The 230686-nt window shown below is 67.2% G+C and carries 204 protein-coding genes, 1 tRNA gene, 12 pseudogenes and 1 other annotated feature (2 of these 218 running past the window's edge); of the genes and pseudogenes, 113 read left to right on the forward strand and 104 right to left on the reverse strand.

What is annotated here, in order from left to right; all coding sequences use genetic code 11:
- Positions 1–1667, reverse strand: partial view of an RNA degradosome polyphosphate kinase gene (locus BN4346_RS33525; protein WP_067971371.1) — the 5' portion only. Its footprint begins 463 nt before the window's first position; the window shows 1667 of its 2130 coding nt (coding positions 1–1667); the start codon lies at positions 1665–1667; its stop codon lies beyond the left edge, outside the window.
- Entirely contained in the window at positions 1657–2346 is a 690-nt protein-coding gene (cofC, locus tag BN4346_RS33530) for a 2-phospho-L-lactate guanylyltransferase (protein WP_067971373.1), read from the reverse strand. Before cofC ends, BN4346_RS33525 begins: the two co-directional genes overlap by 11 nt.
- Positions 2347–2406: 60 nt before the next feature.
- Here cofC and BN4346_RS33535 point away from each other — a divergent pair, with 60 nt between their 5' ends.
- The 4 genes and pseudogenes from BN4346_RS33535 (at position 2407) to BN4346_RS33550 (ending at position 5928) form a co-directional block, all read left to right on the forward strand.
- The gene (locus BN4346_RS33535) at positions 2407–3435 is read left to right on the forward strand and encodes an NAD(P)H-dependent glycerol-3-phosphate dehydrogenase (RefSeq protein WP_067971376.1); all 1029 of its coding nucleotides are present in this window, start codon (positions 2407–2409) and stop codon (positions 3433–3435) included.
- Positions 3436–3472: 37 nt separating this feature from the next.
- Positions 3473–4585, forward strand: coding sequence for a D-alanine--D-alanine ligase family protein (locus tag BN4346_RS33540; RefSeq protein ID WP_067971377.1), 1113 nt, complete (start codon positions 3473–3475; stop codon positions 4583–4585).
- Positions 4586–4722: 137 nt separating this feature from the next.
- Positions 4723–5241 (forward strand): annotated as a pseudogene (locus tag BN4346_RS33545) (thiamine-phosphate kinase); the annotation flags it as partial.
- 6 nt (positions 5242–5247) lie between these two features.
- Positions 5248–5928, forward strand: a complete 681-nt coding sequence (locus tag BN4346_RS33550; protein ID WP_067971379.1) for a uracil-DNA glycosylase — start codon at positions 5248–5250, stop codon at positions 5926–5928.
- Positions 5929–6002: 74 nt separating this feature from the next.
- Here BN4346_RS33550 and rpmB read toward each other — a convergent pair whose 3' ends face one another.
- Positions 6003–6194, reverse strand: a complete 192-nt coding sequence (gene rpmB / locus BN4346_RS33555) for a 50S ribosomal protein L28 (RefSeq protein WP_024443272.1) — start codon at positions 6192–6194, stop codon at positions 6003–6005.
- A 193-nt stretch (positions 6195–6387) separates the two neighbouring features.
- Here rpmB and BN4346_RS33560 point away from each other — a divergent pair, with 193 nt between their 5' ends.
- From BN4346_RS33560 to BN4346_RS33570, 3 genes are read left to right on the forward strand one after another with little or no spacing between them, the layout of a single operon-like run.
- Entirely contained in the window at positions 6388–8046 is a 1659-nt protein-coding gene (locus BN4346_RS33560; RefSeq protein WP_067971382.1) for a DAK2 domain-containing protein, read from the forward strand.
- A gap of 2 nt (positions 8047–8048) precedes the next feature.
- Positions 8049–10277 carry an ATP-dependent DNA helicase RecG gene (gene recG / locus BN4346_RS33565; protein ID WP_067971384.1) on the forward strand — a complete coding sequence of 743 codons (2229 nt, stop codon included), beginning with the start codon at positions 8049–8051 and terminating at the stop codon, positions 10275–10277.
- On the forward strand, positions 10274–10990 hold the full coding sequence (locus BN4346_RS33570; RefSeq protein ID WP_067971386.1) for an HNH endonuclease family protein: 717 nt from the start codon (positions 10274–10276) through the stop codon (positions 10988–10990). Before recG ends, BN4346_RS33570 begins: the two co-directional genes overlap by 4 nt.
- 94 nt (positions 10991–11084) lie before the next feature.
- Here the strand turns inward: BN4346_RS33570 and BN4346_RS33575 are convergent, their stop codons facing one another.
- Positions 11085–11924, reverse strand: a complete 840-nt coding sequence (locus tag BN4346_RS33575; protein ID WP_067971388.1) for an aldo/keto reductase — start codon at positions 11922–11924, stop codon at positions 11085–11087.
- A gap of 1 nt (position 11925) precedes the next feature.
- On the reverse strand, positions 11926–12771 hold the full coding sequence (locus BN4346_RS33580) for an aldo/keto reductase (RefSeq protein ID WP_208863235.1): 846 nt from the start codon (positions 12769–12771) through the stop codon (positions 11926–11928).
- Here BN4346_RS33580 and BN4346_RS33585 point away from each other — a divergent pair.
- The 5 genes and pseudogenes from BN4346_RS33585 to BN4346_RS33605 form a co-directional block, all read left to right on the forward strand.
- Positions 12770–13873, forward strand: a complete 1104-nt coding sequence (locus BN4346_RS33585) for an alpha/beta hydrolase (protein ID WP_067971390.1) — start codon at positions 12770–12772, stop codon at positions 13871–13873. The genes BN4346_RS33580 and BN4346_RS33585 overlap by 2 nt on opposite strands.
- Positions 13874–13938: 65 nt before the next feature.
- Positions 13939–14694, forward strand: coding sequence for a DsbA family protein (locus BN4346_RS33590; protein ID WP_067971393.1), 756 nt, complete (start codon positions 13939–13941; stop codon positions 14692–14694).
- Positions 14695–14696: 2 nt separating this feature from the next.
- Positions 14697–15302: a vitamin K epoxide reductase family protein gene (locus tag BN4346_RS33595; protein WP_078058628.1), complete on the forward strand. Its 606-nt coding sequence runs from the start codon at positions 14697–14699 to the stop codon at positions 15300–15302.
- Between the two features lie 8 nt (positions 15303–15310).
- Positions 15311–18694: a pyruvate carboxylase gene (locus tag BN4346_RS33600; protein ID WP_067972346.1), complete on the forward strand. Its 3384-nt coding sequence runs from the start codon at positions 15311–15313 to the stop codon at positions 18692–18694.
- Positions 18691–18819 (forward strand): annotated as a pseudogene (locus BN4346_RS33605) (RsmD family RNA methyltransferase); the annotation flags it as partial. The gene BN4346_RS33600 and the pseudogene BN4346_RS33605, both read left to right, overlap by 4 nt.
- Here BN4346_RS33605 and BN4346_RS33610 read toward each other — a convergent pair.
- From BN4346_RS33610 to BN4346_RS33625, 5 genes and pseudogenes are all read right to left on the reverse strand, one after another.
- Positions 18811–19140, reverse strand: a pseudogene (locus BN4346_RS33610) (recombinase family protein); the annotation flags it as partial. The pseudogenes BN4346_RS33605 and BN4346_RS33610 sit on opposite strands and share 9 nt — an antisense overlap.
- Before the next feature lie 82 nt (positions 19141–19222).
- The gene (locus tag BN4346_RS33615) at positions 19223–19531 is read right to left on the reverse strand and encodes a plasmid mobilization protein (protein WP_067971399.1); all 309 of its coding nucleotides are present in this window, start codon (positions 19529–19531) and stop codon (positions 19223–19225) included.
- A 2-nt stretch (positions 19532–19533) separates the two neighbouring features.
- Entirely contained in the window at positions 19534–19689 is a 156-nt protein-coding gene (locus BN4346_RS47660; protein WP_154677583.1) for a hypothetical protein, read from the reverse strand.
- 333 nt (positions 19690–20022) lie between these two features.
- The gene (locus BN4346_RS33620; RefSeq protein ID WP_067971402.1) at positions 20023–20352 is read right to left on the reverse strand and encodes a type II toxin-antitoxin system PemK/MazF family toxin; all 330 of its coding nucleotides are present in this window, start codon (positions 20350–20352) and stop codon (positions 20023–20025) included.
- Positions 20349–20573, reverse strand: a complete 225-nt coding sequence (locus tag BN4346_RS33625) for an antitoxin MazE family protein (protein WP_067971405.1) — start codon at positions 20571–20573, stop codon at positions 20349–20351. The genes BN4346_RS33620 and BN4346_RS33625 overlap by 4 nt, the downstream gene beginning before the upstream one ends.
- Before the next feature lie 20 nt (positions 20574–20593).
- On the opposite strand from BN4346_RS33625, the gene BN4346_RS47665 reads away from it, so the two are divergent.
- A complete protein-coding gene (locus BN4346_RS47665; RefSeq protein WP_154677584.1) occupies positions 20594–20836 on the forward strand; it encodes a hypothetical protein in 243 nt (80 codons plus the stop codon).
- 128 nt (positions 20837–20964) lie between these two features.
- On the opposite strand, the gene BN4346_RS33630 is transcribed toward BN4346_RS47665, so the two are convergent.
- The 5 genes from BN4346_RS33630 to BN4346_RS33645 all read right to left on the reverse strand — a co-directional run bounded on the left by BN4346_RS33630 (position 20965) and on the right by BN4346_RS33645 (position 23471).
- Complete coding sequence (locus BN4346_RS33630) at positions 20965–21402, reverse strand: PIN domain-containing protein (RefSeq protein ID WP_067971407.1); 438 nt, start codon at positions 21400–21402, stop codon at positions 20965–20967.
- Positions 21399–21527 (reverse strand): hypothetical protein, encoded by a 129-nt coding sequence (locus BN4346_RS49495; RefSeq protein WP_268811478.1) that lies wholly within the window; start codon positions 21525–21527, stop codon positions 21399–21401. The genes BN4346_RS33630 and BN4346_RS49495 overlap by 4 nt, the downstream gene beginning before the upstream one ends.
- 427 nt (positions 21528–21954) lie before the next feature.
- Positions 21955–22272 carry a helix-turn-helix domain-containing protein gene (locus BN4346_RS33635; RefSeq protein ID WP_067971410.1) on the reverse strand — a complete coding sequence of 106 codons (318 nt, stop codon included), beginning with the start codon at positions 22270–22272 and terminating at the stop codon, positions 21955–21957.
- Complete coding sequence (locus BN4346_RS33640; RefSeq protein WP_235653610.1) at positions 22269–22616, reverse strand: type II toxin-antitoxin system RelE/ParE family toxin; 348 nt, start codon at positions 22614–22616, stop codon at positions 22269–22271. Before BN4346_RS33640 ends, BN4346_RS33635 begins: the two co-directional genes overlap by 4 nt.
- A 558-nt stretch (positions 22617–23174) precedes the next feature.
- Positions 23175–23471: an ArsR/SmtB family transcription factor gene (locus tag BN4346_RS33645; protein ID WP_067971415.1), complete on the reverse strand. Its 297-nt coding sequence runs from the start codon at positions 23469–23471 to the stop codon at positions 23175–23177.
- A gap of 383 nt (positions 23472–23854) precedes the next feature.
- On the opposite strand from BN4346_RS33645, the gene BN4346_RS33650 reads away from it, so the two are divergent.
- Together BN4346_RS33650 and BN4346_RS33655 are read left to right on the forward strand one after the other, a co-directional pair.
- Positions 23855–24784 (forward strand): sulfurtransferase, encoded by a 930-nt coding sequence (locus BN4346_RS33650; RefSeq protein ID WP_067971418.1) that lies wholly within the window; start codon positions 23855–23857, stop codon positions 24782–24784.
- Entirely contained in the window at positions 24784–25368 is a 585-nt protein-coding gene (locus BN4346_RS33655) for a carboxymuconolactone decarboxylase family protein (RefSeq protein WP_067971419.1), read from the forward strand. Before BN4346_RS33650 ends, BN4346_RS33655 begins: the two co-directional genes overlap by 1 nt.
- Before the next feature lie 150 nt (positions 25369–25518).
- On the opposite strand, the gene BN4346_RS33660 is transcribed toward BN4346_RS33655, so the two are convergent.
- Positions 25519–26796, reverse strand: a complete 1278-nt coding sequence (locus BN4346_RS33660; RefSeq protein WP_067971420.1) for an ATP-binding protein — start codon at positions 26794–26796, stop codon at positions 25519–25521.
- A gap of 211 nt (positions 26797–27007) precedes the next feature.
- Between BN4346_RS33660 and ctaD the strand changes: the two genes are divergently transcribed.
- Both ctaD and BN4346_RS33670 read left to right on the forward strand, forming a co-directional pair.
- Positions 27008–28744, forward strand: coding sequence for an aa3-type cytochrome oxidase subunit I (gene ctaD / locus BN4346_RS33665; RefSeq protein WP_067971421.1), 1737 nt, complete (start codon positions 27008–27010; stop codon positions 28742–28744).
- A gap of 138 nt (positions 28745–28882) precedes the next feature.
- A complete protein-coding gene (locus BN4346_RS33670) occupies positions 28883–29620 on the forward strand; it encodes a peroxiredoxin (RefSeq protein ID WP_407695073.1) in 738 nt (245 codons plus the stop codon).
- A gap of 367 nt (positions 29621–29987) precedes the next feature.
- Here BN4346_RS33670 and BN4346_RS33675 read toward each other — a convergent pair whose 3' ends face one another.
- The 4 genes from BN4346_RS33675 to BN4346_RS33690 all read right to left on the reverse strand — a co-directional run bounded on the left by BN4346_RS33675 (position 29988) and on the right by BN4346_RS33690 (position 34779).
- Complete coding sequence (locus BN4346_RS33675) at positions 29988–31079, reverse strand: IS110 family RNA-guided transposase (protein WP_235653611.1); 1092 nt, start codon at positions 31077–31079, stop codon at positions 29988–29990.
- Between the two features lie 329 nt (positions 31080–31408).
- A complete protein-coding gene (locus BN4346_RS33680) occupies positions 31409–32875 on the reverse strand; it encodes an IS110 family RNA-guided transposase (RefSeq protein ID WP_235653612.1) in 1467 nt (488 codons plus the stop codon).
- Positions 32876–33171: 296 nt separating this feature from the next.
- Positions 33172–33852 carry a ribulose-phosphate 3-epimerase gene (gene rpe, locus BN4346_RS33685; RefSeq protein WP_067971422.1) on the reverse strand — a complete coding sequence of 227 codons (681 nt, stop codon included), beginning with the start codon at positions 33850–33852 and terminating at the stop codon, positions 33172–33174.
- A gap of 309 nt (positions 33853–34161) precedes the next feature.
- On the reverse strand, positions 34162–34779 hold the full coding sequence (locus tag BN4346_RS33690) for a TetR/AcrR family transcriptional regulator (RefSeq protein ID WP_067972353.1): 618 nt from the start codon (positions 34777–34779) through the stop codon (positions 34162–34164).
- 263 nt (positions 34780–35042) lie between these two features.
- Here BN4346_RS33690 and BN4346_RS33695 point away from each other — a divergent pair, with 263 nt between their 5' ends.
- The 3 genes from BN4346_RS33695 to BN4346_RS33705 all read left to right on the forward strand — a co-directional run bounded on the left by BN4346_RS33695 (position 35043) and on the right by BN4346_RS33705 (position 39023).
- Positions 35043–35447: an MmpS family transport accessory protein gene (locus tag BN4346_RS33695; protein WP_067971425.1), complete on the forward strand. Its 405-nt coding sequence runs from the start codon at positions 35043–35045 to the stop codon at positions 35445–35447.
- The gene (locus BN4346_RS33700) at positions 35444–38308 is read left to right on the forward strand and encodes an MMPL/RND family transporter (RefSeq protein ID WP_067971428.1); all 2865 of its coding nucleotides are present in this window, start codon (positions 35444–35446) and stop codon (positions 38306–38308) included. The genes BN4346_RS33695 and BN4346_RS33700 overlap by 4 nt, the downstream gene beginning before the upstream one ends.
- A 106-nt stretch (positions 38309–38414) precedes the next feature.
- Positions 38415–39023 carry a ferritin-like domain-containing protein gene (locus BN4346_RS33705; RefSeq protein WP_067971431.1) on the forward strand — a complete coding sequence of 203 codons (609 nt, stop codon included), beginning with the start codon at positions 38415–38417 and terminating at the stop codon, positions 39021–39023.
- A gap of 8 nt (positions 39024–39031) precedes the next feature.
- On the opposite strand, the pseudogene BN4346_RS33710 reads toward BN4346_RS33705, so the two are convergent.
- The 3 genes and pseudogenes from BN4346_RS33710 to BN4346_RS33720 form a co-directional block, all read right to left on the reverse strand.
- Positions 39032–40309, reverse strand: a pseudogene (locus BN4346_RS33710) (dihydrolipoyl dehydrogenase); the annotation flags it as partial.
- A gap of 134 nt (positions 40310–40443) precedes the next feature.
- Positions 40444–41265, reverse strand: a complete 822-nt coding sequence (locus BN4346_RS33715) for a sulfite exporter TauE/SafE family protein (RefSeq protein WP_235653613.1) — start codon at positions 41263–41265, stop codon at positions 40444–40446.
- 12 nt (positions 41266–41277) lie between these two features.
- Positions 41278–41562: a YgaP family membrane protein gene (locus BN4346_RS33720; RefSeq protein ID WP_235653614.1), complete on the reverse strand. Its 285-nt coding sequence runs from the start codon at positions 41560–41562 to the stop codon at positions 41278–41280.
- Between the two features lie 99 nt (positions 41563–41661).
- Between BN4346_RS33720 and BN4346_RS33725 the strand changes: the two genes are divergently transcribed.
- Positions 41662–43158, forward strand: coding sequence for a YeeE/YedE thiosulfate transporter family protein (locus BN4346_RS33725; RefSeq protein ID WP_208863237.1), 1497 nt, complete (start codon positions 41662–41664; stop codon positions 43156–43158).
- A gap of 374 nt (positions 43159–43532) precedes the next feature.
- Here the strand turns inward: BN4346_RS33725 and BN4346_RS33730 are convergent, their stop codons facing one another.
- From BN4346_RS33730 to BN4346_RS33755, 5 genes are all read right to left on the reverse strand, one after another.
- The gene (locus tag BN4346_RS33730; RefSeq protein ID WP_067971436.1) at positions 43533–44456 is read right to left on the reverse strand and encodes a universal stress protein; all 924 of its coding nucleotides are present in this window, start codon (positions 44454–44456) and stop codon (positions 43533–43535) included.
- A 565-nt stretch (positions 44457–45021) separates the two neighbouring features.
- Positions 45022–45825 (reverse strand): transposase, encoded by an 804-nt coding sequence (locus BN4346_RS33740; RefSeq protein ID WP_167666217.1) that lies wholly within the window; start codon positions 45823–45825, stop codon positions 45022–45024.
- A gap of 398 nt (positions 45826–46223) precedes the next feature.
- Positions 46224–47105: an XRE family transcriptional regulator gene (locus tag BN4346_RS33745; protein ID WP_235653615.1), complete on the reverse strand. Its 882-nt coding sequence runs from the start codon at positions 47103–47105 to the stop codon at positions 46224–46226.
- A 120-nt stretch (positions 47106–47225) separates the two neighbouring features.
- Positions 47226–48487, reverse strand: a protein-coding gene (locus tag BN4346_RS33750; RefSeq protein ID WP_096867509.1) for an IS3 family transposase whose coding sequence is annotated in 2 segments (ribosomal slippage) — positions 47226–48184 and positions 48184–48487 — 1263 coding nt in all. Because the reading frame shifts where the segments join, the coding sequence is not laid out codon by codon here.
- Positions 48057–48188, reverse strand: a sequence feature (AL1L pseudoknot). Its footprint overlaps the gene before it by 132 nt.
- Positions 48488–48615: 128 nt before the next feature.
- Positions 48616–48957, reverse strand: a complete 342-nt coding sequence (locus BN4346_RS33755) for a putative quinol monooxygenase (protein ID WP_235653616.1) — start codon at positions 48955–48957, stop codon at positions 48616–48618.
- 289 nt (positions 48958–49246) lie between these two features.
- Here BN4346_RS33755 and BN4346_RS33760 point away from each other — a divergent pair, with 289 nt between their 5' ends.
- The 3 genes from BN4346_RS33760 to BN4346_RS33770 all read left to right on the forward strand — a co-directional run bounded on the left by BN4346_RS33760 (position 49247) and on the right by BN4346_RS33770 (position 52756).
- Positions 49247–49585 (forward strand): SCO3933 family regulatory protein, encoded by a 339-nt coding sequence (locus tag BN4346_RS33760; RefSeq protein ID WP_067971442.1) that lies wholly within the window; start codon positions 49247–49249, stop codon positions 49583–49585.
- 100 nt (positions 49586–49685) lie between these two features.
- Positions 49686–51134 carry an FtsK/SpoIIIE domain-containing protein gene (locus BN4346_RS33765; protein WP_067971444.1) on the forward strand — a complete coding sequence of 483 codons (1449 nt, stop codon included), beginning with the start codon at positions 49686–49688 and terminating at the stop codon, positions 51132–51134.
- Positions 51135–51157: 23 nt separating this feature from the next.
- Entirely contained in the window at positions 51158–52756 is a 1599-nt protein-coding gene (locus BN4346_RS33770) for a replication initiator (RefSeq protein ID WP_067972365.1), read from the forward strand.
- Between the two features lie 92 nt (positions 52757–52848).
- On the opposite strand, the gene BN4346_RS49500 is transcribed toward BN4346_RS33770, so the two are convergent.
- The gene (locus BN4346_RS49500; RefSeq protein ID WP_268811479.1) at positions 52849–52974 is read right to left on the reverse strand and encodes a hypothetical protein; all 126 of its coding nucleotides are present in this window, start codon (positions 52972–52974) and stop codon (positions 52849–52851) included.
- 73 nt (positions 52975–53047) lie between these two features.
- Between BN4346_RS49500 and BN4346_RS33780 the strand changes: the two genes are divergently transcribed.
- Complete coding sequence (locus BN4346_RS33780) at positions 53048–59413, forward strand: BTAD domain-containing putative transcriptional regulator (protein WP_407695074.1); 6366 nt, start codon at positions 53048–53050, stop codon at positions 59411–59413.
- A gap of 28 nt (positions 59414–59441) precedes the next feature.
- A complete protein-coding gene (locus BN4346_RS47670) occupies positions 59442–59606 on the forward strand; it encodes a hypothetical protein (protein WP_154677585.1) in 165 nt (54 codons plus the stop codon).
- Positions 59607–59637: 31 nt separating this feature from the next.
- On the opposite strand, the gene BN4346_RS33785 is transcribed toward BN4346_RS47670, so the two are convergent.
- Both BN4346_RS33785 and BN4346_RS33790 read right to left on the reverse strand, forming a co-directional pair.
- A complete protein-coding gene (locus BN4346_RS33785) occupies positions 59638–61005 on the reverse strand; it encodes a metallopeptidase TldD-related protein (RefSeq protein WP_067971448.1) in 1368 nt (455 codons plus the stop codon).
- The gene (locus BN4346_RS33790; RefSeq protein ID WP_067971451.1) at positions 61002–62516 is read right to left on the reverse strand and encodes a TldD/PmbA family protein; all 1515 of its coding nucleotides are present in this window, start codon (positions 62514–62516) and stop codon (positions 61002–61004) included. The genes BN4346_RS33785 and BN4346_RS33790 overlap by 4 nt, the downstream gene beginning before the upstream one ends.
- A 33-nt stretch (positions 62517–62549) precedes the next feature.
- Between BN4346_RS33790 and BN4346_RS33795 the strand changes: the two genes are divergently transcribed.
- The 3 genes and pseudogenes from BN4346_RS33795 to BN4346_RS33805 form a co-directional block, all read left to right on the forward strand.
- A complete protein-coding gene (locus BN4346_RS33795) occupies positions 62550–63428 on the forward strand; it encodes a carbohydrate ABC transporter permease (protein ID WP_067971453.1) in 879 nt (292 codons plus the stop codon).
- Complete coding sequence (locus BN4346_RS33800) at positions 63415–64227, forward strand: carbohydrate ABC transporter permease (protein WP_067971456.1); 813 nt, start codon at positions 63415–63417, stop codon at positions 64225–64227. The genes BN4346_RS33795 and BN4346_RS33800 overlap by 14 nt, the downstream gene beginning before the upstream one ends.
- Positions 64224–65375: pseudogene (locus tag BN4346_RS33805) on the forward strand (ABC transporter substrate-binding protein); the annotation flags it as partial. The gene BN4346_RS33800 and the pseudogene BN4346_RS33805, both read left to right, overlap by 4 nt.
- A gap of 930 nt (positions 65376–66305) precedes the next feature.
- On the opposite strand, the gene BN4346_RS33810 reads toward BN4346_RS33805, so the two are convergent.
- On the reverse strand, positions 66306–67043 hold the full coding sequence (locus tag BN4346_RS33810; RefSeq protein ID WP_078058630.1) for a CbiQ family ECF transporter T component: 738 nt from the start codon (positions 67041–67043) through the stop codon (positions 66306–66308).
- Positions 67044–67108: 65 nt separating this feature from the next.
- Positions 67109–69097: an ATP-binding cassette domain-containing protein gene (locus BN4346_RS33815; RefSeq protein ID WP_067971463.1), complete on the reverse strand. Its 1989-nt coding sequence runs from the start codon at positions 69095–69097 to the stop codon at positions 67109–67111.
- 133 nt (positions 69098–69230) lie between these two features.
- Here BN4346_RS33815 and BN4346_RS33820 point away from each other — a divergent pair, with 133 nt between their 5' ends.
- From BN4346_RS33820 to BN4346_RS33830, 3 genes are all read left to right on the forward strand, one after another.
- A complete protein-coding gene (locus BN4346_RS33820) occupies positions 69231–69680 on the forward strand; it encodes a MarR family winged helix-turn-helix transcriptional regulator (protein ID WP_067971466.1) in 450 nt (149 codons plus the stop codon).
- A gap of 236 nt (positions 69681–69916) precedes the next feature.
- Positions 69917–71725, forward strand: a complete 1809-nt coding sequence (locus BN4346_RS33825; RefSeq protein ID WP_067972367.1) for a putative bifunctional diguanylate cyclase/phosphodiesterase — start codon at positions 69917–69919, stop codon at positions 71723–71725.
- A gap of 418 nt (positions 71726–72143) precedes the next feature.
- Positions 72144–72509 (forward strand): PAS domain-containing protein, encoded by a 366-nt coding sequence (locus tag BN4346_RS33830; protein WP_096867511.1) that lies wholly within the window; start codon positions 72144–72146, stop codon positions 72507–72509.
- Positions 72510–72514: 5 nt separating this feature from the next.
- Here the strand turns inward: BN4346_RS33830 and BN4346_RS33835 are convergent, their stop codons facing one another.
- The 3 genes from BN4346_RS33835 to BN4346_RS33845 all read right to left on the reverse strand — a co-directional run bounded on the left by BN4346_RS33835 (position 72515) and on the right by BN4346_RS33845 (position 75204).
- A complete protein-coding gene (locus BN4346_RS33835) occupies positions 72515–73171 on the reverse strand; it encodes a TetR/AcrR family transcriptional regulator (RefSeq protein ID WP_067971471.1) in 657 nt (218 codons plus the stop codon).
- The gene (locus tag BN4346_RS33840) at positions 73171–73863 is read right to left on the reverse strand and encodes a TetR/AcrR family transcriptional regulator (RefSeq protein ID WP_067971474.1); all 693 of its coding nucleotides are present in this window, start codon (positions 73861–73863) and stop codon (positions 73171–73173) included. The genes BN4346_RS33835 and BN4346_RS33840 overlap by 1 nt, the downstream gene beginning before the upstream one ends.
- 198 nt (positions 73864–74061) lie before the next feature.
- Entirely contained in the window at positions 74062–75204 is a 1143-nt protein-coding gene (locus BN4346_RS33845) for an esterase-like activity of phytase family protein (protein ID WP_067971478.1), read from the reverse strand.
- A gap of 45 nt (positions 75205–75249) precedes the next feature.
- Here BN4346_RS33845 and BN4346_RS33850 point away from each other — a divergent pair, with 45 nt between their 5' ends.
- Together BN4346_RS33850 and BN4346_RS33855 are read left to right on the forward strand one after the other, a co-directional pair.
- On the forward strand, positions 75250–77214 hold the full coding sequence (locus tag BN4346_RS33850) for an acyl-CoA dehydrogenase family protein (RefSeq protein ID WP_067972371.1): 1965 nt from the start codon (positions 75250–75252) through the stop codon (positions 77212–77214).
- Positions 77215–77264: 50 nt separating this feature from the next.
- Positions 77265–77660, forward strand: coding sequence for a hypothetical protein (locus BN4346_RS33855; protein ID WP_067971482.1), 396 nt, complete (start codon positions 77265–77267; stop codon positions 77658–77660).
- Positions 77661–77678: 18 nt separating this feature from the next.
- On the opposite strand, the gene BN4346_RS33860 is transcribed toward BN4346_RS33855, so the two are convergent.
- A tRNA-Asn gene (locus BN4346_RS33860) sits at positions 77679–77754 on the reverse strand.
- Between the two features lie 134 nt (positions 77755–77888).
- On the opposite strand from BN4346_RS33860, the gene BN4346_RS33865 reads away from it, so the two are divergent.
- The gene (locus tag BN4346_RS33865; protein WP_067971485.1) at positions 77889–78143 is read left to right on the forward strand and encodes a hypothetical protein; all 255 of its coding nucleotides are present in this window, start codon (positions 77889–77891) and stop codon (positions 78141–78143) included.
- Between the two features lie 2 nt (positions 78144–78145).
- On the opposite strand, the gene dnaG is transcribed toward BN4346_RS33865, so the two are convergent.
- A complete protein-coding gene (gene dnaG, locus BN4346_RS33870; protein ID WP_067971488.1) occupies positions 78146–80074 on the reverse strand; it encodes a DNA primase in 1929 nt (642 codons plus the stop codon).
- A gap of 93 nt (positions 80075–80167) precedes the next feature.
- On the opposite strand from dnaG, the gene BN4346_RS33875 reads away from it, so the two are divergent.
- On the forward strand, positions 80168–80935 hold the full coding sequence (locus tag BN4346_RS33875; RefSeq protein WP_096867512.1) for a sensor domain-containing protein: 768 nt from the start codon (positions 80168–80170) through the stop codon (positions 80933–80935).
- 6 nt (positions 80936–80941) lie between these two features.
- Here the strand turns inward: BN4346_RS33875 and BN4346_RS33880 are convergent, their stop codons facing one another.
- The gene (locus BN4346_RS33880) at positions 80942–82204 is read right to left on the reverse strand and encodes a deoxyguanosinetriphosphate triphosphohydrolase (protein WP_067971490.1); all 1263 of its coding nucleotides are present in this window, start codon (positions 82202–82204) and stop codon (positions 80942–80944) included.
- 137 nt (positions 82205–82341) lie between these two features.
- On the opposite strand from BN4346_RS33880, the pseudogene BN4346_RS33885 reads away from it, so the two are divergent.
- A pseudogene (locus tag BN4346_RS33885) lies at positions 82342–84365 on the forward strand (TPM domain-containing protein).
- 14 nt (positions 84366–84379) lie between these two features.
- Complete coding sequence (locus BN4346_RS33890) at positions 84380–85129, forward strand: hypothetical protein (protein ID WP_067971493.1); 750 nt, start codon at positions 84380–84382, stop codon at positions 85127–85129.
- Between the two features lie 6 nt (positions 85130–85135).
- Here BN4346_RS33890 and BN4346_RS33895 read toward each other — a convergent pair whose 3' ends face one another.
- Positions 85136–86533 (reverse strand): glycine--tRNA ligase, encoded by a 1398-nt coding sequence (locus tag BN4346_RS33895; protein ID WP_067972376.1) that lies wholly within the window; start codon positions 86531–86533, stop codon positions 85136–85138.
- Between the two features lie 126 nt (positions 86534–86659).
- On the opposite strand from BN4346_RS33895, the gene BN4346_RS33900 reads away from it, so the two are divergent.
- Together BN4346_RS33900 and BN4346_RS33905 are read left to right on the forward strand one after the other, a co-directional pair.
- Complete coding sequence (locus BN4346_RS33900; protein WP_067971496.1) at positions 86660–87052, forward strand: ArsR/SmtB family transcription factor; 393 nt, start codon at positions 86660–86662, stop codon at positions 87050–87052.
- Positions 87049–87441: a Fur family transcriptional regulator gene (locus tag BN4346_RS33905; protein ID WP_067971497.1), complete on the forward strand. Its 393-nt coding sequence runs from the start codon at positions 87049–87051 to the stop codon at positions 87439–87441. Before BN4346_RS33900 ends, BN4346_RS33905 begins: the two co-directional genes overlap by 4 nt.
- 13 nt (positions 87442–87454) lie before the next feature.
- Here the strand turns inward: BN4346_RS33905 and BN4346_RS33910 are convergent, their stop codons facing one another.
- The 5 genes from BN4346_RS33910 to recO all read right to left on the reverse strand — a co-directional run bounded on the left by BN4346_RS33910 (position 87455) and on the right by recO (position 91524).
- The gene (locus tag BN4346_RS33910; RefSeq protein ID WP_067971498.1) at positions 87455–87844 is read right to left on the reverse strand and encodes a hypothetical protein; all 390 of its coding nucleotides are present in this window, start codon (positions 87842–87844) and stop codon (positions 87455–87457) included.
- Positions 87844–88731 carry a decaprenyl diphosphate synthase gene (locus tag BN4346_RS33915; RefSeq protein ID WP_067971499.1) on the reverse strand — a complete coding sequence of 296 codons (888 nt, stop codon included), beginning with the start codon at positions 88729–88731 and terminating at the stop codon, positions 87844–87846. Before BN4346_RS33915 ends, BN4346_RS33910 begins: the two co-directional genes overlap by 1 nt.
- Positions 88732–88813: 82 nt before the next feature.
- Positions 88814–90034, reverse strand: a complete 1221-nt coding sequence (locus tag BN4346_RS33920) for a class I SAM-dependent methyltransferase (protein WP_067971503.1) — start codon at positions 90032–90034, stop codon at positions 88814–88816.
- An 83-nt stretch (positions 90035–90117) separates the two neighbouring features.
- A complete protein-coding gene (locus BN4346_RS47265; RefSeq protein WP_078058592.1) occupies positions 90118–90504 on the reverse strand; it encodes a hypothetical protein in 387 nt (128 codons plus the stop codon).
- 111 nt (positions 90505–90615) lie between these two features.
- Complete coding sequence (gene recO / locus BN4346_RS33930) at positions 90616–91524, reverse strand: DNA repair protein RecO (RefSeq protein WP_208863238.1); 909 nt, start codon at positions 91522–91524, stop codon at positions 90616–90618.
- A 26-nt stretch (positions 91525–91550) separates the two neighbouring features.
- Between recO and BN4346_RS33935 the strand changes: the two genes are divergently transcribed.
- From BN4346_RS33935 to BN4346_RS33945, 3 genes are all read left to right on the forward strand, one after another.
- Positions 91551–92999, forward strand: coding sequence for an amidase (locus BN4346_RS33935; protein ID WP_078058594.1), 1449 nt, complete (start codon positions 91551–91553; stop codon positions 92997–92999).
- 122 nt (positions 93000–93121) lie between these two features.
- Entirely contained in the window at positions 93122–93460 is a 339-nt protein-coding gene (locus BN4346_RS33940; RefSeq protein WP_067972383.1) for a hemophore-related protein, read from the forward strand.
- Between the two features lie 13 nt (positions 93461–93473).
- Positions 93474–94340 (forward strand): sulfurtransferase, encoded by an 867-nt coding sequence (locus BN4346_RS33945; protein WP_096867514.1) that lies wholly within the window; start codon positions 93474–93476, stop codon positions 94338–94340.
- Here the strand turns inward: BN4346_RS33945 and BN4346_RS33950 are convergent.
- The 7 genes from BN4346_RS33950 to BN4346_RS33980 form a co-directional block, all read right to left on the reverse strand.
- Entirely contained in the window at positions 94337–95794 is a 1458-nt protein-coding gene (locus tag BN4346_RS33950; RefSeq protein WP_067971510.1) for a flavin-containing monooxygenase, read from the reverse strand. The genes BN4346_RS33945 and BN4346_RS33950 overlap by 4 nt on opposite strands.
- Positions 95791–96666 carry an SDR family oxidoreductase gene (locus BN4346_RS33955; RefSeq protein ID WP_067971513.1) on the reverse strand — a complete coding sequence of 292 codons (876 nt, stop codon included), beginning with the start codon at positions 96664–96666 and terminating at the stop codon, positions 95791–95793. The genes BN4346_RS33950 and BN4346_RS33955 overlap by 4 nt, the downstream gene beginning before the upstream one ends.
- A 3-nt stretch (positions 96667–96669) precedes the next feature.
- Positions 96670–97344, reverse strand: a complete 675-nt coding sequence (locus BN4346_RS33960) for a DUF5642 family protein (protein WP_067971516.1) — start codon at positions 97342–97344, stop codon at positions 96670–96672.
- 84 nt (positions 97345–97428) lie between these two features.
- Entirely contained in the window at positions 97429–98325 is an 897-nt protein-coding gene (era, locus tag BN4346_RS33965) for a GTPase Era (RefSeq protein ID WP_067971519.1), read from the reverse strand.
- A 98-nt stretch (positions 98326–98423) separates the two neighbouring features.
- Positions 98424–99722 (reverse strand): hemolysin family protein, encoded by a 1299-nt coding sequence (locus tag BN4346_RS33970; RefSeq protein ID WP_067971522.1) that lies wholly within the window; start codon positions 99720–99722, stop codon positions 98424–98426.
- Positions 99719–100255 carry an rRNA maturation RNase YbeY gene (gene ybeY, locus BN4346_RS33975; RefSeq protein WP_046283889.1) on the reverse strand — a complete coding sequence of 179 codons (537 nt, stop codon included), beginning with the start codon at positions 100253–100255 and terminating at the stop codon, positions 99719–99721. Before ybeY ends, BN4346_RS33970 begins: the two co-directional genes overlap by 4 nt.
- Complete coding sequence (locus BN4346_RS33980; protein ID WP_067972386.1) at positions 100252–101295, reverse strand: PhoH family protein; 1044 nt, start codon at positions 101293–101295, stop codon at positions 100252–100254. Before BN4346_RS33980 ends, ybeY begins: the two co-directional genes overlap by 4 nt.
- Before the next feature lie 124 nt (positions 101296–101419).
- Here BN4346_RS33980 and BN4346_RS48140 point away from each other — a divergent pair, with 124 nt between their 5' ends.
- The 3 genes from BN4346_RS48140 (at position 101420) to BN4346_RS33990 (ending at position 102769) form a co-directional block, all read left to right on the forward strand.
- Positions 101420–101659: a hypothetical protein gene (locus tag BN4346_RS48140; protein ID WP_067971525.1), complete on the forward strand. Its 240-nt coding sequence runs from the start codon at positions 101420–101422 to the stop codon at positions 101657–101659.
- On the forward strand, positions 101644–102036 hold the full coding sequence (locus BN4346_RS48145) for a type II toxin-antitoxin system VapC family toxin (protein WP_067971530.1): 393 nt from the start codon (positions 101644–101646) through the stop codon (positions 102034–102036). Before BN4346_RS48140 ends, BN4346_RS48145 begins: the two co-directional genes overlap by 16 nt.
- Before the next feature lie 85 nt (positions 102037–102121).
- Entirely contained in the window at positions 102122–102769 is a 648-nt protein-coding gene (locus BN4346_RS33990) for a class I SAM-dependent methyltransferase (protein WP_067971535.1), read from the forward strand.
- On the opposite strand, the gene BN4346_RS33995 is transcribed toward BN4346_RS33990, so the two are convergent.
- Genes BN4346_RS33995 through BN4346_RS34025 form a run of 7 tightly spaced genes read right to left on the reverse strand, consistent with a single transcriptional unit; the run spans position 102770 to position 109621 of the window.
- A complete protein-coding gene (locus BN4346_RS33995) occupies positions 102770–103450 on the reverse strand; it encodes a helix-turn-helix domain-containing protein (protein ID WP_067971540.1) in 681 nt (226 codons plus the stop codon).
- Entirely contained in the window at positions 103443–104192 is a 750-nt protein-coding gene (locus tag BN4346_RS34000; protein WP_067971544.1) for a 16S rRNA (uracil(1498)-N(3))-methyltransferase, read from the reverse strand. Before BN4346_RS34000 ends, BN4346_RS33995 begins: the two co-directional genes overlap by 8 nt.
- Before the next feature lie 7 nt (positions 104193–104199).
- Complete coding sequence (gene dnaJ, locus BN4346_RS34005; protein ID WP_067971547.1) at positions 104200–105351, reverse strand: molecular chaperone DnaJ; 1152 nt, start codon at positions 105349–105351, stop codon at positions 104200–104202.
- A 34-nt stretch (positions 105352–105385) separates the two neighbouring features.
- On the reverse strand, positions 105386–106429 hold the full coding sequence (gene hrcA, locus BN4346_RS34010; protein ID WP_067971550.1) for a heat-inducible transcriptional repressor HrcA: 1044 nt from the start codon (positions 106427–106429) through the stop codon (positions 105386–105388).
- 44 nt (positions 106430–106473) lie between these two features.
- On the reverse strand, positions 106474–107496 hold the full coding sequence (locus BN4346_RS48975; protein WP_327344901.1) for a LysR family transcriptional regulator: 1023 nt from the start codon (positions 107494–107496) through the stop codon (positions 106474–106476).
- Entirely contained in the window at positions 107424–108212 is a 789-nt protein-coding gene (eutC, locus tag BN4346_RS34020; RefSeq protein WP_067971553.1) for an ethanolamine ammonia-lyase subunit EutC, read from the reverse strand. Before eutC ends, BN4346_RS48975 begins: the two co-directional genes overlap by 73 nt.
- Positions 108209–109621: an ethanolamine ammonia-lyase subunit EutB gene (locus BN4346_RS34025; protein WP_067971554.1), complete on the reverse strand. Its 1413-nt coding sequence runs from the start codon at positions 109619–109621 to the stop codon at positions 108209–108211. Before BN4346_RS34025 ends, eutC begins: the two co-directional genes overlap by 4 nt.
- Positions 109622–109838: 217 nt before the next feature.
- Here BN4346_RS34025 and hisN point away from each other — a divergent pair, with 217 nt between their 5' ends.
- The 3 genes from hisN (at position 109839) to BN4346_RS34040 (ending at position 113930) form a co-directional block, all read left to right on the forward strand.
- The gene (gene hisN / locus BN4346_RS34030; RefSeq protein ID WP_268811496.1) at positions 109839–110630 is read left to right on the forward strand and encodes a histidinol-phosphatase; all 792 of its coding nucleotides are present in this window, start codon (positions 109839–109841) and stop codon (positions 110628–110630) included.
- Positions 110631–110994: 364 nt separating this feature from the next.
- Positions 110995–112389 carry a pyridoxal phosphate-dependent decarboxylase family protein gene (locus tag BN4346_RS34035; protein WP_067971555.1) on the forward strand — a complete coding sequence of 465 codons (1395 nt, stop codon included), beginning with the start codon at positions 110995–110997 and terminating at the stop codon, positions 112387–112389.
- Positions 112386–113930: a xylulokinase gene (locus BN4346_RS34040; protein ID WP_067971556.1), complete on the forward strand. Its 1545-nt coding sequence runs from the start codon at positions 112386–112388 to the stop codon at positions 113928–113930. Before BN4346_RS34035 ends, BN4346_RS34040 begins: the two co-directional genes overlap by 4 nt.
- A gap of 39 nt (positions 113931–113969) precedes the next feature.
- Here the strand turns inward: BN4346_RS34040 and BN4346_RS34045 are convergent, their stop codons facing one another.
- The 9 genes from BN4346_RS34045 to BN4346_RS34085 form a co-directional block, all read right to left on the reverse strand.
- Positions 113970–114488, reverse strand: a complete 519-nt coding sequence (locus BN4346_RS34045; protein ID WP_154677586.1) for a hypothetical protein — start codon at positions 114486–114488, stop codon at positions 113970–113972.
- A 35-nt stretch (positions 114489–114523) separates the two neighbouring features.
- Positions 114524–114754 (reverse strand): MbtH family protein, encoded by a 231-nt coding sequence (locus BN4346_RS34050; RefSeq protein WP_067971558.1) that lies wholly within the window; start codon positions 114752–114754, stop codon positions 114524–114526.
- Positions 114735–116027, reverse strand: a complete 1293-nt coding sequence (gene mbtG / locus BN4346_RS34055; RefSeq protein ID WP_067971559.1) for an NADPH-dependent L-lysine N(6)-monooxygenase MbtG — start codon at positions 116025–116027, stop codon at positions 114735–114737. Before mbtG ends, BN4346_RS34050 begins: the two co-directional genes overlap by 20 nt.
- Entirely contained in the window at positions 116024–120427 is a 4404-nt protein-coding gene (locus BN4346_RS34060) for a non-ribosomal peptide synthetase (RefSeq protein WP_067971562.1), read from the reverse strand. The genes mbtG and BN4346_RS34060 overlap by 4 nt, the downstream gene beginning before the upstream one ends.
- The gene (locus BN4346_RS34065; protein WP_078058596.1) at positions 120424–127095 is read right to left on the reverse strand and encodes a non-ribosomal peptide synthetase; all 6672 of its coding nucleotides are present in this window, start codon (positions 127093–127095) and stop codon (positions 120424–120426) included. Before BN4346_RS34065 ends, BN4346_RS34060 begins: the two co-directional genes overlap by 4 nt.
- Entirely contained in the window at positions 127088–130039 is a 2952-nt protein-coding gene (locus tag BN4346_RS34070) for an SDR family NAD(P)-dependent oxidoreductase (RefSeq protein WP_067971563.1), read from the reverse strand. Before BN4346_RS34070 ends, BN4346_RS34065 begins: the two co-directional genes overlap by 8 nt.
- The gene (locus BN4346_RS34075; protein ID WP_067971564.1) at positions 130033–131370 is read right to left on the reverse strand and encodes a beta-ketoacyl [acyl carrier protein] synthase domain-containing protein; all 1338 of its coding nucleotides are present in this window, start codon (positions 131368–131370) and stop codon (positions 130033–130035) included. The genes BN4346_RS34070 and BN4346_RS34075 overlap by 7 nt, the downstream gene beginning before the upstream one ends.
- A complete protein-coding gene (locus tag BN4346_RS34080; RefSeq protein ID WP_067971573.1) occupies positions 131363–132109 on the reverse strand; it encodes a thioesterase II family protein in 747 nt (248 codons plus the stop codon). The genes BN4346_RS34075 and BN4346_RS34080 overlap by 8 nt, the downstream gene beginning before the upstream one ends.
- A gap of 234 nt (positions 132110–132343) precedes the next feature.
- The gene (locus tag BN4346_RS34085) at positions 132344–133312 is read right to left on the reverse strand and encodes a hypothetical protein (protein WP_067971579.1); all 969 of its coding nucleotides are present in this window, start codon (positions 133310–133312) and stop codon (positions 132344–132346) included.
- 162 nt (positions 133313–133474) lie between these two features.
- Between BN4346_RS34085 and BN4346_RS34090 the strand changes: the two genes are divergently transcribed.
- Complete coding sequence (locus BN4346_RS34090; RefSeq protein ID WP_067971582.1) at positions 133475–133846, forward strand: nuclear transport factor 2 family protein; 372 nt, start codon at positions 133475–133477, stop codon at positions 133844–133846.
- Between the two features lie 26 nt (positions 133847–133872).
- Here BN4346_RS34090 and BN4346_RS34095 read toward each other — a convergent pair whose 3' ends face one another.
- The gene (locus BN4346_RS34095) at positions 133873–134562 is read right to left on the reverse strand and encodes a cutinase family protein (protein ID WP_078058597.1); all 690 of its coding nucleotides are present in this window, start codon (positions 134560–134562) and stop codon (positions 133873–133875) included.
- A 41-nt stretch (positions 134563–134603) separates the two neighbouring features.
- A pseudogene (locus BN4346_RS34100) lies at positions 134604–138004 on the reverse strand (non-ribosomal peptide synthetase).
- Positions 138005–138090: 86 nt separating this feature from the next.
- Here BN4346_RS34100 and BN4346_RS34105 point away from each other — a divergent pair.
- Entirely contained in the window at positions 138091–139644 is a 1554-nt protein-coding gene (locus tag BN4346_RS34105; RefSeq protein ID WP_067971585.1) for a (2,3-dihydroxybenzoyl)adenylate synthase, read from the forward strand.
- On the opposite strand, the gene BN4346_RS34110 is transcribed toward BN4346_RS34105, so the two are convergent.
- The 4 genes from BN4346_RS34110 to BN4346_RS34125 are packed head-to-tail and all read right to left on the reverse strand — an operon-like array spanning position 139631 to position 144618.
- On the reverse strand, positions 139631–140002 hold the full coding sequence (locus tag BN4346_RS34110; protein ID WP_078058598.1) for a type II toxin-antitoxin system VapC family toxin: 372 nt from the start codon (positions 140000–140002) through the stop codon (positions 139631–139633). The two genes, BN4346_RS34105 and BN4346_RS34110, sit on opposite strands and share 14 nt — an antisense overlap.
- 6 nt (positions 140003–140008) lie before the next feature.
- Positions 140009–140248, reverse strand: a complete 240-nt coding sequence (locus BN4346_RS34115; RefSeq protein ID WP_067971591.1) for a type II toxin-antitoxin system Phd/YefM family antitoxin — start codon at positions 140246–140248, stop codon at positions 140009–140011.
- A gap of 45 nt (positions 140249–140293) precedes the next feature.
- Complete coding sequence (locus BN4346_RS34120; RefSeq protein ID WP_067971601.1) at positions 140294–142033, reverse strand: ABC transporter ATP-binding protein; 1740 nt, start codon at positions 142031–142033, stop codon at positions 140294–140296.
- Positions 142030–144618 (reverse strand): ABC transporter ATP-binding protein/permease, encoded by a 2589-nt coding sequence (locus BN4346_RS34125; RefSeq protein WP_067972399.1) that lies wholly within the window; start codon positions 144616–144618, stop codon positions 142030–142032. The genes BN4346_RS34120 and BN4346_RS34125 overlap by 4 nt, the downstream gene beginning before the upstream one ends.
- A gap of 125 nt (positions 144619–144743) precedes the next feature.
- Here BN4346_RS34125 and BN4346_RS34130 point away from each other — a divergent pair, with 125 nt between their 5' ends.
- Positions 144744–145373, forward strand: coding sequence for a GNAT family N-acetyltransferase (locus BN4346_RS34130; protein ID WP_067971604.1), 630 nt, complete (start codon positions 144744–144746; stop codon positions 145371–145373).
- Here BN4346_RS34130 and mbtN read toward each other — a convergent pair.
- The 3 genes and pseudogenes from mbtN to BN4346_RS34145 all read right to left on the reverse strand — a co-directional run.
- Positions 145334–146491, reverse strand: a complete 1158-nt coding sequence (mbtN, locus tag BN4346_RS34135; RefSeq protein ID WP_407695134.1) for a mycobactin biosynthesis acyl-ACP dehydrogenase MbtN — start codon at positions 146489–146491, stop codon at positions 145334–145336. The two genes, BN4346_RS34130 and mbtN, sit on opposite strands and share 40 nt — an antisense overlap.
- Before the next feature lie 11 nt (positions 146492–146502).
- The gene (gene mbtM, locus BN4346_RS34140; RefSeq protein WP_067971610.1) at positions 146503–148089 is read right to left on the reverse strand and encodes a long-chain-fatty acid--ACP ligase MbtM; all 1587 of its coding nucleotides are present in this window, start codon (positions 148087–148089) and stop codon (positions 146503–146505) included.
- A pseudogene (locus BN4346_RS34145) lies at positions 148086–148349 on the reverse strand (acyl carrier protein); the annotation flags it as partial. The pseudogene BN4346_RS34145 and the gene mbtM, both read right to left, overlap by 4 nt.
- Before the next feature lie 170 nt (positions 148350–148519).
- Between BN4346_RS34145 and BN4346_RS34150 the strand changes: the two are divergent.
- From BN4346_RS34150 to BN4346_RS34170, 5 genes are all read left to right on the forward strand, one after another.
- Positions 148520–149449 carry a hypothetical protein gene (locus BN4346_RS34150; protein WP_067971612.1) on the forward strand — a complete coding sequence of 310 codons (930 nt, stop codon included), beginning with the start codon at positions 148520–148522 and terminating at the stop codon, positions 149447–149449.
- Between the two features lie 147 nt (positions 149450–149596).
- Positions 149597–150454, forward strand: coding sequence for an SDR family NAD(P)-dependent oxidoreductase (locus BN4346_RS34155; RefSeq protein ID WP_067971614.1), 858 nt, complete (start codon positions 149597–149599; stop codon positions 150452–150454).
- A gap of 11 nt (positions 150455–150465) precedes the next feature.
- The gene (locus BN4346_RS34160) at positions 150466–151386 is read left to right on the forward strand and encodes a reductase (RefSeq protein ID WP_067971617.1); all 921 of its coding nucleotides are present in this window, start codon (positions 150466–150468) and stop codon (positions 151384–151386) included.
- Position 151387: 1 nt separating this feature from the next.
- A complete protein-coding gene (locus BN4346_RS34165; protein ID WP_067971619.1) occupies positions 151388–152854 on the forward strand; it encodes a flavin-containing monooxygenase in 1467 nt (488 codons plus the stop codon).
- The gene (locus BN4346_RS34170; protein ID WP_067971623.1) at positions 152851–153747 is read left to right on the forward strand and encodes a MerR family transcriptional regulator; all 897 of its coding nucleotides are present in this window, start codon (positions 152851–152853) and stop codon (positions 153745–153747) included. The genes BN4346_RS34165 and BN4346_RS34170 overlap by 4 nt, the downstream gene beginning before the upstream one ends.
- Before the next feature lie 17 nt (positions 153748–153764).
- On the opposite strand, the gene BN4346_RS34175 is transcribed toward BN4346_RS34170, so the two are convergent.
- From BN4346_RS34175 to BN4346_RS34190, 4 genes are all read right to left on the reverse strand, one after another.
- Positions 153765–154034 (reverse strand): metal-sensitive transcriptional regulator, encoded by a 270-nt coding sequence (locus BN4346_RS34175; RefSeq protein ID WP_067971626.1) that lies wholly within the window; start codon positions 154032–154034, stop codon positions 153765–153767.
- A 70-nt stretch (positions 154035–154104) separates the two neighbouring features.
- Positions 154105–155451, reverse strand: a complete 1347-nt coding sequence (locus BN4346_RS34180) for a salicylate synthase (RefSeq protein ID WP_067971629.1) — start codon at positions 155449–155451, stop codon at positions 154105–154107.
- Positions 155452–155508: 57 nt separating this feature from the next.
- Complete coding sequence (locus BN4346_RS34185; RefSeq protein ID WP_067971632.1) at positions 155509–155997, reverse strand: hemerythrin domain-containing protein; 489 nt, start codon at positions 155995–155997, stop codon at positions 155509–155511.
- Positions 155994–157019, reverse strand: a complete 1026-nt coding sequence (locus tag BN4346_RS34190; RefSeq protein WP_067971635.1) for a Rieske 2Fe-2S domain-containing protein — start codon at positions 157017–157019, stop codon at positions 155994–155996. Before BN4346_RS34190 ends, BN4346_RS34185 begins: the two co-directional genes overlap by 4 nt.
- A 515-nt stretch (positions 157020–157534) precedes the next feature.
- Between BN4346_RS34190 and BN4346_RS34195 the strand changes: the two genes are divergently transcribed.
- On the forward strand, positions 157535–157804 hold the full coding sequence (locus BN4346_RS34195; RefSeq protein ID WP_067972404.1) for a hypothetical protein: 270 nt from the start codon (positions 157535–157537) through the stop codon (positions 157802–157804).
- Between the two features lie 6 nt (positions 157805–157810).
- On the opposite strand, the gene hemW is transcribed toward BN4346_RS34195, so the two are convergent.
- Genes hemW through BN4346_RS34210 form a run of 3 tightly spaced genes read right to left on the reverse strand, consistent with a single transcriptional unit; the run spans position 157811 to position 159975 of the window.
- Entirely contained in the window at positions 157811–158992 is a 1182-nt protein-coding gene (gene hemW, locus BN4346_RS34200; RefSeq protein ID WP_067971637.1) for a radical SAM family heme chaperone HemW, read from the reverse strand.
- A gap of 51 nt (positions 158993–159043) precedes the next feature.
- Positions 159044–159439: a transglycosylase family protein gene (locus BN4346_RS34205; RefSeq protein ID WP_067971640.1), complete on the reverse strand. Its 396-nt coding sequence runs from the start codon at positions 159437–159439 to the stop codon at positions 159044–159046.
- Complete coding sequence (locus BN4346_RS34210; RefSeq protein WP_235653620.1) at positions 159436–159975, reverse strand: hypothetical protein; 540 nt, start codon at positions 159973–159975, stop codon at positions 159436–159438. The genes BN4346_RS34205 and BN4346_RS34210 overlap by 4 nt, the downstream gene beginning before the upstream one ends.
- A gap of 118 nt (positions 159976–160093) precedes the next feature.
- On the opposite strand from BN4346_RS34210, the gene BN4346_RS49900 reads away from it, so the two are divergent.
- From BN4346_RS49900 to BN4346_RS34225, 4 genes are all read left to right on the forward strand, one after another.
- Positions 160094–160264, forward strand: a complete 171-nt coding sequence (locus BN4346_RS49900; RefSeq protein WP_407695075.1) for an Ms4527A family Cys-rich leader peptide — start codon at positions 160094–160096, stop codon at positions 160262–160264.
- 116 nt (positions 160265–160380) lie between these two features.
- Positions 160381–162060 carry a nitrite/sulfite reductase gene (locus BN4346_RS34215; protein WP_067971643.1) on the forward strand — a complete coding sequence of 560 codons (1680 nt, stop codon included), beginning with the start codon at positions 160381–160383 and terminating at the stop codon, positions 162058–162060.
- Positions 162057–162788 carry a phosphoadenylyl-sulfate reductase gene (locus tag BN4346_RS34220; RefSeq protein WP_067971646.1) on the forward strand — a complete coding sequence of 244 codons (732 nt, stop codon included), beginning with the start codon at positions 162057–162059 and terminating at the stop codon, positions 162786–162788. Before BN4346_RS34215 ends, BN4346_RS34220 begins: the two co-directional genes overlap by 4 nt.
- Complete coding sequence (locus BN4346_RS34225) at positions 162767–163501, forward strand: sirohydrochlorin chelatase (RefSeq protein WP_067971654.1); 735 nt, start codon at positions 162767–162769, stop codon at positions 163499–163501. The genes BN4346_RS34220 and BN4346_RS34225 overlap by 22 nt, the downstream gene beginning before the upstream one ends.
- Positions 163502–163555: 54 nt before the next feature.
- Here the strand turns inward: BN4346_RS34225 and BN4346_RS48440 are convergent.
- A pseudogene (locus BN4346_RS48440) lies at positions 163556–163729 on the reverse strand (LysR family transcriptional regulator); the annotation flags it as partial.
- Between the two features lie 47 nt (positions 163730–163776).
- Between BN4346_RS48440 and BN4346_RS34230 the strand changes: the two are divergent.
- Positions 163777–164674, forward strand: a protein-coding gene (locus BN4346_RS34230) for an IS5 family transposase (RefSeq protein ID WP_407695076.1) whose coding sequence is annotated in 2 segments (ribosomal slippage) — positions 163777–164162 and positions 164161–164674 — 900 coding nt in all. Because the reading frame shifts where the segments join, the coding sequence is not laid out codon by codon here.
- Here the strand turns inward: BN4346_RS34230 and BN4346_RS34235 are convergent.
- A pseudogene (locus BN4346_RS34235) lies at positions 164672–165451 on the reverse strand (LysR family transcriptional regulator); the annotation flags it as partial. The gene BN4346_RS34230 and the pseudogene BN4346_RS34235 overlap by 3 nt on opposite strands.
- 481 nt (positions 165452–165932) lie before the next feature.
- Between BN4346_RS34235 and BN4346_RS34240 the strand changes: the two are divergent.
- On the forward strand, positions 165933–167288 hold the full coding sequence (locus tag BN4346_RS34240) for an FAD-dependent oxidoreductase (RefSeq protein WP_067971666.1): 1356 nt from the start codon (positions 165933–165935) through the stop codon (positions 167286–167288).
- 67 nt (positions 167289–167355) lie between these two features.
- On the forward strand, positions 167356–167691 hold the full coding sequence (fdxA, locus tag BN4346_RS34245; protein WP_067971667.1) for a ferredoxin: 336 nt from the start codon (positions 167356–167358) through the stop codon (positions 167689–167691).
- Between the two features lie 152 nt (positions 167692–167843).
- Here fdxA and BN4346_RS34250 read toward each other — a convergent pair whose 3' ends face one another.
- The gene (locus tag BN4346_RS34250; protein WP_067971668.1) at positions 167844–169274 is read right to left on the reverse strand and encodes an MFS transporter; all 1431 of its coding nucleotides are present in this window, start codon (positions 169272–169274) and stop codon (positions 167844–167846) included.
- Positions 169275–169807: 533 nt separating this feature from the next.
- Positions 169808–171052 (reverse strand): IS701 family transposase, encoded by a 1245-nt coding sequence (locus BN4346_RS34255; RefSeq protein ID WP_067972415.1) that lies wholly within the window; start codon positions 171050–171052, stop codon positions 169808–169810.
- Between the two features lie 528 nt (positions 171053–171580).
- On the opposite strand from BN4346_RS34255, the gene BN4346_RS34260 reads away from it, so the two are divergent.
- Positions 171581–172807 (forward strand): PPE family protein, encoded by a 1227-nt coding sequence (locus tag BN4346_RS34260; RefSeq protein WP_067972418.1) that lies wholly within the window; start codon positions 171581–171583, stop codon positions 172805–172807.
- 80 nt (positions 172808–172887) lie between these two features.
- Entirely contained in the window at positions 172888–173898 is a 1011-nt protein-coding gene (locus BN4346_RS49730) for a PPE family protein, SVP subgroup (protein ID WP_067971671.1), read from the forward strand.
- On the opposite strand, the gene trxB is transcribed toward BN4346_RS49730, so the two are convergent.
- Positions 173867–174871, reverse strand: a complete 1005-nt coding sequence (gene trxB, locus BN4346_RS34270; RefSeq protein WP_067971674.1) for a thioredoxin-disulfide reductase — start codon at positions 174869–174871, stop codon at positions 173867–173869. The two genes, BN4346_RS49730 and trxB, sit on opposite strands and share 32 nt — an antisense overlap.
- Positions 174872–175512: 641 nt before the next feature.
- Here trxB and BN4346_RS34275 point away from each other — a divergent pair.
- The 5 genes from BN4346_RS34275 to BN4346_RS34295 all read left to right on the forward strand — a co-directional run bounded on the left by BN4346_RS34275 (position 175513) and on the right by BN4346_RS34295 (position 181203).
- A complete protein-coding gene (locus tag BN4346_RS34275; RefSeq protein WP_067971677.1) occupies positions 175513–177180 on the forward strand; it encodes a nitrite/sulfite reductase in 1668 nt (555 codons plus the stop codon).
- Positions 177177–177941, forward strand: a complete 765-nt coding sequence (locus BN4346_RS34280) for a phosphoadenylyl-sulfate reductase (protein ID WP_067971681.1) — start codon at positions 177177–177179, stop codon at positions 177939–177941. The genes BN4346_RS34275 and BN4346_RS34280 overlap by 4 nt, the downstream gene beginning before the upstream one ends.
- Positions 177920–178651: a sirohydrochlorin chelatase gene (locus BN4346_RS34285; RefSeq protein ID WP_067971684.1), complete on the forward strand. Its 732-nt coding sequence runs from the start codon at positions 177920–177922 to the stop codon at positions 178649–178651. The genes BN4346_RS34280 and BN4346_RS34285 overlap by 22 nt, the downstream gene beginning before the upstream one ends.
- Before the next feature lie 108 nt (positions 178652–178759).
- The gene (locus BN4346_RS34290; RefSeq protein WP_067971687.1) at positions 178760–179569 is read left to right on the forward strand and encodes an iron reductase; all 810 of its coding nucleotides are present in this window, start codon (positions 178760–178762) and stop codon (positions 179567–179569) included.
- Complete coding sequence (locus BN4346_RS34295) at positions 179566–181203, forward strand: diflavin oxidoreductase (RefSeq protein ID WP_067971690.1); 1638 nt, start codon at positions 179566–179568, stop codon at positions 181201–181203. Before BN4346_RS34290 ends, BN4346_RS34295 begins: the two co-directional genes overlap by 4 nt.
- 440 nt (positions 181204–181643) lie before the next feature.
- Here the strand turns inward: BN4346_RS34295 and BN4346_RS34300 are convergent, their stop codons facing one another.
- A complete protein-coding gene (locus BN4346_RS34300) occupies positions 181644–182726 on the reverse strand; it encodes an IS110 family RNA-guided transposase (protein ID WP_167666218.1) in 1083 nt (360 codons plus the stop codon).
- Between the two features lie 346 nt (positions 182727–183072).
- Between BN4346_RS34300 and BN4346_RS34305 the strand changes: the two genes are divergently transcribed.
- Positions 183073–183402, forward strand: coding sequence for a hypothetical protein (locus tag BN4346_RS34305; RefSeq protein ID WP_235653621.1), 330 nt, complete (start codon positions 183073–183075; stop codon positions 183400–183402).
- A gap of 1262 nt (positions 183403–184664) precedes the next feature.
- The gene (locus tag BN4346_RS49735; protein WP_327344904.1) at positions 184665–184958 is read left to right on the forward strand and encodes a PGRS repeat-containing protein; all 294 of its coding nucleotides are present in this window, start codon (positions 184665–184667) and stop codon (positions 184956–184958) included.
- Here the strand turns inward: BN4346_RS49735 and BN4346_RS34310 are convergent.
- Positions 184871–185386 (reverse strand): annotated as a pseudogene (locus BN4346_RS34310) (TetR/AcrR family transcriptional regulator); the annotation flags it as partial. The gene BN4346_RS49735 and the pseudogene BN4346_RS34310 overlap by 88 nt on opposite strands.
- 78 nt (positions 185387–185464) lie before the next feature.
- Here BN4346_RS34310 and BN4346_RS34315 point away from each other — a divergent pair.
- From BN4346_RS34315 to BN4346_RS34325, 3 genes are read left to right on the forward strand one after another with little or no spacing between them, the layout of a single operon-like run.
- On the forward strand, positions 185465–186208 hold the full coding sequence (locus BN4346_RS34315; RefSeq protein ID WP_067971697.1) for a DUF1989 domain-containing protein: 744 nt from the start codon (positions 185465–185467) through the stop codon (positions 186206–186208).
- Positions 186202–186807, forward strand: a complete 606-nt coding sequence (locus BN4346_RS34320; protein WP_067971702.1) for an urea amidolyase associated protein UAAP2 — start codon at positions 186202–186204, stop codon at positions 186805–186807. The genes BN4346_RS34315 and BN4346_RS34320 overlap by 7 nt, the downstream gene beginning before the upstream one ends.
- Complete coding sequence (locus tag BN4346_RS34325; protein ID WP_067971705.1) at positions 186804–188789, forward strand: 5-oxoprolinase/urea amidolyase family protein; 1986 nt, start codon at positions 186804–186806, stop codon at positions 188787–188789. Before BN4346_RS34320 ends, BN4346_RS34325 begins: the two co-directional genes overlap by 4 nt.
- Here the strand turns inward: BN4346_RS34325 and BN4346_RS34330 are convergent.
- Entirely contained in the window at positions 188786–189340 is a 555-nt protein-coding gene (locus tag BN4346_RS34330; RefSeq protein ID WP_067971708.1) for a DUF4334 domain-containing protein, read from the reverse strand. The two genes, BN4346_RS34325 and BN4346_RS34330, sit on opposite strands and share 4 nt — an antisense overlap.
- Positions 189341–189381: 41 nt before the next feature.
- Entirely contained in the window at positions 189382–190323 is a 942-nt protein-coding gene (purU, locus tag BN4346_RS34335) for a formyltetrahydrofolate deformylase (protein WP_235653622.1), read from the reverse strand.
- Between the two features lie 143 nt (positions 190324–190466).
- Here purU and sepIVA point away from each other — a divergent pair, with 143 nt between their 5' ends.
- The 4 genes from sepIVA to mutM are packed head-to-tail and all read left to right on the forward strand — an operon-like array spanning position 190467 to position 193426.
- Positions 190467–191204 (forward strand): cell division protein SepIVA, encoded by a 738-nt coding sequence (gene sepIVA, locus BN4346_RS34340; RefSeq protein ID WP_067971711.1) that lies wholly within the window; start codon positions 190467–190469, stop codon positions 191202–191204.
- Between the two features lie 39 nt (positions 191205–191243).
- Positions 191244–191852, forward strand: coding sequence for a YceD family protein (locus BN4346_RS34345; protein ID WP_078058602.1), 609 nt, complete (start codon positions 191244–191246; stop codon positions 191850–191852).
- Positions 191849–192577, forward strand: a complete 729-nt coding sequence (gene rnc, locus BN4346_RS34350) for a ribonuclease III (RefSeq protein WP_067971716.1) — start codon at positions 191849–191851, stop codon at positions 192575–192577. Before BN4346_RS34345 ends, rnc begins: the two co-directional genes overlap by 4 nt.
- Before the next feature lie 3 nt (positions 192578–192580).
- Entirely contained in the window at positions 192581–193426 is an 846-nt protein-coding gene (gene mutM, locus BN4346_RS34355) for a bifunctional DNA-formamidopyrimidine glycosylase/DNA-(apurinic or apyrimidinic site) lyase (RefSeq protein ID WP_067971723.1), read from the forward strand.
- A gap of 114 nt (positions 193427–193540) precedes the next feature.
- Here the strand turns inward: mutM and BN4346_RS34360 are convergent, their stop codons facing one another.
- From BN4346_RS34360 to BN4346_RS34375, 4 genes are all read right to left on the reverse strand, one after another.
- Positions 193541–194314, reverse strand: coding sequence for a PIG-L deacetylase family protein (locus BN4346_RS34360; protein ID WP_067971725.1), 774 nt, complete (start codon positions 194312–194314; stop codon positions 193541–193543).
- Positions 194315–194425: 111 nt separating this feature from the next.
- Positions 194426–194662 (reverse strand): type II toxin-antitoxin system BrnA family antitoxin, encoded by a 237-nt coding sequence (gene brnA, locus BN4346_RS34365; protein ID WP_067971728.1) that lies wholly within the window; start codon positions 194660–194662, stop codon positions 194426–194428.
- Entirely contained in the window at positions 194652–194915 is a 264-nt protein-coding gene (locus tag BN4346_RS34370) for a BrnT family toxin (RefSeq protein WP_067971730.1), read from the reverse strand. Before BN4346_RS34370 ends, brnA begins: the two co-directional genes overlap by 11 nt.
- 130 nt (positions 194916–195045) lie before the next feature.
- Positions 195046–196260, reverse strand: coding sequence for a helix-turn-helix transcriptional regulator (locus tag BN4346_RS34375; protein WP_235653623.1), 1215 nt, complete (start codon positions 196258–196260; stop codon positions 195046–195048).
- A 95-nt stretch (positions 196261–196355) separates the two neighbouring features.
- On the opposite strand from BN4346_RS34375, the gene BN4346_RS34380 reads away from it, so the two are divergent.
- The 5 genes from BN4346_RS34380 (at position 196356) to smc (ending at position 201426) form a co-directional block, all read left to right on the forward strand.
- The gene (locus BN4346_RS34380; RefSeq protein ID WP_067971737.1) at positions 196356–196598 is read left to right on the forward strand and encodes a hypothetical protein; all 243 of its coding nucleotides are present in this window, start codon (positions 196356–196358) and stop codon (positions 196596–196598) included.
- Positions 196599–196649: 51 nt separating this feature from the next.
- Complete coding sequence (locus BN4346_RS34385; protein WP_067971740.1) at positions 196650–197042, forward strand: nuclear transport factor 2 family protein; 393 nt, start codon at positions 196650–196652, stop codon at positions 197040–197042.
- Positions 197043–197119: 77 nt separating this feature from the next.
- A complete protein-coding gene (locus tag BN4346_RS34390; protein WP_067971743.1) occupies positions 197120–197548 on the forward strand; it encodes an OsmC family protein in 429 nt (142 codons plus the stop codon).
- Positions 197535–197816 (forward strand): acylphosphatase, encoded by a 282-nt coding sequence (locus BN4346_RS34395; RefSeq protein ID WP_067971745.1) that lies wholly within the window; start codon positions 197535–197537, stop codon positions 197814–197816. Before BN4346_RS34390 ends, BN4346_RS34395 begins: the two co-directional genes overlap by 14 nt.
- A 19-nt stretch (positions 197817–197835) precedes the next feature.
- Positions 197836–201426, forward strand: coding sequence for a chromosome segregation protein SMC (gene smc / locus BN4346_RS34400; RefSeq protein WP_067971749.1), 3591 nt, complete (start codon positions 197836–197838; stop codon positions 201424–201426).
- Here the strand turns inward: smc and BN4346_RS34405 are convergent.
- The gene (locus BN4346_RS34405; protein ID WP_067971753.1) at positions 201423–201995 is read right to left on the reverse strand and encodes a Uma2 family endonuclease; all 573 of its coding nucleotides are present in this window, start codon (positions 201993–201995) and stop codon (positions 201423–201425) included. The two genes, smc and BN4346_RS34405, sit on opposite strands and share 4 nt — an antisense overlap.
- Positions 201996–202116: 121 nt before the next feature.
- On the opposite strand from BN4346_RS34405, the gene ftsY reads away from it, so the two are divergent.
- Together ftsY and BN4346_RS34415 are read left to right on the forward strand one after the other, a co-directional pair.
- A complete protein-coding gene (gene ftsY / locus BN4346_RS34410; protein ID WP_067971755.1) occupies positions 202117–203346 on the forward strand; it encodes a signal recognition particle-docking protein FtsY in 1230 nt (409 codons plus the stop codon).
- Positions 203347–203393: 47 nt separating this feature from the next.
- Positions 203394–204371: a glycoside hydrolase family 6 protein gene (locus BN4346_RS34415; protein WP_407695077.1), complete on the forward strand. Its 978-nt coding sequence runs from the start codon at positions 203394–203396 to the stop codon at positions 204369–204371.
- Between the two features lie 119 nt (positions 204372–204490).
- Here the strand turns inward: BN4346_RS34415 and BN4346_RS34420 are convergent, their stop codons facing one another.
- Positions 204491–205267 carry an SDR family NAD(P)-dependent oxidoreductase gene (locus BN4346_RS34420; protein ID WP_067971759.1) on the reverse strand — a complete coding sequence of 259 codons (777 nt, stop codon included), beginning with the start codon at positions 205265–205267 and terminating at the stop codon, positions 204491–204493.
- A 345-nt stretch (positions 205268–205612) separates the two neighbouring features.
- Here BN4346_RS34420 and BN4346_RS34425 point away from each other — a divergent pair, with 345 nt between their 5' ends.
- The 5 genes and pseudogenes from BN4346_RS34425 to BN4346_RS34445 form a co-directional block, all read left to right on the forward strand.
- A complete protein-coding gene (locus tag BN4346_RS34425) occupies positions 205613–206803 on the forward strand; it encodes a PE-PPE domain-containing protein (RefSeq protein WP_235653624.1) in 1191 nt (396 codons plus the stop codon).
- Between the two features lie 163 nt (positions 206804–206966).
- Complete coding sequence (locus tag BN4346_RS47675; protein WP_067971763.1) at positions 206967–207905, forward strand: hypothetical protein; 939 nt, start codon at positions 206967–206969, stop codon at positions 207903–207905.
- A gap of 181 nt (positions 207906–208086) precedes the next feature.
- Positions 208087–209562 carry an ammonium transporter gene (locus BN4346_RS34435; protein ID WP_067971768.1) on the forward strand — a complete coding sequence of 492 codons (1476 nt, stop codon included), beginning with the start codon at positions 208087–208089 and terminating at the stop codon, positions 209560–209562.
- Positions 209468–209806 (forward strand): P-II family nitrogen regulator, encoded by a 339-nt coding sequence (locus BN4346_RS34440; RefSeq protein WP_067971770.1) that lies wholly within the window; start codon positions 209468–209470, stop codon positions 209804–209806. The genes BN4346_RS34435 and BN4346_RS34440 overlap by 95 nt, the downstream gene beginning before the upstream one ends.
- A 34-nt stretch (positions 209807–209840) precedes the next feature.
- A pseudogene (locus tag BN4346_RS34445) lies at positions 209841–210782 on the forward strand ([protein-PII] uridylyltransferase family protein); the annotation flags it as partial.
- Between the two features lie 705 nt (positions 210783–211487).
- Here the strand turns inward: BN4346_RS34445 and BN4346_RS34450 are convergent.
- On the reverse strand, positions 211488–212675 hold the full coding sequence (locus tag BN4346_RS34450) for a PPE family protein (protein ID WP_067971777.1): 1188 nt from the start codon (positions 212673–212675) through the stop codon (positions 211488–211490).
- Between the two features lie 35 nt (positions 212676–212710).
- Positions 212711–213532: a PE family protein gene (locus tag BN4346_RS34455; RefSeq protein ID WP_078058605.1), complete on the reverse strand. Its 822-nt coding sequence runs from the start codon at positions 213530–213532 to the stop codon at positions 212711–212713.
- Positions 213533–213860: 328 nt separating this feature from the next.
- Here BN4346_RS34455 and ffh point away from each other — a divergent pair, with 328 nt between their 5' ends.
- From ffh to BN4346_RS34475, 4 genes are all read left to right on the forward strand, one after another.
- Positions 213861–215411: a signal recognition particle protein gene (gene ffh, locus BN4346_RS34460; RefSeq protein ID WP_067971783.1), complete on the forward strand. Its 1551-nt coding sequence runs from the start codon at positions 213861–213863 to the stop codon at positions 215409–215411.
- Position 215412: 1 nt separating this feature from the next.
- Positions 215413–216480, forward strand: a complete 1068-nt coding sequence (locus tag BN4346_RS34465) for an amidohydrolase family protein (RefSeq protein ID WP_067971790.1) — start codon at positions 215413–215415, stop codon at positions 216478–216480.
- Between the two features lie 27 nt (positions 216481–216507).
- Positions 216508–216750 (forward strand): AbrB/MazE/SpoVT family DNA-binding domain-containing protein, encoded by a 243-nt coding sequence (locus tag BN4346_RS34470; RefSeq protein WP_067971792.1) that lies wholly within the window; start codon positions 216508–216510, stop codon positions 216748–216750.
- An 85-nt stretch (positions 216751–216835) separates the two neighbouring features.
- Complete coding sequence (locus tag BN4346_RS34475; RefSeq protein ID WP_407695135.1) at positions 216836–217126, forward strand: PIN domain-containing protein; 291 nt, start codon at positions 216836–216838, stop codon at positions 217124–217126.
- Between the two features lie 57 nt (positions 217127–217183).
- Here BN4346_RS34475 and BN4346_RS34480 read toward each other — a convergent pair whose 3' ends face one another.
- Positions 217184–218053 carry a D-alanyl-D-alanine carboxypeptidase family protein gene (locus BN4346_RS34480; protein ID WP_067971796.1) on the reverse strand — a complete coding sequence of 290 codons (870 nt, stop codon included), beginning with the start codon at positions 218051–218053 and terminating at the stop codon, positions 217184–217186.
- 37 nt (positions 218054–218090) lie between these two features.
- Here BN4346_RS34480 and BN4346_RS34485 point away from each other — a divergent pair, with 37 nt between their 5' ends.
- The 5 genes from BN4346_RS34485 to trmD all read left to right on the forward strand — a co-directional run bounded on the left by BN4346_RS34485 (position 218091) and on the right by trmD (position 220610).
- Positions 218091–218510, forward strand: a complete 420-nt coding sequence (locus BN4346_RS34485; RefSeq protein WP_067972429.1) for a nuclear transport factor 2 family protein — start codon at positions 218091–218093, stop codon at positions 218508–218510.
- A gap of 167 nt (positions 218511–218677) precedes the next feature.
- On the forward strand, positions 218678–219190 hold the full coding sequence (gene rpsP / locus BN4346_RS34490) for a 30S ribosomal protein S16 (protein WP_067971797.1): 513 nt from the start codon (positions 218678–218680) through the stop codon (positions 219188–219190).
- An 8-nt stretch (positions 219191–219198) separates the two neighbouring features.
- Positions 219199–219441, forward strand: a complete 243-nt coding sequence (locus BN4346_RS34495) for an RNA-binding protein (protein WP_019736217.1) — start codon at positions 219199–219201, stop codon at positions 219439–219441.
- 11 nt (positions 219442–219452) lie between these two features.
- On the forward strand, positions 219453–219974 hold the full coding sequence (rimM, locus tag BN4346_RS34500) for a ribosome maturation factor RimM (protein WP_067971801.1): 522 nt from the start codon (positions 219453–219455) through the stop codon (positions 219972–219974).
- A gap of 3 nt (positions 219975–219977) precedes the next feature.
- Positions 219978–220610 (forward strand): tRNA (guanosine(37)-N1)-methyltransferase TrmD, encoded by a 633-nt coding sequence (trmD, locus tag BN4346_RS34505; protein ID WP_067971804.1) that lies wholly within the window; start codon positions 219978–219980, stop codon positions 220608–220610.
- Between the two features lie 115 nt (positions 220611–220725).
- On the opposite strand, the gene BN4346_RS34510 is transcribed toward trmD, so the two are convergent.
- Entirely contained in the window at positions 220726–221622 is an 897-nt protein-coding gene (locus tag BN4346_RS34510; protein WP_067972432.1) for a serine hydrolase, read from the reverse strand.
- Between the two features lie 36 nt (positions 221623–221658).
- Positions 221659–221961: a hypothetical protein gene (locus BN4346_RS47680; protein ID WP_154677587.1), complete on the reverse strand. Its 303-nt coding sequence runs from the start codon at positions 221959–221961 to the stop codon at positions 221659–221661.
- Positions 221962–222018: 57 nt separating this feature from the next.
- Here BN4346_RS47680 and rplS point away from each other — a divergent pair, with 57 nt between their 5' ends.
- The 11 genes from rplS to BN4346_RS34565 form a co-directional block, all read left to right on the forward strand.
- Complete coding sequence (gene rplS / locus BN4346_RS34515; RefSeq protein WP_024443224.1) at positions 222019–222360, forward strand: 50S ribosomal protein L19; 342 nt, start codon at positions 222019–222021, stop codon at positions 222358–222360.
- Positions 222361–222427: 67 nt separating this feature from the next.
- Positions 222428–223255 (forward strand): signal peptidase I, encoded by an 828-nt coding sequence (lepB, locus tag BN4346_RS34520; RefSeq protein WP_067971806.1) that lies wholly within the window; start codon positions 222428–222430, stop codon positions 223253–223255.
- A 2-nt stretch (positions 223256–223257) separates the two neighbouring features.
- Positions 223258–223917 (forward strand): ribonuclease HII, encoded by a 660-nt coding sequence (locus BN4346_RS34525; protein ID WP_067971810.1) that lies wholly within the window; start codon positions 223258–223260, stop codon positions 223915–223917.
- Positions 223914–224219, forward strand: coding sequence for a DUF2469 domain-containing protein (locus tag BN4346_RS34530; protein ID WP_067971812.1), 306 nt, complete (start codon positions 223914–223916; stop codon positions 224217–224219). Before BN4346_RS34525 ends, BN4346_RS34530 begins: the two co-directional genes overlap by 4 nt.
- Before the next feature lie 42 nt (positions 224220–224261).
- Positions 224262–224927, forward strand: a complete 666-nt coding sequence (locus tag BN4346_RS34535) for a GNAT family N-acetyltransferase (RefSeq protein ID WP_067971815.1) — start codon at positions 224262–224264, stop codon at positions 224925–224927.
- A 168-nt stretch (positions 224928–225095) separates the two neighbouring features.
- On the forward strand, positions 225096–225332 hold the full coding sequence (locus BN4346_RS47685) for a hypothetical protein (RefSeq protein ID WP_154677588.1): 237 nt from the start codon (positions 225096–225098) through the stop codon (positions 225330–225332).
- A gap of 178 nt (positions 225333–225510) precedes the next feature.
- On the forward strand, positions 225511–226749 hold the full coding sequence (gene gjpA / locus BN4346_RS34540; protein ID WP_078058633.1) for an outer membrane porin GjpA: 1239 nt from the start codon (positions 225511–225513) through the stop codon (positions 226747–226749).
- 74 nt (positions 226750–226823) lie between these two features.
- Positions 226824–227723 carry a PGRS repeat-containing protein gene (locus BN4346_RS48445; RefSeq protein WP_208863303.1) on the forward strand — a complete coding sequence of 300 codons (900 nt, stop codon included), beginning with the start codon at positions 226824–226826 and terminating at the stop codon, positions 227721–227723.
- Entirely contained in the window at positions 227648–229543 is a 1896-nt protein-coding gene (locus BN4346_RS49505) for a hypothetical protein (protein WP_208863239.1), read from the forward strand. Before BN4346_RS48445 ends, BN4346_RS49505 begins: the two co-directional genes overlap by 76 nt.
- 112 nt (positions 229544–229655) lie before the next feature.
- Entirely contained in the window at positions 229656–230435 is a 780-nt protein-coding gene (locus tag BN4346_RS34560; RefSeq protein WP_235653738.1) for a sulfotransferase, read from the forward strand.
- Between the two features lie 10 nt (positions 230436–230445).
- Positions 230446–230686, forward strand: partial view of an AMP-binding protein gene (locus BN4346_RS34565; RefSeq protein WP_078058608.1) — the 5' end (the start) only. The gene runs 1418 nt beyond the window's last position; the window shows 241 of its 1659 coding nt (coding positions 1–241); the start codon lies at positions 230446–230448; its stop codon lies beyond the right edge, outside the window.

Here is a 230686-nt window from a genome sequence, read left to right on the forward strand (position 1 = left end):
CCGGCGCGGCGGTGTGCCGCGACCTCACGTTCGATGCGCTCGATGATCCCGGTCCGGACACCGTGCGGGGCCACCAACAGGTTGCGGTAGGAGACTTTCCGCGAATAGCCGGTCAGAGAATTGAACAGGTCGGTCAGGTCGGCGCCGATGTCGGGGTCGGCAGTGAGCAGTCCCACATCTTCGTAGAGCCGCGCGGTCTTGGAGTTGTAGTTGCCGGTGCCGATATGGCAGTACCGCCGGATCGTCGATCCCTCGCGACGCACGACCAGGCAGACCTTGCAATGGGTTTTCAGACCGATCAGTCCGTACACCACGTGCACGCCAGCCTGCTCCAGCTTGCGGGCCCACTTGATGTTGGCCTGCTCGTCGAATCGGGCCTTGATCTCGACGAGTGCCACCACCTGTTTGCCGGCCTCGGCGGCGTCGATCAGCGCGGTGACGATCGGTGAATCACCGGAGGTGCGGTAGAGCGTCTGCTTGATCGCCAGCACGCCCGGGTCGGCGGCCGCCTGTTCGATGAACCGTTGCACGCTGGTGGCGAATGAGTCGTAGGGGTGATGTACCAGCACATCGCCTTCACGCAGGGTGGCGAAAATGCTTTTGGGGGTTTCCCGTTCGGCGAACGCCGGATGGGTGGCCGGGACGAAGGTGCGGTCCTTGAGATCCGGCCGGTCTTGGCCGTAGATCTGCCACAGCGATGACAGGTCCAACAGGCCGGGCACCTCGACGACGTCGCCGGGATCGACGTCGAGTTCGCGCAGCAACAGCTCCAGCATGTGCTCGGTCATGTCGTCGGCGACCTCAAGGCGCACCGGTGACCCGAACCGGCGGCGCGCCAGCTCGCGCTCCAAGGCCTGCAACAGATCTTCGTCGCGGTCCTCTTCGACCTCGAAATCGGCGTTGCGGGTGATGCGGAACGCGTGATGCTCGACGATTTCCATGCCGGGGAACAACACCGGCAAGAACGCCGCGATCAACTCTTCCATCGGCAGGAATCGGACCGCAAAGTGACTCCCACCGACCTCGGGAAGCTTGACCGTCACCGCCAGATTCAAGCTGAGCCCGCTGACGAACGGGAACGGGTGGGCCGGGTCGACTGCCAGCGGCGTCAGCACCGGGAACACCTGCTCGTGGAAGTACACCGACAGCTGGTCACGCTCCGCCGGCAGGAGGTCGGCCCACGTCACCACGTGGATGCCTTCGGCGGCAAGCGCCGGGCGGACCGAGTCGAGGAACACCCTGGCATGGCTGGTGGCGATCTGCTGGGTCCGTTCGCCGATGCGGCGCAGTTGCTCACGCGGGGTCAGGCCGTCGGCCGAGCGCACCGACAGGCCCATCTCGTCGCGGCGTTTGAGGCCGGCGACTCGGACCATGTAGAACTCGTCCAGATTGGAGGCGAAGATCGCCAGAAACTTGGCCCGCTCCAGCAGCGGTAGTGAGGTGTCGGCGGCCAGCGCCAGCACCCGCGCGTTGAAGTCGAGCCAGCTCAGTTCGCGGTTGAGGTAGCGGTCCGCGGGCAGTTCGTCGTCGTCGCCGGCCGGAAGCGTCTCGGTGGCAGCGGGAGGGGCGGTCGGAGCGGCGTCGTGCGGACGCCAGTCAGTAGTGTCGGTACGCGTCTCGGTGAGTTCGCTGCCCTCGATTTCGTCCACCCCGAAATCATTGCTCATCGCGCGTGGTGCTGCCACCGGACTTGGCATGTGCGAGCGCGCGGGCCGTTGCCGTGCCGACTCCGAGCCGTCGCGCCACTGCCAGATCTTCCGGGGTGTCGATGTCACAGCGCAGGCCGGGCCAGGCACCGGTCAGTTCCAGCGCGCCCGATTGCCGGTGCCGCTTCGAGGAATCCCGGCCGAACCTCGGGTCCAGCGCGGTGCCGAAGGCGAAGAGCGCCGCGGTGCCCATCCCATGCCGGTCAGCGACGAAGCTGCGCTGGTGTGTCCGTGCGGCCGCAATCGCCTCGTCGAGTTCGTAGGATTGCAAAGCCGGCAGATCACCTTGCAAAACAACGATATTCGGTACGGATTCGGTCACCGAGGCTTCGGCCGCGGCAAGCGCGTTGTTCAGCGGGTCGTCGTGACCTTCCGGAGTCGGATCCTCCAGCACTTCGGCCCCCAGCTCGGCGGCGGCCGCCGCGGCGGCCTCATCGGGGGTGACCACGGTGATGTGTTCCAGTCCCCGGGCGGCCGACGCCGCGCTGATGGTGTCCACCAGCATGGCCAGCACCACGGCCTCCCGCAGCGGTGCGGGAAACGCCGGCGCCAGCCTGGTCTTGGCCACGCTGAGCCGCTTGACGGCAATGATTAGGCCGATGCCCGACACCTCGGCCTGTGTTGACTGCACAACAGACATCCTGCCAGCGCCGCTTGCGATCGCCGCTAAGGTGATGCGCCTATAGGGAGGTGGTGTGCGATGGGCGGCACCGAGGGCACGGTCGCAGTGATGGGCGCCGGCGCGTGGGGCACGGCGTTGGCCAAGGTGCTCGCGGACGCCGGCAGTGACGTCAGACTCTGGGCCCGCCGGCCCGATATCGCCGCGCAGATCAACGAGACCCGGCGCAACCCCGACTATCTGCCGGGCTTCGACGTACCCGACGCGGTGCGCGCCACCAGCGATCCGGCCGAGGCGCTGGACGGCTTGACCACCGTGGTGCTGGCCGTGCCGGCGCAGACCATGCGGGCCAACCTCCAGGCATGGACGCCGTACCTGACCGACAGTGCCACGCTGGTCAGCGTCGCCAAGGGCATCGAGCTGGGCACGCTGATGCGGATGAGCCAGGTGATCGCCTCGGTGACGGGGTTTGACACCGGTCAGGTCGCGGTAGTCTCCGGTCCCAACCTGGCGGCGGAGATCGCCGCGGAGCAACCCGCGGCCACCGTGGTCGCCTGCACCGACTCCGGTCGCGCGGTGGCGCTGCAGCGCATGCTCAACACCGGCTACTTCCGGCCCTACACCAACTCCGATGTCGTCGGCACCGAGATCGGCGGGGCCTGCAAGAACGTCATCGCCCTGGCCTGCGGGATGGCGGCCGGAGTGGGGCTGGGCGAGAACACCGCGGCCGCCATCATCACCCGGGGACTGGCCGAGATCATCCGTCTGGGAGTCGCGCTGGGCGCCAAGGGCGCTACCCTGGCCGGCCTGGCCGGTGTGGGCGACTTGGTGGCCACCTGCACATCGCCGCATTCGCGCAACCGTTCGTTCGGCGAACGGCTCGGTCGGGGTGAGGCGATGCCACCGGTGCCGGGCTCGGCGGGGCTGTTGAGCACCTCCGACGGCCATGTTGTTGAAGGCGTGACGTCGTGCCAGTCGGTGCTGGCGCTGGCCTCGAGCTACGACGTGGAGATGCCGCTGACCGATGCCGTGCACCGGGTCTGCCACACCGGGTCGTCGGTCACTGAGGCGGTGGCGCTGCTGCTGGGACGTCGCACCAAACCGGAGTAAGCCGCCCCCGCCCGGGCCGCCCGGTACCCTCTGGCGTGTGAATTCCCACGAGCGCACCCGGGTGGCCGTCGTCTTCGGTGGCCGCAGTAGCGAGCACGCCATCTCCTGCGTCTCGGCGGGCAGCATCCTGCGCAACCTGGACCCGCAACGCTTCGAGGTCGTCGCAGTAGGCATCACCCCGGAGGGGGCGTGGGTGCTCACCGACGGTAACCCCGACACACTGGCGATCACTGACCGCCAACTGCCGGCGGTGAGCACCGACTCGGGCGCCGAACTGGCGTTGGCGGCCGACCCGCAGCGAGCCGGTCAGCTCGTCGCGTTCTCCGCCACCGGGCCCGCGGAGGTGCTGGAGCTGGTCGATGTGGTGTTTCCGGTCTTGCACGGCCCCTATGGCGAGGACGGCACCATCCAGGGACTGCTGGAGTTGGCCGGGGTGCCCTATGTCGGTGCCGGCGTGCTGGCCAGCGCGGCGGGCATGGACAAAGAGTTCACCAAGAAGCTGCTGGCCGCCGACGGCCTGCCGATCGGCCCGTATGCGGTGCTGCGGGCCAACCAGGAGACGTTGTCGATCGACGATCGGGAGCGGCTGGGGCTGCCGCTGTTCGTCAAACCGGCGCGCGGCGGGTCCTCGATCGGGGTCAGTCGGGTGACGTCGTACGACGAGCTTCCTGCGGCGATCGCCGAGGCGCGCCGGCACGACCCGAAGGTCATTGTCGAGGCGGCGATCGTCGGCCGCGAAATCGAATGCGGGGTACTCGAATTCCCCGACGGCTCGGTGGCCGCCAGCACGGTGGGGGAGATCCGGGTGTCCGGTGTGGCCGACCGTGACGACTCGTTCTACGACTTCGCCACCAAGTATCTCGACGACGCAGCCGAACTCGACGTGCCCGCCAAGATCGACGACGATGTCGCTGAAGCCGTGCAGGAGTTGGCGATTCGGGCGTTCGCCGCGCTGGACTGTCAGGGGTTGGCCCGGGTGGACTTCTTCCTGACCGACACCGGCCCGGTGATCAACGAGATCAACACCATGCCCGGATTCACCACCATCTCGATGTACCCGCGGATGTGGGCGGCCAGCGGCGTGGACTACCCGACGCTGCTGGCGACGATGGTTGAGACCGCCCTGGCGCGCGGCGTGGGCCTGCGCTGAGCTATCGCGAACGCGAGCCTGCTCGGCATAGGGCGCCGAACGTGCACTCAGCGCGAAAAAGCAGATTTTTAGCCTGATTACACGCTCGGCGTGAACCGTCAGCGCGGCGGGCCCGGCCTGATCGGGACGGCATGGGGCTGCGGTCCGGGGCGCGGCCCGGGGCGACACGGGCGGTGGCGGGCGAGCTGGGTCGCTCGGCGGCCGGGCTGCGGCTGTGGAGCGACGGCGTGGGCGCAGCAGAATTTGCGGAACTGAGACGCCGCCACCTGGTCCCGGAGCCGCCGTACGGGCAGGGCGCGGCGGCCGCCGACGCCGGGGCCCAGGCGATGACCGATGTCTCCGACGGCCTGATCGCCGATCTGGGGCACCTGGCCGCCGCATCGCAGGTGACATTGGACGTGTCCACGGCGGCCCTGCAAGCCGATTATCGGGCCTTGGCTTCCGCAGCTGCTGCGGTCGGTGCCGACGCCTGGTCGTGGGTTCTGGGCGGGGGAGAAGACCATGCCCTGGTCGCCGCCTTCCCCGCCGAGGTGCCGGCCGGTTGGCGGGCCATCGGGCAGGTGCTGGACGGGCCGGCGCGCGTGCTGGTCGACGGGGCGGTGTGGGATGGCGAGGCGGGCTGGCAGTCGTTTGATTCCGGCGCCCCACTACGTTGAGACACCATGACTGCGCGTCCACTTCCTGAACTTGTCGAAAGCGGTTGGGCCACTGCGCTGGCACCGGTGACCGATCAGGTCGCCGCCCTGGGGCAATTTCTGCGCGAGGAGACAACGTCCGGCCACGGCTATCTGCCCGAAGGGCGGAACATCTTGCGGGCCTTCACGTTTCCGTTCGACAACGTCAGAGTGTTGATCGTCGGGCAGGATCCGTACCCGACGCCCGGCCACGCGGTGGGACTGAGCTTCTCCGTCGCTCCGGAGGTGCGGCCGCTGCCGCGCAGTCTGGAGAACATCTTTACCGAGTACACCGCGGATCTGGGCTATCCCAAGCCGTCCAACGGCGATCTGTCTGCGTGGGCGCAGCGGGGTGTGCTGCTGCTCAACAGGGTGCTCACCGTGCGGCCGGGCACGCCGGCCTCACATCGCGGCAAGGGCTGGGAGGCCGTCACCGAATGTGCGATCCGCGCGTTGATGGCCCGCAGTCAGCCAATGGTGGCGATCCTGTGGGGACGTGACGCGGGAACGCTGAAGCCGATGCTGTCCGACCACTGCATGGCGATCGAATCAGCGCACCCCTCGCCGCTGTCGGCGTCGCGTGGGTTCTTCGGATCGCGGCCGTTCAGCCGCGCCAACGAGCTGCTGGCGCAGATGGGGGCCGAGCCGATCGACTGGCGACTGGAGTAACGCGGTTCAGACGCTCGCGCACCCTTGCCTGAGCGGAGACGGGTGTCCCAGCGCTCGGCGAGAAAACAGCGGACTTAGCCGCGGACGACCTTGCCGGCCTTAATGCACGAGGTGCAGGCGTTCAGGCGCTGCTTGTTACCGCCGGGACGCGCGGCGTGCACGACCTGAATGTTCGGGTCCCACCGACGGCTGGTCCGACGGTGCGAGTGGGACACCGACTTACCGAAGCCGGGGCCCTTTCCGCAGATATCGCACACGGCAGCCATATGTGACACTCCTCAAAACGTCTGCTTGAGGGCCAACGACCTCAGCGGGTGGCCCGACAACCTGATCAGGATACCCGCCCGGCGGGGCAACCACCAAAACGCGCCATCCCGGCAGGACGGACGTCACCTGTGCTGTCGGCCGCAGTGGTTAGGCTTGCGGCCACCGGAGGTGGCGGCAGGAAGGTGGGCGCAGGTGGGCAACCCCGATCGTCGGCTGGATGCAGCCACCTTGCGGGACTGGGCGCACACCGCCGTCGGTGACCTGATCACCCACACCGACGAGATCAACCAGCTCAACGTCTTCCCGGTCGCCGATTCCGACACCGGAACAAACATGCTGTTCACCATGCGTTCGGCCCTGGCCGAGGCCAACACCGAGGCCGCCTCCGGCGAGGTGGGCCGGGTCGCGGCCGCACTGTCGTCCGGGGCGCTGCACGGGGCCCGCGGCAACTCCGGGGTGATCCTGTCGCAGATCCTGCGCGGCCTGGCCGATGTGACGGCCCCAAACAACCTTGACACCGCCGTCAGCGTCATCGACTCCGCCCTGCTCGGCGCCGGTCTGCGGCACGGGGTTGAGCTGGTGGTCACCTCGATGGGCGGCCGCGAGGTCCCGGGCACCATCGTGTCGGTGTTGCAGGCTGCCGCTGCGGCCGTCGAAGCGTGCGCGGCGCAGGGCGCCGAGCTAGGCCCGGCGCTGGTGGCCGGCACCGACGCAGCCGCGGCGGCACTGGAGGCGACCACCGCGCAGCTCGACGTGCTCGCCGAGGCCGGGGTGGTCGACGCGGGCGGCCGTGGCCTGCTGGTGCTGCTCGACGCCCTGCGCTCCACGATCACCGGGCAGGCGCCCGTGCGGGCGGCATACCAGCCCGCGCCGTGCCCACGGCCGCCGGAGGCCGGCACCGACGCTCCCGCGCCGCAGTTCGAGGTGATGTACCTGCTGGGCGAGTGCGGTCCCGAAGACACCGAAGCCCTGCGCGAGCGGCTGAACCAGCTCGGAGAATCTGTGGCCATCGCCACCTCCGGCGTGGTCGGCGGATATTCGGTGCACGTGCACACCGATGACGCCGGTGCCGCCGTCGAGGCGGGCCTGGTGTTCGGTCTGCCGCGGCGTATCCAGATCTCAGCTCTGGCCGGACCCGCTCGGGTGTCGCCTGGCAGCTGGGCCCGCGAGCGCGCGGTGTTGGCCGTCGTCGACGGGGAGGGCGCGCAGGACTTGTTCGACTCCGAGGGCGCCTGCGTGCTACGGCCCGACCAGCACAGTGCCGAGCCGGTCATGATGGTCACCGCCCAGCAGCTGCTGCGAGCGGTGGTGGACACCGGCGCGGCGCAGGTGATGTTGCTGCCCAACGGCTACGTCGCCGCCGAGGAGCTGGTGGCGGGCTGTACGGCGGCCATCGGCTGGGGTATCGACGTGGTGCCGGTGCCGACCGGCTCCATGGTGCAGGGGCTGTCCGCGTTGGCAGTCCACGATCCTGGCCGTCCGGTGGTCGATGACGGCTACACCATGGCCCGGGCCGCCGGCAGCACCCGGCTCGGATCGGTCCGGGTGGCCACCGAACAGGCGCTGACCTGGGCTGGTGCCTGCCGCCCCGGCGACGGTCTGGGCATCGCCGGAGACGAGGTGCTGATCGTGGCCCGCAACGTGGGCGCGGCGGCGATCGGTCTAATCGATCTGTTGCTGGCCGCCGGCGGTGAGTTGGTGACGGTGCTGTTCGGGGCGGGCATCGACGGGTTAGAAGAAGATGTCATGGACGTCTTGGCCCAGCACGTGCATGACCAGCACCCGGGAACCGAACTGGCGACCTACTTCACTGGCCATCGGGGGGACGCACTGCTGATCGGGGTCGAGTAACGATGGTGACGTTGGCCGACCGGTTGGACTGCGTGGTGGGTTCGGATGCCGCCGGCAAACTTGAGGAGTTCTTCGGTATCCGTACCGTCGACGACCTGCTGCGGCACTACCCGCGCAGCTACGTCGAAGGCACCGGGGTGCGCGGTGCGGCGGACAGCCGCCCCGCCGAAGGCGACCACATCACCATCGTCGACACCATTGGCTCGGCGGTGCTCAAAGACATGCAGCGACGCAACGGCAAATACCTCGCTGTCACCGTCGGTAGCGGCCGCAACAAGGTCAGTGCGACGTTCTTCAACCCCAAAGGCCTGCGCTGGCGGTTGACCCCCGGCACCCGGGTGATGCTGTCCGGTGAGGTCAAGCTGTTTCGGGGTGCGATCCAGCTCACCCATCCGGACTTTCTGGTACTCAAGGAAGCCGACGGTGCGGCGCAGGAACGTAACTTCGGCAGCAGTTCGCTGCGCAACATCGCCGATGCATCGCAAAAGGTCAGCGGGCAGGTCAACCAGTCGGACTTCGAGCGCAGCTGCTACCCGATCTACCCGGCGACCGCGAAATTGCAGAGCTGGGACATCTTCGCCTGTGTGCGGCAGGTGCTCGACGTGCTCGATCCGGTTCCGGACCCGCTGCCGACTGCGGTGCGCACCGAACGGGGTCTGCTCGGCGAAGACGAAGCGCTGCGCGCGATCCACCTGTCGGAGAACGCGGCCGAACGAGACCGCGCCCGTGCTCGGCTGGCCGTCGACGAAGCATTCGGTCTGCAGTGGGCGTTGGCGATGCGTCGCAACGGTGAATTGTCCGAATCCGGGTCACCGGCACCGCGCCGTGGCAACGGGATGGTCGCAGAACTGTTGCGGCGGTTGCCGTTCGAGCTGACCGCCGGGCAATGCGAGGTGCTCGGCGTGCTCGAAGGCGAACTGGCTACCAGCCGTCCGATGAATCGGCTACTGCAGGGCGAGGTCGGCTCGGGCAAGACGGTCGTGGCGCTGCTGGCGATGCTGCAGCTGGTTGATGCCGGCTATCAGTGCGCCCTGTTGGCGCCCACCGAAGTCCTTGCCGCTCAACATGCCCGATCGATACGCGACATGCTCGGGCCGCTGGCGCTCGGCGGTCAGCTGGGCGGGGCCGACAATGCCACCGCGGTGGCGCTGCTTACCGGCTCGATGTCCGCGGCCGCCAAGAAGCAGGCTCGCGCCGAGATCGCCAGCGGCCGGGCCGGCATCGTCGTGGGCACGCACGCCCTGCTGGTCGACGCGGTCGAATTCGACAACCTGGGCATGGTGGTCGTCGACGAACAACATCGATTCGGAGTCGAACAACGAGATCGGTTGCGCGCCAAAGCCCCCGACGGCATCACTCCGCACCTGCTGGTGATGACCGCCACCCCGATTCCGCGCACCGTCGCCCTGACCGTATACGGCGATCTGGAGACCTCGACGTTGCGCGAGCTGCCCCGCGGCCGCCAGCCGATCGCGAGCTCGGTGATCTTCATCAAGGAGCAGCCGACCTGGCTGGATCGGGCTTGGGCGCGGATTCGCGAGGAGGTGACGGCCGGACGGCAGGCCTACGTGGTGGCACCCCGCATCGACGAGACCGACGAGCCGAGCAAACCCGGTTCGGACGATGAGGGCGGCCGAACCTCGGCCACCGCAGTGGGGCTGTTCGATCAACTGCGGGCCGGGCCGCTGTCGGGGTTGCGGGTGGGCTTGATGCACGGGCGGCTAACCGGGGACGAGAAGGACGCGGTGATGACGGCGTTCCGCAGTGGCGGGGTCGACGTGCTGGTCTGCACCACCGTCATCGAGGTCGGTGTCGACGTACCCAATGCCACCGTCATGCTGATCGCCGACGCCGACTGGTTCGGTATCAGCCAGCTGCACCAGCTTCGCGGCCGGATCGGTCGTGGCGAGCATGCCAGCCTCTGCCTGCTGGTGACCTCCAGCGGTCCTGGATCCAAAGCGGGTCAGCGCCTGAAGGCAGTCGCAGGCACCTTGGACGGATTCGCCTTGGCCGATCTGGATCTGGCCGAGCGTGGTGAGGGAGATGTGTTGGGCCGCAACCAGTCCGGTTGGCGAGGCGGCTTGAAGCTGTTGTCGTTGGCCGATCACGGCGAGGTGATCGAGGCGGCCCGCGCATTCTGCATGCAGGCCTGGGAAACCAACCCCGATGATCGGGGATTGGCCTCGCTCGCCGCGCATTTCGCCGACATCGAATACCTGGACAAGGCATGAACCCGAGCCGCAGGACCCTGCTGTGGCTGGCCGTCGCGGCGGTGCTCGCCGTGCTGGTGGCCTACCAGGCGGTGTCAGCAGTGGGCAGGAGCAGCCGTGCCCTAGCAGCGCAGGCCGGCATGCCCACGGTGGCGGCCGGCACCGACGTGCTGGCCGGCATCACCGTCGTTCCGGTCCGCACCCACCGCTACGACTACCGCCGTTCAGTGTTCGGCGACGCCTGGGATGACGACAACGACGCGCCGGGCGGACACAACGGCTGCGACACCCGCGACGACATCCTCAACCGGGATCTGGTGGACATCACGCACGTGTCGACCAAGCGCTGCGCCGACGCGGTGGCCACCGGAACCCTGCACGACCCCTACACCAACGCCGTCGTCGCCTTTACCCGCGGCGCGAAGATCGGCGAAGCGGTGCAGATTGACCACATCGTCCCGCTGGCCTACGCGTGGGATATGGGCGCGTCCGCCTGGCCGTTCCGCCAACGTCTGCGGTTCGCCAATGACCCGGCCAACCTGCTGGCGGTCGCCGGGCAGGGCAATCAGGACAAGGGCGATGCGGGTCCTGGGCAGTGGATGCCACCGAATAGATCGTTCGCCTGCCAGTACGCCATCGCCTACATTGCGGTGCTGCGGGGCTACGCGCTGCGCCTCGATGCGCCATCAGCCGACGTGCTGCGTCAGGCAGCGGCCACCTGCCCGACCCGATAGCGGAGCATCCGTCGAGACTGAATTCCACGACGGGACACGCCGGTGCGCTGTCGCAGGATTCAGCTTCGTGGGCTCGGACTCGCGCGGAGCCCGCTCAGATACCGCTGTAGGTCAGCGGGTCTTCCCGCACCCGGGTGCCGTCATTGAGGCCGTTCAGGCTCGCCATGTGCTCATCGGCCAGCTCGAAGCCGAACACGTCGAGGTTGGCCGCGATGCGCTCGGGCTGGGCCGACCGGGGGATCACCACGTTGCCCAGTTGCAGGCTCCACCGGATCAGCACCTGCGCCGGGGTTTTGCCGTACTCGCCGGCGATAGCCGTCACGGTCGGGTGCTCCAGCAACCGGCCCACCGCCAGCGGGCTGTAGGCCTGCGTGACGACGCCGCGCTCGGCGTTGGCGGCACGTAGCTCAGCCTGGTTGAGCAGCGGGTGCAGCTCGATCTGGTTGACCGACGGCGTCTCGAACGCCAGGTCGATCACGTCGTCGAGGTGATTCTCGGTGAAGTTGCACACCCCGATGGAGCGGGCCAGTCCCAGCTCCCGAGTCTGGATGAGTCCGCCGAAGCTGTCGACGTACATGCCCAGTGACGGAGCCGGCCAGTGGATCAGGTACAGGTCCACGTAGTCCATTCCGAGCCGCTCCAGGCTGGCCTTGCAGGCTTCGATGGCGGCGGTCAGTCCCTGATCGGCGTTGGCCAGCTTGGTGGTGACGAACACCTCCTCGCGCGGGATGCCCGACGCGGCGATGGCCCGGCCCACCGCAGCCTCGTTGCCGTACACCTTGGCGGTGTCGATCAACCGACAGCCCAGCTCGAGGGCCGTCGAGACCGCACGCTCGGTTTCGGCTTCGGACAACTCGGCCACCCCGATGCCCAGCGTCGGCATGGTGCGGTCGTCGTTGAGGGTGACCGAGGGGATCGCAGAGCCCGACGTCATTTCACCTACCTGTGTAATCGAATGTTCGCGGATCGGGTCCCAATCGGGCGCCGTCGTCGAGCGAGGATATCTCGGCCATCTCGGCGGTGCCGAGTTCGAAGTCGAAGACCTCGAAGTTGCCGACGATACGCTCCGAATGGACCGATTTCGGAATCACGATATTACCCAGTTGGAGATGCCACCGGATCAGCACCTGGGCCGGTGTCTTGCCGCACCGCCGCGCCACCTCGGTGACCGCCGGATGAGCCAGCAGCGAACCCCGGCCCAGCGGTGCCCAGGCTTCGGTGGCAATTCCGAGGCGGGCGTGCACCTCACGCAGTTCGGGCTGGCTGAAACGCGGGTGCAACTCGACCTGGTTGACGACGGGAACGATCCCGGTGCCGTCGATCAGCATCTCGAGGTGCTCGGGTGCGAAGTTGCTCACCCCGATCGAGCGGATCCGGCCCTGATCTCGCAGGTGGGCCAGCGCCCGGAAGGTCTCGACGAACTTGCCGGCCGCCGGCAGCGGCCAGTGGATCAGGTACAGGTCCAGAAATTCCAGGCCGAGACGGTCCATGCTCGTGTCGAACGCCCTGAGCGTGGAGTCGTAGCCCTGGTCGGCGTTCCACACCTTGGTGACCACATACACCTCGTCGCGCGGTAGCCCGGATGCCGCGACGGCCCGGCCGACCTCACGCTCGTTGTCATACAGGGCGGCGGTGTCGACATGACGGTATCCGGCAGCCAGTGCGGTGTGCACCGCCTGCTCGGTCTCGGCGGGTGAAATCTTGTAAACCCCGAAACCGACGCTGGGGATGGAATTACCGTCGTTGAGCGTGACCGAACGCAAGTTATCTCCAGCAGCCATGACACGAAGTCTGCCAGGCGGCTTCACTTCCGGCGGGGGAGCGCGGTGGACCGACCAGCTGCGGAGCACCCTTCTGACAGTCGGCACCAAGGTGACGCCGGTGCTGCCGACCGGGATCCAGCGGCTGCTGGCCGGCGGGCGGTCGGTGACCATCGACGGCAAGACCCTGGACCCCACCCTGCGGTTGACGCTGGCGGCCCAGCATGCGATGGGCCTCAACGGCTTCGTCATCGGCGACGACGCGGCCGCCTCCCGGGCCCAGCTGCGCGAGACGACCGCCGGGCTTGGCGGCGCTGACATCCATGTCGATGTTCGCGACATCGTGCTGCCCGGCCCGGCCGGCGACATCGCCGCCCGGCACTACCGCCCGGTCGGTGGTGGCGCCAAGCCGCTGCTGGTCTTCTACCACGGTGGCGGATTCGTGATCGGCACCCTGGACAGTCACGACGCGGTCTGCCGGCTGACCTGCCGAGACGGCGACATCGCGGTGCTGTCGGTCGACTACCGGCTGGCGCCCGAGCATCCCGCCCCGGCCGCGCTCGACGACGCGTACGCCGCGTTCCGCTGGGCCTACGATCACGCCGCGGAGCTGGGTGGGATTCCCGGACAGGTGGCGGTGGGCGGCGACAGTGCCGGCGGCAACCTGGCCGCCGGAGTGGCGCTGCTGGCACGTGACGGCGGGGGACCGGCGCCCGTGCTGCAGTGGCTGATCTACCCGATGGCCGACTGCACCGCCCAGACCCGTTCGCGCACCCTCTACGGCGACGGCTTTGTGCTGACCAAACACGACATCGACTGGTTCACCGACCAGTATGTGGGCCGCTCACAGCTTGACCCGACCGACCCGCGGGTATCGCCGCTTTTGGCCGGCGACCTGTCTGGATTGCCGCCCGCGCTGGTGGCCGTCGCCGGTTTCGACCCGCTGCGCGACGAAGGTGAAGCGTTCGCGGCGGCGCTGCGCGAGGCCGGGGTGGTGGTGGACCTGCGGCAGCTGCCGTCGCTGACGCATGCCTTCATCAACCTGTTTCCGCTGGGGGGCGGCAGCGCGGCCGCGACCAGTGAGTTGATCTCGGCGCTGCGCGCGCACCTCAGCCGCGGCTGAGCTCCAGGGCTCCCGCCGGTATTCTGATCCGCAAACCGACCACCGAAGACGAGGACCAACCGACTGTGGCCAGCAAACCCAAACGCCCCGGCGCCTCCGGCCTGCGGGCCGGCGACCAGAAACGCAACCTCGCAATGCAGATCGGGCTCGTCGCCATCGTGGTGGTCTTCGCGGTGGGCCTCATCGGCTACATCGTGATGTCCAACGGTCACAAGAAGGGCGCCGGCGCCGGCGAGGCGATCCGGGTCACCTCGAGCAAGCTGATCACCAAGGACGGGACGGACGAGCCCAAGGCCGTGCTGACGTTCTACGAGGACTTCCTCTGCCCGGCCTGCGGCAATCTCGAGCGGGCGTTCGGCCCGACGGTGTCCCGGCTGATCGACAGCGGGGCAATCGCCGCCGACTACCACATGGTCGCCATCCTGGACCGGCCGCAGAACGATGACTACTCCTCACGCTCCGGAGCCGCCGCCTACTGCGTCGCCGACGAGAACAAGGACGCCTTCCGCCGGTTCCACACCGCGCTCTACACCGAGCAGCTGCAGCCGTCGGAGATCGGGACCGAGTTCCCCGACAACAAGCGTCTGATCGAGCTGGCCCGCCAGGCCGGCGCTGCCGGCGGTGTGCCGGCCTGCATCAACAGTGGGAAGTACCTGAAGATGGTGGGCGGTATGGCTGCGGCTGGGGGCATCCACGCCACCCCCACCCTGCGCATCAACGGCGAGGACTACCGCCCCTCGACTCCCGAAGCCCTGGTCTCCAAGATCCGCGAGATCGTCGGTGACGTGCCGGGCATGGACGCACCGAAACAGGAGTCGTGACGATCACGGCTTCGGCGGTCGAGCCGCCCCAAGAGGCGGTGCCGATCGCGGCGTCCCGGGCTTGGGCGGTGCTGATCGGCGGCGTCATCGGATTGGCAGCCTCGGTCACGTTGACCGTCGAGAAGATCAAGCTGCTGATGGACTCGGGGTACGTGCCGTCGTGCAACCTCAACCCCGTGTTGTCCTGCGGCTCGGTGATGGTCACCCCGCAGGCGTCGGTGCTGGGGTTCCCGAACCCGCTGATGGGGATCGTCGCCTTTACCGTGGTGGTCGTGACCGGCGTGCTGGCCGTCGCGAATGTGCCGTTGCCGCAGTGGTATTGGACTGGGTTGGCGCTCGGCACGTTGGCCGGCGCCGGGTTCGTGCACTGGCTGATCTTCCAGAGTCTGTACCGGATTGGGGCGCTGTGCCCGTACTGCATGGTGGTCTGGGCGGTCACGGTGTGCCTGCTGGTGATATTCGCAGCCCTAGCATCTGAGCAGGGTGGTATACGCAAAAATTTGCAGCATTTGCACCGATGGCGTTGGACCATCGCTGCGTTATGGTTTATCGCGTTATTTCTGTTGGTATTTATTCGGTTTCAGGATTACTGGATAACGCTGCTGTAGGGGTGGATGTGATCTCCAAAGTGCTGGTGGCCAACCGCGGAGAGATCGCTGTCCGCGCGTTCCGGGCCGCCTGCGAACTCGGGGTCGGCACGGTGGCCGTCTACCCGTATGAGGACCGCAACTCGCTGCACCGGCTCAAGGCGGACGAGTCTTACCAGATCGGCGAAGAGGGCCATCCGGTACGCGCGTACCTGTCCGTCGATGAGATCGTCGGCACCGCGGTGCGGTGCGGGGCCGACGCCGTTTACCCCGGCTACGGATTCCTTTCGGAGAATCCTCAACTGGCGCAGGCCTGTGCCGATGCCGGCATCACCTTCGTCGGTCCCAGCGCGGCCGTGCTGGCGCTGACCGGCAACAAGTCCCGCGCGGTGGCTGCCGCGCGGGAAGCGGGACTGCCGGTGCTGGCGTCGTCGGCGCCGTCGTCCTCGGTCGAGGAGCTCCTTGCCGCAGCCCAAGACATGACCTTCCCGCTGTTCGTCAAGGCGGTTGCCGGTGGCGGGGGGCGCGGGATGCGCCGGGTCGCCGATATCGACGCGCTGGCCGACGCGGTAGAGGCGGCCAGTCGGGAAGCGGATTCGGCGTTCGGCGACCCGCACGTCTACCTCGAGCAGGCGGTACTGCGCCCGCGTCACATCGAGGTGCAGATCCTGGCGGACAACCACGGCAACGTGATCCACCTCTACGAGCGGGACTGCAGCGTGCAGCGCCGGCATCAGAAAGTCGTCGAATTGGCGCCGGCGCCCAATCTCGATCCGGCGCTGCGCGCCAAGATCTGCGCGGACGCCGTGGCCTTCGCGCGCCATATCGGCTACACCTGCGCGGGCACCGTGGAGTTCCTGGTCGACGAGCGCGGCCACCACGTGTTCATCGAGATGAACCCGCGCATCCAGGTAGAGCACACCGTCACCGAGGAGATCACCGACGTCGACCTGGTGTCCTCCCAGCTGCGGATCGCGGCCGGGGAATCGCTGGCGGACCTGGGCCTCTCGCAGGAATCGATCACGCTGCACGGTGCCGCGTTGCAATGCCGGATCACCACCGAGGACCCGGCCAACGGATTCCGCCCCGACACCGGACGGATCAGCGCTTACCGCAGCCCGGGCGGGGCGGGGATACGCCTGGACGGCGGCACCAACCTGGGTGCGGAGATCAGCGCCCACTTCGACTCGATGCTGGTCAAGCTGACCTGTCGCGGCAAGGATTTCCCCACCGCGGTGAAGCGGGCGCGCCGGGCGATCGCCGAATTCCGCATTCGTGGGGTCGCTACCAACATTCCGTTCCTGCAGGCCGTACTCGACGACCCGGACTTCTCCGCCGGCCGCATCACCACCTCGTTCATCGACGAGCGCCCGCAGCTGCTGACCGCGCGTTCCTCGGCCGACCGCGGCACCAAGATCTTGAACTACCTGGCCGACGTCACCGTCAACAGTCCGCACGGCACCCGGCCGTCGGCGGTGTATCCGCGTGACAAGCTGCCCGAGCTGGATCTGTCGGTGCCGCCGCCGGCGGGTTCCAAGCAACGGCTGGTCGAGCTGGGTCCCGAAGGCTTCGCCCGCTGGCTGCGGGAGTCGCGGGCCGTCGGGGTCACCGACACCACGTTCCGGGACGCCCACCAGTCGCTGTTGGCCACCCGGGTGCGCACCAGCGGATTGGTCAAGGTGGCGCCGTACGTGGCCCGCACTATGTCGCAACTGCTGTCGGTCGAGTGCTGGGGTGGCGCGACTTACGATGTGGCGCTGCGGTTCTTGAAGGAAGACCCCTGGGAGCGGCTGGCCGCGCTGCGCGAGGCGCTGCCCAACATCTGTCTGCAGATGCTGCTGCGTGGGCGCAACACAGTCGGGTATACCCCCTATCCGGAGCTGGTGACTTCGGCGTTCGTCCAGGAGGCGACCGAGACCGGTATTGACATCTTCCGGATCTTCGATGCGCTCAACAATGTCGACTCGATGCTTCCGGCCATCGACGCGGTCCGCGAAACCGGCAGTGCGGTAGCCGAAGTCGCCATGTGCTACACCGGGGATCTGAGCAGTCCGGGTGAAACGCTCTACACGCTGGACTACTACCTCAAGCTCGCCGAGCAGATCGTAAACGCCGGCGCGCATGTCTTGGCGATCAAGGACATGGCGGGACTGCTGCGCCCTGCCGCGGCAACCACATTGGTGAGCGCGCTGCGCAGCCGCTTCGATCTGCCGATCCACGTCCACACCCACGACACCGCGGGCGGTCAACTGGCCAGCTACGTCGCGGCCTGGCAGGCCGGGGCGGACGCCGTCGACGGCGCGGCTGCGCCCCTGGCGGGCACCACCAGCCAACCGGCGCTGAGCTCGATCATCGCCGCGGCAGCCCAGACCGACTACGACACCGGGATCTCGCTGGACGCGGTGGGCGACTTGGAGCCGTACTGGGAAGCGCTGCGAAAGGTGTACGCGCCGTTCGAGTCCGGACTGGCGGCGCCGACCGGGCGGGTCTACCGCCATGAGATTCCCGGCGGCCAGCTGTCCAACTTGCACCAGCAGGCCAAGGCGCTGGGATTGGCGGACCGGTTCGAGGACGTCGAGAGCAACTATGCCGCCGCCGATGCCGTACTGGGCCGGCTGAGCAAGGTGACCCCGAGCTCGAAGGTGGTCGGCGATCTGGCACTGGCCCTGGTCGGCGCCGGTGTGAGCGCCGACGAGTTCGCCGCCGACCCGTCCCGAGTTGATATCCCGGACTCGGTGATCGGCTTCCTGCGCGGTGAACTGGGCGACCCGGCCGGTGGCTGGCCGGAGCCGTTGCGGACCAAAGCTCTGGAGGGTCGCGGCCCGGCACGGGAGATGCAGCAGCTTTCGGCCGACGACGAGGCGGTGTTGGCGACGTCTGGCCCGCAACGCCAGGCCCGGCTGAATCGCCTGCTGTTCCCCGGCCCCACAAAGGAATTCGAGTCGCATCGGGAACTCTACGGCGACATTTCGCGATTGTCGGCCAACCAGTTCTTCTATGGCCTGCGCCAAGGCGAGGAGCACCGGGTCAAGCTGGAGCGTGGGGTGGAGCTGCTGATCGGGCTCGAGGCCATCTCCGAGCCGGATGAACGCGGCATGCGGACCGTCATGTGCATCATCAACGGTCAACTGCGACCGGTCGAGGTGCGTGACCGCAGCATCGCCAGCGAAGTGCCGGTTGCCGAGAAGGCCGACCGCACCAAGGCGGGTCATGTCGCGGCACCGTTTGCCGGTGTGGTCACCATCGGGGTGGCCGAGGGGGAGAAGGTCACCGCCGGACAGACCGTGGCCACCATTGAGGCGATGAAGATGGAGGCGGCCATCACCGCGCCGGCCGACGGCACCGTCGCGCGGGTGGCCGTTGCCGAGACCGCACAGGTCGAAGGCGGAGATCTGCTGGTGGTGCTGAGCTGACCCGCATCGTCGGCGGTGCGGCCGGGGGACGACGCCTCGTCGTGCCGCCGCGTGGCACCCGGCCCACCACCGATCGGGTGCGTGAGGCGCTGTTCAATGTGCTCGATTCCCGGATGGGGGTCACGCAGCAACGCAAGGAACTTGCGGCGGTGCCCGTTCAAGGCGGACCCGACCTCGTTAACCACCTCATCGACCGGGATCTGTTCCGACGTGGCCCACGCAGCTACCCGCGCCACCTGCCGATCCAGATCGGCCTTCTGCTCCGCCGACCAGACCCGCGCATACACCGCCGTCCGCCGATGCTGGACTGGCTCGGCCATCGCATCCCTCACCAGGATCAGCCGACCCACTCGTTGCGCCGGGACAGGCAACCGGCCCGCGTGAAACCAGCGACACGCGGTCACCCGCGCAACACCGTTGCGCTCAGCCCACGCCGCAAGATCCATACACCTGTTCCTACAGCACACCACCGACAACTACCGACCACTCACCACACAACAGCTGACAACCCTGTGGGGTTTGGGTAGTTCAGGCGGGTCGTCTGAATACTTCGCGTTCGAGCCGAGCCAAACGCTCAGCGACGGTTCCTGATTCGCCGTGATCCTCGGCGTGCAGCCGATCGACGGCCCACACTCGGATAAGGGTCGATAGCGACATTCCCGCTTTGCGGGCGGCCTGGCTCAGGCGCTCATGCTCATCGGCAGCCAGGCGCACCGAGACCACAGTCTGGCGGCCGAGATTCGGCCGGCTCGTCGTGACATGCTCAGGCGCCGGGCCTCCCGAGTATGCCTCCGCGCGTGCGCCTTCGTCGGCGAGTAGATCGTCAATCCTGCTCATTCTTACTGCTCCTCACTGTAGAGGCCCCGGCCCTGTTGATTTGCGATCCAGGCGTTGCTACCCCACCAGTCGCCGTCCGGGGGCTCATCGGGATCAGCATCGGCGGACACCAAAATTACGGTCAGCACCGCACGCGCCGACGGCGAATAGCCGATCACCCGAACCGACTAGCCCGACCGACTGGCCGGGTCTGGCACTTGCCACACGGCATGACGGTCGTTGGCCGCTTCATCCGCCCAGTCCGCAGAGATCCCGCTTGCTCCAGTCAACCTGTAAACACCTACAATATACTACGAATCACTACGTGATCGGGTGTGCGCCTCGGCCCAGTTGGTTCATTTCCGACACAGACGCATGAGGTAAGTCGGGTGTGTGGGGCCGTGGTCGAGGCGCTGCGTTGCCGCAGCCGAGTGAGTGACGTTACCTGTGATGGGTGATCCTGCCGGCCTTCGCCCCGGCGCTGTTCCACACCACGGATCCCGGGCTCCCGCTTATTCGGCAAGCCCCAGGAAAACCAGCAGCGCGCGATCGAGTCGGATGAGGTCGCTATCGGCGAGACGGCCGATACGCTCGTGCACGTTCGCCCGCGGCATTGTGGTGATCTTGTCAACCATAATTTTGCTTGGCTGCTCAATGCCGGTTGCCGCTGTCGGTTCCACAGTGATCCGGCTCAGCGGTGCCTCGACGGGGTTGGTGGTCAGCGGACAGACCGTGACCGAGGCGGTCGCATCGAATCGATCATCCTGAACGATGACGACCGGTCGCGGCTTGCCCGTGTAGACACCTCGTGCGGCAGCGACGTGGATATCGCCTCGCCTCACTCAGCGGACTCACCCTCGGCGGTCCAGTCGCAAGAGATGGCGTCGACAAAAGCTTGATCGTCGGCCTCCTGCTCGCTGGCGGCGATGGCAGCCGACTGGCGGTGAGCTTCTGCGGCGAATTCCGGCGCCCGTACATCGGGCACCCAAATCTGAACGGGCCTAAGCCCCTGGGCGCGCAATCGCCGGCGATGCTCCTGCACCCGCTCTCGTGTGCTAGCCATCCATCAATGTTACATGTAACATGACCGGTAATCAATTCGTTCGGCGCGGCTCACACCCAATTCTCCCCGCCGGATACGAGCGACTGCAGGCCACGGTCGCCGAGCACGGGGTGGCGCAGCCCGAACGCGTGGTTGACAAAGCCGATCGTTCTCTCTCGGGAACTGCCGAAGCGCGCTCCGTCATGGGGGTAGATTGCCGACTTGCAACCAAGGTCAAGATTGTCTGCCGTTTTGACTATGAGCCATTGGCAAATGGCTGGTGATGGTGCTGGCGAAGGTAGAGGTGTTATTCCCGACATCTGAGGGGTAGGTGTGATTGTTCTGTCGGATTGTGGCAGCCGGATCGCGGTGGTAGACCCATCGGTGAATTCCGGTCTCGAAATACGCGGCGTTACTCGTCGCCTATAGCGGTGACGAACTCAAGCCCGGGTGCTCCGTCGAATATCCCGTCGTGGGAGACCAGCGGCACACCGAGGCGTATCGCGGCGGCTGCGATCCATCGGTCGCCGTCATGAAGCTTGTCGGCGAGCGCATGGCCGATCTGTGCGCAGTCCGCACGCAAGGCTGCGCACGTCGTGATCATCTCATCATCAGGCTGGACGACGGTCAGTTCCGCGATGCGGCGTTCGAGGCGGCGGCGCCGCAACTGGCCCCACCCGGCGCGTAGGACTCCGTATCGGAGTTCCATCGCGGTTTGGAACGCGAGCAGCACGGGCTTTGGGCCGATCAGCGTGCGGTAATGCTCAGCGAGCCGATTGGGACGGTCATCAAATAGCCAGCTGATGACCATCGTGTCCACGACCACGCCCGATGGCTGGGCGTTGGTCATGCGCCCGCGAGTGCAGCCTGGAAAGCCGCCCACTCCTCCTCGGGCACATCCCCGATGACGAGGCGGTCACGCGGAGGTAGTGGCCGGGCACGCCGGATCGCCTCGTCGGGCGCGTAGGTGCGCACGACTGGCTCTTCAGGTTGCTCGGCACTGGACACGATGCCGAGTTTACCGCCGCATGCTGACGCCCGGTGCCTGAGATCTGCGATCCGCTGGCGTGTTCACCCCCGGCGAGCGACCCCAAGATGGGTTGCTCACGATACGTGAGGTACCTCAGATGTCGGGAATAACACCTCTACCTTCGCCAGCGCCGTCACCAGCCATTTTGTCAATGGCTCATGGTCAAAACGGCAGACAATCGTGACCTTTGTTGCAATCCGGAAATCTACCCCCATGGACCGCGGCAGATCGGCCAGTCCACACGTTCGGGTTTCAGGACCTTACCTTCGGTTCATTCAGATATTTGGCAGTGACGTGCTCATGAACGCGCACCGCGCCTGGAGCTGAGGACAGGGCAGATGATCATCGACATCGCCTCGTGCCCGCACCCGCTCAGCCGCCCGATCCGACTGGGTGCGGTGTATCCGCGTCGGCCGTGATGACCAGCTGGGTGCGTAGTCCCATCCGAGCGGCGAGATTTACCAGCGTGTCCAGGGAAAACTTGCTGATCTTCCCGCGGATGAGATCGGACACCCGGGGCTGGGTGATCCCGAGGTTGCGCGCCGCGGTGGTCTGCGACCACCCGAACTCGGTGAGCCGATTCCCGACGGCGAGGATGAGGTCAGCGCGGGCACGCAGGTTGGCTGCCTCTTCAGGGGTGTCCGCGATAGCGTCCCACACGTTGGTGAAGCTCCGCACTTCGTCGCTCATGGTGTGTCTCCTTCCCTGTGTGCTGCGTCCCTACGGGCCGCTTCCAATCGCTTCTTGCAGAGGTCTTTCGCCGACTTCGGTATCTTCTGGGTCTTCTTCGTGAAGCAGTGCAGGACGTAGACGCATTCACCGATCACCGTCGTGTACATGGTGCGGAAGATGCCCTCGGCGGTTTTGACTCGGATCTCCCGGAGGCCCGGGCCGACAGTGCTCATCGGCTTCCAGTCCTTCGGGTCCAGCCCCTGCTGTACGCGGTACAGCTCAACGCCGGAGTCATGTCTCGCGTGATCGGGGAACTCCCTAAGCTCATCGAGCGCCCGCCCCACGAACCTGACCTCCTTCACAACCCGACTATACAAAAATTTGTATAACATGACTAGAGCGTCACAAAGCAGTACTGAACCGTCTTACCTCAGATGTCGGGAATAACACCCCTACCTTCGCCAGCTCCGTCGCCAGCCATTTTGTCGATGATTCACCGTCAAAACGGCAGACAATCGTGAGCTTGCTAACACGTCGGAAATGTATCCCCTTGGACGTGGCGGCGCGCGCGTCGCAGGGCGGGGGGACGCGCCGCAGGGGATCAACCGATCCGCCCGGGGTTCGATTGATCTCCCGAACGGGCATTCAACAATGCGGCCGGTGAGGTTGTGCAGCTCGACTTGGTGACGAAGCTCCAAAACTGGAAATGCGCCCTCAGCGCTGCCGCGCGGCCCGTTCGCGTCGACGGCTTCGCGTCGCACAACACCTTGCCGAAGCAAGTATCGGCGTAACACGGCTCCAGCTCCTACAACGGTGTTGACCGGCGTTCAGCTTAACGATGTCGGCGGATTTAGCACTGCGACACGCCTCCGCCAAGGAGTCCAGGCGCGGTCCGGTCGTGACTCCTTGATCGGCTCCCCTCAGGTAGTGGTGCCCGGCGAGGTTGGCCCCGCCACCCGGCGGATCTCGGCCAGCCGTTCTTCACAGATGCGGTAGAAGACCCAGCTTCCGCGACGCTCCCGCGTGACCAGGCCTGCCTCGTGAAGGACCTTCACGTGGTAACTCACGCTCGGTTGGGAGATACCGAGTGGGCCGGTCATGTCGTAGCCGCATTCCCCGTCCGGTCTGCCTCTGAGCAATCCGAGGAGTTGGACTCTGGTCGGGTCAGCCAGGGCCTTGAACAGCTTGGCAATCCGTTCGGCCTCGTCGCGGTTCATCGCTTGGTCCAGCGGCGGACAGGGGCTCGTGTCCTCGGTCCTCGCCGCTGCAGGTGCCGCAGCTACGGCAATCGGGGTATCCCGAGAAATTGGCATATCAAGATATTGACAATTATCGAATAGCGTTGCAAGCTTCCAGGAGCATCCCTTGCGTCTATACGACTAGAGACCAGCGTGTCCAAGCTCCGTGATCCCGGTGTTCAGTACTGGACCATCCGTACCAGCCGGTCTGGACTTCGCATGGACCGCGCCGGTGCGGCCGTTACCGTTCCCCGGTTGCAGATCGGCATCCTGCGAGTCCGACCGATGGTGGCTGAGAAGTCCGGCGCAGCGGGCCGGGGAGCACCCAAGGACAGTCTCCACGCACCGGCGGGAGCAAACTGATGGCCGATACCGTGACCTACCGAAATCCTGAAGCCCTGGCCACACCCGAGTGGCTCGCCGAACATCTCGACGATCCGTCGGTCCGGGTGGTGGATGCGCGCTTCGCCATCCGGCCTGCTGACGAGGGAACGCTGGTAGGCGCCGGGGAGCGGGACGCCTATCGCGAGGCCCACATTCCCGGCGCGGTGTTCGTCGACGTGATGAGCGACCTCTCGGATCCCGATGACCCGTCCGTGGTGGTGCCGCCGGAGCGGTTCGAGGAACTGATGGGTCGCCTCGGGATCGGCGACGAGACCACGGTGGTGGTCTACGACAGCCAAGGAGGAACCTGGGCTGCCCGGCTGTGGTGGGCTCTGCGCTACTACGGCCACGACGCCGTCATGCTGCTCGACGGCGGTTTCACCTGCTGGCAGGCGAAGGGATTCCCGCTCGACAGCGAGGTTCCCGACCCTCCGTCGGCGACGTTCACCGTGCGGGTGCGACCCGGGCTTCGGGTCGACGGCGATCAAGTTGCCCACGCCATCGGCCGCGACGACGTCTGCATCGTCGACGCGTTGCCCGAAACCTTCTTCACCGGTGCCGCTCGCCTGTACCCGAGCCACCGGGCCGGTCATATCCCGACCGCCCACAACGTGCCGGCGCCATCCCACATAGACCCGGCCACCCATCGCTTGCGCTCCGCCACCGAGCTGGCCCGGCTGTGGGAGCCGGTGGGGCTGGCGCCGTCTCGCCGCGTCATTACCTACTGCGGCGGTGGGGTGTTCGGGGCCTTCGCCCTCTTCGCGCTCCACGTCATGGGACACGAGAACGCCGCCCTCTACGACGCCTCATGGATGGAATGGGGCGCCGACCCCAGCCGGCCGGTGGAGACCGGACCGACAGCTGCGGCACAGGATCAACACCAACCGACGAACCCAAGAAGGCAGTGATGGCACGAATCAAACTCATCGACCCCGACCAAGCTCAGGGACGGACCCGTGAGGTCTTCGAGCGGGTAAAGGCGTATTACAAGATGGTGCCCGGCCTGCAGCGGGCATTGAATTACCTGCCCGAGACCACAGACGCGTTGTGGACCCTGAGCCTGAACACGGCGATGGAGGGAAGCATCCGCGAAGAACTCAAGCGCGTGTTCTTCGCGGTGACCGCCTATGAGGTCGAATGTGAATACTGCACCGCGGCCCACATGATCGCCCTGATGGGCAAGAAGTGGAGCCGCCAGGAGTGCGTGGAGCTTATCGAAGGCAAACCGTCTCCCCGTCTGACCGACAAGGAGAACGCCGCAGTGGACTTCGCACGGATGGTCGGCCGTCGTCCGGCCGGAGTCACGGACGAGATGACCGACAAACTACGAGCATTCGGATGGACCGATGCCCAGATCGTGGAGATCGTGGCCTCGGTTGCGTTGATGCGCTACACGACCACGGTGGCCAGTGCCCTCGACGTACCGCTCGAAGAGGCGATGGAAGGCGTGGGGGTGAGTTGCGGGGTGCCGCTGGATCGGCTCGAGGGTTGACGCAACGAGGCACCCGTTCACCGACGGCCTCGACATGCCGGATGAGTCGACGAACGAGCCGCATCCACCGCGACAGCGACCTCAGCGGTGTTTATGCACGGAATGTGGCTTCGTGACGAGACCGTGCCGGCGCGCGCCGTCTGGCGGGTGTCAGAGCCGGGTCCGCTGGTGGATGTCTTCAGTGAACTCGGCGAGCACAGCCTCTGTCAGCGAGGGCCGGGTCTCGGCTATTGCCGCGAGGTAGTCCTCGGTGCGGGACGGCTCGCCACGATTGAATTCGATCTCTCGCTCGAACCCACATTGCGCGCCCTTGCGCGCAGCGAACTCGATATCGGCCGGAGTGAACATCTCGCTGGCCGCGACGAGTTCGTCGATATCGACCGAATCGGCGGCCGGTCCGAGATATCTGGCCCAGATCGCGGCTCGCGCCGTCGCGTCCGGGGGTCCGATCGGGATGATGTAGTCGAATCGCCCGGGTCGCAGAAAAGCCGAATCCAAGGATCGCACCGAGTTCGTCGCGCAGATCAACAGCCGGTCGTCGCGCTGGCGAAACGCCGGGATCAATTTGAGCAGTTCGTTGGTGACGCCGTGCGCCGGATCGCAGCGTTCGCCCGAGCGTGATCCGGCGATTTCCTCGACTTCATCGATGAAAACCACCACGGCTTCCAGTTCCATCAGCGTCACGAAGGCTTCTCGCAGGGCGCTCGCCAGGGCAACGTCCGGTGCGGCCAGACGCGACGGCAGGAGTTCGACGAACGGCCAGCCGAGCCGACCTGCAACGGCTTTGGCGAAGCTGGTCTTGCCGGTTCCCGGGGGCCCGAACAAGATGACCGCCTTCGGCGGTGAGACACCGTATTTTTCGGCAATGTTCGGCTCGGTCAGCGGCAGCACGATCCGCCGCTCCACGATCTCCTTCTCCGATTCCATCCCGCCCATCGCGTTCCACAGGCCGCGGGGCATCGTCTGGGCGCCGAGTTCGGCCAGCAGGCCCGCGTCCGAGGAGCCGACGGTGTCGACCTTTTCGAAAAACGACAGGTCGGTCCGTTCCCGGTAGCCAGAGTTGCGCAGCGCCGCCGTGCCGGTCGCCTCCGCAGGCAGCAGCGCACCAACGCGCCGCACGCCCAGCGCGCGCAGGCGCAGCTCAAGCTCGCCCAATAGTGCGCTGCCGACACCCCGACGACGCCACCGGCTGTTGAGGCCGACCAGCGAAATCCACGCCCGTTCCCCCTGGAGCTCGGCGACCGCTATGCCCACTAACTCGTCGCCGACGACGGCGACCACCGCGGGCCGTCCTGACCTGGCCGCCGACACCACCTCGGAGATCGGAAAGGCCGGCGGCGGGTCGCCGGGGTGGCGGCTCTGGTCCCACACCAAGATCGCCTGATCGAGGTCGTCGTCGTGAAAGTCGCGCAATCGCCATGGCGGCATCGGGCTGCACCTCCTTGCCAGTGGGCGGCGCTGTTGGCGTTTTCCATCGCTTCCCAGCGCTGTGTCTGATATCTTCGCATACCCCAGGGGGCATAGTCATGGCGGCGGCGCCGCCCTTCAACTCCGGCCCCATCCAGGGTAGCGTCGTGGGAGTAGTTGTCCCGGCTGAGGAGTTGCCCGTTTAAGACCAGTCCGATCGGGAGGAGTGGCGATGACTGTTGAGGCTCCCTCTGTTGCTTCGCTGCACGCGCGGCGGCCGTTTCCGGCCCGGTTGGGCCCCAAGGGAACTCTGATCTACCGCCTGGTCGCGACCACCGATCACAAGACGATAGGGATCATGTACGTGGTGACCTGCTACGCGATGTTTTTCGTGGGCGGGTTGATGGCGCTACTGATGCGCTCCGAGCTTGCTTCGCCGGGACTGCAGTTCTTGTCCAATGAGCAGTACAACCAGCTGTTCACCATGCACGGCACCATCATGCTGCTGCTGTATGCCACTCCGATCGTGTTCGGGTTCGCCAATCTGGTGTTGCCGCTGCAAATCGGTGCACCCGATGTCGCGTTCCCCCGGCTGAACGCGTTCTCCTTCTGGCTGTTCCTGTTCGGCGGGCTGGTCGCGCTCGCCGGCTTCATCACTCCCGGCGGTGCCGCCGATTTCGGTTGGACCGCGTACACCCCGCTGTCCGACGCCATCCATAGCCCCGGAGCGGGCGGTGACCTGTGGATCATGGGCTTGATCGTCGCGGGCTTGGGCACGATCCTGGGTGCGGTCAACATGATCACGACCGTGGTGTGCATGCGCGCACCGGGGATGACGATGTTTCGGATGCCGATCTTCACCTGGAACATCCTGGTGACGTCCATCCTGGTGCTGATCGCGTTCCCGATCCTGACCGCGGCGCTGTTCGGGCTGGCCGCCGACCGGCACCTGGGTGCCCACGTCTATGACCCGGCCAACGGGGGTGTCCTGTTGTGGCAGCATCTGTTCTGGTTCTTCGGCCACCCCGAGGTCTACATCGTCGCGCTGCCGTTCTTTGGTATCGTCACCGAGATCCTCCCGGTGTTTTCCCGCAAACCGGTGTTCGGCTATACCACGCTGGTGTATGCGACGTTGGCGATCGGCGGGTTGTCGATGGCGGTGTGGGCGCACCACATGTTCGCCACCGGCGCGGTGCTGTTGCCGTTTTTCGCGGTCACCTCATATCTGATCGCAGTACCGACCGGGATCAAGTTCTTCAACTGGACCGGCACCATGTGGAAGGGCCAGCTGACTTTTGAAACCCCGATGCTGTTCTCGGTCGGATTTTTGGTGACGTTCCTGCTGGGCGGATTGTCCGGTGTGCTGTTGGCCAGCCCGCCGCTGGACTTCCACGTCACCGACAGCTATTTCGTGGTGGCGCACTTCCACTACACCCTGTTCGGCACCATCGTGTTCTCCACCTTCGCCGGTGTCTACTTCTGGTTCCCGAAGATGACCGGCCGGCTGCTGGATGAGCGGCTGGGCAAGCTGCACTTCTGGCTGACGCTGATCGGGTTCAACACCACATTTTTGGTGCAGCACTGGCTGGGCAACCAGGGCATGCCGCGCCGCTACGCCGACTACCTGCCCACCGACGGCTTCACCACGCTAAACGTCATCTCCACGATCGGCGCGTTCATCCTGGGTGTATCGATGCTGCCCTTCATCTGGAACGTGTTCAAAAGCTGGCGCTATGGCGAACCCGTCACCGTCGATGACCCATGGGGTTACGGCAACTCGCTGGAGTGGGCCACCAGCTGCCCGCCGCCGCGGCACAACTTCTACGAGTTGCCCCGGATTCGTTCCGAACGTCCGGCGTTCGAACTGCACTACCCCCACATGGTCGGACGCATGCGCGCCGAAGCTCACGTCAGCCGCCGTCACGACGTGGCCGATGAATCCGCGGTCCACGCGGGTCTGCGCCCATAGGGACCCAATATCGGTTGGGCTGCAACAGGAATCGCCTTCGCGGCTGCGAAGGTGACGCGCGGGACCAACCCCCGGGAATATACCCCTACGGGTATTTGTTGTAGGTGGTATCACCCCGGCGACGGAAGGATTACCACGATGACCGTCACCGAGAGTCTCGCCCCCGTTCCTGTCACCGGCATGCCCCGCATCGGCGACCCGGCCCCGGCCTTCACTGCCGTCACCACCCAGGGCGAGATCAACTTTCCTGCCGACTACGCCGGCAAATGGGTTATCTTCTTTTCCCACCCGGCGGACTTCACACCGGTGTGCACCAGTGAATTCATGACGTTTGCCACGATGCAAAATGAGTTCGCCTCCTACAACACCGAGCTGGTGGGTCTGTCCGTCGACGGGCTCTACAGCCACATCGCCTGGCTGCGAACGATCAAGGACAAGATCGCCTTCCGCGACATGCACGACGTCGAGGTCACCTTCCCGCTCATCGAGGACGTGTCAATGGCGATCGCCCAGAAGTACGGGATGGTCATGCCGGGCGAGGACACGACCAAGGCGGTGCGCGCGGTGTTCGTCATCGACCCCCAGGGTGTGATCCGGACCGTCATCTACTACCCGCAGAGCCTCGGCCGCAACTTCGACGAGCTGCTGCGCATTGTCAAGGCGCTACAGACGGCCGATCACTTCCACGTCGCAACGCCGGCCGACTGGCGCCCCGGCGACCCGGTGATCGTGCCCCCAGCAGGCTCATGCGGCACCGCGAAGCAACGAATGGAGGACCACGTCGAAGGCGTCGAATGCGAAGACTGGTTCTTCTGCACCAAACAGATCCCCGCCGACGAGATCGAATCCGCTATCCGGGTTAAAGACGGTGCGTAACGAAGCTCGGCCTTGACACCTCACTGCTATCCGATGGTCCCCTGGCCGCCTCCAACACCGCAAAATCGTGGCTACCCAACGCACGTTTGAATGCCTACGCCAATCACCGCGTAGTTCAGGCGCTGCTCCAAACCGGTGTTGTAGACCGCGCGGCACGCATCGGCGGTCATGCCCGAAGCGGTGGAGGCGGCTAGCTTAGCCATTGTGAGGTGAGCCCGTCGTAGTGGCGCCTCTCTGTGTCAAGGGGCCCGTTTCGGTGTCGTTGTAAGGTGGCTGCTGGCGGGTCCGGAAAGTGACTTGTCCGAAGTGCCGGTGTGCGGGGTTTCAGCTGGCCACGCAGGATTTGAGTGTCGTCCCCGAGTGTCCTTCAGGGCCTGCCGCCATGGAGGCTGCGTCGCGGATGAGTTGTCGATAGACACCTGTCCGACAAACGCCGTTTCAAGCAGCGCATCGCTTCTTTGTGGCCTTTGCCCTCGGATCGTTTCCTCAGGTAGTAGGTCCTGCCTGGGGTGTTCTGCCGAATTTGGGTCAGCGCCATGACGTGAAGACAGAAATTCAACTGGCGATCGCCGGCGCGGGAGAGGCGGTGGCGGATTACATCGCCTGACGACACCTCGATGGGAGCCGTGCCCGTGTAGCTGGCGAAGGCGGCAGCTGAACGGAATCGAGTGATGTTCCCGACCCGACCGAGGATCTTGCCGGCGGTCAACGCGCCGACGCCGTGTAACTGGGTCAGGGTGGTACCGGAGGCGCTGACAGCGGCCTCGATGTCGTTTCCAGCCTTTTTGATCCGGCGGTCGAGCTGGCGGACCTCGCTGATCAGGTCCATCGCCAGGGTGCGCAGCGTCTTGGCGGCAACATCGCGGTGCCGGACGCTGCGAAGTAGTTCAGCGGCTTGATCGGCGCTCAGCTCGCGCCCAGCACCGGCAGGGACCAATCTGGTCAGCACGACGTGCAGCCGGTTGACGGTCTGCGTACGAATCTTCACCAGGTCGTCACGGTGCTCGACGATCGAACGCAAAACTATTGTTGCGGTGTCAATCTCAACACTATTGAGTATCCGAGATGTCAGCGCAGCCACGCCGACTGATAGCGCGTCGGCGTCGTCATTCTTGCGGCCATGCCCCGTCGACAGCAGCCGCACCCGAGCAGCCAACTTCGCCGGGACATCCATGACTGTGATCTGGTCTGCTCGCAGCCGTTCGGTCAGCGGTGCCCCCAGACCAGTTGCTCCTTCGATCGCCCAGGCGGCATCGGGCCACCGCCGGGCAAAACGCCGCAATGCCCGGTAACCATCGCGGCTGACCGGAACCCGGATGGTGTCCAGCGGCTGCAATTGGCCATCGATTGCCGCCGCCGTCCATGACGCCTTGTGCGGATCAACCGCGATCACCACCCGATGATCGTCGGACTTCGTCATTACCGATACAGGCAACTTCTCTCTCCTTTCCAGATTCAATATTGAAAGCGGAGAGGGCACACCAACTTTCGGCTACACAGGCCTCTCTTCAGCCACTCCCAGCAGGTCGGTGGTGACCGGCCCACAAGCCACTACAAAGTCAACCCGCAGGCGACAGGTCCAGTCCGAGCCAAGACCGGCCACCACCTAAGGAATCATGGCTGCAGACCTGATCCCCTACAAGAATTGAACAAGTTGGTCCAGTCGTTATGCGGCTCTGTTGCCCGGTGTTCGGGCAAGGAAGAATCGGCAACGACATGGCATCGGACATTCGCCACCAAAGGGGTCCCCCTCACTGGCGCGCGGGGGCGATCTTGGGGCGACAGCCGCTACTTGTCAACACATTTAACGTGGCTGATCCGAAAATGACTGATACAGGCGGTGTTTGGTGAGGGCGTGTGAGGTCTCCCGACGTGACGCACGGTCGGGTGGACGGCGGTTGCGGTTAGGCCGCCGCAGGGGTGAGAGTCACGTGGTGACCCAGGATTTCGAGTTGGTGGATGAGGTTGCGGGTGCGTCGCTGGGTGTTGACCGCTCGCGGGTAGAAGTCGGCGCCCAGGTCGTGGAAACGGGCGGTGGGGTCGGCCAGCAGGTGCCAAACGATGACCAGGATCGAGCGGGCCACCGCGACGATCGCTTTGAGTTTGCCGCGGCGTTTGACCAGCCGCCGGTAGCGCTCGCCGAGGAAGGTGTCGGTCCTGGCCACCGACGCAGCGGCATCGGCGAGCACCCGCTTGAGATAGGGATTGCCCTTGCCGATCTTGGCCGATCTTGGCCGATCGGCGGCGGGTGCCGGACTGGATGGTGCGTGGGGACAGTTTGGCCCACGAGACGAGATGTCCGGCGGTTGGGAATTGGGTCATGTCCAGGCCGACCTCGGCGATGGCGGTCTGCGCCGCCGCGATCCCGATTCCGGTGATCTCGTCGAGGCGGGCGACTGCGCCGAGCGGGGCCGCGCCCTCGTCGACGCCACCGGGACCTGGCGGTGGCGCACAAGCTGCGGGAATGTCGGCGAGCAGTTGATCGACGCGGACGGTGAGTGTGTCGATCTTGGCAGTGAGTGCGTCGACTTCGTCGAGCAACATGGCGATGAGTTCGGCGTGGTGGGCATCGAACCGGCCGGTAAGCGCCTCCTTGAGGGCCGCGCGTTTCGGGCGCATCTTTCCCAGGGCGTATTCGGCCAGCACCTCGGGATCGTGCTGGCCGGCGATCAGCGCGTCGAGCATCGTCCGCCCGGGCTTGCCGAAGATGTCGCTGGCGACCGTGGACAGCTTGATCAGGCTGTCTTCGAGGAGCTTCTCGATGCGCTGCTTGAATCGGGTGCGATCTTCAACCAGGTCGACCCGCAGCCGGGTGTAGTCACGCAGCTGGCGAATCTCCATCGGCGGGATGAAGCTGGGCCGCAGCATGCCACGCTCGTTGAGTTTGGCCAGCCACACCGCGTCCAGCTTGTCGGTCTTCGGTCGGCCCGGCACCTGCTTGATGTCATGGGCGTTGACCAGCCACACAAGCAGGCCGCGGGCCTCCAACAGGTATACGAACGGGCGCCAGTAGTCCGACGTGGCCTCCACGACCACTCGCTCGATGTGCTGCCGAGCCAGCTCGTCGGCCAGGTCCATCACCGCCCTGGTGGTGGCGCCAACATCCCAGATCTTCGTAAGTCGCCGCCCGGCGACGCTGGGATGCGGAATCCTGGTGCACACCTTTCCCGAAGCCTTCGCGATATCGACCGCAGCGACGCGCTGCACCACCTCCACGTTGTCATCGGCGTCGATCACCTCAGGTTCTCGCGTCATCTCGGCACCTCCTCGTTTCCACATCTACCGTTGCGGGACGCCCGGGGGCCTCGGTCAGGGAACCGAAATTCTGATCCGCGTGCTCGAAGCAACAGTGCGCGACCCTTCTGGTCGGGCCCCGGCGCCAGACTGACTAACGGGCTCAACTACCAAGGAAGCGTCGGCGTCGCGGGCGACCCACAACCATTTTCACGTCGGCACGACGCGCCCACCAGGGCACAGGGGGACTGACTGACTAGATAAATCCGATCCTCAACGCATGGGACGCCGACGGCTGGTGGTCGCAGGCGCGATGCTCAATTGTGTTTCATCCCGGCGGCCGCCGCCTCGCGCAGCGCCGCAACGCGGTCGGCCATCGTGCCCGGCCCGTTGAACAACGCCGAGCCTGCGCAGAAGACTGTTGCGCCGGCGCGTGCGGCGGCCCCGATCGTCGCGGCGTTGATTCCGCCATCTACCTCCAGCTCGACTTCCAAACCGCGGCGGTCGATTTCGGCGCGGGCCGCGGCGATCTTTGGTTCCATCGCCGCTAGATACTTCTGGCCGCCGAAGCCCGGGGCGACCGTCATGATCAGTAGCGGGTCGGACAAGTGCAGCACGTTTGTCACCGCCTGCATCGGTGTGGCGGGATTCAGTGCGACACCGGCCCGCGCGCCCAGATCGCGAATCGCAGAAAGTGTGTGAGGTAGGTGCCGAGTCGACTCGGCGTGCACGATAACGATCTCGCAACCTGCTTCGACCCATCTCGGCAGCATCAGGTCTGGATCGTCGACCATCAGGTGCGCTTCAAAGCCGAGGCTCACATGCCTGCGACTGGCGGCGATAACGTCGGGCCCGAATGTCAAGTTGGGCACGAATCGGCCGTCCATCACGTCCCATTGGATCCGGTCGACGCCCGCCTTCTCCAGTTGCTTGACTTGCTGGCCGAGTTCTGAAAAGTCCGCTGGCAGAACAGAGGCGACGAGTATCGGTGTGCGCATTCATCCCACCTCCCGGTCACCAGCAGTGCTGGGACTGATTCACACCTTGGATCGGTGCGGGGTCTCGCGTCGGTCTGTCGATGGTGAGGACTTGGACCGCGCCCAGTGCACGCTGCGGCTACCGGGTCGGGTGATGGGCCGCCAGGTCGGTCAAAACCGCTGCGGGATTGACAAACTCCAGCCTTGCGATGGTGACCGCGGCGTTGGCGACGGCGTCCAGCAGTGGCCGGCACCGAGCGTCTGCGGGATGAGTCGGCCGGGACGCGGGCGGTGGGCGGGTTCCCGGTGAAAATAGGCCACCACCGGTGCTCAGCGGACGCCACCGTGCGCGGGAGTGGCTGGCTTCAACGCGAGGCGCAGCAGAGGAGTGTAGAGGCGGATTAATTCATCATGCGTCATAGAGCAGACCGGTTCGAGATGCAGGATGTAGCGCGTCACGACTAGGCCCGCGATCTGCCCGCAGAAGGCGGCGGCCCGTTTGTGGGCGTCTGCTCCGCCTATCCGGGTTGCGACCTTGTCGATCATTTCCCGTTCCACCATCTCCTTCACCAGACTTGCCAGCGCAGCGTCGTGGGCGGCACCGGCTATCAACGCGCGCAGCGGCGCGCCGCTATCAGGCTCTTCCCACAGTGCAAGTAGTCCTTGCAAGGTGCGCTGGGCAAATGTGGCGGGATCGCCCTCGGCGGCAACTCGGTCGATGACGTCGGCGGGGTTGGCCGACAAGGCGAGGGCTTCGCTGATCAGGCCCCTCTTCGCGCCGAAGTGGTAGCTGATCAGGGCGAGGTCAACACCCGCCTCGGCGGCGACGGATCGTAGGGTGACGGCCTGATATCCGCCCTCCAGGAACCGTCGGCGGGCCACGTTGAGGATCTGGTTGCGAGTATCGGGTTTGCCGGCTCTGCGTCCCCGAGGGCCCGAAGAATTCATCACAGTTGATATTCTATGCCGACCCGGTCATCGTGTAGGTGTTCGCACCACACGAAAGGTTCTCGTCTTCGTGCCCAGCAGCACTTCACCCGACCAGACTCGGGGCCATAGGCTGCATGAGGGAGCCGTCCTGGAGATCACCCTTCTTGCAGTGGGCACCGTTGGTCGCGGCGATGGCCTCGCGAGAGCAATGGTGCGACTCGTCATCGAAAGGCTAACGGGTGAAGGGATTTTCAGCTAGCGCCCTGGTCAGACGAGGGTGGATGCTGCTGGTCGCCGTGGTCGTCGTCGCGGTTGCGGGGTTCAGCATCTACCGGTTGCACGGTGTCTTCGGCTCGCACAACCGGGCTTCGGCCGGCAGCGGCATCTCGAATGAGATCGTCGCCTTCAATCCTAAGGAAGTGGTCCTTGAGGTCTTTGGCGCGCCCGGGACCGTGGCGACCATCAACTACCTGGATGTCAATGCTCAGCCGCAGAAGGCCCTCAACATAACGCTGCCGTGGTCGTACTCGATAAGGACGACTCAGCCCGCGGTCTTCGCCAACGTGGTGGCGCAGGGTGACAGCGATTCCATCGGCTGTCGCATCACCGTCAACGGTGTGGTCAAAGACGAAAGGACGGTCACCAAGGTGAACGCCTATACCTTCTGCCTGGACAAGTCGTCATGAGCGACCATCGCGTGCGGCGGCCCTTCTTGGCGCATACCATCCGTCGGCTTTCGGTCCCGATTCTGCTGCTCTGGGTGGGCATCGCTGTCGTGACGAGTGTTGCGGTCCCGCGATTGGAGGAGGTCGGAAAGGAACAGAATGTGCCGCTGACTCCCGCAGATGCGCCATCGATGCAGGCGATGAAACATATTGGCCGAGTGTTCCACGAGTATCACTACGACAGTGCGGCCATGATCGTCCTGGAAGGCGATAAGCCCCTCGGTGATGACGCCCACCGGTTCTACGACACGCTCGTGCACAGGCTCTCACAGGACACCAAGCATGTGGAGCACGTCCAAGACTTCTGGGGAGATCCGCTGACAGCGGCGGGCGTGCAAAGCGCAGACGGCAAAGCGGCCTATGTTCAACTGTATCTTGTCGGCAATCAAGGCGACGCTCGTGCGAACGAGTCCGTCATAGCTGTTCGCGATGTTGTTGAACACACGCAGCGACCGAAGGACGTCAAGGTATATGTAACCGGCGCGGCCCCGCTCATGGCGGATCAGTTGAACGTGGGCGGCAAAGGAACCATAAAGGTCACCCTGATAACTCTGCTGGTGATCGCGACGATGTTGCTATTTGTGTACCGTTCTGTGGTCACCATGATCCTGGTGCTTCTCACGGTGCTTATCGAGTTGGCCTCGGCCCGCGGAATTGTCGCGTTTCTTGGAAACTCCGGGATCATCGGACTTTCGGTGTACGCGACCAATCTGCTCACGTTATTGGTCATCGCCGCTGGAACGGATTATGCGATATTTGTGCTCGGCCGTTATCACGAGGCGCGGCTGGCCGGGCAGGATCGGGAAACGGCCTTCTACACCATGTATTACGGGACCGCCCACGTCGTTTTGGGCTCGGGCCTGACCGTCGGCGGCGCGCTGTTAAGCCTGGTTTTTACCCGGCTGCCTTATTTTCACAGCCTCGGAGTTCCCTCCGCGCTAGGCATCTTTGTTGGGCTGTTGGGCGCGCTCACCCTGGCCCCCGCCGTGCTTACCGTAGGCAGTCGTTTCGGTCTCCTTGAGCCCAAACGCACGATGAGAACTCGGCTATGGCGGCGGATCGGCACGGCCATCGTGCGCTGGCCCGGACCTATTCTCACCGCGACGTGTGCGTTAGCCCTCATCGGGCTGCTCGCCCTACCGTCGTACAAGACAAGTTATGACGTTCGGCCCTATATTCCCGCCACCGCCCCGGCCAATATCGGCTACGCGGCCGCCGAGCGGCATTTTTCTCCGGCTCGGCTGAATCCCGAAATGCTGATGATCGAGGCGGATCATGACATGCGTAATACGGCCGACATGATCATCCTGGACAGGGTGGCCAGAGCCGTCTTGCACCTCCCCGGTATCGCGGGGGTGCAGACCATAACCAGGCCGTTGGGAACGCCCATCGACCATAGCTCGATACCGTTTCAGGTCAGCATGCAAAGCGTCGGCCAGGTCTTGAACCTGACATATCAGCAAGACCGCGCGGGCGACCTGCTCAGGCAGGCCGACGAGCTGGGGAAAACGATCGACATCTTGAAACAGCAGTATGCGCTGCAGCAGGAGCTCGCCGCGGTGACCCACGAGCAGACCGAAACTACTCATGAAACGGCGGCCACATTGAGCGCTTTGCGAGATAAGCTCGCGAATTTCGACGATTTCCTTCGGCCCATCCGCAGTTATTTCTACTGGGAACGGCATTGCTACGATATCCCCAGTTGCGCTGCGTTCCGGTCCGTCTTTGACGCGCTCGACGGTCTGGACCGGCTCAGCGGCCAGCTGCAAAGCCTCGCCGAAACTCTGGCCAAGCTGGATGCGATCCAGCCGAAACTGGTGGCGCTGATACCCGACCAGATCGACAGCCAGCAGACCAATCGGGAATTGGCGCTCACCAACTACGCCACCATGTCCGGGATCTACGACCTGACGGCGGCTCTGACCGAGAACGCGACCGCCATGGGACAAGCCTTTGACGCCGCCAAGAACGACGATTTCTTCTACCTGCCTCCGACGGCTTTCGAGAACCCCGATTTCCAGCGCGGCCTGAAAATGTTCCTGTCCCCGGACGGCAAGGCTGCTCGCATGATCATCACCCATGAAGGCGACCCCGCGACCCCAGAAGGCATCTCACACATCGACCCGATCATCAAGGCGGCACACGAAGCCCTGAAGGCCACTCCCTTGACGGGTGCAAGAATTTATCTCGGCGGCACCGCCGCAAGCTACAAGGATATCCAAGACGGCGCCAAGTACGATCTGATGATCGTAGCAATAGCCGCGCTCAGCCTGATCTTGCTCGTCATGATGTTCGTCACGCGGAGTCTGGTCGGAGCGCTCGTCATCGTGGGCACAGTAGTGCTTTCGTTGGGCGCTTCATTCGGGCTGTCCGTGCTGGTCTGGCAGCATATTGTCGGTATCGAATTGTATTGGATCGTGCTTGCGCTGGCCGTTATCGTGCTTTTGGCGGTGGGATCCGACTATAACCTGGTGCTGATTTCCCGGGTCAAAGAGGAAATCGGCGCCGGATTGAACACGGGCATTATCCGTGCTATGGCTGGATCAGGCTCGGTGGTGACCGCTGCCGGCCTGGTGTTCGCCGCCACCATGTCGTCCTTTGTTTTCGGCGATCTGCGGATTCTGGGCCAGATCGGGACCACCATCGGCCTCGGGCTGCTGTTCGACACGCTGATCGTGCGCGCATTCATGACACCGTCCATCGCAGCGCTTCTCGGGCGCTGGTTCTGGTGGCCACAGCGCGTGCACAAGCGGCCCGTGCCCTCGCCATGGCCGAAACCCAGCCAGTTGACGCCCGTGGCTTCGGAAGAAGGCCAGCCATGAGACCGGCGATTTCCGGAATAGCCGTGGTCGCCGCGGGATTCGTACTCGTCAGACCCAGCCGATTCCGACGGCTATCGGGTGGCCCGAACACGGACGGGGTGATCGGATGAATGGCGACGACAGCTCGAATGCGCCGGCCGGTGATCCCTTGTCTGACGGCGAGCGGGCCGATCTGGTGCTGATGCGCGAGGAGGAACGACTGGCGCGCGACTTGTACCAGAGGTTCCACCAGGCTTGGGGTGTACCGATCTTCGACAACATCGCCACCAGCGAGCAGCGCCATTACGAGGCGATCGGGCGGCTGCTCCAGCGCTACAGCGTCCCCGATCCGTCGGTAGGACAGCCCGCCGGTGTCTACGCCGAGACCGAACTGCAGGACGCCTACGACACGTGGCTCGCCCGTGGACTGACGTCGGTGGCAGCAGCATGCGCGGTCGGGATCGAACTCGAAACCGGTGACATCGCCGACCTGTCGGCGGCCGCGGACGGCAGTGACCAGCCGGCAATCCTGAGAGTGTACGAAAACCTGCGAGCCGCTTCCGAGAATCACCTGAGGGCCTTCGAAGCCGCGTTGTCAGGTCGGCCGCTGGGCGGCGGCCGAGGGTGGCGCCGGCGCGGTGGCGAAGGCTGCGGGGACGGTTGCGGCGGTGGGCACCACGGTCCCGGGGGTGCTCACGGCCGCCATGGTGCGCGGGGACGACCCGAGAAGTGCTGAAGCTAAAGCTAAAAGAGGCTGCGGGCGGCTCGGGAGATGCCCTCGGCGCTCATCGGGTGCTGGTCGGCGAAGGCGGCGAGGTCCCCGGCGTCCAGGCCACGAGACACAGCGAGCCCGATCTGGCCGATGAGGTTGCCCGCATCGATGCCGACGACCCAACCACCCAGCAGTCGCAGCGAATCCGGGTGGAAGAACAGCCGGATCTCGCCGCCGGTTTCGCCGAAGATCTGTGCCCGGCTGTCCTCGGCGAACGAATAGGCGCCCTCCTGGATGGAGATGCCCTGCGCCGCCGCGGATGTGCGGGTCAGACCCACATAGGCGGCGGCCGGAAGGGTGAACACCGTCGTAGGAGTCGACAGGAAGTCCACGACATCGGCACGGTGATCACCGGCCATGATGTTGTTCGCGGCGGCCAGGGATTGACGGACCGCGGCGTGGAACAGCGGGGTTTTCCCGTTGACGTCACCGCAGGCGTAGATGTGGCGGAGAGTGGTTTGCAGGGTGGGATTGACCTGCACGCCATGGGCGCCTACCGCCACGCCGATCTCCCGCAACCCCGCCGGAATCACCGGGTGGCGCCCCAGCGCCTGAAACGCCACCTGCGCCGTCCTGTGCTGCTCTGCGGTTCCGTCGAAGAACACCACCCGCACGCCCGTTGGTGTGCGTTCGACCCGCCGCACCTCGGCCTGCAGAATGACGTCGATATTCGGGTCCAGCAGCCCAGCCAGCAGCCCGACCATGTCGGGATCCATCCCGGGCAACAGCTGAGCCTCCCGTTCGAACACGGTCACCTGAACCCCGAAGGCCGAGAAAAACGACGCAGTCTCCAAACCCACGTAACCGCCGCCGATGACCAGCATGGAGGCCGGCAGCGTCGAAAGGGACGGGTGATGAGCATATAGGTCGCGGCTGTTGAGGCAGAGCCCGATCCCAGGTATGGGGGGTACGGAAATATCTGACCCGCTGGCGATGACGATGTTGCGTGCACTGAACCGGCGCGCACCCTCGCCGGGGTCCACGGCCACGGTGTGCGGATCGACGATGCTCGCGGTTCCAGTCACCAGGGTGACATTCGGCGCGGCCCGCAGTTCCGCGTCGTGCTGGGCATAGCGGCGGGTTTGCACCTGGTCCTTGTGGGCGACAACCTCGGCGTAGTCGACCAGAACCTCCCCGTGCAATCCGTTTTTCCCGAAGCGCCGGTGCTGCAGGAGGTGATGGGCGACTTCGCGCACGGCTTTGGACGGCACGCAGCCCTCGGCCAGGCAATTTCCGCTCATCACTCCTTTGGGATCGACCCCCGCCGCCCCGCCGCGGCCAGCCGGAAAGCCGCCGGGTAGCCGCCCCCACCCGCGCCGATTGTGAGCACCTCGATGTCATCCATGTGAATCTCCCTTCGTCAGCATCCGTCGTCGTTCGTTCATCACGTCAGCGCCGATTCGCCGGCCGTGTAGAGGGCGACCGCCACCATCAGCCAGACGAACAACGACGTGAGCCGTGCAGCCGGCACCTTGGCGGCGACCGCGTCCCCGAGGAGCACCCCGACCATCCCTGCCGCGGTGAAAGGTAACGCGACCGCCCAATCGACGTCGCCGCTCGCCAGGCGAAAGAACAACCCTTCGGCCGAGCTGATGGCGATAACGAGCAGCGAGGTGCCGACGGCGACCGGCATCTCGTAGCCCAGGGTGAGCACCAGTGCGGGCACGACGACGAAACCGCCGCCCACACCGAAGAACCCGGTGAGAAACCCCACCGCGGTTCCGGCGATCACCACCCGCACAGCGGTGGGGATGGCGATTCGCGTGTGCTCGGGTGTTTGCGACGGCCGCGCCCGACCCGGGCCGAGGGTGCTCGCCGGGGCCGTGTGTTGTTTGGCGTGGCACGGCGTCTCGCCGGAGCGGCGATGCATGCGCCACGCAGCGACCAGGATCAAGCCGGAGAAGGCCAGCAGCAGCACATCATCGGGTACCGCTTGACTGCTCAACGAGCCCAGAAACGATCCGCCGATGCCGACGAGCCCGAGACGCACCCGCCCCGCCGGCAGGTGGCCGAAAATCCCGGCCAGGGCGGATGCCCCGACCACGATGAGCGAGGTCGTCGTCGCCGTGTGCGGCGTCTCGCCCGCCCCGTAGACCAGGGCCGGCACCGCCAGAATCGATCCGCCACCCCCGAGGGCGCCCAGCGACAACCCGACCAACAAACCCAACGGCAGCGCCGCGGCTAGGCGGGCGGCGCCCAGCATCATCGCCGGCGTGTTCTAGGCGTGGATGCCCGACGCGCGCTCGCCCGCCGTCGGAACCCCCAGCCGATGCAGTACCAGACTCGCCGGGCACCACCCCACGGCCGCGTCGAGCAGCAGGTTGATCCCGACAAGGCCGGTCACGATCCGCCACCGGGGGGAGCGCGTGTGCCCCAAACCCAGGGTGACAAGGATCAGGCTTCCCGCCATGAGCGCCATGATCCGCTCGATCGTCCATCCCTGCGGTCTGGGCATCCCGAGCATTCCCTGTTCGACGGGATCGACATCTCGGTGCTGAGTCATCGCAAGATTTTAGCCCGCGCCGGCCCCGCATTTTTCATCGCCGCCGGGCCGGGCGTTTGCGCGCCGCCGGCTGGGCCACAATGGATCACCATGGTGGAAGTGACCGCTCCGCTGTGGGTGGGGTTGTTGATCGGCGCCGCGTTCGGCGTTCCCGCCGCGCTGTGGGGAATCGGCAATCCCGAAACCGTCATTCGAGCGGCCAGGCTGGTGGATCGCCTGCTCGTCGGCTGCTTTGCGTTCGTCACCGCGATCGGCGCGGTGATGCTCTACGGGCTCTACGCCCTGGGGTTTGCGATGCATTTTTCGCCCAAGCCGCTCTATGTCTACGGGGTGACGTTGGGGGGGCTGTTGTTCGGTGTGGGCGTGGCCATCAGCGGCTACTTCCCCGGCAGCGAATGGATCGCCCTCGGCGAAGGCCGCCGCGACGTCCTCTATGCGATTCCTGGCGGTCTGCTGGGGGCGGCGGCCTGGACGGTCCTCTACGAGACGCCGACCGGGCACTGGCTAGTCAGCGCAGCGAACTTCGGGGATCTGGTGGTCACCGGGCACATCGCCCACATCCCGCGGCTGGCGACGTTCGTCGTCGCGGTCGGCTATGCGGCGGCGGCCCTGACCCTGCTGTACTTCCTGCCCCGGTATCAGGGCGGCAGACACAGTTGTTTTCGGCACCTGGCGAGCTGTCCCCTCGATGAACACGACCTGGTACTCATGCGCGACACGGCGGCATACCTCGCCGAAGGGGCGGTCGATCCGACGCGCTCACGCACCCCCACCTGGTATCAGCGCCTGACCTCGCGCGAGGTACCCGCCGCCAACTTCTACGCGCGCACCATCAGTGCCGTCGGGTTGGCCGTCGCGAGTGTCACGGTCCTGGCGATCTTCCTGCACCAGATCTTCGGGCAGTCCACCACGTACTCCTGGTTGGTCGGGCACCTGCTGTTGCCGCAGTTTACCTACAGCACAGAGGTTTTCGCGAGTATCGGCTGGGAGCCGCTCACCGACGTCGGAGTGTTTTTCGGTGGGTTCGTCTGCGCGCTGTTCATCAGCAGGCGCTTCACCGCCTTTCACCCGGTCGTTCCGCCGACGTGGCGCAACCGGTTCGGCCCCAGCACGGTCAGACGCGCGATCGGATGCTTCGGCGGGTCTTTTCTGGTGCTCTTCGGCGCCCGGATGGCCGGCGGGTGCACCAGCGGCCACATGCTCAGCGGCGGCATCCAACTGGCGTTGAGCGGATGGCTGTTCACCGCCGCGACGGTGGCCGCGATGCTGGTGACGGCCCGGTTGATGTACCGTGACGTGAGTTCGCTGACGAACCCCGACGCCCCGGGCACCCAACCGCCGCGCAGCCAACATCGTCACCAAAGTGAGCCGACGACCGTGCGCACGGCAGTGCTCCTGGGCGTCGCGCTGGCTGGCTTCGCCACCATGACCGTCATCGGTGCGACCCTGACCGGCGGGCGAAACCTGGGGCAGCTCACACTCACCGACGTGCTGATACCCGCGCTGATCCCGCTGCTACTGCTGATCGCGGTAACCATCGCCTCCCGCCACGGGCCAGCCGTAGCGTGGCACCACACGAATAAGGGACAACGTTGACCCCAAACATCCGGATTCTCGAATCTCGTTGAACCCAAATGTATCCCGATCGATCTTCGACGCTGATCGCCTCGCGCGTGGCGTGCACTCGATCTGTGAGGTCACGAAATCAGCGCGCTACTTGATTAGCCTTAGCGAAATCGATGAGGTCGGTGTGATGAGGTCGGTGTGAAGTACGGACGAAGCCGCTTGTTCCACTTGAACGGTCCAGCGCTAAGCCGGCACGCACATCTAGACACGAATTGTGGGAACAATATGTTGTGTAGATGCCAGGTTGCCGCCTCGGCGTGCGCGATGCCGATCTGACAACCTCCTTGAATCTACTTGCGCAGCATCGGGTCGAGACTTCGTGTTCTGGTAATACCAGTATCACCTCAATCGCACCGGGGGATGCGGGCGACGATGACCGGAATGCGCGCCGAGTTCACCACTGCCCGGCTGACCGAGCCCAGCAACATGCCGGGAAACCCACCGCGGCCATGACTACCCACGACCACCAATTGGGCTGTCTGGGCCTGTTCGAGCAGTCGCGGGGCTGGTCGGTCGCTCACCACAATCTTGTGCACAGCCACATCGGGATACCGGTCCTGATATCCGCACAGCCGCTCGGCGAGGACTTCTTCCTCCTGATCTTGGATATTTCGCCATTCGATAGGCGCCCAGTTCATGCTCGCAAAGTCGACTGGACCCATATCACTCCAGGCATGCAGCGCGATCAATCCCACGCCGCGCCGGTCCGCCTCATCGAAGGCGATCTCCGTGGCCAACTGCGAGGTCGGCGAGCCATCGACGCCCACCACCACAGGCGCCTGCGGCGAGCGCGCCATGAGCGGGTCCTCATCGTGGACGACCGCGACCGGGCAATGCGCGCGATGCACCACCCCGGAGCTGACCGATCCCAGCAGGGCGCTAGCTACCGCGCTCTGGCCACGGCACCCCACCACCACCATCTCGGCCTGCTTGGACAGCTCCACCATGGTGGGGACGATCGGGGCTTGCAGTATCACCTCGGTCGTGACCCGCGGTGCGCGGCTGGGCACACCAGCCGCGAGAGCGAGCTGGTAAGCCTGCTCGATGACTTGGCGCGCCTGGTCTTCGCGCCACTGCGCATAGTCGCCAGGCGCCGGGATATCTGACCACTCATCGCTAGCCACGACCACGGGTCCCACGATGTGCACTACCTTCAGCGTGACATTGCGCATCTCAGCGTCGCGCGCGGCCCATTCAACCGCCACCATCGACGATGTTGAACCATCGACACCGACCACGATTCCAGGGTGTGTGTGCTGGGGTGACATCTAAGTTTCTCTCTTCTCAAATGCATTACCAATGCACGTCAGGTACAGACGAGCGGACCCGGGTACCACTGACGTTGGCAGCCGATCAGATCCGATCTACCTCGACCGGGCCGTTCAATCTGCATGTTCGTGCGAGTGACGTGTCCAAAGTGCGTCCAGTTCGGCCAGGTGTCGATCAGCCAAACTGTGGTGCTCTTGCAGCAGTCGCTCGGTGAGCTTACGGTGCTCGTCCCTGTGCCGCGCCGCTAACGACTCGTACTCGCTACTGGATAAGTCGCTCCGTTCAGAGAATGCGCGATGCTCAGCCAGATGCCGATCCGCGAGGGCTCGAAGGTCAGCGAGGTGGCCGTCCGCCAACTCCCGATGCTCTCGCAAGTGCGCCTGCGCCATTTTCTCATGCTCAGCCAGATGCGCCCGCGAAACCTCGGCGCCTCCCTTCGATGCGGACATACGACGCACTCCCTTCCGCGTGAATACGAACGATTCGCAGTATAGCCAGCGGACGGGTCTTTGCGGGGCCAAACCCAGTGGCGTGGTGCAAGTGTCCGCTTGATAGCAAATGCTCCTACGTTGTGGCAATGGTTTGAGTGGGGATTTGTTGGCGGGTGGGCAGCACGGCGTGGTAGATCTCGCGGTCGATGTATCTCTTTATGCAGCAAATGATTTCGGGTTTGGTCCCGCCTTCGCTGATGCGGCGGGCGAGGTAGTCGCGGGTGGATTGGTGGCAGCGGAGTCGAACAACGCAGATGATGTGCAGGGCGCGGTTGGCGTCTCTGTTTCCGCCGCGATTAAGTCGGTGCCGCACGGTTTTGCCGCTGGATGCATCGATGGGCGAGACACCGCAGAGTTTGGCGAACGCGGCGTCGGAACCGATGCCTTCCGGGTTGTCGCCGAGGGCGACGAGCAGGGTAGCGGCGGTGTCGGGGCCCACGCCGTACACCTGACGCAACGGTGGGCACGCCTGGGCGGTGAGAGCCTCGATCTGGATGTCCAATGCCTTGGTCTCGGCGTCGAGTTGCCGACAACGCTGGGCCAGCGATTTCACCGCGACGGTGACCGCTTCTGCTGGGGTACAGGCGATTCCGGATGTGGCCAGGTCGGCACATGCAGCGATGAGATGGAGTTTATGCAAACCGGCGAGCTGTTCACGCAAGTTGGCCGGCGCGGTGACGATGAGGTCTTTGAGGGGCGTTGAACGCCTTGGCGCGGGCCCGGACGGCGCTGATGGGGGCCAACCGCAGCACGCGCAACATCTCAGTATGTCCGTCTGCGGTCTTGGGGTCGCCGACGTCCTCGCCGCCAGCACGATCGCTGCCGCGCCGGCGGCATCGGCGCTGTCGGTCTTGATAGCAGTGAAGAAAGTTCTCACCGCCGTGGTCAGACATCATTGTTTCAGGGGTTGGTCGTGATCTGATCGGCGGCAGCGAGGGTGACTCGTGCTGCGCTCGCTGGGGCCATGCGCGCGGTAGTTGCTTGCCCGTTGTCCGGCCGGCGGAAGTTCTCACACGGCTCACCGGTGGGCTGGTCTCGGTGGCCGGTGGCCGGTGGCCGGTGGCCGGTGGCGGGTGGCGGACGCAGGGCGTAGTGCAGCGACCGGCGCGGACGGGAGCGGCAGCGGACGGAAGCAGAGGGAGCGCAGCGGAGCCCGGAGGTAGCCACCCGCAGGGCGGATCTGCTCGGGTGGGTGGTGAGCTGTGGGAACGGTGTTGCGGTGGCCGAGTTGGCGGGCACGCAGCGGCCGTGTCGGGGGATCGCGGGAGTGGGCGTTTACCCGTAGAGGCGTTGGCGGAGTTCACGCAGGCCGGGCAGGCGCGGGCGTCGGTGCAGGGCTTCGATGTCGTCGATGAGTTCGGCGACGCGCGGTGATTCGGCGAGTTCTTCGAGCGCGATGTGTTCGGCTTTGATCAGGGCCAGCAGTGCGCCGCGCCCGGAGCGGGTGAGCAGGTGGGCGCGGGCGATGTCGACCAGGTAGCGGGCCTGGCGTTCGGGTGAGAGCTGCTCGGTGTGGTGGACGTGGGCGGCGCGGTCGAGGGCTTGTTGTCCGTTGCCGAGCTCGACCGCGACACCGACGGCGTGCATGGCCACGTTGGTGGGTCCGAATTCGGTGTCGTGGTGGTTGCGGTCGGCGCCCAGCACGGCGGCGAGGCGGCGTGCCACCGTCAGGCATTGTTCGGCGTCTGCGGTGTTGGCGTCGCGGGCGTGCAGAATCGCCAGCAGCAGCGCGCTGGAACCCACGAGTGAGATCAGGCCCTGATCGCCGCCGGCGATGATGGTTTCGTGTCCTTGGGTGGCTTGGGTTAAGACGTGGCGGGCCAGTGCTTGTTCGCTGGAGTCCAGCAGGGTGCGGGCCATGCGCAGTTGACCGGCCAGGATCAGGGCGGGATCGTGGGTTCGTTCCGCGGCGGCGATGGCCCGGTCGGCGGCGACCCATCCCGCACCGCGGTCACCGACTTTGACCAGCATCGCCGCAGCGGCTTGATAGGTCTGGGCAAGAAGCGAAAAGAGCTCGGGGCGTTGAGTTTTCGCGGCAGCGCGGCTAGCGTTTTCCAGCTCGCCGATCAGGGCGGCGATGGCTGGTCCCATGTCGCGATAGGCGCTGGCGTGGATGCGCTCCCAGACATGCAGGGTGCGTTGTCGCAGTGATTCCACATCGCAGGGTGGCCCATCAGCGACCGGTTTGATGATGCTCTCTGGGGCGGGGTGACCTGCGATGGCCAGACGAAGCCGCTCCACGTAAGTGAATCGCCCTGGTTCTCCCGGAGGCTCGATCTATTGGATTTCGACCAGGTTCTGGTCGTTCCGTGATGCATCGTAGAACGCCGCTTCGAACTCGGTCGGCGGAACGTCGCTGAGGTAGCCGTGCAGGCGGCTGGTGTTGTGCCAGTGCACCCAGCTCAGGGTGGCCAACTCGACGTCCTCGACGGTCTTCCACGGCCCGGTACGTGCTGGCCCGTAGATCAGTTCGGCCTTGTAGTAGCCGTTCACGGTTTCGGCCAGGGCGTTGTCGAAGCTGTCCCCGACGGTGCCGATCGAGGGAGTCGCGCCGATCTCGGCGAGCCGTTCACCGTAGCGGATAGAAGTGAACTGCGACCCGGCGTCGGAATGACATACCAAGTACGGCAACAGGATTCCGCGTGACCAGCGGGCCATCTCGATCGCATCCAGCACCATCGTGGTGCGCATATGGGAGGCGACCCGCCACCCGACGATCATCCGGCTGAACGCGTCGATGAGGAAACAGACATAGGCCACCCCGGCCCAGGTCGGCACGAACGTCAGGTCGGTCACCCAGAGCTGGTTGGGAGCGGTAGCGGTGAACTGCCGTTTGACCAGATCGGGATGCCGCGTCGCCGCCGGATCTGCTTTGGTGGTCCGCACGCGCTTGCCGCGCCGCGCCCCACAGATCCCGGCTGCCCGCATCAGGCGGGCGACCTGATCGCGGCCCACGTCGTGGCCGGCCCTGCGTGCGGTTTTCCAGAGCTTGCGTGCCCCGTAGACGCGGTAGTTGTCCTCCCAGAGCGCTCGCAGTACCGGACCCAGCACCGCGTCGCGGCAGGCCCGCGCCGACGGCTTGCGGGTTTTGGTGTCGTAGTAGGTGCTCGGGGCCACCGACACGCCTGCTTCACGCAGGACGGTGCAGATGGGCTCGACCCCGAACTCCTCGCGATTCGCGTCGATGAACGCGACTATTTGCGGTGTTGGCGGTCGAGCTCCGCCCCGAAGAAACTCGCTGCTCGTTTCAGAATCTCGTTGGCACGCTTCAGTTCTCGATTCTCCTGTTCGAGTTCCTTGATCCGCGCAATCTCAGCGGTGGACACCCCCGGTACATGCCCGTCGTCGATATCGGCCTGGCGCACCCAGGACCGGACCGACTCGACCCCGTAACCGAGCTGACGCGCCACCCGCGCCACCGTGCCCTGCTCGGTGCCCAGCTCAGTCCGCAACGTCCGGACCATCCGCACCGCGGCGGCCTTCTCCTCCGGGCCGTAACGGCGTGTCGTGGGCCTACCTGGCGACTGTTCCTTCGGCATACCTGCATCCTCGTTTCCAAGGTCAGGAGCCTCCGGGATTTCCAGGGCGATTCATCTGGCCGGCCAGGCGCTCTCGTGACCAGTTCTTTTCTTCGCGGTAGGTACGAACCAGGTGGCCGGCTGTGGGGTCAGCGCGGGGCACCGTCGCCTCGAAGGGGCCTTCCGTTGATCGCACCGGCAACGGGGGTAAGTGTCCACACCTCGGGTGGGTGGGCCAGGTGTTGGGTTCGCTCGGCCAGGAACCGGCGGGGGTGTGGCGCGGCTTCGTGGGCTTCGAAGGCGTCGTGGCTTCGGTAGCACTCGTAGAACACCCGCACGCTGGGCTCCTCGGCCTGGGTGTGGCTGGCATAGACGATCGTGTCGGGTTCCTCGGTAGTGATCGCGGCCAATGTGTGCGCGACGAGTGCGTCGAAGGCGTCCTCGTGTCCCGCGCGAATAGTGAACCTGACCAGCAGTGCGAACAATGTCACTCCCAACGTGCGACACGGCTGTGGCGCGTTGTTGCCGTTCTCGTGTGCGCGGTTGCAGCACACCCTACCGGGCTGCCTCGTTGGCGGCGTTGACGAGCCGCGCAGGAACTGCCGGGGCGGGGCAACCCGTGAATCCACGCGCGACGGTGCAAGGCAGCGCACAGTTTTGCACAGCCGCGCTGTGTGTTTTGGTCCTCCGTTCTCGACCTGGGCTGGTGTCGGGCTGCACTGGGTGGCGGGTCCAACAACACCGTTGGGCCGCTCACCAGAGAAGACAGGACACATCATCATGAAATTGCGAATCGAGACCACCGGCGTGACGTTTCTGTGCACCCGAATCCCCGAGCAGCGCACCAATTTTGACACCGGCGCACCACGCATCGACAAAGCCACCGGGCAGGCGTTGTGGCAAGTGCAGTTGATCGCCCTGGACGCCACCGGCGGCGAAGTGCTGGCAGTCACCGTGGTCGGTGAGCCGAAAGTGATTGTCGGGCAACCCGTTGCGGTGTCGGGCCTGGTGGCGTTGCCGTGGTCGCAGGACGGCCGCTCGGGCATCGCGTATCGCGCCGAGGCCATCACTGCCGCCGACCCGGCAGCGGCCGCGAAGACGGGCCAGCAGGTCCGGTAACCGGAGGGCTGGCCCGGCAGCACCCGCATGAGCGCGGTGTGGCTGTCGGGCCGGCCGCCTGGGCAAGACCACAACCCGTCGCAACCGAAAGCGTGCCATCATGTCGAACACCTCAAACCGTAACAACCGCAACACTAATCCGTCGCCTGATGATGACTGGGTCGGCGAGCTGATCTGGGGATTGGTCAAAGCCGCCGGGCAGCTCCTGTGGTGGGCAATCCTGTTCCCCACGCTCAGCATTCCGGTGGTCCTGACGATCTGGGTCGCCGTCGCCCACGGCACCCGCGCGGGCCTGCTGACTGTCGTCCTGGCCGTCGCGGCCTATATCGGCTGGGCGGTCGTGGAGCCGTCCTCGTTCACCGCGTGGGTGACCGCGCCGGTGCGGCAGCGCTGGCTGGCATGGTGGCGATATCACCGCAACTGGGCCTCGGTGTGCGCGCTGCACGGTTTGACCGCCCGGCTGGGCGAGCGCACCCTGATACCCGCGGTGCGGTCGGTGCGGATCGGGGATCACGCCGACGTGCTGATCCTGCGGGTGGTGGCAGGCCAATCGATCACCGACTGGCACAAGCGCGGCGACGCGCTGGCGGCGGCATGGCGGGCCGATCGGCTTACGATCCGCGCCACCATCCCCGGCGAGCTGCGGATCATCATCAGTCGCGGTGACGTGCTGGCCCAACCCATCGCCCTGCCCATGCCGACGCGAGCAACCCTGGTCGACTTGACCGCGGTGCGGGTCGGGATCACCGAGATGCGGACCTGGTGGCAGCTACCCGTGGTGGGACAGCACATCCTGATCGCGGGTGCCACCGGGTCGGGCAAAGGGTCGGTGTTGTGGTCGCTGATCGCCGGACTGGCACCACACGTGAAGACCGGACGGGTGCGGTTATGCGTGATCGACCCCAAAGGCGGCATGGAACTGGGCGCCGGCGCCCCGATGTTCTCGGTGTTCTGCCACCACACCGGCCAACCCACGATCGAATTGCTGCGCGGGCTGGTGGGGTTGATGCAGGCGCGGGCCAACCGGCTGCGCGGACACACCCGCCTGCACACCCCCACCCCGGCCGAGCCGTTGATCGTGGTGGTCATCGACGAGATCGCCGCGCTGACCGCCTATCTCACCGACCGCAAACTGCGCACCGAGACCGAGCAACTGCTGGGCCTGCTGCTCTCCCAGGGCCGCGCGGTCGGGATATCAGTGGTCGCTGCGGTGCAAGACCCGGCCAAAGACACCCTGCCGGTGCGGCAGTTGTTCACCGTGCGGATCGGACTACGGATGACCGAAGCCACCCAAACCGCGATGGTCTTGGGCCAAGGAGCACGCGATGCCGGCGCCGAATGCGACCTGATCGCTGATGCCACTCCCGGTGTCGGCTACATGATGATCGACGGCACCGCCGACCCGATACGGGTGCGGGCATTTAACGTCACCGACCGCGACATCACCGTCCTGGCCCGAACCTTTCCCGCACCCCGCCCTCGCACACCAGGCAGCGGCAAAAACGGAGACCATGGCCCCGATCACCATGACAATCAGGGGCAGCGGTGAGCACCGTCGTTGCGGACAGTCCGATGATCGTGTTGCCGGGGCTACCGACCACCGCCGATGTAGGGCCGGTGATCGCTCAGATGCTGCGCCGCGCCTCCTCACCGAGTTTCGGGTCGTGGTGGCACCGCGCCGAATCCGTCGGGTTTTGCGCCCACCCCATCCAACTATCCGGTGCTGACACAGCCGGGCGTCGGCACACCGTGTGGACGCGCTGCAACAACCGCCGCGCGGCGGTGTGCCCGTCATGCTCAGACCTGTATGCCCGTGACACATGGCAACTCGTGCACGCCGGAGCCGCCGGCGGCCACCACGACATCCCGCTCGAGGTCGCGGCCCGGCCGCAAGTGTTCGCCACTTTGACCGCGCCGAGCTACGGGGCGGTGCACAACGCCACCGGAACACCGTGTCACGCCATACCCAACAGGTCGGCGGGCCGCTGCCGGCACGGAAAACCACTGTGCTGCACCATAATCCACGCCGATGACCCTATGGTGGGCCAACCATTATGCGCGGACTGCTATGACTATCTGGGGCATGTCGTGTTCACCTGGCATCTGCCTGAACTGTGGCGGCGCTTCACCATCGCGCTACGGCGCGCCGTGGCGACACACCTGAAAACAGCTGGTGTCAAGGCGGGTTCGGTGCGGGTCAGTTTTGTCAAAGTCGTTGAGCTACAAGCCCGCGCCATCCCGCATATCCATGCCCTGGTCCGCCTCGACCCGCCACCGGCCCAAACCACGACATCAGGTGACCACGATCATGACGGCCCCGCCGCCCCTCGGGGTGGTGGGGAGCACCGTCCGGTAGCCGATCGGCATCCCGGCTGGTCGTCACCGATCACCGCCGCCGAGCTGGCCGCCTTAATCCAACACGCTGCCGGTCGTGTCCGCATCGACATAGCCAACGCCGGCAGCGACCACGACCAACAGGCAGTGCAGACGGTGCGGTTCGGCACCCAGGTCGACACCCAACCATTAACACCCGAAACCACAATAGCCGCAAACGATCTCACAACCAACGACACCGCGCGCATGGCGGTATCGCCGTTGTCGCCGCGCCGGGTCGCAGCATACCTGGCTAAATACGTCACCAAATCCCTGCACGATTTCGGGATCACCGCCCGGCGGCTGTCCGCAGAAGCGATCGGTGACGTCGACGTCACTGAACATGTGCGCGCCATCCTGGTCACCATCGCCGGACTCGCCGAACACACCGCCTCCGCAGGCCCGTCGTTGGCGGGGATCGGGCGCTGGCTGCACACTCTCGGGTATCGCGGCCATATCACCACCAAATCCCGGCACTACTCGACCACCATGAGCGCCCTGCGCGCCGCTCGCGCCACCTGGACCCGCCACCAGATGACTAAACATTCACAGCCACAAGCCGATTCGCGATGCTCCTATTTCGCTGACGAGGTGGCGGCAAGCACAGGCGGGCGGCAGCAACCGATCGACACCGATGAGATGCTGTGGGAATTCGACCGCGCCGGACACACCAGCGCCGGGGACCGCGTCCTGGTCATCTCCGCAGCCCTGCGCCACATCGGCGCCCGCATCTCCGGTATCACCGAATCCCGGACTGTCGTCACCCGCATCCCGCCGCCACCACGGGGGGCCGGGTGATGGCCACTTCACCCCCGCCAGCGGCCGGCAACCACGATGCCGGCGCGGTCCCGCTGCACGAGCGCCCGGAGTTCATCGCCTGGCTCACCGCCTCATGTGAACCCCTGCTCGGTGCCCAGCTCCGTCCGCACCGCCCGGACCATCCGCCCCGCGTCGGCCTTCTCCTCCGGGCCGTAACGGCGTGTCGTGGGCCTACCTGGCGACTGTTCCTTCGGCATACCTGCATCCTCGTTTCCAAGGTCAGGAGCCTCCGGGATTTCCAGGGCGATTCACTCCGCGCTGCGTCGGGCGTTGGGCGACGGCTTCGTTCTCACGGCGGGCATGGGCTGGACGCTCAGCACCACCGAGGTCGATGCCCCGCGCTACAAGCTGGCCACCAAGGCCGGCCGCGACGCCGCGGCCGCCGGCGATACCACCCAAGCGGTTGTCCGCTTCGAGGAGGCACTGGCGCTGTGGCGGGGAACTCCCGAACTGCCCGACTCCCGCCGGGGCATCTCCGAGCGGACCCGCTGGATCGAGGGCCATGCCGCGCTGGTCGAGGACCGGGCCGACGCGCTACTGGCCACGGGGCGGGCCGCGGAGATCATCGGCGAGCTGGAGGCGGCGGTGGCTGACGCACCGCTGCGCGAGCGGCGATGGGCCCAGCTGATGCTCGCCCTCTACCGCGCCGGCCGACAGGGTGAAGCCCTGGGCGCCTATCAGCGAGTGCGGTCGCTGCTGGCCGACGAACTCGGCGTCGATCCCGGGCCGGAGCTTCGGCGCCTGGAGGCTGCCGTCGTCGCTCAGGACAGCGCACTGGATTTCCCAGTGGCACAACATCTCTCCTCGGTGATGCGGGCCGTCACCTTTCTGCTCACCGACATCGAGGGCTCGACGGCCGCGTGGGAGGCGGACGCGAACGCGATGGCGCTCGCGTTGGCCCGCCACGACGAGCTCGTCGAACAGGTCGTCACGTCCCGCGGCGGCCGGCTCATCAAGACCCGCGGCGAGGGCGACGCCACCTTCTCGGTGTTCGAACGGCCATCGGGGGCAGCCGCCGCGGCCATGGAGTTGCAGGACGCAATCCTGCGCGAACCGTGGGCATTGGCCGAGCCCATGCGCATCCGCATCGCACTGCACACCGGCGAGGCGGAGCTGCGCGACGGCGACTACTTCGGTCGCGCGGTCAACCGCGCCGCCCGCCTGCGGTCGCTGGCCGTCGGAGGCCAGATCCTGTGCTCGGGCGCCACCGCCGAACTGGTCATCGACGCATTGCCCGACGACGTTCTGCTCGCCGACCTCGGGATGCGTCAGCTGCGCAACCTGCCGCGCCCCGAGCATGTCTTCGAACTGCGCCTAGAGACCGCCGAACGCGTGCAGGAGACCAGCGAAGCTCCCCTGGAGCGGCCCAGCCTGCCCGCGGTACTGACCGGACCCGGCGGTTCAGCGAGGCTCGACGGAGGAGAGACGAAGCTGGGACCGCCGCATGAACCCGGGCGATTCGTCGGGCGCGGCAGCGAGCTGGAGCGGCTCGCGTCGGCGTGGCAGACCGCGCTGGCCGGCGGCATGCACGCCACGCTGATCGCCGGTGAACCCGGTGTGGGAAAAACCCGCTTGGCCGGCGAATGGTCGCGGCAGGCCTACGAACAGGGTGCGATCGTGTTGTACGGCCGCTCCGACGAAGACCTTGGCGCGCCCTATCAGCCGTTCGCCGAAGCAATGCGTTCGCTGGTGCCCTGCGTCGGCAGCCGGCGACTGCGGGGCCTGCGCGGCGTGGAAGCACTGCTGCCGCTGGTGCCCGGGTTGACCGATGAACTGCCGGACCTGTCCGCCCCGACCCGCTCCGACCCGGACACCGAACGCTATGCACTGTTCGACGCGGTGGTCGCACTGTTGGAACTCGCGTCGGCGAGCGCGCCGGTGGTCCTGGTGCTCGACGACCTGCACTGGGCGGCCAAACCCACGCTGTTGTTGCTGCGGCATCTGCTGCGGTTCGGTGACCACACCCGCGTGCAGATCCTCGGGACGTATCGCAGCACCGACCTGGACCGCTCCCATCCGCTGGCGGCGATGCTCGCCGACCTGCACCGGGACGGCACCGCCCACCGCCTGGCGCTGAGCGGCCTCGACGAAGGTGACGTGGCCGCTTATGTCACCGAGGCCGGCTACGACGACGAAGAGCTTGCCCGCGCGTTGGCGTCTCTTACCGGCGGCAACCCGTTCTTCCTGATCGAGGCGCTGCGCCACGTGGAGGAAAGCGGCGGCGTGTGGGATCCGAGTACCTTGCCGCAGGGTGTTCGGGAAGCCGTGAGCCGCCGGCTTTCCCGGCTTCCCGCGGAAACGAACAAGGCCCTGGCTGCGGCCGCGGTCGTCGGCAGCCAGTTTGCTCTGGACCTCGTGGAGCGGGTGGTAGACCAGGATCTCGTCGACGCGTTCGACGAGGCGTGCAAGGCCGGCATCGTCATCGAAGAGCCCGGCGGTCGGTATCGGTTCAACCACGCCATCGTGCGACAGTCGCTGCTTGCCGAACTGGCATCGGTACGCCGCATGCGGCTACACCAGCGCATCGCCGCCACGTTGGAGAACGAGCCCGGCGCCGACGACGAGCTGCTGGCCGAGCTGGCCTACCACTACTTCGAATGCGCGTGGGCGGGCAACGCCGCCAAGGCCGTCGAGTACTGCCGGCGAGCGGCGGACCAGTCGATGTCTCGCCTTGCCTACGAAGGCGCCGCCGATCTGTACGACCACGCCCTGCACGCGTTGGAGGAGATCGACGAGGAGCTGCCCGACCGTGACGATCAGGCCGCTGAGCTGCTGGTCGCCCGCTGCGAGGCGCTGCTGGCCGCGGGTGACGTGGCATCGGCGGCGGGTTCGGTCTCGCAATTGCGTTTGGCGACGGTCGATTCGGTGCGGTTAGCGGCGTGGGCAACGTGTTTCGACGGCCAGCTGTCGATGCTGAGCCATCCCGAGCGGCTGGACGAAGTCGAGGGCGCGTTGAGTGCGGCTGCCGACACGCTGGCCGGATTGAACGATGCCGCCGGGGAAGCCAAGGCCCATACCGTACGGGCCGGATGCCTGGCCCGGCTGGGGCGCATCGGCGACTGCGAAATCGCCTTGGACAACGCGTTGTCCGCGGCGCGGCGCGCGTGCGAACACCGTCGGGTGAACGCCGTGCTGGCGGGTGCGCCGCTTGCGGCGCTGTGGGGCCCCAACCCGGTGCCGCGCGCCGGCGGGCGGTGCCTGGACGTGGTGCGGTTGCTGCGCATCACCACGGATTCCCCAGCGGTCGAGGCGACGTCGACACGCTGCCAGGCCGTCTTGGAGGCCTTCCGCGGCCGCGCCGCCGCAGCCCGCCGGATGATCGACTCGGCACGGCGCACCGTGACCGAACTCGGCCTGCGCCACGGGCGGCTCGAGGTGGAGCAGTACGCCGGCATCGTCGAGCTGGTCGCCGACGATCCGGCCGCCGCCGAGCCGTACCTGCGACGCGCCTATCAGGGCTTTCGTCGCATGGGGTTGGACGCCGACACCGCCGAAACCGCGGCGCTGCTGGGCCGGGCATGTCTGGCGCTCGACCGGGACGCCGAGGCTGCGGAGTTGTGTTCGGAGAGTGAGCGACTCGCGGGCCACGCGCTGAAGGCCTCGATTGCGTGGCGCACGCTTCGGGCGCTGCTGTTGGCGCGTCGCGGTGATCATGACCAGGCCCGGCGGATGGCCGAAGCGGCCATCGGCCTGGCGGAGCGCACCGACGCGTTGGTCGATCACGGTGATGCCTGTCTGGCGCTGGCGACGGTGCTGGACGCTGCCGGCGATGTGGTGGGAGCCCGAGCGGCTGCCGAGCGGGCGGTGGGACTGTACGAGCGGAAAGGTGCTGCGGCGCTTGCCGAGAAGGCACAGCTTGTTCTCGGCGAACGCGTCATCTCCCCCACCGCGTCGCCAGTGGAAACGTCGACCGTCGAACTCGACAATGCGGCCGCCCGAGCGGGTGAACGCGTAATGGCCGCCATTGAACGCAAGGCGTGGGACGAGTTCGAGCGAATGTTTCTGCCCGACGGCTTCATCGAGAGCCGCCGCAAGATCGTTGGCTTTCTGCCCAACGAGACGACGGCAGGCGAGGTGATGCACCACACCAGGCAGGATCTCGAGTCGGGAGCCATTCGGATCGAGCGATTCGTTACCGCCGTGCGAGGCACGCGCCTTGCCCTGGCTCGAACGTGCATCAGCACTCCCGGCGGGGGTCCGGGGGCACCCGCCGATGAGCTACTCCAGCTGTACGGCATCGACCAACAGGGTCGGATAGCGCTGCAGGTGTGGTTCGACGTCGAAGACCTGGACGCGGCGATCGCCGAACTCGATGCGCTGCATGCCCGGTTCGAGGAAGAACGCGTGCCGGCTCGGCTGGAAAACGCGGCCAGTCAGCTCTATGAACGATTCAAGGTTTGCTTCGCAACCCGCGACTGGAGCGCCATAACCGAGATGCTGGCCGACGATGTTTCCACCGAGGACCGTCGCCGAGTAGTCAATGCCGGCCTCCGAAAGGGACCCGATGTCGTGATCGCTGAGATCTCGGGACTCGTCGATGTTGTCAACGCCATCACATCAGAAGTCGTTGCAACCCGCGGCGCGCGCCTGGTTCTCAGTCGTTGTCAAACTGAGGGTTACGAGGACTTCCGTAGCTGTTTTCTCGACGTGCTCGAGGTTAATGCCGCCGGTCGGGCCGTGGCCCGTGTCGTCTTCGACCCCGACGACTTCGACGCCGCCATCGCCGAACTCGATGCGCGGTATCTCGCCGGTGAAGCGGCCGGCTACGCCAGCACGTGGTCGGTCATCTTGCAGGCCTTCGCCGCCTTCAACGCACACGAGCTTCCGTCGACGACTCCGGACTGGGTGAACCTTGACCACCGCCGCGGCAGAGCATTCACCCCGGGCGACCTGATCCCGTATATCGCGGCCGTGCATCGGGCGAGCAACCTCGGCGCCGTCGTCACGCAGTCGTTGCATGGGACGTCGCCAGACGGCTTCGATGCCGAGTGGCTTGAGGTCAACCTTTTGACGGTCGAAGACGGCCTGATCAATCGCAGCGAGCTTTTCGATAAGGCCGAACTCGACTCTGCACTGGCGAAATTCGACCAGCTAAGCGCGCCGACGGCAAGGCCACGGACCGCCGCCGCGCGCGCCTACGAACGCGTCCTGGCGTGTTTCGCTGCCCGCGACTGGGCTGCGATAACCGAGATGCTGGCCGAAGACGTCTCCTCCGAAGATCGTCGCCAGGTGATCAATGCCGGCCGCCGCCATGGCCGCGATGCCGTCATCGCGGAGATTGCCGCAATCGCCGAGGTGGGAGTTACCGACCTCACGTCAGAGGTCATTGCGACTCGCGGAGAACGCCTCATTTTGAGTCGCGGCCGCGCCGCGGAAGGCGGCCACCGACCCGATGCGTTCCGCACGGATCTCCTCGACATCATCGAAGTCGACGCCGACGAACGGGTCGTGGCCCGCGTCATATTCGACCTTGACGACTTCGACGCCGCCATCGCCGAACTCGATGCGCGGTATCTCGCCGGTGAAGCGGCCGGCTACACGCAGACGTGGTCGGCGATCGTAGGGGTTTTCGCCGCGCTCAATCGGGGTGACCTTCCGACAACAATTCCCGATTTCACCGACGTCGACCATCGGACGTTTGCGACGGTCGGACCGGGGGACCTGATGGCATATTTACGCGTCGCGCTGGAAGACTCCGTGCAGAACGTCGTCTACGTCGAGGCCGTTCATCAGTTGACCGACAGCGGCGCGGTTATTACCCACGTGGCCAAAGGAACATCGCGAAACGGCGTCGACGTGGAGTGGCGCCTGATTGACACCCTGACGGTCGACGGCGGCCTGATTAGCCGCTGCGAGATGTTCGATGAAGCGGACCTCGACGCCGCGCTCGCGAGATTCGACGAGCTGAACCGACCTCCGCGACCAATGGAGAACGCGGCGAGCCGGGTGTATCGCCGGGTAAACGACGACTTCTCGGTCGGCGGCGAGAAGCTTGCCTCGACCGTCATCGCGACCCGCGGCCAACGCCTCGCGTTGTGTCGCTCGTCCATCTGCGGGCAAGACCAACAACCCGGGGCGCTCGGCATCGAGTTCCTCAGCGTCGTCGAGATCGACGCCGACGAGGAGTTGGTGGCCCATGTCGCCTTCGACCTCGACGACATGGACGCTGCCTTGGATGAGCTGGAGACCCGCTACAGCACTGGGGAAGCGGCCGCCCACGCGCACACGTGGTCGCTCGTCACCGCCGCTTACGCCGCCCTCAACCGACGCGAGATCGCCCCGACGACGCCGGATTGGGTGAACATCGACCACCGTCGCGGTGCAGCTTTCGAGCCCGGCGACATGATTCCGTATCTCGAAGCTGCCTGGGACGACTCGCCCGACACCAGAATGTACATCGCAACGGTGCATCGTCTCAGCAACCTCGGATCGGTCATTACCCATGTGGCACATGGGCTCTCGCAAGACGGTTTCGACGCGGAGTGGCGCGATGTCACGCTGATGACCGTGGACGGCGATTTGGTCGATCGTTCCGAGCTGTTCGACGAGGCAGACCTCGATACCGCGCTGGCACGCTTTGACGAATTGCACGCAGACGTCGACGACGAGATCAGCTCAAGGGGAAACGCGCCTTGAGTGCTCGCGCGCATATACGCTTGAGGCTATGCACGCCCAAGCGGCACATCTTCGCCGTCGGGCCGCCCTGAACCGGGTAGCGGCACGCTTGACTGACCAACCCGCCGTCACCGAACAAGACCGGACGGCCGTGCTCGATGCCATCGATGAAGCTCATGCCGAACGCGGCGCACAGCTGAGCCGTCCGACGTGATCATCGACGATCCGGCCCGACAACGGCTGAATCACTGCGCCTGACTCACCGACGACATGTGGAAGTCGGGGATCCGCAGTGACGGCATCGACGCCCGAGTCGCCCAGTCACCCCACTCGCGCGGCAGCGTCGGCTCGGCGATACCGGCCTGGGTCGCGCGGCGCAGCAGGTCCAGCGGGCTCTCGTTGAACCTGAAGTTGTTCACGGCCGCAGTCACTTTGCCGTCTTCGACCAGGTAGACGCCGTCGCGGGTCAGGCCGGTCAGCAGCAGCGTGGTCGGGTCCACCTCGCGGATGTACCACAGCGTGGTCAGCAGCAGCCCGCGCTCGGTCGAGGCGATCATCTCGTCCATGCTGGCCGAACCGCCCGTCATCAACAGGTTGTCGGCGGCCAGCGCCACCGGGACCCCGAACTCGGTGGACGCGGCCCGCGGGTAGGCCAGCGCGTTGATCACCCCGCCGCGGATCCAGTCCACGCAGCCGATGTCCAGGCCGTTGTCGAACACCGACGCGGTCTCCGAGGAGGTGCCGGTCGCCACGAACGGCGCGCACTCCAGTCCGAACGCGTGCGGGTCGGAATACAGGGTCAGCGGCAGTTCACTCAGGCGCTCCCCCACCCGGGTGCCGCCGCCGGGCGCCGACAACGCGGTGCGGCCTTCCTGGGCTCCGCGGCCACTCATCGTCCAGCCCAGGTAGATCATCATGTCGGCCACCGTGGACGGCGGCATCAGCGTCTCGTAGCGTCCGGCCGGCAGCTCGACGCTGCGCGCCGCCCACCCCAACCGGGTGGACAGCTGCTCCAACAGCGAATCCGTCGGTACGTCAACGAAATCCGGGGTGCTGATCCCCGCCCAGGCGCTGGCGCCGTCGCGCTTGGCATTGATCTCCACCGTCCCGGTCGGCTGGGTGAAACGCCGCCGCAGCCCGGTCGACGAGGCCAGGAACGTCGTCTCCACCTCGTGGCGGGCGAAGCCGTACAGTTGGTCGGCACCCCGAAAAGCGCGGCTGAGCGACGTGGCCAGACCACCGAATACCTCGGCGCCGGTTCCCGGCACCTCGGCGTCCCAGTCTTCCGGTATCCCGTTGCCGCCCAGCAGCTCTGCCGCATCGCGGGCCGCCGGAGCCCCCGCAGCGGCCTCCGCGGACGCGGCCACCAACTCGGTGATCTGCGCCGGATCCACCTCCGCCGAGCACAGCGAGCCGACCCGGGGCCCCTCGTCGTCGGCGACGATCGTGACGACCGTGGTGGTTCGGCTGCTCGACACCCCGTTGGTGGTCATCGAGTTACCCGCCCAGCGCAGCGATGCCTCCGACCGATCGGTCACCAGCACGATGGTCTCGGTATTGTCGCCTCGGGCCGCCGTCAGGGCGGTGTCGATAACCTGTTGCGCGGGAATCATTCCCGGCCCCCCTCAGCCTGCGTGTTGAGTACGTTGATGCCCCGGAACAGCGCCGACGGACAGCCGTGGCTGACCGCGGCCACCTGACCGGGCTGGGCCTTACCGCAGTTGAATGCCCCGCCCAGCCGCCACGTTTCAGGCCCGCCGACAGCCTCCATCGCATTCCAGAAATCAGTGGTGGTCGCCTGGTAGGCCACATCCCGCAGCTGCCCGTCCAGGCGGCCGCCGCGAATCCGGAAAAACCGCTGACCGGTGAACTGAAAGTTGTAGCGCTGCATGTCGATCGACCACGATCGATCCCCGACGATGTAGATGCCGTCGTCCACCCGCGAGATCAGGTCGGCGGTGGAGAGGCCGTCTGTTCCCGGCTGCAATGACACATTGGCCATCCGCTGGATCGGGACATGGTGCGGCGAGTCGGCGTACGAGCAGCCGTTGGAACGAGACTGCCCCAACCGGGGCGCGAACACCCGGTCCAACTGATACCCCACGAATCGCCCGTCGCGCACCAGGTCCCAGCTCTGGGCTGCCACCCCCTCGTCGTCGTAGCCGACGCTGGCAAGGCCGTACCGCACGGTGCGGTCGGCCGTCACATTCATCACTGGCGAGCCGTAGCGCAGCGTCCCGAGCTTGTCGGGGGTGGCGAACGATGTCCCGGCGTAAGCCGCCTCGTAGCCGATGGCCCGATCGTATTCGGTGGCGTGCCCGATGGATTCGTGGATGGTCAGCCACAGGTTGGTCGGATCGATCACCAGATCGGTGGGCCCCGCCTTAACACCAGGCGACTTGACCTTCTCCGCGAGCAATACTGGCAGCTCGGCTAGTTCTTCAGTCCAGTCCCACACGTCGTCGCCGGCCACCGCCTCCCATCCGCGCGCGGTCGGCGGCGCCAGCGTGCGCATCGAGTCGAAGCCGTCCGGCCCGACGGTCACCGCGTCGCAGACCGGCATCAACCGCACCCGCTGCTGGGTGATCGACGAGCCGAACGTGTCGGCGTAGAAGGTCTGTTCCTTGACCGCGGTCAGCGCGGCCGTCACGTGGTTCACGCCGTCGGCCGCGAGCAACCGTCCCGAGTGGTCCTCCAGCACGTCGATCTTGTCCGCGGTCGGCACGTCGAACGGGTCGATCACATAGTCCGACACCCAGCTGGCGTCGCGGTACACCGGCTCGGCCGCCAGCTCGACACGTTCGGCATTGAGCGCGGCCAGCGTCTTGGCGACCTGCACGGCACGGCGCGCGGTATCGGCTGCGACGCTCGGCGATAGTTCGGCATGCGAGGCGAAGCCCCAGGTGCCGTTGACCACCACCCGCACCGCGAAGCCGAGTTCACGGTTGATCACCGCGGTTTCCAACTCGCCGTCACGCAGCCGGATGACCTCGGTGGCGATCCGGTGAATCCGCAGGTCGGCGTGTTCGGCGCCGGCAGCGCTGGCCGCGCTTAGCGCGGCGTCGGCCAGCACATGGCGAGGCAGGTCCAGAAATTCGGCATCGATCCCCCGGTTCGGTGTCACCCGTCCACGTTATCGAGCGGCTTTAATACCTGCATGGCAGACTCGCCGCGGGTTCGCCGCTCGACCGCACTCGGTTACGCACTGCTGGCCCCCAGCCTGTTCGGCGTGGTGGCGTTCCTGCTGCTGCCGATGCTCGTCGTGGTGTGGCTGAGCCTGCACCGCTGGGATCTGCTGGCGCCGATCAGCTACGTCGGTGCGGAGAACTGGCGGTCGGTCCTGACCGATCCGGTGTTCGGCAATTCCCTTGCGGTGACGCTGCTTTTCGTCGCGATCGTCGTCCCGCTGCAAACCCTGTTGGGCTTAGGTGTGGCGGTCCTGTTGGCCCGCGGGTTGCCCGGCAGCGGCTTCTTCCGCACCGTGTACGTGCTGCCGTGGATCTGCGCACCGTTGGCGATCGCGGTGCTCTGGCGCTGGATCCTCAGCCCCACCGGCGGCGCCGTGAGCACCATGCTCGGGCATCGCATCGAGTGGCTGACCGATCCCGGGCTGGCCCTGCCGGTGACCTCGGCGGTGGTGGTCTGGACCAACGTCGGCTACGTCGCGCTGTTCTTCCTGGCGGGCATCCTGGCCATCCCGACCCAGGTACTGGCGGCGGCACGCATCGACGGCGCCAACGGGTGGCAGCGGTTCTGGCGGGTCACCTTGCCGATGCTGCGGCCCACCATGTTCTTCGTGCTGGTCACCGGCGTAGTCAGCGCGGCGCAGGTGTTCGACACCGTCTACGCGCTGACCGGGGGCGGACCGGGCGGGCGCACCGACCTGATCGCCCACCGCATCTACGACGAGGCCTTCGGGGCGGCGGCCGTCGGCCGGGCCGCGGTGATGGCACTGGTGCTGTTCACCGTGCTGGTTGGTGTCACGGTCGTTCAACAGCTTTCGTTCGGGCGGCGGGTCAGCTATGACCTCACGTAACGGCGTCGTGTACGCGCTGCTGACGCTCGGTGCGCTGATCACGCTGGCGCCCTTCGGGCTCGGGTTGTTGACGTCGTTCACCCCGGCCCGCCAATTCGCCACCGGCACTCCGCTGGCGTGCCCGCATCCGCCGACGCTGGACAACTACGGCGATCTCGGCGGTGCCGGATTCGGCCGAGCGGCGGCCGTCACCACGCTGATGACGGCGGTGATCGTGCTCGGGCAGCTGAGCTTCTCAGTGCTGGCCGCCTACGCGTTTGCGCGGCTGGAGTTTCCGGGCCGCGACACGTTGTTCTGGGTGTATGTCGCAACCCTGATGGTGCCGGCCACCGTGACAGTGGTGCCGCTGTATCTGATGATGGCCCAACTGGGTCTGCGAAACACGTTCTGGGCGTTGGTGTTGCCGTTTGTATTCGGGTCCCCGTATGCGATCTTCCTGCTACGTCAACATTTCCGCACCGTCCCCAATGACCTGATCAATGCCGCGCGCCTCGACGGAGCCAACACCCTGGACGTGATCGTGCACGTGATGCTGCCGGCGAGTCGGCCGATCCTGGTCACTCTCGGGCTGATCACCGTGGTCTCGCAGTGGAACAACTTCATGTGGCCGCTGGTGATCACCAGCGGCGACAAGTGGCGAGTGCTCACCGTGGCCACCGCCGCCCTGCAGTCCCGCTACAACGCGCAGTGGACGCTGGTGATGGCGGCAACCACGGTGGCGATGATTCCGCTGATCGTGCTGTTCATGGTGTTCCAGCGCCGGATCGTGCAGTCGATCGTCGTCACGGGGATCAAGTGACCCGCCCGCGGTTCTCCACCCTGTTCACGATCGCGGTGCTCCTGGTGGCCGCACTGTTCGGCTGGGCGGCGGTACTGCTCGACGACGCCTCCACCCGATCAGCCGGCGGCACGACGGTGGTGACGGTACGACTGTGGGACGAACAGGTCGCCACCGCCTACCGGCAGTCGTTCGCCGCGTTCCACCAGGCGCACCCCGACATCGAGGTGCGCGTCAACGTCGTGGCCTACGGCACCTATTTCGACACGCTGCGCACCGACGTGGCCGGCGGCGGCGCCGATGACATCTTCTGGCTCTCCGACGCCTACCTGGCCGGCTACGCCGATAGCGGCAGATTGATGAAAATCGATGCAGCGGGCGCGGATTGGGAACCCTCGGTGGTCACCCAGTACACCCGTGACGGGTCGCTGTGGGGGGTGCCGCAGCTGACCGACGGCGGGATCGCGGTGTACTACAACGCGGATCTGCTGGCCGCCGCTGGAGTCGATCCCACTGCGTTGGCACGGCTGCGCTGGGATCCACACGGCGTCGGCGACACCCTGCGCCCGCTGCTGAAGAAGCTCACCCTCGACAGCGCCGGGCGTGCTTCAGGCACACCGGGCTTCGACGAGCGTCGCGTCAAGCAGTGGGGCTATAACGCCGCCAACGACCCGCAGGGCATCTACCTGAACTACATCGGCTCAGCCGGTGGAGTGTTCCAGCGCGGCGACGAATTCGCCTTCGACAACCCACAGGCGGCCGCCGCCTTCACCTACCTGGTGCAGCTGATCAACGGCGACCACGTGGCACCGCCGGCCTCGGAGACCAACACCAACAGCGACTTCTCCCGCAACCAGTTCCTGGCTGGGAAGATGGCACTGTTTCAATCCGGCACCTACAACCTGGCGGCGGTTGCCGAGCAGGCGAAGTTCTCCTGGGGGGTGGCCATGCTGCCTTATGGGCCGGCGGGGCGGGTCAGTGTCACCAACGGCATCGCCGCTATGGGCAACGCCGCCTCGAAGCACCCGGATGCGGTGCGGGAGGTGCTGGCCTGGCTCGGCAGCTATGACGGCAACGCGTACCTGGGGCGCCACGGGGCGGCGATCCCGGCGGTGCTCAGCGCGCAACAGGTCTACTTCGACTATTGGGCACAGCGCGGGATCAACGTCGATGACGCCGATCACGGTGTCCTCCTTGATCACCCTGTTGTTCAGCCAGCCGAGCTTGGGCAGCATGCGTTCCCGGTAGTGGTCTTTGACGTAAGAACTGCGAACGATGCGGTGTACCTCGCCGTCGTACTCGGCGGAGACTTTGAACTCCTCCCAGCCCATGTCCAGCACCGCGAAGAGGCGCCCATTGATGTACACCGGAATCTGCGTCTTCGGAATGGGAAACCCGGCGTCTATCAAGAGGAGCCGGAGCCAGGATTCCCTCAGTGAGTCCGCTCCCCCGTCCACCAGCGGCATAAGCTCTCGAAGCTGCTTCAAGCCCCTCGCTCCCGGGTAACGCTGCGCCAAGCCCAAAACATCGTTCGCGCAGAACGGCCTCGCCCGCGCCAAAGCATCAAGGCGCCCCAACGCCTCTCCCCTGGGCAGGTGTCGGGCTAGGTCGAACGCGGTGCGTGCAGGCGTGGTGACGGTAAGCCCCCTGATGATGGTGATCTCGTCGTCCGCGAACCTCTCATTGCGGACGATGATCCCGTTCGGTGACGGGTTCTTTCGCGACAGCAGCTCAACCGGGATATCTGCATCCACCCAGTCCGCGCCGTGCAACGCGGACGCTGCGACGCCGGCAATCACAGCGCCCCGTCCAGACCAGAGCCACGCTCCGACGATCCTGTCGTGCAAGGTGGCCTGCTGGAACTTCGGGAAGTACACATCAGGGTGGAGCCGGCGGAACCAGCGCGTCAGCCCGTGACGAGTCACGGCGCCGATCGCGAGGGCCTCGCTGCCGATGAAGACACGCTGCACACCGGCAGGATGCGGGCCAACCAGCTCATCCGCACTTCACCCCCCGCGAGATCGGGTTCACGCAGGGAAAGTGCGAGTGGCTACCTGCGTGAGTGGGATCTCGCGGCAGTCAGGCCCAGCACGCGGAAATCAAGTAGTAGCCAGCACCGTCAGTTCGAGAGCCACTGCCGCACCGCACATCACGACCACCACCACCAGGGCCACCAGGTCGGACAACCCCGGCCGCGCCGGTGATGCGGAGATCTGGCCGATGCCACCACGAGCGGTGATCGCGTCCCCCATCTCATCAGCCCGGCGAAGAGTCACGGTGATAGCCGCCGTGAGCAGATCGACGGCTTCGCGAGCCCATAAGCGCCGGCGTTGCCGCCGGGTGCGGGGCTTGGGCCGCGGCCGCAGGCGCCGCGCGGCGTAGAGCACCCGGAATTCGTCGATCAACATCGGAAAGGCGCGCAGCGCCAGCGCCAGCGCCACCGCCCACTGGTCGACGGGAATGCGAAGCAGCCGCAGCGGTCGACCCAGCGTGGCCACCGCGGGAGCGATCTCGGCGACATTGGTGGTCCACGACACCATCGCACCGAGCCCGAGCAGCACGATCGACAGCGCGGTGATCCGTAGGAAGTACAACAGCCCACCGAAACCGGCCGGGTCGCCGCCGGACATGGCCGCGGTCCCGCCACCGATCACCAGCAACACCCACAGCCAACGGGGTACCGAGGGCAGCGCGCCGCGGGGGATGCGAGCAATCCTGGCCGCGCCGAACACCAGCAGTGCCACCGCACCGATCGTGAACCAGCCGGGATAGAAGGTCAGCAACACCGAAATGCCGAAGACCACGATCAGCTTCGTCCCGGCCCACAGGCGGTGCATGGCGGAGTCGCCGGGAACCGGCCGCAGCAACACCACCGGTCGGGGGGCGCTGCGCGCCTGCCCCGTCACGTCGCACCCGCCGGCGCCGGCACCAGTACACCGTTGTGCAAGTGCAGTGTCCGCGGGCACAACTCGCCGAGGCCGGCGAAATCGTGCGAGATGACCACCACGGTCAGACCACTCTCGCGCCGCAATTCCTCCAACAGTCGCAGCAAGCCGTCCCGGCTGTCGGCGTCGAGACCGGCCAGCGGCTCGTCGAGGATCAACGCCCGCGGAGACCGGGCCAACAGGCCCGCCAGCACCAGGCGGCGCATCTGCCCGCCGGACAGCTGGTCGATGCGCCGGCCGGCCAGCGCCGCGTCTAGGCCGACGGCAGCCAGTGCGGCACTGACCCTGGCGTGGTCGCGCGACGAAAAGCCCGCGGCAGAAGCCACTTCCCGGCCAACGTAGCTGCGCATCAGCTGCAGCCGAGCCGCCTGGAACGACAGGGCCACGGCCCCCACCTGCTGGTCGGCGGGCCGGCCGCCGAGCAGGCAACTGCCGGTGGTCGGAGTCGTCAGGCCGGCCATGATCCAGGCCAGGGTGGACTTGCCCGAGCCATTGCCGCCATGGATCAACAACCCGTCGCCTTCGTCGACGCTGAAGCTGATGTCGCGCAGCGCGGTCTTGGCCCAGGGTGTACCGGCGGCGTATTCGTGCCCGACGCCGGACAGTTCCAGCACCGGCGGACCGCAGGGTCCTCGATCGGCCGGCGCGGCGGGCACCTCGGCGGTCTCCACCATGGCGGTGTTGTCGCGGGACCCGGACAGGTCGATGGTCCGGTCGGCGCTGCCGGCCTCGTCGTTGTAGTGGGTGATGTGCACCAAAGAGGTGCTGTGCCGTTCGGACAGTCCCGACAGCACCCCGAGCAGCGCCTCTCGTCCTTGCGGGTCGACCATGCTGGTGACCTCGTCGGCGATCAGCAGTGCGGGCTCGCGGGCCAGCGCCGCCGCCACCGCCAGCCGCTGCAGCTCCCCGCCGGACAGGCCGCCGGTGTCCCGCTCGGCGAAACCCGCGAGGCCGACCTCGCCGAGGAGTCGCTCGACGTCGGTGGTGGTGCCCGGCGGCAGACCCCACACCACGTCGTCGGCGACCCGGGTGCCCAGCACCTGACTCTCTGGATGCTGCATGACTACCGCGGTGCCCCCGGGCGCCCCGAGCCCCACCGCACCGGGACGTTCGACGGCGCCCGCAGTAGGGGCCCGCCCAGCCAGCATCAACATCAGGGTGGTCTTGCCCGACCCGTTGGCGCCGGTGACCGCGACGTGCTCGCCGGCGCCCACTTCCAAGCTCACCGGCCCTAAGGCGTCATGGTCGGACTGCGGATATCGGAACCGCACCTGATCCAGCCGGACCGGGACCGGCGCCACCGGGCCGGTCTCGACCGGAAGATCGAGTTTGTGCACGTCGGGCACCCCGCGGAGCCGGTGGAGCACCCGGGACAACGCCCACCACCCGACCAGCGAGACGATCATGACGCCGATAGTCATCTGGGCCAGGATGAGCCACTGCCAGTACTGCAGCAGCACACCGAGAAATCCGTTCAGGTCCTGGGCGGCCCGCTGGAATTCCGGCAGCGGCACCCGGGCCAGGGCAGCCGCGGTCCCGTGCACATTGGCGGTGATCGCGTCGAAGATCAGGTGGCGCAGCCGGGACAACACGGTAAGGGCCAGCACCATAGCGGTGCCGAAGATGCCGCCGGCCACCGCGGAGGCCAGGATCACAGTGGGCAGGCCACGGCGATGGCGCTTGATGACGCCGGTCAAGCCGCCGATGTAGGCGCTGTTGACCACAGTCATGAAGCCGCCCATGCCGGCGATCAAAAACGCGATAGTCGCGGCGGCGACGGTGGCGGCGATCAACACGCGAAGCCGGTAGCGGTAGGCCAACAGCCCCATCGGTACCGTGCCGAGCATCGCCAAACCAGTGGCGAAGGGCACCACGACCGCGATGATCGCCGTCGCCGCGCACAGCGCCGCCATCACAGCGGCCTGCGCAATCTCGAAGGGCTGCATCGACCGCGCCCGGAGTCGGTTTACGCCCTGGCCGGTCTTCGTCACCCGTCGATTCTGCCAGTCGCTCGCAGCGCCCCACCCGACCCGGACCGAGCTGTTCCACTTTCGTGCACCCTTGTGAAATACTCGCCAGATGGTCGCCCCCGCCGAGGTCAGTCTCGGAGCCGATTTGCTCAGCGTTGTCTCCCGGCTGAATCGGCTCGCTACCCAGCGAGTCGCGCTCCCTATCCCGGGAGCACAGGCTCGACTGTTGTCCACTATCGAGGACCTGGACGTGGCCCGGATCTCCGACTTGGCGGCGGTGGACCACTGCTCCCAGCCGACGATGACGACTCAGGTGCGCCGACTCGAGGACGCCGGCCTGACCACCCGCACCCCCGACCCGCTCGACGCCCGCGCCGTGCTGATCCGGATCACCGACAAGGGCATCGCGACCATGGCACGGGTCCGCCAGGACCGGGCCGCGGCCCTCGACCCCGAACTGGACCGGCTGTCCGACGAAGACCGCCGGACGCTCTCCGACGCGGTTGAGGTGCTGCACCGATTCCTGGCCGAGGCTGGCCCGACCCGTCCGGTGCGCTAAGGCGGTAGGGCGGTAGGGCGGTAGACACCCCGCTCGCCCATCCATCCAGCAGCCGCAATTCGGCTGAGATGATTCCGGCCCGACCGTCTTTTCGAATATGCTCAACAGCGGCATCGGCCGAAGCGATCCCAGGCCTCCTGCGGCCCCCGCGGCTCGCCCACTGGGTTGCCAGTCTTCGGGGGAAGGACATCGTGGCGGATAGATTGGCGCTGGTCACCTCGATCGCCGCCCAACTGATGGCGACCACACCGTCGACGGCAGCCGCGGTCAGTGAGCGGGTGCTGCAGACGTTGGTGGAGCAGCTGAACGTCGATGCCGGATTCCTGCGCCACAACGACCACGAGATCAGGGCCTCCAAGCTGGTGGCCGAATGGCCGCCGCGCCCGGACGCCCCGGAGCCCGACCCGTTGGCGGTCGTTTCCTTCACCACCGCCGATCCGGTCTTCACCACCTGTGCGCACGGCAAGCGGGTGGCGGTCATCCGGCCGGAACCGGACGAGTCCGGGTACGTGCGCCAGATGGCGATGGACCATGCCATCGAATCGCTGTCGGTGGCCACCGCGCCGCTGATCTCCGGTCCGGTGACCATCGGCATGCTCGGCCTGGTCAAGTTCCGCCGACCCAAGTGGCGGCCCGAAGAACTCAACACGATCGAGGCGATCGCATCGCTGTTCGCGCAGTTGCAGGCCCGTGTCGCGGCCGAGGAGCGACTGCGCTACCTGGCCGACCATGACGACCTGACCGGCCTGCACAATCGCCGTGCGCTGGTCGCCCACCTGTCCGAGCGACTCGTCGCCGGCAACCCCGGACCGGTCGGCGTCTTCTACATCGACCTCGACCGGCTCAAACCGATCAACGACTACCTCGGTCACGCCGCCGGCGACTGGTTCATCCAGGACTTCGCCCGGCGACTGCGCGCGTACGCCGGGAACCGGACCATGGCGGCCCGGATCGGCGGGGACGAATTCGTCGTCATCCCGGACTGGCCGATGTCGATGGCCAGCGCCGAGACGTTCGCCGACCGGCTGCAGGGCGCATTGCGCGAGCGGGTGGAGATCCAGGGCCACACCGTCAACAGCACGGTCAGCGTGGGCGTGACGGTGGGGCTGCCCGGGGAGGACACCAGCGCAGGGCTACTGCACCGCGCCGACGAGGCCGTCCTGGCCGCCAAACGCGGCGGCGGCAACCAGACGGTCAGCTCCACCGACGACATGTCGTTGAAGAGCTTGTTCCGCAAGGACATCGAACTGCACATGCAGGGCAAGATCGACGATGAGTCGTTGCTGTTGTACTACCAGCCCGAGGTCGATCTGTGGAGCGGCGCCATCGTCGCGGTGGAGGCGCTGGTCCGCTGGCGCCATCCCACCCGCGGGTTGCTGTTGCCGAGTTCGTTCATCAGCATCGCCGAATCCGCCAACCTGGCCGATGATCTGGGCCGGTGGGTGATGCGCACCGCGTGCGCGGAATTCAGCCAATGGCAGACCAACGGCGTCCGGACCAACGCGACCCTGCGCGTCAACGTCTCGCCCGTCCAGTTGGCCGCCCGCGGTTTCGTCCAGAACGTGGTGGAAACCATCAACGAATTCGGTCTACGCCCCGGCTCGCTGTGCCTGGAGATCACCGAGCGCGCGGTGGTGCAGAACATCGAGAACACCCGTCGTACCCTCGCCGAACTGCGCGAAGCCGGGGTGCAGATCGCCATCGACGACTTCGGCACCGGTTACGCCGTCCTGTCACACCTGAAGGATCTGCCGGTCGACACCCTGAAGATCGACACCGTGTTCGTGCGCGAATTGGGCGTCAATCCGGGCGATCTCGCGATCGTGCGAGCGATCATCGCCCTGGCCGAGGCGTTCGGCCTGCAGGTGGTCGCCGAGGGTGTGGAGACCTCAGCGGCCGCGCTCACCTTGATGCGGCACGGCTGTCACCGAGCGCAGGGATTCCTGTTCTCCCGCCCGGTGCCGGGCCCCGCCGCCGAAGCGATGCTGGCGTCACGCTGGATGGCGATGCCCTTCCTGGCCGACAGCCAGGCTTTGGTGATCTGACAAGAAAGTCGCCCGGTTGAAAACGGCACGCAACCGCACCCCCGTCTGCCTGCCGGCGAGCGCTGCGGTCGGTGCGGTGCACCAACGCGGCTCGGCGTGCGGCGGCACATGGCGATGCGGACCCCTCAAGGTGCCCCGGGCGAAGCTTGGGGAGGAACTCACCGGCGCCGGCCCCGGCGCACGCCTCAGCGCGCCCGATCCGTACAAACCAGTCCCTCGCATAACCGGAGATAGTACATACCTTTTGGATGGTGTTCAATCCATACGAGACTGTGCGTCACCTCACGTCGATGGTCTAGGTGTGGCCCGCGTCGCGGTCACCAACCGGCAGCGGCGAACACCGCACACGCCGTCGGCGGTGCCCGTCATAATCAGATCCATGGAGCGACGGCGGAACGCGCAAACCCCTCTGGCACCGATGGACACACTGCGGCAGCTGCCGGCCCTGGTCGCGCTTGAGCGGATTCCCGTTCCGGTGCTCGCGATCGCCGACGACGGCACCATTTTGTTCGCCAACAGCGGGTTCGCCGCCATGCTGGGCTACACCCAGGAAGAGGTGCTGACCCTAGAGTTTCGGCAGATCTTCGGTCAGGTACCACCGGCCGAGGAATCGGCTCTGTCGGTGATGCATTCCCTGGCCAATCTGGTTGTTTCCCTGGAACATCGGGACGGCTCGACGGTGCGCGCCCTGATGAGCAAGTCAGCGCTCGAACGCGCCGACGACCGGGTTGCGCTCGCCACGTTCCAAGACCTCACCGAACAACTCTGGCTGGAGGAGCGCTAGCGCGTTCAGCGTTCGGCGGCTGTCCCGCCGTTCTGATAGCGCTGCGCGTCGCGCGCCAGGAACTGCCGGAAATACGGCAGTGAGTCGGCCACCACGATCGCGGGCAACAGCGTCTCCCACATCCGGCACACCCGGCCGATGCTGTCACCGGTGTAGTACGTCAGCAGCCACGTCCCGAGCATCGCCGAGGTGATCGACTCGGCAACTTGGCGGGCGTCGAGGTCTTCGCGCAAGTCGCCCTCGGCGATCGCGCGCGCAGTCTGGGCGGCAATGACGTCCGCCCACTCGCCGCCGACCTCGGCCCCCAATTCGTTGGATTCGGCCAATGCGAAGACCAAATGACCCGCGGCCCGCGCCTCCTTGTCGACGGACAACAGCTCCGTGACGGCGAACATGCCGTGGATCATCCCCTCCAAGGCAGGCGAGGACGGTTGGCACATGCTCCGAAACCTGGTCAAGACCGTGGCGAAACCACCCTCGATGATGGCCGTCACCAACGAATCCATCGAGTCGAAGTGGTGGTACAGCGCCCCCTTGGTCACCCCGGCCCGCTCGATGATCGCGGTTCGCCCGGCAGCGACGTAGCCGGCCTCACCGAAAACGTCGATGGCCGCATCGAGCAGCTTGCGCCGAGTTGCCTCGGAGCGGACCTGACGCGCCATCAGCCTGCCTCCCCGTCGGGCACCGCGGACTTCTCCTCCGCCGAGGTGGTCTTGATTGCCAACGTCGTGCGCCGCCGAACGAACTGAACGAAATAGTCGATGCGATCGGCGGGCACCACGCTGGGCAGCACCACCGACCAGATCCGCTCCAGGTCACGCAGGAATCGTTCGGGCTCATCAAGATTGCCCGCCTGCCGCAACCCCAGGTACAGCGCCACCATCATCCGGGCCACATCCTGCGGATCGCGATCGAGAATGTCGCCCTCGGTGATGGCCCGCCCCGTCACCACGCTCAACTCCTGAATCGCGTTGTTGAGGACCGTGGCCTGCAGCCCCTCACCACCGCCGACTACCGGAAGCAGATGCAGCATCGCTCGGGCACTGTCGCTGGTGAGATCTTCGATGGCCATGAGGTAGCCCACGTCAAGCAGTGTTTCCAAACCGGAAAGTTTGCGGTCCACCAATGCCCGGATCGCTGTGCCCGTCTTGGCAAGTTGTTCGTCGATGACGGCCAAGGCAAGCGCATGCTTCGAGCGGAAATGGAAATACATCGCGCCCTTGGTCAATTCGGCTTCAGCCAGAATGTCGTCCAGGCCGACGTCGTGAAAGGGCCGCTGGGCGAACTGATGCGCAGCGGCACGGATGATCTGCTGACGCGTCGCATCGGCGCGCCGGTCGGTCGACTCAGCCAACGCGCAATCTCAGCCTCGTCGCTGACCAGCAGTCGTACCACACCCGGGCTACGGTATCAGTCGAATGAGAAAGTTGACTCATTTCTATACTTGAAATCGTCATTCACCTCTGGTGACATTCCGAAAACGCCAATTCCGTGGTGCCAGATTGTATTCGGTCTGCTTGAGACTGTCGCGCCGGCGATCACCGTCTTCCGGCTAGTCGGCGGGCATCGCGAAGGCGAGGAACTGGGTCACCTCGCGCGGCGAGAAGTTGTCGTCGCTGACCAGTACCACCGTCCGCCGACCATCCGCCAGACGCGGGCCCAGCGTTAGCCCCTCGATGTTGTCCAGCGGGTCCAGCCCAGGCGTGGTGGACAGGTCGGCCGCCAGAGTCTTGGTCATCGGAGTCACGGCTGCACCCGCCAGCGCGGGCATACCGAGCACATCGGTGGCACCGGCGATCTCGGCGCGAAACAGCCGTACCGTCGGGCGGTCGCTGAACGCGCGCTCGATCACCAGGAACGCGGTGTCCGACAGGGCCACCAGGTCGGTGAGGCCGTTGGTTTCGGCCGGTGCAGCCGCAGGTTCCAGCGGGTAGGCGTATTGGGCGACCGGCGCGCCGGAGTCGAGGCGGTAGGCGGTGATGCGCGTCAGTGCGCCGTGCAGCCGATCCGGCAGCGGGCCGTCGTCGTATCCCGGACCCTCCATTGCGGCGAACAGCATTCGCCCGTCGGCGGTCACCGTCAGGCCTTCGAGGGTGGTGTTGCGCCGCGGCCCGGTGGGCTGGGCAGACATCGCCAGCTGCGGCGGCATGGTGAACTGGCCGAGGTAGCTGCCGTCCAGCCCGGCGGTACGCACCCACGGGTCGGCCAACACCGCACCGCGTGGGCCATCGGTGCGCCGCTCCCCCTCGGAGGACCAATACAACCGCTGCCGACGGGCATCGAACGCGATGCCTTCGGGGTCGGGCGGTATGACCGGCGGCGTTGCGTCGAAAGCCTGCGGCTCAAACGGGCGTCCGCCGGCGTCCAGCAGCGGGTTCATCGCACTGATCGCCACACCGTCGACGCCGCGCTCTGACACCGAAAGCCGCACCGTGTAGAAGCGGGCCGGCCCGTGGGCCGACCGGTCGTCACTGATCACGTAGTAGCAGTCGCGGCCGGGGTCGTAGCTGATCCCGGACAGGCCACCCACGGCGGTACCGGCGAACGTGGTGTTCGGCGCGAGCACAGCCTGACCGAGATACTGCAGTCCGGCTGTCGCCGTGGGGATGTCACACGGTGCGCACCCCGCGAGCGCAGCACCGCCGGCGAGCAGCACACCGCACAGTGCCGGCAACCGGCTCAGAGTCTCACGCACATCGATAATCTAAACCCGGTTTACCGGTGGCCCCGCGTGGATACGGTGGATGAGGTGACCACTTCCGATGCCCTGCGCGACACCTTGGACGGCCGCTGGCGGACGGTGAAAAACCAGGTCCGGGTCACTCTGTGCGATGAGAAGTTTCGTCCGCACTACACACCGAACACGGCGATCGCCCGCGCCAAGGTCGCCGAGCAGCTCAGGATCATGGCCGGCTCCGGCGTGGCAGCGGACAGTTTCCGCAAGGAACACGGCGGCACCGGCGACGTCGGCGCGGCGATCACCATGATCGAGATGTTGGCCATGTCGGATCTGTCGCTGATGGTCAAGGCCGGGGTGCAGTGGGGGCTGTTCGGAGGCGCGGTGGAGAACCTCGGCACCGAACGCCACCACCGCGCCTACGTCGAGAAGATCATCGACCTCGACGTACTCGGGTGCTTTGCGATGACCGAGACCGGCCACGGCAGCGACGTGCAGTCACTGGAGACCACCGCCACCTACGACCCGGCAGCCCAGGAATTCGTGATCGACTCCGCCACCGGATCGGCACGCAAGGACTACATCGGCGGTGCCGCCGAAACCGCCACCGTTGCAGCAGTTTTCGCCCAACTCATCACCGGTAATGAAAACCACGGTGTGCACTGCTTCCTGGTGCCGATCCGCGACGCGCAGGGTAAGGATCTGCCGGGTGTGACCACCTCGGACTGCCACTACAAGGGCGGCCTTCCCGGGGTGGACAACGGACGCATTGTCTTCGACCACGTCCGGGTACCCCGGGAGAACCTGCTGAATCGCTACGCCGACGTGGAGCCGGACGGCAGTTACCGATCGTCGATCGAGAGCGACGGCCGGAGGTTTTTCACCATGATCGGCACCCTGATCCGGGGCCGGGTCTCGGTGGGCGGCAGCGCGGGTGCCGCCGCCCGGGTCGCGCTGGACATCGCTACCCGATATGCGTTGCAGCGCAGGCAGTTCAGCGCCCCGAGCGACGACGGGGACGATGGGGACGACCACGAGGTGCTGATCATGGACTACCTGGTTCACCAGCGCCGGCTCTTCCCGCTGATCGCCCGCTCCTATGCGCTGCAGTTCGCCCAGAACGAGCTGGTGGGCCGATGCCATGATCTGCAGACCGCTGACGAGCCCGACGCCGAGGAGCAGCGCGAGCTGGAGGCACGAGCAGCCGGACTCAAAGCGGCCAACACCTGGCACGCCTCCCGGGCCATCCAAGAGGCACGCGAGGCCTGCGGCGGCGCGGGGTACATGGCCGAGAACCGGTTGATCGCCCTGCGCGCCGACATCGACGTGTTCACCACGTTCGAGGGCGACAACCACGTGCTGACACAGCTGGTGGCCAAGCAGCTGCTGACCACGTACGCCGATGACATCGCCGACATGAGCCCGGCCGGGTGGGTGCGGTTCGCGGCCGAGACTGTCGGGGATCGGGTGCTCAAACGCACTGCGGCCGAGACGATCATCCAGACCATCGTGGACGCCAGGCAGGACAGCGAGGAGGAGGGCAGCCTGTTCAACCGGGGCACGCAGGTGCACATGTTCGAAGACCGCGAAGAGTATCTGCTCACCTCGGTGGCGAGGCGGCTGAGGGCCAAAGCCCAAGAGCTGGGCGACTTCGACGCCTTCAACGCGGTACAGGACCACATGTTGCATGCGGCCACCGCTCACATCGATCGGGTCGTGTTGGAGGCGTTCGTGGCCGGAATCGACTCCTGCCCGGACCCCGATGCCCGCGAACTGCTGGAGCTGGTGTGCGACCTGTACGCGCTCAGCGTCATCGAGGACGACAAGGCCTGGTACATCGAGCACCGGTATCTGTCCACCGATCGAGCCAAAGCGGTCACCCGTGGCATCAACGACCGGTGCCGGAAACTGCGGCCGCACGCACAGACTCTGATCGACGGGTTCGGCATCCCCGAAGAATTGCGGTACGCCGAAATGCTGCATCCGGAACACCTGTCGGTACCGCCCGCCGGTGCGTCCGCCGGTTAACCGCCTTTATAGGCTGTCTGGACCCCAGACCGAACAAAGGAGTACCTCTCATGGCGTGGTTCCTCGCCCTGAATGCCACCCCCACCAAGGGCGTGCAAGCGCCCACCTATGAGCTGCACGAAACCGCTGATCTCGAGCGGATCACCGAGGAGATGGCCACCTTCGCGGCCACCGACCGGGCCGTGGCGGTTCCCGCCGTCTTCAACAACGGCCGCCAGCAGGTCACCGTGTACGTGCGTCCGGCCGCCTGGGGCGCGTGGGCGATCTACGAGCTCAGCGAAGAAGAGCGTCGCGAGATGATGGCCAACAATCCGCTGGTCAACGCGCTCGCCCAGGCCCGTGCCGCCAAGCAACAGGGGCCGCAGTCACAGCAGGCGCCGGCGATGTTCGCACCGCAGCAGCCGCCTTCGCAGGCGGGTCCGTCGGTGATTCCCCGGCTGGACTAACGCCGCCGGCCTCAAACGTGGCTCCCCCGGGTGGACTCGAACCACCAACCCTCCGGTTAACAGCCGAATGCTCTGCCAATTGAGCTACAGGGGATTGCTGTCCTCGCGGACTTGCAAGACTCTAGCGCATACCGAAACCACCGCGGTGCAACGGGGGTCGCACCCGGCCCCCGTTGCACCGCGTGAGGCAGGATGGAAGCACTGCATCGACTGTTCTAAGGGGCCGCATTGATCGGGTATGTCGTGGTGATGGGGGTCGGCTACGTGATGGGCACTAAAGCCGGCCGCCGCCGCTACGAGCAGATTGTCGGCACTTATCACGCGGTGACGAGCAGTCCGGTCGCCAAGGCGCTGATCGACAAGGGGCGGCGCAGCATCGCCGATCGGATCCATCCCGATCCGACGATGGTCACCCTGACCGAACTCGAGGACGGCATCACGGTGGTGCGGCCAGAGGAGCCGGACGACGACCCGCAGCGGTGAGCTCAGGCGGTCAGATCGTCGCCGCTGGCCTGCTCCAGCAGGCTGCGCCGATAGGCCTCCATGGCCACCAGATCGCCGAAGAGCGCGTGGTATTCGTCACTGTGCTCCACCGGTGACATGCGCTGCAGTTTGGACTTGACCTCGGCGATCTGTCGGCCCACCCACACCTCTTGCAGCCGGGCCAGCACCCCGCCGATATAACGCGGCAGCTTGTCCTCATCGACGCGGATGGCCTCCACGCTCAACTCATGGATCAGCGCGGTGGTCAGCGACGAGGGCGTCTGCTCACGCACCGTTTCGATCCACTGCGCGCCGCCGGGCCCAGCCACCCCGGCGGTTCCTCCCGCGGCATCGATGGCCGCGCGCACCGCGGCATAACCGGGGTGGGTGAAGCTCTCCACCGTCAGGGTGTCGAACACCGGCCCGGCCAACGCCGGGTACTGCAGTGCCGCCTTGAGTGCCTCACGCTGCGGCCACAACGTCGGATCGGCCGGGTTGGGTCGGGCGACCGCCGGCTGTTCGGCGGGGCTGGCGGCCGCGCGGGACGCCTGACGGTCCCGAACCGGCCCGCTGGCTCTGGCATCGCCCTTGGCCTCGTTCTTGGCCTGCGCACGTACCCGGCCGATCACCTGCGCGACGTCGTCCCAGCCCACCCAGCCGGCCAGCTGGCGGGCGTACTCGTCGCGCAGTGTCGGGTCCTTGATCGCCGCGACCATCGGCACGCAACGGCGCAGCGCAGCGACCCGGCCCTCGGCCGTCTCCAAGTCCATCTCGGTGAGCGCGGTGCGCACCGCGAACTCGAACAGCGGGGTGCGGCGTGCCACCAAGTCGCGCAGCGCCTCGTCACCGTGTGCCAGGCGCAGATCGCACGGATCCATGCCATCGGCGGCGACCGCGACGAACGACTGCCCAGCCAGCTGCTGTTCACCCTCGAGCGCTTTGACCGCGGCGGCACGTCCCGCCGCGTCGCCGTCGAAGACGTAAATCAGTTCACCCCGAAAGAACTTGTCGTCCATCATGAGTCGGCGCAGCATCGCCAAGTGCTCATCGCCGAAGGCGGTGCCGCACGAGGCAACCGCGGTGGTGACACCTGCCAGATGCATCGCCATCACATCGGTGTAGCCCTCGACGACGATCGCCTGGTGCCCCCGGGCGATGTCTCGTTTGGCCAGATCAAGGCCGAACAGCACATTGGACTTCTTGTAGAGCGTGGTTTCGGGGGTGTTGACGTACTTGGCCTCCATCGGGTCGTCGTCGAACAGCCGACGGGCACCGAACCCGATCACCTCCCCCGCCGCGGAACGGATCGGCCACAGCAGCCGGCGGTGGAATCGGTCCATCGGACCGCGGCGCCCCTCCCGGGACAGGCCCGCGGCCTCCAGTTCCTTGAACTCGAAGCCCTTGCGCAGCAGATGTTTGGTCAGGCCGTCCCAACCCGACGGGGCGAAACCGCAACCGAACCGTTCAGCGGCGGCGGCGTCGAAATTTCGCTCGGTGAGATATTTGCGCGCCGGTGCTGCCTCGGGAGTACTGAGCGCCGCAGCGTAGAACTCGGCGGCCGCCGCATTGGCGGCGATCAGCCGGCTCCGGCCGCCGCGCTCGCGCTGGATGTTGGTCGCCGACGCGCCGGTGTAGGTGATGGTGTGGCCGACCCGGTCGGCCAGCAGCTCCACCGCCTCGACGAAGCTGGCGTGCTCGATCTTCTGTATGAAGGCGTAGACGTCGCCGCCTTCGCCACAGCCGAAGCAGTGGAAGAGGCCGTGGTTGGGCCGCACGTGGAAGGACGGCGACTTCTCGTTGTGAAACGGGCACAGGCCCTTCAGAGAGTCCGCGCCGGCACGCCTGAGCTGTACGTAGTCGCCGACCACGTCCTCGATCCGGACACGTTCGCGGATAGCGGCGATGTCGCGATCGGAGATACGGCCTGGCACCGGGTCAGTCTAGAGCGCCGTATCTGCCTAGCACCCTGATGTCGCCACCGCCCATGCTTTAATGACGGGTCAACTGCTGCGTCAGGGGCGTAAATGAACTCGAAACGGGTCTGGTTGGTGACCCTTGCCGCCGTCGCCGTGCTCGCTGCGGCCGCGGTGACGACCTGGCTGGTGCTGCCCGACCGGTCGCGGAGTGCGGCCGGCGTCACCGGCGAGACCGTCAAGCAGGTGCTGCTCAACGGCACCGAGCTGACCGCAATGCTGGATCAGCCCTTCACCACTGTCACCGGTCCGCCGTCCTACGGCGGCCTGGAGGCGATGGACGATTCGGCGACCCCCGGCGACTGCGTCGGAGTCCTCGACGTCGCGCAGCGAAGCGTGTACGCGTCGGCGCCGGTGCAGAGCTACGCGCGTGAGACGTGGATCGACTCCGAGCCCGCCCGGGACGGATTCAAGCCGCTCGACACCCGGGTGATGTTCGTCAAGGAGGCCGTGGTCGCCCTGCCCACCGCCGCGGACGCCCGGCAGCTGTTCGAGAAGTTCGCCGAGCAGTGGAAACACTGCAACGGGCAACCGGTCAACGCGACCGACCCGGATACCGCTGGATCGCCGCACCTTCCCGGCACCGAAATGCACATCACCGACGTGCGGGTCACCGAGGACGTCCTGGCCGCATCGATCGTGCTGGACAAGAGTCCCAAGGCGCCCGACACCCGCGCTATCGGGGTGCGGGACAACTGCATCGTCGGAGTCCTGATCGCCTTCACCGGAACCGAGAACGCCAGTGGTTCCGGCGACCCGCAGACCAGCAGCACCGATGTCGTGCGGGCGATGATGGACAAGGTCGCCAAGCTCGGCTGAGTTCACTCACCTCGCAACGAGGCGTTCCAGCCGCCCCTCGGTGCACGACGCTATCTGGTCGACGATCACCCGCAGCCGCGCATTGTCGTCGGCCGCGGCGTTAAACGCTGGAACGAAGATCGGGTCCAGGCTCTCCGGTGCCGTGGCGAGTAGCCGGTGCGCGACCTCGTGCACCTGCTCGCGCTGGGCGGCCTGAATCCTGCGGTGCTGATCCGACGAAATGATGAACTGCACCGCAAGGGTTTTCAGCACGGCCACTTCGGCCCGCACCAGTTCAGGCACTTCCAGATCCGCTTGGTAGCGGGTCAGCGGCCCGGGGCCGGCGGCATCGTGGGTGGCGGTGATCGCCGCGGAGGCGAAGCGCCCGACCAGTTCACTGGTCAACCGCTTGAGTGCCACCGACGCCGACAGGGTCACGGGGAATTTGCCGTAGGCACCCACCGCAGCCAGCACCGGCAGTTCGGTGAGCCGGCGAGCCGCCCCAGCCAGATCGTGCACCCCCTGGGGGTCACCCAGACGCGTCAGCTCGGCCACGGTCGACGCATCGGCGAGCACCCGCAAGTCGATCCGGCCGGAGATGACGCCGTCTTCAACGTCATGCACCGAGTAGGCGACGTCGTCGGCCCAGTCCATGATCTGCGATTCCAGACAGACGCGTCCCTCCGGTGCGCCGCGGCGCATCCAGTCGGCGGCCTCTCGGTCGTCGTCGTAGAAGCCGAACTTGGTCCGTACCGAGCCGTCTGTCGCGCGGCGCCGCCACGGATATTTGGTGACCGCGTCCAGCGTCGCCCGGCATAGGTTCAGGCCCGCACTTGCACCGTCGGGACCCATAACCTTGGGCTCCAAGCTGGTCAGGATGCGGAAGTTCTGCGCGTTTCCCTCGAATCCGCCACAGCTCGCGGCGATTTCGTTGAGCGCCTGCTCACCGTTGTGTCCGTAAGGCGGGTGGCCGATGTCGTGAGCCAGCCCGGCCAAATCCACCAGGTCAGGGTCGCAGCCCAAGCCGATGGCCATCCCCCGCCCGATCTGCGCGACCTCCAGCGAGTGCGTCAGGCGGGTGCGCGGGGTGTCCCCGTCGCGGGGGCCGACGACCTGGGTTTTGTCGGCCAGCCGGCGCAGCGCGGCACTGTGCAGCACCCTGGCCCGGTCGCGAGCGAAGTCGGTGCGGTGCTGGCCGCCGGTTCCGGGCAGCCCGGCGGTTTTCGACGACTCCGCCACGATGCGTTCGCGGTCGTGCGCGTCGTAGCTGTCGCAAGAGTTTGTGGCCACCGCCGCCAGTCTATTTTGACCCGACCCGGGACCCTGACACGGCGGGCCGAAGTTCGGCGCCCGACCGCCGCGAAACCAGGCGGACCGGTCGCAGAATCGGCGTCGATCACTCGCCGATCGCATATAGATTTACCGGCATGCGCATCACCCGCCTGGCCAGCGCCGCCCTGGCGTTTCTCATCGCCGTGCTGCTGGTAGCTCCAAGCGCCGCGGCGCAGCCTCCGATGCATCTGCCCACCCTGATCACCGACAGCGCCGGGGCGCTCTCGCAATCGGAGCGCGCCGGGGTGCAGGACGCGATCGACAAGCTCTACGCCGACCGGCACATCCGGCTGTGGGTGGTCTACGTCGACGTGTTCTCCGGGCAGACCGCCGAGGACTGGGGACGCAGCACGGCGCGGCTCAGCGATCTGGGCAGCAACGACGCCTTGCTCGCGGTGGCCACCGCCGACCACAGCTACGCCTTCCTGGTGTCCAACGGGATCTCCGAGATCAGCTCGGGCAAGGTCGACGCGTTGCGGCGCAACCAGATCGAACCGGCCCTGCACCGAGGCGACTGGTCCGGTGCGGCCTCGGCGGCTGCCACTGGACTCGACGCCGCCGCCGCTCCGACCGAGGTGAGCTGGGCACCGATCCTGATCGCCCTGGCGGCGGTGGCGGCCGCCGGCCTGGTGCTGCTGCTGGTGGTCCGTCAGCTGCGGCGCCGGCGCCGCGCCGCTGCACTGGCGGCGGCCCGACGCGTCGATCCGACCGACCCCAACGCGCTGTCCGACGTCCCGGTGTTCGCGCTGGACGCCCTGTCGCGGGAGAAAGTCGTCGAGGTCGACAACGCGGTGCGCACCAGCACCAACGAACTGGCGCTGGCCCTCGACGAGTTCGGCCAGGAACGCGTTCGGCCGTTCGCCCAGGCCGTCGCCTCGGCCAAGGCGGCCATGGAGCACGCCTTCACCGTGCGCCAGCAACTCGACGACGACATCCCCGAGACCCCCGCCCAACAGCGCGACTTGCTGACCGGGGTGATCGTCACCGCCTCGCAGGCCGCCCGGGGGTGAGCGCCCCCGCCTCGAAGGCCGACCGCGAACTGGAGACCCAGCGCGCCGCGTTCGAGCAGTTGCGCGACCTGGTGCTCAACGCCGGCGACCGCCTCGACACACTGACCCAGCAACTGGTCGAGCTGACCGGACGCATCCCGGCCTCCGAGCAGCACCTGGTCGAACTGCACACCGAATTCGACGCCACCGCGCTCAGTACGGTGTCCGGCAACGTCAAGACCGCACAGGATCGCGCCGCCTTCGCCGAACGCAACATCACCCGGGCGCGCAGCCTGGCCAACCGGCCGGTGACCGGCGGCCAGAGCGAGCTGGTGGATGCGGTGCGGGCCGCCGAATCGGGGCTGGGCCAGGGCCGGGCGCTGCTCGACGCGGTCGACAACGCCGCCAGCGACATCCGTCACGCGGTCGCCACGCTGCCCGAGACCATCGCCGACGCGGAAGCCGGTGTCGCACAGGCCACCGAACAGCTGCAGCGCGGGGTGGGCACGCACTCCGCCGAGCTGTTGGCTGCTCGCGATGCCGTGGTCAAGGCCGTGGCGACCGCCCGCACTTCGGGAGATCCCCTGGGGGCCTTCACCGCGCTGATCAAGGCCGACGGCAATCTGGACCAGCTGCTGGACACCGTGGCCGAGGAACGCGCGGCCGCGGAGCGGTTGGCCCGCACGCTCGAGCAGGCCCTGTTCACCGCGTCGTCGCGCATCCGCGCCGTGTCCGACTACATCGACACCCGTCGCGGCAGCGTCGGCCCGGAGGCGCGCACCCGGCTGGCCGAGGCCCGGCGCCGCCTCGATGCCGCCCAGGACAAGCGCGCCACCGATGTCGCGGGTGCCATCACGGCGGCCAACGGCGCGGCCACGCTAGCCGCCGCGGCGCAGTCACTGGCCAAAGCCGACGTGCAGGCTGCCCAGCGGGATTACTACGGGCGCTACGGCGGTGGGCCGGGAGGCGGCAACGACACCGGCGCCATGCTGGGCGGCATCATCATCGGCAACATCCTCTCCGGTGGAGGCGGCGGCTTCGGCGGTGGCGGAGGGAGCGGTTGGAGTCCGACCTCGTTCGGCGGCTCGTCTTCGGGCGGGGGCTTCTTCGGCGGCGGCGGCCGCTTCTAGCCCTCGGGTAATCCATGTTCGGACTTGTCGATGTCGTCGTGGTGGCGGCCCTGGTGGCGTGCGGGTACGCGCTGTGGGTCCGCCGCCACACCTGGGGTTCGCGCTGGGACACCAATCCTTCGCGCGTCCTGCTCCTCATCGGTTGCGCGGGACTGCTCATGTCCCCGTTGGGGCCCACGCATGTCGACCCGCTCCTACATCGCGTGTCCGGGTTGTGGAACGTCGCGGGCCTGCTCGCCGTGCTCTGCATGTTCGCTGCGGTGGCGGTCATGTTCGAGCACCTGGCGACGCGGTTGACCGACGAGGACCAAGCCCGGTTGCTGGGGCGCCGCCACCTCACGACGCCGTTGAAACTCGGTCTGCCGCTGACGGTCGTGGTGTTCTGCGTGGCCGATCAAGGACATCCCGAGTACCTGGATGTCTTCGCCCCCCGCGGCCCGTGGTTCGCGGCGTATTGGGCGCTGGGCGCCGCGTTGGCGCTGTATCTGTTCGGGTTCACCGGCCGGATACTGCTGCCCTTGCGCAGCGATCCGCGCTCGAAGACTTCCGTGCAGTACTACCTGGTGTGGGTCGTCTTCAAAGTCGCAGCGATCATCGCGCAGTTGACTTGCGTACTCCTCGGCAGTGCGGTCACGCTGCCCACCTGGATCTGCGCAGGCGTGAGCGCCGCCGCGTTCAGCTACGCATCCGTGCTGTCCTGGCGCGCCCGAACCGACTGGTTCAAGCCCGTCCGGCCGCCAGCGCCCGAAATCGCCGGGGACTGAACGCGATCAGCAGCCCTTGAGGCGCACGGCCAGATAGTCGGAGACCGCGTCGATGGCCACCCGCTCCTGAGACATCGTGTCGCGCTCACGCACCGTGACGGCATGGTCTTCGAGCGAGTCGAAGTCGACAGTGATGCAGAACGGGGTGCCGATCTCGTCCTGGCGCCGGTAGCGCCGGCCGACCGCGCCGGCGTCGTCGAACTCCACGTTCCAGGACTGACGCAACTCGGCGGCCAGATCCCGCGCCTTCGGCGACAGGTCGGCATTACGCGAAAGCGGCAGTACGGCGGCCTTGATCGGCGCGAGCCGCGGGTCGAGCCGCAGCACGGTGCGCTTGTCCACCCCGCCCTTGGCGTTGGGGGCCTCGTCCTCGTGGTAGGAGTCGACCAGGAAGGCCATCAGTGAGCGGGTCAGGCCGGCTGCCGGTTCGATCACGTACGGGACGTAGCGGGTGTCGGTGCCCTGGTCGTAGAACGACAGGTCCACACCGGAATGCTCCGAGTGCGTGGTCAGGTCGAAGTTGGTGCGGTTGGCGATACCCTCCAGCTCACCCCACGGGTTGCCGGCGAAACCGAACTTGTACTCGATGTCGGTGGTGCCGTCGGAGTAGTGCGACAGCTTCTCGCGCGGGTGTTCGTAGAGGCGCAGGTTCTCCGGATTGATACCCAGGTCGATGTACCACTGCAGGCGGGTGTCGATCCAGTACTTGTGCCACTCGGCTGCGGTGGACGGCTCGACGAAGAACTCCATCTCCATCTGCTCGAACTCACGGGTCCGGAAGATGAAGTTGCCGGGGGTGATCTCGTTGCGGAAGCTCTTGCCGATCTGGCCGATTCCGAACGGCGGCTTGCGACGTGCCGTGGTCACCACGTTGGCGAAGTTGACGAAGATGCCCTGCGCCGTTTCGGGCCGCAGGTAGTGCAGGCCCTCTTCGGACTCGATCGGGCCCAGGTAGGTCTTGAGCATCATGTTGAAGTCACGGGGCTCGGTCCACTGACCCTTGGTACCGCAGTCCGGGCAGGCGATCTCGCTCATCGGCACGGAGTCTGGATCCACGGCGGTGCCGCCGGTGCTCTTCTTCAGTGCCACCGCTTCCTGCATGTGGTCCTGGCGGTGCCGCTTGTGACAGTTAAGGCACTCCACCAGCGGGTCGTTGAACACCGCGACGTGCCCGGAGGCCACCCACACCTGACGCGGCAGGATGATCGCACTGTCCAAGCCAACGACGTCGTCGCGGGACGTCACCACCGAGCGCCACCACTGTCGCTTGATGTTCTCCTTGAGCTCCACCCCGAGTGGCCCGTAGTCCCACGCCGATTTTGTGCCGCCGTAGATTTCGCCCGACTGGAAGACCAGGCCACGTCGCTTGGCCAGATTGGCAACGGTGTCGATGATGGACGCCACGAGGGGGTGCACTCCTGTCTTGACGGGACCGCGCCGGCGATGCCGACACGCAAAACATCAGTCATCGTATCGACACCGCCGGAGTTCTTTGACATGCATCACCACGCATGGAACAGTGGGTGCCAGATGAAAACGATTTCCAACGCGTGCGGAGGTGGTGCTGTGCCCTCCTCAGCGTCTGGTCTGGTGGCCGACGGTCACCAGCACACCGGTCCGGCCTTCCCCGCGCCACCGCCGCGGGAGATCCTCGACGCCGCCGGGGAATTGCTGCGCGCGCTGGCCGCCCCGGTGCGCATCGCGATCGTCTTGCAGCTGCAGGAGTCACACCGCTGCGTGCACGAACTCGTCGACGCGCTGGGAGTGCCGCAGCCGCTGGTCAGTCAGCACCTGAAGATCCTCAAGGCGGCCGGGGTGGTGGCCGGGGAACGTTCCGGCCGCGAGGTGCTCTACCGGCTGGCCGATCATCACTTGGCGCACATCGCCATCGACGCGGTGGCCCATGCCGGTGAGGACCGTTGACCGCCCCCGGCGTGCGCTCCACCCGGCAGCGGGCGGCGATCGCGGCATTGCTGGAGACCGTCGACGATTTCCGGTCGGCCCAGGAGCTGCATGACGCGCTGCGTGAGCGCGGCGAGAACATCGGACTGACCACCGTCTATCGCACATTGCAGGCGATGGCCACGGCCGGGCAGGTCGACACCCTGCGTTCCGACACCGGCGAATCGGTATACCGGCGCTGCTCGGATCATCATCACCACCACCTGGTGTGTCGAGACTGCGGGGCCACCGTCGAAGTGGGCGACCGCGAAGTCGAGGAGTGGGCGGCCCGCATCGCTGCCGAGCACGACTACTCCGACGTCGGCCACACCATCGAGATCTTCGGCACCTGCGCCGACTGCCGGAAGTGATCCCCACACGCCTTTAGGCGCTGAGTACATCCCGGATGTCGACGCCTTTGGCCAGCACCAACAGGACCAGCGTGCGCAGCGCGTCGTCGGTCAGGCCCGAACCGGGAAAGTTGTAGCGCAGCATCACATCTGCGGACTCGGCATCCTTCTCGACCAGGCTGACGGTCCCGAGCTGGCTCAGGGCCGCCTGCTCGGCGGCGCGCTTGCGCAGCTGCTTGGTCAGCGGCAGATCCCACCCCAAGATCTGGGTGAGCGACACCAGCTCGAGATCCTCGGCGATCGGCACCACCCGCAACGACGCCAGCGTGCCGTCGTGGCGGACCGTCAGCGCACCGTCGGGCTCGGCATCAACGGCCAGCACCTCGGCGAGCACCGTGGCAAGGCGGTCGGCCAGCGCCGTCATCACGCCGTTCCGAACCGGCGCTGCCGCGAGGCGTACTGCTCGCAGGCCTCCCACAGGTCGCGGCGGTCGTAGTCCGGCCACAGCTTCTCTTGGAAGATGAACTCGGCATAGGCCGCCTGCCACAGCATGAAGTTCGACGACCGCTGCTCCCCCGAGGTGCGGATGAGCAGGTCGACGTCGGGCATGTCGGGCCGGTGCAGATGCCGCGCGATGGTGGCCTCGTTGATCCGACTCGGGTTCAGCTTGCCCGCCACCGCCTCCTGCGCGATGGCCTGGGCGGCTTCGGCGATCTCGGTGCGCCCACCGTAGTTGACGCAGTAATTGATGGTGATGACGTCGTTGCCGACGGTCATGTCTTCGGCGATCTCGAATTCTTTGATCACGCTGCGCCACATCTTCGGCCGCGAACCCACCCAGCGCATCCGCACGCCCATCGCGTTGAGGTTCTCGCGGCGCCGACGCACCACCTCGCGATTGAACCCCATCAGGAAGCGGACCTCCTCAGCGGAGCGCTTCCAGTTCTCGGTGGAGAACGCATACACCGTCAGCCACTTGATGCCGAGTTCGATAGCACCGCAGGTGATGTCGATCAACACCGCCTCGCCCATCTTGTGCCCCTCGGTGCGGCCCAACCCGCGCTGGGTCGCCCAGCGGCCGTTGCCGTCCATGACGACAGCAACGTGGTTAGGCAGCGCCTCGGCGGGGATCTGCGGGGCTACTGCTTTGGAGGTGTGCTGCGGCGGGCGGCACGGCCCACCGCCCGGCGGCGACGGCAGCTGCGGGAAAATCACCGGCCAAGTGGACTTGTCCGGGAACACCGGATAGTCGTCGGGTGCGGCGGGCAGCTGCGGGAAGACGACCTTCCGGTTGGCCCGATTCAACACCATGCGCCCTATCTTTCCCGATCGGTTCGGCGCCGCCCGCGGCGACCATGCGGTCGCCGCGGCGGCTTACCGGACATACCGACGATCAGGAACCGGCACTCAGATCGATCGCGACGAAGTCCAGGCGCCACAGCGACTGGAACAGCTTGCGCCCGAACTTCTCCAGGTCCGCGGCGCTGGCGCGAGCCGGGCCACCGGCCTGCGCCAGGTCCGCGGCGATCTGACGAATGCTGCGACGACCATCGATGCTCTGAACAAACGGCAGCTGAGCCGGGTTCAGCGGCATCCGCCAGCCGGAACGGAAGATCTCGTTGCCGTTCAAGCCGCACTTGAAGCGGAACAACGGCACGTAGTCGAGGCTCTCGGGTGTCGAGAAGTCGATCGTGTAGCTGCTCTTGGGCCGCTCGGGCCGGGTGGCAATGAAGAAGTGCCGCGCGTTGAGGGTGTGGATGCGCTCCATCACCGACCAGATCTTCTCCTCCGGCAGGGCGTTCACCTTGTCGTAGAAGCCGGAGTTCGGCACAGCCACATCGTGGGCGTAGTACGGCGCCTTGAGCAGCCAGCCCTGGAAGTCCAATCCGGCCGAGGTGGCCAGATCGATGCAGCCGTCGACGTCGTAGCTCTTCGCCCGACCGTGCAGGAACGTGTCCACCAGGCCCGAGTCCGAGGCCAGGTCGCCGGCGATCTTGAGGTACGGCTGAACCGGGTGGTCCTGCGACAGCAGGCGGATGGCCTGGCGGACGGTCTGAATGGACTCGTCGCTCTGCTCCAACCCCAGGTCCTGGAAGACCGTCTCCAGGATTTCGATGCCGATCCGGCCGTAGCGCGCGTAGAGCATGATGCCGGCGACACCGTCGGGCCGCAGGCGCTCTGCGATCGCCTTCATGCCCACCTTCGGGTCTGCCATGTGGTGCAGCACGCCCGTCGAGATCGCCAGGTCGAAGTCCTGCCCCAGCGTGGACAGCTCCTCGATCGGCAGCTGGCGCAGCTCCAGGTTCCACAGCCCGTGCTTGTCCTTGAGGTACTGCTGGTGCCCCAGCGACGACGCGCTGATGTCGACGGCCACCACCTTGGCCTGGGGGTTGTTGTAGGCGAAGACCGCCGCCTGGTTGGTACCGCAGCCCGCGATCAGGATGTCGAGGTCGGGACGGTACTCACGATCCGGCCACAGCACCCGGTGCGCGTGGCTCGGGTCGAACCACTCCCAGTTTCCGGCCGACCATGCCTGCAGGTCGTTGATGGGCGGCGGGTAAGTCCACCGCTCATACTGCCGGGAGACGACGTCTGCACGTGGATTCTCGGTCACTTCTTTGTGGCTCCTTGTCGAGTTGCCCCCCGCCGGATCGGATCAGACTTTAGCGGGAGCAGTTTTGGCCGGTGCGGCGCGGCTCACAATCGGCCGCCGTTACCGCCTCGCCCGCCCAGACCGCCCTGGCCGCCGGCACCACCCTTGCCGCCTTGGCCGCCCTTACCGCCCTTGCCGCCCTGGCCACCTTTACCGCCCTGGCCGCCGGCGCCTGGCGCACCGTCAGCACCATTGGCGCCGTCCGCACCATTGGCGCCGTCGGCGCCATCGGCACCGTCCGCCCCGGGGCCGTGCCCCGGCAACGGCGCCGTAATCCCGGCAGCTGGGCCGGGGTCGACGCTCCGCGCGCAGGAAGCCACGGCCGGCATCATTCCCACGACGAGCAGCGCTCCGGCCGCCGCACCGATACCGGCTCCAAAGCCCGGTGTCGTCCTGTGCGCCCAGCGCCCCCACCCGGTGTCGTGAAACATTCGGCCTGCCTTCCTGATTGAACCTAGGGATCGTAAAGTCGCATCAGCCTACCGCCGACGCCCGAATAGTCCACCGAAACGGACGCAATCCCCAGGTCGGTGCCAGGTGGATCAGCCGTCGCTGCCGGTCGGCCGGGGTTGAACCTGCGTCTCAGCGTCGACGTCGTGCCCGGCCGGCCGCTGCTGAACCCGCTCCACCAACGGCAACGTTCGCAGCCGACGTTCCAGGTGCCACTGCAGATGCGCGGCCACCAATCCGCTGGCATGGCTACGATGCGCCGCCGTGGAAAGCTCGGCGACCTCCCAGTCGCCGTCATGCAATGCCGACATCAGATCCAGCACACCCATCGGCGGGGTGGTCGAACCAGCCGGGCGGCAGTGGCCGCAGACGCTGCCACCGGCCGCGCCGTGAAATGCCCGATGCGGACCGGGGGTCGCGCAACGGGCGCACTCGGTCAGTGCCGGCGCCCACCCGGCCACCGACATGGCACGCAGCAGATAGGCGTCCAGTACCAGTTCACGGGAGCGTCGACCGTCGGCCACCGCGCGCAGCGCACCGACGGTGAGCCGGTGCAACGCCGTCGCCGGGGCTCGCTCAGCACCGGCCAGGCGTTCCGCGGTCTCCAATATCACGCAGGCGCAGGTGTAGCGGCCGTAGTCGCTGACGATGTCGGTGGCGAACGCGTCCACCGACACCACCTGGGTGACGATGTCGAGGTTGCGGCCGGGGTGCAGCTGCACGTCGATGTGGGCGAACGGCTCCAGCCGGGCACCGAACTTGCTGCGGGTACGACGCACCCCCTTGGCCACCGCGCGGACCAGCCCATGGTCGCGGGTAAGCAAAGTGACGATCCGGTCGGCTTCGCCGAGCTTGTGCTGGCGCAGCACCACCGCCCGGTCCGGACGGTTCAGCCGCTTGGCGGCGATGGCGGCGGCGACACTCTCGGGCGCGATGCCTAGCTTCGATCCGAAGCCGCCGCCGATATAGCGCGAGATGATCCGGACCTTGGACTGGGACACGCCCAATGACTTGGCAAGCTGCTGCGATGACCCACCCGCCCGCGGCGTCCGGCACCCGCTTCCCCACCCTCACCGAGCAGCTTTACCAGCTGGCCGCCGGCGAGATGACCTCTGTCGACCTGGTGCGTCGGGCGCTGCACGCCATCGACGCCAGCCAATCCACGCTGAACGCCTTCCGGGTGGTGTTCACCGAGTCGGCCCTGGTCAGCGCCGCTGAAGCCGACCGGCGTCGGGCCGCGGGCCACCGCGCGCCGCTGCTGGGCATCCCGATCGCAATCAAAGACGACACCGACATCGCGGGGGTGGCCACCTCGTTCGGCACCTCCGGGTACGTCGAGCCCGCCGGCCACGACGCCGAGGTGGTGCGTCGACTGCGGGCCGCCGGCGCGGTGATCGTGGGCAAGACCAACACCTGCGAGTTGGGCCAGTGGCCGTTCACCAGCGGCCCCGGGTTCGGCCACACCCGCAACCCCTGGTCCCGCCGGCACACTCCCGGCGGGTCGTCGGGGGGCAGCGCCGCCGCAGTGGCCGCGGGTTTGGTCGCCGCAGCCATCGGATCCGATGGAGCCGGCAGCGTGCGCATCCCCGCCGCGTGGACACATCTGGTCGGCATCAAGCCGCAGCGCGGCCGCATCTCCACCTGGCCGCTGCCGGAGGCGTTCAACGGGCTGACCGTCAACGGGATCTTGGCCCGCACCGTCGAGGACGCGGCGCTGGTGCTGGACGCGGTTTCCGGAAATGCCGACGGCGACCTGCACAAACCACCGCCTATGCGGGTCTCCGACTATGTGCGGACCGCGCCGGGGCAGCTGCGTATCGCGTTGTCGACCCAGTTCCCCTACACCGGGTTCCCGGCTCGGCTGGATCCGGAGATCAGGGCCGCGCTGGAACGCACCGCCGAGCAGCTGCGGCTGCTCGGGCACACCGTGGTCCCGGGGAACCCCGACTACGGGCTGCGCCTGTCCTGGAATTTCCTGTCCCGGTCCACCGCCGGAGTGTGGGGCGCCGCCAACGGCCTCAGGGGCGGAGTCAGCCTCGACCCACGGACCTTGGCCAATATGCGCACCGGCCGGCTGCTGTCGCAGGCCGTGCTGCGCAAGGCCCGTGCCCACGAGGCCCAGGATCAGCGCCGGGTGGGCTCGATCTTTCGCATCGTCGACGTGGTGCTGGCGCCCACCACCGCCCAGCCGCCACCACTGGTGAACACCTTCGACGACCTGGGCAGCTGGGAGACCGACCGCGCCATGATCGCCGCCTGCCCGGTGACCTGGCCGTGGAACCTGCTGGGTTGGCCGTCGATCAACGTGCCGGCCGGGTTCACCTCCGAGGGGCTGCCGATCGGAGTGCAGTTGATGGGTCCGGCCAACAGCGACGGCTTGTTGGTCTCGCTGGCCGCCGAGCTGGAGGGCATCAACGGCTGGGCGGCTCGGCAGCCCACACCGTGGTGGCGTACCGAGCCCAGCCACAGCTCGTAAGCACCCCAGAACGCCGCTAGCTGCGGCTTCAGCGGGTTGCGCGGAGGTCGGCTAAGCTTGGCCAGTCTTGACTTAGGTCTTCATATCCCCGTAAAGGTGCACTGGTGAAAGGCGTCCGCAAAATGGCCTCTCTGTCCTTGACCAGGCTCGCTGTCGCAGCTGGCAGTCTGGCTCTTTCGCTCTCCGCCGGAGCCGGGTTCGCGTCCGCGAGCCCCGACCTCGGCCCGATCATCAACACCACCTGCAGCTACTCGCAGGTGCACGCGGCGCTGGTCGCGGAGAACCCGTCCGCAGCCGCCGAGTTCGACGCCAGCCCGAACGGGCCGGGCATGCTGCAGATGTTCCTGAACGCGCCGCCGGCCAAGCGGCAGCAGATGGCCGGCATGGTCCAGGCCATGCCGGAGGCTCAGCAGTACGTCGGCACCATCACTTCGGTCGCCAACTCCTGCAACAACTACTGAGCGGATCCCCGCGGTGGGTCCGCGCAGCAAGGTCCTGATCACCGCCGCGGAGCTCACCGAGCTCCTGCGGGCCGGTGATCCGGTAACCGTCCTCGACGTCCGCTGGAGCCTGGAAGCGCCGGACGGGTATCAGGCATACCTTCACGGCCACGTTCCGGGTGCGGTGTACGTCTCGCTCGAAGACGAGTTGTCCGACCACACCGTGCCCGGCCGGGGCCGCCATCCCCTGCCGACCGGCCGCAATCTGGAAGCCGCAGCCCGCCGATGGGGGGTACGGCGTCATCGGCCGGTGGTGGTCTACGACGACTGGTACCGGGCCGCGTCCGGGCGGTTGTGGTGGTTGCTGACCACCTCCGGGGTGGCCGATGTGCGCATTCTCGACGGTGGCCTGCCGGCGTGGACGTCGGCAGGCGGTGAGCTGCAGACCGGCGAGGTGACACCTGAGCCGGGCAACGTCACCCTGCTTCCCGAAGACCTCTACGACGGCATCCGGCCCACCCTGACCGCTGACGAGGCCGGCGACGGTGCCCGCACCGGCACCCTGGCGCTGCTCGACGCCCGCTCCCCCGAGCGATTCCGCGCCGAGGCGGAGCCGATCGATGCGGCCGCAGGTCACATCCCGGGCGCGAAGAACCTGCCGTTCACCGCCCTGCTGGCCGCCGACGGGACCTTCCTGCCCGACGACGCGATCGCCGGTCTGCTGGCCGCCCGCGGTATCGGTGCCGACAACACGGTGGGCGCCTATTGCGGTTCGGGGATCAGTGCCACGGTGATCGTCGCGGCACTGGCCGCTGGCGGCCGCTCCGCGGCCATGTTCCCGGGGTCATGGTCGCAGTGGAGTGCAGATCCGTCCCGGCCGGTGGCACGCGGCGAGCACTAAGACAGGTGGAAGGCCGCCGGATCGGGGCTGCCCAGCATCGCCTTCATCGTGGTGCGGTCGAACGGCCACAGGTCGACGGCGCCGCCCTCGGTGAGGTACCAGGAATTGCAGCCGGTGTTCCACACTGTCGGGCCCATCGCGATCGCGACGTCGTCGTTGAACCGGGTGGTGGCCTGGTCGGTGACCTCGGCGGTGGTCAGCTCGCCGGCCCGGAACTTCGCCAGCCACTGCGCGATGTAGTTCGCGGTCAGCTCCGAGGTGTACTGCAGGGAGATCGAGCCGGTGGGCGAATTAGGCCCCAACACCGTGAATAGGTTCGGGAAGCCGGGAATCGCGGTCATCTGGTAGGCGCGCGGGCCCTTCGCCCAGGCGTCGTCGATGCTGATCCCGTTCCGACCCTGCAACCGCATGGGGCGCATGTAGTTGTGGGCGTGGAAGCCGGTCGCCAGCACGATCACGTCGGCGTCGCGGTGGGTGCCATCCACAGTGCGAATACCGTTCGCGGTGACTTCGGCAATACCGTCGGTGACCAGGTCGGCGTTATCGGCGCCGATGGCCCGGTAATAGCTTCCCGACACCACCTGACGCTTGCACAACGGCTCGTAGTCCGGCTGGAGCTTGGCCCGTAACGTTTTGTCGCGCACCTGGATTCGCAAGCAGGCCCGGGCGTAGGCCTGCACCGCCCGGCGGCGCCATGTCGGACGGGTGGTGACATCGGTCAGCAACGCCGAGCCGCCGAACGCCATCAACCGGTAGAGCCGGCGATGCAACTTCGGCAAGCGTGCCAGTACCGCGCCGACACCCGGCAGTTGCCGCAGTGACATGGGTGCCCACAGGATCCACTGCGCCGAACGCACATAGTGCTCGATCGATGCGGCGTCGGGCTGCAACGCGGACACCACCTGCACACCGGTCGATCCGGTGCCGATCACCGCGATCCGCTTTCCGTTGGTGTCGAGATCGTCGTCCCAACGGGCGGTGTGCACCACCGGGCCGGCGAAGTCGGCCAGCCCGGGGATCTCGGGGATGACCGGGTGGTGCAGCACTCCGGTCGCGCAGATCAGGAAGTCGGCGACCAACTCGTCACCGGCAGCGGTGGTGACAATCCAGTGCCGGTGCTCATCCCAGTGGGCGTCGGTGACCTCGGTATCGAGCCGGATCAGCTCCGCCAGCCCGAGCTCGTCGACGACGTCGCGGTGATACCGCTGAATCGCCGCGCCGGTGGCCCAGGTGTGCCGCCAGTCCGCCTTCGGCGCGAAACCGAACTGGTAGATCTGCGAGGGCACGTCACACCGCAGACCCGGGTAGTGATTCCAGTACCAGACCCCGCCCACGTCGGAGCCCTTCTCCAGCACGGTGATATCGGCGAAACCCTGCTCACGCAGAACGTGGGCGGTGGTGATACCCGCGACGCCCGCCCCGATGATGATGACGCGGGGCTCACGTTCGGTCACGAGGCCGGACTCTCCGGGTGGGCGTGATGAGCACGGGCCTGCCGGTCCACCCGCTCGATGTAGGCGCTGCGTGCTGCGGTGTCGAGGGACGTCAACGCCCGCCGATCATCGACCAGGCGCCGGGCCAGACTCTGCAGCCACTCGGGCACAAACGCGGTCATCGACCACGCGGGAGCCACCCAGCGGGGCACCGACCGGCGAGCGGCACGTGATCGCAGCACCGCCAGGATCGCCGCGGCCACATCTTCCGGATCGACCGTCGGCATGCCGCCGCCGAGCGGGGCGCCGGAGGTCAGCTCGGTCCGCACCGCCGACGGCAGCACCGCCGAGACCGCGACACCGGTGCCGGCGTACTCGCGCCGCGCAGACAGCGATGCCCCCAGGGCCGCGAATTTGCTCGCGTTGTAGGTGACCATGCCCGGCACCGGAATCATGCCGGCCATCGAGGCGACGTTGACGACATGGCCGCGGCCACGTCGGGCCATGCCGGGCAGCACCGCCTGCATACCGTTAAGCACACCGCGGATATTGACGTCCAGGATCAGGTCCCTGACCTGCTGCGTCTCAGCTTCGAAGGCTCCGAGCGGCATCACCCCGGCGTTGTTGATCAGGATGTCCAGTGGGCCCCCCGCATCGGAGTCCGTCTCGATGCGCGCCAGCATGTCTTGCCAGGACGCCGCGCTGGTCACGTCGAGCCGGCCACCGCAGACGCCGAGTTCGGCGGCGGTCGCCAGGCAGGTGTCCTCGTCGACGTCACCGATCCACACGCGGGCGCCGTGGGCGGCGAGCAGCTTGGCGGTGGCCGCCCCGATCCCGCGGGCGCCACCGGTGATCAGCACTCGGGCGTCGCCGACCGATTGCTTCGTCGTCATGGGCTAGTCGCGCAGCGCCGACACCGCATCGACCAGCAACTGGCGTGCCCGGTCGGCGTCGACCATCGTCGGCGGCTGGCCGCGGACCGGCTGCGGGTTCGCGGTGACCTGCACCAGCGCGCTGCCCAGGTAGGCGGTGAAGGTGTAGGACTCGCGGGACTGCTGCTGGCCGTCCTTGCCGGTGATCTCGATCTCCGAGTGCGAACCTGTCGTCGTCGCGTGGTCGATCTGCGGCGCGTCTACCTCGTCGAGGTAGCCGGTGAGCTTTCCGGCGTTGAACGAGACGTGCTTGCACTTCTCGGCGCCCGCGGCGTCATAAGGCAGGTCCTGCTCGGCCTGCATGGCTATCGCGACCAGCTGGTTGCCGTTGCCCAGGATCGAGACCATCGACATCTTGCCCCGGATGCCCTTCGGCGGCCGGCCGCTGCTGGCGGCGTAATCGGCGCAGTCGGCGGGATCGAACGTCACGCCGGGCGGCATCTTCTGCGGCCCGAGGATCTTCGGGTCGATGTCGTTGGGACCCTTGGTCTGGGTCTTGAAGTCCGAGCCGAACGTCGACTGGACGTTGAACAGCTTGGTGGTGTCGACCGGCTTTTGGCTTCCCCCGCAGCCGGCAAGTGCTTGCGCACACACGATGAGGCCAACCGAGGAGACAAGCAACGACTTGCGTACGGGCATCCAAGGAATCTACCAATGCCGATTCCCCGGCCGCGGGCGGTGGCCGTCGGCGTTCGGGCGCGATACGCGCCAATCCGCCCCGCTCTAGAAGCCCAGTCGACCGAGCTGCTTGGGGTCACGCTGCCAATTCTTGGCCACCTTGACCCGCAGGTCGAGAAACACCTTGGTACCCAACAGCTTCTCGATCTGCGTGCGCGCTGCCGTACCCACCTCGCGCAGCCGGGCGCCACCGCGGCCGATCACGATCCCCTTCTGGCTGTCGCGCTCGACATACAGCAGCGCATATACCTCGATCAGGTCTTCCCGATCGTCGCGCGGGCGCACCTCCTCGATCACTACCGCCAGCGAATGCGGCAGTTCGTCGCGCACCCCCTCCAGGGCGGCTTCCCGGATGAACTCGGCCATCAGGGTCTCTTCGGGCTCGTCGGTCAGTTCCCCGTCCGGGTAGAAGGCGGGCCCGACGGGCAGCGCGGCGGCCAGCACGTCGATCAGCACGTCGACCTGTTCGCCGCTGATCGCCGACACCGGCACGATCTCGGCTTCGGGCGCCAGCTCGCCGACCGCGACCAATTGTGCGGCGATCTTGTCGCGGGTGGTCTTGTCGATCTTGGTGACGACGACAACCAGCTTGGTTCTGGGTGCGACGACGCGGATCTGCTCGATGATCCAGCGGTCCCCCGGCCCGATGGCCTCGTCGGCGGGGATGCACAGGCCGATGACGTCGACCTCGGAATAGGTGTCTTTGACCAATTCGTTGAGCCGTTTGCCCAGCAGCGTCCGGGGCCGGTGCAGGCCGGGAGTGTCGACCAGGATGATCTGGAAGTCGTCGCGGTGCACGATCCCGCGGATGGTGTGCCGGGTGGTCTGCGGGCGGTTCGAGGTGATCGCCACCTTCGTACCCACCAGGGCGTTGGTGAGAGTCGACTTGCCGGTGTTGGGCCGGCCGACGAAACATACGAAGCCGGAATGGAATTCAGACATGACTCCCTCTCACCGAACGTGTACTCAGCGCGAGATCTCGGTCGGATTTTCGCCCTGAGTGCACGTTCGGCGCGCTCTTGGCGGCGTCGGGCCGGGTCTCAGTGCTCAACTGCGGTCTCCTCCTCATCGGGTGCAACCAGGCTGACCAGAACCGTGCTGATCCGCACCCGCCCGCGGCTGTCGCGGCTGCCCTCGGCCCGCAGACGCAGGCCGTGTGACACTACCTCGGCGCCGGGCAGCGGAACGCGGCCCAGCTCCAGCGCGAGCAGCCCACCGACCGTGTCGACGTCGAGACCGGAGTCGAACTCCACCCCGTAGAGCTCCCCGACGTCTTCGATCGGCAGCCGCGCGGAGACCCGAAACCTGTTGCCGTCCAGTTCTTCCACCGGGGCGACTTCGCCCTGATCGTACTCGTCGGCGATCTCGCCGACGATCTCCTCCAGCACGTCCTCGATGGTGACCAGTCCGGCGATGGCGCCGTATTCATCGACCAGCAGGGCCATGTGATAGCGGCTGCGCTGCATGTCTTCCAGCAGCGCGTTGAGCGCCTTGGAGTCGGGCATGAAGACCGCCGGACGCATCACCTGCGCCACCGTGGTGTCCCGGCCCCCGTTGGTCGAGTAATAGGTTTGTTGGACAAGGTCTTTCAGGTAGACGACACCGAGGATGTCGTCGACGTTCTCGCCGATCACCGGAATCCGGGAATGCCCGCTGCGCACCGCCAAAGACGTGGCCTGACCCGCCGATTTGTCACGCTCGATCCACACCATCTCGGTGCGCGGCACCATCACCTCGCGGGCCGGGGTGTCGGCGAGTTCGAAGACCGACTGAATCATCCGGCGTTCGTCGGCCGCCACCACGCCGCGTTGCTGTGCCATGTCGACCACTTCGCGCAGCTCGATTTCGGAGGCGAACGGCCCGTTGCGAAAACCCCGCCCCGGGGTCAGCGCGTTACCCAATACCACCAGCACGCGGCTGATCGGGGCGAGCAACACCGACAGGACCTGCAGCGGAAGCGCCGCGGCCAGCGCGATCGAATAGGCGTTCTGCCGGCCCAGGGTCCGGGGCCCCACCCCGATCACCACGAAGCTGACCACCACCATGGTCGCCGCGGCGGCGAACAGGCCCCAGTCCAGGCCGAGCACGGCGCTGAGCAGATAGACCAGCAGCGCGGTCGCGGTGACCTCGCAGGTGATGCGCAACAACACCACCAGGTTGATGTAGCGCGGACGCTCGGCCATCAGCTTGACCAGCCAGACCGCACCGGGCCGCTTCGCCCGCACCAGCTCCTCGACCCGCGCCGGCGATACCGTGCTGACCGCGGCGTCGATTGCCGCGAACAACCCGCCCAGACCGATCAGCGCAATCACGCCGAGTAGCAGCGGTGTACCGGTCACGGTTCGTCGAAGTACCTGGTCTTGTCCAGCAGCCGGCGGTCTTTCTCGCTCTGGGTCTCGGCCCGGTAGGTCTCCACCTGGTCGGCGACCCACTCCTCGAGTAGACGGCGCTGCAACGCGAACATCTCTTTTTCTTCGTCCGGCTCGGCGTGGTCGTAGCCGAGCAGATGCAGCACGCCGTGCACGGTCAGCAGCGCCAGTTCCTGGCCCAGCGAATGGCCGGCCGCTGCGGCCTGCTCGGCGGCGAACTCCGGGCACAAGGCGATGTCGCCGAGCATCGACGGACCAGGCTCGGGAGCATCCGGGCGGCCGCCGGGCTCCAACTCGTCCATCGGGAAACTCATCACGTCGGTGGGCCCGGGCAGGTCCATCCAGCGCATGTGCAAGTCGGCCATCGCGGCGGTGTCCAGCAGCACCATCGACAACTCGGCACCGGGATTGACGTCCATCTTGGCCAGCACGAACTTGGCCACGCTGATCAGCTCGACCTCGGAGACGTCGAGGCCGGATTCGTTGGAGACCTCAATGCTCATCGGCGTGACCTGCCTTGCGAGGCGCGCCGCGACGCCCGGTTCATGGCCAGCCCCGGCTGGACCTGTTCGGACTCGTGGCGCGAGTAGGCGTCGACGATCTCCGACACCAGTCGGTGCCGGACGACGTCGACGCTGGTGAGCTCGGCAACGTAGATGTCGTCGATGTCATCGAGGATGTCCACGGCGGCCCGCAGCCCGGATCTGGCCCCGCCGGGCAGGTCGATCTGGGTGACGTCGCCGGTGACCACCATCTTGGAGCCGAAGCCCAGCCGGGTGAGGAACATCTTCATCTGTTCGGCGGTGGTGTTCTGCGCCTCGTCGAGAATGATGAACGCGTCATTGAGCGACCGGCCACGCATGTACGCCAGCGGCGCCACCTCAATGACTCCGGAGCTCATCAGCTTTCCGATCAGCTCGGGATCCATCATGTCGTGCAGCGCGTCGTAGAGCGGGCGCAGATACGGGTCGATCTTCTCGCTCAAGGTGCCGGGCAAAAACCCCAGGCTCTCACCGGCTTCCACCGCCGGACGGGTCAGGATGATGCGGGTGACCTGCTTGGCCTTCAGCGCGCTGACCGCCTTAGCCATCGCCAGATACGTCTTGCCGGTGCCGGCCGGGCCGATGCCGAACACGATGGTGTGGGCGTCGATGGCGTCGACGTAACGCTTCTGGTTGAGCGTCTTGGGCCGGATGGTCTTGCCGCGCCGCGACAAGATGTCCAGGCTGAGGACTTCGGCGGGCGACTCGTTGCCGGTGCCCACCAGCATCCCCACGCTGTGTCGCACCGCTTCGGGTGTCAGGGACTGCCCGCCGGCCACGATCTCCACCAGCTCGGAGAGCACGCGTTCGGCCAGGGCGACATCGGCCGGGGCTCCGGAGATGGTGACGGCATTGCCGCGCACATGCAGGTCGGCAGGCATCAGGCGTTCGATGGCGCGCAGGTTCTCATCTGCAGAACCCAGCAGGCCCACGACCAGGTCGGGTGGAACATCGATGCTGCTGCGAACCTGGGAGGCAGCGTTGGCGTCGCGGGGCGTCACGTGGGTTCTGATGCCTGCTTTCTGCGGATTGGCCAGCGTTTGGGTCAAAGTCTAGCGCCGGACTGCGACGCTCCCCAACGACGAGATGGACCAGGATCGACAAACTGCATGTTAGCATGCATGCATGCGCACGACAGTCGAGATCACCGACGACCAGCACCGCGCCCTGAGTGCCATCGCGCAACGCCGCGGAGTACGCGGCTTCTCCGTGCTGGTTCAGGAAGCACTGGAGGGATACCTGGCGAACCTGGACACCGGCGAGGTCGACCTGCTGCTCCAGCTGGAGGGCATGCTGAGCGACTCCGACGCCCAGGAGATGCGCTCACGCGTCGGCGACGTGAGAAGCACGTGGCGGGCCTCGTAGTCGTCGACACCGATCTGGTCATCGATTTTCTGCGCGGCAAGGGCGCCGGTGCGGTGTTAGTACGCGAGTTGATCATCGAGCATCGTTTCCGCATCACCGCGATCACCGCGTTCGAATTGCGGGTCGGCGCCGACTTCCTGGCCCGCCGCGACGCGATCCTCCGGCTAGGGCGGTCACGGACCTTCCCGCTCGACCCCGATTCCGCACTGCACGCTGGCGAGATCGCCGCAACGCTGCGGTCCGCCGGCGAGGATATCGGGATGGCGGACTGCCTGCAGGCAGGTATTTGCCTGAGGTACGCCCTGCCGCTCGCGACCCGAAACCGCAAACACTTCAGCCGAGTTGCGGGCTTGCGGCTTTTCGACGTCGACGCCTGACTCGACAGGGGCACGACGTGGCCGCCGACTCAGGTGAGCGGTTCGTTCAAGACGGGGTGATGTCGCGCACGCGAAACTGCCGGGTATGAGCGAGGAAACCTTCACCCCTGCCCTGGGCCGCTTGGCGCCGGCCCGCTTCTTCGACTACGTGGTGGCGTTGACGCGCGAGCGGCTGTGGCGGGGCCTGGCCGTCATGCATCTGGCGCCGCGTCCCGACGACGCGATCCTGGACGTGGGTTGCGGCACCGGTTCGTTGGCGCTGCTGGCCGCTCGGGTGGAGCCGCAGGCGAAGGTCGTGGGTCTGGACCCCGATCCGGAGGTCTTGGCGGTGGCGCGCGAAAAGGATGCCGACGGCCGGGTGCGTTGGCTGACGGGGATGGGCGACGACCTGGTGGCATCGGTGGGCGCGGAGTCGATGGACGGCGTGATGTCCAGTCTGGTGCTGCACCAATGTCCGATGGACGTCAAGCGCGCCATCCTGGCGTCGATGTTCGCGGTGCTGCGCCCGGGCGGGCGGCTGGTGATCGCCGACTTCGGGTGGCAGCGGACCCCGCTGATGCGCCTGGCGTTTCGGTTCGTCCAGTTCGCCGACGGCAAGACCGACACTCAGCCCAACGCCGATGGTGTTCTGCCGGAGCTGATTTCGGCCGCCGGCTTCACTGATGTTCGCGAAGCCGACGTGGTGGCCACCATCAACGGCACGATCTCGATCTATACCGCCCGCAAACGGTGATCACGTAAGGGCCTGCAGCACCACCGACGGCGTCAGGCCCATCATCTCCCGCATCTGTCGGGTGAAGTGGGCCTGGTCGGCAAAACCTGCGGCAATCGCGGCCTGCGCCAACGGCATACCCGACTGCAGGGCTTCGACGGCCCGACGCAGCCGTGACCACACCCGCCAGCGGGTGAGCGGCATCCCCAGTTCCCGGCGAGCCAGCGCGCGCAGGCGCTGCGGCGAGAGGCCGATCTCGGCAGCCAAGCTCGGCATCGCGATGTTGCTGCCGGCCAGCAGGGCCAGCGCCGTCACCAGGCGCGGATCCAGCTCCTCCGACTGTCCCCGGCAGGCGGCCGCGACATCGGGCTCGCGCAGTTCGCCCAGCTCGGGGGCGGTGGCGATCCCGGCGCCGTAGCGCCCGCGCAGCCGGTCGGCGAACAGACAGTGCGGCTCGATGAAGTAGGTGATCAAGTCGCGGATGGCCAGGATGCGGTGCGGCGCCATCGGCGAGACGACCAGCGCGGCGGCCTGATACTGCGTCCCGGCCGGGTCCACCATCGCCACGTCGCCTCGCCCGGCGACCACGATCTGGAAGGCGCCGTGGCGGTGAATCGGACCACCGCCGCCCACCGGGCCGCGATACACCGCGTAGCCGTCGCTGATGCTCAGCGACGGCACCGCACTCGCCGGGCTAGTCACTCCCCCAGCGTGGGGTCAGCACCCCGAGCGCGCCGAGCGCGACTGCCGCCGCGGTCGAGGTGCGCAGCACGGTCGGCCCCAGCCGGGTGGCGACCGCGCCGGCGCCAGTCAACGCCGCCAGCTCCGCCTCGGTGATCCCGCCTTCGGGCCCCACCACCAGGGCCAGTGCCGGCACGGTGGGCCGGACCGCGTCGGCCAGTGCGACGCCGGCCGCGTCGTGCAGTACCAGCACGGTTGTAGCCGCAGCCACCTGTTCGCGGACCCACACCACCAGCTCTGCGCCGGTCAGCGCCCCGTCCACCGGCGGAATGTGGGCCCGGCGAGACTGCCCGGCGGCCGCCCGGGCGACCGCCTGCCAGCGCCGCACTCCCTTGTCGGCGCGTGGGCCGTCCCAACGGGCCACGCACCGCTCGGCCTGCCAGGCCACGAAAGCGTCGGCCCCGGCCTCGGTGGCCAGCTCGATCGCCAGCTCGGAGCGTTCGGATTTGGGCAGCGCCTGCACCACGGTGACGGGCGGGGCGGCCGACGCGACCTGTCGTCGCTCCAGTACGCGCGCGGTCAGGCCATCGCGTGAGGCCTCCTCGACCTGGCATTGCGCCACCACCCCGGCACCATCACCGAGGGTCAGTTGCTCACCGGGCCGGATCCGGCGCACCGTCGCGGCATGGAACCCAGCGTCGCCGCCGAGTACGGCCAGCGCACCCACCCCGGGCAGCGCGTCGACGTAGAACAGGCCTGCCACCGCGGGCTCAGCGCCCGGTGAAGGTTTCGCGCAGTCGGCTGAACAGCCCGCCAGTGTTCGTCGTGTGTGCCGAGCGAACCTCGGCGGTCTCGCGGTCGCGGTGCTGTTTGAACTGGCGCAGCAGCTCGGTGTCATGGCTGTCGAGGCGCTCGGGAACCACCACCTCGATATGGGCGTGCAGGTCACCGCGCGCCCCGGTGCGCACCTGCGGCATGCCCTGGCCGCGCAGCACGATGGTCGCCCCCGGCTGGGTGCCGGCCGGGATGGTGATGTCGGTGGCACCGTCGAGGATCGCATCCACGGTCACGGTGGTGCCCAGCGCCGCGTCAACCATCGGCACGCAGATGTGGCAGTGCAGGTCGTCGCCGTCGCGGGCGAAGATGTCGTGGGGCTGTTCGTGTACCTCGACGTAGAGGTCACCGGCCGGTCCCCCACCCGGACCGACCTCACCCTGGGCGGCCAGCCGGACGCGCATGCCGTCGCCGACTCCGGCCGGGATCTTGACGCTGATCTCACGGCGCGAGCGCACCCGGCCGTCGCCGCCGCACTGGTGGCACGGGTCCGGGATCACCTCGCCGACGCCGCGGCAGGTCGGGCACGGCCGCGACGTCATGACCTGGCCCAGCAGCGAGCGCTGCATGCTCTGCACTTCGCCGCGCCCGTGGCAGGTGTCACACGTCATGGGGCGTGAGTCCCCGTTGGTGCCCCGGCCCTGGCAACGGTCGCACAGCACCGCGGTGTCGACCGTGACGCGCTTGGTCACCCCGGTTGCGCACTCGGTGAGGTCCAGGCGCATGCGCAGCAGCGAGTCCGAGCCCGGCCGGACCCGGCCGATCGGGCCGCGGGAGGCCGCACCGCCGCCGAAGAATGCTTCGAACACGTCGCCGAGGCCGCCGAAACCGCCACCGAAACCGCCGCCGAAGCCGTTGCCGGCACCGCCGCTTTCCAGCGGGTCGCCGCCGAGGTCGACGATGCGGCGCTTCTCCGGGTCGGACAGCACCTCGTAGGCGGCGCTGATCTCCTTGAACTTGGCCTGCGCCGCTTCGTCGGGGTTGACGTCGGGGTGGTAGGTGCGCGCCAGCTTGCGGTAGGCGCGCTTGAGCTCGGTGTCGGTGGCGTCCTTATCGACGCCCAACAAGCCGTAATAGTCGCGTGCCACGCCTGACCCTTCCCAACTTCTGCCAGCCGGAGATTTAGCGGGCCCCGAGCACTTCACCGATGTACATAGCAACCGCTGCAACACTGGCGATAGTTCCCGGATAGTCCATCCGGGTGGGACCCAGCACCCCCATACCCCCGTACACGGTGCCCTGTGACCCGTAAGCGGTGGACACCATCGAGGCGCCGGCCATCTCCTGCGCCTCGGTCTCGTGACCGATGCGCACCGTGACTTTACCGGCTTCCTGCTGCACGGCGAGCAGCCGCAGCACCACAACCTGCTCTTCGAGAACTTCCAGCACCGACCGCAGCGAACTGCCGAAGTCGGCGGCATTGCGGGTCAGGTTGGCGGTACCACCCAGCAGCAGGCGCTCCTCGCGGTGCTCGACCAACGATTCCAGCAGCACGGTCGCCGAGCGCCCCACCGCGTTGGCCAGGCCGGGAGAAAGCCCGCTGCGCCCATCTAGGTGCCCGGCGAGTTCGGCGACGGCGGTGGAGGCCGCCGAGATCCGCTTGCCCTCCAGCGCGGCGCCGAGGATCTCCCGCAGCTGGCTGAGCTGGTGGTCGTCGATGGGCTCGCCCAACTCGACGATGCGCTGATCGACCCGGCCGGAGTCGGTGATGACCACCAACAGCAGCCGCGCCGGGGTCAGTGCAATCACCTCGAGGTGGCGCACCGTCGACACCGACAGGGTCGGGTACTGTACGACGGCCACCTGGCGGGTCAGCTGGGCCAGGGTGCGCACCGCGCGGCGCAGCACGTCGTCCAGGTCGACACCGGAGTCCAGGAACGACAGGATCGCCCGGCGCTCCGCGGACGAGAGCGGCTTGACGTCGTCGATCCGGTCGACGAACTCCCGGTAGCCCTTCTCGGTGGGCACCCGCCCGGAGCTGGTGTGCGGCTGGGCGATGTACCCCTCGGCCTCCAGTACCGCCATGTCGTTGCGAACGGTGGCCGGGGAAACCCCCAGGTTGTGCCGTTCGACCAGGGCTTTGGAGCCGATCGGCTCCTTGGTGGCGACGAAGTCCGCGACGATGGCACGCAGTACCTCGAAGCGGCGATCATCAGCCACGCCCATGGGTGCTCACCTCCTGCTCCGAACAGCTACGGCCGTCCTCGATTTTACGGTGAAGCCGCCAACAGCCGGTGCTCGATGCTGTGCACGATGCCAGGCTCGCGGTCTCGCACCAAACAGGCGACGTCGACGAAGCGTGCGACGAGTGGCGACGGCTCGTCGTCGATCCAGCCCACCGCGATCGCCGAGCCGGGCCAGTCGTCGATCGGCAGGAACCGGACACCCGTCGCCGGCATGAAGTGCGCGGCCGCCGCGCTGGTGACCGCGATGGCCGCCCCGGCGGCGACCACCTGTGCTTCCTCGGTGATCGAATCGGCACGCACCACGTCGATGATCGTCGCATCGGTCCGCGCCGCGGCCAGGCTCCAGAAGGCGTGATGGGCTTCGTCGACGCTGGACGACTGGGTGATCGGGTCGTCGAGAAGGTCCCGCACCGACACCGACGTCCGTCCGGCGTGGCGGTGCGAGGCCGACACCATGGCGACGACGGGATCCACCGCCAGGATCTCGGTTGTGATGTTCGGTGTGCTCTGCGGCAGCCGCAGGAACGCCACGTCGGTGGCCCGCGACGCCAACCCGGCCGACGGATCGCTGACCTGGAATTCCCGCATCTCGATGGTGACGTCGGGGTGGCGTTCGCGGAACTCGGCAATGATCGGTGCGGTCAGTTCGAGCGCGGCGCCCGGCACGTAACCCAGCCGCAGCGTGCCGACGACCCCGCGGGCCGCTTGCTCCGCGGCGGCGGCGGCGCTGTCCAGCGCGGCCAAGACGGCGCGTGCTCCCGCCAGGAAGACTTCGCCGGCGGGCGTCAGCGTCACGTTGCGGGTGGTCCGTTCGAACAGCTTGACGCCGAGTTCGTCTTCGAGGTCTTTGATCTGGCGGCTCAGTGCCTGCTGCGCCAGGTAGACACGCGCTGCCGCCCGACTGAAGTGCAGTTCTTCAGCAGCCACCACGAAGTGGCGCAGCTTTCGCGTGTTGATGTCGATGGTGCCCGATCTTAAGGCACCACGTGGTGGTCGAGCGGTCCATCGAGTGCACCCACGGAGACCGCCTTCAAGTCGACTCCCGATCGACCGAGTCTGCGCGCACCGGTGATCAAAGCGTCGATGACGCGGGCTGCCTCGAGGTAGCCGAGACCGTCCGGGGGGTGCACGTTGGACACGCAGTTGCGTTCGGCGTCGGTGCGTCCCGGCCGCGGCAGGTGCGTCAGGTACAGCCCGAGGCTGGCGGCCACCGACAATCCCGGTCGCTCACCGATCAGCACCACCACGGTCTGGACGCCCATCGCCGCGCCGATGTGGTCACCGAGCGCCACCCGGGCTCCGGTGGCGATCACCGGAGCGGCGATCGTGCGGTGAGCGCCCACCACCTCGGTCAGCGCGCGCAGCAACGGAACACCGTGTTCGGTCAGCGCCGCCGGGGACAGTCCATCGCACAGTACGAAGCCCACCTGCGCTGGACTGCAAGGGATTTCGCTTAAATCATCGGGCAGGCGACCAAGGTCGGGGCGGCGCAGATATTCCTCGCGGCTGCTCGCTCGGCTGGTGACCGCCACGGGTTCACCGAGTCCCACCGCGGTCACCTGCTGCGCCAGGTGCTCGATGTCGAATGGTTGGCGCACCGCGTCGCGGGCCAGGGCATGCGCCGCCCGGAACTCCAGGACGCTGCGGGTCGGCTGGGCGTCGCCGGAGCGGCCGAGACCGATCCGCGCCTGGGTGTGGCGGCGCAGGTCCTGCCAGATGTCGCGAGAGCCCGAACCGGACGGCGGCGGCTGCGCCAGGCTCATGCCGGCGCCGCCAGTGAACGCAACGGTGAGCGCTCCACCGCGCTGGGAAGCACCCGGCCGGACTCGTCGGCGATACCGATCCCCTGCAGCCAGGCCTCGAACTCGGGGGCTGGACGCAGGCTCAGCACTCGGCGGGCGTAGAGCGCGTCGTGGAAGGACATGCTCTGGTAGCCGAGCATCACATCGTCGGCTCCGGGCACGGTGATGACGAAGTTGCAGCCGGCGACGCCGAGCAGCGTGAGCAAGGTGTCCACGTCGTCCTGGTCGGCTTCGGCGTGATTGGTGTAGCAGACATCGACACCCATCGGCAGGCCGAGCAGCTTGCCGCAGAAGTGGTCCTCAAGCCCGGCCCGGGCGATCTGCTTGCCGTCGTAGAGGTATTCGGGTCCGATGAACCCGACCACGGTGTTGACCAGCAGCGGCGAGAACTCGCGGGCCACCGCGTAGGCCCGGGCCTCCAGGGTCTGCTGATCGACCGGCCGGCCTCCGCCGCCCAGGTGGGCGTGCGCGCTCAGTGCCGAGCCCTGGCCGGTTTCGAAGTACATGACGTTGTCCCCGACCGTCCCGCGCTGCAGCGACAGCCCGGCCTCGTGGGCGGTACGCAGCAGGTCGAGGCTCACGCCGAAGCTGCGGTTGGCCCCCTCGGTGCCGGCGATCGACTGGAACACCAGGTCGACCGGGACGCCTTGCTCGATCAGCTCGATGGTGGTGGTCACGTGCGAGAGCACGCAGGACTGGGTCGGGATCTGGTAGCGCAGCCGGATGTCGTCGAGCAGGTACAGCAGATCGGCGGTGGCCCGCGGTGAGTCGGTGGCCGGGTTGATGCCGATCACCGCGTCGCCGCAGCCGTGCAGCAGCCCGTCGAGAGTGGCCGCGGCGACACCGCGAGGGTCGTCGGTCGGATGGTTGGGCTGCAGCCGGGTGGCCAGGCGGCCCGGCAGGCCCAGCGTGGTGCGAAAAGCGCTGGTGACCGAGACCGATCGTGCCACCGCGATCAGGTCCTGGTTGCGCATGAGCTTGCTGACCGCGGCCACCATCTCGGGGGTCAGCCCGGGCCCGACGCGACGCAGGGTCTCGGCCGCCGTCGGCGTCGCCGCCACCTCCAGCAGCCAGTCCCGCAGACCGCCGACGGTCAGATGCGAAATCGCCCGGTAGCCGTCGCGGTCGTGGCGATCGATGATCAGCCGGGTGACCTCGTCGGTCTCGTAGGGCACCACGAGGTCACGCAGAAACGTGTCGAGCTCGACCTCGGCCAGTGCCCACTGCGCCGCGGCCCGTTCGGCGTCGCTGGCGGCGGCACAGCCGGCCAGTTCGTCACCGGATCGCCGCGGGGTGGCCTTGGCCAGCAGGTCGATCAGCCCGTCGAACTGGTAGGTGGTGCCGGCCAGCGTCTGCGTGTAGGTGGTCACCGCAGGCCCCTTCCGCTCAGCCGGGTCGGATGATCGAGTCGACGGCGGCACGCGTGTGTGACGAGGAAATGCCATCGCGCGCCGATTTGAGTCGCGGGCGAAGAAATGCATCCCGCGGCCACCAGTTTTGCATATCGGCGACGTGATTCCATAATTCGCGCATTTCGCCGGTGGCGCGAAAACCTCAACTCGGTGGTAATGTCGCCCGCTTGTGGGAATTGCAGCAGCAATCAATGATGATCTGACCCTGGCACTCAAGCTGGCGGACCTGGCCGACGCCATGACGATGGACCGGTTCGGCGCACTGGACCTGCGGGTCGATACGAAGCCGGACCTCACTCCGGTCACCGACGCCGACCGCGCGGTCGAGGTCGCACTGCGCGAGGCCCTGGCCCGCGATCGGCCCGATGATGATGTGTTGGGTGAGGAGTTCGGCGGCAGTGCGACCTTCAGCGGCCGCCAGTGGGTCATCGATCCGATCGACGGAACCAAGAACTTCGTGCGCGGTGTGCCGGTGTGGGCCACCTTGATCGCCCTGCTCGACGACGGCGTTCCGCGCGTCGGCGCGATCAGCGCCCCCGCGTTGAGCAGGCGGTGGTGGGCCGGCGATGGCCTGGGCGCATTCGCGACGTTCGGCGGGGCGGCGCCACGACGGCTTTCGGTCTCCGCGGTGGCCGACTTGGGTTCGGCGAGCCTGTCGTTCGCCGGACTGACCCAGTGGGCGCACCTGGGACTGCGACAGCGCTTCCTGGATCTGACCGACAGCGTATGGCGAACGCGCAGCTACGGCGACTTCTGGGCCCACTGCCTGCTTGCCGAGGGCGCACTGGACATCGTTGTCGAGCCCTCGTTGTCGCTGTGGGACATGGCGGCACTGGACATCCTGGTCCGCGAGGCGGGTGGGACGTTCACCGACCTCAGCGGCACCGCCGGCCCGCACGGCGGCAGCGCGGTGGCTACCAACGCCCTGCTGCACGCCGCGGTGTTGGACAGCCTGGGCGTGGCCTAGCACCTTCCCGGCGGCCAGCAGATTAACAACAAAAATCCGTCAATCGTGTCGTTTTTTGGTGTTGGAATTCTCCCCAGCAATTTGACATTATTGGCCAGCGGCCATTGAACAAATGGCGCGGAAATTCTTAGCGCCCCACCCGCAGCCGATATTCGGACGTGCAGGAGATCATGAATTCGGGTATTTCACTGCGGGGCCACGGTGGATCAGCCGGCGTGATGGCGGCGGAGTGGGCGCGACGCGATGTGACGCCGTGTCGGTCGACCATGGTTAGCTCAGCTATTGCGCGTGCGAACAACAACACGATGATTCCTTGGGGTTTCTGACCCGGAGGGATCCTCAAGATGGAGGATCTGCTCTCACCATGTCCGACTTTCCTTACACGGACCGCTACACCGTCAACCGCACGCTGCCCGAGCAGGGCCGGCCGCGCGACGAAGTGCTCGCGGAGCTGCGTGACATGGCGCAGGCCGAGGACCCCACCTGGGAAACCGGCAAGGTGTCCGGGACCATGTACTGCGGTGACCACGAGCACTACCGCTTCCTTGATGAGGCATTCGGACTGTTCGCCCATGTGAACGTGCTCCAGCGCGACATCTGCCCGTCGGCGACCAAGTTCGAGGGCGAAGTCATCGCGATGGCACTGGACCTGATGCACGCCGAGGCCATCACCGACACCGAGCCGGTCGGCATGGTCACCACCGGTGGCACCGGCAGCATCATTCACGCACTGCTGGCCTACCGTGAGCACGCCGCCAAGCATCGAGGCATCACCAGGCCCAATTTCATCAAGCCCGAAACCGGTCACCCGGCCTTCGACAAGGGCTGTCACCTGTTCGGCATCGAGCTTCGCAAGGCGCCCGTCGACCCGCAGACCGCTCAGGTCGATGTCGAGTGGGTGGCGAACAACATCGACGAGAACACCATCGCGATCATGGGCTCGGCCTGCAATTACGGCTACGGCACCGTCGACCCGATCCCGGAGTTGGGACAGTTGGCCGTAGCGCGCGGGGTGGGCTTGCACGTCGACGGCTGCCTCGGCGGTTTCGTCCTGCCGTTCGCGAACGAGTTGGGTTATGACGTACCAGTTTTCGACTTCCGGGTGCCCGGTGTCACCAGCATCTCGGCAGACAACCACAAGTACGGCTACGCGCTCAAAGGTGCTTCGACGCTGCTGTTCCGCGACAAGGCGTACCGCAATGCGCAGTACTTCTTCCTGCCGGATTGGACCGGCGGCAAGTACATGTCCCCGGGCATCGAAGGCTCCCGGTCGGGCGGGCTGATCGCCGCCGCGTGGGCGTCGATGGTGCAGCTGGGCCGCGAGGGCTACCTGCGCTACGCCAAGGCGATCCTGGAGACGGCGTCGGCGATGCAGGATGTGGTGCGCAGCCATCCCGAACTGACGATCATCGGTTCGCCCACATTCTGTTTCAGCTTCCGCTCCGACGAGTTCGACATCTACCACGTCGCCGACGCCATGAAGCCCAGGGGCTGGCGGTTCAACGGCCAGCAATACCCCAACGCCATCCACATGGCGGTCACCCGGCCGCAGACCCAACCCGGTGTCGTCGAGGCATTCACCGCCGATCTCGATGACGCGATCGAGTACGCCAAGAAGAAGACCGCCGCCGGTGAGGCACCGATCAGCGCCGCGGTCTATGGCGGCGTTCCCGGCGGAATGACCGATGAGGCGGCTCAGTTCATCGAAGGGTTCATGGAGCACATCCTGGACACCCAGCAGTCCTTGCCGCCCCTATGAGCAGTGCGGAGCGCGTCGATCGCGTCGTTCTGGCCGTCGACCTGGGCACTGGCGGCCCCAAAGTCGGCTTCGTGTCCTTGGAGGGCACCGTGCTGTGGTCGGACCTCATCGCGGTCTCGACCGAGTACGGTCCGGACGGAGCCGCCATCCAGGACGCCGGCCTGTGGTGGGAGATCATCCGCGACGCCACCAAACGCGGGCTGGCCGAGAGCGGCATCCGCGGCGAGCAGGTGGCCGGGGTGTCGATCACCGGGCAGTGGGCCAGCACCGTCCCGGTCGACGCCGCGGGACGTCCGGTGGGCCCGTGCGTGATGTGGATGGACACCCGCGGTGCGCCCCACAGCCGCAAGGCATTCGGCGGCCGTATCGCCGGATACCGGCCGCGGGTCCTGCTCAGCTGGCTTCGTCGCAATGGCGGCATCCCCTCGCCCAGCGGGGACGATCCGGTCGGGCACATGCTGCACCTGCAGCACGGCGACCCAGCTGTCTTCGCGGCAACCCGCTGGCTCCTGGAGCCGGTCGACTACCTCGGCATGTGTTTCACCGGACGGGCGGCGGCATCGCGGGCCTCGATGATGGGCAGCTGGCTCACCAACAACCGCAACCTGGACGTGCTCGACTACGACGACGTGCTGGTGCGCCTGGCCGGTGTCGATCGGGCGAAACTGCCGCCGCTGGTGCCGACCGGTTCGATCATCGGTCCGGTGGCACCGGCGGTCGCCGCCGAACTCGGCATATCGCCTGCGGCCCAGGTGGTCACCGGCACCCCGGATCTGCACAGCGCAGCGGTGGGTTCGGGTGCGGTGCGCCAAGGTGAGCTGCACCTGACCATCTCCACCACGTCGTGGATCAGCTGCCCGGTGGCGTTCAAGAAGACCGATGCGTTCCACCAGTTGGCCACCGTTGCGGGCCTCGACCCGACGTCCTACCTCGTGGTCAACAATCAGGACACCGCTGGCCGAGCGCTGCAATGGCTGCGCGACACCGTATTCGACGATCTGGACTACGACGCGCTGACCGCAGTGGCGGCGGACGCACCGGCCGGCTCGAACGGGGTGATCTTCACGCCCTGGCTCAAAGGCGAGCACTCCCCCGTCGATGACCGCCGTGCCCGCGGCGGTTTCCACAACCTGTCGCTGGCCACCACCCGCGCCGATCTGGTTCGTGCGGTGCTCGAAGGGGTCGCCTACAACAGCCGCTGGCTGCTCGAGTGCGTGAATCGGTTCACCCCCAACGCCGGACCGATCCGGATCGTCGGCGGCGGGGCACGCTCGGACCTGTGGTGCCAGATCATCGCCGACGTCACCGGCCGTACCTGCGAGCGGGTGGCCGATCCGTTGAACGCCCAGTTGCGGGGCGCGGCGCTGTTCGCCGGGATCGGGATGGGCGAGTTGGATCGCGACGCATTACGCGACCTGATCCCGCTCGACGGCGTATTCGAGCCGGTGGCCGCCAATCACGCGGTCTACGACCGGCTCTTCGCCGAGTTCCCCGGGCTCTACACGGCGCAGAAGGGCATGTTCGGCCGCCTCAACCGCTGACCCACGTGTGCCGCGAGCCCGGGAAACCCGACGCTACCGCTAGTGGGCGGCGAGGATCTGCATCAGTTGCATCGCCGAGTCCTGCGACAGCACCCAGCTGCCCTGGTCCACGAGTTGAAGCGGCACGGTCTGCGGCGCCGGCGACTTAGGACCGGTAATCGTCACGTTGGCAAGTGCCTTGCCGTCGCCGGTAGACACGACGTTGAGCACGTCGAAGTTGTAGGGCAGCTCTCCGTCGCGGTAGGCCCTGCGCAGCTCGCTGTCGAGTCCATGACCCTCGTGCTGCGTGATGCCGTTCTCGACCAGATCACCCTTCTCCTTGTAGCCGATGCCGGCGTCGCTGAGCCTGTCGAGCATGCCCGCCACTTCACCGGTGGTGGGCAGCGGAGCTCCCTGGGCCGGAGGCGCCGGCGCAGGAGCCGGTGCCGGGTCCAGCGGCAGCGGCGCACCGGCCACGGAGTCCTGCGGCGCGGCCGGCTCTGCAGAGGCAATGCCTCCCCCGGACAGCCCGATCACAGTCAGCGCCGCAGCGCCCAGGAGTAGAAGTTTTCCAGTCACGGTTCCCCCTTCGAACGACGGATATCGGAGCCAGGTTACCCCTGTTCGGCCGCCATGGCATCACGAAGACTCTTGGGCCGCAGGTCGTTCCAATGCTGCTCGACGTACTCCACACAGGCGGCGCGGTCGGCACCTTGTTCACCTCCGTAGACCACACGCCACCCGGCCGGAACATTGGCGAATGTGGGCCACAGGCTGTACTGCTCTTCGTCGTTGACCAGCACGTAGAAACTGCCGCTTTCGTCGTCAAAGGGATTGGTGCTCATCGGATCTCCTCGGTATCGGTGGCGCAGCGGAAAGGTGGGCGCCCAGGACCCGGTCGGACAGCAGTCCCAGACAACTCAGGTTGGGAAAACCGGGTCCCTGGGTGAGACCTGCCAAGTTGGGTAGAAAAAGCTTCGGGGCCACCTCTGTGACAGCCAGGTCGTGCCCGATCGCCTCGGCCAGCCGGTCACCGGAGAGCGGCCCGCCCAGGCCCAGCTCCAGCAGGTCCAAGGTGTCCTGGCCGAACAGCGATACGAACCACAGCGGGTCGGCACCGGAGCCGTCGATGACCAGATCGAAACCGTGCACGGTCTCGAAGTTCTCACCGCCGCGGTTGGTGCTCAGTGTCAGTCGGATTCGGCCGTCGCGGGCCACCGCGTGCGCCACCCGGCCCCGCAGGTGGCGGATCCGGTCGTCGGCCAGCAGCGCGTCCTGCACCCGCGCCGAGAACACCCCACGGTCGGTGCGGGCCAGCGCATCTCGCCGCTCGGCCAAAGTCAGCGCGGTCCAGTCGATGGGATCGGAGAACAGCGCGTTCTCGAAGAAGCCCTCCCCACGGGTGAACAGCGTCACCTGTGGGGAAATCACGGTGATCGTCGAAACCCGGTGCCGGAACAGCTCATTGAGCATCGATGCGGCGGTCTCGCCGCCGCCGATAACGGCGACGCGCTCGGCGCTGATCCGGTCGGCCGCAGCCCGGTGCCAGAACTGCGCGATCGAGAGCACTAACGGGTTGCCGGGCAGGATCGACTTCTCGGCCTGGCCCGGACCGGTGATCATCACTGCGTCTGCGGCGACCGTAGTCTCCCGGGAGGCCTCCCTCGTGTGCAGCACCCAACCGGCGCCGTTCACCCCCAGCCGCTCTACCTCACCGGGGATCACCTTGAGCTGCACCGCGTCGGCCACCCAGCGCAGGTACTGGCTCCACCGCAGGTGGGTGGGGGCCGGCCGGCCCCGGTCGACCCACTCGGCGAACTGTCCGGTGGCGATCAGATAGGACTGCCAGCCGTAGCGCGTCATTCGCTCGTCGAGTTCGGCGTTGCGGCCGGCAACCAGGGCCGAGCGGTACGGGAAGCCGACGTCCTTCTCCGGGCTGGTGCCCAGCCGGTGCGCGCCGTCGGTCCAGCCGCCGGAGGCGCGCCAGTTGGCGGCGACCTCGGTGCGTTCGACGGCGACCACGTCCGGTGCGGCGACGCCCATCTCGCGCAGCACCGCGGCCTTCGCGGCCACCGCGACCGCCTTGGCCCCGGCGCCCACCACCGCAAGTGTGCTCATCGCAGTTCCTCCACCAGGTCGCCCAGGCTGTCGGCGAACAGCTCTTGCAGCTGCCCGATCTCGGCGTCGCCGAGGATATCGGGCAGCGTGCGCCACTGGGTCATCAACGCCTGTCCCGCCCCGAGGTCGGCCACCGCGGCAAAGATGCTCAGCTCGTGGCGTACCGCCTGGCCGGGTTCGGGCACCGACGGCAACCCGGCGATCAGGTCTGGCGCCACGGCCGGCCCACCCCCGGCCCGGTCGACCCGGCCCAGGTAGTTCAGCAGCAACTGCGGACCCGGCTGGGCTGCCAGCCGGTCGGCGGTGTCGGCACGCAGGTAGGCCAGCAGCCCGTAGTCGATTCCGCCGCCCGGAATGTCGGCCAGTGCGCGCGCCACGCCGGCCGGGTCGGCCTGGGCCACCCGCAGCGGATAGATCGCGGACAGCAGACCGGCGATGTCGGCGGTGTCGACACCGGTCACAACCTCCTCGGCACGCCCGTGGGTCTCCAAGGCCAGCAGCGGTGTCGCGCCGGCCTGCCCGCGGCCGGCCCGCCAGGCGGTGACCATCCGCGCGGTCGCCGCAACCAGCAGGTCATGCATCGGAACCGGCAAGGCCAACAGCGCAGCGGTCAACATCGCGTCGGCGACGGTCACCGACACCGTGAGATCACCGGCGCGATCGCGCTGCGGGTCGACCCGCCGAGCACCCAGATCCGGATCCTCGCCGGCCAGCTGGGCGGCCCAGAAGTCCACGGTGTCCAGGCTGTGCGCACGCTCGTGCAGCGCGGTCGCCCAACGCCGGTAACCGCTGCGCTCCGGCAGCGGATCCGCCCCGGCCATTGCGGCATGCAGTTCACCGAGGATCACCTGCCACGACACCGGGTCCAGTGCCAGCACATGCCCGCACAGCATCAACACTCCCGCGCCGTCGGGCGCGCGCAGCCACACCGCCCGCAGCATGACTCCGTTCGCCGGATCCAGGCTCTCCAACAGTCGGGTGCCGTGCTCGGTGACCGCCGAAAGGTCGGCCGCCTCGACCGTGACCTCGGTCAGGACGTCGACGGGCTCGGTCGGATGCAGCGTCAGGTCGGCCGGGTCGAGTCGGGCATGCAACAGCGGGTGCGCGGCGACGATCGCGGCCAGGGCAGCGCGCAGCTGCTCCGGTTCGGTGTCGTCGGGCAGCCGGATCGCTTCGACCTGCCCCAGTCGGCGGGGGCTGCCGTATTGGTAGAGCCAGCGGCCGGCCGGCAGCAGCGGAATCGGCCCGTCGGCCGCCTGCGACCCGTCGCGCTGCACCGCCTCGCCGGCTTCGGCGACTTCCCTGTCCAAAGCGGCAGCCACGTCCCGAATCGTGTTGCAGCTCAAGATGGTCCGCGGACGCAACGGCAAGCCGCGCCGGCGGGCCGCCCGCACCATCGACAGCGCAACGATGCTGTCCAAACCCAGCTCACGCAGATCGGTCTCGACCCCCGGCGCGACGGTTTCCGCCCCCGCGGCGCCCTCCGGGCCGGCGAACACCTCGGCGAGCAGCTCCACCAGAACCCGTTCGGTGTCGGTGGCCGCCGCTATGCCGCAGCCGAGCGGATCGGACTGCGCCAGCAGTGCCGCCAACGTCTCGGTGTCCAGCTTTCCGTTGGAGGTCAACGGCATCGATTCCACCGCGGTGATCCGGGCAGGTATCAGGTAGGACGGCAGCCGGGTGCCGATCTCGGCGCGCACCCGGGTGGTGTCCACCTGCGCGCCGGTGACGAAACCGGCCAGTTGGGTTCCGGCCGGCCCTTGCACGGGCAGCACCGCGGCGGCGGTCACCCCGGTCGCGGCGGCCAGTGCCGCCTCGACCTCAGCGATCTCGACCCGGTAGCCGCGCACCTTGACCTGGTCGTCGGCCCGGCCGAGGTAGACCAGGCGGCCATCGGTCCGGCGCCGGACCAGATCCCCGGTGCGATACATCCGGCCGCCGGTGCGAAACGGGTCGGCGATGTAGCGGGCCGCAGTCGCCGCGGCGCGGCCCAGATAGCCGCGGGTGACCTGCGCGCCAGCCAAGTACAGCTCGCCGGCCACCCCGTCGGGCACTTCGCGCAGCGCCGAGTCCAGTACGTGGGCGCTCATGCCCCGCACCGCTTCTCCGATCACCGGAACATCGGTGTCGGCGACGTTGGCGACGACGGCTTCCACGGTGGTTTCGGTGGGTCCGTAGCAGTTGTGGACCGCCGTCGAGGTCGCCGCCCGCAGTCTCGCCCAGGTGTGCGGGGCAATGGCCTCGCCGCCGAGCGCCAGCACCGTGAGGCGGTGATCGGAGCCGGCATCAAGCAGGCCGGCGTCGAACAGTTGGGTGAACATCGACGGTGAGGTGTCGATCATGTCCAGTCGGTGGCGGCGGATGCCGTCGATGATCGCCTCGGCGTCGCGCATCTCGTCGGCGGAGAACAGGTGCACGGTCTGCCCGCCCAGCAGGCCGACCAGCGGCTGCCAGCTCGCGTCGAAACTCAGTGACCAGGCGTGCGCGACGCGCAGTGCCCGGCCCAGGCGCGCCACGGCGGGCTCGTACATGCGTTGCTGGTGGTCGGCAAAGTACGACGCCAGCGCGCGGTGGGTGCCGACGACGCCCTTGGGTTCTCCGGTGGATCCGGAGGTGAAGATCACGTAGGCGGCCGAGTCGGGGTGGATCGCGGTCGGAGTCGCGGTCTGCCCGGCATCTTCGGAACGCAGCTCGGCGAGCAGTTCGACCGTCAGTGTCAGCTTCGGACCGGCTTGGCGCAGAATCGATTCGATGCGCACGTCGGGCAGGCTGATGTCGACGGGAACGTAGGCCGCCCCGGCCTGCAGCACCGCCAGGATCGCGAGGACCGAATCCAGTGAGCGAGGCAGCGCTATCGCGACCCGGTCTTCGGGACCGATCCCCCGCCCGGCCAATGCCCTTGCCAGTTCGGCAGATTCGGCCGCCAGTTCGGCGTAGGTCAGGCTGCGGTCCTCGCCGGACAGCGCCGGACTGTCCGGGTGCGCCGCGGCGGCCGCGGCGAACAGCGCGGGCACCGAAGTCGCCGGGTCTATGCGGGGCGACACCGGGTCGACTCCGCGTACCCGCTCGGCGGGCAGCAGCACATCCAGATCGGCTATCTGGGGCCGCGCCGGGTCGGCCAGCTGGCGCAGCACCTGCAGCAGCCGCTGCCCCAGATCTGGAATCGACAGCTCCCCCAGTGCAGCTGGGATCGCCTCAAGCAGCACGGTGAGCCGGCCGTCGCGGGGCGGGTAGCTGACCAGGGTCAGGGGATAGTGCGTGAGGCTTTCCACCGTGACCGGGATGAAGCGCACCCCGTCATCGGTGGTGACCCCGGCTGACGCCGAGCCGATGGGCGCATTCTCGAATACCAGCAGGGTGTCGAACACCGCGTTGGTGCTGGCCCGCTGCACCGTCGACAGACTCAGGTACCCCAGGTCGCGCATGGCAGCGGTATCGCGTTGCAGCGCTTGGCAGGTGGCGACCACCTCGGCGCGCGGCGGTGTCGACGCGGCCACCGGGACGGTGTTGATGAACAGGCCGACCATGGTCTCGACGCCGGTGAGCTGTTGCGGGCGGCCCGACACCACCGCGCCGAACGCCACGTCGGTCCGGTCGGTGAGCCGGCCGAGCAGCACCGCCCAGGCGAACTGCAGCACCGTGTTCAGCGTCAGCCCGTGCCGGCGGGCCCACTCGGTCACACGGGCGGTGGCGTCGCTGTCCAGCGCGACCTCGTGGGTCTGCGGGACGGCGCTGCCCACCGCGGCTCGCGCACCGCCGGCCAGCATGGTCGGGGCGCGCAGCGGGGCCAGGTAGTCGCGCCACCGTTGTGTCGCGGCGGCAGTGTCTTGGTTTGTCAGCCAGCCGATGTAGTCGCGGTAGGGGCGCGGCGCAGGCAGCGGGTCGACGCCGCCGGCGCGATAGATCGCCACCATTTCGTCGAAGAACACCGCCATCGACCACCCGTCAAGCAACAGGTGGTGCACGGTCAGGATCAGCCGGTACTGCTCGGGGGCGGACCGGGCCAGCACGAAGCGCAGCAACGGTCCGCGGGCCAAGTCGAAGTTCGTGGTGCGTTCGATGCGCGCGATCTCATCGAATTCGCTTGGCGCAGCGTTGATCTCCCGCCACGGAAGAACCGCTGTCGCCGGGATGATCTGCACCGGGTGCGGCAGGTCGACGTCCCAGAACGAGGCCCGCAGGTTCGCATGCCGGGCCAGCATCGCCTCGGCACTGCGGCGCAACAGCCCGGGGTCGACGGCGCCGACGATGTCGATGACGAACTGCACGGTATAGACGTCGACACCGTCGGCCCCGTCATCGGTGGCGAGTGTGGCCAGCGAGAACAATCCCTGCTGCAGCGGCGAGAGCGCTAGCACATCCTCGATCGCCGGGGCCACCCGTTGGGAGGTCTCGGTCACGGCGAATCACCCCATGCCGCGGTCAGATCGGCCAGGGCGTCGCTGCTCAGACCCGAGACGCTCATCGGTTCAAACGCCGTGTCGGCGGCCTCCGGGGTGCCACCGGCAGCAGCGTGAAGGTCGACAGCGGCGGCCAGTTCGGCGAAGGTCGGGTGCTCGAAGATCATCCGCGGGTCGACGTCCAGCCCCGCGGCGCGCGCCCGCGCCGCCAGCTGCACCGACAGGATGCTGTCGCCGCCGAGTTCGAAGAAGCCGTCGCTGCGCCCGATCGCCGCGACACCCAATAGTTCGGCGCAGATTCCGACCAGGGTCTGTTCGGTGGCGGTGACCGGTGGGTCCGATTCCCCGCGGGTGGCCACTGCCGGCTGCGGTAGCGCGGGCCGGTTCAGCTTCCCGGAGTCCGTCAACGGCATGGCGTCGAGCACCGTCAGCGATGACGGGACCATGTAGCCGGGCAGCGTCGCGGCGACGGCCGCACGCACCGAAGCGATGAACTCCGCCGCGTCGGCGACCGGGGCGGCTGGGACCAGGTAGCCGGCCAGCGTGGTGACACCGCGCTGCTCCCAGGTGCGGGCAGCGGCGGTCGCCACTCCCGGTGCGCCGCGCAATGCGGCCTCGACCTCGGCCAGCTCCACCCGGAATCCACGCACCTTGACCTGGTGGTCGGTGCGGCCAACAAACTCCAATACCCCGTCGACGGTCCACCGGGCCCGGTCGCCACTGCGGTAGAGCCGGTCGCCCGAAACGTTGGCGAAGGGGTTGGCGACGAAGCGGGTCGAGGTCAGTCCCGGCCGCTTCCAGTAGCCGCGGACGATCTGCGGGCCCGCGTAGTAGACCTCGCCGACCACCCCGGGCGGCACCGGCTGCAGTGCGTCGTCGAGCAGGTAGGCCTGCGACCCGGGTGTGGGTCGGCCCAGTTTCGGTGTGGGCGGCTCGAGTTCACCGCGCACCACTGCACCCGAGGTTTCGGTGGCACCGAAGTTGTTGAGCAGTTGAGCGTTCGGATCCAGTGCCCCGCCGAGCCGGGCCAGCAGGTCCGCCGAGACGGGTTCACCGCTGCACACCAGGCGGCGCAGGCCGCGCAGCGAGTTGTCGGAATCGGCCAGCACCGAGATCAGGCTGGCCACCGCGGTCACTTGAGCCACCCGCTCGTCCACGATCAGCCGTGCCAATGCTTCGGGGTTACGGAACTCGTTGTCGTCGGCCAGAATCAGCGTCGCCCCGGCGGCCAGCCCGGCCAGCATCTCCATGCCGCCTTCCAGGAAGGTCATCGACGACTGGGCCAGCCGGATGTCGTCACCGCCGACCGGGTAGTGGGCGATCTGCCAGTTCAGCCGTGCGCTCATCGACCGGTGGGTGCCCAGCACGCCCTTGGGCGTACCGGTGGAGCCGGAGGTGAATACCAGATACATCGGGTCGTCGGGGTGCGGCACCGGAAGATCCACCCCAGCAGCATCTTTCGCCAATTCCGCCTGCACTTCGGCGTCATCCAGGCACAGCAGCGTGACACCGTCCGGCGCCGGAATCGCGTCCCGGGTGGCGCTGCTGACCAGGATCACTGTCGGTGCGACGTCGTCGATCATGAACTCGAGGCGCTGACGCGGGTAGCTCGGGTCCAGCGGGAAGTAGCCGGCGCCGGCCTTCATGATGCCGACCAGCGCCACCGGCAGATCCAGGTCGCGGCGCGCCGACAGGCCCACCAGGGTTCCGGGTTCGACGCCGGCGGCGATCAACAGCTCGGCGAGCCGGTCGGAGCGGCGATGCAGCTGCGGGTAGGTGAGCTCGGCTCCGCCGCATCGCACGGCGACACCGTCAAAGCTGCGGCTGGGCGCCAGCACCTCGGCGATGGTTTGCGGATCGCCCGCAGGAATCTCGGCACCGCGGCTCCACTGGTGCAAGATGCGCTCGCGCTGCTCGTCGTCGACCAGGCTGATGTCGCGCAGCGCCCGTCCCGGATCGGCTGCCATGGTCGCCAGCACCCGGCCCAGCCAGTCCGCCAGTCGTTGTACGGTGGCGCGCTCGTAGAGGTCGGTGCGGTAGATCAGATGTCCGTCATAACCGGAACCGCCGTCCCCGTCGGACTCCTTGGTGGTGAACAGATTCACCGACAGGTCGGCGTGCGCGATGTCGAACGTGGGCATCACGGTGCGGAAGACCAGGTCGCCCTCGGGACCGCTGCTGATGACGTGGGTGACGTCGGCGGCCTCGCGGACGTGGACCACCACCTGGAACAGCGGGTTACGCGAGAGCGTGCGGACCGGGTTGAGCGCCTCCACCAGCCGGTCGAACGGCAGGTCGGCATGCGCGTAGGCGCCCAGTGCGGCCTCCCGCGCCCGGGTGACCACGTCGCGCAGTGTCGGGTTGCCGGACAACCGGTTTCGCAGCACCACGATGTTGACGAAGAACCCGACCAGGTTGTCCAGGGCGTTGTCGGTGCGTCCGGCGATCGGCACCCCGAGCGGGATGTCGTCGCCGCTGCCGGCCAGATGCAGCAGCACCGCGACCGCGGACTGCATCACCATGAACTCGGTAGCGCCGGTCTCGCGAGCCAACGCCGCCAGCCCTGCTCGCACCTGCGGGGGGACGGTGAAGGCGACCGAGTCGCCGGAGCCGTTCGCGGTGGCGGGGCGGGGATAGTCCGGCCGCGGTCCGGTGTCGTCGGCCAGGCCGGCCAGTTGCTCGATCCAGTAGCGGCGTTGCGCCTCGATCAGACCGGACTCGTCGCGCAGCAGTTCGCCCTGCCAGTGCGCGAAGTCCGCGTACTGCAATGCCGGCGGCTCCCAGGCCGGGGCGGAGCCGGCGGCGCGCGCCCGGTAGGCGATCAGCAGGTCGGTGAAGAGCACCTCGACCGACCAGTGGTCGGCGGCGATGTGGTGCACCACCAGGGACAGCACCCGTTCGTCGCCGGGCAGGTGCAGCAGCGCCGCCCGGATCGGCCAATCCCGTTCCAGGTCGAATGCGACGGCGCGCTGCTCGTCGAGTCGGGCCCGGGTCCACGCCGCGACGGCACCCGGATCGGTTTCGGGGCACTGCAGTTCGGTCACCGGCACCGCCGCGGACGCATTGATCACCTGGTGAGGCAGCCCGTCGATCTCACGGAACGTGGTGCGCAGACTGTCGTGGCGGGCCACCATGTCACCGATCGCGGCGGTCAGGGCAGCTGTGTCGCAGGGGCCGGTGAGCCGGGCCGACAGCGGAATGTTGTCACCGGTGGCACCGGGGTCCAGTCGGTAGGCGAACCAGGTCCGCAGCTGTGACGCCGAGACCGGGAGATTGCCGGTGCGCGGTACGGCGACCAACGGCGGTCGCCCGGCCCCGTTTTCGCCGGGTTGCGCGGCCGGGGCCCGGTCGATCGCGGCGGCCAGTCGGGCCACCGTGCTGGCCTCGAAGATCTCCCGGATGCCGATCTCCACCTCGCAGCGGGCGCGGATCGCCGCGACCAGTTTGGTGGCCAGCAGCGAGTGACCGCCCAGGTCGAAGAACGAGTCGTCGGCGCCCACCTGGTCGCGGGACAGCAGTTGGGCGAACAGTTGCGCCACCAGGTGTTCGGTGTCGGTCTGCGGCTCCCGGTAGGGCGTGCTCTCGATCCGCTGCGGGTCGGGCAGCGCGGCGCGGTCGATCTTGCCGTGCGCGGTGATCGGGATGTCGTCGACCACCACGTAGGCCGCCGGCGCCATGTATTCCGGCAATGCCGCGGCCACGCGGGCCCGGATCCGCGGAATCTCGACGGTCTCTTCCACGGCACCCGGCCCGGCGGGGGTCAGGTAGGCGACCAGGCTGCGGCCCAACCCGGGCAGGTCGGACACCACCACCACGCACTGGCCGACGCTGGGATCCACCGAGATGGCCGAGGCCACCTCGCCGAGTTCGATCCGGAAGCCGCGGACCTTGACCTGGTCGTCGGCGCGGCCGATGAATTCCAGGTCGCCGGCGGCATTGCGGCGGGCCAGATCACCGGTGCGGTACAGCCGCTGGCCGGGTGTCCACGGGTCGGCGACGAAACGTTCGGCGGTCAGGCCGGGGCGGTCGAAGTAGCCGCGGGCCACATGTGTTCCGCCGATGTAGATCTCGCCGATCACCCCGACCGGCACCGGCGCCAGGGCGTCGTCGAGCAACCACATGGTGGTGTTGATGTTCGGGCTGCCGATCGGCACGATGCGGTTGCCCTGGGGGCCTTCCACCTTGTGGCGGGAAGAGTTCACCACGGTCTCGGTGGGGCCGTAGAAGTTGTGCAGCAGGGCATCGAAGGTGGCGTGGAACTTGTCGGCGAGTTCGCCCGGCAACGGTTCGCCACCGATCGGAATGCGCCGCAGGGTGCGCCACTGATTCACGCCGGGCAGCGACAGGAACAGGCCCAGCAGCGACGGCACGAAGTGCATGGCGGTGACGCCCTCGCGCTGCAGCAGGTCGGTCAGGTAGCCGATGTCGCGAAGTCCGTCCGGGCGCGGAATCACCAGCCGGGCACCGCTTCCCAGGGTGCCGAACAGTTCGCCGATCGATACGTCGAAGCTCGGCGAGGCGACCTGCAGCAGCACGTCGGTGTCGTCGACGCCGTACTCGCCGCCGAACCAGACCAGGTACTCGGTGATCGGGGCATGAGATACCTCGACGCCCTTGGGCAACCCGGTCGAACCGGAAGTGTAGATGAGGTAGGCCAGATTCTCCGAACGCAGCGGGCGCACCCGGTCGGCGTCGGTCGGGTCGGTGTCGGGACGGCCGGCCAGCTCGTCGGCGGTCAGCGGCTCACGCAGCACGATCGACGGCCGAGCGTCACCGAGGATGAATTCGATACGGTCCGGCGGGTATTCGGGGTCGACGGGAACGTAGGCGGCGCCGGCCTTGGCGATACCCAGGGCGGTGACCACCAAATCCGTCGAGCGGCCGAACAGCACCGCGACCTTGTCCTCGGTGCCGATGCCCGCGGCGATCAGGTGGTGTGCGATCCGGTTGGCGCGCACGTTGATCTCGGCGTAGCTGTACCGGCCGTGGTCGTCGACGACGGCGATGGCGTTCGGGGTGGCCGCGGCCCGGTCGGCCACCAGCGCGCCCAGGGTGGCCGGCGCCTCGGGGGGCGGGACGAAGTCGGGTCCGCGGGAAATCGCGTCCAGCCAGGCCCGGTCGTCATCGCCGAGCATGTCCAGCTCACCGACGACGGTCTGGGGCTGCGCCACGGCGGCCGACAGCAGCTGCACCAGGTGGCGCAGCAACTGCTCGACCAATGCCTCGTCGAGCACGTCGTGCAGGTACTCGGCCTCGATCAGCGCGCCGCCATCGTGGGAGCCGCCGGCCTCCACCATGATTCCCAGCGGCAGCTGGGCGACCTTGCCGCGGTAATCGGCTCGGGTGCAGGTGATCCCGTCCGGCTGGAAGCCGCCCCCCTGTGCCGAGCGGAAGCCGAAGCTGAGCCGGGTGAGTCGTTCCACTCCCCCGTGGCGGCGATCCGGGTTGAGTTCACGCACCACCCGGTCGAGGTTGATGCCCTGGTGGCCGAACGCCCCCAATGCGGCGTCGCGGGTGTGCGCCAGCAGCTCGCCGAACCGGACAGCGGCGTCAACCTTCGCGCGCAGCACCACCGTGTTGCCGAAGTAGCCGATGGCCCCGTCGGTACCGGCAGTGCGGTTGAGCACCGGTGAGGCGATGAGGAAGTCATCGGTGGCGGTGTAACGGTAGATCAGGGCGGACAACGCCGCGGCCATCACCATGTAGGGCGTGGCGCCGTTGCGACGTGCCAGATCGGCGATGCCGGACATCAACTCGGCGGACAGGGTGCGGGTGCACAAGCCGGCGCGCAGCGTGCTGGGTATCGCCGAGCCGTGCGGGCCGGGCAGCTCCAACGGGTCCGGCGGGTCGGCCAGCAGGGTGCGCCAGTAGTGCAGCTCGGCTTCGTGGCCGGAGCCCGCCGGAGCGGCGGGGTGCGGTACGGGCGCGCGGGTGGCGAACTGCTCCGGGTCGGCATAGGCGGCCGTGAGGTCGGCGAAGAAGACCGCCCAGGAGTCGTCGTCCCAGGCGATGTGGTGAGCCACCAGCAGCAGAATGTGTTCCTCTGGTGCAACCCGGACCAGGGTGAGCCGCAGCGGGGCATCGGCATCCAGCCGGAACGGGGTACCGAATTCTCGCCGAGCCAGGACTTCCAGGCGCAGCGCGCGGGCCTGTTCGGCGAGGTCAGACAGGTCGTGTGCGGCGAAGCCCGGCGTGACCTCGGCGATCACCGGGTGGGGTTCGCCGGCGTCGTCGACGGTGTAGACGGTGCGCAGCACCGGGTGGCGCGCGGCCACTGCTGCCAGCGCGGCCTGCAGCCGGGCGCCGTCCAGCGGGCCGGTGAGCCGGTAGGAGACCGAGATGTTGGCCAGGGCGCCGTCCGGGTCGAGCGCCTGCACGAACCACATCCGACGCTGCCCGTCGCTCATGGTCAGCGGCCCAGAACCATTGGCCGGCCCGGACTGTGGCACCGCAGCTGTCGAAGCGGCGGCCAGCCCGCGTTCGGCGAGTCGGCGGCGCAGCAGTTCCAGCCGCAGCTCGTTCGCGTCGGTCGCCTGGTCGACGGCGTCACGCGGCGATTCCAGCTTCGCCTCTCCTTCGTCGAGCCTCGCTAAACCGCCGGTGTCACGCGGCGATTCCAGCTTCGCCTCTCCTTCGTCGAGCCTCGCTAAACCGCCGGTGTCAGTCATGGGTGAACACAGTCCTTTCCGTGGCCGCGGCGGGCGCCGCGTCATCGGTCAGCGTCGCCGTCAGCTGGGCTCCGGTCATTCCGGCCAGCAGCGGACCGAGCGCCACACGCAGGCCGGTGGCCCGCCCCAAGCGCTTGCGCAGGTCCAGTGCGAGAAGTGAATCCAGGCCGAGGTCGACCAGGGCCCGGTGCATGTCGATGTCGTCGGGGCCTTCCAGGCCGAGCACCGTCACCAGTTCGTCGGCCACCACCTCACCGATCGGGCGATCGGCATCGGCGTCCGCCGGTGCTGCGGTCAGCGATTGGTCGAACGGCGAGGGCACGCCCTGACTGTCGAAGAACACCGCCAGTCGGTCGAAATCGGCGGCCAGGATCGCCGGGTCGTCCGGCGCGGCAAGAAGTCCGGCGGTGATCGCGGCGTCCGGGGCCATCGGCGTGAGGCCGGTTCGGGCGATCCGGTCCTTCTCCTCGCCGCTGACCACGGCCACGCTGCGCCACAGTCCCCAGCGGATGGAGGTGGCGCCGTGGCCCTGCGCCCGCAGCTGTCCCACCAGCGTGTCGGCCATCCGGTTGGCCGCCGCGTAGAGTCCGTGTCCCGACCCGCCCCACAGCGCCAGTACCGAGGAGCACACCAGTACGTGTGCGTCGGCGTCCAGCGGCCAGTGCCGTGCCAGGTTGTCCAGTCCGATCACCTTGGCGCCGAACGCATCCCGAACCGCCTCCGCGGTCACCTTGGACGCGGCCACGGCTTCTGCCGATGCCGTATGCACCAGCAGCCCGGCCGGTACGGGGCGATATTGCGCGATGACCGCCGCGACTGCGGCGTCATCGGTGATGTCGCAGCGGATCGCGGTGATACGCGCCCCGGTACGCGCGCGCAACGCATCCAACTGCGGCGTACTCGCATCGCTGGCCCCGCTGCGGCTGAGTAGGACGATGTCGCGGGCGCCGTGTTCGGCGCAGAACGCCGCGTAGGCCAATCCGATGGCGCCGGTTCCGCCGCTGATCACCACGGTCTCCGGGACCGTGGGCACCGTTGCGGCGGCCCTAGACTCGACGGACTCGACGAATCGACGGGTCGCCAGGCTCCCCGCACGCACCGCGACCTCGGTCTCGGTCAGCCACAGCGCGGCGCCAACGGCCCGCAGGTCGGCGGCAGTGGGCTGCACCGGCAGGTCCAGGTGCGCGAATGTGTGATCGGGATAGTCGAATCCGATGCTGCGGTGCAGCGCGGCCAGCGCGGCGGCGCCTGGGCGCGGTGGCGGATCACCGTCGAGTTGTTCGGCGCTGCGGGTCAGCAGCCATACCCGGCGGCAGTTCGCTGCGGGTTGGACACCGGCCTGGCTGGCCGCGTGCTCGGCGAACTCGGTTGTTGCTGTGGTGATATCGACCGCGTGGCTGAGCGGAGCGATCAGCAGCAGGAACTCGGCGTCGGCCGGGTTCACCACTTCTACGTCCAGCGCAGCCACCAGTTGCGCGGTGAGCTCGCCCGACTGCCCGGCGTAGTCGACGACGGCCACCCGCGCGGGCCGTTGCTCCGGCTCGGTGACCGGCCGCCAGCTTTCGGTCATGACGACCGGCATCCGATGGCGCGGCCCGGGCGATTCCGTGCCGGCCCACAGCCGGTTGGTGTGCATCGGTGCGTGCGGGAAATGCCGCAGCAGCGCAGGAGCATCCGGCGCAAAGTCGCGCCAGCGGTAACCGGGGTCGGCGATCGCCGCGGCGGCGATGTTGGCTGCCAGCGCCTCACCGGGTGGCCGGTCACGGTCGGTGCTGCCCAGCACCTGGGCGGCACCGACGGAGTCGCCGAACGCCACCAACAGGGTCGGGTGCGCCGACATCTCGATGAACGTGGTGACGCCGCGCGCCACCGCGGCAGCGGCGGCCAAATCGAATCGGACCTGCCGACGCAGATTGTCGAACCAATACTGTCCGAACGTCGTGGCGGGCGGGATCGGTCCGCCGTACACCGATCCGATGAATTCCACTGGGGCGCTGTGGAATTGCGCCTCGGGAAGCTGGCCGGTCAGCTGGTCTCGCAGCGGCTCCAGTGCGCTGGTGTGCGCCGGGTAGCGCACCGGCAGTTCGCGGGCGAAGACGCCGCGCTGGCCGGCGGACTCCAGAATCTGCTGTATCGCGGCCCATTCGCCAGAGACGACCACCGATTCGGGGCCGTTGACCACTGACAGCTCCAGCCAGCCGGGGGTCGCGGCGATGATGTCGGCGGCAGCGTCGGCGGTCAGGGCGATCATCGCCATGCCGAACCGGACCGGTGCGTTGGTGGCCAGCTGGTCGGTCAGTTGCGCCCGTGCTGCCACCACCGCGACGGCGGCGTCCAAGTCCACCACGCCGGCGGTGTAGGCGGCGGCCAGCTCCCCCAGACTGTGGCCGACGGTGATGTCGGGCGGCACGCCGAAATGCCGCCAGGTGGCGGCCAGCGCGGCGGCGTGGGTGAACTGGGCGGCCTGCACCACCACCGGGTCGGTGTCGGCGTCGTCGGTGCCACGCAGGTAGCGCAGCGGCGAGGCGTGACCGGCGCGCAGGAAGGCGTCATGGCAGCGGTCCGCCTCGGCGCGGTACGCCGCGATGCCGAGTAGTTCGGCTCCCATGCCGGGCCATTGGTTCCCCTGGCCGGGGAACACGAAAGCGGTGCGAGCGGCCTCGGGTTGATGCGACTGAGCCACCAGTGGGTGTTCGACGCCGCGGTAGACGGCGTCCAGGCCGGCGATGAGCTCGGCGGCGTCGCGGGCCCGGATCACCGCGCGGTAGCGGCGCACCGGACGGGTGGCCCGCAGGGTGTGGGCGACCGCCTCGACCCCGGCAGGATGGTTATGCAGGTAACGCGCCAGCGCACCGGCCTCGGCAGCCACCAGGTCGCGGGCGTGTGCCGAGATCAGCACGGGGATCCGGCCGTCGGGCAGGGTGGTCGGGTGGCTGTTCAGCACGGCAGCGTCGTTTCCGCACGCTCGGCGTGCTCTGCCACCCCGACGATCAGGTGGGCATTGGTGCCGCTCATCCCGAACGCCGACACCGAGCCGATCCGGCGGCCGTCGCTGGCCGGCCAGGCGGTGATGGTTTCGGCCAGCGTGATGCCGTGGGCGTCCCAGTCGATGCCGTCGTGCCAGCCGTCGCGGACATGCAGGGTGGGCGGGATCGCCTGGTGCTCGGCGGCCAGGAGCACTTTGGTCAACCCGAGTGCCCCGGCCGCGGCCTGGGTATGGCCGATGTTGGATTTGACCGAGCCCAGCCGCGGGCCGGCGCCGGCTGTCGTGTCGGTGCCGTAGACGCTGATCAGCGAGCGCAGCTCCACGGGATCGCCGACCCGGGTCCCGGTTCCGTGGCCCTCGATCATTCCGACCTGGCTGGGCTGCACGCCGGCGTCGGCCAGGGCGTGCCGGAAGAGCCGCTGCTGGGCCTGTTCGCTGGGGGTGAGCAGGCCGGTGGTGTGACCGTCCTGGTTGAGCCGGCTGGCCATGATCTCGCCGTAGATGTGGCGGCGCTCGCGCAGGGCGGCCGATTTTCGTTGCAGCACAAAGATTCCGGCGCCCTCGGCCCACACCGTTCCGGTGGCGGCCGCACTGTAGGGCCGGCAGTGGCCGTCGTCGGAGAGCGCGTGCTGCTTGGAGAACTCGACGAAGAAGCCGGGCGAGCCCATCACGCACACCCCGCCGGCGAGCGCCATATCAGTGTCACCGGCCTGAATCGCCCGCACCGCCAGGTGCATTGCGGACAGCGCCGACGAGCAGGAGGTATCGACGGTGATCGCCGGGCCGGCCAGCCCCAGGGTGTAGGCGACCCGGCCCGAGATCACCGACAGTGCCGTGCCGGGCAGCAGGTGACCGCTGTGCGCGCCGAACTGCGCCATGTCCGGGCCGTAGCCGGTGACCGACGCGCCGAGGTACACGCCGACGTCGTGGCCGGCGAGTTCGTCGGGATTGATGCCGGCATCTTCCAGGGCGCGCCAGGCCACCCGCAGTGCCACCCGCTGCTGCGGGTCCATCGCGACGGCCTCGCGCGGTGCGATACCGAAGAAGCCGGGATCGAATTCGGCGGCGCCGGAAAGGAATCCGCCCGCGTTGCAGATCGGCTTGAAGCCGTCGCGGTGCGATCCCTCGATGAGTTCGCGCACCGCCCAGTCCCGGTCCTCGGGGATGGTGCTCAGCGCTTCGCGGCCGTCGGCCAGCAGTGCCCAATACTGCTCGGCGGTGTCGATCCCACCGGGCGCCTCGACGCCGAGACCGGTGATGACGACCGGGTCTTCGCGCCGATCATTCATCGGCGATGATCCGCTTCGCCAAGGTCTCGATGTGCTCGTAGTGATAGAAGTGTCCGCCGTCGTACAGCGACATCGACCAGGCGCCGGTGGTGTGGTCGGCCCAGCGTTCCAGCAGGTCGGCGCCGACCCGGTCGTCGGAGCGGCCGCCCAGCACGGTGATGTCGGCACCGATGGTGGCATCGGGTGCGCACTGGTAACGGTTGAACGCCAGGTAATCCGAGCGCACCGGGGTCAGCAGCAGGGTGAGGAATTCCTCGTCGGCCAGGATTCGCGGGTCGGTGCCGCCCAGCTGGGCGAGTTCGGCGCGCAGGTCGGCATCGCCGGTGGGCACCTTGCGCAGACCGGCCACCGTGCCCGGCGCAGGCGCGGCCGAGGCCCACAGCCGCTGGATTTCGATGCCGCGCTCTTCGGCGATCCTGGCGAACTCGAACGCGACGAGCGAGCCCATGCTGTGTCCGAACAGGCGCAGCGGCCCGAGCTGGCGCCAAGGCGCGGCGTCGAACAGGCTGCGGGCCAACTCCGGCAGGGTTTCGGCGGCCGGTTCGCGGAAACGGTCGGCACGCTGCGGATACTGCATGACGTAGGTGTCGGCGCCGGCGGCCAGGGCCAGTGCCAGCGGGCGGTAGTTGACCGCGGTTCCGCCGGCGTGCGGGAAGACCAGCGTGGGGGCGCCGGGCCCGGGAAAGCGGCCGATCCAGGAGGGGAACTGTTCGACGGCCGAGGTGTCGTCGACGGCCATCCGATCCCCTCGCAAGTATTAGTAAAGGCTGCCCTAATTTCCCTGCGTTAGGTTACCCCGACAGGGGGCTGGCCGGAAATCCGGGCGGCGGCGGAACTACCGCACATCGCCACCGCCCGGACCGGCCGACGACCCATGCGCACCGCATGCGGCGGGTGCGACTCAGCTGGATCGGAGCAGGCCGTGCAAAGCGTCACCGCCGGCCGAGGCCGCGGCGCTACCGGTGTCCGTTGCTCACGCTGCCAGCGCCGTGGCAAGCATCTGCGGCCAGGTCACCAGCAGGTCCTGCAGCAGACTGCCGTCGTTGAGCAGACCAGTGAACGGGGCGTCATTGCCGTCGTACGGGTTGACCTGAGCGTAACCGTTGAGTAGGTCGCCCACGGTGTCGGCGGGCAACTTAAGGAAGTCGATCATCGCCTGGTCAAGATTCCCGGACAACAGCGCGGTGGTGATGGCGTCCACGTCGCTGGTGAACCCGAACGACGCACCGATCTGCGGCGCCATCAGCGCATCGCCGAGATGTTTCAGGTTCGTGTAGGTGAAGAACTCGTCGTAGACGTTGGTGAGCGTCTGCAGCTGTTCGGAGGTCACCGACGGGGTGGTGACGCCGTGGCTGGTCACGGTGAGAATCGGGTTCAGCAGGGGCTTGAGTGTGTGGTCCAGCGTCTCCAGGGACCACTCGTCGAAGTAGCTGTAGGCCTGGAACGTGTTGCCCTGCTGCAGTGCGGCCGAGATCTCCTGCAGGGTGCTGCCGGTCTCGCTGATCCCGGTGCTCGGATTCGTCACAGTTCCCCCGAATAACCCGAAGACGTAGCCGTCGTCACCGCCGTGCCAGCCGCCGTCGATCGAGTTCTGCAGACCGGCCGCGGCGCCACTGAGCGCGTTGCTGATGGCATCGCTGTAACCGGAGAAGGTACCGGTGAGCTCGTGGGTCAGCGCCGAATTCGCCGTCTGGGCATCGCTGAACAGCTGTTGCAGGTTGGCGGAAGCGGCGGCGAAAACGGCTTGGTAGTCGGCCGCGACGTCACCGAATCCACTGGTGAGCCGCACCGCCAGGTGCTCGACAGCGGCATCTGGGGAACCCGCAGGGGTGACCACGGCGAGGCCGGTACCCGCCAGCGCGATGCCCGCGAGCAGAAGCGGGAGGACACGATTGGAGCCGGAGGCCCGATCGACGCTGGTGACGCCGAGAACTGACTGCATGAGATCTCCTTCACAAGAACATGAGAACGGCCTCGACGAACGCCGGTGTTGGTCAGGCTTGCCTAATATAAAGTAGGCATGGCTTGCCTTAGCTGGACGTTTGCGTACGGCCCGCTGGTGATCCGCTTGACGCGCAGAACGCCACCGTCGAACACTGCCCTGATGGATATCCGCGGCACGATCGACACCTACCTGCGGGCGTGGATGCAGCAGGACCCCGAACTCATCGTCTCGATTTTCACCGACGACGCCACCTACCACGAGCGCGTGCTCGCAGAGCCGATCCGCGGTCGGGCTGGGATCCGGGACTACTGGCAGTCCAAAGTCGTTGCGGGACAGGCCAACATCGATGCCCGGTTGCTCAACCTCTATCCCGCCACCGACGGCACGACAGTGATCGCCGAATGGGAAGCCGTCTTCGACGACCGTGTCCAGGGACTACGCAAGCGGATGCGTGAGGTCGCCATCCTGGAATTCGCCGGTGAGCGGATCGCCAGCCTGCGGGAGTACTGGACTTCGGAGGTCGTCGGCTAAGGCGGGTTAGCTTCCTGCGCCGTGCGTCAGAGATGGCTCGCCACGAAGGCCGCGGCCTGACCGGGCATCGGCGACTGCGCATACGACAGGTGCGGCGCGGAGAACATCTCGTCGTGCGAAGGCAGCGCCAAGGCGCCCGGAGAGCAGATCGGATCGCCGTCGGCACACAGATCGATGGCCTTGGCCCCGTACCAGGGGCTGATCTCGCTGATCGGTCCCCCCAGATACCTGTCGGTGGGATTCCCGAAAACAGCGACCGCAGCCACGTGTTCAGCCTCGTCCGCGGTCAAGGTTGCGGCGTTGAAGCCCGCCACCGATGCCCGCGCGATGGTGATGAGGTCGATAACCATCGCGCCTTGGGAATAGCCGCCGAGCACCAATTTGGTATTGGGGCAGTTCGCAACCATGGATTGCACGTGAGCGTTCGCGTCGCCGGCGCCGGCAGAGGCCGACGGCGGCCAGTCTTCGGTGGCGGGGTAATTGACCGCATATACCCCGACGGAGCGCCCCCCGACCTGCGAGCGCAGCGCATCGACGAAATTCTGTCCGACTCCGCCAACACCGGGCGCCTCAGCGGTGCCACGCGCGAAGGTCACCTCGACGTCGGGACAGCCCGCAGCAGAAGCCGAGGGCACCACGACCGGGGCGCTGGGCAGCGCCGCCCAGGCCATCACCGTCGAAACACCGAGCAATCCGACCGATCGGCGCGCGTTCATAGCACCGATGCTGTCACACCGCGAGCGCGGTCGACCACCCCCTATCGCAGCGCCTCGGCAACCTCCGCGGCATCGAGCTGCGCCACTTCCAGGTAGATCTCGGCAACCGCGTCCAACCGGCCCGGATCGGCCTCAGCAGCAGCCAGCCGAGCAGCCAGCCCTGCGACGGTTCGGGTGGCGAAGATGTCGGCGACCACCGCGCCCGGAGCGTCCAGCCAGGTGCGGATGCGTGCCACGGCGGCGGTGGCCAGCACCGAATCACCGCCCAGGGCAAAGAAGTCGTCGTCAGCACCGACTCGGGCGGCGCCGAGCACCTCGGCGATGATCGCGGCCAGGGCGCGCTGCAGCGGACCGGCCGGCTCGCGGTAGCCCTCGCCCGCCGCCATGGCCGCAGCCAGTTCGGCCGTCACCGCCCGCCGGTCGATCTTGCCGGAGACCGTGTAGGGAATCGCCGAAACCACGTGCAGCTGACGGGGAATCATGTGCTCGGGCAGAGCCTCGGCCAGCCCGGCCCGCAATCTGGCAACGCTCACCGCGGGGTCACCGGTGCGCACGGCAGCCGCCAACACCTCACGCCCACCGGGCTCGGTCAGCGCCACCACCACCGCCTCGGCAACCCCGGGCAGCCGGCGCAGTGCGGATTCGACCTCGCCGAGCTCGATGCGATAGCCGCTGATCTTGACCCGGTGATCGGCGCGGCCGACGAATTCCAGGGTGCCGTCGGGCTGGTAGCGGGCCAGATCGCCAGTGCGATACCAGGTTCGGCCGTCGTGCTCGACGAACTTCTGGGCGGTCAGGTCGGGCCGACCGCGATAACCCGAGGCGATGCCGCGCCCGGCGACCCACAGTTCGCCGGCCACCCAGTCCGGGCGATCGGCTCCGTCGGCGCCGACCACCCGGCAGGCGATGTTGGGCAGCGGGGTGCCGTAGGGCACCGCGGCCCAATGCGCCGGCGGGTCACCCTCGACCTCGCACAGCGTGGCATGGATGGCGGTTTCGGTGGCCCCACCGAGCCCGGCGAATCGCACCCCGGGAGCCGCCGCGGCGAACCGCCGCGCAAGGTCGGGGCGCACCCAGTCGCCGCCGGTCAACACCGCACGCACCGACGACAGTTCGCCGCCGGTGGCGGCCAGCATCTCCAACGCCCCCGGCATCAGGTTGAGCACGCTGACCCGGTGCCGCGCCACCAGCTGCGCCCACACTTCGGGGCTGCGCCGGTCGGCCTCATCGACCATCACGATCGCCGCACCGGCGCGCAGCATGGCGAAGACGTCGAGCACCGACATGTCGGCGTCCAGGGTCAGCAGCGCCAAGCTGCGGTCGCTCGGTCCGAATCCGAAACGGGTGCTGAGGGTTTCGACGGTGTTCATGGCGGCGTCGTGGGTGACCTCGACGCCCTTGGGCTCGCCGGTGGAGCCGGAGGTGAACACCACATAGGCCAGCTCGCACGGATCGGTGCGAACCGGGTCCACTACGCCGGGGCGCGACAAGGCATCCCGCACGCTCATCACCGGAATGTCCAACGCGGGCACCGCGTCCCCGGTCACCAGGGCCAGCACGGCACCGCCCAGATCCAGGATGCGTGCCACGCGCTCGCGGGGCTGATCGGCGGCAATCGGCAGATAGACCGCGCCGGCGGCCAGGATGCCCAGCAGCGCCGGAATCTGCTCGGCGCCTTTGGGTCCCAGCAGCGCCACGGTGTCACCGGGCCGCACGCCGCGCTCCTGCAACGCGGCGGTCACCGCCGACGCCTGATCGCGTAGCTGGCCGTAGCTCAGCTCGCCCGACCCGTGCAGCAGCGCGACCGCCTCGGGATCGCGGTCGGCCTGGCGAAAGAACCCGTCCTGCAAGGTTTCGCCGCTGGGTTCGGCGGTACCCGCGTTCACCGACGCGCGCATCGCGGCCTGGTCGGCGGGCAACGCGGCCGGTGCGGATTCCGCCCAGCCCTCACCCCCGGCCAGCCGGGTCAGGTCGGCGATGTGGTGGGCGAACATGGCGTCGATCACGCCCGGCGCGAACATGTCCTCGCGCACATCCCAGTTCACCAGGATGCCACCGTCGAACTCGGTGACTTGGGCGTCCAGCAGCACCTGCGGGCCTTGGGAGATGATCCAGACCGGGGTGCCGAACGCGCCGGTGACCTCATCGGCGAACAGTTCTCCGAGTCCGAGCGCGCTGGTGAACACCACCGGCGCCAGCACTTGCGTGCCGCGATGGCGGCTCAGGTCACGCAACACCGCCAAGCCGGGGTAGTCGGCGTGCGCGGCGGCGGTGCGCATGGCGTCCTGCACCGCGTGCGCGCGCCGCGCACCGGTGCTGGCCTGGCTCAGATCCACATCCAGCAGCAGCGACGAGGTGAAATCACCGACCAGCCGGTCGACGTCGTCGTGCAACGGTTCCCGGCCGAACAGCGGCACGTTGAGTAGGAAGCGCGGTGCGTCCGACCAGCTGGCCAGGGTGTGTGAGAACGAGGCGGCCAAGGTCATGGCCGGGGTGACGCCGTGGGCGCGGGCCTGGCCGAAAAGGGCGTCGCGGGTGTCCGGGTCCAGCCAGTGCCAGCGCCGGGTGCTGCGGCGCGGGTCGGCCGGGGCGCCGGCGGGCGGCGGCAGCTTGGGCGGGTTATAAGAGGCAGCCATTGGCGGTGACTCTCGTCGGGTGCGCGGTCGCCGGTGGCGTGGCGGTACTGCCGGTAGGTGTAGCCCAGCGCCGGCAACGTCTCCCCCCGGTAGGCGGCGGCCAGATCCGCCATCAGGGTGCGGTAGCTCATGGCGTCGGCGGCCTGCATGTCCAGGTCGACGTGCAGGCGGGCGGTCCCGTCCGGCAGCAACGACACCGTGAGCTCGAAGACCGCGTCGTCGAGTTGCTGGTGCGATTTCGCCACCCGGGTGGCATCCAGGCGCCGGGCCACCTCGTCGCCATCCAGTCCGCGCAGATCCTGCACGGCGACGGGCAGTTCGGCATCGGCCCGAATGTGCTGGGTGCCGTCGGGTGAGAACTGCACCCGCAGCATCGGGTGCCGGGCGGCCAGCGCGGCTGCGGCGGCGGTCAGCCGGTCCGGATCGAGTCCGGGGCCGTCAAATTCCACATAGAGGTGCCCGGCCACCCCGCCGAGCGCGACGTCGTCGTCGCGTCCCACCCACATGGCGTGCTGCATCGGCGCCAGCGGAAACGGTGCGCCTGCATCGCTCGGGTCGTTTGTCGGCGCGGTGACGGGTGCCGGTTCGCCCCGGTCGCCCAGCAGGTCCTGCCATGCCGCGATGCGCGGGTCGGCGGCCAGCGCAGCGAAGTCGACGTCAATGCCCTGTTTGCGCCAGCGACCGGCCAGGCTCATCATCCGGATCGAGTCCAGACCCTGTCCGACCAGGTCGGCCTCGGGATCGACGACGCTGGCGTCGGCGCCGAGCAGGTCAGCGACCTGCGCGCGAATCTCGTCCGGCCCCACGGCGCCACTCCACCCTTCGTTAGGCTGCCCTAATTTCTCGAAGCTACTCTATCTAGGTTCGGTCGTCGGTAAGCCAGGGAGTACACATGCACGGGTTCGTACCGTTTCCCGACGAGCGGGCCGCCGCCTACCGTGCGGCCGGCTACTGGAGCGGACGACCATTGACTTCACTGCTCGACGACGCCGCCTCGCACTGGCCGGATCGGCCCGCGGTGATCGATTCGACCACCACGCTGTCCTACGCCGAACTGGATGCGGCGGTCGACCGTGCCGCCTCGGGCCTGCACGGGCTCGGTATCGCCGCCGGCGAGCGGGTGTTGCTGCAGTTGCCCAACAGTTGCACGTTCGCGGTCACGCTGTTCGGGCTGCTGCGAGTGGGCGCCATCCCAGTGCTGTGCCTGCCCGGGCACCGCGCTGCTGAGATCGGGCATCTGGCCGCGGTCAGCGACGCGGTGGGGATCGTGATTCCTGACGCCACTGCGGGATTCGACTATCCGGCGATGGCCGCCGAACTGGGGCTGCGGCGGCTCGTCATCGACGATGCGTCCGAGCTCTCCCCAGCGCCGCGATTCACCCCCGATCCGGCCGCGCCGGCACTGCTGCTGGTCTCCGGCGGGACCACCGGATTACCCAAGCTCATCCCCCGCACCCATAACGACTACGTCTACAACGCCACCGCCAGCGCGAGAGTGTGCGAGCTGACCGCGGGCGACGTCTATCTGGTGGCGTTGCCGGCCGCCCACAACTTCCCACTGGCCTGCCCGGGGTTGCTGGGCGCCATGTCGGTGGGCGCGGCCACCGTCTTCGGCACCGACCCCAGCCCCGAGGCGGCGTTCGCCACCATCGCCCGGCACCGGGTGACGGTCACCGCGCTGGTGCCGGCATTGGCCAACCTGTGGGCACAGGCCTGCGACTGGGAGCCGCAGAAGCCGACGACGCTGCGGTTGCTGCAGGTCGGCGGCGCCAAACTGGCCGCGGGCGACGCCCGCCGGATTCGGGAGGTACTGACGGCGGGCCTGCAGCAGGTGTTCGGCATGGCCGAGGGCCTGCTCTGCTACACCCGGCCCGGCGACGCCGCGGAGTTGCTTGACAGCACGCAGGGCCGGCCGTTGTGCGCCGACGACGAGTTGCGCGTGGTCGACGAGGACGGCGCCGAGGCGCCCGAGGGCGAGCTATTGGTGCGCGGGCCGTACACGATCAACGGCTACTACAGCGCAGCCGAAGCCAACGAGCGATCGTTCAGCCCGGACGGCTTCTACCGCAGCGGGGACCGGGTCCGCCGGCTGGCGAACGGCTACCTGGAGGTGACCGGGCGGATCAAGGACGTGATCGTCCGCGGCGGCGAGAATATCGCCGCCGACGAGCTCGAGACGCACCTGCTGCTCCATCCGGCGGTTCGATCGGCGGCCGCGGTCGGCCTGTCAGATCAGTACCTGGGCGAAAAGGTTTGCGCTGCAATTGTGTTCAACGGTTCACCACTGACGCTGGCCGAGCTGAACCGCCATCTCGACGAATGCGAGCTGGCCACCCACGTCCGGATCGATCAGCTGGCGGCGCTGCCGACGCTGCCGTTCACGGCGGTCGGCAAGATCGACAAGAAGGCGTTGGTTCGCCAGCTCGGCGCGGTCAAACACATCTGACGGGATAGGCGCTGAGTCTGGTGTCGGCCGTAACAAGATCAAGATGTTCGGCAATCGCCTGCGCTACCAACATCCGGTCGAACGGATCGCGGTGGTGCCACGGCAACTGGCGCAGCTCCTCGGCGTGCGACGAAGCAAGCGGTAACTCGCGGAATCCCGAGTCACGCACGGCGTCGTTGAAGCTCTCTGGGGCCTGCAGCTTGCCAAGCGACGCCTTGATCGACACCTCGGCAACCGTCACCGCGGACACGAACAGCTCATTGTCGGGGTCACCGATCATCGCGCGGTGGGCAGCGGAGAGGCGGTCGTCGTCAGCGAGCCACCACAACACGACATGCGTATCGAGAAGACCTCTCACCAGCGGTCATTTCCCATACCAGGCCCGCTCATCGACGGCCCCGAAATCATCGAAATCGGGCGCCATGGTGACCTGCCCCCGCCAGAGGCCCGGCCGGCGCACCTGGCGTTCCGGCCGATAGGGAACCAACCGCGCCACCGGCCGGCCGTGGCGGCTGATCACGATTTCGTCGCCACTTTCGGCGCGTGCGAGCAGGCGGGAGAAGTGAGTCTTCGCGTCATAGACGTTCACCCGCTCGGTGCTCATAACCCACAGAATAACTATTCTGGTCAAGTCTGACCAGAATAGCGTCTAGCCCGCGTGGATCTGCCATCCGGCGGCATCGTTTTGCTGTCGCCAGAACTCGTCGAAACGTCCACCGGCCGCGCGCAATTCGTCGATGGTCCCGTCCTCGATGACCCGGCCGTCGTCGATGAACAGCACTCGGTCGGCCTGGGCGATGCTGGCCAGCCGGTGCGCGACGATCACCCGGGTGCGCGGGCGCAGCTCGGAGCTCAGCGCGGCGACGATCGCCGCCTCGTTTTCGGTGTCCAATGCGCTGGTCGCCTCGTCGACCAGCAGCACCGGTGCGGGTTTGAGCAGCGCCCGGGCGATGCTGACCCGTTGGCGCTCACCGCCGGACAGCGCCGCGCCGGCTTCGCCCACCCTGGTGTCGGTGCCGTCCGGCAGTCGGGCGACCAGCTCGTCGACCCGGGCCAGGTCGGTGGCCCGCGCGAAAGACTCCTGATCGGCGTCGGGGTCGCCGACCAGCACGTTGTCACGAATCGTGCCGTCGAGCAGGTAGGGATGCTGGAACACCACGCTGGTGGCGGCCCGCCGTGACGGAGCGTCCAGCCCGGTGGCATCCACCCCGTCCAGCAACACCCGGCCGCCGGTGGGCTCATGCAGTCCGGCGATCAGCGACAAGATGGTGCTCTTGCCCGAGCCGGACGGTCCGACGATGGCCGTGGTGGTGCCGGCCTGCAGGGTGAAGCTGACCCGGTCGAGCACCGGTGGGCCCGCGGAGTCGTAGCCGAACGTGACGTCGTCGAATTCGATGCGCGTGGCGCCGGCGTCCTCGGGTGCGCGGCCGGGGCCGACCGTCACCGCCGGCGCGGTGAGCACAGCGCGGATCCGCTCGAGGGAGGCCCGCGTCGACTCCAGGGCAGGTGCCAGTTCGCTGATGACGGTGAACGGTTCCAGGTAGCGCGCCGCCACCACGATCAAGGCGATGGCCTCGGGAACGCTGAGCGTACCGGTCACGGTCAGCGCGGTGGTGCTGCCGGCCAGCAGGATCAGCGCGCCCTGGCTGGCCAGACTGAACAGCAGTTGCCCCGGAATCTGCATGAGCAGCAGCCGCATCGCCGCACCGTGCTGCGCGCTCAGCGCCTGCCCGACGGTGCTGCGCTCGGGTTCGACGCGCCGCGCCGCGCGCAGCGCCTGCTGGGTGCGGGCGAACTCGATGATCCGTTCGGTCAGAGCGGTGTTGGCGTCACCGGCCGCGACGTCCGCCCGGGCGCTGAGCCGGTTGGAGGCCCACAGCGCCCCCAGCAGCAGCGGTACCCCGCCCAGGGCGGCCAGGCCCAGCTGCCAGGACACCCCGAGCAGGGCCAGTGCGATCGCCGGCGGCAGCAGGATCGCGCTGATCAGCGGGGTCAGCAGATTGACCACCAGGCTCACCAGTTCGGGGCCGGTGGCCGCGATGGCCTGGCGCGCGTCCGCGGTGTTGGCGGGCGTGAACCAGCCCAACCGGACGCCGGGCAGCCGGTCGGCCACGTCATGTTGGGTGTGATCGAGGACGGCGAAGCCCAGGTCGAATCCGATTCGGGCGCAAGCGAAGTCGATCAGCCAACCCGCGACGGTCGCCACCGTCAGCCACCCCAACCAGGCCACCCCCCGACTCGGGGCGTCGGAGAACAGCGCGCTCACCAGCGGGACCAGCAGTACGGTCCCCGCGGCCCGCACCGCCACCGACAGCAGCGTCAGCGCCGCGTAGCCGAACATCCGTCCGCGGCGGTCGTGCGGAATCAGTTGGATCAGGGTGCGGATCATCGGCGTGCCTCGGCACCGACGGTGACCGCGGCGCGGCCGGTCTCCCACAACTGCAAATAGCGTCCCTGCGCGGCCAGCAGCTGATCGTGGCTGCCCTGTTCGACGATGCTGCCGTGATCGAGCACCACGATCTGATCGGCGCCGGTGATCGTGTGCAGTCGATGGGCGATCACCAACACGGTGCGATCCTGGGTCAGCCTGTTCAGCGCTTGCTGCACCAGGTATTCCGATTCGGGATCGGCGAACGCGGTGGCCTCGTCCAGGATGAGCACGGGTGTGTCGGCGAGGATAGCGCGGGCGATGGTCAGCCGCTGCCGCTCCCCGCCGGAGAGCGCCGCGGCCGCACCGAGCACGGTGTCGTAGCCGTCGGGCAGCCGCAAGATCCGGTCATGGATCTGGGCTTCGCGGGCGGCGGCCTGCACTTGCTCGTCGGTGGCGTCTGGAACCGCCAGCGCGATGTTGTCGCGCACACTGCCGTGCACCAGTTGGGTTTCCTGCAGGACGAATCCCACCCGGCGATACAGCTCGTCGGCGGTCAGCGACCGGATGTCTTGTCCATCAACCGATATCGATCCGGACTCCACGTCGTGGAACCGGGCCAGCAGCGCGGCCAGCGTCGACTTGCCCGAGCCCGACGGGCCGACCAGTGCGGTCACCGTGCCCGGCCGCAGCGTCAACGACACGTCGCGGATCACCGGGACACCGGGACGATAGCCGAACGTGACCGCCGCGAAGCGCACCGTCCCGGCCGTGTTCCCCGGCTCCAATGCGGTGGAATCATGCTGCTCGACCGCGAGTTCGGGTTCATCCAGAGCGATCTGTAGCCGCCGGGCCGCCAGCATGCCGCCGCGGATGCCGCCGACTCCCAGGCCGATACCGAGCAGGCGGGCGCCGAAGGTGGTGCCCAGCAACAGGAACGGCAGCAGGTTCACCGGGTCCATTCGGCCGGAGATGATCAGCGGAGTGCCGGTCAGCATGATCAGCCACAGGAAGGTCGACGGGCGGGTGACCAGATCCATCAGCGTCTTCTTGCCGATGAAGGGCCGCTGCCAGTCCACCAGAAAATTGATGTACTCGTCGAGGCGGCGACGGAAAGTGGAGGCGGCAGCCCCACCGAACACCCGGATCACCGGCTGACCCTCCAGGTAGGTGCCGGCTTCGCCGTTCATCCGCTCGGCCCAGCGTTGCGCCTGACTGATCTTGGGGCCCGACTGGGTCAACATCACCGACATCAGCACCATGTAGACCAGCACCGGCACGAACAGCACCAGCGCCACCCGCCAGTCCACCACGAACAGGTAGACCAGCACCGCGACCGGTGCCACCACCGCAGCCACGGCGTCGGGAATGGCGTGGGTCACCAAATAGTGCAGAGACAGGGTGTCGTCGGCGACCAGTTGCTTGATCGAGCCGGATCCGCGCGCGGTGAACCAGCCCAGCGGCAGCCGCGACAGCTTGCTCAGCAGCCGAGTACGCAGCGCGCTGGCGAAGCGGGCGTCGACGACGTGCAGCCACAGCGTCAGCCCCGCGCCCAGCAAGGTGCCCAGGCCCAGCAAGGAGAGCGCGGCGATTCCGACCGTCCACAGCCGTGACTCGTCGGCACCGGAGACCAACAGCCGGGCCAGCTCCACCAGCAGCACGAACGGGGCCAACTGCAGCAGCGTGATCAGGGCCTGCAGGACACCGGAGATGATCAGCGGCACCCGCAGCGGACCGAGCAGCCGACCCGCGGCCTGGGCCCGCCACGCCCCCTTCGCGGTGACGCTGCGCTCACCAGGCACTTCACTCGCACTTTTGTCTGGTAGCGGCAGAGTCAACGCAGATTCAGTAGCGTCGCGCTGGGTGCCCATGGCACGTCCGGCGGTCCAGTAGGCCTGCGCGTGGACCTCGGATTTGGGAAAGCCGAACTCCTCGCGCAGCCGCACCCGCAGCGCCTTGAGCGTCGCGGCTTCCGGGGTGGCCCAGGCGTACCAGTCCGACCAGTCCCGGGACTCGATCGCCGCGGCCAGGGAGCTCGCGTCGCTGCGGGGCACCCAGTGCACCCGCAGGCGGGGATGTTCGCGCAGCGGGATCAGTAGATCGTCGTCGTCGTGCTGTTCGAGGTAGAGCTCGATCGGTACCTCGGGCGCGACGGTGCCGATGATTCCGTTGATTCCCGGAATCGACGCCGAGTCCCCCATCAGCAGGTAGCCGGCGGGCTGCGCGTCGGCGTCGGGTACCTCGAAGCGCGACGAGCCCATCAGCGACATTGCCGCGATGGTGGCCCCGGGTTCCACGGTGCGGGCCCAGCGGGTAGCCGGCCCGGCCGGTTCGTGCAGCACCATGTCGACGGCGAAGCGTCCGCTCTCGGCGTCGCCCTCGGCGATGGTGTAGGCACGCTGGAATTCGGTGTCCGATCCATCCGGGTCCGGGAACCAGAACCGCAGCCAGGCACTGGGTTCGACGGCCGCGTCGGTGAACAGGGTGGGCGAATGCATCCAGACCCGGATGCAATGTGGAGTGATCCAGCTGGTCTCGAGCACCGTTACGGTGTGGTCGCGGGCACCGAAGCCCCGCAGAATCGCACCCTGCAAGCCGCGCGCCATCACGGTCCTTTCGCCAACGGTGGCCCACCCCGCGGAGTCGGGCTCGGCGCTCGCCGCCAAGTCGAACCTAGGTTACCCTACCCTCACTTACTCGAATAGCTGCTCGGGTAGGCTCACTGCTCGTTATGACAGACGCCGCAACCATCCTGCACCGCGAGCTGACAGACCTGTCCGACCAGGTCCGCCGCGTCCCGCCGCCCCCGATCCCGGTGCTGGCCGAACCGTATGAGATCCGGGTGGCCGACCCGGACGCCGACGCGGAGCTGATCTCCGAGTGGATGAACCGGCCGCACCTCGCGCAGACGTGGGAGTCCGCCTGGCCACCGGAGCGCTGGCACGCCTACCTCACCGCCCAAGTCACCGGCAGCTATTCGCGGCCGTTGATCGTCAGTCGGCACGGACAAGACGGCGGCTATATCGAGATCTACCGGGCGGCAAAGGATTCCATCGCGAAGTACTACGCGGCCGACCCGCATGATCTGGGCATTCACGCCGCCGTCGCCGACACCACGGTGGTCAATCGTGGGTTCGCGGCAATCCTGCTGCCGCGCATCATGTCCTACGTCTTCGAGCTTGAGCCGCAGTGCCGGCGGATGATGTTCGAACCCGAGTATCGCAACACGGCGATGCGCCGGCTGGCCGAATATGTCGGCGGCGTCTTCCTCGGCGAACACGACATGGGTTATCGCAAGATGGCGCTGTACGCAGTGCTGCGCTACCCCGACGACGACCCGCTGTCGAACAACTCGGCGTAGCCGTCGTAGTCGGGACGCATCCCGGCTGCCACCAACTCCCACAGCACCTCATCGGTGCCGCCGCCTACCCGGGCCAGCTTCATGTCCCGCCACCAGCGCCCGAGCGGTGTCTCGTCGACCAGATATCCGGTCCCGCCGAAGATGTGCATGCACTCGGCGATCACCTCTTCGCCCAGCCGCGCCGCGGTGACCTTCATCGCCGCGGAGGTCCGCAGGTCGAGTTTGCCCCCGGCCGCAAATCCGTTGAGCCCGTGCCGAAGCAGGTCGACGCGGGCCTGCATGTCGGCCATCCGCAGCCGCAGCGCCTGATGCTCGAACAGGGTGGCACCGAACTGGGTGCGGTGCAGCATCCGCGCGTGGGTGATGCCGAGGACCTTCTGACACGACGAGGCGACCTGCCCGGCGATCGACATCCGCTCGTGCGCCAGCCCCCAGGAGATGGCGGCCAGCCCGGTGCCCGGCCGGGCGATCAGGGCGTCGGCGGGCACCCAGGTGTCGATGTCGACCGGGGCAGTGTCCAGCGGCCCGGCCCCGACCTTGCTGAACGGCTCGTGCACCTGCACCTGGTCGGTCGGCACCGCAATCATCAGGACGTTGCCGTGCCGGCTGTTCTCATCGTGGTCCATGCTGCGCGCCAGCACCAGGATGTGGTCGGAGATAGGCGACAGCGACACGAACTTCTTGCGGCCACGCACCTCGAAACCGTCACGCACGGAACGGGCTTCGGTCTGCACACGCTGCAGGTCCGATCCCCCGGACTCCTCCGACGCGCCGATGCACAGCACCGCTTCGCCGCGAATGGCCCGCTGGCAGATGTCCTTCAGGTAGTCGGAGCGGCCGAAGCGGTGCAGAATCGAGATCGACGAATCCTGCAGGCTCACACCGACTCCGATGCCGGCAGACCCGAGCCGCCCCAGCGCGTAGGCCAACTCCAGCAGTTTGGCCACATCGGTGGGCGCTGCGCCCGCCCACTTCTGCGTGAAGACTCCCGCCCGGCCGAGATGCTCGATCAGCTTGCGCGGAAAGCGCCCACTGTTCTCGGCTTCGGCCGTCCACTCCACGACCTGCTGGTCGAACACCTCGTTGAGCAGAGCGCGGTAGGCATCAAGATCCGAGATATCCGAGCCGGTCACTTCATAACCTCCATGTTGCGTTTGACCTCGAGCCGCCGCAGCTTCCCCGACGATGTCCGGGGCAGCGATCCCGGTGCCAGGAACACCACATCGGCGGGCACCACCCCGCATTGGGACGCCACCCGGGAGATCAGGTCGGCACGCGCGCCGGCCTCGTCGCGGCCACGGAACTCCGCGGCGATCACCAGCCCCGGGCGGATTCCGTCCGTGCCGACCGCCACCACTGCACCCTCACGGACCCCACGCACTTCGGCGGCCACCCGCTCGATCTCGGTGGGAAACACATTGCGGCCGGCGATCGAGATGATCTCTTTGGCCCGGCCACAGACCACCAGGCCGGCGTCGGTGAAGTAGCCGAGGTCGCCGGTGCCAAACCAGGCGTCCGGGTCTTGCGCCGGCTGGCCGAGGTAGCCCGACATCATCGAGGTTCCGCGGATCTCGATCTCACCGACTTCGCGTTGCGGTAGCTGCTCGTGGCGTTCGGCCACCGGACTGATGCGGACCTGCATCCCGGGAATCGGCTCGCCGAGCACCGCATGCCGGCGCACGGCCTTGGCGTCATCGCCTGCCGCGTCGGCAATTTCGTCGTATTGCAGACCGGTGCCCGGCCGTGGCGCGGTCACCGCACAGGTGGCCTCGGCCAAGCCGTAGGACGGCATCAGTGCACCGGGGTTCAGGCCGAACTTGCCGAGTTCGGTGACGAATCGCTCCAGTCCCGCGCAGTCGACCGGTTCGCCCCCGTTGATCGCGACCCGCAGCCGGCCCAGGTCCACGTCGGGGACTCGTCGGGCATATTTGCCGATCACGCCGTAGGCGAAATTGGGTGCGGCGGTCATGGTGGCCCGGCTGTCGTGCAGCCAGCTCAACCAGCGAAACGGCGAGGCGGCGAATGCCGCGGTGGGCGCCAACCACTGTTCCGAGCCGGTCAGTGCCGCGCTGAGCAGGAAGGTCAGCCCCATGTCGTGGTACAGCGGCAGCCAGCTGCAGCCGACATCGTCCGCCGGCTCCACCCCGACGTGCTGGCTCAAGCCAGCGACGTTTGCCAGCACCGCGGCCGGTGAGAGCTGGGCGGTGCGCGGGGTGCCGGTGGACCCGGCGGTGCCCTGCAATACCGCGGGCACGTCGGCGTCGGCGCTGACCCGGTTGACCGAACGACCGGCGCCGGCGGCGGCCGCAACATCGGCCACCGCCAGAAGCCGACCGCTCTCCTGGGCGCGCAGCAGGTCCAACACCGGTCCGTGGCTCAGCACCGTGCGGACACCAACGCCGTGGAAGCGATCCAGGGTTGCCTGTGCCCAGTGCTGGGGGTCGGCGCCGCGGACCGGTCCGGGCAGGATCGACACGCTGCGGCCGGCCAACCAGGCGCCCTGAATCGCGGCGACCAAATCTGCGTTCGGCTCACCGACCAGCCCTACGGCCCCGTCATCATCGCCGTCCAGGATCCGGGCAGCCACGCTTTCGGCCCGGGCGTGCACCTGCTGCCACGGGTGACGATTCCATGCTCCGGCGTCGGCGTCGAAGACCACCAGGTCGTGCTCCGACCCGGTCATCGCCCGGGTCAGGGCGCTGGCCAGCACACTCACGCGTCGGCGGGGGCTTTCGCCCGGATGGCGGCCTCAAGGTCCCCGACCGTGTCGCAGTTCAACAGGTCTTCCTCGGACAGCGCTACACCCAGCCGATCCTCAATGGCGACCATGCCGATGGCGAAGGCCACGGAATCGAGGCCGACGTCGTCCACCAGCCGCGACTCCGGAGTCACGCGGCCCAGATCGACCTGCAGGTCGTCTCGCAAGATCTCACGCAGCGCATTGTTGATGGCATCGGGGGATGAAGCGCTCATGTTGAGGGACGCTACACCAAACCCCTAACTAAGGTTAGCTTGCCCTATCTTGTGACTCCCGACACTTAGACTAAGGCTAGGCTTGCCTGCTGTTTGCTCTCATGGTTAACGTTAGCCATCGTTCCACATAGACAGGAACCTCACATCAGATGAGGACACGATAAGGAGAAACAATGCAGCTCGCAATCGCCGCAGGATCGACCGATCCCGGCACCGCGTCGACCGCCCGGGCCACGGGGCTCCTGGCAGCCGGAATCGCCCTGGCCAGCGCCGGCGTGATCGCCGTCAACCCGGTCGCCCCGATGATCGGCGCTGTCGCCCACCAGCCCGCCGTCGAACTCACCGCCACCACTGGCGAGAACCTCGACCACCTGATGGACCTGCTCACCGGCCCGAGCCCGGTCTTCTCGGCCCTGGGTGACCTGGGCAGCTACTACGGCCAGACCGTCAGCAACAGCTTCGACGGCGTGCTGAACGGCCTCGAAATCATGTGGTCCGGCGGTGGCGCGGTCAAGGGCCTGGAGAACATCCTCCCGCAGGTCATGGAGTTCCTTCAGCAGGGTGACTTCACCAATGCCTGGAACCTGATCAACTGGGACATGTTGTTCGACATGAACAACATCTTCCAGCCGCTCTTCGACCACACCGTGCGTGGCACCGGCGAATTCGTGCCCGGCGTGTTCGGCATCGGCGCCGACCTGACCAATGTCTGGGCGGCCGTACAGGAGATCTTCGGCGACTTCAGCTTCTGGAAGACCTCCGCCAAGTACCTGACGGAACCGCTCATCGGCTTCATGTTCGCGTTGTCAGAAAATCTGACCGGCGTGCCCGACGGTGTGGAACACGTGGCGCAGGACCCGTTCGACGCACTGCTCAACGGCTACATCACCTGGGACTCCGACACCGGCGAAGACACCGGCCAGTGGTGGGGCCTGCTTACCGAGAAGGGCACCGTCTCCTACTTCCTCGACTTCCTGCCGGAGAAGTTCGCCGACGCGCTCACCTCGACCATCCCGGTGCCGGACGTGGATGTCGACCCGGGTTCGTCGGCGGCCGACGCCAGCCTGCTGGACCTGGGCTGGCTCGGCGGGCTGTTCAACTAAGTAGTACCGCACCACCGGTCTCGCGCGAGCGCTGGCGACCCCAGCGCTCGCGCAGCACCAGAGCCGGGTTCGGGCCCCTAGCAGGCCCGAGCCCGGCTCAAAACAATGCCATTGACTAATGGCACCATTGACTGTTGACTCAGTCACATGATCCTTGGCCGATCGCCCAAACGCAGCCATGGGGCTTCCGCCGTCGTCACCGGCGCCGGGAGCGGTATCGGAGCCGCATTCGCCATCGAACTCGCCCGCCGCGGCAGCGCCGTGGTCTGCAGCGACATCAACGATGACGCCGCCCAGCGCACCGTCGAGACCATCGCGGGCGCGGGCGGTCGGGCCACCGCCGTGCACTGCGACGTCTCGCAGCTCGACGAGGTTACCGCGCTGGCCGACGCCGCGCAGTCCTGGTTCGGCCACCCGCCCACCCTGGTGATCAACAACGCCGGCGTCGGCGCCGGCGGGCAGCCGATCGGCACCCTGTCGCTGGACGACTGGAACTGGACGCTGGGCATCAACCTGTGGGGCCCGATCCACGGCTGCCACGTCTTCACCCCGATCCTGCGTGCGGCGGGCCTCGAGCAACCCCGCGGCATCATCAACGTCGCTTCCGCCGCATCGTTCGGCGCCGCTCCGGACATGGCGGCCTACAACGTCAGCAAGGCCGGCGTGCTGTCGCTGTCGGAGACCTTGGCGGCCGAGCTGTCCGGTACCGGAATCGGTGTCACGGTGCTGTGCCCGACCTTTGTCAAGACCAACATCGTCGAATCCGGCCGGATCACCGCCCAATCCAGCGAGGCAGCGAACCGGTTGATGCGCTGGACCGGGCTCTCGGCCGGGCGCGTTGCCCGCGACTGCCTGGACACCCACGACCGCGGTGGCCTGTATTGCATGCCGCAGCTGGACGCCAAGATCGGCTGGAACATCAAACGTTTCGCGCCGGAGACGTTCACCCGGACCATCGGGCTGGCATTTCGTGCCAGTGCGGCATTGCCAGGACGGACCGACTGAAGGAGAAGCAGATGGCTCTCGACATGGACGTCATGCTCACCAAGATCAAGGATCGGCAGTGGGCGCTGGCCGATATCGACTGGGACGCACCGGGAGCCGAGCTGATCCGCCCCGAGATGGCCCCCAAGCTCAAGAAATTCATGGCCGACCTGTGCTGGATCGAGAACATCGGCGCCCGCGGCTTCGCGGCCATGGCACGCAAGGCGCCCACCTCGACGCTGGCCGAGATCTACCGGTACTTCCACGCCGAGGAGCAACGCCACGCCAACGCCGAGCTGGCGCTGATGAAGCGCTGGGGCATGCTCGACGACGGCGAAATACCCGAGCCCAACGTCAACATCCGGCTGGCGATGCAATGGCTGGACGACTACTCCGACGATTTGCCGCTGTCGGTGCTGGGCACGGTGATCCCGATGCTGGAGGTCGCACTCGACGGGGCGCTGCTGAAGTTCCTGCTCGACGAGGTCGACGACCCGGTCTGCCATCAGGTGTTCGAGAAGATCAACAACGACGAATCTCGGCATATCGCCGTCGATTTCGAGGTGTTGGAGATGATCGGGCACGCCGACGCCCGCAGGCTGGCGATCGAGTTCGTCGGCACCGTCGCCTCGCCGTCGCTGATCGTGGGCGCGCTCATCTCGATCCCGCTACTTAACCGGATCCGCAACGAGGTGATCGGCATGGGATTGGACCCCCAGCGGCTCTACTCGGCGCTGATGCGTTTCACACAGTTCGGCGAACGCGGCGAACACGCCCGGCGGGTGCCGGCCTATCAGGTGGTCAAGCGCTACTCGGGCTGGATGGCCAACCCGGACAGCCCGTATCACCTGCTGGCCAATCCGGCGGTGTGGCTGTCCGGCTTCTATCCCAAGCGGCTGCTCAAGCCGATCCCGAGCTGGTTCAAAGAGCTGACCCACGAGCCGGCGGCCTGAGGTGGCGCGCGCACCCGTCTACCAGACGCTGATCGTGGGCGCCGGGTTCAGCGGGATCGGTGCGGCGATCAAGCTGGCCGAAGCCGGCATCGGCGACGACGAGATCGTGATCCTGGAGCGCAGCGACCGGGTCGGTGGAACCTGGCGCGACACCCGCTATCCCGGTGCGGCCTGCGACATTCCGTCGCTGCTGTATTCCTTCTCGTTCGTCGCCAATCCCGGCTGGTCGCGGGCCTATCCGTCGGCCAGCGAGATCTATGCGCACATCGAGGACATGGTGGACTGGTTCGACCTGCGCCGCCACATCCGGTTCGGCACCGAGGTCACCGGGTTGGCGTTCGACGAAGACACCGGGGCGTGGACCGTGTCGGCGGGACGCAAGAAATTTCGGGCCCGCACCGTGGTGCTGGCGGCGGGCCCACTACCCGACTCCAGCTTCCCCGCCATCCGCGGCCTGGACACCTACACCGGCCACAAAATCCACAGCGCCCGTTGGGATCACGACTACGACTTCACCGACAAGAAGGTTGCGGTCGTCGGCACCGGCGCCAGCGCGGTGCAGATCATCCCGGAGTTGGTCAAGCAAGCCGGCTTCGTCAAGGTCTTCCAGCGCACCCCCGGCTGGGTGATCCCACGACTGGATGTGGCCATGCCGCCGGTGGTACAAGAGCTGTTCGCCAAAGTCCCCGCCGCCCAGCAGCTCGCCCGCCAAGCACTGTTCTGGGGGCACGAGGCCAGCGCCACCGCGCTGGTGTGGAACACCCCGCTGAGCAGCCTGGTGGCCCAGCTGGGCAAAGCCCACCTGCGGGCTACCGTCAAAGATCCCTGGCTGCGCCGTCAGCTCACCCCGGACTTCACCCCCGGTTGCAAACGCATGCTGGTCTCCAGTGACTACTATCCCGCGCTGCAACGCGACAACTGCAAGCTGATCGACTGGCCGATCGCCGCCATGAGCCCAGCCGGCATCCGCACCAGCGACGGCGTGGAGCACCACCTCGACGCCATCGTCTTCGCAACCGGCTACGACGTGCACCTGACCGGCCCACCGTTTCCGGTCACCGGGCTCGGCGGCAGGGCGTTGGCCGACGAGTGGACCCGCGGCGCCCAGGCCTTCAAGAGCATTCAGGCACACGGCTACCCGAACCTGTTCTTCATGACCGGCCCCAACTCCGGGCCGGGCCACAATTCGCTGCTGGTCTACGTCGAAGGGCAGATCGACTACGTGGTGCGTGCCGTCGGCGCGATCCGCGGCGGAAGCCTGCGCTATCTGGATGTGCGTGACGATGTGCAACGCCGCCACAACAAGCAGATTCAGCGGCGACTGGGCAAGACGACCTGGATGTCGGGCTGTCGCAGCTGGTATCTGACCGAAGACGGTTTTAACGCGTCGATGTACCCGGGGTTCGCTACGCAGTATCTTCGGCAGATGCGCAATTTCCGCCTCACCGACTATCACGCGGTGGCATGACCGCACCGGATCGTCCCGCCAAGCCCGACTCCATCGCCGGGGTGCTGGCGAATCTGCGGCGAGTTCCCCGCCGGGTGCGGCGCGAGTCCCGCGAGGTGATCGAGGCCGCGGTGACGCAGCTCTTCGAGATCGTGGTGCGTCACCCGGGCGGCAACACGGCATCGCGGGAGTACCGGATCGACGACCTGGCCCGATTGGGCGGCACCACCACCCGCAACGTGCGGGTATACCGGGACCGGGATCTGCTGCCGCCGCCGCGACGGGTCGGGCGGATCGCGTTGTACAACGACACCCACCTGACCCGGCTGCGGCTGATCACCTCAATGCTCGACCGCGGCTACACCATCGCGCACGTCAAAGAGATGATCGGCGCCTGGGAGCAGGGCAAGGACCTCGGCGACATCCTGGGACTGGAAAGCGCGATCGCCGGTAGCTGGACCACCGAGCGGCCCGAGACCATGCCACGTGCCGAGGCCGAGCGGCGAATCGGCGATCCGCCGGCGATGCAGCGACTGGTGGCGCTCGGGGTGATCCGGCTCAGCGAGGCCGACTCCCTGGCCACCATTACCCGGCCCAAACTGATCGATGCGTTCAACGAGGTCCGCGGCTACGGCATCGCCATCGACAAGCTCATCGACCTCTACGAGCAGTCATTGCCGCACATCGACGCGATCAGCCAGATGTTGGTGCGAGCCGGCGCCGAGCACGTTCTGACCCGGATCCAGCCCGGTGCACCCCTGCCGCCCGACACCGAGATCGCCGAGCTGATCGGCATGCTGGTGCGGTTTCGCACCCAGGCCGTCGCCTCCGTCACCGCCACCCTGGCCTCGTCGATCGAATCGACCATTGAGTCGATGGTCAGCGGCCTGCTCACCGAGTCGCTACTGCACTGACTCCGCGTTGGATCGCTTTAGGCTAGGGCGAGGAACAGCTTCTCGAGCTCGTCTTCGGAGAGCGGCGCTTTGCCGGTGGCGGATTCACCGGCCAGGCATTCGCGAAGCCCACTCGCGACTATTTTGAAACCCGCCCGGTCCAGCGCCCGCGAGACCGCGGCAAGCTGGGTGACCACATCCTTACAGTCGCGTCCGCCCTCGATCATCGCGATTACCCCGGCGAGCTGGCCGTGCGCACGGCGCAGCCGGTTCAACACCGACTTGACGCTGTCTTCGTTATCAAGCACGTGAGGTCCTCTCCCCGAGCCGCCTGTTATACCCTATAGGGTATCTCACCCTGGGGGCGGGGCGGCAGATTCAGCGGTGGGCGATCAGATACGGCGCCAGGGTGGCCAGTTTCTCGCAGGTCTCCTCGAATTCCCGCTCGGGCCGCGACTCGGCAATGACGCCCGCTCCGGCCCGCAACCAGCAGCGCCCGCCGCCCTCGTAGGCCGCCCGCAGCGTCAACGCCGCATCCAGCCCGCCGTCGGCCGAGAACATCACCACCGCACCGGAGTACAGCCCTCGTGGGCACTCGTCGAGCCGCAGAATGGCGTCGATTCCGGCCGATTTGGGAATCCCCGACGCAGTGACCGCTGGGAACAGCGCCTCCAGGGCATCCATCCGGTCCCGGGCGGGATACAGCCGCCCGCGCACCGTCGACCCCAGGTGCTGGACGCTCCCCCGCTCCCGCACGGTCATGAAGTCGGCGACGACGGTACTGCCGGGCTCGGCGATCTCGGTGATCTCCTCCACCGAGGTGCGCACCGAGATCGCGTGCTCCACAATCTCCTTGGCATCGGATTCCAGCTCGGCGCGAACCGCCGTGTCGATCGCGGGATCCCCGGTGCGGGCACGCGTCCCGGCTAGCGGCTCGGTGACCACCACACCGTCGCCGCGCACCTCGGTCACCAGCTCCGGGCTGTATCCGAGCGCCCGGATCCCGCCCAGCCGCAACAAGAATGACCGAGCCGGAGTGTTGTGACGCCGGCCCAGCCGATAGGTCGACGGGAAATCCAAGGCGAACGGGACGTCGACACAGCGCGACAGGATCACCTTGCGGTAGCTGCCGGCGCGGATCTCCTCGACCGCGGTCCCCACCCGATCGCGATAGCCGGCACCGTCGGCGTCAACCACAACCGCCGACGGCTCGGCGAGCGCGGGAACCCCGTCGGCCAACAGCCGCTCCAGCACCGCGACTGCGCGGTCACTGTGGCCGAACAGCTCGACCTTCGCAGCAGTGACGACGATGCGGGTCTGCGGCCAGAACACCCGGGCCAGCGCGGTACCCGGCGCCAACCGGCCTTGCAGCCCGAATCGGTAAGTGCCGAATTCGAAAGCCACCCAGCCAAATACCTCGGCGGCCTCGAGCAGTAGCCGGTCCACCGCCTCGCCGAGCACTGCGGCCGGCCGACCCCGCCAGTGTTCACGACGAACCACCCCGTCGCGGACCGTGCGTAACTCATCACTGTCCAGCTCGACGGCAGCGCGCACGCCGACCGCCAGGGTCCAGCTTTCGCCACGCTCGTAGAGCAGGTACTCCTGGCCGTCATGTTCCGGCAGTTCCGCGGCCAGTGCGGCCGCGAGATCGGCCGGCTCCACGCCGGGCGGCAACGGCACCGACAACGCAGTTTCGGAGACTGTTTCGACACCGACCTCGGCCACGATTAGTAAATGTAGCCTAACCTACTAAGTGACGTGCGCCTCGCCCCGCGAACCTGCTCAGAACGCCTTCAGCAGCGCTGTTCGCGCCTTGACGTGCAACTGCTCGAACTTGGAATTGCGCTGCCGCTCCATCTCCGCGGCCATCCGATTGCCCAGGTCCTCCAACTCGCTGTCCGACAGGTCTACCGGCGCCGGCGGGGGCACCAGGTCGCGCTCCTCTTCGTCGGCGTGGGCCTCCAGGACCGTGAGGAAGGAGTTCCACTCGTCGACGTGGCGAGGAGAGCTGGCCGGTGTCCGCAACGCCACCGCGAGCTGGTCGTAGATCTGCCGGTGCTCGGCGTGCGCGATCGCGATCAGCTTGCTGGCGGCCGCCAGCGCCGGATAGTAGATGTCGTCCTCGATCCGCATGTGGATGGTGAACTCCCGCAGCAGTTCATCGAGAGTCTGCTGCCGTTCCGCGGATCCGACCGGGGCTGCCTTGAACCGGGAGCCCAACCCGCGCAGCACATTGTGGTGGGCACGTAGCACGTCATAGGCGTTGCTCACTGTGCAATCTCCTTCTCGGTAGCAATTTCTGGGCACTGGAGGGCCTGCGGGGCGAGATACTTGACCCGGCCTTCACCAAGCGGTGTCAGCCCGGCGTCGCGCAGCTCGACCATTCCGTCGCGCACCCGCGCCTGGTAGCGGGGCAGCGGAGCGGCAGACGGCCCGCGCAGAACCGCACCCGTTTCCACGTCGAACTGCGAGCCGTGCCAAGGGCACACGATCCGGCCGCGGTCGACCCAGCCGTCTTCCATCGGCGCGGCCAAGTGCGGGCACAATCCGGCGAACGCCGAGACACTGTCGCCGTTGCGGCAGAGCACCACCGCGACGCCGTCGACGTCGATGCGCTTGGGCTTCTTGCCGACCGGAAGGTCCGCCTCTGGAAGCACCGGCGTCCAGGCGTCGATGCGCAGCCGATCACCGGATTGGTCGATGCCGATTCCGGAGCCGAACACCAGCGCGCCGCCCAGGAATCCACTGGCGGAGGTGATGCCGTAGCCGACCGCACTGGTCACGATGCCCCGCAACTGCCGCCCACGGCGCCGGTCTCGCCAGGACTGGATGTACAGGCCCGTGGCAACGAGATTCAGCACGCCGTGCACCAGTCCGATACGCCGGTCCTTGTCGTGGGTGTGCTGCCAGTCGGTCACCCCAGTGGCCGCTGACGCGAAATTGGCCGCGATCCCCAGCCCCAGAGCGCGCTGGGCGAATCGGGACGCGTCAAGGACCTCCGTCGCGGACTTGCTCGGCAACAGACTCAGCGCATCCAGGGCGACGGTCGTCGCAATGGCACCGGTGGTCAGCGATGCCAACGGCGGATGCACCGGGTGCCCCAGCCACACGCCGTTCAAGAAGTTGGCCACCCGGTCCCGGGCCCCGCCGAAGGCATTGAACCCGAAGCTCAGCACGTTCTCCAGCCGGTAGCTGGGCCGGTCCATCCACTCCTGTCGTCCCAGAATTTCCAGCACTCGCCCGCCGGCTCCGTGTGCCCGGTCCGCGGCGTCTCGCGCCCGTTGAACTGCCATCCCGTCGATCCTCCATCTGCCCCGGCTACGCCGTGATTTGGCCCTTGTTTGCGGAGTTACAACCGGCAGCGTATCCGCATATACGATTCCCTACAAGTAACGGATTACGATATTGCTGGTTGTGCCCGACCCTTGATGCGGCCTGCGCCGACGCGACACTTGAAGTCTGCACGAAATCGGTTATTCACCATTGCAATAACGGTGGAATAAGCCGCCATTCGGCGGCCCGAACGGCCGACCTGACAACACCAAGACAAGATTGCTGTGAGTATGTTGACAACGAGTTTTACGAGTAAGACGCCGACCGGTTGCCGTATCGCCTTTCCCGCATCTGCGGTTTCGTTCGTACCCTTGAGACCGGCCATCGCATCAGTGATGCCGACCCCCGCGACCGGATCGCAGTGATGTGTTACAGGCGTTCACAATTCGGTATCAGTCCTCACACAACGGTTGGCAGCAACGGCACCCCCGTGGACTATGGAGTCATGCTAAGTATTCGCAAACTCGTGGGATCGATGTTCGTAGCGACCGCCGCCGCGGCAATCGCTGTTGCCCCGACAGGCGTGATGCTGATGGCCGGATCGGCGGGCACGCCAGGGCAGACCGCGGTCGCCCAACCGCACGGTTCTGGCGGCCCGGACGGCAACGGGGGTGGCAGCGGCTGCGGCCACGACGCCAACTGGCAGGGTTGCGGCGGCTTCATCCCGGGGCAAGGCGGCTTCGGCCACGGCTGCCTCAACGGCATCTGCGGCAGCTGGGACAGCGGCCGGCGGTTTCGCCGCTGAACCGCGCTAGCCGAGCAGCGCACGGACGACCGCGTCGGCCAGCAGCCGACCGCGGTCGGTCAACACCAGCCGCTCACCGTCGATGTGCAGCAGTCCGTCGGTAACCGCGGTCGAGGCGCGCTCGCGCTCCGAGGCATCCAGAGCCGCCAGCGCCAGCCCGTCACGCATCCGCAGTCGCAACATCACGTCCTCGGTGTGCCGGTCGGCGACGGAGAGTTCCTCGAAGCCGGCCACCGGCAGGGCGCCTTGCTCCAGCAGCTGCGCGTAGCTGCTGGGGTGCTTGACGTTCCACCAGCGCAGCGCACCGTCGTAGCTGTGCGCGCCCGGCCCCGCACCCCACCATCGGCCGCCATTCCAGTAGCCCAGGTTGTGCCGGCAGGCCGCGCCCGGCCGGCTCCAATTGGACACCTCGTACCAGTCCATCCCGGCCGCCCGCAGCCGGCCGTCGATCAGCTCATAGCGACGCGCCGCCACATCGCCCTCGGGGGCGGGCAGTTCTCCGCGCCGCACCCGACGGGCCAACGCGGTGCCGTCCTCGACGATCAGGCTGTAGGCCGAGACGTGATCCACGCCCGCCTCCAGCGCGGCGTCCACCGAGCGCAGCAGATCGTCATCCGCCTCGCCGGGGGTGCCGTAGATCAGGTCGATGTTGAGATGTTCGAAGCCGGCGGCCCGCGCCTCGCGCGCGGCCGCCACCGGCCGGCCCGGCGAATGGATGCGGTCCAGGGTTGCCAGCACGCGCGGCGACACCGACTGCATGCCCAGCGACACCCGGGTGTAGCCGGCGGCTCGGATCGACTCGAAGAACTCCGGCGACGTGGACTCCGGGTTCGCCTCGGTGGTGACCTCGGCGTCATCGGCCAATCCGAAGTGCTCGCGGACCTGGTCAAGCACGCGCGCCAGCCGCGCCCCGCCCAGCAACGACGGCGTACCGCCTCCAACGAAAACCGTTTCGGCCCGCTGGCCGCCCAGCCGGGCCGCGGCCAGTTCCAGCTCCCGGTCCAGCGCTGCCACCCAGGCGTCGGGGTTTGCGCCGCCGAGCTCCGCCGGGGTGTAGGTGTTGAAGTCGCAGTAACCGCACCGGGTGAAACAGAACGGCACGTGCACATACACCCCGAACGGGCCTTGGGCGCCAGGCCGGGCCGGCGCCGCCTCGGGCAGCTCGACCGCGCTGAGGGTGGGTGTCATGGGGCCCGATCATCCCACGGCACAGCGGTCGGCGCCGGTTACCGCAAGCGTCTAGTCGGCTTGTGCGCCGAAACCTTCGGCGTCCTGGTAAAGGGCCATCAGATAGTGCGTCAGCGAACCGACCGGCGCGCTCGCCGCAGCGTCGCCGCGGGACGCACAGGTCGGCCATGCTCCGGGACCCTCGCTGGCCATGATGCGTTGGGCGACGTCAATCTGCTGCTGCGGGGACGCCTGCGAAGGCAATCCAACCCCACCGTTGTCGGCCCACGTCGCTGCGCTGATCTGCAGCCCGCCGTAGCCGCCGTCACCGGTGTCGGCCGACCAGTTCCCGCCAGACTCGCAGAGGGCGATGGCCTCCCAGTCGATCGGTTCGGCGCCGGCCGCGCCGGACAGTTCGGCGGCGCCGACCAGCAACACGCCCGCCGTCAGCGCTGTGAACTTCCTCATATCAACTCCACCTTGCTGGCCAGCCAGCGGCCGTCGACCTTGTCCATGGTCATTCGGATCCGGCTGTGGTCGAGCACGGGTTCGGGGTTGTCGGCATTGCGAACCGCCTGGTCAACCAACAACACCACCACGGCGTGGTTGCGGTCGACGGATTTCAGCACCGCCTCGGCAACGTGCCCGCGCGCGGTCGCCCGGTTGTCGATCAGTTGCTGACGCAAGCTCACGCTGGAACGGGTATGCATGGTCCGGAACTGGCCGGTTGATCCGTCGGTGATGTCGGCGAAATTGCGATCGATGTTGTCGGCGTCGATATTGCTCAACCGCAACACATATGCCTCCGCCGCCTGCACGGCCTGATCACCGGCGAGGTGGGTTTGGTAGTGCTGGGCCGCCAGCCATCCGCCGCAACCGATGGTGGCCGCTAGCGTTGCCACGGCCAGCCAGCGGCGCAGCTGGGCGCGGCCGCTCCTGCGCGGTGGCGGGTCGGCCACCGGCAGTGGTTCCCACGCCGATTCCCATCCGAAGTCGACACTCACCTATCCCACCCGCCTTCCGATCGGCTGTCCGTTTGCGGCGGCCCGGCGCCGGGGTGCGTCGCCCCCGAGCCGTTCCGATCCGCTCCCCCGGCCCGACCGACGTAGCATCGAGCACCAGATGAGTTTTGCTCACGCTGATCACAACTTTGCGCCGGTAAGGAAGATTTTTGGCATCCATGGCATAATTGGCCCTGTGACCGCCGCCTACTGCACCTCGTCCGGGGTTGCCTTGGTGGCTCGGCGGCATATCGATTTCAAGCGTGTTTGCAGCTGTCGCTGTCTGCCTTGACGTCGTAGAGCCGCCCACCTGTATTTTCCAGCTGGCCGCCGGACCTGCGCCGCCGCCGGAGACAGTCGCCGGTGAACCGCGCTCAATCCCGCCGGCTCCTCTTTGAAGGAGAACCCATGACCGCCACTCCGACTGCTCCCCCGAGCCGAGCCAAGCGCAGCGAGGCCCAGTGGGCGCTCGGCGAGACCGAACCGGTCAACCACAACGAGCAGTTCAAGCAGGAAGACCCGGCGCTGAACGTGCAGGCCCGGATCATCGATGTGTACTCCAAGCAGGGGTTCGACGCCATCACCAAAGACGACCTGCGCGGGCGTTTCCGCTGGATGGGGCTGTACACCCAGCGCGAGCAGGGCTATGACGGCACCTTCACCGGCGATGAGAACGCCGATCTGCTGGAGGCCAAGTACTTCATGATGCGGGTGCGCTGCGACGGCAAGGCGCTGTCGGCCGCCGCGATGCGGACGCTAGGTCAGATCTCCGTCGACTTCGCCCACAACACCGCCGACATCTCCGACCGCCAGAACGTGCAGTACCACTGGATCGAGATCGAGAAGGTGCCGGAGATCTGGGACCGGCTGGCCGCGGTCGGCCTGCAGACCATCGAAGCCTGCGGCGACTGCCCGCGCGCCATGCTGGGTTCCCCGCTGGCCGGTGAATCCCTCGACGAGGTGCTCGACCCGTCGCCCGCCCTCGACGAGATCATCCGCCGCTACATCGGCAACCCGGAATTCGCCAACCTGCCGCGCAAGTTCAAGACCGCCGTCTCCGGCCTGCAGGACGTCGCCCACGAGGTCAACGACATCTCCTTCATCGGGGTCAACCACCCCGAGCACGGGCCCGGCCTGGACCTGTGGGTCGGCGGCGGGCTGTCGACCAACCCGATGCTGGCTCAGCGGCTCGGCGCCTGGGTGCCGTTGGACGAGGTGCCCGACGTCTGGGAAGCCGTCACCAGCTTGTACCGCGACTATGGTTACCGCCGGCTGCGTTCCAAGGCCCGGTTGAAGTTCCTGGTCAAGGACTGGGGCATTGAAAAGTTTAGGGAAGTTCTCGAACAGGAGTACCTCAAGCGCCCGCTGCTCGACGGCCCGGCGCCGGAGAAGCCGACCGCCCCGATCGACCACGTCGGGGTCCAGCGCACCCGCAACGGCCTCAACGCGGTCGGGGTGGCACCGATCTCCGGACGGGTCAGCGGCCAGACGCTGGTCAAGGTGGCCGAGCTGATGGAGCAGGTCGGTTCGGACCGGGCCCGATTCACCACCCACCAGAAGCTGCTCATCCTCGATGTCCCCGACGAGAAGCTGGACTGGCTGACCGGCGAACTGGACGCGCTGGGTCTGCCGGCCAACCCGTCGGCCTGGCGGCGCAATTTGATGGCCTGCACCGGCCTGGAGTTCTGCAAGCTGTCGTTCGTGGAGACCCGAGTGCGGGCTCAGAGCCTGGTCCCCGAACTCGAGCAACGCCTCGACGACCTGAACGCCGTCCTGGACGTGCCGGTCACGGTCAACATCAACGGGTGCCCGAACTCGTGCGCTCGTATCCAGGTGGCCGACATCGGGTTCAAGGGCCAGATGATCGACGACGGCGAGGGCAATTCGGTCCCCGGCTTCCAGGTGCACCTCGGCGGCAGCCTGGGCGCCGACAGTGGGTTCGGCCGAAAGCTGCGTCAGCACAAGGTCTACAGCGATGACCTCGGCGACTACATCGAGCGGGTCATGCGCAACTTCATCAAACAGCGCAGCGCCGGTGAGCGTTTCGCCCAGTGGGCGGTGCGTGCCGAAGAAGACGATCTGCGATGAGGCCGCACAGCGAAGCGGAGTTGCGTGAGCTGGCCGCCAAGGGTGCGGCCGAGCTCGACGGCGCCAGCGCCACCGAGCTGTTGGAGTGGACGGATGCGAACTTCGGCGGGGTGAACGGCCCACGAGGTGGCGCAACCTGTAACTATGTCGTGGCGTCCAACATGGCCGACGCGGTATTGGTTGATCTGGCGGCCAAGGTGCGCCCGGGTGTGCCGGTGCTGTTCCTCGACACCGGCTACCACTTCGCCGAGACCATCGGCACCCGCGACGCGGTGGAGGCGATGTATGACATCGCGTTGGTCAACGTCACCCCGGAGCAGACCGTGGCGCAGCAGGACGCGGCCCAGGGCAAGGACCTGTTCGGGTCCAATCCGGCGTTGTGCTGCCGGCTGCGCAAGGTCGAGCCGCTGTCCCGCACGCTGCGCGGCTACTCGGCGTGGGTGACCGGGCTGCGCCGGGTGGAAGCGCCGACGCGTGCCAATGCCCCGCTGATCAGCTACGACGACCAGTTCGGGCTGGTGAAGATCAATCCGCTGGCCGCGTGGACCGACGACGACATGGACGACTACATCGTCGCCAACAACGTGCTGGTCAACCCACTGATCGATGAGGGCTACCCGTCGATCGGCTGCGCGCCATGCACCATCAAGCCAGCGGCCGGCGCCGATCCGCGCAGCGGACGCTGGGCCGGCCTAGCCAAAACCGAATGCGGGCTGCACGCCTCGTGACCACCACACTGGTGCTCACCGCACACGGCAGCCGGGATCCACGCTCGGCGGCCAACACCGGTGCGATCGCCGGTCACCTACGCCGGGTAGCACCCGAATACACCGTGCGAGTGGCGTTCTGCGAACACAACACCCCGAACCTGCGCGACGTGCTGCACCAGAGCACCGGCGACACCATCGTCGTCCCGCTGCTGCTAGCCAGCGCCTACCACGCCCGCATCGATATCCCAGCGATGATCGCAGAAGCCGGCGCTGACGTACGGGTCGCTCCCACGCTGGGCGAAGACAGCCGCCTGGTACAAGTTCTCGGCGAACGCCTGACCAGCGCCGGCGCCTCGCGATTCGACCCAGAACTCGGCGTGGTGGTGGTCGCCGTGGGCTCCTCGCACCCGACAGCCAACGCACAGACCGCCACCATCGCCGCACCCCTGTCCCACCGAACACATTGGGCCGGAGTAGAAGTCGCCTTCGCCACCGACGGACCCCAACCATCAGTGCCCGAAGCCGTCGAACGCCTGCGGGCACGCGGCGCCACCAAACTGATGATCGCCCCGTGGTTCCTGGCCCACGGCACAATCACCGACCGACTCGCCACCTACGCCGCACACGCCGGCATCCCAATAGCCGAGCCACTCGGCGCACACCGCCTAGTGGCCGCCACCGTGCTAGACCGCGCCGAAGACGCGCTAGCGCACGAGCAGGTCGCGGCCTAAGCGCCGGTAGCGGCCCGCCAACCGGGGTTTGGACGGCCGATCGCCAGGGTGCCCCTACCCGCGCGGTGAGCCTGCGAGCGCGCCGATGTGACTGAGCAGATCTCGAATTGGCCCGGCCGGCGGGGTGCGTCCGCCGACCCAGATGGCGCGGAGCTTCCGATGAAGGTCAAGTTGAGGGATGACGACAGCGCGCAGACGTCCAACGGCGAGATCATCAGACACGGCTAGGGCGTGTCTGACAAATATTTCGGGTGTTGTGGCTGAAGCTTTTCAGTATGTCGCGGTTTCAGTTGCTCACCGATGCGCAGTGGTTGTTGATTGAAGACTTGCTTCCCGTGCGGACGGGTAAGCGGGGCAGGCCTTTTCAGGATGCCCGGAAGATGGTGGAGGGCATCATCTACCGGTATCGGTGCGGGATCGCCTGGCGGGATGTGCCCGAGGTGTTCGGGCGATGGCAGACGATTTGGACCTGGCACCGTCGGATGAGCGGCGACGGTACGTGGGATCGGGTGCTGGCGCGTTTGCTGGCTGCTGCCGATGAGGCCGGGGTGATCGACTGGGCGGTGTCGGTGGATTCCACGATCGCCCGCGCCCATCAGCACGCCACGAACATCACCCGTGACACAGGGGGCTGGGTCGAATTACAAGAATCTGACGATCGAGCCGCCTGACCACGGCATTGGCCGCTCCCGCGGTGGGTTGACCAGCAAGATCCATCATCTCGTTGATGGCCGCGGCCGGCCGCTGGTGGTACTGGTGGGTGCTGGCCAATCCCACGATGGCCCGGTGTTGGGGCATTTGCTCGCTCACCTGAAAGTTGACCGCTGCGGTGGTGGCCGGTCCCGCACCCGCCCTGATCGCGTCCGCGGCGATAAGGCGTATTCCAGTCGCGCGATCCGCACCATGCTGCGGCGACGCCGCATCGGTGCGGTGATACCGGAGCCATCGAACCAGGTCGCCAATCGCCAGCGCCGTGGCTCGGCCGGCGGGCGACCACCGGCCTTCGACGCCGACGATTACAAGGGCCGCAATGTTGTTGAACGCAACTTCAACACCGTCAAGCAATGGCGTGGGCTGGCCACCCGCTACGACAAACTCGCCCTGGTCTACCGCGGCGCAGCGGTCCTGCGCGCAATCACCCTCTGGCTACCGCATTTGTCAGACACGCCCTAGTCGACTCATCACGGCCGGGCCCGCCCCGGCCAAGACCGCGGCGCGCACGGCCGCCGCCGACGTCAATTCCAGCACGGGTGGGGCCTGCTCGACCCCCTCGCTCAGGACATTGCCGAGGGCTACCGTCAGTGAATCGCGGATGCCGGAACGACGTTCGCGGGTCACCAATGGCGTTTGTGCGAGTTCGAGCGGGCTGACCTGGCGCGACCGCCGAGCCCATTTGTGATCCGGACGAACCACCACCACCAGATCGTCACGCGCCACCACACAACTGCCCAGTCCGGTCGGAATTCCCGGATTCTCGACAAAACCCAAGTCGGCGCTGCTATCACGAACCGAAGCGATTGCCTGCTCACTGTTGGTCGCTGTCAAGATCACTTCGGGCGTGACGCCGCCGAAGCGCGCCGCGGCGGCCTGTAACGACACCAACCAGCGCGGCACGAGCTGCTCGGCGATTGTCTGGCTCGCCACAACCGTGATTCGCTGACGACTTTCCGATCGAAGCGAGCGCAAACCCGCATCAACGTGATGGGCGACCTCAAGCAACCGGGAGGCCCATTCGGCGACAACCACACCGGCGGGAGTGAGTTCGGTGCCACGCGGTGTCCGGACAGCCAACGCCACCCCGATCTGCACCTCCATTGAAGCCAGCCTGGCCGAGACGGCCTGCTGGGTCAGTCCCAATTCGCGGGCTGCTCCACTGAGACTGCCGCTTTCAGCGATCGCCTGAAAGATTTCAAAGGAAACCAATTCGGGTACGCGGGGACTCAGCGCCATGGTCATTCATGCTACGGAACCAGCGTTGCAGAGATCTCGACAAACGGGACACTGAAACAGCCGTCTTGGCGGCCGCGATGCGACTGCGCCCGGCGCCCGGTGAGCGCAGCCTTCAAACCCGGCCGCCTCTCACTGACCAAAAACCGTTGCAATGCAACATTTTTCGACATTAGTCTCCCGAGGAGGGCTAACCATGACACCTCGTTGAACATTGCCCGCGACAGCCAACCCGGTGCGACATTTCAGAATCGCACTCACAGTGGATACACACTTGATTTGCGGGTGTTCGAAAGTTCCCGGCGGTTCTGGCATCCCGGAAGCCACAATGCCGTGTTGTGACTCCACAACAGCCAAGCCCCTAGTCTAGAACCCGGCACGGCAAGCACCATCGATGTATGACCACCAGCGAGCACACCTACGCCAACCCGGGGCCCTGCGCGATAGGTCACCACCGCGGCATGGCCCTCGGCAGGCACGAACAATGAGCCGGTATCACGTCGCGATCGTGGGGTCCGGTCCCTCCGCATTCTTTGCCGCCGCAGCCATGCTGAAGGTCACCACCGTCGACATCGCAGTTGACATGATCGAAATGCTGCCGACGCCGTGGGGCCTGGTGCGATCGGGTGTTGCGCCCGATCACCCCAAGATCAAATCGATCACCAGGACGTTCGAGCAGACCGCCTCCGACCCACGCTTCCGTTTCTTCGGCAATGTCATGGTGGGCGAACACGTCAGCGCAGTCGAATTGTCGGTCCACTACGACGCGGTCATCTACGCGGTCGGGGCTCAGTCGGACCGCGCCTTGGGCATCCCCGGTGAACAGTTACCGGGCAGCGTGGCCGCGGTCGATTTCGTCGGCTGGTACAACGGGCACCCGCACTGCTGCGACATGGCCCCTGACCTCTCGACCGGCCGGGCCGTAGTGGTGGGTAACGGCAATGTCGCGATCGATGTGGCCCGCATCCTGGTCACCGATCCCGACGCGCTGGCCCGCACCGACATCGCCGACCATGCCCTGACATCACTGCGGGCCCGCGGGGTGCGGGAGGTGGTGATCATCGGCCGACGCGGACCATTGCAAAGCGCCTTCACCACAATGGAATTGCGTGAGCTCGGTGAACTGGACGGGGTCGATATCGTGGTCAATCCCGAGCAGCTGGCGGATATCAGCGATGAGGAAGTCGCCGCAGCCGGAAAGACCGCATCACAGAATATGAAGGTGTTGCGCGACTACGCGACACGCACGGCGCACCCAGGCAACCGCCGTATCGTCTTGCGATTCCTCAGTTCTCCGATCGCGATCTCGGGCGCATCGAAAGTCGAACAGATCCTGTTGGGCCGTAACGAGCTGGTCACCAGCGATAGCGGGCGGGTATTGGCCAAGGACACCGGTGAGCGCGAAGAGTTACCCGCCCAACTGGTGGTACGGGCGGTCGGCTATCGCGGTATCGCAGTACCCGGGCTGCCGTTCGACACCGACCGGGGAACCATTCCGCACCAGGACGGACGGGTGGCGGGTAGCTCCAACGAGTATGTCGTCGGGTGGATCAAACGCGGTCCATCCGGCGTCATCGGCACCAACAAAAAAGACTCCCAAGACACCGTCGCCACCCTCATCGCGGACCTCAGCAACGCCCAGCACCCGCGGCCGGCCGACCGGGGTAGCGAGCGTGCCGAGAAGTTGGGCCGATGGCTTGCCGCCTGCCAGCCCAACCTGATCACCGACACGCACTGGCAGCGCATAGACGAACACGAACGATCGGCAGGTGTACGGCGCGGCCGACCCCGCGTCAAGCTGTCCAGCCTGGCCGAGCTGCTGCGCGTTGGCCACGCGTGATCGGTTCCAGCGCACTGCCGTATCGGTTACCCAACCCAGATCCCCAACCACCGACGAGGAGACAGCCATGGCCTATGTGATCACCGAACCGTGTGTCGATGTCAACGACAAAGCCTGCATCGACGAATGCCCGGTCGACTGCATCTATCAGGGCACTCGGATGCTCTATATCCAGCCCGACGAATGCGTCGACTGCGGGGCCTGCGAGCCGGTGTGCCCGGTCCAGGCCATCTACCACGAAGATGATGTGCCAGAGCAGTGGAGTGAGTACCAACAGATCAATCAGGACTTCTTCGCCGAGCTCGGCTCACCGGGCGGCGCATCGAAAATTGGGGTCACCGAAAGCGACCCGAGTGTTGTTCGGGCCCTGCCGAACAACACCGAGACGAACGTGGTGCCGTAGACGGTGGATTCCTGACCCAGCGCCGTGACCGGGCCGGGCGGGGGCAACCGCGACCAGATCGCAACAGCCTGTGCCGCCCACGCCCGCCCCCGGCCTGGTGCTTCACGACCCGAACACCCGCTACGTTGAGGCCGTAAATCTCTTCGCCCGCATCAGATTTCGACTTGTTTTGTCGCCGACGATCCGACAAGTTCAGGCTCGGCCGGCAGCGCCACCGCCGGGACCGTCGACCAACCCGAGTAGGGACGGCGCACATACATCGTCCAGGTGATGATCCCTGCGCCGACATAGATCGCCGCGAAGATCCAGAATGCCGCGGTGTCGGTCCCGGTGCTCTGGTACGACTGGCGAAGCACCAAATTGACCAGCACACCGCCAAACGCCCCGGCCGCCGCGGCGAACCCGATCAACGCGCCGGACATATTGCGTGACCAGTGGCGGCGTTCAGCCTCGTCGGGGAGCCCGCGGGTATGGCTGCGTGCCTCGATGACCGCGGGGATCAGCTTGAACACCGACCCCTTGCCGAGCCCGGCCATGAAGAACAACACCAGCAGGCAACCGATGTAGGCGACCATGGTGGTGGCGGTCGGGCCGCCGGAGGTGTGGTCGCTATGCGTGCTGACCGCGGCCAAAACCGTAGTTGTTGCGACCATCACGACAAACACGCCCAAGGTGACCCGGCCCCCACCGAACCGGTCCGCCAGCCGACCACCGTAAATCCGAGACAGCGCACCCAGCAGCGGGCCGACGAAAGCGAATTCAGCGGCGTGCAGCGACGCTTCCGCCGCGCTTTGTCCGCCGGCGACGAAGTTGATCTGCAGCACCTGGGCAAACGCGAAGGAGAACCCGATGAAGGTGCCGAAGGTGCCGACATACAGCAGCGCGAGCACCCAGGTGTCGGGCTCGACCATCACCGACCTCAGGGTTTGGACTTCGATGCCGTGCTCCAGGTTGTCCATGAACAGCGCGGCCACGATCGCCACCACCACCAGCAACACCAGGTAGACCGCACATACCCAGTACGGTTCGCGGTTCCCGGCCAGCGCTAGCACGACCAGCCCCACCACCTGCACGAACGCCACACCCAGATTGCCGATGCCGGCGCTGAGGCCCAGCGCCGAACCTTTACGCCGCTGCGGGTAGAAGGCGTTGACATTGGCCAACGACCCGGCGTAGTTCGCGCCACCGCACCCGGTCAGTGCGGCGCACACCACATACATCCACAACGGCAGACCGGGATGCGCCAACAGCACGATCGTGCCCGCGGTGGGGATCAGCAGCACCAGCGCCGCAAATACCGTCCAATTGCGGCCGCCCCACCGCGCGATGCCCAACGTGTAGGGGATACGCAGGCACGCCCCGGACAACGTGGCGGTGGCGCCCAGCAGCAGTTTGTCGGCCGGGGTGAAGCCGTACACCGAGGCCGGCATGAACAGCACCATCACCGACCAAAGCGCCCAGATGGAGAAGGCCACATGGTCGGCCGCCATCATGCACAGCAGGTTTCGCCGGGCGATCCTATTATTGCCGCCCTCCCATGCCGCGACGTCCTCGGGGTTCCAATCAACGATCCGGTGGCCCATATAAACTCCTGATGATTAAAATTCGCCGTCACGTACGCTAATCGCACGACCTTTGACTTTTCCTCCCGGTTGCTGTGAATTAGCGGTAGATATGCGCCGGGATAAATCGGCCACCGTTGCAACCAAAAATCAGCGAACGACGCGGGCAGCGGCATGGCCAGGGGGAGAATACAAGCCGCGATCCGGCCGCCGACGATCCCTTTAACAACCGCAGGGTGCGGAACGAGCCGTCGGCGAACACCAGATAGGCAGCCCATCTTCAGAACGAATACACCTGACACACAGTCTCTACAGCCATTCTTCGTAGAACGCAGTGGGAGAGCAGCGAAATGTCGATTGGCAACCAGATTGGCGGACCGGACGCGTCCAGCACGGTAGCATGGCGCGCCGGACAGTGTGATTATGCACGGAAGCTGCTGGTCAGCAACGAGTCTGAGCCGCGCTCGACCACGGCGGCCTGCGGCTGCCTGCACCGCCGCAGACACCGGCAATGGCGCAGCCGAGGGTCCTAGTACTGCAGCCGTAGTTCGTGATCATTGGTTTTCTTGTCGCTGGTAGTGGGAGAGCCGGGCTCGGTATTGGTGTCGTCGTCGCCATCGTGACCAGGCCAGCAGGCTGGCGATGGTGTGGCGGGTGGTCAGCAGCAGCATATCGAAAAGTCGACGGAATTCGTTGACGGTCAACGCAATCAGCCCGGTCGGGGTGGGATGGGTGTCGCGTTCGGCGGCGGTGGCCACGGCGAGGAAGGCGTGGGTGAGCATGGCCAGGGTGGTCCAGCGGTGCCAGGAGCGCCAGCGCCGCACCTGGTGCTGATCCAGGCCGGTCAGCCCTTTGGCTGCTTGGAAGGATTCCTCGATGCGCCAGCGTTGACCGGCGACGGTGACCAGGGTGTGCAGCGTGGTCCGACCTGGGGAGTAGCTGCGCAGATAGGCCAGCTCACCGGTGGTGTCGTTGCGCCGGATCAGCAAATGGTGGTGACCGGTGTCGGTGCCGCCTTCGGGTTCTAGGGTGATCCAGGCCCAGGAGTAGTAGCGCTGCCCATGACTGCCCGCACCGGCGGAGTGTTTCTGCCAGGCCCACGGCGGCAGCTGCGCGGGCAGTTGATCGACGCGGATCGGACCAGCCGCGGTAGGGACTCGCCGGTTGGCGGCCACCGCCAGCACATAACCCAGGCCGTGGCCGCGGATGGCGGCACGCAGTTTCGGGTCGGCGCCGTAGACCTCGTCGCCGGCCACCCAGGCCGCCGGAACTTTCGCCTCGACCGCACGGGCGATCAGGGCGGCAGCCAGGGTAGGTTTGGTGGCAAATCCTCTGCTATCACTAGGGATTCCCGCCTGCTCGCAGCGATCTGGGTCATCGGTCCAGCAGCGCGGCAGATACAAGGCGCGGTCGATCAGGGCATGCCCGCGCGGGGCGGCATACGTCAGATACACCGCGACCTGGGAGTTCTCAATGCGCCCGGCCGTGCCGGTGTATTGGCGTTGCACTCCGACGGTCGCGGTGCCCTTCTTGACGTCGCCGGTCTCGTCAAGAATCAGCACTGCGGCCGGGTCACCGAACGCCTCGATGACGTAATCGCGAAGATCATCGCGGACCGCATCGGCGTCCCAGTTGGCCCGCGCCAGCAGATGCTGCAAACCGTCGGGGGTGGCGTCACCGCGGTGTTCGGCGATTGTCCAGCAATTCTTGCGGTCCAGCCCCGAGGCCATCCCGGCCATCAGTGCAGCAGCATGTCGCAACGGTTCGTAGCGGGTGAAACGCGGCGCGATCCGGTCGATCACCGCAGAGAACTGATCCCACCACCGGTCAGGGTCTACGCTGGCAGCCGCGGGGGCCGCGGCATATTCAGATGTCTTCACAAACTCCGAACATGCTCCGGCCACCGCTCCTACCAGCGCAGACACGCCGAAACGCACCAGCCCCGAACTACGGCTGCAGTACTAGCGCCGCGAATTTATTCAGATCACAATCGTGAATATTCGCACGGGATCGCCACGTCCCAAATTTATCTAGGCGAAATTGTGAATATTCACCCACTTACGCGCCAACCCTTGTCATGCCCCACGCCAGCCGGTTGATTAGCGGGGCCGGGTAACCGAACCGGCTGAAACGCGGGCCAGGCCGCCCGGTGGGGCAAGGGGCAGCTGTGGTTATTGGCGGCAATCCGGACCTCCGGGGTCGGTGACGGACTATTCCTGGTCGAATCCGCCGCCTGGCCATACTCGCCAATATCTGCCGGAACTGCCAATGTGCTGTCGCCACCGATCGAAATGAAATATTTCGAACGGGTTACGAAAGGAGTCGCGATGCTGGACTTTGGGGCCTTGCCGCCGGAAGTCAATTCGGCCCGGATGTACTCCGGGCCGGGCTCAGGACCGATGATGGCGGCCACCGCCGCGTGGGAGGGGCTGGCCAGCCAGCTCGACACGGCGTCCCGCACGTACTCCTCGGTGATCTCGGCCCTGCAGGACGGAGGATGGTCGGGAGCCGCATCGGAGGCGATGACCGGTGCGGTCAACCCCTACCTGGTCTGGATGACCACCCTGGGCCTGCACGCGAGGGAGGCGGCTTCCCGGGCACGCACGGCGGCGGCGGCCTATGAGGAGGCCTTCGCCGCGACCGTGCCGCCGAAGTTTGTCTCCGCCAACCGCGCGGAGTTGGCGAATTTGGTGGCGACCGACTTCCTCGGACGCAACACGCCGGCGATCGCCACCGCCGAGGCCGCCTATGCCGAGATGTGGGCACAAGACGCCGCGGCGATGTACGCCTATGCCGCATCCTCGGCCGCGGCGACCCGGCTGACCGCCTTCACCGAGCCGCCGCAGACCGCCAACCCCGGCGGCGAAGCCGGCCAACGTGCCGCGGTGGCACATGCCGTCGGCGCCTCAGCCGCCGGCAACGCTCAAACCAGCGTGGCACAGGCGATGGCCGCGGTACCGCAACAACTGCAAGCGCTGGCTGCCGGGGGCGCCAGCAGCACCGCCGCCGCGACGACGGCGTCCACGTCGTCGGCGTCGGCATCGAGCCTGCTGAGCGTGTTCAGCGACTTCAATACGGTGGCGTCGCCCGTCAGCCTGGCCGCTGGCCTGAGCCGGACCTGGACATCGGCCGGCAGTTTCAGCTATGCCGCGAAACGGGATGTCGAATCCCATCTCCCGCCGCAATCCAAACCGACCACACCCGCCCAGCCGAGCGCCCCTGCTGGTGCACCTCAGACGTCCGTACCCGGTTCGGCCGGCCTTCGCGGTGCGGTGGTGGCCGAGCTGGGCGGGTCGACACCGGTGGGCGGATTGTCGGTGCCACGCAGCCGGGCGCCGCCGACGTCGGCGCCCCTGCTCGGTAACGAGCCGCTGTGGCTGCCGGAGACCAATCTCGCGGCGCCCCCGTCCGCCGGGGCGAGCCCGGCCACGATAGCCGCGACGCCGGCCGGTGTCGGCGCCGCGGCCGGTGCCGCGTCGCGTACCTCGGTGAGCAGCGTCCTGCGCGTCGGGCCGCGCCGTTTCAAGATGCCCCGTCCTGCCATTGGCGGATAACCCCGGAGTGCTTCCTACCGACCGCGGCGGCAACACCGGTGTTGCCGCCGTGGGACCGACGATTGCGAAAGACACCGTTCATGGCTGACTTCGGAGCACTACCGCCCGAGGTCAACTCTGCGCGGATGTATGCCGGCCCGGGAGCGGCTCCCCTGAGGGCCACCGCGGCGGCCTGGAACGCGGTGGCCGAGCAGCTGGGTGCGACGGCCGGTGCTTACCAGACCGTGACCGCGGACCTGACGCGGTGCTGGCAGGGTCCGTCGGCGACGTCGATGACGGCCGCGGCCGCTCCCTATGTCGCGTGGCTGACCGAAACATCGGCCCAGGCTCAACAATCAGCCGCCCAGGCCACCACCGCGGCGGCCGCCTACGAATCCGCGTTCGCCGCCACCGTGCCCCCGCCGGTGATCGAGGCCAACCGCGCGCTGTTGATGTTGCTGATCGCGACCAACGTTCTCGGGCAAAACACGCCCGCGATCGCCGCGGCGGAGGCGGCCTATGCCGAAATGTGGGCACAGGACGCCACCGCGATGTATGGCTACGCCGGCGCGGCCTCGGCGGCGAGCGCGCTGAGCGAGACACTGACCCCGCTGTTGACCGCCTTCAGCGACTTCAACACCCTGGCGGGACCGCTGACCCCGACCTGGCAGTGGACCTACTCCGCATTCCAGCTGGGTAACTTGGTGTACGCGGCCAAGTCGGATTTCGAAGCGCATAATCCGGTGGCGGGCGGCAAGGAGACCCCGCAACTCGTCGCGACCGGCCCGGCAACCCCGCCCGGTGGGATCGGCCAGCGCGGCCCGGTTCTAGCCGGCACCGGCCGGGCGGCCGTCGTCGGCAAGCTGTCCGTTCCACACATCTGGATCTCGGCAACACCGGCCACCACCACCGCGGTCGAGGTGCCGCCTTCGGCGGGAACCGGCTTACGGGCCCTGCCGGCCTGGGCAGACCCGTCGGCGACCGCGGCCAGCGGGCCTGCACCATCAAGCGTCGGCCCCGTGCGGGGCGTGCCGGCACCGGGCGCTCAAAAAAAGGTGCTGGCCATGCGGGATCGCCGCTTCAGGATGCCCCGCCCGACCGCCGGCGGCTAACGCCGATCAGCGCGTCGGCGGTGTTCTCCCGGGGATCCGCCGATTCGGCTAGCCAGCGTTCGGCGTCGATTGCTGCCGCACACCCGGTGCCGGCCGCGGTGACCGCCTGCCGGTAGGTGCGGTCCACCAGGTCACCGGCGGCGAACACGCCTGCCAACGAGGTGGCGGTGGTGGGTTGGCGCACCTGGACGTAGCCGTCCGCGTCGACCTCGACGGCCCCGCGCACCAGCTCCGAACGCGGGTCGTGACCGATCGCCACGAAAACGCCGGTGACCGCCAACCTGCCTTCTTCGCCAGTCCTGTTGTCGCGCAACCGCAAACCGGTCACAGTGGTGTCCCCGTCGACGGCTTCGACGGTCTTGTTGGTCAGAAAGCGGATCTTGTCATTGCCGCGGGCCCGCTCCAGCATGATCCTCGATGCCCGGAACTCCTCGCGGCGGTGCACCAACGTCACACTACGGGCGAAGCGGGTCAAGAAAGTGGCCTCTTCCATCGCCGAATCGCCGCCGCCGATCACCGCGATGTCCTGGTCCCGGAAAAAGAAGCCGTCGCAGGTCGCACACGAGCTGACACCCTTGCCCAGCAAGTCCTGCTCGCCGGAAACCCGGAGGTAGCGCGCCGCGGCGCCCATCGCCAGGATCACCGCACGGGCCCGATAGGTTTGTCCCTCGGCCGTCGTCACCGACTTGATCGGACCGCTCAGCTCCACCGACTCCACATCCTGCATCCGCAGCTCGGCACCAAAGCGCAGCGCCTGCTCACGCATCTGGTCCATCAGCTCCGGACCCTGGATGCCGTCGCGGAAGCCGGGATAGTTCTCCACCTCGGTGGTCGTCATCAACGCGCCCCCGAACGACGTGCCCTCAAAGACGATTGGCGTCAGCTGAGCCCGCGCGGCATAGATGGCCGCGGTGTAGCCGGCGGGGCCGGAACCGATGACGATCAGGTCTGCAACTGCAGGTGTGCCACTCATGACAGCCTTCCCGGTGCAACGTTCAGCCGCTGCACTCGCTTCAGCCTAGGGGCAATTGGCCAGCGCGCCAGCCTGATACACCGCGCCGTACCTCGAGACGACGCCATCCGGGCCGCCTCTCGTAAACGTTGAGTTAACGCTATATAGCTGACATGTAAGACTTTTGCACCACCCGCGGCCTGCACCCAGCGCAAGACCGACCGCACCGGCAGACGTCGAATCCCGGCTCCGGACCCGTCGGAGCGATTCCACCGAAACCACCTGAAATCATTGGCTGCTCAGCGGTTTCAGCCCCCATCGGGCTCAGTGCGGCACCGTCGAAACCCTGGTCGTCAGCGGCGTTCGGCGCCTCATACACCGCATGCCGACACCGATGCCACCGGGCTGATCGCCGCGGGCGGCTACGGCCGGCCGGCCCGGAGAGCCACAACGATTTGTTGTGAGCTCACAACGATAAGGCCGCTACCGCCCACGGCACGGGAGGTACACGCTGGAGAACGTAAGCCGTCGAAAGACAGAAAACAGCGTGGTTTTCGACGCACACCTTGTGGGCCACCGACCGCGATCACCTCGCGGACTCCGGCACCCGCTCCATGCGCCCGGCCCAGGCCGCTGACCCTCGTCCAAGGAGAGCTTCGCCCATGACCACAATCCCTCCCGCCAAGGCTCGCAGCCAGGGCCAGTGGGCGCTCGGTGAGCGCGAACCGCTCAACGATTCCGAGCAGATCAAGTACGACGATGCACCGCTGAACGTGCGGGATCGGATCCTCAACGTCTACTCCGAGCAGGGCTTCGACAGCATCGACAAGGCCGACCTGCGGGGACGGTTCCGCTGGATGGGGCTCTACACCCAGCGGGAGCAGGGCTATGACGGCACCTGGACCGGCGACGAGAACATCGACACCCTCGAAGCCAAATACTTCATGATGCGGGTGCGTTCCGACGGTAAGCCGATGACCGCGGCCACCCTACGCACCCTGGGCCAGGTCTCGACGCAGTTCGCCCGCGACACCGCCGACATCGGCGACCGGGAGAACGTGCAATTCCATTGGATCCGTGTCGAAGACGTGCCGGCGATCTGGGACCGGCTGGCCTCCGTCGGTTTGACGACCACCGAGGCCTGCGGTGACTGCCCGCGTGCCATCCACGGATCGCCATTGGCCGGCGACGCGGTCGACGAAGTCCTCGACCCCTCCCCCGCGATCGACGAGATCCTGCGCCGCTTCATGGACAACCCCGAGTACGCCAACCTGCCCCGCAAATACAAGACGGCGATCTCGGGTCTGCAGGACGTCTCCCACGAGACCCACGACGTGGCGTTCATCGGGGTGAACCACCCCGAGCACGGCCCCGGCCTGGACCTGTGGGTGGGCGGCGGCCTGTCGACTAACCCGATGATGGCTCAGCGGGTTGGGGCGTGGGTGCCCCTCGACGAGGTGCCTGACGTGTGGGAGGCGGTGACCCGACTGTTCCGCGACTACGGCTACCGGCGGCTGCGCGCCAAGGCCCGGCTGAAGTTCCTGGTCAAGGACTGGGGGCCTGAAAAATTTAGGGAAGTTCTCGAGCAGGAGTACCTCAACCGCAGGCTGATCGACGGCCCGGCACCCGAGCCCGTCAAACACCCCATCGACCACGTCGGGGTGCAGAAGCTCAAGAACGGCCTCAACGCCGTCGGGGTTGCCCCGATCGCCGGGCGGGTGTCGGGCACCCTGCTGGCCGCGGTGGCCGACCTGATGGAGCAGGCCGGTTCGGACCGGGCCCGCTTCACCCCGTATCAGAAGCTGGTCATCCTCGATGTGGCCGACGACAAGGTCGACGCGTTGGTCGCGGGCCTGGATGCGCTGGGCCTGCCATCGCGCCCCTCACATTGGCGGAAGAACCTGATGGCCTGCACCGGGATCGAGTACTGCAAGCTGTCGTTCGCCGAAACCCGGGTGCGCGCTCAAACCCTGGTGCCCGAGCTGGAGAAACGCCTCGACGACCTCAACGCGCGGCTCGACGTTCCGGTGACCGTGCACATCAACGGATGCCCCAACTCATGCGCCCGCATTCAGGTCGCCGACATCGGATTCAAGGGCCAGATGGTCGACGACGGACACGGCGGCTCGGTGGAGGGGTTCCAGGTGCATCTGGGTGGCAGCCTCGGCCTGGACAGCGGGTTCGGCCGTAAACTGCGCCAGCACAAGGTGACCAGCGACGAGCTCGGCGACTACATCGATCGGGTCATGCGCAACTTCGTCAAACAGCGCACCGACGGCGAACGGTTCGCACAGTGGGCGATGCGGGTCGACGAAGCCGAACTGCGATGAGCGAGAACGCCGGCGGACCGAGTGAATCAGAACTGCGCGAAATCGCCGAGCGTGGCGCGGCCGAGCTCGACGGCGCCGATGCCACCGCCTTGTTGCGCTGGACCGACCAGACTTTCGGCGGCGTGCACGGTCCCCGCGGGGCGGCGACCTGCAACTACGTGGTGGCTTGCGCCATGCAGGACGCGGTGTTGGTCGATCTGGCCGCCAAGGTGCGCCCGGGCGTGCCGGTGCTATTCCTCGACACCGGCTACCACTTCGCCGAAACGCTCGGCACCCGCGATGCCGTCGAGGCCGTCTACGACGTGCGGATCCTCAACGTCACGCCCGAATACACCGTGGAACAGCAAGATCAACTGCTGGGCAAGGACTTGTTCACCCGCGACGCCGGCGAATGCTGTCGGCTACGCAAGGTCATCCCGCTGACCACCACACTGCGCGGCTACTCGGCGTGGGTGACCGGGCTGCGCCGGGTCGATTCCCCCACCCGCGCCAACGCCCCGCTGATCAGCTTCGACGAACAGTTCAAACTGGTCAAGATCAATCCGCTGGCTGCCTGGACCGACCAGGACATGGACGACTACATCGCCAAACACCAGGTTCTGGTCAATCCGCTGGTCGACGAGGGCTACCCGTCGATCGACGAGGGCTACCCGTCGATCGGCTGCGCGCCATGCACCGCCAAGCCGGCGCCGGGCAGCGACGCGCGCAGCGGACGCTGGGCCGGCCTGGCCAAAACCGAATGCGGGCTGCACGCCCCGTGACCACCACGCTGGTGCTGACCGCACACGGCAGCCGGGATCCACGCTCGGCGGCCAACACCGGTGCGATCGCCGGACACCTGCGCCGGGTAGCACCCGAATACACCGTGCGGGTGGCGTTCTGCGAACACAGCACCCCGAACCTGCGCGACGTGCTGCACGAAAGCACCAGCGACACCGTCGTCGTCCCCCTGCTGCTGGCCAGCGCCTACCACGCCCGCATCGACATTCCGGCGATGATCACGGCCTCCGGCGCTGACGTACGGGTCACCTCGACGCTAGGCGAGGACACCCGCCTAGTACAGGTGCTCGGTGAACGCCTCACGAGCGCCGGTGCCTCACGATTCGACCCGGAGCTGGGCGTGGTGGTCGTCGCGGTGGGCTCCTCGCACGCGACAGCCAACGCACAGACCGCCACCATCGCAGCCCCCCTTTCCCACGGAACACGTTGGGCCGGAGTAGAAGTCGCCTTCGCCACCGACGGCCCCCAGCCCTCGGTACCCGAAGCCGTCGAACGCTTACGGAAACGCGGTGCCACCAAGCTGATGATCGCCCCGTGGTTCCTGGCGCACGGCAGAATCACCGACCGACTCGCCACCTACGCCGCACACGCCGGCATCCCAATGGCCGAGCCACTCGGCGCACACCGCCTGGTAGCCGCGACCGTGCTGGACCGCGTCGAAGACATCCTGACGGCGCGGTCCGCCGCCTGACCGGCGACGGTCAGCCAAAGACCGCTCCGCAGTAGTGAAACCCGTCACAGCGCACATCGCCACCCTTCACCCTTAGTATGGTTAGCCTAACCTACGTAAGGAGCTTGGGTGACGTCCACGGGCGAGGATCCCCTTATCGCGAGAATGGTAATCCGTCGGCATTTCGCGCTGCACGAATCATGTACCAGGCTTCGCCAGCTCCATCCGCATTGCCCGCGGACTTACGGTGTCGCGGTTCTCGCTGACGTCAACAAGCGCCGATGGTTCCCGTTGGATTCGGTTTTCACCATCGATCGCCTGCGGGTCCGTTTCGACGAGACCGCCGCCATGACCGACCGCCGAGCGGCCGGAAACGTGTTGGCTGCGCGCCTGATCCACGAAGTACTGGGTCGGCTTCTCCACCTGGTGCTTCTCGAGGGACGCGCGTGGGACGCGGGCCTGGAGAACCTGTGGGTGCACTTCGACCGGGAGAACGACATCGACTGGGTGGCTGTTGTCGACCCGACCGTGCGGGTGCTTCCCGACGATCCCTGGATCCATAAGAAAGGCGAGCACTGCCAGACCGACACGGTGGTGGTGCTGCCGAGCGAGTCGGCCCTGACCACCTGGGCGGCGCACCGCTGCCACCGAACCCTGGCGCCGCTGTTCGTCTGGCTCCACTCGGTGTGCGAGGGCGCGATCTCGATCTCGTCGATGTGGCAGCTTCTGGGTTCGACGGTGGTGGTGGCGGCCGCCCAGCTGCCACGCCGCACCGAGCAGGACGAGGCCATCAGCTTCCGGCGAAGTCAGGCCATCCTGGACGCGATGGTCGGCTTCGGCCTGCCGGTACGGGGGCCGGCCATGTCGGCAATCCAGCCGAGGACAGCTCTTCGCCGGGTCCCCAGCACTGTGTCGAGTTCGGGCGGGCAACAACTGTGAGCTCTCGCCCCGACTTCTCGATGGTGGTCGGCTACGGCAGCGACATGGGCAACGCCGAGGACGCCGCCATGTCCTTCGCCGAGGCCTTCGAAGAGACCACCGGTCTCAGCGCCGAAGCCGTCGAACTCAACCAAGTGGACATCGCCGAGCTGCAATCGGCCACCCACCTCATCGTCGTCACCTCGACCTGGGGCGACGGCGAGTTTCCCGACAACGCCACGCTGTTCTGGGAGGCCCTGAGCGCCGAGGCCGCCGACCGTCTGGAACACCTGAGTTTCGCGGTGCTCGCCCTCGGCGACACCGGCTACGACCTGTTCTGCAACGCGGGCCGACTGCTCGACGCACGTCTGGAACAACTGGGCGCCACCCGGTTGGCCGAACGTGTCGACATCGACGGCTCCTATGCCAAACCGGCCGCCGCCTGGACCACCGACGTCGTCAAGCTCCTGGCAGCCGAGCACACCGCCCCCGCTGCCGGCGTCGTGGTATCCAGCCGCGAGGCACATTCCCCCGGTGCGGACGCACCGACGAACCCCGACCGGGACCACCCCTTCGAAGCCCGCGTACTGGTCAACCGGCTACTCACAACGCCCGGAGCCGACAAGGAGGTCCGGCACTTCGAGCTGGACCTCACCGGCTCCGGCATCGCCTATGCCGCAGGCGATTCCCTGGCCGTGCATCCGACCAACGATCCCGCCCTGGTCGACGCCATCCTGGCTGAATTCGGCCTGGGACCCGAACATACGGTGCCCGGCCACGACGAGCCCCTCGGTGCGCTGCTCACACATCACCTTGAGATACGGACGCCGTCGCGGGCACTGCGGGAGCTGACGGCGTCACGCGGCCGCGACCAACATGCCGCAGCCGCTCTCGACAGAAATCCCGATGCGGCACAAGACTCTTGGCTCTACGGCAGGGACATCCTCGACCTGATCAGACTGGGCACCCTGACTGCGGACGAGGTGATCGACGCGTTGCGTCCACTTCAATACCGCGACTACTCGATCGCCTCGAGCCCGCTGGTCAGCCCCGACCACGTGCACCTGACCGTCGCGACCGTGCGTTATGCCCTGGCGGACCGTCACTATGGCGGTGTGGCCACCACGTTCCTGGCCGATCGCGCCGACACGGTGCGCGTACACCTGCGGCCCGCCGCGTCCTTCCGCCTGCCCGGGCCCGATGTCCCCGTCATCATGATCGGCCCCGGGACCGGGGTGGCGCCATTTCGGGCATTCCTGCAAGAACGCCGCGCCGCCGGCGCGAAGGGACGGTCGTGGCTATTCTTCGGGAACCGGCGCCGGGCCGATGACTTCCTCTACCGCGAGGAGTTCGAGGACTACCTCAAGTCGGGCGTGCTATCCCGACTCGACCTCGCGTTCTCCCGCGACGGTGCCGCCGACGCACCGAACCGGTATGTCCAGCAACGCATGTGGGAGAACTCAGCCGAGCTCTTCGGCTGGCTGGAAGAGGGTGCGCAGCTCTACGTGTGCGGTGATGCCGAACGCATGGCCAAGGACGTCGATGCCGCACTGCACGCCATCGTGGCCAGCGCCGGCAACATGGACACCGCTGCGGCGCACGCGTATGTCAACCAGCTCATCAAGACTCACCGCTATCTGCGGGACGTCTACTAACCCTACTAACCCTCCCCCGCGTGATCTCTAGAGTCTCACGCTGCGTGCCGCTTTCTCAGCGGCAGTGTCAGCTCGCACTTCACTCGGAGGTCTTCGTTATGTCACCAGGCTATGCCGTCACCAACGTCGGTGGCCAATACAGCTGATATGTAGGCATCCTTTGTCAATAGGCAGGTGAAAGCCGCCCCGGGGCGGCTTTCGTTTGATCGGGGTCAGTCCGTGCCGCGGCGGTCGTTGGTCAACGACGGTGGTGTCAGACTGATATACGCGGGTTGGTTACCGCAAGACGATGGTTCGGCGCGAACGGGTGGCTGCTCTCTAGGGACGGGCGTCACGTCAGCATTCGATGAATGTCGTTGTTGCTCATAGCTGTAACGCAGATCCAGTTCGCCTACCTCGCCGTCGACCGGCTGGCTCCGATCAAGTTCGGTTGACTGCGTTCAGGCCAGCGTGGCCAATGACCAGCACCACCCGGCGAGCTGGCGGGCGACCGCGACATTGGCCACCACATGGGGTTTCTTGCGTTCGTTGAACTGGCACCACTGCTGGTGCAGCCGCCGGTTTCCGGCGTGGCCACGGTCCTTGAGTGCGGGGTCGACCTTGGCCCAGCGGGCCCGCATCGTCGGGCCCGGGTTGCGGTAATCAGCACGGTGGTGCCAGGCCGCCTCGACCAACAGCCGTCGCACGTGAGCATTGCCGGCCTTGGTGACCGACCCCTGCACGCGAGAACTGCCCGAGGAGTACTCGGTGGGCACCAAACCGACATAGGCGCCGATTGAGGCACCAGTGAACCGGGTCCAGTCGCCGATCTCCACGCTCAACGCCAGCCCGGTCAGCGCTGGGATGCCACGCAAGCACCCCAACCGGTCGACTGAATCAGTCCAGCGCGGCGAAGCCGCGACCGTGACGATCTGCTCGTCAAGGCGATCTCGGGCTGCCGTCGTTGACAGCACCGCGTCGAAGTGGTGATCGAAAGCGGCAGCAGTGTGGTGATCGGCGAATCGTTGCCGCCGCAGCCAGGTTTCGTGGACTCCGGTCCAGGCCTTGCCGCCCGAATACACCCGGCCCTGGCGCAGCAACAGTTTGGACAAGCGATGCCGAACCCGCATCAGATCCGCACGGGCATCTTCGCGGGCGCGCACCAGGTCTCGAACCGCCTCCACCTCAGCCTCAGGCACCGTGACCGCGGTGATCTCACCCACGCGCAGCAAGCGGGTCAAGTGCGCCGCGTCGCGGGCGTCGGTCTTGATGCGGTCACCACCAGGTCGAATCAACTTCGATGGCGCAGCGACCACACAGTCGATCTGGGCTGCAGCCAACGCCCGCGCCAACCCGAAGCCCGTCGGCCCGGCCTCATAGGCCACCCGCACCGGAGCGCGCAACCGGTGCAACCAATCGAGGATCTCGCCATGGTCCGGGCACAGCCGCGCCCGCTCAACTCGACCCGTTTCTTCATCGACGGCATGCGCAACCACCGAAAGCGCGTGCACGTCCAACCCGACACTCGTACCGTTGAAACTCACCGGAGGCCTCCTGATCTGCAACTGTGGCTCTACCAGTGCGAGTTTTCACTCGATACCGGCAACCCACGTCCGATTGCAGCCCGAGGCCTTCGGCCTCAAGTCGCCTCCATACCAACTTGTTCAATAGGCCCCAGGTGATCGGGGTCTGCAGCCCGGATCTCCGAGGTGCCGGTTCGGGATCGCTCGCTCTCATACCTGCCGCCCAGTCGGGTTGGCTCTTAGACGGCTTGCGTCCCGGGTCGGGGCCGCTGGCCGGGAGTGGCTGAAGAGAGGCCTGCAAAGCCGAAAGTTGGTGTGCCCTCCCTGCGCTCGCATCATCAATGACCGCAAGGAGGAACAGTCGACCGTGCTTCCATCATCTCCAACCGACCGTGTCGTCATCGCAGTCGACCCGCACAAGGCATCCTGGACTGCCGCCGTCATCGACGCCGGGCTCCGACCACTGGACGTCCTTCGGGTGGAAGTCAGCGCCGAGGGTTACCGCCAGCTCCGTAGATATGCTCAGCAGTGGAAGCAACCGGTGTGGGCGATCGAAGGTGCAGCCGGCCTCGGCGCACCGTTGACCCGGCAGTTGGCCGCCGACGGCGTCGAGGTCATCGACGTTCCCGCCAAGCTGGCCGCGACCACAGCAGTTAGGTTGGCTACGTGTCTGCCTGCGACGCGGGGTCGTCAGTAGTCACGTAGTGGTAACCGATAAGCGGAAAGTCGTTGGCCAGGCACCACCTTTGAACTGTGGGCCAGAATCGGTCTTCGTAATAGTTGCCCTCGGACACCTTGTGGCACATGCCGCTGAATCCTTCGGGCGCAAGCTGTTCAAGAAAGCTGACGGCATCGCTGTCTGAATGCCAGTTGTTGTTGCTGCAATCGGGGTAAAACAGCGTCACTATGGCTTCCAATGGCGGGTGTGTGCAAGACACCTTGTCACCCGAACGAGACCGTCACGTTCACGACGCACCATCCAGCACAGCCCTTCGTCGGTCCTGATTGCTGTCGCCACCGCGCCGGACTGCCGCAGCACCTGCCCGACCTTCGTCGGACGTCGCAGCTTGTTCATCGCCTACGTTGTCCTACGGGGGTCGCCGATTTACCGTCACGTAGGGCATCGCCAGCGAGAATGATTCGACCTGGTCCGATAGAACTATGCAACCTCGCTGTCCCGTTGCCCTCAGATACATTTCACTGCCTCCGTCTAGGCCACAGATAGTCGCTTGGAGAGCTTTCATTGGCGCTGGCCGTGACACTGTTCTACCCCGATCGCGGCATCAGCGCCGGTGATCGCCCAAGACGTGAACGTCCTCGAACAGCTTGGGTCCACCCATCGACTTCGCAACTTTGGCTTGGTTGCTGCTAAACCGAGCCGGTATGTCTGGCGCCGTAACCAGCCGTGTTCCGGGGGCTCTTGGGAGTCCTTCGGCGGATATGGCCGCCGCGATGGTGGCGCGCGGCGCAGCCCGATATCTGGACGGCCAGTCTAAACCAGCATGTATGCCGCGTATTGGGAAGACCTGGCTGGCTCTCAACTTCAGGCGTGGTGGCTGTTGGATTCTGCGGTGGGATGCAGGGTGCCTCAAGACTCGCTACCATGGCCAGAGCAAAGCTTAAAAGGAGCTGATAGGCATGGGGAAGATCCGCTCAGGAACGCGGCTGCGGCGAGCGGCGGCAGCAGGGATGACCGTGGGGGCATCGGCGGCGTTCGGGTTGGCGACGTGGGCATCAGCTCCGGTCGCGCACGCAGAATTCGACGACTTCTTTGGCGATCTGTTGGATCCGGCTGCCTGGGGCGCCGTGTTTGATCCCAGCTCGTGGGTCGGTCCGGACTCGGCTTCGACGCTTGACCTAGCGGCACTGTTCAGCGCTGATGATCTGCCCGGCGCGGCTGTCGGTACTGATTTTGCCGATTGGTTCCAGAACGATTTTTATCTGCCGTTGCATGCTGCGATGCAGGACTGGATTGACAGTCCGTTGGGCTCGACGGTCAACGAATTCATCAACCCGTTGTTTGCTTTCGGTGGTTCTTGTGGCTTGATCTGCAACGGCGTCGACGGCTCTGAGACCAATGTCGACGGCGGCGCTGGCGGTTGGATCTTCGGTGACGGCGGCACCGGCTGGAGCAGCACCGACGATGGTGTGGCCGGTGGGCGGTTGATCACCGCCTCCACCAACCGAAATGGCAGGTCGTCGGCGTCGGCGGGACCGTTGTGGTCGGCGATCACCGCCCGCGACAGCTCGTGATAGTGGCTGCGCAATTCGCCGCGGCGCCGGCGGAAGGCGGCGAAGCGCTCGAGGCGCAGTTCTGGCAGTAGGTACAGGGTGCCCAGATTCCAGGCGCCACCGCACAATTGCGCGGTATCGGCGACCACGAGCGTGTGTAACCGAGGAGCACTCGGCCCGCCCTCGGCCAGCAGCTCGGCGGCCAGCTGCACCGAGGTGTCGACGGTGTCGGCCAGCAGCGCATCGAGGATGTCGTCTTTGGCGGCGAAGTGGTGATACAGCGAGGCCTGCCGAATCCCGACGCTCTCGGCGATGCGCCGGGTCGAGGTGGCGGCGTAGCCGACGGTGGTGAACAACTCCGCCGCGGCATCGAGGATCTCGTCGCGCGCGCTGCGGCCCGGCCTGCTGGAAGCCACCAGTCGGGGACGCCCCCGTCGATCGGTCTGCACGCCTTACTGCCTATCACGCGCCGAGGCCCGGCGCGCTAAAAACTATCAGTTGATAGAAAATGTGCTAGCTTCCTGGTCATGGACAACGCACGCACCGATTCCACCGACGGCGCACGCCGGCATGCGCGCGCTCAGGCGCAGCAGGCAGCAATGCGCATCCCGGCGGCCCCGGACGATGTTGACCCGGCGACGATGATCTGGGCCGAGTCGATCCCGGCGAACGGTTACGCCACCAAAGTGCTGGCCCGCGGCAGCCGGATCCGGCTGATCGACATCGAGGGCGGCGCGTGCGCGAATCTGCTGCTGTACCGCGCCGAGGCGCCCTGGGAACGGCTCAATGTCGCCGACACCATGAAGGTGCCGTGGCAGGCCTACCTCGGTGTCGGCCATCCGTTGTTGTCCGATCAGGGGCGCGTGCTGGCCACCGTCGTCGCTGACTCCTCGGGGCAGCACGACATGCTCTGCGGCCCGGACGCCACCGGCCGCCAACTGCTGCTGCTGGGCGCGCTCAAGCACGGCATGGACATTCGAGACGTGGCACCATCGTTGTCGCTGTTTCGCGGAGTACGCGTCGACCCCGTCAGCGGCGCACTGGAATTCACCGGATCCGCGGGACCGGGCGCCGCGGTCGACCTGCTGATCCACCTTCCGGTGGTGCTGGTGGTCGCCAATGCCGCGCATCCGCTGGATCCGGCCCCGCCCGCGACCGCACTGGACGTCCTGGCTTGGAGCGCCGGTGAACAACTGGCCGCGCTGCCCAACCAGGACCCGGAATACCTACGCGCGGTACAGAACACCGAAGCGGTGGTGCGGGCATGGTGATCATCTCCGACGAGGTCGTGGCGGCCCGGGCGCCCTGGTCTGCAGTGGTGCGCGCCGGCGACCTGCTGCAGATCATCGACCTGCACGGCAACCAGGCGGTGGACTGCCTGCTCTACGACGCCGCCGACCACACCCGCCGCTACAGCGCCCAGGCCACCGTCGCCGCAGCGCGCAACATCTTCTTAAGCACCGGCTCGGTGCTGCGCAGCGCCGACGGCACCGCTCTGATGACCGTCGTCGCCGATGACGTCGGCAACCACGACACCCTCGCCGGAGCCTGCTCGCAGGAATCCAACACCCTGCGCTACGGGCACCACACGGCCCACCAGCACGCCTGCGTGGAGAATTTCCTCGCCGAGGGAGCCCGGTGGGGTCTGGGCAAACGCGACATCGTCTCCAACATCAACTGGTTCATGAACGTCCCCGTCGAAGCCGACGGCACGCTGGGCATCGTCGACGGCCTCTCCGCTCCGGGCAAGAGTCTGACCCTGCGCGCCGAGATCGACACCCTGGTCCTGGTGTCGAACTGCCCGCAGATCAACAACCCGTGCAACGGCTTTGACCCGACACCGGTGCGGATGGTGATCACCCGAACATGATCGGCATCGAGGTGGTCTCGCCGGGCATGTTCACCACTGTGCAGGACTGGCCCGGGCGGGTCGGCTACTGGCATGTCGGGGTGCCGCCGTCCGGACCGATGGACGACCTGTCGTTTCGCATCGGCAACCAGGTACTGGGAAACCCCGAAGGTGCAGCAGGTTTGGAATGCACCAAAGCCGGACCCGTCCTGCGCTTTTCGAGCCCCGCCTGGGTGTGCGTCACCGGTGCCGCGGTGCCGGTCAGTCTGGACGGTGCCGCTGTTCCGCAATGGCAGTCGGTGCAGATACCCGCCGGTGGACTGCTCGAGGTCGGGGTGATACCCGGGCCCGGGATGCGCTGCTACGTCCTGGTCGAGGGCGGTATCGCCGCACCGGAATTCCTGGGCAGCGCGGCAACATTCACCCAGGGCGTGTTCGGTGGCTTGCACGGCCGGGCGCTGCGTGAGTCGGATCGACTCAGCGCCGTCGGCCGAGGCGGTGCCCCACCGAAGCTCACCCGCGCTCCGAGCCAGATCCAGCCCAGCATCGGGCGGCACTGGGAGCTCGCGGCGACCGAAGGGCCGCACGCCGCACCGGAGTTCATGACCCGCGCCGACATGACGACCCTGACCACCACCGACTACACCGTGCACTTCAACTCCGACCGCACCGGTGTGCGGCTGGTCGGGCCGAAGCCGCGATGGGCCCGTCCCGACGGTGGGGAGGCCGGCCTACACCCGTCCAACATTCACGACACCGCGTACAGCATCGGGGCACTGGATTTCACCGGTGACACCCCGATCCTGCTCGGTCCCGACGGCCCCAGTCTGGGCGGATTCGTCTGCCCGGTGACGGTGGTCCGCGGCGACCGATGGAAACTGGGCCAGCTCTCGCCCGGCGACACCGTGCGGTTGGTGCCGATCCGTGCCGACTACGCCCCACCGACAGCAGCGCTGAATGTGCAGCGGCGCGCGGCATTGCCCGCCGTGATCTCCCGCGCCGGCGACGGCGACGACGGAGTGCTGCAACGCTACACCGGCCGCGACGGGACGGCCGTCACCCTGCGGCGCGCCGGTGACTGCGGGGTTCTGCTCGAATACGGACCGATGACACTGGATTTGGCGCTGCGGGCGCGGGTACAGGTGCTCTACGACCAACTGCGTGAACGTGAGCTGCTCGGGTTGGCCGAACTGACTCCCGGTGTGCGGTCACTACAGATCCAGTTCGACCCCGGCCAGTACTCGTGTGCCGAGGTGATCGACGAGGTGGCGGCCATCGACGACGCGCTGCCGCCCTGCGACGAACTGGTGGTGCCGAGCCGCTCGGTGCTCCTGCCGCTGAGCTGGGACGACCCCGCGACACATGAGGCCATTCGCCGCTACATGTACGGCGTGCGACCCGACGCGCCGTGGTGTCCGTCGAACATCGAATTCATCCGGCGCATCAACGGACTCGACGACCTCGCGCAGGTGTACGACATCGTGTTCGATGCGCAGTACCTGGTGCTGGGTCTGGGCGACATCTACCTCGGCGCACCGGTGGCCACCCCGCTGGATCCCCGACACCGGCTGGTGACCACCAAATACAACCCGGCCCGCACCTGGACCCCGGAGAACGCCGTCGGGATCGGCGGCGCCTACCTATGCATCTACGGCATCGAGGGACCCGGCGGCTATCAGTTCGTCGGGCGCACCACCCAGGTATGGAACCACCGGCACGCCACCGCCGGCCTGTTCGATCCTGAAACTCCGTGGCTGCTGCGCTACTTCGACCGCATCAGCTTCTATCCGGTAGCAGCCGAGGAGCTACTGGAGCTACGAGCCGACATGGCGGCCGGACGTGGCCGGGTGCAGATCGCCGCCGGCGAGTTCTCACTGCCGGCCTACCGCCGGTTCTTGGACGGCAACGCCGAGAGCATCGCCGGATTTCGTCGGCAACAAACGTCCGCGTTCGCCGCGGAACGCAATGCGTGGCACGAGGCCGGCGAAATCGCCCGCGGTTAAGCCAGTTTCAGTGAGTCGTCGCGGCAGAGCACGAAGAAATAAGGGCGGGCCGAGCCCCGCAGGTCCATCGCGCCGATCACCGCGTCATCGGTGAGCCGGCGGAAGACATCGTTGACCGGCGCCTGGTCGTAGACCATCGTGGCGCTGTCGACTCCGCGGAACCGCGTGGTGCGCAGCCGGGCCCTGGGCGACCGGGTCCGCAGCAGAGGCGCCAGCGTGTTGATCGGCCCCAGAAACGAGTGGTTCTTCAGCGCCGGCAGCTTCGTGGCGAGCCCAAGAACGCTGAACGCCAGCACCGGGTTGAACGCCCACAGCGCAGCACCGTCTCGGGTAGGGAACAACAGCGGATGGACCGTCTCGGCATCCACGAACTGCTTGCCCCACCAGCCCGTCGCGGCCAACAGCCCATCGAGGGGGTGGCCGGTCGGCAGCTCGAAGCCATGCCAGGTACCGAGCATGGAATCGGGGTCGACTGCCTCGGCGGCGTCGAAGATCTCACAGGCCTGCGCGGTGGTCGTCGGCACTGTCGAAAACAAGTCCTGTACAGCCATGCGCTTCACCGTACTTGACAGCCGTCAACTCCGGGAGCCGCTTAGAGCACCACCGTCTCGTTGCCCACCCGGATCACCCGGTCCTGGCAGTGCCATTGCACCGCCCGTGACAACACCGCGCGCTCGACGTCGGCGCCCAACCGCACCAGATCGGTGACGCTGTGGGTGTGGTCCACCCGCACCACGTCCTGCTCGATGATCGGACCCTCGTCGAGCACCTCGGTGACGTAGTGCGCGGTCGCGCCGATCAGTTTCACGCCGCGTTCCCGGGCTCGCTGATAGGGCGCTGCGCCAATGAACGCCGGCAGGAAGGAATGGTGGATGTTGATCAGCGGACAGCCCACCGCCTCGATGAAGTCGCCGGTGATGATCTGCATGTAGCGGGCCAATACCACCAGATCCACGTTGCCGCAGAGCAACTGCAGCTGGCGCTGTTCGGCCTCTGCGCGATTGTCGCGGGTGGCGGGGATGTGGAAGAACGGCACCCCGAACGGGCGTACCTGCTCAGCCAGCTCCGGGTGATTGGAGATCACCATCGCCACGTTCATCTCCAGCTCGCCGCGGCGGTTGCGCCACAACAGATCCAGTAGACAGTGGTCGGTCTTGGACGCCATGATCGCCACCCGCTTGGGCTTGGCGGCCTCGGTGAACCGGTAGTCCATCGCGAACCGCTGAGCCACCGTGGCGCCGAACCGCTCCTGGAGCCCGTCGAGGGCCGCTGGCAGGCCAGGCAGGTGAAAGATCGCCCGCTGCACAAAGGTCCCGTCTTCGAAAGCGGTCGAGTGCTGATCGAGCGAGATGATGTTGGCTCCGGCCTCGGCAAGAAAGGCGCTGACCGCGGCGATGATGCCGTGACTGTCCCGGCAGCTCAGCAGCAGCCGGCCGATATCGGTGGTCGCTTGGGCGCCGGACTGCTGCGGATACCCCTGTGGAGTCTGCCCTGGTGTCGCGGTGCCCCCGTGGCCCCCGGAACCGTTCGTCATGGCCGCCCTTCGCCGATCGCCGACTTCAACGGGTCAGGCTACCGGTGCAGTGGACGAGAATCCGACACACCGGGCGACTAACACAGTCACACGCGTAACACAGGGCACACTAGTAACAACAACTATGCCTGGAGGGTGCTGCCGTGTACCGAGTGTTCGAAGCCCTTGATGAACTGGGCTCCATTGTCGAAGAGGCCCGTGGCGTGCCCATGACGGCAGGCTGCGTGGTACCCCGCGGTGACGTCCTGGAGTTGATCGACGACATCCGCGACGCCATCCCCGGCGAGCTGGACGACGCCCAAGACGTGCTTGACGCCCGTGACTCGGTCCTCAACGAGGCCAAGGAGCACGCGGAGTCGATGGTCGGCTCGGCCACCGCCGAAGCCGACTCGCTGGTCAGCCACGCGCGCGCGGAGGCCGACCGGTTGCTGGCCGACGCCAAGGGACAGGCTGACCGGATGGTGGCCGAGGCCCGCGGACACAGCGAGCGGATGCTCGGCGAAGCCCGCGAGGAAGCGGCCCGGCTGAGCGCCACCGCCAAGCGCGAGTTCGAGACCGCCACCAGCCGCGCCCAGGCCGAATGCGACCGACTGGTCGAGAACGGCAACGCCGCTTACGAGAAGGCCGTCCAAGAGGGCATCAAGGAGCAGCAGCGGCTGGTTTCGCAGAACGAGGTGGTGACCTCGGCGCGCGCCGAATCCACCCGGCTGATCGATTCGGCCCACGCCGAGGCCGACCGGATGCGCGGCGAATGCGACATCTACGTCGACGCCAAGCTGGCCGAATTCGAGGACTTCCTCAACGGCACGCTGCGTTCGATCAACCGCGGTCGTCACCAACTGCGTACCGCCGCGGGCACGCACGACTACGCGACTCGCTGACCCGCGAACGCCGCGAAACGCGCTGCGTAGAATCGCGGCATGGCGAGGCACCCTGACGCAGGTTTGAAGGCAGCACGACGGCAGCTGCCTGCGCCGTTCGTGGTCAATGTCTCCCGATTGGGACGGCGTCCCGGTGCGTTGATGCCCCTGCAGGAGCAGCGGGTCAGCCCCACCCGCATCGGGCTGGATCTGGTGGCGATTCCTGCGGATGGCGCCATCGATCTGGATCTGCGGATGGAGTCGGTCTCCGAGGGCGTTCTGGTCAGCGGCGTGGTCTCAGCGCGCACCGCGGGCGAATGCGCGCGTTGCCTGCAACCACTGACCGGCAATGTCGAGGTCGAGCTGACTGAGTTGTTCGCCTACCCCGACAGCACCACCGACGCCACCACGGACGATGACGAGATGGGTCGTGTCGTCGATGACGCGGTAGACCTCGAACAGGCCATCGTCGACGCGGTCGGCCTGGCGCTGCCGTTGTCCCCGCTGTGCGACCCGGACTGCCCGGGACTGTGCCCGGACTGCGGGGTGGCGCTGTCCACCGCCGAACCCGGCCATCACCACGACAAGATCGATCCGCGCTGGTCCAAATTGGCGGGAATGCTGGAACCGCAGGACGACGCCGCGTCGAGCGACGACGGTGAGCGGTGAGCCGTCCCCGGCAAGCCGTGCTGGATGCACTCGGCGTCGATCTCGCCGACGACCTGCTCACCCTGGCCGTCACGCATCGCAGTTACGCCTACGAGAACGGCGGCCTGCCCACCAATGAGCGCCTGGAATTCCTCGGTGATTCCGTGCTGGGACTGACCATTACCGACGAGCTGTTCCACCGCCACCCGGATAAACCCGAGGGCGACCTCGCCAAGCTGCGCTCCAGTGTGGTCAACACCTCCGCCTTGGCCGATGTGGCACGGGGCCTGACCGAAGACGGCCTGGGGGCCCACCTGCTGCTCGGCCGGGGGGAGGAAAACACCGGCGGCGCCGACAAATCCAGCATCCTGGCCGACGGGATGGAGTCCCTGCTGGGAGCGGTGTATCTCCAGCACGGAATCGACACCGCCCGAGAGGTGATCCTGCGCCTGTTCGGTCCGCTGCTCGACACCGCCGCCACGCTGGGTGCCGGCCTGGACTGGAAGACCAGCCTGCAGGAACTGACGGCCGCCCGCGGTCTGGGTGTGCCGTCCTATCAGGTCACCTCCACCGGGCCCGACCACGACCGCGAGTTCACCGCGACCGCCGTCGTATCGGACACCGCGTACGGCACCGGGGTGGGCCGGACCAAGAAGGAAGCCGAACAGAAGGCTGCGGCAGCGGCCTGGCAGGCGTTGGACGCCTCGGACACCCCGGCCGCGGTGAACGAAACACCGCAGGTCTAGAGAATGCCCGAACTCCCCGAGGTCGAGGTGGTTCGGCGTGGCCTGAACGAGCACCTGGTCGGACGCACGATCACCGGGGTGCGGGTGCACCATCCGCGGGCGGTGCGCCGGCACGAGGCCGGCCCCGCCGACCTGACCGGCCGGCTGCTGGGCGCCCGGATCACCGGTACCGACCGGCGGGGCAAATACCTGTGGCTGCTGCTGAGCGGGCCCGCGGCCGACGAGGCGCTGGTGGTGCACCTGGGGATGAGCGGTCAGATGCTGCTGGGGGAGTTGCCCGACACCAGGCACCTGCGGATCGCCGCCGTGCTCGACGACGCTACCAAGGTCAGCTTCGTCGACCAGCGGACTTTCGGCGGATGGCAGCTCACCGATCTGGTCGCCGTGGATGGCAGCGTGCTGCCGGTGCCGGTCGCTCACCTGGCGCGCGACCCGCTGGACCCGCGCTTTGATGCCGAATCGGTGGTCGAAGTGCTGCGGCGCAAGCATTCCGAGATCAAACGCCAGCTGCTCGACCAGACCATGGTGTCGGGTATCGGAAACATCTACGCCGACGAAGCGCTGTGGCGGGCCGGGATTCGCGGCACCCGAATGGCCGACGGGCTGTCCCGGCGGCGGCTTCGGGCGCTGCTGAGTGCCGCAGCAGAGGTGATGAACGACGCACTGGCCGCCGGGGGCACCTCGTTCGATTCGCTCTACGTCAACGTCAACGGTGAATCCGGCTACTTCAGCCGGTCACTGGACGCCTACGGCCGTGAAGACGAGCCGTGCCGGCGTTGTGGGACGCCGATCCGCCGGGCGAAGTTCATGAACCGATCGTCGTACTTCTGCCCGAATTGCCAACGCTGACTTTAGTTCTCATTCGGCGAGTGCGCGTTTGCACGCCAACACGCCGGAAAAATCGTGGCATTCTGCGCACGCTCGCGCCGTAGCGGGCCACACGCCGCGGCGACCAGCCTTCGATTACTCGAAGATGTCGTGGTACACCCGGCCCGGTGGCAGATCCGGATCGACGAACCACTCCCGGCCGAGCATCAGTCCGGCCACCTGTGGGGGAAGCCGCATCAGCACCGCGAACAGGCGTGCCGCGGCGGCACTGGCACCGATCTGAGAGCGGTGCGCGGCGAAGGCGTCCCGCTTCTGCCGGGCAAACCGAAACACGTTGATTTGGTGCGTGATGCTCGACTCCGGTGCGTACGCGGTGCGCACCACCTCTCGCTCGTAAGGCGCCGGCAGGTGCAGTAAACGAGCGCCACACGCGACCCGGGTCAACATCTCCCGGGGCATCGTCGCTTCGAGCACGCGCGGCGTCGCCGCCATCTGCGCAGCCCGCTTACCGACATGATGAACCCGCACGTGATCACGGTGGCCGTAGCCGCCGTTGGGCTGGTAGCTCAGGAGCAGGTCCGCGTCTTCGTCACGCAAGATGACTGCCAGTCGCTGCGCCGCCTCCTCGATGTCGGCGCGGGCGAACCTGACCCGCCCCGGTGGGTCGGGATAGAACTCCGCCCCGAAGCCGCTGTCGGCATAGCCCAGACATTCGACTCGGTGTGCGCCGAGGGCCGTTGCACTCGCGTGCAATTCGCCCAGCCGATCGCCGTCGCCGTCATTGACGCGTCCATCGGTTGCCACCACCACGACGACGCGATGCCCCTCAGCGGCCGCCCGCGCCAGAGTTCCCCCGGTCAGAATCGCCTCGTCGTCGGGATGGGCGTGAAATGCGACCACCGTCGCCATAGCAGCCCAGTATGCCCGCGTCGGCCGGCTGTGTCAGCGCCGCAGCTGTGCGGCGCGCCGTCGAACATCCTCGCCGGCCTTGGTCAGCGATCCGCAGTGGAGCACCTACGGTCAGGCTGCGGTGTGACCGCCGTGGTCAAGTTTCTCCGCGATCCAGACCTTGATGAGCGATTGCCGGGTTACTCCGAGCCGGGTCGCTTCGCGGTCAAGTTCGGCGATCATCCAGACCGGAAAGTCGACGTTGACGCGCCGGTGTTCCTCCCCGGGCCGTCGGGCTCGGGCGGTATCGAGGGCAGCAGCCATGTCCTGGCCGTCGTCGAACTGTTCGTCGAACTCGTTAGCTTTCATAAATCTCTGCCTCCCCTTCGCGTGAGCGGCGTACCGAAATGATTCGAACGTGATCGTCTCGGTAGGTCACTACCGCTGACCAGCATCGACCGTCGATCTCGCCGATCACCATCCACCTCGGCTCATCCGTAGTGCGTGCTGGCACCTCGATGCGGCGCGGATCCGACCAAATGGACTGTGCGGCATCGAAGTCGATGCCATGCTTGGCAAAGTTTGTCGCGCTCTTGGCGGGGTCAAACTCGAAGTCAAGCATGTGTAGAAATTATACCTTAAACATACCGATTCCGCGCAGCTCTAGCCGACTCCTGGCAGCGAATGCAGGTGGATTAACGACTTGTCAGTTTCGCCGGTCCGCTGTCGCCGAACGCGCAGATTCCGTCGCCTCAGCCGCGCATGGGATCGAGGAGGATCAGCAGCCGAACGAGTTCGGCCTGGCGATGGATCCCGGTCTTGTCGAAGATATGCCGTAGGTGGGTCTTCACTGTGGTCAGCGATACCGACAACTCCTCGGCGATCGGAGTCAGCCCTTCGCCTCGCATCGCCAAGAGGGCAACCTGCGCTTCGGCTTTCGTCAGCCCGTACAGGCGCCGTAGCAGTATCGCGGGTGGTTCCGGCTGTCGTTCGGGGTCGACGATGATGATCATGGCTCGTCGGCAGTAGAGCGTCGCAACGGAATTCGCTTCGACCGGCAGAACATGAACGATGTAGGGTCGTCGCCCGGAAGGCCGAGCACACAGGAACGACCCGCCCCAGATGTCCGGGCCGTCGGGCTTGGACAGTCGGGCGATGCTGTGCTCCAACTCGGTGTCGGCGTGCGACGACTCGGCTGTGATGCAGCCTCGTTCGATCCGCAAGCCATCGTCGGAGCCCAGAATTCGCTCGGCTGCGCCGTTGGCGTAGACGCACCGCCGTCCTTCGGCGATGACGATCCCATGACTGACGGCCTCGCTGGCCTCCGCGAGATCACTGTTGCGACGATCGAGATCTTCGAGGCGGTTCTGTACACGGAGCGCTTGTTGCAGATGCGGAATGAGACGGTTCACCAACGCCAGATGTTCGAGACTGTCGAAACGCTCTGATTGCTTCACATTCGCGATGGCCAGGCTGGTCATCGCCGTTCCGGACGTGAGCCGAACGAATAGTCCGTCGTGAAGTCCGTTGGGGCGAGCCCAGTCGATCTGAAATTCACACTTTTGATAGGGCCACATGAGTTCCGCGCCGGTCCGCACCGCACCCACCGGTCCGGTCTCCACGGCGCGAAGGACATGATCCAGCCGCTCGTAGTGCGCCGCGTAAGTCTGAGCCGCTGACGACGGCATCTGCGCGTGCTTAAGCGTGCGTGAGGCGCTGTTGGAGAGCACCAGCGACGCGGTATGCGCGGTGAAGGCGCCGGCGATGGCGGCCATGGTGGCATCCCACTCGTCGGGCACCAGCGCCGCGGAGTAAATACGAGAGATCAGTTGTGAGAATTCATCGGTCGTGCTCATCGTCGGCCCTGAATCTGTTTGTAGGCCTGGACATTCGGCATGCTCCCGGTTGCGAAGGGATGGGAAGACACCTGTCTTCTTGCCGCAAAAGTTTACGCGGATCTCATCCATTGGGATGACGCAATTTTGCGACGTCGGTGCTTGCCTAAGGAATGCCTTGCCGGTGATTCACCCCGAACCACCGCAGTCGTGAGGAGGCAACGGTCATGGCGCAATTGGTCATCAAGCACTGGGCGCCGCTACCTCTGCAGGCCGGCGAACTTCGCGATGTCTTGGGCGACGCCGCACATCACCTGCGACGGCGTACTCATCGGCTGGTTGCCACCGCATTGGCCGTCGCCGAACACGTCCACGGCAGGCGGCGAATCGAACCGGTGGGCCGTTATCTGCGACGTGAATCGCCCTATCTGGAAACCGCGCGGATGGCGCGTGAGATGTACCGGCTCTGATACGTGAAAGCGGGCCGGGCACAGGAGAATACCTACGAGAGGAACCGACAGATGTCCGAGCAGAACATCACGCTGGTGCGCAATGGCTACCAGGCGTTCGCCACCGGCGACAGCGAAACCCTGATGGCGCTCTACGATGACGACATCGAATGGGTGCAGCCCGGCGAGAGTGCGATCAGCGGAACCTACCGCGGCAAAGCGGAGCTCATGGAATTCCTGATGCAGTTGGGGCGGAAATCGCCGACCGTCACTCCGCAGCGCTTCCTCGCCGACGGTGAGACCGTCGTCGTACTCAGCGAGGCGGCGATCGGCGGCGAACGGGGCCACAGCGCCGAGGTCTACACCCTGCGTAACGGCAAGACAGTGCGGGTGCAGGTGTACGGCGACACGGCCATGATGGAGCGCCAGTACGGCAGAAAGCCTGCTGCGGCGGTCGCCGACTGACCTAGCTGGGATCGCAAGCGCGGCGGAGCAGAGCGCATGTTCGGTGCCGTCACGGCAACAGCTGCCAAGATGTCCCCATGACCGAATTATGGGTGGAACGAACCGGAACCCGCCGCTATACCGGACGCAGTTCGAGGGGCGCGCAGGTGCTGGTCGGCAGTGAAGACGTCGCCGGCGTCTTCACCCCCGGGGAACTGCTGAAGATCGCGCTGGCCGCATGCAGCGGAATGTCCAGTGACGCCCCGCTGGCCCGTCGGCTCGGCGACGACTACCAGGCCACCATCGAGGTCTCCGGTGTCGCCGATCGGGAGCAGGAGCGCTATCCGCTGCTGGAAGAGGTCCTGAAGCTGGACCTGACGAGGCTAGACCCGGGTTTGGATGAAGCGGACCGGGAGCGGCTGCTGACCGTCGTGCACCGCGCCGTCGACCAGGTCTGCACGGTAGGTCGCACCCTGAAATCCGGTACCGAGGTGCGCTTCGAGATTGACTCCGGTGACCGCGCCTGACGTCCGCCTGTCCGCCTGGGTGCACGGCCACGTCCAGGGCGTCGGGTTTCGGTGGTGGACGCGTTCGCGGGCACTCGAGCTGGGTCTGACGGGCTACGCCGCCAACCGACCGGGCGGCCGGGTACACGTCGTCGCTCAGGGCCCCCGCGCGAACTGCCAACGACTGCTGGAGCTGCTGCAGGGAGGCACCACACCGGGTCGGGTGGACACCGTCGTCGCCGACTGGACGGACGTCGGGGACCCGATCGACGGATTCGCCGAACGCTAGCCCGGTAGTCTCACACCCCGTGCACCTCAAGAGTCTGACGCTGAAGGGCTTCAAGTCCTTCGCCGCGCCGACGACTCTGCGTTTTGAACCCGGCATCACCGCTGTCGTCGGACCCAATGGTTCGGGCAAATCCAACGTGGTCGACGCGCTGGCCTGGGTGATGGGGGAGCACAGCGCCAAGACCCTGCGCGGCGGCAAGATGGAAGACGTCATCTTCGCCGGCACCTCCTCGCGCGCGCCGCTCGGGCGCGCCGAGGTCACCGTCACCATCGACAACTCCGACAATGCGCTGCCGATCGAGTACGCCGAGGTCTCGATCACCCGGCGGATGTTCCGCGACGGAGCCAGCGAGTACGAGATCAACGGCGCGAGCTGCCGATTGATGGACGTCCAGGAGCTGCTCAGCGACTCCGGCATTGGCCGTGAGATGCACGTCATCGTCGGACAGGGCCGGCTGGCGCAGATCCTGGAGTCTCGCCCCGAGGACCGCCGGGCGTTCATCGAAGAGGCCGCCGGGGTGCTCAAGCACCGCAAGCGCAAAGAGAAGGCGGTCCGCAAACTGGACGCGATGGCGGCCAACCTGGCCCGCCTGACCGACCTGACCACCGAGCTGCGTCGCCAGCTCAAACCGTTGGGCCGCCAGGCCGAAGTCGCACGACGTGCGGCCACCATCCAAGCGGACCTGCGCGACGCCAAGCTGCGGCTGACCGCCGATGACCTGGTGTCACGGCAGGCCGAGTTCGCCGGAACCACCGACGCCGAGGCGACGCTGCGCCGCGAACACGACCAGATCACCGAACGCCTCGCGGTGGCTGCCGACGAACTGACCGCCCACGAATCCGCGGTCGCCAGCTTGACCCAGCGCGCCGAGGGCGCGCAACAGACCTGGTTCTCACTGTCCGCGCTGGCGGAGCGGGTCAGCGCCACGGTGCGCATTGCCAGCGAACGCGCACAGCATCTCGACGACGAGCCGATCACCACCGCCGGCGTCGACCCGGACGCACTGGAGGCCGAGGCCGAGCAGGTGGCCGCGGCCGAGCGGCAACTATTGGCCGAACTGTCCGACGCCGGTATCCGGCTGGAGGCGGCCCGTGCCGAGCTGGCTGAACGAGAGCGCCGCAGCACCGAGGCGGAGAAGGCGCATCTGGCTGCGGTCCGTGCCGAAGCCGACCGGCGAGAGGGCCTGGCCCGGTTGACCGGTCAGGTGGAGACCATCCGGGCGCGCGTCGAGTCGATCGACAATCACGTCGGGCAGCTGTCGACGCGCATCGAGGAGGCCGCCGGACGGGCCCAGGCAGCTCAGGCGGAGTTCGAGACGGTTCAGGGCCGGGTCTCCGAGCTCGATCAGGGCGAGGTCGGTCTGGACGAGCACCACGAGCGGACCGTGACCACCTTGCAGCTGGCAGATGAGCGCGTCGCCGAACTCCAGGCGGCCGAGCGTGCCGCCGAGCGGCAGGTGGCTTCGCTGCGCGCCCGCATCGAGGCGTTGTCGATGGGCCTGGAACGCCGGGACGGCGCCGCCTGGCTGGCGGCGAACCACAGTGGCGCCGGGCTGTTCGGGTCGATCGCGAAGCTGGTCAAGGTGCGCTCGGGATACGAGGCGGCGCTGGCCGCGGTGCTCGGGTCCGCAGCCGACGCGCTGGCCGCGGAGAACGCCGGAGCGGCCCGCTCGGCGCTGCACGCGCTCAAGACCGCCGACGGTGGCCGGGCCGCGATCGTGCTGGGGGACTGGCCGCTGCCCGCCACCGAACAGCGTGCGGTGCTGCCCGACGGAGCGCTCTGGGCAGTGGAGCTGATCGAGACCCCCGACCGGTTGCGCGGTGCGATGACGGCCATGCTGTCGGCGGTGGCAGTGGTCGACGACCTGCCCAAGGCGCTGGACCTGGTGGCTGCCCGCCCCGGGGTGCGCGCGGTGACATTAGACGGTGACCTGGTCGGTGCGGGCTGGGTCAGCGGCGGATCGGATCGCAAGCCGTCCACCCTGGAGATCAACAGCGAGATCGACAAGGCCCGCGCCGAGCTGGCCGCTGCCGAGACACAGGCCGGCGAACTCGGCGCAGCCCTCGCCGGAGCGCTGGCCGAGCAGTCCGCGCGCCGGGACGCCGCCGAGCAGGCACTGGCCGCACTCAACGAGTCCGATGCCGCCATCGCGGCGACCCACGAGCAGCTGGGCCGGTTGGGGCAAGAAGCCCGCGCCGCCGAGACTGAGTGGCGCCGCCGGCTACGCGAGCGTGACGAGCTGGAGGCCGGCCGGGCGCAGACCGTCACCGAGCTGAGCGAACTGGAAACCCGGCTACGCAACGCCGAAGAGGATCAACCGACTGCCGCCCTGGAACCGGTGGATCGCCAGCAGATCGCGGCAGCAGCGGAGGCGGCGCGCAGCGTCGAGGTGGAGGCCAGGCTGGCGGTGCGCACCGCCGAGGAACGCGCCAATGCGGTACGCGGCAAGGCGGACTCGCTGCGCCGAGCCGCTGCGGCCGAACGCGAGGCGCGGGTGCGTGCCGAGCAGGCCCGCGCCGCACGCGCACGCGCGGCGACGACGGCGGCAGTGGTGGCCGACGCCGGCAGCTCGCTGGCCCAACGCCTGCAACATGTGGTGATCGCCGCGGCGCGGATCCGTGATGGGCTGGCCGGCGAACGCCAGCAGCGGGCCGCCGCGATGGTCGCGGTCCGTGACGAGGTGAACTCCCTGAGCACCCGGCTCACCGCGCTCACCGAGGCACTGCACCGCGATGAAGTCGCCAAGGCACAGGCTGCACTGCGTATCGAGCAACTCGAGCAGACCGTGCTCGAACAGTTCGGGATGAGCTCGGCAGACCTGATCGCCGAATACGGTCCGGACGTCGCGCTGCCGCCGACGGAGCTGGAGATGGCCGAATACGAGCAGGCCCGCGATCGCGGTGAGCTAGTGACCGCGCCTGCCCCAATGCCGTTCGATCGCGCCACCCAGGAGCGCCGGGCCAAACGCGCCGAACGTGAGCTGGCCGAATTGGGCCGGGTCAACCCCCTGGCACTCGAGGAGTTCGCGGCGCTGGAGGAGCGCTACAACTTCTTGTCGACTCAGCTCGAGGACGTCAAGGCGGCCCGCAAAGACCTCCTCGACGTGGTCTCGGAAGTCGATGCGCGCATCCTGCAGGTCTTCACCGACGCCTACGCCGACGTGGAGCGCGAGTTCACCGAGGTGTTCGCGGCGCTGTTCCCCGGCGGGGAAGGCCGGCTCCTGCTAACCGACCCGAACGACATGCTGACCACCGGCGTGGACGTCGAAGCCCGTCCGCCCGGCAAGAAGGTCAAGCGGCTGTCGCTGCTGTCCGGCGGGGAGAAGTCGCTGACGGCCATCGCCATGCTGGTCGCGATCTTCCGGGCCCGCCCGTCGCCGTTCTACATCATGGACGAGGTCGAGGCCGCGCTGGACGACACCAACCTGCGCCGGCTGCTGGCGCTGTTCGAGATGCTGCGGGCCCGCTCGCAGCTGATCGTCATCACCCACCAGAAGCCGACGATGGAAGTCGCCGACGCGCTGTACGGGGTGACCATGCAGGGTGACGGGATCACCGCGGTGATCTCCCAGCGCATCCGCGGCGAAGAGCTGGTGTCCAGCCGGGGCTAGCCGCCGAGCAAAGCCTCCAGCGTGAATTCCATGACCACCGGCTCCCGCACCTGGACCTGCTCCCCGTCGAGCACCGCGACCGGCCGGTACACCTCGCCGTCGAGACGGTACGCGAGGAACCACTCGCCGGTGGGAGCCTCGGCGTCGACGATCCAGTAGTGCTCGATGCCGGCCTTGGCGTACTCGTACAGCTTCATCACGTGGTCCATTCCGCGCGAACCCGGCGACACGATCTCGACGACGAGCGCAACATCTGCCGGCGACACCCGGACCGTACGCCCGGGCACGGTGTCACTGTTGATCACCACGATGTCCGGGTCGCGAACGCTGGGCGGAAACGACGCGCTGGTCGTCACTTCGATTTCGGGAAGCGCTTCCAGGCCGTCCGGTAGGTGGTCATCGAGGAGACGGGTGAGTCGTTTCGAAATGCGCTGATGGGTGAGCTGTGGTCGCGGCGACATGATGATGGTTCCCTCGCTGAGCTCCCATCGTCGGGTGTGGGCGACCTCCAGGGCGTCCCACTGCTCCAGGGTCATCAAGCCAGGCGGCAGCTCTGGCAGCTCAGACATGGTGCACCTTCTTCCGATGGCAGCTCGAGTAGTTGCAGATTACGCGCGTTGGTGTCTGCTTCGCAGTCTGCCGAGCACCACCGACAACCCATGCTCACCAGGGCCCTGAAACAATGGCCGAGTGTCTGAAGGTCTCTGGATCGCCATCGCGGTCGCCGCCGCCCTCGTCGTCATCGCCGCACTGATCTTCGGCCTGCTACGTCAACGGCGGCGGCGTATCAGCCTGTCGGCGCCGCAGCGTGAGAGCCTGGACCGCTCCGGCGGCTACACCGCCTCCTCGGGGATCACCTTCAGCCGCACTGACACGTCGGAGCCGCCAGCCCCCGTCATCGGCGACGACGCGACCGTTCCACGTGACGCGCCGCGGCGCACCATCACCGACGTCGAATTACCGGAGGCGCCGGCAGTCGAGGTCGTAGAGCCGGACATCGAGCCGGTTGACGGCCGGATGGACCGGTTGCGCGGTCGGTTGGCCAAGTCGCAGAACGCGTTGGGCCGCAGCATGCTCGGGTTGCTGGGCGGTGGGGACCTCGACGACGACTCCTGGCAGGACGTCGAAGACACCCTGCTGGTGGCCGACCTGGGCCCGGTGGTCACCGAATCGGTGGTGAATCAGTTGCGTGGACGGCTGGCCGGCGGTCAGGTGCGCACCGAAGCCGAGGCTCGCACGGTGTTGCGCGAGGTGCTCATCGGCGAGCTGCAGCCCGGCCTGGAGCGCTCCATTCGGGCTTTGCCGCACGACGACCATCCGTCGGTGCTACTGGTGGTCGGGGTCAACGGCACCGGCAAGACCACCACCGTCGGGAAACTGGCCCGGGTGCTGGTGGCCGATGGCCGTCGCGTGGTGCTGGGGGCGGCCGACACGTTCCGGGCCGCCGCGGCCGACCAGCTGCAGACTTGGGCGGCGCGGGTGGGCGCCGAGGTGGTGCGCGGTGCCGAGGGCGCCGATCCGGCGTCGGTGGCATTCGACGCCGTCGACAAGGGCGTAGTCGATGGTGTCGACGTGGTGGTCATCGACACCGCGGGACGGCTGCACACCAAGACCGGTCTGATGGACGAGCTCGGCAAGGTCAAGCGGGTGGTGGAGCGCCGGGCGTCGGTGGATGAGGTGCTGTTGGTCCTCGACGCCACGATCGGGCAGAACGGCCTGGCCCAAGCCCGGGTGTTCGCCGACGTCGTCGCCATCACCGGGGTGGTGCTGACCAAGCTGGATGGAACCGCCAAAGGCGGGATCGTCTTCCGGGTGCAGCAGGAGCTGGGAGTGCCGGTCAAGCTGGTGGGGCTCGGTGAGGGGCCCGACGATCTGGCTCCGTTCGAGCCGGGCGCTTTCGTCGACGCGTTGCTCGGCTAAGCGATCCGTGACCATCTTGTGACCTCGGGTTGGTCATGAGGTAATTTTTGCCTGTGACCCCCTCACTTTTTGGCACAGTCGCGCGCTGCCTCGCCCCCCTCCTTGCCGCTGCGGCCCTGGTCGGAGCGCCTCCGGCCCTGGCCGATGACGGGAACCCGCTGGGCGGCATGCCCTTCTATGTCGATCCCATCTCGAAGGCGATGCACGCCTCCAACGCGCAGCCGGACAGCGCTGAGCTGGCGCGGGTAGCCAACACTCCGCAGGCGTACTGGCTGGACCAGGCGTTCGGGGTGGGATCCGTCGGCTCGACGGTGGCCCGGCACACCGGCGCTGCCGCGGCGGCCGGCGCCATGCCGGTGCTGGTGCTCTACGCCATCCCGCACCGTGACTGTGGCAGCTACGCCGCGGGCGGTTTCTCCTCCGGCGCGTCCTACCGCGCCTGGATCGACAGCGTCGCCGACGGGATCGGCGGCAACCCGGCCGCGATCGTCCTGGAGCCCGACGCGCTCGCGATGGCCGACTGCCTCTCCGGTGATGCGCGTCAGGAGCGCTACGACCTGATCAGCTACGCCGTCGACACATTGGGCCGCAACCCGGCCACCTCCGTCTACGTGGACGCCGGACACTCGCGGTGGGTCAGCGCCGGCGAGATGGCCAACCGGCTCAACCAGGCCGGCGTGGGCCGCGCGCGGGGCTTCGCCCTGAACAGCACGAACTACTTCACCACCGAAGAGGAAACCGGCTACGGCGAAGAGATCTCGGGGATGACCGGCGGCGCGCACTACGTGATCGACACGTCGCGCAACGGCGCCGGTCCCGCGGAAGGCGACCCCTACGGCTGGTGCAATCCCAGCGGGCGGGCCCTGGGCACGCCGCCGACCACCAACACCGCCGGGCAGCACGCCGACGCCTATCTGTGGGTTAAGCGGGTCGGGGAGTCCGACGGCAGCTGCGGCTCGGGCGAGCCCGCCGCGGGTCACTTCGTCAGCGACTACGCCATCAACCTGGCGCGCAACGCGGGCTGACCGGAAAGCCCGGGGCGGCAACGCCCCGGCCGCTCGCTTAGGTGCTGAGATTGCGCCCAGGGCTGTACATCTCGCGGTGTCCGCGACCCTGGACGCAATCTCAACCTCGGGTACGAAAACTACTTCGGTGGCATCCGGATGCCGCCGTCCACCCGGACGACTTCGGCATTCATGTAGGAGTTGGTGAGCAGCTCCACCACCATCGACGCCAGCTCTTCGGGCTTGCCGAGCCGGTGCGGGAACAGCACGGACTCACCGAGCTTGGCTTTGAAGGCTTCCGAGGCCTCGCCCTCGCCGTAGATCGGGGTGTCGATGAGGCCGGGCGCCACGGTGTTGACGCGGATGCCCGCCGCCGACAGGTCGCGGGCCACCGGCAGGGTCAGGCCCACGACGCCGCCCTTGGACGACGAGTAGGCGGCCTGGCCGATCTGGCCGTCGAAGGCCGCAACGCTGGTCATGTTGACGATTGCGCCACGCTCACCGGTGTCGGTCAGCTCGTTACGGCTCATCGCGGTGGCCGCGATCCGGATGCAGTCGAAGGTGCCGACCAGGTTGATGGCGAGCACCTTCTTGTACAGGTCCAGGTTGTGCGCCGACTCGAACTCGCCGTCCTTGCCGATGGTGCGCTGAGCCCAGCCGATACCGGCCGAGTTCACCAGCGCCCGCAGCGGGCCCAGATCCGTCGCGGTGTTGACCGCGTCGATGATCTGCTCGGTGTTGGTCACATCGACGGACACGAACACGCCGCCGATCTCGTGGGCCAGGGCCTCGCCCTTGTCCGCCTGCAGGTCGGCGACGACGACTCGTGCGCCCCTGTCGGCCAGCTGGCGGGCAGTGGCCGCGCCGATTCCTGATGCGCCACCGGTGACGATCGCGCTTGCTCCATTAATATCCACGACGGACACTTTACTTGGACGGTGTTCCGCTCTGCGATTCGGGGAAGGCGAAAGGCCGATTTTATCGCGCCCCAATAAGCACAGTTATGTCAATCTGCTTCGGCTTTCTGCAGAACTAATGACTAAAACTGTTGCGGGTGATCTAATTTCGGGTGGGGTTCCGCGGTCCGCGGCGCATTTCAAGGGGTTTCCATGGCTGGTGTTGTTGCGCTGACCGGTCCGCAGGGGGGTCGTTCGCTCCGCTGCGGTCGCGTAGTTCTCGCTGTCCTAAGCGTTCTCGCGGTCTTCGCCGGTGCGGCAGGGCTTGCCACGGCGCCACCGCTGTGCGCCCGGTCCTCGGCGGCCGTGTCACCGGACGTAGCGCTGGTCGCGGGTGACGTCGCGTTTGTCATGGGCGGCAGCGGTATTCCGTTGCCGTCGGAGGGTTACGTCAACGCCGCCAACCTGCTCTACCTCCAGTCGCACGGCTTTACCGGGACGGCCGAGTCGCTGTTCACGCCGCAGCTGTACTACCCGGGTAACGTCTCCGAAGCGGTCGGCGCCCAGCTCCTGGCCGATGCGATCGAGAAGCAGATCGCCGGAGGAGGAGTGAACGCCGACAATCCGGTGTACGTCTTCGGCTACTCGCAGAGCTCGGCGATGTCGTCGATGACGATGGAACAGCTTCACTACGACGGTGTCGGGGCCCAGGACGTTCATTTCGTGCTCGTCGGTAATGCCGCGAACCCGAACGGTGGTCTGGTCGAGCTGCTGAACTTCTGGGGCGGAGATCTCTCCTTTTGGAACGGGCTGACGCTCGGGCATCCAACCCCGGACTATTTCACCACCGACGTCTACACCATGGAATATGACGGCTTTGCCGACTTTCCGCGTTACCCGTTGAACCTGCTGGCAGATCTCAATGCCATTGTGGGTCTGGTTTTGATGCATGACTCATATTTAGGGCTCAGTGCCGATGATATTGCCAACGCCATTCAGTTGGAAACAACTCCGGAAGATAGTCTCACCAGTTACTACATGATCCCCAGTGCGACGCTGCCGCTGCTGGATCTGCTGCGGGTGAACCCGGTCTGGGGCAATCCGCTGGCCGACCTGTTGGAACCGAGTATGCGCATCCTGGTCAACCTCGGCTACGGCAGCCTCACCGAAGGCTGGAACCAGGGACCGGCCAATATGCTCACTTCGTTCAGCTTCGAGCTGTTGCCCAGCAACATCAGTTGGGACGAGGTCGGCGTCGCGCTGAGCGACGCCTGGTCTCAGGGTGTTCAGGCCGCGATTCGTGACCTGCAGGACCCGGCGAACTACGTATTTGGGTCGTTTATGGAGCAGGAGCCGTTCTCGACGCTGTGGACCGCAGCGCTGCGCATCTTTTTCGATATCCAGGACCCCAGCCCGCTGTTCGGGGGCTCCGCGACGGCCACCGACGCCGGCGACTCTTCGGGGTTCCTGAACTCCCTCGAGTCCCTTGTGGCTGGGCATCCGGATCTGTCCTGGATCGGCGATTTCCTCGGCCTCGACACGATCACTGCCGGCTAAGTCGGCTTGGGCCCGTCAATTCTGATTAGTCGTAGAAAGGCCAATCGCAATGAATCGTCGTCTTCGCCGCAGTGCCGGGCATCGTGGTCGTCGCGCAACCGGTCATTCGAGTCGTGCTATCGGCGGCGCAGCGGCGGCGTTGACGCTCGCTTTGGCGTCTCTGATGACGCCGCCGTCGGCCCAGGCGGATTTCGACTTCCTGGATCCGGGAACCTGGTTCGACACGGCCGAGGCCAACCCGGGCGATATCGGTGCGGCCAGCTTCGACCCGAGCAGTCTCGGCAGCGTCGATGCCGACGCTCCCTTGCCGGCCGACTGGGCTCAGCTGTATCAGGACGACTTCTATCTCCCGATCCACGACGCGCTGGAGAGCTTCCTGCACAACGCCGGCAGCCAGTTGCTGGTCGACCTGATCAACGCCCCCTGGGTGATGACGTTCGGCCGGTACCTGATCGGCGACGGTGTCGACGGCTTTAACGGCACCAATAACTCGTTGTTCGGCTGGCTCGGGTTGGGAAACCTTGGTGACGGCGGGTTTGGGGTCGGGGGGGGGGGGGCGGCCGGCGGCGTTGGCACCGGCAGTCAGCCCAACGGTGGCAACGGCGGCGACGGCGGTGACGGCGGCCGAGGCGGTGCCGCCGGTATCGGTGTCGGATGGATCGGCGCGGTCGGGCAGGCCGGTACCGACGGCGACGGTGGCGCCGGTGGTGCGGGTGGCGCCGGTGTGACCAACCCGTTTGGCGCCGGAGGCCACGGTGGCAACGGCGGCGCGGGCGGAGCTGGCGGCGTGGGAACAACCGGTGGGAACGGCGGTGCCGGGGGGGTCGGCGGTGCCGGCGGCGGCGGGCAGGTCGGCGCTGACGGCGGTGACGGTGGCAACGGCGGCGCAGCGGCCGACCAGAGCGGGAGTTCCGGTGGCCGCGGCGGTAACGGTGGTGCCGGCGGGAACGGTTCTCTCGGCGTTGGCGGTGACGGCGGCGATGGCGGCACTGGTGGGTCCACCGGAGGTACTACCGGTGGTGCGGGCGAGCCTGGCGAGTCCAACGTCGACGGCACCGGTGGTGCCGGGGGCGCCGGGGGTGCACCCGGCGCGCGTCCCTAACGCAGTCGCGTAGTCAGGCCGATGACATGTCGGGCCTCCCTGCCCTCTTCCTGGCCCACCGCTGTGAGCAGCTGGTCACACATCTGCAACGGAGCGGCGCTTCCGCCGAAACAACTGTTGCGCATGGTTATGACCAGCCTGGTTCATATCGCAACCGGCCGCGGCGGAGGAGGTTTGGTGCATGGATCAATTCCCGACGATGGGGGTGCCCGACACCGGCGACACTGCTTGGATGCTGACCAGCGCTGCCTTAGTGCTTTTGATGACACCAGGTTTGGCGTTTTTCTACGGCGGCATGGTTCGGGTCAAGAGCGTCTTGAACATGATCATGATGAGCATCAGTGCCATGGGTGTGGTGACCGTGCTCTGGGTGCTCTACGGTTTCTCGCTCGCGTTCGGCGATGATGTCGGCAATATTGCCGGAAACCCCACTGACTATTGGGGATTGAAGGGCCTGATCGGGGTCAATGCGGTCGCCGCCGATCCGGCCAGCGGTACGCCTGCGGTCGAGATTCCGCTGGTGGGCACGGTGCCGGCGACCGTGTTCGTGGGATTCCAGATGATGTTCGCGATCATCACGGTCGCGTTGATCTCCGGGGCGGTGGCCGATCGGATGAAGTTCGGCAGTTGGCTGTTGTTCTCGGCCCTGTGGGTAAGCGTCGTGTATTTCCCGGTCGCCCACTGGGTGTTTGCATTTGACGACAGCACCGCCCCGCACGGCGGTTGGATCGCCAACAAGCTCCACGCGATCGACTTTGCCGGCGGCACCGCGGTCCACATCAACGCGGGTATGGCCGCTCTGGTGCTGGCGATCATCCTTGGCAAGCGGCAAGGATGGCCGGCCCTTCCGATGCGGCCGCACAATCTGCCGTTGGTAATGCTCGGGGCCGGCCTGTTGTGGTTCGGCTGGTACGGATTCAACGCGGGATCGGCGGTGAGCGCCAACGGTGTTGCCGGCTCGACCTTCATCACCACGACGGTCGCGACAGCCGCCGCGATGCTGGGCTGGCTGCTGGCCGAGCGGATCCGCGACGGCCACGCCACCTCATTGGGCGCAGCATCGGGCATCGTGGCCGGGCTGGTCGCGATCACGCCGGCGTGCGCGTCAGTCGATGTTGTGGGCGCGCTGGTTATCGGTGCGGTTGCCGGCGTCGCCTGCGCACTGGCAGTAGGTATGAAATACCGACTTGGCTTTGATGATTCGCTTGATGTTGTCGGAGTGCACCTGGTCGGAGGCCTCGTCGGAACCCTGTTGGTGGGTCTGGTCGCGGCGCCGACCACCGCCGCGATCGACGGTGCGTCCGGCGTGTCGCCCGGCTTGTTCTACGGCGGCGGTTTCGATCAGCTGTGGCGCCAACTCATCGGCGCGTCCAGCGTTGCGCTGTACTCGGCTGTCGGAACGGCGATCTTGGCCTTGATCGTCAAATACACCATCGGACTGCGACTGGACGCCGAGGATGAAGCGTCGGGCATCGATGAGGCCGAACACCTCCAAAGCGGATACGACCTCGTGAGTACCGGCAGTGCGGTTCTTGCCTACTCGGCCGAAGACAGGAGAGAAGATGAAGTTGATCACCGCGATCGTGAAGCCGTTTACGTTGGAGGACATCAAGACTGGCTTGGAAGAGGCCGGAGTCCTGGGGATGACGGTCAGTGATGTCCAGGGATACGGGCGGCAGAAAGGCCACACCGAGGTCTACCGGGGTGCCGAGTATTCGATCGACTTTGTTCCTAAAGTGCGGATCGAGGTGCTGGTCGACGACTTCACGGTGGACAAGATCGTCGAGATCATCGTGCGGGCGGCACATACCGGCAAGATCGGCGACGGCAAGGTGTGGGTCAGCGCGGTCGAGTCCGTGGTCCGGGTGCGCACGGGCGAACGCGGCCCCGACGCGGTATGAGTCGGTAGCGCCGCCCGAGTCGATGTAGACCGCCATGAACCGCAGCGGGGCGACCACGAGCCCTGAGCAGCATCGCCGTAGTTGCGCGGCAACGGACTTGGCTGCTGTTCGAGCGGCATTGCGCTGCGCCACGCCGGAACAATGGGATTCGGCCGCGCTGCGGGCAGTATGGCGCCGGGTTCACGAGTCATGGCTGGTCGCCAGGGCGAGCGAGATCGGGATCGTCGCCGGCAGTGGATTCGCCGTAGTGGCAACCGGATCGCTGGGCCGCCGCGAGCTTCTTCCGCATTCCGATTTGGACCTGCTGCTGGTGCACGACGACATGCCGGCCGATGTCGTGGGGCGAACGGCGGAATCGCTGTGGTATCCGTTGTGGGACGCCAATGTTCGTCTCGATCACAGCGTGCGCACGATTCCGCAGGCGTTGCGGGTCGCCACGTCCGATATCCTCGCCGCCCTGGGCATGCTGGACGCGCGCCATATCGCGGGTGATGAGCGGCTCTCAGCTCGTCTGATCGCCGGCGTCCGGGAGCAATGGCGCCACGGAATCGGCATCCGCTACGGCGAACTCGTCGATGTGACGCACGCCCGGTGGCAGCGCAGCGGGGAGATAGCCGGAAGCGCCGAACCCGATCTGAAATGTGGCCGCGGCGGCCTACGCGATGTTCAACTGCTCGATGCGCTGGCGGTGGCCCATGCCTGCGGCGATTGGACCATGCATGAGCACGGGAGTTCGTTGCGTGGTGCCTACCGCACGGTGCTGGACGTCCGTACCGAACTGCACCGGGCCGGCGGGCGCGGCCATGATCTGCTGTCGCCCCACTACGCCGACGAAGTCAGTGCCGCGCTGGGGCTCGCGGACAGCTACGACCTGGCGGCCAGGCTCTTCGATGCGGCACACACGATCAGCCAGCGCGTCGACGCCGTACTGCGGGCCGCCGTCAACGTATCGCCGAGACGCGGGATGTCAGCGCTGCGGGCGTGATAACCGCGGAATTAGAAGGTTTGCTGGCCGCGCGCGCCCATGGTCGGGGTGGGCTGGTCCCCGTCGTTGTTATTTTCTTCTTTGTGGCGCGGAATTACCCCTTTGAAATAAGTCGCGGTCGAGACGCGTGGCCCGCAATCTTGGGTACCACCCGGATTAGGGCAGCGAAAGGTTAGATTTCTGCCATTCGATCGGAATTGTTATCCACAGACTTAGGCCGTCAGGCGATATAGACGGGGCGGAATCGCGGTCTTCCCGCGAGATCGTCCGCATGCCTGGGGGTAGTGAGCTGCAGAGACTCAGATAGATGCCAGGAAGATTCAGATGGATGCCAGAAACGGGAACTACGTTGTGTGAGGGGGGTGAAACACGGACGAAACATAGGGATTGCGATGAGACATTTCGTCAGGATGTCGGCCACGCTGTTGAGTACGGCAGGCGCCGCTTTGGTAGTCGGGCTCGCCGGAGCCGGCACGGCCGGAATTGCGCAGGCGGCGCCAATCTCTGTGGGCGGCGGGACCCCCGTGCCGGGTGTAACGCCTGCCAATCCGCAAGCCTGCATCATCGGCCTCAACTGTGGCTGTATCCGGGGCCGCACCTGCCCCGGTGACCGGCGGAGGCATGCGGTGCGCCCTCCTGAGGCGCGGCTCGACGGGGCTCCCGCCATCGCCAGCGACCAAGAGGGCGCACCCGGCTTCATACCAGCACCTGTTTTGGCATCACCGTAGGCCGGAAGCCGTAGCGGGGGCCGCCCCCGGAGCCGAGGCCACCGCGTCCACCTGCGCCTACCGGTCCCATTCCGGCCGGCACGGCGTGCATGCCGGCTGTCTCTTCGGTGGCAACTGTCCAGCCCGAGCCCGTCGATGCCGCGACCTGCGTGCCCGCCGCGGCCGACCAGCCGGCCGGTACCGACATCCCGCCCATCGTGGACGCCTGGCCCATTCCTGCCAGGACCGGCGTTCCGGCGGCAGCCACCGCGCCGACCGGTTGTGTCATGCCCGCCAAGACCCCCGAGCCCAGTCCGGCCGCAAGGCCGTCGATGCCGGTGACATCGGACGCCAGGCTGGCCGGGCCTGCCAAGGCCAGCGTGTGACCCAGCGATACGGCCGTCGGGATGGCGGTGCAGACAAACCAGGCTGCCGTGTTCACGCCGCCATTGATGGCATTGCCGAACAACGGTGTCCCGAGGACCAGGTCGAACGCGTTTCCCAGTGAGCCGAGCGAATCCGAGGACGCCGACAGCGGTGACAAGAGTGACTGCAGTGCGCCCTGTAGCGAGGCAAGCGATTGAGTCAGCTCCTGCTGGAGCCCGCCGGTGGCACTACCGGCCGTGGCGACCGCCGCGCCGACCGGGTTGGTGGTCTGCGGTGCCGGAGTCATCGGGGTGAGCGCCGCCGCGCTGGACGACGCGGTGCTGTAGCCGAGCATGGCCAGGGTGTCCTGCGCCCACATCTCCAGGTAGTGGGCTTCGGTGGCCAGGATCGCCGGGGTGTTCACGCCCAGGAAGTTCGTCGCAACCAGGGTCGCCAGCTGGGCTCGGTTGGCGGCGATGATCGCTGGCGACACCACCGCCGCACGGGCGGCCTCGAATGCGCCCGCCGAGGCCATCGCCTGTGAACTGGCCTGGTGGGCGGCCGCCGAAGTGGCGGTCAGCCACGAGAGATAGGGCGAGACGGCGCTGGTCATGGCCGCTGAGGCCGGCCCCGTCCAGTCTTCGCCGACCAGTTCGGAGAGCACCAACTGGGCCGACGTGGCCGATGCCTCCAGCTCTGCGGCCAAGCTGCCCCACGACGAGGCGGCTGACATCAGCGGTCCGGAACCGGCCCCGCTGTACATCCACGCAGAGACGATCTCCGGGGGTAGCGCTCCGAAATCGAAAGGCATATCTGTGTTCCCCTTCTCGTTGGTGGGGCGGATTGCTAAACGGCGGTCGGCTTGGGCATAACGGTGTGCTTGACCCCATAGCGTGGGGCGCCGAACTTCCCGACGCCGCGGTCGCCGGCTCCGGCGGCAGCCATGGCTGCCGGCACGGCCGCCATGGCGGGCGTGGGGTGCGGGGTAGCCATGCTGGTGGTCGCGGCCGCCAAACGGGCTGGTGCAGCGGTCGCGGCCGCCACGGGCTCGGTCCCCCAGGTGGGCGGCGCAGACAAGGCCCCGACCGTGGTGGCCTGTGCCATCCCGGCTGCCACCGGCATCGCGCCGACGCCGGCCATGGCCGCGGGTGCTTCGTAGCCCACCAGCCCGGCGGCACCTTCGGCGGCGATCTCTTCGGGGAAGTCGAGAAGACCACCACCGGCCAGACCAAGCAGGGCCGAGCAGGCCGAGGCCCAGTTGCCCGTTCCGATGTTCCCGATGTTGGCCAGGTTGCCCGAGAGCAGGGAACCACTGCCGCTGGACGGGACGCCGAGGATGTTGGTCAAGAACCACTGCAGCCCCGAGTCCATCGACGATGTCGCCCCGTTGGTCGCCTCGGCGGAGGAATAGGCCCCGGCGTTCTGTCCAAGGACCTGGACCAACTGCTGGTGAACGGCTGCTGCCTGTTCGCTGATCGACTGGTAGAGGCTCCCGTAGGTAGCGAACACGGCGGCCTGCAGTGCAGAGACCGGGTCGGTGCCGGCCGGGGCGATCACCGTGGTCGGGATCGCGACCGCGCCGCTCTCGGCGGACAGTGCTTCGCCGATACCTGCGAGTTGACCCGCGGCGTACGTCATTGACTCGGGGAGTGTTTTCACAAACGACATACATCCTCCTCGCAGGAAGCCGGACCAGAATGTGATGGTCCGACGGGTCGGTCATCGATGCTGTGAAGCATTGCAGGAACCGGAGGGGTTAAGTCGCTTGGTAACGCTTTCTTAGCGGCTGAGCGCTAATCCTTAACGGGGATAGGGGGGCTGTGAAAGCTCTGAAACGGCCGTTTAACGGATAAGAATTGCGCCATTAACTGTGCAATTTATCTAACGCCCCGGTTACAAATGTCCCGCCACGAATTTTGCTCGTGGCGGCGGTCCGGTGTCATCCCGGGCCGCCCGATGTCTGCTTGGCCTGCGACCCGCGCTATAGGCTGGCGGCGTGTTTGAATCCCTCTCCGACCGGTTGACCGGGGCCCTGCAGGGGCTGCGCAGCAAGGGCCGTCTCACCGACGCCGATATCGACGCCACCGCCCGCGAGATCCGGCTGGCGCTGCTGGAAGCCGACGTGTCGTTGCCGGTGGTGCGTGCGTTCATCGGCCGGATCAAGGACCGGGCCAAGGGCGCCGAGGTCTCCGGTGCGCTCAACCCGGCGCAGCAGGTCGTCAAGATCGTCAACGAGGAGCTCATCGGCATCCTCGGCGGACAGACCCGGCAGCTGGCGTTCGCCAAGACCCCGCCGACGGTCATCATGCTGGCCGGTCTGCAGGGTGCGGGAAAGACCACACTCGCCGGCAAACTGGCCACCTGGCTGCGCGGCCAGGGGCACACTCCGCTGCTGGTGGCCTGCGATCTGCAACGCCCCGGTGCGGTCAACCAGCTGCAGGTTGTCGGGGAGCGCGCCGGAGTCACCGTGTTCGCCCCGCACCCGGGGACCTCAGTCGCCGGCGACACCGGCACGCCGGGTGACCCGGTCGCCGTGGCCGCCGCCGGCCTGGCCGAAGCCAAGGCCAAGCACTTCGACGTCGTCGTCGTCGACACCGCCGGGCGTCTGGGCATCGACGAGGAGATGATGGCCCAGGCCGCCGCCATCCGCGACGCGGTGCAGCCCGACGAGGTGCTGTTCGTCCTGGACGCCATGATCGGCCAGGACGCGGTCACCACCGCCGATGCGTTCCGCGAAGGCGTGGGCTTCACCGGGGTCGTGCTCACCAAGCTCGACGGCGACGCCCGCGGTGGTGCGGCACTGTCGGTGCGGGAAGTCACCGGCGCGCCCATCCTGTTCGCGTCCACCGGTGAGAAGTTGGACGACTTCGACGTCTTCCATCCCGACCGGATGGCCAGCCGCATCCTGGGCATGGGCGACGTGCTCAGCCTGATCGAGCAGGCCGAGCAGGTCTTCGACGCCCGCAAGGCCGAAGAAGCGGCAGCCAAGATCGGCTCCGGCGAGCTCACCTTGGAGGACTTCCTCGAGCAGATGCTGGCGATCCGCAAGATGGGTCCGATTGGCAACCTGCTGGGCATGTTGCCCGGAGCCGGCCAGATGAAGGACGCGCTGGCCGCCGTCGACGACAGCCAGCTGGATCGCCTGCAGGCCATCATCCGCGGCATGACGCCGGCCGAGCGGGCCGACCCGAAGATCATCAACGCCTCTCGGCGGCTGCGCATCGCCAACGGCTCGGGTGTCAGCGTCTCGGAGGTCAACCAGCTCGTCGACCGGTTCTTCGAGGCCCGCAAGATGATGTCGTCGATGATGGGCGGCCTGGGCCTACCCGGGCTGGGCCGCAAGAGCGCTACCCGCAAGGCCAAGGGAAAGGCCGGCAAGAAGGGCAAGGGCCGCGGTCCGACCCCGCCGAAGGTGCGCAGTCCATTTGGCCCCGGCATGCCGGCCGGCTTCCCCGACCTGTCGCAGATGCCCGAAGGCCTCAACGAGCTGCCCCCCGGGCTGGCCGACTTCGACCTGTCCAAGCTGAACTTCCCGGGCCAGAAGTAATTTGGCGCTCCACGTTTCCGGTCGCGGGCTGCCCGATGAACAGCCCGTCGAGTACTGGATCGTCGACGGCGCGATCAGCCTTGAGCCGGTCGCCGGCGCCGACACCGTCTTCTCCGACGGCTGGATCATCCCGGGCCTGGTCGATGCGCACTGTCACGTCGGGATCGGACCCGGCGGTCCGGTCGACGTTAACGAAGCGGTGCGCCAGGCTGAGACCGAACGCCGCGCCGGTGTCCTGCTGATCCGTGACGCGGGATCACCCGTCGATACCCGCGCATTCGACGACCGTGCCGACCTGCCGCGCATCATCCGCGCCGGCCAACATCTGGCCCGCACCAAGCGCTACATCCCCGGGCTGCCGATCGACGTGGACGACGAAACGCAACTGCCGGAAGCCGTTGCGGCCCAAGCCCATCGCGGCGACGGCTGGGTCAAGCTGGTGGGGGACTGGATCGACCGTGGTGTCGGGGACCTTGCTCCGTTGTGGTCCGACGAGGTGCTGAAGTCGGCCATCGACGCCGCGCACGCCAACGGCGCCCGGGTCACCGCGCACGTCTTCGGTGAGGACGCGCTACCCGGTCTGATCAATGCCGGTATCGACTGCATCGAGCACGGCACCGGCATCACCGAGGACATCATCGAGCTGATGCTGGCCAACGGCACGGCCCTGGTGCCGACGCTGATCAACATCGACAACTTCCCGGGGATCGCCGATTCGGCGGCCAAGTACCCGACATACGCCGCGCACATGCGCGCGTTGCACGCCACCTGTCGATCGCGGATCGGTGTGGCTCGGGAGGCGGGCGTGCCGATCTATGCCGGCACCGATGCCGGTGGCATGGTGGCCCACGGCCGGATCGCCGACGAAGTCGACGCCCTCACGAGTATTGGGCTCAGTGCCACTCAGGCACTCGGTGCGGCCTGCTGGGATGCCCGAAGCTGGCTGGATGCGCCCGTGCTGGAGCATGGCGCCCCGGCCGACCTGGTGTGCTTCGCCGACGACCCGCGCGCCGGCCCCGAGGTGTTGGGCCACCCCGACCTGGTGATGCTGCGCGGCCTGGTGGCATAGATATCGCTAGCGTGGCACGATCGACATATGAATGCCACGCTTAGGCTTGGTAAGCAGGGTCGTCTCGTCATACCCGCTGACATTCGCGAGGCCCTTGGGCTGTCGCCGGGGGATCACATCCACGTCCGCATTGAGGGATCGCGGATCGTCATGGAAAGGCCCGCGGATGCGATCGAGGAGCTCCGCGCGCTAGGCCGGGACAAGGTGCCGAATCGTTCTCTTGTGGACGAACTCCTCGCGGAGCGGCGCGCCGAGGCGCGGGACCATTGACCGTTCTTGACGCCTCGGCGCTGCTGGCTCTGATTCATGAAGAACCTGGTGCGACCTAGTCGCCGAGGCCGTAACTGGTTCGGTCATTGGCACGCCGAATCTTGCCGAGGTGATCGGCAAACTCGTGGACGCGCAGATGGATGCCTCGGCCATCCGCCCACTTGTGGTCGCCGCCGGTGTCACCATCGAACCGCTGACCGCCGATGACGCGGAGCTTGCCGGCGCCCTGCGTGCCATCAGGGGCGGACAACAGCTCTCACTCGGCGATCGCTGCTGTCTTGCCCTGGCTATCCGCAGCACGCCCCCGATTGTTATGACCGCAGACCGTGTCTGGGCGAACCTCGACCTGCCGATCGAGGTTCGGCTCATTCGCTAGATCGATCCGTGCCGAGGGTTCTGCCCACGAGGCCACGGGCCGGCGAGCGGAAGACTCCTACAAGCTGCCGACGCCCGACATCGGGGACTGCGCGAAGCCCCAGTCCAGCAGCGCGCTGGCTTGGTCCCAGTAGTTCGGTCCACCCTCGCGGATCAGCCCGAACATCATCGCGATCACCAGCCGCCGACCGTCGCGGGCCGCACCCCCGACGTAGGTCTTACGTGCGGCGTCGGTGAAGCCGGTCTTGCCGCCGAACGCGCCCGGGTAGCGGGCCAGCAGCTCGTTCTGGTTGACGATCACCTTGTCGCCGTTGTCGCCGGGGAACATCGCCGACGGCTGCGCGGTGATCTCGGCGAACACCGGGTTGGCCATCGCCGCCCGGAAGATGGCCGCCAGGTCGTGCGGGGTGGTGGCACCCGGACCGTTCGGGCCGTCCAGGCCGGACGGGGTCGAGGCGTAAGTGCTGTTCGCGCCGACTTCGGCGGCCTTGGCGTTCATCTTTTGCACCGCGGCGTCGTGGCCGCCGAGCAGTTCGGCCAGGGTGTTGGCGGCGTCGTTGCCCGAGATCAGCAGCACCGCATCGAGTAGTTGCCGTGCGGTGTAGCTGCGGCCGGGCCGGATCCCGGCACAGTTGCACTCGACGTGGGTATCAGCCGGATTGGCCTCCACGGTTGCGTCCAGCGGCACCTCATCGAGGGCGGTCAGTGCCAGCAGCACCTTGATCGTGCTGGCCGGTGGGGTCGCGGCGTAGCCGTTCTGCTCGGCCAGGATCTGTCCGGAGTCCAGGTCGGCGATGATCCAGTCCGGGGCCGGGCCCGGGGGGATCGGCACGGACCCGAGCGGCTGGGCGACGTCGGCCTCCGATGGAGCAGCGGTGGCGCCGAAGACCGTCAGGGCTGCCGCCAGCACGGCGAAAGATTTCCGCATGGCGGCCTACCTTACCGGTGTGGTGTTGAATCGGGGAATGCTGAGCCACCAGGAAATTTCGGACCGTTGGGAGATCCAGCAGCTGCTGGTCGACTACTCGACCGCGATCGACACTCACAACTTCGATGGTCTGGATGCGGTGTTCACCCCCGATGCCTACATCGACTACCGCGCGATGGGCGGTATCGACGGACGCTTCCCGGAGGTGAAGGCCTGGCTGGCGGAGGTACTGCCCAATTTCGCGGGTTACGCCCACATGCTGGGACTGCCGGCAATCCGCGTCGAGGGCGACAGCGCCACCGCGCGCACCTTCTGTTTCAACCCGATGGTGTTCGGCGGAGAGAAGCCCGCCACCATGTTGTTAGGCCTGTGGTACGACGACGAGTTCGTCCGCACCGCCCAGGGCTGGCGGATGAGCCGGCGCTGCGAGATCAAGTGCTTCGAGAAGCTGCCCTGACGCGATTTCAGCTGACCGGCCCGGTTCTGGCACAATAGGCGGCTGTCCGCCGTGCGACTGGTCCTTCGGGAGGCTGCACGGCCGTGGCGCAACACGCGAGGCAAAACCGGATGGGGGCAAATCCGCCCCCGTCGCTGAATTGCAGCGTGCTATCTCAGGAGTTATTCATGGCTGTCAAGATCAAGCTCACCCGCCTCGGCAAGATCCGCAATCCGCAGTACCGCATCGCGGTTGCCGACGCCCGCTCCCGTCGGGACGGTCGTTCGATCGAGGTCATCGGTCGCTACCACCCGAAGGAAGAGCCGAGCCTGATCGAGATCGACTCGGAGCGCGCCCAGTACTGGCTGTCGGTCGGCGCTCAGCCCACCGAGCCGGTGCTCAAGCTGCTGAAGATCACCGGTGACTGGCAGAAGTTCAAGGGCCTGCCCGGCGCCGAGGGCCGCCTGAAGGTCAAGCCGGCCAAGCCGAGCAAGCTGGAGCTGTTCAACGCCGCGCTGGCCGAGGCCGAGGGCGGCCCGACCACCGAGGCCACCACCGCCAAGAAGAAGAAGGCGCCGGCAAAAAAGACTGAGCAGGCCGCAGAAAAGGCCGAGCCGGCCGCCGAAGAGGCCAAGGCCGACGAGGCTCCGGCCGCCGAGGCCCCCGCTGCTGAGGCCGCCGAGTCGGCCAGCGAGAGCTGACCGCGGCGATGAGCGCCGTGGTGGCAGACGCCGTCGAGCACTTGGTGCGCGGCATCGTCGATAACCCCGATGACGTACGAGTCGACATGGTGACCAACCGCCGTGGCCGCACCGTCGAGGTGCACGTGCACCCCGACGACCTGGGCAAGGTAATCGGTCGCGGCGGTCGCACCGCCACTGCGTTGCGCACCCTCGTCGCCGGTATCGGTGGACGCGGTATCCGCGTGGACGTGGTGGACACCGACCGGTAGCCGGGCGGCTCATGGAGCTGACGGTCGGGCGTGTGGTCAAAGCCCACGGCATCAGCGGCGAGATCGTCGTCGATGTCCGTACTGACGATCCCGAACTGCGGTTCGCGCCGGGTGCGACGCTGCATGCCCGTAAGTCCGGTGTGCCGCAACGCGACTACGTCGTTGAGGCGGCGCGCCCTCATGGGGCACGCCTGTTGGTGCGGCTGGTCGGTGTCGGTGACCGCGACGGCGCGGATGCGTTGCGCAGCAGCCTATTCGTCGTCGATTCCGCGGAGTTGCCGCCGATCACCGAGCCGGACACCTACTACGACCATCAGCTCGAAGGCCTTGCGGTTCGCGACATGGCGGGGGAGCCGGTGGGCACCGTCACCGAGGTGTTGCACACCGCTGCCGGTGAACTGCTCGCCATCAAGCGGACCGACGGCCGGGAACTGTTGGTGCCGTTCATCGCCGCGTTCGTGCCGTCGGTGTCGCTGGAGCAGCGCGCCGTGGTGATCGACCCGCCCGAGGGCCTGCTTGACCTGGAGGGCTGAGGCGTGCGCGTTGACGTCCTGACGATCTTCCCGGACTATCTGGACCCGATCCGGCAATCGTTGCCGGGCAAGGCGATCGAGACCGGGCTGGTCGAGTTCGAGGTCCACGACCTACGGCGCTGGACTCACGACGTGCACCGCTCGGTGGACGACTCGCCGTACGGCGGCGGACCGGGAATGGTGATGAAGGCTCCGGTCTGGGGTGAAGCGCTGGACGAAATCTGTTCGGAGCAGACCGTTCTCATCGTCCCGACCCCAGCGGGCACCCTGTTCGACCAGGCCACCGCGCAGCGCTGGAGCGCAGAAGCGCACCTGGTGTTCGCCTGCGGCCGCTATGAGGGCATCGATCAACGGGTCGCCGACGACGCCGCTCGGCGGATGCGGGTCGAAGAGGTGTCGATCGGTGACTATGTGCTGGCCGGCGGGGAGCCCGCAGTCCTGGTGATGCTTGAGGCGGTGCTACGGCTGATGCCCGGCGTGCTGGGGGGGCCGAGCTACACCCGCCCGCCGAGCTGGCGCGGCCTGGACGTACCCGACGTGCTGCTCTCCGGTGATCACGCCCGGATCAACGCCTGGCGCCACCAGGCGGCCCTGGAGCGGACCCGCGAACGTCGTCCGGATCTGCTGGGGGAGTAGCCCACGGTCGGCTTCCGCCGCGCGAGTGTGCGGAATTATCGGGATTTCCGACGTTTTGCCTACCAAACCGCACACTCGGCGTCGCTAGGAAACGCCCGGTGCCGACGAAACTGGGTTAAATCCGCCCGCCCGGGAAGATGGTCTTCACGGCCTCGGTGATGGTGGTGCGCGCGGTGGCGTCGTCGCTGGGCTGCAGCGACTCGATCACCACGATGTAGCGGCGATCCGCCCCGACCACACCGGTCGACAGGTGCATCCAGTTGTTGCCGATGCAGCACATCCAGCCCTGCTTCACCGCCACCGGCTCGTCGTACAAGCCCTCCGGAATCCCGAATCGCTGCGGGTAGCCGTCCAGGCCACTCGGGGTGGACAGCGCGAGGTTGTTCATGATGATGCTGGCCTGGGCCGGCGGCAGGCCGCCGGAACCGTTGAGCAGCATGTCGTAGTAACGCGCCAGGTCCGGTGCGGTGCTGATGGTGTTCCACCAGGCACCGTTCGACGGCGGCGTGGTGCCGGCCAGGCCGTAGCGGCCGGCCACCCGGGTGATGATCGCGTTGCCGCCGTTCTGGTTCCAGAACGTCTCGGCCGCCCCGTCGTCGGACGCCCGCAGCATGGAATCCAGGGCAGCCCGGTCGTCGGCCGACAGGCCGCCCTCGGGTTTGCGGAGCAGCAGGTCGTCGGCGATGAACAGCTTGGCGACCGACGCGGTGGCGATCGGCCGGGTGTTGCCGTTGGTGATCAACTGGTGCGAGATCCGGTCCAGCACCGCCACCGAGATGTTGGCACCGACCTTGGCGGCCTCGTCGGTGGCTTCCTGCATGCGCGCCGCGAGGCCGTCGACCACCGCGGCCGGCTGAATCGCGGGCGCCCGGGGAGCTTCGATGGCGGTGGCCACCGGCGTCACCTCCGGCGCGTGGTACGGCGTCGGCCGTATGGCGTCGGCGCCATAGACCTTTTCATCGCAGCCGAATACCACCGTGGAAATCACCATGACGATGGTCAGCAGAAGCATCGATGGCCGCACGGCGGGTGGCCTCCTCAAGAGGTATCAGTCGCGTAATTGCACCGACATCGGGTTTACGGGCTCGCCATACTGCTGCCATCGGCCCGCCGGATAGGTTACCGCGTGGGCGTGCGGATCGCGCAGTTCGGTCGCCTCCAGAATTATCACGGCGGCGGGGTTCGGCGTGGAACGACCAGCGGCGATTTGCGCGATTTCACTGGTTGCGCTGCGTCTGGCACAATTGAGCAGTTGTCGCCTGCGGTTGATTCTGCAGCGGAGTCCTGGCGTCCCGGTCACCGCACAGTGCGACAACACGCCCGAACCCATCGGCTCGGTAACCGTCTGCATGCTCACAACGCGTGTCGGCCGGTCCGCAGCCGCGACCCGCGAGGAAGTGTTTCCGCAATGAACACGCTGGACATCGTCGACAAGGCGTCGCTGCGCGACGACATCCCGGCCTTCGCCCCCGGCGACACGGTCAACGTGCACGTGAAGGTGATCGAGGGCTCCAAGGAGCGCATCCAGGTGTTCAAGGGTGTGGTCATCCGTCGGCAGGGTGGCGGCGTTCGCGAGACGTTCACGGTCCGCAAGGAGAGCTACGGCGTCGGCGTGGAGCGGACCTTCCCGGTGCACTCGCCCAACGTTGACCACATCGATGTGGTGGTCCGTGGTGATGTGCGGCGCGCCAAGCTGTACTACTTGCGTGAGCTGCGCGGCAAGAAGGCCAAGATCAAGGAAAAGCGCTGATCTTGCCCGCGCCGGGCTTTATCCGGTCGGCCCCCGGTACCGCTGACGCGGTCATTACCCTGATCTCGTGACCGAAACCACGGGTTCATCGCCCGAAAGTTCCCCCGAGGCTGCTGAGGCTGCCGAGGCGCCCGAGGACGGCAAGCACAGCACGCTGCGCGAGTCGGTCGTGCTGATCACGATCGCGCTGGTGTTGTACTACCTGATGCTGACGTTCGTGGCGCGTCCGTACCTCATTCCGTCGGAGTCGATGGAGCCGACGTTGCACGGCTGCCACGGCTGCGTCGGCGACCGCATCATGGTGGACAAGGTCACCTACCGCTTCAGCACACCGCAGCCCGGCGACGTCGTCGTCTTCCGCGGCCCCCCGTCGTGGAACGTCGGCTACAAGTCGATCCGGTCGACGAACACCCCGGTGCGCTGGGTGCAGAACGCGCTGTCGTTCATCGGGTTCGTTCCGCCCGACGAGAACGACTTGGTCAAGCGAGTCATCGCGGTCGGCGGTCAGACGGTTCAGTGCCGTAACGACACCGGTCTGACCGTGGACGGCAAACTGCTCCACGAGCCCTACCTGAACCCGGCCACCCTGATGGTCGACCCGATGGTCTACCCCTGTCTGGGCAACGAGTTCGGTCCGGTGACCGTGCCGCAGGGGCGGCTGTGGGTGATGGGTGACAACCGCACCCATTCCTCGGACTCGCGGGCGCACTGCGACTCCGTGCAGGTTCAGCCCGACATGCAGCGCCGGATCCTGTGCACCGGAGCAGATCTGGACGCCGGCACCGTGCCGGTGGCCAATGTGATCGGCAAGACCAGGTTCATCGCCTGGCCGCCGTCGCGCTGGGGACCGGTAAAATCGGTAAATCCCCAGAAGATGGCCGAGCAGGGCCCGTAGCCATGGCTCCGGCCTGGCCGCCGCGCAGGGTGATCCGTCGTTCACCGGGGCTGCGCACTCTGGAGTCGGCGCTGTACCGCAGTGGGCTCGGTCCGGTCGCCGGGGTCGACGAGGTCGGTCGCGGCGCGTGCGCCGGACCGCTGGTGGTGGCCGCCTGTGTGCTCGGACCGGGTAAGCCTGCCGCGCTGGCTGCGCTCGACGACTCCAAGAAGCTCACCGAGAAGGTCCGCGAACAGCTGTTTCCGCTGATCCGCCGGCATGCACTGGCCTACCACGTGGTGTTTATCTCCCCGGCCGACGTCGACGCGCGCGGGGTGCACGTGGCCAACATCGAGGGCATGCGGCGCGCGGTGGCGGGCCTGGCGCAGCGGCCGGGCTATGTACTGTCCGACGGGTTCCGGGTGCCCGGGCTGCCGATGCCCTCGCTTCCGGTGATCGGCGGCGACGGGGCCGCGGCGTGCATCGCCGCGGCGAGCGTGCTGGCCAAGGTCAGCCGGGACCGTTACATGGCGACCCTGGATGCCGATCACCCCGGCTATGGCTTCGCCGTGCACAAGGGGTATTCCACCGCCGCACACACCGCTGCGTTGGCGGCGTTGGGGCCCTGTATTCAGCATCGATACTCGTTCGTCAACGTACGCAAGGTGGTGAGTGCCCGATGAGCGCCGAAGATCTCGAGAAGTACGAAACCGAGATGGAACTCTCGCTGTACCGCGAATACAAGGACATCGTGGGGCAGTTCAGTTACGTCGTGGAGACCGAGCGACGGTTCTATCTGGCCAACAGCGTGGAGATGGTGCCCCGCAACTCCGACGGCGAGGTGTATTTCGAGCTGCGACTGGCCGACGCCTGGGTGTGGGACATGTACCGCCCGGCCCGGTTCGTCAAGCAGGTGCGGGTGGTCACCTTCAAAGACGTCAACATCGAAGAGGTCGAGAAGCCCGAGCTGCGGCTGCCGGAGTAAACACCGCAGCGCCGCAGGGGAGTTGCGTCTAGGCTGACAGGCATGACTGCTGTCGACCGCGCCGTCTCGCGCCGTGAGATCACCGATGCCCTGCTCAAAGCCATGGAGCGTCGTCACGAGGTGCTCGACGTGATTGTCGACGCCGAGGACCGCGCCTCTGCCGTGCAGGCGATCGCAGACCTGCTCGGCACCTCGCCGGCCGGGTGCGAAGCGGTGATCGGAATGTCTCTCGATCAGCTCACCAAGGATTCGCGCGACCGGATCGCCGACGAGCTCAACGACTTGAACAATGAGCTGACCTTCACCCTCGGCGACCGGCCGGCCAGCTCCGGCGAGACCTTGGCGCTCCGGCTGTTCTCCGGTGAACAGGACCGCGACATTTTGGCCGATCGGACCGCGGACGTCGGTGCCAGCGTCGACGGGACCGGCCGACCGGCCGGCGGTCTCGACGACGAGATTCACTCCGCGCTGTCCCGGGTGGATGACGAGGACGCCGCGCTGTTCGTCGCCATCGACGGTGGGCAGAAGATCGGGATGGTCTTCGGCGACCTGCACCACGGCGAGGTGAACGTGCGGATCTGGATCCATCCCGAACACCGCAAGAAGGGCTACGGCACCGCCGCGCTGCGCCGTGCGCGTTCGGAGATGGCTGCCTACTTCCCCGGTGTGCCGTTGATCGTTCGAGCACCGGGCGCGCACGCCGGCTAATCAGTTTGGAATCCTTCACCTGACGATCAGGTGGCGGGTCTGTTCGATGGCGTTGCGCCGGGTTGGCGCGTGGCCGAGGGGCGCAATAAGACCCCACGGGGCATGTCGGCGTTTCAGCTAACGGCTATAGCTCCGTAATCGCCTTAATCCCAAGGGATTACCTGTGTAGTGGCAAACGATCTGCCGCGCGCGGAGCACGTTTTGGCAGGGCCGATGTGGCCGTTTCTGTTTGAACAACCGGGCTGGGCAGATTTGTTTGCCGTACTGGCCGCTATGTATGGATTGAACAGCTCATTTGGCGGTATTTCTCGGTTGCGGATCGGCTGGCTCCGGTGGCGAATTAAGAAGACGCTATCGGAAAGTTGGTCGCGCACAGGTTTACTCGTGAACACCTTGAGTTTCTGAGCCGACACCCATCCGAGGAGGCACCGTGCGCCTGGCATCCGGCATCACCGCCAGCTCCAGCGTGGCCTCGGCAGCACTCAAGTCGTCCATGACGTTCAGCGCAGCTATCCACCACAGTGAAGGGGCAACATCCATGGCTTCTCAGCACACCACCGACGCGCATTCGCGCGCTGTCGCGATCCAGCGGGGGGGGGGGGCGTCTCTAGGCTTAACTAGCCTTCGCTCCTTCGCGACTGCCGGTGTCCTTCTTTTGGGCGCCGGCGTTGTCGTGTTTGCGCCTCCGAGTGTGGGGCATGCACCTGGGTCGACCACTCTTCGCGATGTAGCGCTGGCCACCAGCGACTCCGGTCTGGCGGCCCCGTGGATCGATCAGTACAACACCGCGGCGCAGAACGCCTCGACGCTGATCCAGAACTACTACTTGGCTCCCGGGGTGGGGTGGCAGCAGGCGCTGGCCAACCAGTCCAACCTGTGGAACGAATTCACCAACGACCCCACCAGCAGCACCTTTTCCAGCGTGATGCAGCAGATCCAGACCAACCTGGACAATGTGTTGACCGGTATCGGGCTGCAAGGCACCAGTATCGGGGGTTTCACCGAGTTCGCGGGCTGGACGCCGGGCAGTATCGGCTCGATGGTGTTGCAGCACACCATGATCGGGAATCACGCCCTGATGTTCGGGGAGGCTCCGGGCTACCTGCCGGCTGGTGAGGCCGGGTTGATTGAGCCGATCATCAATTGGTTGGGGTCCCCGGAGAGCGCCATCGTGATGGGTGCGTTGGGTCCGATGATTGCCCCGTGGGTGGCGTTGTCGAACAGCATCACCGCCGGCGATGACTGGAACACCACGCTGGCCAATATGACCGGCGCCTTCTTCAACGGCGCCGATCTCAACCTCGATTCGCTGATCCCGACCATCAACAGTCTGATCGGCTCGCAGTTCCCGCCGGGCATGACCATGGCGGAGCTCGATATTGCTTTTGGTGGGCTGCTGAGCACCGGCAGCGTGCAGGTCGCCAGTTACACCTCGGGCGGCAACGAGGTTCCCGCGGTCGGCGGTTCGATCTTCAACAGCGTCGGCCTGCAGTTCACCGGCGTCCCCTCCCTGGGCACCCTCACCCTGACCAGTCAACCGATCGGACCGATCGCGGCGTGGGAGACGTTGTCTCAGACCATCAGCGGGCTGCTGGGTTCGGGATGGTCTGACCCGACAGCGGACGTCGGCAAAGGCACAGATGCCGCCACTGGGGGGAATGCGAGCCCCCCCATAACTCTGGATGTGGCGCCGCCAGGGGCGGGGATCACTATCCCGACGATTCTCGATGATTTGTTCGGCATTAGCTCCAGCTCAGCCGCCGCGGACACTGCGGCCACGGGCTTATCGGCCCTGTTCTCAGACGTTGCGTCCTGGTTCTGATCCGCCCTACTCGCGTCCACGGACACGTTCCCCCAACTTCTTTCAGCCCCGTTCTTTTAGGAAGGTTTACCCCGATGAGTCATTCCAGCAGCGGCCGGCAGGGCCGCCCCAGCAAGACCCCCGCGCGGCGTGGTACGCCAATGATGGGTGCTACCAGTGCGGTGGGGACGTTCCTCGCCTTCGGCATGGCCCCGTTGGCCGGCGCCCCAGCAGCCAACGCCGATGAGCTCGATGTGATGTTGGATCCGATCATCGATTCACTCTCGGGGATTGATCCCAGCCTGGGCGCCGAGGTGAGCAGCTGGGTGCAGGCCTTGGATGCCTCCTTCGCCGGTGACAGTTCGGCGTCGGTGGCTTCGGTGCTGGATCCTCTCGCTGCGGCCTCGACGTTTGATATGGCGCAGTTTGTGGATCAGTGGTTCTACACCCCGATGCACACCGGTATGGAGGCGTGGATCAACTCCTCGTTCGGTGAATCCATCGACAATGCGATCAATCAGTTCGCCGGGGTGTATCTGATCGGCGACGGCGCCGCCGGCACGGCCACGGATCCCAACGGTGGTGATGGCGGCTTGTGGTTCGGTGACGGTGGCGCCGGCTATGACGCGAGCGCCAACGTCGGGGGGGCCGGTGGTGACGGCGGCGCAGCCGGGATGTTCGGCAACGGTGGTGCTGGTGGTGCCGGCGGCGCGGGCGCTGATGGGGGCGCTGGGGGTGCCGGCGCGACGGTCATGGGTATCGGGGGGGTGCCGTCGGTAACGGCGGCGACGGCGGGGTCCGCGGCCTGGGCGGAGACAGCGGCAACGGCCAGCGGGCAGCCGACGGCACGACCGGCAATGGCGGCAACGGTGGCGCTGGTGGCGCTGGTGGTGCCGGCTACGACCCGACGCAGGATGTGTTGGCGGGGGCAGGGGTCTCCGGTGGTGCCGGTGGCAACGGTGGTTCTGGTGGCCTGGGTGGCAGCGGGACGGTAGCGGGCAACCACGGTTCCGGTGGTGTGGGTGGTGCCGGTGGTTCGGGCACCGCCGGCGCTGACGGCGGCGTGGGTACCGCGGGGACCGCGGGGTCCACGACCGGCGGTAACGGCGGCAATGGCGGGGTCGGCGGCGACGCGGGCCGTGGTGGCCTCGGTGGCGATTCCGGTGGCGGTCAGAGTGCCGCTGACGGTGCCAATGGTGTGGCTGGTCTGGGCGGCAATGGTGGTGCCGGTGGCAACGGCTATGACGCGGCCACCGATCCGGGTGCCGTTGCCGGTGCTGATGGCGGCAATGGCGGCGTCGGCGGCAACGCCGGACTGGGCGGTCTCGAGATTGACGGGGTAACCCGGGCTGGCGCGGGTACGGCCGGTGCGGGCGGCAACGGTGGTAGTGGTGCCACTGGCGCCAATGGTGGCGCGGGTACGGCCGGCAATGCCGACGGTATTGCCGGTGGTGCCGGCGGTGCCGGCGGCAATGGTGGTCTCGGTGGACTCCTGGGCGACGGGGTGACCCGCGCCGGGACCGGCAACGGTGGCAACGGTGGCGCTGGTGGCGATGGTGGTGCCGGCTATGACCCGACCCAGGATGCGTTGGCGGGGGCCGGGACCTCCGGTGGTGCCGGCGGCAATGGTGGTGCCGGCGGTGTCGGGGGCAGTGGCGCGGTAGCGGGCAACCACGGTGTCGGCGGTGTGGGTGGTGCCGGTGGTTCGGGCACTGCCGGATCTAACGGTGCCGTGGGTACCGCGGGGACCGCGGGGTCGACGACCGGCGGTAACGGCGGCAATGGCGGCTCCGGCGCCGCTGGTCTTGCTAACGGCAATGGCGGCGCTGGCGGTAATGGTGGTAGCGCCGCCGGCAACGTCAATGGCGGCGCCGGTGGCAATGGCGGCGCCGGCTCCGGTAGGTATGCCAGCTTCGGTACCCCGGGTGCTGCCGGTCAGGGCGGGACCGGTGGTGCGGCGGCCGGCACCGGCAATGGTGGCGCGGGCGGTAACGGGGGTACCGGCTCGATCGGCGCGCAGGGCGCCCTGGGTAAGAGCTATGCGGGCCAGGCCGGCGGCACCGGCGGCAACGTCGGCGGCGTGGGCGCTGTCGGTAAGGGCGGTGCGGCGGGCGCCGTAGGTACCGGCGGCACCGGCGGCGAGGCCGGCACCGCAGGTGCCGACGGTCAAGGTATCTACGACCCCAACCACGTGCACGGCGGTAGCGGCGGCAACGGCGCGGCCGGCGACTCTCTGCACCTCAACGGTGGTACCGGAGGTGACGGCGGCACCGGTGGGACCAACGGTATAGGCGGCGGCGGTGGTCAAGGCGGCAACGCCTACGACAACACCGGCAATGCGACGACCGGCGGCAATGGTGGTGCTGGCGGCAAGGGCGGCGCCGGCGGCACCGTCGCTGGTGACGGCGGCAAGGGCGGCGACGGCGGCAACGCATCCCCCGCGACCACTAACAGCGACCCCGGCACCATCACCAAGGGCGGCAATGGCGGTGCTGGCGGCACGGGCGGCACCGCTGCCGGTTCTGGCAACGGTGGTGCTGGCGGCAAGGGCGGCAACGCCGGCACCGGCACCCAGTACGGCGGCGCCGGTGGCGCCGGTGGTGCGGGCGGCGCGGTCACCGGCTCCGGCAATGGTGGCAAGGGCGGCGACGGTGGCGCTGGCGCCGTCGCGACCGGCTGGAAGTCCGACGGCAGCTGGGGCATCGACGGTTTCAGCAATAAGTTCGGCGCCGGCACCATCCTGGGCGTCTCCGGTGCCGGTGGTGCCGGTGGCGCCGGTGGTGCGGCCACGACTGGCCTGCCACGGACAGCCTGACGGAGTTGCTGCGTCAATTGTTTGTGCACGGATTTGGCGGAGCTAGACGTTGAAGCGACTTCATTTCATCTCAGGTCTGCCGCGTTCGGGGTCGACGTTGTTGGCGGCATTGTTGCGGCAGAACCCGCGGTTCGAGGGCGGGATGTCGGGTCCGTTGGCCGGTCTGTTCGGTGCCTTGTTGGGGGAGATGAGTGCCCGCAACGAGTTTTCGGTGTTCATTGACGATGTCAAGCGTCAGCGCATTCTGCATGGGTTGTTCGACAACTTCTATGCTGACTGCACCGCCGAGGTGATCTTCGATACCGACCGCGCCTGGTGCGCCTGGATGCCGGCGCTCGCGCAGCTGTCTCCTGAGGCGAAAGTGATTGCCTGCGTGCGGGATATGCCGTGGGTACTGGACAGCATCGAGCGCCTCATCCAACGCAATGTCTTTACGCCGTCGTCGATCTTCAACTATCACCCCGGTGGCACGGTCTACACCCGCGCCAATGGTGTTGCCGCCCAGGACGGCATGGTCGGCGGGCCTTACGATGCGCTCAAGCAGGCGTGTTTCGGTGCGCAGCGTGACCGCCTGCTTGTCGTGCAGTACGAAACGTTGACCAGCGACCCGGCCAAGACTCTGCACGCGATCTATGACTTCATCGGCGAGCCGGCGTTCACCCACGATTTCGATCATGTCGAGTACGACGTCACCGAGTTCGACCAACGGGCCGGCACCCCGGGTTGCACACCGTCGGGAGCACGGTCAAGGCCGAGCCGCGCCAGACGGTGTTGCCGCCGGATCTGTTCAACCGCTTCATCCACGACGCGTTCTGGCGCGACCCGCGCAAGATCCCGGACGGCTTACGTGTCGTGTGAACCCATCGAGCAGCCCCTCACGCATACCGGGTGAAGGAGTCGGGATGGGCGTGGATGTCGCAGCTACCGCGGACACGGCGGTGGAGTTGTTGCGTCAGCAGGCCGCCCGGTTCGGGGAGAAGACCGCGTTCAGTTACTCCTATCACGGGGATGGCCGCGATGGTGCTGCTGTGTCGTTTCGGGAGTTGGATGCTCGGGCGCGGGCGATCGGTGCGGCGTTGCAGCAGCTGGGTGCTGCCGGTGAGCGGGTGGTGGTGGTTTGTAGTCCTGGATTGGACGGGATTG

This window comes from Mycolicibacter icosiumassiliensis, from assembly GCF_900078685.2.
Classification (GTDB): Bacteria; Actinomycetota; Actinomycetes; order Mycobacteriales; family Mycobacteriaceae; genus Mycobacterium; species Mycobacterium icosiumassiliensis.

Coding starts and splice junctions, on each gene's coding strand:
- BN4346_RS34320 (WP_067971702.1), top strand. CDS start 186,202: ATGGTGATCATCTCCGACGAGGTCGTGGCGGCCCGGGCGCCCTGGTCT.
- BN4346_RS33660 (WP_067971420.1), bottom strand. CDS start 26,796: ATGCCGCCATGGCGATTGCGCGACTTTCACGACGACGACCTCGATCAG.
- BN4346_RS33915 (WP_067971499.1), bottom strand. CDS start 88,731: ATGGTGTTGAATCGGGCCAACCGGAAGGTCGTCTTCCCGCAGCTGCCC.
- purU (WP_235653622.1), bottom strand. CDS start 190,323: ATGACGAACGGTTCCGGGGGCCACGGGGGCACCGCGACACCAGGGCAG.
- hrcA (WP_067971550.1), bottom strand. CDS start 106,429: ATGGGCGTGGCTGATGATCGCCGCTTCGAGGTACTGCGTGCCATCGTC.
- rplS (WP_024443224.1), top strand. CDS start 222,019: ATGAACACGCTGGACATCGTCGACAAGGCGTCGCTGCGCGACGACATC.
- BN4346_RS34105 (WP_067971585.1), top strand. CDS start 138,091: ATGCACGGGTTCGTACCGTTTCCCGACGAGCGGGCCGCCGCCTACCGT.
- BN4346_RS33645 (WP_067971415.1), bottom strand. CDS start 23,471: ATGAACCGCGACGAGGCCGAACGGATTGCCAAGCTGTTCAAGGCCCTG.
- BN4346_RS34275 (WP_067971677.1), top strand. CDS start 175,513: ATGACCACAATCCCTCCCGCCAAGGCTCGCAGCCAGGGCCAGTGGGCG.
- BN4346_RS33720 (WP_235653614.1), bottom strand. CDS start 41,562: ATGACTCAGCACCGAGATGTCGATCCCGTCGAACAGGGAATGCTCGGG.
- ctaD (WP_067971421.1), top strand. CDS start 27,008: ATGACTGTTGAGGCTCCCTCTGTTGCTTCGCTGCACGCGCGGCGGCCG.
- BN4346_RS33705 (WP_067971431.1), top strand. CDS start 38,415: ATGAATGGCGACGACAGCTCGAATGCGCCGGCCGGTGATCCCTTGTCT.
- BN4346_RS34220 (WP_067971646.1), top strand. CDS start 162,057: ATGAGGCCGCACAGCGAAGCGGAGTTGCGTGAGCTGGCCGCCAAGGGT.
- BN4346_RS33890 (WP_067971493.1), top strand. CDS start 84,380: ATGTTCGGACTTGTCGATGTCGTCGTGGTGGCGGCCCTGGTGGCGTGC.
- BN4346_RS33855 (WP_067971482.1), top strand. CDS start 77,265: ATGGCGTGGTTCCTCGCCCTGAATGCCACCCCCACCAAGGGCGTGCAA.
- BN4346_RS33615 (WP_067971399.1), bottom strand. CDS start 19,531: ATGAGCAGGATTGACGATCTACTCGCCGACGAAGGCGCACGCGCGGAG.
- recG (WP_067971384.1), top strand. CDS start 8,049: ATGGTGACGTTGGCCGACCGGTTGGACTGCGTGGTGGGTTCGGATGCC.
- BN4346_RS33990 (WP_067971535.1), top strand. CDS start 102,122: ATGAGCGAGGAAACCTTCACCCCTGCCCTGGGCCGCTTGGCGCCGGCC.
- fdxA (WP_067971667.1), top strand. CDS start 167,356: ATGGCCTATGTGATCACCGAACCGTGTGTCGATGTCAACGACAAAGCC.
- BN4346_RS34130 (WP_067971604.1), top strand. CDS start 144,744: ATGACAGACGCCGCAACCATCCTGCACCGCGAGCTGACAGACCTGTCC.
- rimM (WP_067971801.1), top strand. CDS start 219,453: ATGGAGCTGACGGTCGGGCGTGTGGTCAAAGCCCACGGCATCAGCGGC.
- BN4346_RS33715 (WP_235653613.1), bottom strand. CDS start 41,265: ATGATGCTGGGCGCCGCCCGCCTAGCCGCGGCGCTGCCGTTGGGTTTG.
- mbtG (WP_067971559.1), bottom strand. CDS start 116,027: ATGAGCACACTTGCGGTGGTGGGCGCCGGGGCCAAGGCGGTCGCGGTG.
- BN4346_RS34510 (WP_067972432.1), bottom strand. CDS start 221,622: ATGCTTCTGCTGACCATCGTCATGGTGATTTCCACGGTGGTATTCGGC.
- brnA (WP_067971728.1), bottom strand. CDS start 194,662: ATGAAAGCTAACGAGTTCGACGAACAGTTCGACGACGGCCAGGACATG.
- era (WP_067971519.1), bottom strand. CDS start 98,325: ATGTCTGAATTCCATTCCGGCTTCGTATGTTTCGTCGGCCGGCCCAAC.
- BN4346_RS33800 (WP_067971456.1), top strand. CDS start 63,415: ATGACCTCACGTAACGGCGTCGTGTACGCGCTGCTGACGCTCGGTGCG.
- BN4346_RS33960 (WP_067971516.1), bottom strand. CDS start 97,344: ATGCCCGTACGCAAGTCGTTGCTTGTCTCCTCGGTTGGCCTCATCGTG.
- BN4346_RS34480 (WP_067971796.1), bottom strand. CDS start 218,053: ATGCGGAAATCTTTCGCCGTGCTGGCGGCAGCCCTGACGGTCTTCGGC.
- BN4346_RS34170 (WP_067971623.1), top strand. CDS start 152,851: ATGACCGCACCGGATCGTCCCGCCAAGCCCGACTCCATCGCCGGGGTG.
- BN4346_RS33655 (WP_067971419.1), top strand. CDS start 24,784: ATGGCACGAATCAAACTCATCGACCCCGACCAAGCTCAGGGACGGACC.
- BN4346_RS48140 (WP_067971525.1), top strand. CDS start 101,420: ATGCGCACGACAGTCGAGATCACCGACGACCAGCACCGCGCCCTGAGT.
- BN4346_RS33535 (WP_067971376.1), top strand. CDS start 2,407: ATGGGCGGCACCGAGGGCACGGTCGCAGTGATGGGCGCCGGCGCGTGG.
- BN4346_RS33785 (WP_067971448.1), bottom strand. CDS start 61,005: ATGATTCCCGCGCAACAGGTTATCGACACCGCCCTGACGGCGGCCCGA.
- BN4346_RS33650 (WP_067971418.1), top strand. CDS start 23,855: ATGGCCGATACCGTGACCTACCGAAATCCTGAAGCCCTGGCCACACCC.
- BN4346_RS34450 (WP_067971777.1), bottom strand. CDS start 212,675: ATGCCTTTCGATTTCGGAGCGCTACCCCCGGAGATCGTCTCTGCGTGG.
- BN4346_RS33570 (WP_067971386.1), top strand. CDS start 10,274: ATGAACCCGAGCCGCAGGACCCTGCTGTGGCTGGCCGTCGCGGCGGTG.
- BN4346_RS34240 (WP_067971666.1), top strand. CDS start 165,933: ATGAGCCGGTATCACGTCGCGATCGTGGGGTCCGGTCCCTCCGCATTC.
- BN4346_RS34390 (WP_067971743.1), top strand. CDS start 197,120: ATGACCGAATTATGGGTGGAACGAACCGGAACCCGCCGCTATACCGGA.
- BN4346_RS34435 (WP_067971768.1), top strand. CDS start 208,087: ATGGATCAATTCCCGACGATGGGGGTGCCCGACACCGGCGACACTGCT.
- BN4346_RS33630 (WP_067971407.1), bottom strand. CDS start 21,402: ATGACCAACGCCCAGCCATCGGGCGTGGTCGTGGACACGATGGTCATC.
- BN4346_RS34470 (WP_067971792.1), top strand. CDS start 216,508: ATGAATGCCACGCTTAGGCTTGGTAAGCAGGGTCGTCTCGTCATACCC.
- BN4346_RS33680 (WP_235653612.1), bottom strand. CDS start 32,875: ATGACGCGAGAACCTGAGGTGATCGACGCCGATGACAACGTGGAGGTG.
- BN4346_RS33940 (WP_067972383.1), top strand. CDS start 93,122: ATGGCCTCTCTGTCCTTGACCAGGCTCGCTGTCGCAGCTGGCAGTCTG.
- ybeY (WP_046283889.1), bottom strand. CDS start 100,255: ATGAGCATTGAGGTCTCCAACGAATCCGGCCTCGACGTCTCCGAGGTC.
- BN4346_RS33835 (WP_067971471.1), bottom strand. CDS start 73,171: ATGGCGCGTCAGGTCCGCTCCGAGGCAACTCGGCGCAAGCTGCTCGAT.
- BN4346_RS34455 (WP_078058605.1), bottom strand. CDS start 213,532: ATGTCGTTTGTGAAAACACTCCCCGAGTCAATGACGTACGCCGCGGGT.
- trxB (WP_067971674.1), bottom strand. CDS start 174,871: ATGAGTGGCACACCTGCAGTTGCAGACCTGATCGTCATCGGTTCCGGC.
- BN4346_RS33830 (WP_096867511.1), top strand. CDS start 72,144: ATGGACACACTGCGGCAGCTGCCGGCCCTGGTCGCGCTTGAGCGGATT.
- BN4346_RS34195 (WP_067972404.1), top strand. CDS start 157,535: ATGTTCGTAGCGACCGCCGCCGCGGCAATCGCTGTTGCCCCGACAGGC.
- BN4346_RS34085 (WP_067971579.1), bottom strand. CDS start 133,312: ATGCAGTCAGTTCTCGGCGTCACCAGCGTCGATCGGGCCTCCGGCTCC.
- BN4346_RS34360 (WP_067971725.1), bottom strand. CDS start 194,314: ATGGCGACGGTGGTCGCATTTCACGCCCATCCCGACGACGAGGCGATT.
- BN4346_RS34535 (WP_067971815.1), top strand. CDS start 224,262: ATGACTGCTGTCGACCGCGCCGTCTCGCGCCGTGAGATCACCGATGCC.
- BN4346_RS34345 (WP_078058602.1), top strand. CDS start 191,244: ATGGCGAGGCACCCTGACGCAGGTTTGAAGGCAGCACGACGGCAGCTG.
- BN4346_RS34080 (WP_067971573.1), bottom strand. CDS start 132,109: ATGGCCGTCGACGACACCTCGGCCGTCGAACAGTTCCCCTCCTGGATC.
- BN4346_RS49900 (WP_407695075.1), top strand. CDS start 160,094: ATGAGTTTTGCTCACGCTGATCACAACTTTGCGCCGGTAAGGAAGATT.
- BN4346_RS34065 (WP_078058596.1), bottom strand. CDS start 127,095: ATGACTGACACCGGCGGTTTAGCGAGGCTCGACGAAGGAGAGGCGAAG.
- BN4346_RS49730 (WP_067971671.1), top strand. CDS start 172,888: ATGGCTGACTTCGGAGCACTACCGCCCGAGGTCAACTCTGCGCGGATG.
- rpmB (WP_024443272.1), bottom strand. CDS start 6,194: ATGGCTGCCGTGTGCGATATCTGCGGAAAGGGCCCCGGCTTCGGTAAG.
- BN4346_RS33795 (WP_067971453.1), top strand. CDS start 62,550: ATGGCAGACTCGCCGCGGGTTCGCCGCTCGACCGCACTCGGTTACGCA.
- BN4346_RS33935 (WP_078058594.1), top strand. CDS start 91,551: ATGACCCACCCGCCCGCGGCGTCCGGCACCCGCTTCCCCACCCTCACC.
- BN4346_RS34495 (WP_019736217.1), top strand. CDS start 219,199: ATGAGCGCCGTGGTGGCAGACGCCGTCGAGCACTTGGTGCGCGGCATC.
- BN4346_RS34190 (WP_067971635.1), bottom strand. CDS start 157,019: ATGGCAGTTCAACGGGCGCGAGACGCCGCGGACCGGGCACACGGAGCC.
- BN4346_RS33875 (WP_096867512.1), top strand. CDS start 80,168: ATGAACTCGAAACGGGTCTGGTTGGTGACCCTTGCCGCCGTCGCCGTG.
- BN4346_RS34285 (WP_067971684.1), top strand. CDS start 177,920: ATGCGGGCTGCACGCCCCGTGACCACCACGCTGGTGCTGACCGCACAC.
- BN4346_RS33760 (WP_067971442.1), top strand. CDS start 49,247: ATGAAATTGCGAATCGAGACCACCGGCGTGACGTTTCTGTGCACCCGA.
- BN4346_RS33625 (WP_067971405.1), bottom strand. CDS start 20,573: ATGGCTAGCACACGAGAGCGGGTGCAGGAGCATCGCCGGCGATTGCGC.
- hemW (WP_067971637.1), bottom strand. CDS start 158,992: ATGACACCCACCCTCAGCGCGGTCGAGCTGCCCGAGGCGGCGCCGGCC.
- BN4346_RS33700 (WP_067971428.1), top strand. CDS start 35,444: ATGAGCGACCATCGCGTGCGGCGGCCCTTCTTGGCGCATACCATCCGT.
- BN4346_RS33730 (WP_067971436.1), bottom strand. CDS start 44,456: ATGTCACCCCAGCACACACACCCTGGAATCGTGGTCGGTGTCGATGGT.
- BN4346_RS34090 (WP_067971582.1), top strand. CDS start 133,475: ATGGATATCCGCGGCACGATCGACACCTACCTGCGGGCGTGGATGCAG.
- BN4346_RS33770 (WP_067972365.1), top strand. CDS start 51,158: ATGATCGTGTTGCCGGGGCTACCGACCACCGCCGATGTAGGGCCGGTG.
- BN4346_RS49500 (WP_268811479.1), bottom strand. CDS start 52,974: ATGCCGAAGGAACAGTCGCCAGGTAGGCCCACGACACGCCGTTACGGC.
- BN4346_RS34075 (WP_067971564.1), bottom strand. CDS start 131,370: ATGAATGATCGGCGCGAAGACCCGGTCGTCATCACCGGTCTCGGCGTC.
- BN4346_RS34115 (WP_067971591.1), bottom strand. CDS start 140,248: ATGAGCACCGAGCGGGTGAACGTCTATGACGCGAAGACTCACTTCTCC.
- BN4346_RS34315 (WP_067971697.1), top strand. CDS start 185,465: ATGGACAACGCACGCACCGATTCCACCGACGGCGCACGCCGGCATGCG.
- BN4346_RS33820 (WP_067971466.1), top strand. CDS start 69,231: ATGGTCGCCCCCGCCGAGGTCAGTCTCGGAGCCGATTTGCTCAGCGTT.
- BN4346_RS34370 (WP_067971730.1), bottom strand. CDS start 194,915: ATGCTTGACTTCGAGTTTGACCCCGCCAAGAGCGCGACAAACTTTGCC.
- BN4346_RS34125 (WP_067972399.1), bottom strand. CDS start 144,618: ATGGCGCGCGGCTTGCAGGGTGCGATTCTGCGGGGCTTCGGTGCCCGC.
- BN4346_RS34205 (WP_067971640.1), bottom strand. CDS start 159,439: ATGAGGAAGTTCACAGCGCTGACGGCGGGCGTGTTGCTGGTCGGCGCC.
- BN4346_RS33635 (WP_067971410.1), bottom strand. CDS start 22,272: ATGAGCGACGAAGTGCGGAGCTTCACCAACGTGTGGGACGCTATCGCG.
- BN4346_RS34375 (WP_235653623.1), bottom strand. CDS start 196,260: ATGGATGAGATCCGCGTAAACTTTTGCGGCAAGAAGACAGGTGTCTTC.
- BN4346_RS33550 (WP_067971379.1), top strand. CDS start 5,248: ATGACTGCGCGTCCACTTCCTGAACTTGTCGAAAGCGGTTGGGCCACT.
- BN4346_RS33585 (WP_067971390.1), top strand. CDS start 12,770: ATGACACGAAGTCTGCCAGGCGGCTTCACTTCCGGCGGGGGAGCGCGG.
- BN4346_RS34225 (WP_067971654.1), top strand. CDS start 162,767: ATGCGGGCTGCACGCCTCGTGACCACCACACTGGTGCTCACCGCACAC.
- BN4346_RS47670 (WP_154677585.1), top strand. CDS start 59,442: ATGCACGCCCAAGCGGCACATCTTCGCCGTCGGGCCGCCCTGAACCGG.
- BN4346_RS34040 (WP_067971556.1), top strand. CDS start 112,386: ATGAGCAGTGCGGAGCGCGTCGATCGCGTCGTTCTGGCCGTCGACCTG.
- BN4346_RS34250 (WP_067971668.1), bottom strand. CDS start 169,274: ATGGGCCACCGGATCGTTGATTGGAACCCCGAGGACGTCGCGGCATGG.
- BN4346_RS33810 (WP_078058630.1), bottom strand. CDS start 67,043: ATGCACCGCCTGTGGGCCGGGACGAAGCTGATCGTGGTCTTCGGCATT.
- rpe (WP_067971422.1), bottom strand. CDS start 33,852: ATGCGCACACCGATACTCGTCGCCTCTGTTCTGCCAGCGGACTTTTCA.
- BN4346_RS34530 (WP_067971812.1), top strand. CDS start 223,914: ATGAGCGCCGAAGATCTCGAGAAGTACGAAACCGAGATGGAACTCTCG.
- BN4346_RS34380 (WP_067971737.1), top strand. CDS start 196,356: ATGGCGCAATTGGTCATCAAGCACTGGGCGCCGCTACCTCTGCAGGCC.
- BN4346_RS34215 (WP_067971643.1), top strand. CDS start 160,381: ATGACCGCCACTCCGACTGCTCCCCCGAGCCGAGCCAAGCGCAGCGAG.
- BN4346_RS33670 (WP_407695073.1), top strand. CDS start 28,883: ATGACCGTCACCGAGAGTCTCGCCCCCGTTCCTGTCACCGGCATGCCC.
- mutM (WP_067971723.1), top strand. CDS start 192,581: ATGCCCGAACTCCCCGAGGTCGAGGTGGTTCGGCGTGGCCTGAACGAG.
- BN4346_RS34155 (WP_067971614.1), top strand. CDS start 149,597: ATGATCCTTGGCCGATCGCCCAAACGCAGCCATGGGGCTTCCGCCGTC.
- BN4346_RS34150 (WP_067971612.1), top strand. CDS start 148,520: ATGCAGCTCGCAATCGCCGCAGGATCGACCGATCCCGGCACCGCGTCG.
- BN4346_RS47675 (WP_067971763.1), top strand. CDS start 206,967: ATGACGCCGCCGTCGGCCCAGGCGGATTTCGACTTCCTGGATCCGGGA.
- BN4346_RS34050 (WP_067971558.1), bottom strand. CDS start 114,754: ATGAGCACCAATCCCTTTGACGACGAAAGCGGCAGTTTCTACGTGCTG.
- BN4346_RS34440 (WP_067971770.1), top strand. CDS start 209,468: ATGAAGTTGATCACCGCGATCGTGAAGCCGTTTACGTTGGAGGACATC.
- BN4346_RS48445 (WP_208863303.1), top strand. CDS start 226,824: ATGAGTCATTCCAGCAGCGGCCGGCAGGGCCGCCCCAGCAAGACCCCC.
- BN4346_RS33815 (WP_067971463.1), bottom strand. CDS start 69,097: ATGCAGCCCTTCGAGATTGCGCAGGCCGCTGTGATGGCGGCGCTGTGC.
- BN4346_RS34485 (WP_067972429.1), top strand. CDS start 218,091: ATGCTGAGCCACCAGGAAATTTCGGACCGTTGGGAGATCCAGCAGCTG.
- BN4346_RS47265 (WP_078058592.1), bottom strand. CDS start 90,504: ATGTTTCACGACACCGGGTGGGGGCGCTGGGCGCACAGGACGACACCG.
- BN4346_RS34525 (WP_067971810.1), top strand. CDS start 223,258: ATGGCTCCGGCCTGGCCGCCGCGCAGGGTGATCCGTCGTTCACCGGGG.
- eutC (WP_067971553.1), bottom strand. CDS start 108,212: ATGAGCCTGGCGCAGCCGCCGCCGTCCGGTTCGGGCTCTCGCGACATC.
- BN4346_RS34330 (WP_067971708.1), bottom strand. CDS start 189,340: ATGGCTGTACAGGACTTGTTTTCGACAGTGCCGACGACCACCGCGCAG.
- BN4346_RS33575 (WP_067971388.1), bottom strand. CDS start 11,924: ATGACGTCGGGCTCTGCGATCCCCTCGGTCACCCTCAACGACGACCGC.
- BN4346_RS47680 (WP_154677587.1), bottom strand. CDS start 221,961: ATGCAGACGGTTACCGAGCCGATGGGTTCGGGCGTGTTGTCGCACTGT.
- BN4346_RS34095 (WP_078058597.1), bottom strand. CDS start 134,562: ATGAACGCGCGCCGATCGGTCGGATTGCTCGGTGTTTCGACGGTGATG.
- BN4346_RS33580 (WP_208863235.1), bottom strand. CDS start 12,771: ATGGCTGCTGGAGATAACTTGCGTTCGGTCACGCTCAACGACGGTAAT.
- BN4346_RS34325 (WP_067971705.1), top strand. CDS start 186,804: ATGATCGGCATCGAGGTGGTCTCGCCGGGCATGTTCACCACTGTGCAG.
- BN4346_RS33825 (WP_067972367.1), top strand. CDS start 69,917: ATGGCGACCACACCGTCGACGGCAGCCGCGGTCAGTGAGCGGGTGCTG.
- BN4346_RS34280 (WP_067971681.1), top strand. CDS start 177,177: ATGAGCGAGAACGCCGGCGGACCGAGTGAATCAGAACTGCGCGAAATC.
- BN4346_RS49735 (WP_327344904.1), top strand. CDS start 184,665: ATGCAGGACTGGATTGACAGTCCGTTGGGCTCGACGGTCAACGAATTC.
- BN4346_RS34385 (WP_067971740.1), top strand. CDS start 196,650: ATGTCCGAGCAGAACATCACGCTGGTGCGCAATGGCTACCAGGCGTTC.
- BN4346_RS34120 (WP_067971601.1), bottom strand. CDS start 142,033: ATGATCCGCACCCTGATCCAACTGATTCCGCACGACCGCCGCGGACGG.
- BN4346_RS33910 (WP_067971498.1), bottom strand. CDS start 87,844: ATGACGGCGCTGGCCGACCGCCTTGCCACGGTGCTCGCCGAGGTGCTG.
- BN4346_RS33690 (WP_067972353.1), bottom strand. CDS start 34,779: ATGAATTCTTCGGGCCCTCGGGGACGCAGAGCCGGCAAACCCGATACT.
- BN4346_RS34035 (WP_067971555.1), top strand. CDS start 110,995: ATGTCCGACTTTCCTTACACGGACCGCTACACCGTCAACCGCACGCTG.
- BN4346_RS33955 (WP_067971513.1), bottom strand. CDS start 96,666: ATGACGACGAAGCAATCGGTCGGCGACGCCCGAGTGCTGATCACCGGT.
- BN4346_RS33765 (WP_067971444.1), top strand. CDS start 49,686: ATGTCGAACACCTCAAACCGTAACAACCGCAACACTAATCCGTCGCCT.
- BN4346_RS33900 (WP_067971496.1), top strand. CDS start 86,660: ATGAAAACGATTTCCAACGCGTGCGGAGGTGGTGCTGTGCCCTCCTCA.
- cofC (WP_067971373.1), bottom strand. CDS start 2,346: ATGTCTGTTGTGCAGTCAACACAGGCCGAGGTGTCGGGCATCGGCCTA.
- rpsP (WP_067971797.1), top strand. CDS start 218,678: ATGGCTGTCAAGATCAAGCTCACCCGCCTCGGCAAGATCCGCAATCCG.
- BN4346_RS34160 (WP_067971617.1), top strand. CDS start 150,466: ATGGCTCTCGACATGGACGTCATGCTCACCAAGATCAAGGATCGGCAG.
- BN4346_RS47665 (WP_154677584.1), top strand. CDS start 20,594: ATGACCGGTAATCAATTCGTTCGGCGCGGCTCACACCCAATTCTCCCC.
- BN4346_RS34260 (WP_067972418.1), top strand. CDS start 171,581: ATGCTGGACTTTGGGGCCTTGCCGCCGGAAGTCAATTCGGCCCGGATG.
- BN4346_RS34405 (WP_067971753.1), bottom strand. CDS start 201,995: ATGTCTGAGCTGCCAGAGCTGCCGCCTGGCTTGATGACCCTGGAGCAG.
- BN4346_RS33695 (WP_067971425.1), top strand. CDS start 35,043: ATGCTGCTGGTCGCCGTGGTCGTCGTCGCGGTTGCGGGGTTCAGCATC.